At 56.7% G+C, this 230,686-nt stretch carries 200 protein-coding genes, 2 tRNA genes, 4 pseudogenes and 1 riboswitch (1 of these 207 running past the window's edge); of the genes and pseudogenes, 76 read left to right on the forward strand and 130 right to left on the reverse strand.

Features of this window, described 5'->3' with window-relative positions; translation table 11 throughout:
* The first annotated feature begins 201 nt into the window (after nucleotides 1–201).
* Nucleotides 202–1,143: a sugar-binding transcriptional regulator gene (locus FNY10_RS13410; protein WP_141964220.1), complete on the forward strand. Its 942-nt coding sequence runs from the start codon at nucleotides 202–204 to the stop codon at nucleotides 1,141–1,143.
* Nucleotides 1,144–1,175: 32 nt separating this feature from the next.
* Here the strand turns inward: FNY10_RS13410 and FNY10_RS13415 are convergent, their stop codons facing one another.
* Complete coding sequence (locus tag FNY10_RS13415; protein ID WP_131048131.1) at nucleotides 1,176–2,186, reverse strand: substrate-binding domain-containing protein; 1,011 nt, start codon at nucleotides 2,184–2,186, stop codon at nucleotides 1,176–1,178.
* 266 nt (nucleotides 2,187–2,452) lie between these two features.
* Here FNY10_RS13415 and FNY10_RS13420 point away from each other — a divergent pair, with 266 nt between their 5' ends.
* Both FNY10_RS13420 and FNY10_RS13425 read left to right on the forward strand, forming a co-directional pair.
* Entirely contained in the window at nucleotides 2,453–3,202 is a 750-nt protein-coding gene (locus FNY10_RS13420; protein WP_160702805.1) for an SDR family oxidoreductase, read from the forward strand.
* Nucleotides 3,203–3,234: 32 nt separating this feature from the next.
* Nucleotides 3,235–4,842 (forward strand): FGGY-family carbohydrate kinase, encoded by a 1,608-nt coding sequence (locus tag FNY10_RS13425; RefSeq protein ID WP_131048132.1) that lies wholly within the window; start codon nucleotides 3,235–3,237, stop codon nucleotides 4,840–4,842.
* 78 nt (nucleotides 4,843–4,920) lie between these two features.
* Here the strand turns inward: FNY10_RS13425 and fbaB are convergent, their stop codons facing one another.
* The gene (gene fbaB, locus FNY10_RS13430; RefSeq protein WP_015583867.1) at nucleotides 4,921–5,973 is read right to left on the reverse strand and encodes a class I fructose-bisphosphate aldolase; all 1,053 of its coding nucleotides are present in this window, start codon (nucleotides 5,971–5,973) and stop codon (nucleotides 4,921–4,923) included.
* 247 nt (nucleotides 5,974–6,220) lie between these two features.
* Here fbaB and FNY10_RS13435 point away from each other — a divergent pair, with 247 nt between their 5' ends.
* From FNY10_RS13435 to FNY10_RS13445, 3 genes are read left to right on the forward strand one after another with little or no spacing between them, the layout of a single operon-like run.
* Nucleotides 6,221–7,498 carry a nucleoside permease gene (locus FNY10_RS13435; RefSeq protein WP_100685256.1) on the forward strand — a complete coding sequence of 426 codons (1,278 nt, stop codon included), beginning with the start codon at nucleotides 6,221–6,223 and terminating at the stop codon, nucleotides 7,496–7,498.
* Complete coding sequence (locus tag FNY10_RS13440; RefSeq protein WP_160702807.1) at nucleotides 7,495–8,499, forward strand: ADP-ribosylglycohydrolase family protein; 1,005 nt, start codon at nucleotides 7,495–7,497, stop codon at nucleotides 8,497–8,499. Before FNY10_RS13435 ends, FNY10_RS13440 begins: the two co-directional genes overlap by 4 nt.
* Nucleotides 8,496–9,461, forward strand: coding sequence for a PfkB family carbohydrate kinase (locus FNY10_RS13445; protein WP_141964217.1), 966 nt, complete (start codon nucleotides 8,496–8,498; stop codon nucleotides 9,459–9,461). The genes FNY10_RS13440 and FNY10_RS13445 overlap by 4 nt, the downstream gene beginning before the upstream one ends.
* On the opposite strand, the gene FNY10_RS13450 is transcribed toward FNY10_RS13445, so the two are convergent.
* The 4 genes from FNY10_RS13450 to FNY10_RS13465 form a co-directional block, all read right to left on the reverse strand.
* Nucleotides 9,435–10,181, reverse strand: coding sequence for a GntR family transcriptional regulator (locus FNY10_RS13450; RefSeq protein WP_100685259.1), 747 nt, complete (start codon nucleotides 10,179–10,181; stop codon nucleotides 9,435–9,437). The two genes, FNY10_RS13445 and FNY10_RS13450, sit on opposite strands and share 27 nt — an antisense overlap.
* Nucleotides 10,182–10,222: 41 nt before the next feature.
* Nucleotides 10,223–11,023: a bifunctional hydroxymethylpyrimidine kinase/phosphomethylpyrimidine kinase gene (gene thiD, locus FNY10_RS13455; protein WP_141964216.1), complete on the reverse strand. Its 801-nt coding sequence runs from the start codon at nucleotides 11,021–11,023 to the stop codon at nucleotides 10,223–10,225.
* Nucleotides 11,020–11,796, reverse strand: a complete 777-nt coding sequence (gene thiM / locus FNY10_RS13460) for a hydroxyethylthiazole kinase (RefSeq protein ID WP_141964214.1) — start codon at nucleotides 11,794–11,796, stop codon at nucleotides 11,020–11,022. Before thiM ends, thiD begins: the two co-directional genes overlap by 4 nt.
* A gap of 34 nt (nucleotides 11,797–11,830) precedes the next feature.
* Nucleotides 11,831–11,927: riboswitch (TPP riboswitch) on the reverse strand.
* 204 nt (nucleotides 11,928–12,131) lie between these two features.
* Entirely contained in the window at nucleotides 12,132–13,478 is a 1,347-nt protein-coding gene (locus FNY10_RS13465) for a glycoside hydrolase family 28 protein (protein ID WP_141964212.1), read from the reverse strand.
* A gap of 498 nt (nucleotides 13,479–13,976) precedes the next feature.
* Between FNY10_RS13465 and FNY10_RS13470 the strand changes: the two genes are divergently transcribed.
* On the forward strand, nucleotides 13,977–14,399 hold the full coding sequence (locus FNY10_RS13470; RefSeq protein ID WP_131048138.1) for a universal stress protein: 423 nt from the start codon (nucleotides 13,977–13,979) through the stop codon (nucleotides 14,397–14,399).
* Here the strand turns inward: FNY10_RS13470 and FNY10_RS13475 are convergent.
* Entirely contained in the window at nucleotides 14,383–15,324 is a 942-nt protein-coding gene (locus FNY10_RS13475) for a LysR family transcriptional regulator (RefSeq protein WP_100685267.1), read from the reverse strand. The two genes, FNY10_RS13470 and FNY10_RS13475, sit on opposite strands and share 17 nt — an antisense overlap.
* Before the next feature lie 124 nt (nucleotides 15,325–15,448).
* Here FNY10_RS13475 and FNY10_RS13480 point away from each other — a divergent pair, with 124 nt between their 5' ends.
* Both FNY10_RS13480 and FNY10_RS13485 read left to right on the forward strand, forming a co-directional pair.
* Nucleotides 15,449–17,260 (forward strand): adenine deaminase C-terminal domain-containing protein, encoded by a 1,812-nt coding sequence (locus tag FNY10_RS13480; protein WP_160702809.1) that lies wholly within the window; start codon nucleotides 15,449–15,451, stop codon nucleotides 17,258–17,260.
* 2 nt (nucleotides 17,261–17,262) lie between these two features.
* A complete protein-coding gene (locus FNY10_RS13485; protein ID WP_160702811.1) occupies nucleotides 17,263–18,606 on the forward strand; it encodes an NCS2 family permease in 1,344 nt (447 codons plus the stop codon).
* On the opposite strand, the gene FNY10_RS13490 is transcribed toward FNY10_RS13485, so the two are convergent.
* Complete coding sequence (locus tag FNY10_RS13490; protein ID WP_160702813.1) at nucleotides 18,603–19,529, reverse strand: LysR family transcriptional regulator; 927 nt, start codon at nucleotides 19,527–19,529, stop codon at nucleotides 18,603–18,605. The genes FNY10_RS13485 and FNY10_RS13490 overlap by 4 nt on opposite strands.
* 187 nt (nucleotides 19,530–19,716) lie before the next feature.
* Between FNY10_RS13490 and FNY10_RS13495 the strand changes: the two genes are divergently transcribed.
* Complete coding sequence (locus FNY10_RS13495) at nucleotides 19,717–20,034, forward strand: RcnB family protein (protein WP_100685271.1); 318 nt, start codon at nucleotides 19,717–19,719, stop codon at nucleotides 20,032–20,034.
* Between the two features lie 91 nt (nucleotides 20,035–20,125).
* On the opposite strand, the gene apbC is transcribed toward FNY10_RS13495, so the two are convergent.
* Nucleotides 20,126–21,235 (reverse strand): iron-sulfur cluster carrier protein ApbC, encoded by a 1,110-nt coding sequence (gene apbC, locus FNY10_RS13500; protein WP_131048141.1) that lies wholly within the window; start codon nucleotides 21,233–21,235, stop codon nucleotides 20,126–20,128.
* Nucleotides 21,236–21,387: 152 nt separating this feature from the next.
* On the opposite strand from apbC, the gene metG reads away from it, so the two are divergent.
* Entirely contained in the window at nucleotides 21,388–23,421 is a 2,034-nt protein-coding gene (gene metG / locus FNY10_RS13505) for a methionine--tRNA ligase (protein WP_160703301.1), read from the forward strand.
* Nucleotides 23,422–23,590: 169 nt separating this feature from the next.
* Nucleotides 23,591–24,052: a YehR family lipoprotein gene (locus tag FNY10_RS13510; protein WP_141964202.1), complete on the forward strand. Its 462-nt coding sequence runs from the start codon at nucleotides 23,591–23,593 to the stop codon at nucleotides 24,050–24,052.
* Between the two features lie 310 nt (nucleotides 24,053–24,362).
* On the opposite strand, the gene FNY10_RS13515 is transcribed toward FNY10_RS13510, so the two are convergent.
* Genes FNY10_RS13515 through FNY10_RS13525 form a run of 3 tightly spaced genes read right to left on the reverse strand, consistent with a single transcriptional unit; the run spans nucleotide 24,363 to nucleotide 27,285 of the window.
* Complete coding sequence (locus FNY10_RS13515; protein ID WP_141964200.1) at nucleotides 24,363–24,830, reverse strand: DUF1456 family protein; 468 nt, start codon at nucleotides 24,828–24,830, stop codon at nucleotides 24,363–24,365.
* A 53-nt stretch (nucleotides 24,831–24,883) separates the two neighbouring features.
* Nucleotides 24,884–25,603 (reverse strand): two-component system response regulator BtsR, encoded by a 720-nt coding sequence (gene btsR / locus FNY10_RS13520; protein ID WP_131048143.1) that lies wholly within the window; start codon nucleotides 25,601–25,603, stop codon nucleotides 24,884–24,886.
* On the reverse strand, nucleotides 25,597–27,285 hold the full coding sequence (locus FNY10_RS13525; protein WP_141964198.1) for a sensor histidine kinase: 1,689 nt from the start codon (nucleotides 27,283–27,285) through the stop codon (nucleotides 25,597–25,599). The genes btsR and FNY10_RS13525 overlap by 7 nt, the downstream gene beginning before the upstream one ends.
* Nucleotides 27,286–27,494: 209 nt before the next feature.
* Between FNY10_RS13525 and FNY10_RS13530 the strand changes: the two genes are divergently transcribed.
* Nucleotides 27,495–28,226 carry a MerR family transcriptional regulator gene (locus FNY10_RS13530; protein ID WP_160702815.1) on the forward strand — a complete coding sequence of 244 codons (732 nt, stop codon included), beginning with the start codon at nucleotides 27,495–27,497 and terminating at the stop codon, nucleotides 28,224–28,226.
* Nucleotides 28,227–28,285: 59 nt separating this feature from the next.
* The gene (locus tag FNY10_RS13535; protein WP_004103838.1) at nucleotides 28,286–28,399 is read left to right on the forward strand and encodes a protein YohO; all 114 of its coding nucleotides are present in this window, start codon (nucleotides 28,286–28,288) and stop codon (nucleotides 28,397–28,399) included.
* Here FNY10_RS13535 and FNY10_RS13540 read toward each other — a convergent pair.
* From FNY10_RS13540 to bglX, 5 genes are all read right to left on the reverse strand, one after another.
* Entirely contained in the window at nucleotides 28,374–29,111 is a 738-nt protein-coding gene (locus FNY10_RS13540) for an ABC transporter permease (protein WP_131048146.1), read from the reverse strand. The genes FNY10_RS13535 and FNY10_RS13540 overlap by 26 nt on opposite strands.
* Nucleotides 29,095–30,042, reverse strand: a complete 948-nt coding sequence (locus FNY10_RS13545) for an ABC transporter ATP-binding protein (protein WP_141964192.1) — start codon at nucleotides 30,040–30,042, stop codon at nucleotides 29,095–29,097. Before FNY10_RS13545 ends, FNY10_RS13540 begins: the two co-directional genes overlap by 17 nt.
* Nucleotides 30,035–31,192 carry an ABC transporter permease gene (locus FNY10_RS13550; RefSeq protein ID WP_141964191.1) on the reverse strand — a complete coding sequence of 386 codons (1,158 nt, stop codon included), beginning with the start codon at nucleotides 31,190–31,192 and terminating at the stop codon, nucleotides 30,035–30,037. The genes FNY10_RS13545 and FNY10_RS13550 overlap by 8 nt, the downstream gene beginning before the upstream one ends.
* 7 nt (nucleotides 31,193–31,199) lie before the next feature.
* Entirely contained in the window at nucleotides 31,200–32,117 is a 918-nt protein-coding gene (locus FNY10_RS13555) for an ABC transporter substrate-binding protein (protein WP_160702817.1), read from the reverse strand.
* 200 nt (nucleotides 32,118–32,317) lie between these two features.
* Entirely contained in the window at nucleotides 32,318–34,615 is a 2,298-nt protein-coding gene (bglX, locus tag FNY10_RS13560) for a beta-glucosidase BglX (RefSeq protein WP_100682673.1), read from the reverse strand.
* Between the two features lie 194 nt (nucleotides 34,616–34,809).
* Here bglX and dld point away from each other — a divergent pair, with 194 nt between their 5' ends.
* Together dld and FNY10_RS13570 are read left to right on the forward strand one after the other, a co-directional pair.
* A complete protein-coding gene (dld, locus tag FNY10_RS13565) occupies nucleotides 34,810–36,555 on the forward strand; it encodes a D-lactate dehydrogenase (RefSeq protein ID WP_160702819.1) in 1,746 nt (581 codons plus the stop codon).
* Nucleotides 36,556–36,640: 85 nt separating this feature from the next.
* Complete coding sequence (locus FNY10_RS13570; RefSeq protein WP_131048150.1) at nucleotides 36,641–37,195, forward strand: GNAT family N-acetyltransferase; 555 nt, start codon at nucleotides 36,641–36,643, stop codon at nucleotides 37,193–37,195.
* 152 nt (nucleotides 37,196–37,347) lie between these two features.
* Here FNY10_RS13570 and pbpG read toward each other — a convergent pair whose 3' ends face one another.
* Both pbpG and FNY10_RS13580 read right to left on the reverse strand, forming a co-directional pair.
* A complete protein-coding gene (pbpG, locus tag FNY10_RS13575; RefSeq protein ID WP_131048151.1) occupies nucleotides 37,348–38,295 on the reverse strand; it encodes a D-alanyl-D-alanine endopeptidase in 948 nt (315 codons plus the stop codon).
* A 218-nt stretch (nucleotides 38,296–38,513) separates the two neighbouring features.
* On the reverse strand, nucleotides 38,514–39,101 hold the full coding sequence (locus FNY10_RS13580) for a Yip1 family protein (RefSeq protein ID WP_100682677.1): 588 nt from the start codon (nucleotides 39,099–39,101) through the stop codon (nucleotides 38,514–38,516).
* Between the two features lie 380 nt (nucleotides 39,102–39,481).
* On the opposite strand from FNY10_RS13580, the gene FNY10_RS13585 reads away from it, so the two are divergent.
* Nucleotides 39,482–40,051 (forward strand): DedA family protein, encoded by a 570-nt coding sequence (locus tag FNY10_RS13585; RefSeq protein ID WP_160702821.1) that lies wholly within the window; start codon nucleotides 39,482–39,484, stop codon nucleotides 40,049–40,051.
* 55 nt (nucleotides 40,052–40,106) lie between these two features.
* On the opposite strand, the gene mdtQ is transcribed toward FNY10_RS13585, so the two are convergent.
* Entirely contained in the window at nucleotides 40,107–41,552 is a 1,446-nt protein-coding gene (mdtQ, locus tag FNY10_RS13590; protein WP_160702823.1) for a multidrug resistance outer membrane protein MdtQ, read from the reverse strand.
* 123 nt (nucleotides 41,553–41,675) lie between these two features.
* Here mdtQ and FNY10_RS13595 point away from each other — a divergent pair.
* Nucleotides 41,676–41,756, forward strand: a pseudogene (locus tag FNY10_RS13595) (SAM-dependent methyltransferase); the annotation flags it as partial.
* Between the two features lie 209 nt (nucleotides 41,757–41,965).
* Here the strand turns inward: FNY10_RS13595 and FNY10_RS13600 are convergent.
* The 5 genes and pseudogenes from FNY10_RS13600 to FNY10_RS13620 all read right to left on the reverse strand — a co-directional run bounded on the left by FNY10_RS13600 (nucleotide 41,966) and on the right by FNY10_RS13620 (nucleotide 49,399).
* Nucleotides 41,966–43,357, reverse strand: a complete 1,392-nt coding sequence (locus FNY10_RS13600) for a 6-phospho-beta-glucosidase (RefSeq protein WP_160702825.1) — start codon at nucleotides 43,355–43,357, stop codon at nucleotides 41,966–41,968.
* Between the two features lie 15 nt (nucleotides 43,358–43,372).
* Nucleotides 43,373–45,341 (reverse strand): annotated as a pseudogene (bglF, locus tag FNY10_RS13605) (PTS beta-glucoside transporter subunit IIABC).
* Nucleotides 45,342–45,373: 32 nt separating this feature from the next.
* The gene (gene bglG, locus FNY10_RS13610) at nucleotides 45,374–46,207 is read right to left on the reverse strand and encodes a transcriptional antiterminator BglG (protein ID WP_100682682.1); all 834 of its coding nucleotides are present in this window, start codon (nucleotides 46,205–46,207) and stop codon (nucleotides 45,374–45,376) included.
* Between the two features lie 164 nt (nucleotides 46,208–46,371).
* The gene (locus FNY10_RS13615) at nucleotides 46,372–48,051 is read right to left on the reverse strand and encodes a glycoside hydrolase family 43 protein (protein ID WP_160702829.1); all 1,680 of its coding nucleotides are present in this window, start codon (nucleotides 48,049–48,051) and stop codon (nucleotides 46,372–46,374) included.
* A 19-nt stretch (nucleotides 48,052–48,070) separates the two neighbouring features.
* Nucleotides 48,071–49,399, reverse strand: a complete 1,329-nt coding sequence (locus FNY10_RS13620) for a glycoside-pentoside-hexuronide (GPH):cation symporter (RefSeq protein WP_242627879.1) — start codon at nucleotides 49,397–49,399, stop codon at nucleotides 48,071–48,073.
* A 210-nt stretch (nucleotides 49,400–49,609) separates the two neighbouring features.
* Between FNY10_RS13620 and FNY10_RS13625 the strand changes: the two genes are divergently transcribed.
* Nucleotides 49,610–50,470, forward strand: a complete 861-nt coding sequence (locus tag FNY10_RS13625) for a helix-turn-helix transcriptional regulator (RefSeq protein ID WP_131048158.1) — start codon at nucleotides 49,610–49,612, stop codon at nucleotides 50,468–50,470.
* Between the two features lie 39 nt (nucleotides 50,471–50,509).
* Here the strand turns inward: FNY10_RS13625 and FNY10_RS13630 are convergent, their stop codons facing one another.
* Both FNY10_RS13630 and dusC read right to left on the reverse strand, forming a co-directional pair.
* Nucleotides 50,510–51,874 (reverse strand): carbohydrate porin, encoded by a 1,365-nt coding sequence (locus tag FNY10_RS13630; RefSeq protein ID WP_160702831.1) that lies wholly within the window; start codon nucleotides 51,872–51,874, stop codon nucleotides 50,510–50,512.
* A gap of 353 nt (nucleotides 51,875–52,227) precedes the next feature.
* Nucleotides 52,228–53,160, reverse strand: a complete 933-nt coding sequence (gene dusC / locus FNY10_RS13635; protein WP_100682687.1) for a tRNA dihydrouridine(16) synthase DusC — start codon at nucleotides 53,158–53,160, stop codon at nucleotides 52,228–52,230.
* A 368-nt stretch (nucleotides 53,161–53,528) separates the two neighbouring features.
* On the opposite strand from dusC, the gene FNY10_RS13640 reads away from it, so the two are divergent.
* The 4 genes from FNY10_RS13640 (at nucleotide 53,529) to sanA (ending at nucleotide 56,473) form a co-directional block, all read left to right on the forward strand.
* On the forward strand, nucleotides 53,529–53,936 hold the full coding sequence (locus FNY10_RS13640) for a CidA/LrgA family protein (RefSeq protein WP_100682688.1): 408 nt from the start codon (nucleotides 53,529–53,531) through the stop codon (nucleotides 53,934–53,936).
* Entirely contained in the window at nucleotides 53,926–54,621 is a 696-nt protein-coding gene (locus FNY10_RS13645) for a CidB/LrgB family autolysis modulator (protein WP_100682689.1), read from the forward strand. Before FNY10_RS13640 ends, FNY10_RS13645 begins: the two co-directional genes overlap by 11 nt.
* Nucleotides 54,622–54,748: 127 nt before the next feature.
* On the forward strand, nucleotides 54,749–55,633 hold the full coding sequence (cdd, locus tag FNY10_RS13650; RefSeq protein ID WP_160702833.1) for a cytidine deaminase: 885 nt from the start codon (nucleotides 54,749–54,751) through the stop codon (nucleotides 55,631–55,633).
* A gap of 126 nt (nucleotides 55,634–55,759) precedes the next feature.
* Nucleotides 55,760–56,473 carry an outer membrane permeability protein SanA gene (gene sanA, locus FNY10_RS13655; RefSeq protein WP_100682691.1) on the forward strand — a complete coding sequence of 238 codons (714 nt, stop codon included), beginning with the start codon at nucleotides 55,760–55,762 and terminating at the stop codon, nucleotides 56,471–56,473.
* Between the two features lie 100 nt (nucleotides 56,474–56,573).
* Here the strand turns inward: sanA and mglC are convergent, their stop codons facing one another.
* The 6 genes from mglC to folE all read right to left on the reverse strand — a co-directional run bounded on the left by mglC (nucleotide 56,574) and on the right by folE (nucleotide 63,611).
* Nucleotides 56,574–57,584, reverse strand: coding sequence for a galactose/methyl galactoside ABC transporter permease MglC (gene mglC, locus FNY10_RS13660; RefSeq protein WP_100682692.1), 1,011 nt, complete (start codon nucleotides 57,582–57,584; stop codon nucleotides 56,574–56,576).
* A gap of 15 nt (nucleotides 57,585–57,599) precedes the next feature.
* Nucleotides 57,600–59,120: a galactose/methyl galactoside ABC transporter ATP-binding protein MglA gene (gene mglA, locus FNY10_RS13665; protein ID WP_131048160.1), complete on the reverse strand. Its 1,521-nt coding sequence runs from the start codon at nucleotides 59,118–59,120 to the stop codon at nucleotides 57,600–57,602.
* Nucleotides 59,121–59,296: 176 nt separating this feature from the next.
* On the reverse strand, nucleotides 59,297–60,295 hold the full coding sequence (gene mglB, locus FNY10_RS13670) for a galactose/glucose ABC transporter substrate-binding protein MglB (protein ID WP_160702834.1): 999 nt from the start codon (nucleotides 60,293–60,295) through the stop codon (nucleotides 59,297–59,299).
* 293 nt (nucleotides 60,296–60,588) lie between these two features.
* The gene (gene galS / locus FNY10_RS13675; RefSeq protein WP_160702835.1) at nucleotides 60,589–61,611 is read right to left on the reverse strand and encodes an HTH-type transcriptional regulator GalS; all 1,023 of its coding nucleotides are present in this window, start codon (nucleotides 61,609–61,611) and stop codon (nucleotides 60,589–60,591) included.
* 155 nt (nucleotides 61,612–61,766) lie between these two features.
* Nucleotides 61,767–62,924, reverse strand: coding sequence for a DUF418 domain-containing protein YeiB (gene yeiB / locus FNY10_RS13680; protein WP_131048161.1), 1,158 nt, complete (start codon nucleotides 62,922–62,924; stop codon nucleotides 61,767–61,769).
* An 18-nt stretch (nucleotides 62,925–62,942) separates the two neighbouring features.
* Nucleotides 62,943–63,611: a GTP cyclohydrolase I FolE gene (folE, locus tag FNY10_RS13685; RefSeq protein ID WP_100682697.1), complete on the reverse strand. Its 669-nt coding sequence runs from the start codon at nucleotides 63,609–63,611 to the stop codon at nucleotides 62,943–62,945.
* Nucleotides 63,612–63,981: 370 nt separating this feature from the next.
* On the opposite strand from folE, the gene fghA reads away from it, so the two are divergent.
* Nucleotides 63,982–64,818, forward strand: a complete 837-nt coding sequence (fghA, locus tag FNY10_RS13690) for an S-formylglutathione hydrolase (RefSeq protein ID WP_131048162.1) — start codon at nucleotides 63,982–63,984, stop codon at nucleotides 64,816–64,818.
* 207 nt (nucleotides 64,819–65,025) lie between these two features.
* Here the strand turns inward: fghA and cirA are convergent, their stop codons facing one another.
* From cirA to yieE, 3 genes are all read right to left on the reverse strand, one after another.
* Nucleotides 65,026–66,999, reverse strand: coding sequence for a catecholate siderophore receptor CirA (cirA, locus tag FNY10_RS13695; RefSeq protein ID WP_160702836.1), 1,974 nt, complete (start codon nucleotides 66,997–66,999; stop codon nucleotides 65,026–65,028).
* A 309-nt stretch (nucleotides 67,000–67,308) separates the two neighbouring features.
* Nucleotides 67,309–68,778: an amino acid permease gene (locus FNY10_RS13700; protein ID WP_131048164.1), complete on the reverse strand. Its 1,470-nt coding sequence runs from the start codon at nucleotides 68,776–68,778 to the stop codon at nucleotides 67,309–67,311.
* Nucleotides 68,779–68,969: 191 nt separating this feature from the next.
* Nucleotides 68,970–69,836, reverse strand: coding sequence for a DNA-binding transcriptional regulator YeiE (yieE, locus tag FNY10_RS13705; protein ID WP_131048165.1), 867 nt, complete (start codon nucleotides 69,834–69,836; stop codon nucleotides 68,970–68,972).
* A gap of 341 nt (nucleotides 69,837–70,177) precedes the next feature.
* On the opposite strand from yieE, the gene FNY10_RS13710 reads away from it, so the two are divergent.
* Both FNY10_RS13710 and nfo read left to right on the forward strand, forming a co-directional pair.
* The gene (locus FNY10_RS13710) at nucleotides 70,178–71,227 is read left to right on the forward strand and encodes a YeiH family protein (RefSeq protein WP_160702837.1); all 1,050 of its coding nucleotides are present in this window, start codon (nucleotides 70,178–70,180) and stop codon (nucleotides 71,225–71,227) included.
* 93 nt (nucleotides 71,228–71,320) lie between these two features.
* Nucleotides 71,321–72,178: a deoxyribonuclease IV gene (nfo, locus tag FNY10_RS13715; protein ID WP_131048167.1), complete on the forward strand. Its 858-nt coding sequence runs from the start codon at nucleotides 71,321–71,323 to the stop codon at nucleotides 72,176–72,178.
* 111 nt (nucleotides 72,179–72,289) lie between these two features.
* Here nfo and fruA read toward each other — a convergent pair whose 3' ends face one another.
* Genes fruA through fruB form a run of 3 tightly spaced genes read right to left on the reverse strand, consistent with a single transcriptional unit; the run spans nucleotide 72,290 to nucleotide 76,067 of the window.
* Nucleotides 72,290–73,981 (reverse strand): PTS fructose transporter subunit IIBC, encoded by a 1,692-nt coding sequence (gene fruA / locus FNY10_RS13720; RefSeq protein ID WP_131048168.1) that lies wholly within the window; start codon nucleotides 73,979–73,981, stop codon nucleotides 72,290–72,292.
* Nucleotides 73,982–73,997: 16 nt separating this feature from the next.
* Nucleotides 73,998–74,936, reverse strand: a complete 939-nt coding sequence (fruK, locus tag FNY10_RS13725) for a 1-phosphofructokinase (protein ID WP_004864796.1) — start codon at nucleotides 74,934–74,936, stop codon at nucleotides 73,998–74,000.
* Nucleotides 74,937–76,067, reverse strand: a complete 1,131-nt coding sequence (gene fruB / locus FNY10_RS13730) for a fused PTS fructose transporter subunit IIA/HPr protein (RefSeq protein ID WP_141964163.1) — start codon at nucleotides 76,065–76,067, stop codon at nucleotides 74,937–74,939.
* Between the two features lie 331 nt (nucleotides 76,068–76,398).
* Here fruB and setB point away from each other — a divergent pair, with 331 nt between their 5' ends.
* Complete coding sequence (gene setB / locus FNY10_RS13735) at nucleotides 76,399–77,586, forward strand: sugar efflux transporter SetB (RefSeq protein WP_160702838.1); 1,188 nt, start codon at nucleotides 76,399–76,401, stop codon at nucleotides 77,584–77,586.
* A gap of 1,299 nt (nucleotides 77,587–78,885) precedes the next feature.
* Here setB and FNY10_RS13740 read toward each other — a convergent pair.
* Both FNY10_RS13740 and FNY10_RS13745 read right to left on the reverse strand, forming a co-directional pair.
* Complete coding sequence (locus FNY10_RS13740; RefSeq protein WP_160702839.1) at nucleotides 78,886–79,311, reverse strand: hypothetical protein; 426 nt, start codon at nucleotides 79,309–79,311, stop codon at nucleotides 78,886–78,888.
* A gap of 427 nt (nucleotides 79,312–79,738) precedes the next feature.
* The gene (locus FNY10_RS13745; RefSeq protein WP_100682710.1) at nucleotides 79,739–79,993 is read right to left on the reverse strand and encodes a YkgJ family cysteine cluster protein; all 255 of its coding nucleotides are present in this window, start codon (nucleotides 79,991–79,993) and stop codon (nucleotides 79,739–79,741) included.
* Nucleotides 79,994–80,142: 149 nt separating this feature from the next.
* Here FNY10_RS13745 and yeiP point away from each other — a divergent pair, with 149 nt between their 5' ends.
* A complete protein-coding gene (yeiP, locus tag FNY10_RS13750; RefSeq protein WP_100682711.1) occupies nucleotides 80,143–80,715 on the forward strand; it encodes an elongation factor P-like protein YeiP in 573 nt (190 codons plus the stop codon).
* A gap of 119 nt (nucleotides 80,716–80,834) precedes the next feature.
* Here yeiP and uxuA read toward each other — a convergent pair whose 3' ends face one another.
* Nucleotides 80,835–82,025: a mannonate dehydratase gene (uxuA, locus tag FNY10_RS13755; protein WP_141964149.1), complete on the reverse strand. Its 1,191-nt coding sequence runs from the start codon at nucleotides 82,023–82,025 to the stop codon at nucleotides 80,835–80,837.
* A gap of 206 nt (nucleotides 82,026–82,231) precedes the next feature.
* Here uxuA and FNY10_RS13760 point away from each other — a divergent pair, with 206 nt between their 5' ends.
* From FNY10_RS13760 to yejF, 9 genes are all read left to right on the forward strand, one after another.
* Nucleotides 82,232–83,698 carry a mannitol dehydrogenase family protein gene (locus FNY10_RS13760; protein WP_141964147.1) on the forward strand — a complete coding sequence of 489 codons (1,467 nt, stop codon included), beginning with the start codon at nucleotides 82,232–82,234 and terminating at the stop codon, nucleotides 83,696–83,698.
* A 121-nt stretch (nucleotides 83,699–83,819) separates the two neighbouring features.
* Nucleotides 83,820–84,797 carry a CobW family GTP-binding protein gene (locus tag FNY10_RS13765; protein WP_160702840.1) on the forward strand — a complete coding sequence of 326 codons (978 nt, stop codon included), beginning with the start codon at nucleotides 83,820–83,822 and terminating at the stop codon, nucleotides 84,795–84,797.
* 42 nt (nucleotides 84,798–84,839) lie between these two features.
* Nucleotides 84,840–85,547: a phosphatase PAP2 family protein gene (locus tag FNY10_RS13770; RefSeq protein WP_131048174.1), complete on the forward strand. Its 708-nt coding sequence runs from the start codon at nucleotides 84,840–84,842 to the stop codon at nucleotides 85,545–85,547.
* A gap of 426 nt (nucleotides 85,548–85,973) precedes the next feature.
* Nucleotides 85,974–86,546 (forward strand): bifunctional murein DD-endopeptidase/murein LD-carboxypeptidase, encoded by a 573-nt coding sequence (gene mepS / locus FNY10_RS13775; protein WP_100682717.1) that lies wholly within the window; start codon nucleotides 85,974–85,976, stop codon nucleotides 86,544–86,546.
* Nucleotides 86,547–86,733: 187 nt separating this feature from the next.
* A complete protein-coding gene (locus FNY10_RS13780) occupies nucleotides 86,734–88,296 on the forward strand; it encodes a cyclic di-GMP phosphodiesterase (RefSeq protein ID WP_131048175.1) in 1,563 nt (520 codons plus the stop codon).
* Between the two features lie 43 nt (nucleotides 88,297–88,339).
* Nucleotides 88,340–90,145: an extracellular solute-binding protein gene (locus FNY10_RS13785; RefSeq protein ID WP_160702841.1), complete on the forward strand. Its 1,806-nt coding sequence runs from the start codon at nucleotides 88,340–88,342 to the stop codon at nucleotides 90,143–90,145.
* A gap of 9 nt (nucleotides 90,146–90,154) precedes the next feature.
* Nucleotides 90,155–91,249, forward strand: a complete 1,095-nt coding sequence (locus FNY10_RS13790; RefSeq protein ID WP_160702842.1) for a microcin C ABC transporter permease YejB — start codon at nucleotides 90,155–90,157, stop codon at nucleotides 91,247–91,249.
* Nucleotides 91,249–92,274: a microcin C ABC transporter permease gene (locus FNY10_RS13795; RefSeq protein WP_131048178.1), complete on the forward strand. Its 1,026-nt coding sequence runs from the start codon at nucleotides 91,249–91,251 to the stop codon at nucleotides 92,272–92,274. The genes FNY10_RS13790 and FNY10_RS13795 overlap by 1 nt, the downstream gene beginning before the upstream one ends.
* 1 nt (nucleotide 92,275) lies before the next feature.
* A complete protein-coding gene (gene yejF / locus FNY10_RS13800) occupies nucleotides 92,276–93,865 on the forward strand; it encodes a microcin C ABC transporter ATP-binding protein YejF (protein ID WP_160702844.1) in 1,590 nt (529 codons plus the stop codon).
* A gap of 3 nt (nucleotides 93,866–93,868) precedes the next feature.
* On the opposite strand, the gene FNY10_RS13805 is transcribed toward yejF, so the two are convergent.
* The 3 genes from FNY10_RS13805 to rsuA all read right to left on the reverse strand — a co-directional run bounded on the left by FNY10_RS13805 (nucleotide 93,869) and on the right by rsuA (nucleotide 96,459).
* Nucleotides 93,869–94,213 (reverse strand): YejG family protein, encoded by a 345-nt coding sequence (locus FNY10_RS13805; protein WP_004864837.1) that lies wholly within the window; start codon nucleotides 94,211–94,213, stop codon nucleotides 93,869–93,871.
* 333 nt (nucleotides 94,214–94,546) lie between these two features.
* Nucleotides 94,547–95,743, reverse strand: a complete 1,197-nt coding sequence (locus FNY10_RS13810; RefSeq protein WP_141964141.1) for a Bcr/CflA family multidrug efflux MFS transporter — start codon at nucleotides 95,741–95,743, stop codon at nucleotides 94,547–94,549.
* Nucleotides 95,740–96,459, reverse strand: a complete 720-nt coding sequence (gene rsuA, locus FNY10_RS13815) for a 16S rRNA pseudouridine(516) synthase RsuA (protein ID WP_160702846.1) — start codon at nucleotides 96,457–96,459, stop codon at nucleotides 95,740–95,742. The genes FNY10_RS13810 and rsuA overlap by 4 nt, the downstream gene beginning before the upstream one ends.
* A gap of 147 nt (nucleotides 96,460–96,606) precedes the next feature.
* Between rsuA and FNY10_RS13820 the strand changes: the two genes are divergently transcribed.
* Nucleotides 96,607–98,364 carry a DEAD/DEAH box helicase gene (locus tag FNY10_RS13820; protein WP_160702848.1) on the forward strand — a complete coding sequence of 586 codons (1,758 nt, stop codon included), beginning with the start codon at nucleotides 96,607–96,609 and terminating at the stop codon, nucleotides 98,362–98,364.
* A gap of 137 nt (nucleotides 98,365–98,501) precedes the next feature.
* Nucleotides 98,502–98,786, forward strand: coding sequence for a 50S ribosomal protein L25 (gene rplY / locus FNY10_RS13825; protein WP_100682727.1), 285 nt, complete (start codon nucleotides 98,502–98,504; stop codon nucleotides 98,784–98,786).
* Between the two features lie 112 nt (nucleotides 98,787–98,898).
* Here rplY and FNY10_RS13830 read toward each other — a convergent pair.
* Nucleotides 98,899–98,976: pseudogene (locus FNY10_RS13830) on the reverse strand (hypothetical protein); the annotation flags it as partial.
* 45 nt (nucleotides 98,977–99,021) lie between these two features.
* Complete coding sequence (locus FNY10_RS13835) at nucleotides 99,022–99,642, reverse strand: NUDIX domain-containing protein (RefSeq protein WP_131048183.1); 621 nt, start codon at nucleotides 99,640–99,642, stop codon at nucleotides 99,022–99,024.
* 81 nt (nucleotides 99,643–99,723) lie between these two features.
* Between FNY10_RS13835 and FNY10_RS13840 the strand changes: the two genes are divergently transcribed.
* On the forward strand, nucleotides 99,724–100,488 hold the full coding sequence (locus FNY10_RS13840; protein WP_141964135.1) for a DeoR/GlpR family DNA-binding transcription regulator: 765 nt from the start codon (nucleotides 99,724–99,726) through the stop codon (nucleotides 100,486–100,488).
* Between the two features lie 63 nt (nucleotides 100,489–100,551).
* On the opposite strand, the gene yejK is transcribed toward FNY10_RS13840, so the two are convergent.
* On the reverse strand, nucleotides 100,552–101,559 hold the full coding sequence (yejK, locus tag FNY10_RS13845) for a nucleoid-associated protein YejK (RefSeq protein ID WP_131048185.1): 1,008 nt from the start codon (nucleotides 101,557–101,559) through the stop codon (nucleotides 100,552–100,554).
* Nucleotides 101,560–101,748: 189 nt separating this feature from the next.
* Between yejK and FNY10_RS13850 the strand changes: the two genes are divergently transcribed.
* The 5 genes from FNY10_RS13850 (at nucleotide 101,749) to eco (ending at nucleotide 105,961) form a co-directional block, all read left to right on the forward strand.
* Nucleotides 101,749–101,976 (forward strand): YejL family protein, encoded by a 228-nt coding sequence (locus FNY10_RS13850; RefSeq protein WP_015583825.1) that lies wholly within the window; start codon nucleotides 101,749–101,751, stop codon nucleotides 101,974–101,976.
* Between the two features lie 19 nt (nucleotides 101,977–101,995).
* Nucleotides 101,996–103,756: an LPS biosynthesis-modulating metalloenzyme YejM gene (gene yejM, locus FNY10_RS13855; protein ID WP_160702852.1), complete on the forward strand. Its 1,761-nt coding sequence runs from the start codon at nucleotides 101,996–101,998 to the stop codon at nucleotides 103,754–103,756.
* A gap of 77 nt (nucleotides 103,757–103,833) precedes the next feature.
* Nucleotides 103,834–103,910: transfer RNA gene (locus tag FNY10_RS13860), tRNA-Pro, on the forward strand.
* A gap of 238 nt (nucleotides 103,911–104,148) precedes the next feature.
* Nucleotides 104,149–105,258, forward strand: coding sequence for an AI-2E family transporter (locus FNY10_RS13865; RefSeq protein WP_131048187.1), 1,110 nt, complete (start codon nucleotides 104,149–104,151; stop codon nucleotides 105,256–105,258).
* A 211-nt stretch (nucleotides 105,259–105,469) separates the two neighbouring features.
* A complete protein-coding gene (gene eco, locus FNY10_RS13870) occupies nucleotides 105,470–105,961 on the forward strand; it encodes a serine protease inhibitor ecotin (RefSeq protein ID WP_100682733.1) in 492 nt (163 codons plus the stop codon).
* A 56-nt stretch (nucleotides 105,962–106,017) separates the two neighbouring features.
* On the opposite strand, the gene mqo is transcribed toward eco, so the two are convergent.
* Nucleotides 106,018–107,649, reverse strand: coding sequence for a malate dehydrogenase (quinone) (gene mqo, locus FNY10_RS13875; RefSeq protein WP_160702854.1), 1,632 nt, complete (start codon nucleotides 107,647–107,649; stop codon nucleotides 106,018–106,020).
* A gap of 272 nt (nucleotides 107,650–107,921) precedes the next feature.
* Between mqo and FNY10_RS13880 the strand changes: the two genes are divergently transcribed.
* Nucleotides 107,922–109,169, forward strand: a complete 1,248-nt coding sequence (locus FNY10_RS13880; RefSeq protein ID WP_100682735.1) for a SulP family inorganic anion transporter — start codon at nucleotides 107,922–107,924, stop codon at nucleotides 109,167–109,169.
* Here the strand turns inward: FNY10_RS13880 and mgtE are convergent.
* The 6 genes from mgtE to FNY10_RS13910 form a co-directional block, all read right to left on the reverse strand.
* Entirely contained in the window at nucleotides 109,132–110,568 is a 1,437-nt protein-coding gene (mgtE, locus tag FNY10_RS13885; protein ID WP_100682736.1) for a magnesium transporter, read from the reverse strand. The two genes, FNY10_RS13880 and mgtE, sit on opposite strands and share 38 nt — an antisense overlap.
* A 141-nt stretch (nucleotides 110,569–110,709) precedes the next feature.
* The gene (locus tag FNY10_RS13890; protein WP_131048190.1) at nucleotides 110,710–112,353 is read right to left on the reverse strand and encodes a multidrug ABC transporter permease/ATP-binding protein; all 1,644 of its coding nucleotides are present in this window, start codon (nucleotides 112,351–112,353) and stop codon (nucleotides 110,710–110,712) included.
* Between the two features lie 75 nt (nucleotides 112,354–112,428).
* Nucleotides 112,429–113,079 carry a DNA oxidative demethylase AlkB gene (alkB, locus tag FNY10_RS13895; RefSeq protein ID WP_131048191.1) on the reverse strand — a complete coding sequence of 217 codons (651 nt, stop codon included), beginning with the start codon at nucleotides 113,077–113,079 and terminating at the stop codon, nucleotides 112,429–112,431.
* The gene (gene ada, locus FNY10_RS13900) at nucleotides 113,079–114,143 is read right to left on the reverse strand and encodes a bifunctional DNA-binding transcriptional regulator/O6-methylguanine-DNA methyltransferase Ada (RefSeq protein ID WP_160703305.1); all 1,065 of its coding nucleotides are present in this window, start codon (nucleotides 114,141–114,143) and stop codon (nucleotides 113,079–113,081) included. The genes alkB and ada overlap by 1 nt, the downstream gene beginning before the upstream one ends.
* A 72-nt stretch (nucleotides 114,144–114,215) precedes the next feature.
* A complete protein-coding gene (gene apbE / locus FNY10_RS13905; protein WP_160702856.1) occupies nucleotides 114,216–115,268 on the reverse strand; it encodes an FAD:protein FMN transferase ApbE in 1,053 nt (350 codons plus the stop codon).
* Nucleotides 115,269–115,370: 102 nt separating this feature from the next.
* Nucleotides 115,371–116,465, reverse strand: a complete 1,095-nt coding sequence (locus FNY10_RS13910; protein WP_160702858.1) for a porin OmpC — start codon at nucleotides 116,463–116,465, stop codon at nucleotides 115,371–115,373.
* 773 nt (nucleotides 116,466–117,238) lie between these two features.
* Between FNY10_RS13910 and rcsD the strand changes: the two genes are divergently transcribed.
* Entirely contained in the window at nucleotides 117,239–119,896 is a 2,658-nt protein-coding gene (rcsD, locus tag FNY10_RS13915) for a phosphotransferase RcsD (protein ID WP_160702860.1), read from the forward strand.
* 16 nt (nucleotides 119,897–119,912) lie between these two features.
* A complete protein-coding gene (gene rcsB, locus FNY10_RS13920; RefSeq protein ID WP_002913007.1) occupies nucleotides 119,913–120,563 on the forward strand; it encodes a response regulator transcription factor RcsB in 651 nt (216 codons plus the stop codon).
* A gap of 62 nt (nucleotides 120,564–120,625) precedes the next feature.
* On the opposite strand, the gene rcsC is transcribed toward rcsB, so the two are convergent.
* Nucleotides 120,626–123,484 (reverse strand): two-component system sensor histidine kinase RcsC, encoded by a 2,859-nt coding sequence (gene rcsC, locus FNY10_RS13925; protein ID WP_160702862.1) that lies wholly within the window; start codon nucleotides 123,482–123,484, stop codon nucleotides 120,626–120,628.
* 168 nt (nucleotides 123,485–123,652) lie between these two features.
* Nucleotides 123,653–126,292 carry a DNA topoisomerase (ATP-hydrolyzing) subunit A gene (gyrA, locus tag FNY10_RS13930; RefSeq protein ID WP_160702864.1) on the reverse strand — a complete coding sequence of 880 codons (2,640 nt, stop codon included), beginning with the start codon at nucleotides 126,290–126,292 and terminating at the stop codon, nucleotides 123,653–123,655.
* Nucleotides 126,293–126,525: 233 nt separating this feature from the next.
* Here gyrA and ubiG point away from each other — a divergent pair, with 233 nt between their 5' ends.
* From ubiG to yfaE, 4 genes are all read left to right on the forward strand, one after another.
* Complete coding sequence (gene ubiG / locus FNY10_RS13935; protein ID WP_100682752.1) at nucleotides 126,526–127,254, forward strand: bifunctional 2-polyprenyl-6-hydroxyphenol methylase/3-demethylubiquinol 3-O-methyltransferase UbiG; 729 nt, start codon at nucleotides 126,526–126,528, stop codon at nucleotides 127,252–127,254.
* Nucleotides 127,255–127,610: 356 nt separating this feature from the next.
* Complete coding sequence (gene nrdA / locus FNY10_RS13940) at nucleotides 127,611–129,896, forward strand: class 1a ribonucleoside-diphosphate reductase subunit alpha (RefSeq protein ID WP_131048198.1); 2,286 nt, start codon at nucleotides 127,611–127,613, stop codon at nucleotides 129,894–129,896.
* A gap of 103 nt (nucleotides 129,897–129,999) precedes the next feature.
* Entirely contained in the window at nucleotides 130,000–131,130 is a 1,131-nt protein-coding gene (gene nrdB / locus FNY10_RS13945; RefSeq protein ID WP_131048199.1) for a class Ia ribonucleoside-diphosphate reductase subunit beta, read from the forward strand.
* Entirely contained in the window at nucleotides 131,130–131,384 is a 255-nt protein-coding gene (gene yfaE / locus FNY10_RS13950) for a class I ribonucleotide reductase maintenance protein YfaE (protein ID WP_004201692.1), read from the forward strand. Before nrdB ends, yfaE begins: the two co-directional genes overlap by 1 nt.
* A 291-nt stretch (nucleotides 131,385–131,675) precedes the next feature.
* Here the strand turns inward: yfaE and glpQ are convergent, their stop codons facing one another.
* Nucleotides 131,676–132,746 carry a glycerophosphodiester phosphodiesterase gene (gene glpQ, locus FNY10_RS13955; protein ID WP_160702866.1) on the reverse strand — a complete coding sequence of 357 codons (1,071 nt, stop codon included), beginning with the start codon at nucleotides 132,744–132,746 and terminating at the stop codon, nucleotides 131,676–131,678.
* Between the two features lie 9 nt (nucleotides 132,747–132,755).
* Nucleotides 132,756–134,102, reverse strand: a complete 1,347-nt coding sequence (gene glpT / locus FNY10_RS13960) for a glycerol-3-phosphate transporter (protein WP_131048201.1) — start codon at nucleotides 134,100–134,102, stop codon at nucleotides 132,756–132,758.
* A 270-nt stretch (nucleotides 134,103–134,372) separates the two neighbouring features.
* Between glpT and glpA the strand changes: the two genes are divergently transcribed.
* From glpA to glpC, 3 genes are read left to right on the forward strand one after another with little or no spacing between them, the layout of a single operon-like run.
* On the forward strand, nucleotides 134,373–135,995 hold the full coding sequence (glpA, locus tag FNY10_RS13965; protein ID WP_160702868.1) for an anaerobic glycerol-3-phosphate dehydrogenase subunit A: 1,623 nt from the start codon (nucleotides 134,373–134,375) through the stop codon (nucleotides 135,993–135,995).
* Nucleotides 135,985–137,244, forward strand: a complete 1,260-nt coding sequence (gene glpB / locus FNY10_RS13970; protein ID WP_160702870.1) for a glycerol-3-phosphate dehydrogenase subunit GlpB — start codon at nucleotides 135,985–135,987, stop codon at nucleotides 137,242–137,244. Before glpA ends, glpB begins: the two co-directional genes overlap by 11 nt.
* Complete coding sequence (gene glpC / locus FNY10_RS13975) at nucleotides 137,241–138,428, forward strand: anaerobic glycerol-3-phosphate dehydrogenase subunit GlpC (protein ID WP_160702872.1); 1,188 nt, start codon at nucleotides 137,241–137,243, stop codon at nucleotides 138,426–138,428. Before glpB ends, glpC begins: the two co-directional genes overlap by 4 nt.
* A 6-nt stretch (nucleotides 138,429–138,434) precedes the next feature.
* Here the strand turns inward: glpC and FNY10_RS13980 are convergent, their stop codons facing one another.
* Nucleotides 138,435–139,634 carry a nicotinamide mononucleotide deamidase-related protein YfaY gene (locus tag FNY10_RS13980; RefSeq protein ID WP_131048205.1) on the reverse strand — a complete coding sequence of 400 codons (1,200 nt, stop codon included), beginning with the start codon at nucleotides 139,632–139,634 and terminating at the stop codon, nucleotides 138,435–138,437.
* A gap of 101 nt (nucleotides 139,635–139,735) precedes the next feature.
* Nucleotides 139,736–140,278, reverse strand: a complete 543-nt coding sequence (locus FNY10_RS13985) for a YfaZ family outer membrane protein (RefSeq protein WP_160702874.1) — start codon at nucleotides 140,276–140,278, stop codon at nucleotides 139,736–139,738.
* Nucleotides 140,279–140,506: 228 nt separating this feature from the next.
* Here FNY10_RS13985 and nudI point away from each other — a divergent pair, with 228 nt between their 5' ends.
* Nucleotides 140,507–140,932, forward strand: coding sequence for a nucleoside triphosphatase NudI (nudI, locus tag FNY10_RS13990; RefSeq protein WP_141964108.1), 426 nt, complete (start codon nucleotides 140,507–140,509; stop codon nucleotides 140,930–140,932).
* Between the two features lie 24 nt (nucleotides 140,933–140,956).
* Here nudI and menE read toward each other — a convergent pair whose 3' ends face one another.
* The 7 genes from menE to FNY10_RS14025 all read right to left on the reverse strand — a co-directional run bounded on the left by menE (nucleotide 140,957) and on the right by FNY10_RS14025 (nucleotide 148,587).
* Nucleotides 140,957–142,333, reverse strand: a complete 1,377-nt coding sequence (menE, locus tag FNY10_RS13995) for an o-succinylbenzoate--CoA ligase (RefSeq protein ID WP_141964106.1) — start codon at nucleotides 142,331–142,333, stop codon at nucleotides 140,957–140,959.
* The gene (menC, locus tag FNY10_RS14000; RefSeq protein ID WP_160702876.1) at nucleotides 142,330–143,295 is read right to left on the reverse strand and encodes an o-succinylbenzoate synthase; all 966 of its coding nucleotides are present in this window, start codon (nucleotides 143,293–143,295) and stop codon (nucleotides 142,330–142,332) included. The genes menE and menC overlap by 4 nt, the downstream gene beginning before the upstream one ends.
* Nucleotides 143,295–144,152 carry a 1,4-dihydroxy-2-naphthoyl-CoA synthase gene (gene menB, locus FNY10_RS14005; protein ID WP_100682766.1) on the reverse strand — a complete coding sequence of 286 codons (858 nt, stop codon included), beginning with the start codon at nucleotides 144,150–144,152 and terminating at the stop codon, nucleotides 143,295–143,297. Before menB ends, menC begins: the two co-directional genes overlap by 1 nt.
* Nucleotides 144,153–144,166: 14 nt before the next feature.
* Nucleotides 144,167–144,925, reverse strand: a complete 759-nt coding sequence (gene menH / locus FNY10_RS14010; RefSeq protein WP_160702878.1) for a 2-succinyl-6-hydroxy-2,4-cyclohexadiene-1-carboxylate synthase — start codon at nucleotides 144,923–144,925, stop codon at nucleotides 144,167–144,169.
* Nucleotides 144,922–146,592 (reverse strand): 2-succinyl-5-enolpyruvyl-6-hydroxy-3-cyclohexene-1-carboxylic-acid synthase, encoded by a 1,671-nt coding sequence (gene menD / locus FNY10_RS14015; RefSeq protein WP_141964100.1) that lies wholly within the window; start codon nucleotides 146,590–146,592, stop codon nucleotides 144,922–144,924. Before menD ends, menH begins: the two co-directional genes overlap by 4 nt.
* 76 nt (nucleotides 146,593–146,668) lie before the next feature.
* Entirely contained in the window at nucleotides 146,669–147,964 is a 1,296-nt protein-coding gene (gene menF / locus FNY10_RS14020; RefSeq protein WP_160702880.1) for an isochorismate synthase MenF, read from the reverse strand.
* Nucleotides 147,965–148,125: 161 nt separating this feature from the next.
* Nucleotides 148,126–148,587: a GNAT family N-acetyltransferase gene (locus FNY10_RS14025; protein ID WP_160702882.1), complete on the reverse strand. Its 462-nt coding sequence runs from the start codon at nucleotides 148,585–148,587 to the stop codon at nucleotides 148,126–148,128.
* A 54-nt stretch (nucleotides 148,588–148,641) separates the two neighbouring features.
* Here FNY10_RS14025 and rnz point away from each other — a divergent pair, with 54 nt between their 5' ends.
* On the forward strand, nucleotides 148,642–149,562 hold the full coding sequence (gene rnz, locus FNY10_RS14030) for a ribonuclease Z (protein WP_141964093.1): 921 nt from the start codon (nucleotides 148,642–148,644) through the stop codon (nucleotides 149,560–149,562).
* Between the two features lie 108 nt (nucleotides 149,563–149,670).
* Here the strand turns inward: rnz and nuoN are convergent, their stop codons facing one another.
* Entirely contained in the window at nucleotides 149,671–151,128 is a 1,458-nt protein-coding gene (nuoN, locus tag FNY10_RS14035) for an NADH-quinone oxidoreductase subunit NuoN (protein WP_100682772.1), read from the reverse strand.
* 6 nt (nucleotides 151,129–151,134) lie between these two features.
* Complete coding sequence (nuoM, locus tag FNY10_RS14040; RefSeq protein ID WP_100682773.1) at nucleotides 151,135–152,664, reverse strand: NADH-quinone oxidoreductase subunit M; 1,530 nt, start codon at nucleotides 152,662–152,664, stop codon at nucleotides 151,135–151,137.
* Nucleotides 152,665–152,729: 65 nt separating this feature from the next.
* Between nuoM and FNY10_RS14045 the strand changes: the two genes are divergently transcribed.
* Entirely contained in the window at nucleotides 152,730–152,903 is a 174-nt protein-coding gene (locus tag FNY10_RS14045; RefSeq protein WP_160702884.1) for a hypothetical protein, read from the forward strand.
* Nucleotides 152,904–153,011: 108 nt separating this feature from the next.
* On the opposite strand, the gene nuoL is transcribed toward FNY10_RS14045, so the two are convergent.
* The 12 genes from nuoL to FNY10_RS14105 form a co-directional block, all read right to left on the reverse strand.
* Nucleotides 153,012–154,853, reverse strand: a complete 1,842-nt coding sequence (nuoL, locus tag FNY10_RS14050; protein ID WP_131048216.1) for an NADH-quinone oxidoreductase subunit L — start codon at nucleotides 154,851–154,853, stop codon at nucleotides 153,012–153,014.
* Nucleotides 154,850–155,152, reverse strand: coding sequence for an NADH-quinone oxidoreductase subunit NuoK (gene nuoK, locus FNY10_RS14055; RefSeq protein WP_100682775.1), 303 nt, complete (start codon nucleotides 155,150–155,152; stop codon nucleotides 154,850–154,852). The genes nuoL and nuoK overlap by 4 nt, the downstream gene beginning before the upstream one ends.
* Nucleotides 155,149–155,703 carry an NADH-quinone oxidoreductase subunit J gene (nuoJ, locus tag FNY10_RS14060; RefSeq protein WP_100682776.1) on the reverse strand — a complete coding sequence of 185 codons (555 nt, stop codon included), beginning with the start codon at nucleotides 155,701–155,703 and terminating at the stop codon, nucleotides 155,149–155,151. The genes nuoK and nuoJ overlap by 4 nt, the downstream gene beginning before the upstream one ends.
* Nucleotides 155,704–155,713: 10 nt before the next feature.
* Nucleotides 155,714–156,256 carry an NADH-quinone oxidoreductase subunit NuoI gene (nuoI, locus tag FNY10_RS14065; protein WP_004865092.1) on the reverse strand — a complete coding sequence of 181 codons (543 nt, stop codon included), beginning with the start codon at nucleotides 156,254–156,256 and terminating at the stop codon, nucleotides 155,714–155,716.
* A 14-nt stretch (nucleotides 156,257–156,270) separates the two neighbouring features.
* Nucleotides 156,271–157,248, reverse strand: a complete 978-nt coding sequence (gene nuoH, locus FNY10_RS14070; RefSeq protein ID WP_004865093.1) for an NADH-quinone oxidoreductase subunit NuoH — start codon at nucleotides 157,246–157,248, stop codon at nucleotides 156,271–156,273.
* On the reverse strand, nucleotides 157,245–159,971 hold the full coding sequence (gene nuoG, locus FNY10_RS14075) for an NADH-quinone oxidoreductase subunit NuoG (protein WP_141964091.1): 2,727 nt from the start codon (nucleotides 159,969–159,971) through the stop codon (nucleotides 157,245–157,247). The genes nuoH and nuoG overlap by 4 nt, the downstream gene beginning before the upstream one ends.
* An 85-nt stretch (nucleotides 159,972–160,056) precedes the next feature.
* A complete protein-coding gene (gene nuoF, locus FNY10_RS14080) occupies nucleotides 160,057–161,394 on the reverse strand; it encodes an NADH-quinone oxidoreductase subunit NuoF (RefSeq protein WP_100682778.1) in 1,338 nt (445 codons plus the stop codon).
* Entirely contained in the window at nucleotides 161,391–161,891 is a 501-nt protein-coding gene (nuoE, locus tag FNY10_RS14085) for an NADH-quinone oxidoreductase subunit NuoE (RefSeq protein ID WP_004104075.1), read from the reverse strand. Before nuoE ends, nuoF begins: the two co-directional genes overlap by 4 nt.
* A 2-nt stretch (nucleotides 161,892–161,893) precedes the next feature.
* The gene (gene nuoC, locus FNY10_RS14090) at nucleotides 161,894–163,702 is read right to left on the reverse strand and encodes an NADH-quinone oxidoreductase subunit C/D (protein ID WP_100682779.1); all 1,809 of its coding nucleotides are present in this window, start codon (nucleotides 163,700–163,702) and stop codon (nucleotides 161,894–161,896) included.
* A 90-nt stretch (nucleotides 163,703–163,792) separates the two neighbouring features.
* Nucleotides 163,793–164,467, reverse strand: a complete 675-nt coding sequence (gene nuoB, locus FNY10_RS14095; protein ID WP_002913178.1) for an NADH-quinone oxidoreductase subunit NuoB — start codon at nucleotides 164,465–164,467, stop codon at nucleotides 163,793–163,795.
* A 15-nt stretch (nucleotides 164,468–164,482) separates the two neighbouring features.
* Entirely contained in the window at nucleotides 164,483–164,929 is a 447-nt protein-coding gene (gene nuoA, locus FNY10_RS14100; RefSeq protein WP_004865103.1) for an NADH-quinone oxidoreductase subunit NuoA, read from the reverse strand.
* 650 nt (nucleotides 164,930–165,579) lie between these two features.
* The gene (locus tag FNY10_RS14105; RefSeq protein ID WP_100682780.1) at nucleotides 165,580–166,506 is read right to left on the reverse strand and encodes a LysR family transcriptional regulator; all 927 of its coding nucleotides are present in this window, start codon (nucleotides 166,504–166,506) and stop codon (nucleotides 165,580–165,582) included.
* Nucleotides 166,507–167,405: 899 nt separating this feature from the next.
* Between FNY10_RS14105 and alaA the strand changes: the two genes are divergently transcribed.
* Nucleotides 167,406–168,626: an alanine transaminase AlaA gene (alaA, locus tag FNY10_RS14110; RefSeq protein ID WP_100682781.1), complete on the forward strand. Its 1,221-nt coding sequence runs from the start codon at nucleotides 167,406–167,408 to the stop codon at nucleotides 168,624–168,626.
* A gap of 84 nt (nucleotides 168,627–168,710) precedes the next feature.
* Nucleotides 168,711–169,310: a 5'-deoxynucleotidase gene (yfbR, locus tag FNY10_RS14115; RefSeq protein WP_100682782.1), complete on the forward strand. Its 600-nt coding sequence runs from the start codon at nucleotides 168,711–168,713 to the stop codon at nucleotides 169,308–169,310.
* A gap of 74 nt (nucleotides 169,311–169,384) precedes the next feature.
* Here the strand turns inward: yfbR and FNY10_RS14120 are convergent, their stop codons facing one another.
* The 4 genes from FNY10_RS14120 to yfbV form a co-directional block, all read right to left on the reverse strand.
* Nucleotides 169,385–171,217, reverse strand: coding sequence for an SLC13 family permease (locus FNY10_RS14120; protein WP_160702886.1), 1,833 nt, complete (start codon nucleotides 171,215–171,217; stop codon nucleotides 169,385–169,387).
* Between the two features lie 76 nt (nucleotides 171,218–171,293).
* Nucleotides 171,294–171,965 carry a sugar phosphatase gene (locus FNY10_RS14125; protein ID WP_202395309.1) on the reverse strand — a complete coding sequence of 224 codons (672 nt, stop codon included), beginning with the start codon at nucleotides 171,963–171,965 and terminating at the stop codon, nucleotides 171,294–171,296.
* Complete coding sequence (locus FNY10_RS14130; RefSeq protein ID WP_100682785.1) at nucleotides 171,965–172,459, reverse strand: YfbU family protein; 495 nt, start codon at nucleotides 172,457–172,459, stop codon at nucleotides 171,965–171,967. Before FNY10_RS14130 ends, FNY10_RS14125 begins: the two co-directional genes overlap by 1 nt.
* 86 nt (nucleotides 172,460–172,545) lie before the next feature.
* Nucleotides 172,546–173,001 carry a terminus macrodomain insulation protein YfbV gene (gene yfbV / locus FNY10_RS14135; RefSeq protein ID WP_160702890.1) on the reverse strand — a complete coding sequence of 152 codons (456 nt, stop codon included), beginning with the start codon at nucleotides 172,999–173,001 and terminating at the stop codon, nucleotides 172,546–172,548.
* A gap of 337 nt (nucleotides 173,002–173,338) precedes the next feature.
* Here yfbV and ackA point away from each other — a divergent pair, with 337 nt between their 5' ends.
* Together ackA and pta are read left to right on the forward strand one after the other, a co-directional pair.
* Entirely contained in the window at nucleotides 173,339–174,541 is a 1,203-nt protein-coding gene (gene ackA, locus FNY10_RS14140) for an acetate kinase (protein WP_004865128.1), read from the forward strand.
* 199 nt (nucleotides 174,542–174,740) lie between these two features.
* The gene (gene pta, locus FNY10_RS14145; protein WP_100682850.1) at nucleotides 174,741–176,882 is read left to right on the forward strand and encodes a phosphate acetyltransferase; all 2,142 of its coding nucleotides are present in this window, start codon (nucleotides 174,741–174,743) and stop codon (nucleotides 176,880–176,882) included.
* A 306-nt stretch (nucleotides 176,883–177,188) separates the two neighbouring features.
* Here pta and FNY10_RS14150 read toward each other — a convergent pair whose 3' ends face one another.
* The 5 genes from FNY10_RS14150 to FNY10_RS14170 form a co-directional block, all read right to left on the reverse strand.
* On the reverse strand, nucleotides 177,189–178,142 hold the full coding sequence (locus FNY10_RS14150; RefSeq protein WP_160702892.1) for a transketolase family protein: 954 nt from the start codon (nucleotides 178,140–178,142) through the stop codon (nucleotides 177,189–177,191).
* The gene (locus FNY10_RS14155; RefSeq protein ID WP_160702894.1) at nucleotides 178,135–178,965 is read right to left on the reverse strand and encodes a transketolase; all 831 of its coding nucleotides are present in this window, start codon (nucleotides 178,963–178,965) and stop codon (nucleotides 178,135–178,137) included. The genes FNY10_RS14150 and FNY10_RS14155 overlap by 8 nt, the downstream gene beginning before the upstream one ends.
* Nucleotides 178,962–180,353 carry a PTS ascorbate transporter subunit IIC gene (locus tag FNY10_RS14160; protein WP_100682789.1) on the reverse strand — a complete coding sequence of 464 codons (1,392 nt, stop codon included), beginning with the start codon at nucleotides 180,351–180,353 and terminating at the stop codon, nucleotides 178,962–178,964. Before FNY10_RS14160 ends, FNY10_RS14155 begins: the two co-directional genes overlap by 4 nt.
* 21 nt (nucleotides 180,354–180,374) lie before the next feature.
* Entirely contained in the window at nucleotides 180,375–180,647 is a 273-nt protein-coding gene (locus FNY10_RS14165; protein WP_100682790.1) for a PTS sugar transporter subunit IIB, read from the reverse strand.
* 80 nt (nucleotides 180,648–180,727) lie between these two features.
* The gene (locus FNY10_RS14170; RefSeq protein WP_160702896.1) at nucleotides 180,728–181,171 is read right to left on the reverse strand and encodes a PTS sugar transporter subunit IIA; all 444 of its coding nucleotides are present in this window, start codon (nucleotides 181,169–181,171) and stop codon (nucleotides 180,728–180,730) included.
* Between the two features lie 237 nt (nucleotides 181,172–181,408).
* On the opposite strand from FNY10_RS14170, the gene FNY10_RS14175 reads away from it, so the two are divergent.
* Nucleotides 181,409–182,428 (forward strand): LacI family DNA-binding transcriptional regulator, encoded by a 1,020-nt coding sequence (locus FNY10_RS14175; protein WP_131048228.1) that lies wholly within the window; start codon nucleotides 181,409–181,411, stop codon nucleotides 182,426–182,428.
* Between the two features lie 3 nt (nucleotides 182,429–182,431).
* Here FNY10_RS14175 and yfcD read toward each other — a convergent pair whose 3' ends face one another.
* The 4 genes from yfcD to FNY10_RS27230 all read right to left on the reverse strand — a co-directional run bounded on the left by yfcD (nucleotide 182,432) and on the right by FNY10_RS27230 (nucleotide 184,713).
* Nucleotides 182,432–182,986, reverse strand: a complete 555-nt coding sequence (gene yfcD / locus FNY10_RS14180; RefSeq protein ID WP_100682793.1) for an NUDIX hydrolase YfcD — start codon at nucleotides 182,984–182,986, stop codon at nucleotides 182,432–182,434.
* A 57-nt stretch (nucleotides 182,987–183,043) separates the two neighbouring features.
* A complete protein-coding gene (gene yfcE, locus FNY10_RS14185) occupies nucleotides 183,044–183,595 on the reverse strand; it encodes a phosphodiesterase (RefSeq protein WP_100682794.1) in 552 nt (183 codons plus the stop codon).
* A gap of 56 nt (nucleotides 183,596–183,651) precedes the next feature.
* A complete protein-coding gene (gene yfcF / locus FNY10_RS14190; RefSeq protein ID WP_160702898.1) occupies nucleotides 183,652–184,296 on the reverse strand; it encodes a glutathione transferase in 645 nt (214 codons plus the stop codon).
* Between the two features lie 96 nt (nucleotides 184,297–184,392).
* Nucleotides 184,393–184,713 (reverse strand): aldehyde dehydrogenase family protein, encoded by a 321-nt coding sequence (locus FNY10_RS27230; RefSeq protein ID WP_416309026.1) that lies wholly within the window; start codon nucleotides 184,711–184,713, stop codon nucleotides 184,393–184,395.
* On the opposite strand from FNY10_RS27230, the gene FNY10_RS27000 reads away from it, so the two are divergent.
* The 7 genes and pseudogenes from FNY10_RS27000 to FNY10_RS14225 all read left to right on the forward strand — a co-directional run bounded on the left by FNY10_RS27000 (nucleotide 184,690) and on the right by FNY10_RS14225 (nucleotide 188,748).
* Nucleotides 184,690–185,067, forward strand: a complete 378-nt coding sequence (locus tag FNY10_RS27000) for a LysR substrate-binding domain-containing protein (RefSeq protein ID WP_227699382.1) — start codon at nucleotides 184,690–184,692, stop codon at nucleotides 185,065–185,067. The two genes, FNY10_RS27230 and FNY10_RS27000, sit on opposite strands and share 24 nt — an antisense overlap.
* Before the next feature lie 72 nt (nucleotides 185,068–185,139).
* Nucleotides 185,140–185,769, forward strand: a complete 630-nt coding sequence (gene yfcG / locus FNY10_RS14205; RefSeq protein WP_160702900.1) for a GSH-dependent disulfide bond oxidoreductase — start codon at nucleotides 185,140–185,142, stop codon at nucleotides 185,767–185,769.
* A 66-nt stretch (nucleotides 185,770–185,835) separates the two neighbouring features.
* Nucleotides 185,836–186,198, forward strand: coding sequence for a dihydroneopterin triphosphate 2'-epimerase (gene folX / locus FNY10_RS14210; protein ID WP_015583781.1), 363 nt, complete (start codon nucleotides 185,836–185,838; stop codon nucleotides 186,196–186,198).
* Nucleotides 186,199–186,216: 18 nt separating this feature from the next.
* Nucleotides 186,217–187,110 (forward strand): TIGR01777 family oxidoreductase, encoded by an 894-nt coding sequence (locus FNY10_RS14215; RefSeq protein WP_131048232.1) that lies wholly within the window; start codon nucleotides 186,217–186,219, stop codon nucleotides 187,108–187,110.
* 231 nt (nucleotides 187,111–187,341) lie between these two features.
* A pseudogene (locus FNY10_RS27005) lies at nucleotides 187,342–187,558 on the forward strand (hypothetical protein).
* Between the two features lie 38 nt (nucleotides 187,559–187,596).
* Nucleotides 187,597–188,163, forward strand: coding sequence for a DNA-binding protein (locus FNY10_RS14220; protein WP_160703307.1), 567 nt, complete (start codon nucleotides 187,597–187,599; stop codon nucleotides 188,161–188,163).
* Between the two features lie 87 nt (nucleotides 188,164–188,250).
* Nucleotides 188,251–188,748: a GNAT family N-acetyltransferase gene (locus tag FNY10_RS14225; RefSeq protein WP_160703309.1), complete on the forward strand. Its 498-nt coding sequence runs from the start codon at nucleotides 188,251–188,253 to the stop codon at nucleotides 188,746–188,748.
* A 42-nt stretch (nucleotides 188,749–188,790) separates the two neighbouring features.
* On the opposite strand, the gene hisP is transcribed toward FNY10_RS14225, so the two are convergent.
* From hisP to pdxB, 15 genes are all read right to left on the reverse strand, one after another.
* On the reverse strand, nucleotides 188,791–189,564 hold the full coding sequence (hisP, locus tag FNY10_RS14230) for a histidine ABC transporter ATP-binding protein HisP (RefSeq protein WP_100682801.1): 774 nt from the start codon (nucleotides 189,562–189,564) through the stop codon (nucleotides 188,791–188,793).
* Between the two features lie 7 nt (nucleotides 189,565–189,571).
* The gene (locus FNY10_RS14235; protein ID WP_131048235.1) at nucleotides 189,572–190,288 is read right to left on the reverse strand and encodes an ABC transporter permease; all 717 of its coding nucleotides are present in this window, start codon (nucleotides 190,286–190,288) and stop codon (nucleotides 189,572–189,574) included.
* Nucleotides 190,285–190,971, reverse strand: coding sequence for a histidine ABC transporter permease HisQ (locus tag FNY10_RS14240; RefSeq protein ID WP_004865186.1), 687 nt, complete (start codon nucleotides 190,969–190,971; stop codon nucleotides 190,285–190,287). The genes FNY10_RS14235 and FNY10_RS14240 overlap by 4 nt, the downstream gene beginning before the upstream one ends.
* A gap of 66 nt (nucleotides 190,972–191,037) precedes the next feature.
* On the reverse strand, nucleotides 191,038–191,820 hold the full coding sequence (hisJ, locus tag FNY10_RS14245) for a histidine ABC transporter substrate-binding protein HisJ (RefSeq protein ID WP_131048236.1): 783 nt from the start codon (nucleotides 191,818–191,820) through the stop codon (nucleotides 191,038–191,040).
* 267 nt (nucleotides 191,821–192,087) lie between these two features.
* On the reverse strand, nucleotides 192,088–192,870 hold the full coding sequence (gene argT, locus FNY10_RS14250; protein WP_131048237.1) for a lysine/arginine/ornithine ABC transporter substrate-binding protein ArgT: 783 nt from the start codon (nucleotides 192,868–192,870) through the stop codon (nucleotides 192,088–192,090).
* A 275-nt stretch (nucleotides 192,871–193,145) separates the two neighbouring features.
* The gene (locus FNY10_RS14255; protein WP_160702902.1) at nucleotides 193,146–193,730 is read right to left on the reverse strand and encodes a UbiX family flavin prenyltransferase; all 585 of its coding nucleotides are present in this window, start codon (nucleotides 193,728–193,730) and stop codon (nucleotides 193,146–193,148) included.
* Between the two features lie 156 nt (nucleotides 193,731–193,886).
* The gene (purF, locus tag FNY10_RS14260; protein ID WP_100682806.1) at nucleotides 193,887–195,404 is read right to left on the reverse strand and encodes an amidophosphoribosyltransferase; all 1,518 of its coding nucleotides are present in this window, start codon (nucleotides 195,402–195,404) and stop codon (nucleotides 193,887–193,889) included.
* A gap of 33 nt (nucleotides 195,405–195,437) precedes the next feature.
* Entirely contained in the window at nucleotides 195,438–195,926 is a 489-nt protein-coding gene (gene cvpA, locus FNY10_RS14265) for a colicin V production protein (protein ID WP_100682852.1), read from the reverse strand.
* A 198-nt stretch (nucleotides 195,927–196,124) separates the two neighbouring features.
* Nucleotides 196,125–196,841: a cell division protein DedD gene (gene dedD, locus FNY10_RS14270; RefSeq protein WP_160702904.1), complete on the reverse strand. Its 717-nt coding sequence runs from the start codon at nucleotides 196,839–196,841 to the stop codon at nucleotides 196,125–196,127.
* Nucleotides 196,831–198,099, reverse strand: coding sequence for a bifunctional tetrahydrofolate synthase/dihydrofolate synthase (folC, locus tag FNY10_RS14275; RefSeq protein ID WP_131048239.1), 1,269 nt, complete (start codon nucleotides 198,097–198,099; stop codon nucleotides 196,831–196,833). The genes dedD and folC overlap by 11 nt, the downstream gene beginning before the upstream one ends.
* A 188-nt stretch (nucleotides 198,100–198,287) precedes the next feature.
* Nucleotides 198,288–199,202 (reverse strand): acetyl-CoA carboxylase, carboxyltransferase subunit beta, encoded by a 915-nt coding sequence (gene accD / locus FNY10_RS14280; RefSeq protein ID WP_202395313.1) that lies wholly within the window; start codon nucleotides 199,200–199,202, stop codon nucleotides 198,288–198,290.
* Between the two features lie 200 nt (nucleotides 199,203–199,402).
* On the reverse strand, nucleotides 199,403–200,062 hold the full coding sequence (locus FNY10_RS14285) for a DedA family protein (protein WP_100682810.1): 660 nt from the start codon (nucleotides 200,060–200,062) through the stop codon (nucleotides 199,403–199,405).
* A 149-nt stretch (nucleotides 200,063–200,211) separates the two neighbouring features.
* Complete coding sequence (gene truA / locus FNY10_RS14290) at nucleotides 200,212–201,024, reverse strand: tRNA pseudouridine(38-40) synthase TruA (protein WP_100682811.1); 813 nt, start codon at nucleotides 201,022–201,024, stop codon at nucleotides 200,212–200,214.
* Entirely contained in the window at nucleotides 201,024–202,037 is a 1,014-nt protein-coding gene (locus FNY10_RS14295) for an aspartate-semialdehyde dehydrogenase (RefSeq protein ID WP_131048242.1), read from the reverse strand. The genes truA and FNY10_RS14295 overlap by 1 nt, the downstream gene beginning before the upstream one ends.
* Nucleotides 202,038–202,099: 62 nt before the next feature.
* The gene (pdxB, locus tag FNY10_RS14300) at nucleotides 202,100–203,236 is read right to left on the reverse strand and encodes a 4-phosphoerythronate dehydrogenase PdxB (protein ID WP_160702906.1); all 1,137 of its coding nucleotides are present in this window, start codon (nucleotides 203,234–203,236) and stop codon (nucleotides 202,100–202,102) included.
* A 108-nt stretch (nucleotides 203,237–203,344) separates the two neighbouring features.
* Between pdxB and flk the strand changes: the two genes are divergently transcribed.
* Nucleotides 203,345–204,319: a flagella biosynthesis regulator Flk gene (flk, locus tag FNY10_RS14305; RefSeq protein WP_160702908.1), complete on the forward strand. Its 975-nt coding sequence runs from the start codon at nucleotides 203,345–203,347 to the stop codon at nucleotides 204,317–204,319.
* A gap of 207 nt (nucleotides 204,320–204,526) precedes the next feature.
* On the opposite strand, the gene FNY10_RS14310 is transcribed toward flk, so the two are convergent.
* Together FNY10_RS14310 and fabB are read right to left on the reverse strand one after the other, a co-directional pair.
* Nucleotides 204,527–205,702 (reverse strand): MFS transporter, encoded by a 1,176-nt coding sequence (locus FNY10_RS14310; protein WP_160702910.1) that lies wholly within the window; start codon nucleotides 205,700–205,702, stop codon nucleotides 204,527–204,529.
* A 215-nt stretch (nucleotides 205,703–205,917) separates the two neighbouring features.
* Entirely contained in the window at nucleotides 205,918–207,135 is a 1,218-nt protein-coding gene (gene fabB / locus FNY10_RS14315) for a beta-ketoacyl-ACP synthase I (RefSeq protein ID WP_100682815.1), read from the reverse strand.
* A 158-nt stretch (nucleotides 207,136–207,293) separates the two neighbouring features.
* On the opposite strand from fabB, the gene mnmC reads away from it, so the two are divergent.
* Nucleotides 207,294–209,282 carry a bifunctional tRNA (5-methylaminomethyl-2-thiouridine)(34)-methyltransferase MnmD/FAD-dependent 5-carboxymethylaminomethyl-2-thiouridine(34) oxidoreductase MnmC gene (mnmC, locus tag FNY10_RS14320; protein ID WP_160702912.1) on the forward strand — a complete coding sequence of 663 codons (1,989 nt, stop codon included), beginning with the start codon at nucleotides 207,294–207,296 and terminating at the stop codon, nucleotides 209,280–209,282.
* Between the two features lie 106 nt (nucleotides 209,283–209,388).
* On the opposite strand, the gene FNY10_RS14325 is transcribed toward mnmC, so the two are convergent.
* Genes FNY10_RS14325 through prmB form a run of 6 tightly spaced genes read right to left on the reverse strand, consistent with a single transcriptional unit; the run spans nucleotide 209,389 to nucleotide 213,927 of the window.
* A complete protein-coding gene (locus FNY10_RS14325) occupies nucleotides 209,389–209,664 on the reverse strand; it encodes a YfcL family protein (RefSeq protein WP_100682817.1) in 276 nt (91 codons plus the stop codon).
* A gap of 31 nt (nucleotides 209,665–209,695) precedes the next feature.
* Entirely contained in the window at nucleotides 209,696–210,244 is a 549-nt protein-coding gene (locus tag FNY10_RS14330) for an elongation factor P hydroxylase (RefSeq protein WP_004865249.1), read from the reverse strand.
* Complete coding sequence (locus tag FNY10_RS14335; protein ID WP_141964071.1) at nucleotides 210,244–211,053, reverse strand: sulfite exporter TauE/SafE family protein; 810 nt, start codon at nucleotides 211,051–211,053, stop codon at nucleotides 210,244–210,246. Before FNY10_RS14335 ends, FNY10_RS14330 begins: the two co-directional genes overlap by 1 nt.
* A complete protein-coding gene (gene mepA, locus FNY10_RS14340) occupies nucleotides 211,053–211,877 on the reverse strand; it encodes a penicillin-insensitive murein endopeptidase (protein WP_131048247.1) in 825 nt (274 codons plus the stop codon). The genes FNY10_RS14335 and mepA overlap by 1 nt, the downstream gene beginning before the upstream one ends.
* A gap of 3 nt (nucleotides 211,878–211,880) precedes the next feature.
* The gene (gene aroC, locus FNY10_RS14345; protein ID WP_131048248.1) at nucleotides 211,881–212,966 is read right to left on the reverse strand and encodes a chorismate synthase; all 1,086 of its coding nucleotides are present in this window, start codon (nucleotides 212,964–212,966) and stop codon (nucleotides 211,881–211,883) included.
* Nucleotides 212,967–212,994: 28 nt separating this feature from the next.
* Complete coding sequence (gene prmB / locus FNY10_RS14350) at nucleotides 212,995–213,927, reverse strand: 50S ribosomal protein L3 N(5)-glutamine methyltransferase (RefSeq protein ID WP_160702914.1); 933 nt, start codon at nucleotides 213,925–213,927, stop codon at nucleotides 212,995–212,997.
* Between the two features lie 166 nt (nucleotides 213,928–214,093).
* Between prmB and smrB the strand changes: the two genes are divergently transcribed.
* Nucleotides 214,094–214,645, forward strand: coding sequence for an endonuclease SmrB (gene smrB / locus FNY10_RS14355; RefSeq protein ID WP_160702916.1), 552 nt, complete (start codon nucleotides 214,094–214,096; stop codon nucleotides 214,643–214,645).
* A 24-nt stretch (nucleotides 214,646–214,669) separates the two neighbouring features.
* On the opposite strand, the gene sixA is transcribed toward smrB, so the two are convergent.
* The 4 genes from sixA to FNY10_RS14375 form a co-directional block, all read right to left on the reverse strand.
* Nucleotides 214,670–215,155 carry a phosphohistidine phosphatase SixA gene (gene sixA, locus FNY10_RS14360; protein ID WP_015583757.1) on the reverse strand — a complete coding sequence of 162 codons (486 nt, stop codon included), beginning with the start codon at nucleotides 215,153–215,155 and terminating at the stop codon, nucleotides 214,670–214,672.
* 209 nt (nucleotides 215,156–215,364) lie between these two features.
* Nucleotides 215,365–217,509 (reverse strand): fatty acid oxidation complex subunit alpha FadJ, encoded by a 2,145-nt coding sequence (gene fadJ / locus FNY10_RS14365; protein ID WP_160702918.1) that lies wholly within the window; start codon nucleotides 217,507–217,509, stop codon nucleotides 215,365–215,367.
* Nucleotides 217,509–218,819 (reverse strand): acetyl-CoA C-acyltransferase FadI, encoded by a 1,311-nt coding sequence (fadI, locus tag FNY10_RS14370; RefSeq protein ID WP_160702920.1) that lies wholly within the window; start codon nucleotides 218,817–218,819, stop codon nucleotides 217,509–217,511. The genes fadJ and fadI overlap by 1 nt, the downstream gene beginning before the upstream one ends.
* Before the next feature lie 156 nt (nucleotides 218,820–218,975).
* A complete protein-coding gene (locus tag FNY10_RS14375) occupies nucleotides 218,976–219,260 on the reverse strand; it encodes a YfcZ/YiiS family protein (protein WP_131048252.1) in 285 nt (94 codons plus the stop codon).
* A 371-nt stretch (nucleotides 219,261–219,631) separates the two neighbouring features.
* Here FNY10_RS14375 and fadL point away from each other — a divergent pair, with 371 nt between their 5' ends.
* Nucleotides 219,632–220,972, forward strand: a complete 1,341-nt coding sequence (gene fadL / locus FNY10_RS14380) for a long-chain fatty acid transporter FadL (RefSeq protein WP_160702922.1) — start codon at nucleotides 219,632–219,634, stop codon at nucleotides 220,970–220,972.
* 68 nt (nucleotides 220,973–221,040) lie between these two features.
* Here fadL and mlaA read toward each other — a convergent pair whose 3' ends face one another.
* A complete protein-coding gene (gene mlaA, locus FNY10_RS14385) occupies nucleotides 221,041–221,802 on the reverse strand; it encodes a phospholipid-binding lipoprotein MlaA (protein WP_131048254.1) in 762 nt (253 codons plus the stop codon).
* A gap of 265 nt (nucleotides 221,803–222,067) precedes the next feature.
* On the opposite strand from mlaA, the gene FNY10_RS14390 reads away from it, so the two are divergent.
* Together FNY10_RS14390 and FNY10_RS14395 are read left to right on the forward strand one after the other, a co-directional pair.
* Nucleotides 222,068–222,973, forward strand: coding sequence for a formate/nitrite transporter family protein (locus FNY10_RS14390; RefSeq protein ID WP_131048255.1), 906 nt, complete (start codon nucleotides 222,068–222,070; stop codon nucleotides 222,971–222,973).
* Between the two features lie 74 nt (nucleotides 222,974–223,047).
* Nucleotides 223,048–223,119: transfer RNA gene (locus FNY10_RS14395), tRNA-Arg, on the forward strand.
* Between the two features lie 60 nt (nucleotides 223,120–223,179).
* Here the strand turns inward: FNY10_RS14395 and FNY10_RS14400 are convergent.
* The 7 genes from FNY10_RS14400 to FNY10_RS14430 all read right to left on the reverse strand — a co-directional run.
* On the reverse strand, nucleotides 223,180–224,574 hold the full coding sequence (locus FNY10_RS14400; RefSeq protein ID WP_160702924.1) for a VasL domain-containing protein: 1,395 nt from the start codon (nucleotides 224,572–224,574) through the stop codon (nucleotides 223,180–223,182).
* Nucleotides 224,575–224,656: 82 nt separating this feature from the next.
* On the reverse strand, nucleotides 224,657–225,109 hold the full coding sequence (gene tssE / locus FNY10_RS14405; RefSeq protein WP_160702926.1) for a type VI secretion system baseplate subunit TssE: 453 nt from the start codon (nucleotides 225,107–225,109) through the stop codon (nucleotides 224,657–224,659).
* On the reverse strand, nucleotides 225,102–225,638 hold the full coding sequence (gene tssJ, locus FNY10_RS14410; RefSeq protein ID WP_160702928.1) for a type VI secretion system lipoprotein TssJ: 537 nt from the start codon (nucleotides 225,636–225,638) through the stop codon (nucleotides 225,102–225,104). Before tssJ ends, tssE begins: the two co-directional genes overlap by 8 nt.
* Nucleotides 225,619–226,722, reverse strand: coding sequence for a type VI secretion system baseplate subunit TssG (gene tssG / locus FNY10_RS14415; RefSeq protein ID WP_160702930.1), 1,104 nt, complete (start codon nucleotides 226,720–226,722; stop codon nucleotides 225,619–225,621). Before tssG ends, tssJ begins: the two co-directional genes overlap by 20 nt.
* Nucleotides 226,677–228,440, reverse strand: coding sequence for a type VI secretion system baseplate subunit TssF (gene tssF / locus FNY10_RS14420; protein WP_160702932.1), 1,764 nt, complete (start codon nucleotides 228,438–228,440; stop codon nucleotides 226,677–226,679). Before tssF ends, tssG begins: the two co-directional genes overlap by 46 nt.
* Nucleotides 228,441–228,460: 20 nt before the next feature.
* Complete coding sequence (gene tssA / locus FNY10_RS14425) at nucleotides 228,461–230,056, reverse strand: type VI secretion system protein TssA (RefSeq protein WP_160702934.1); 1,596 nt, start codon at nucleotides 230,054–230,056, stop codon at nucleotides 228,461–228,463.
* Nucleotides 230,056–230,686, reverse strand: partial view of an ImcF-related family protein gene (locus FNY10_RS14430; RefSeq protein WP_160702936.1) — the 3' end only. Its footprint extends 2,783 nt past the window's final position; 631 of the gene's 3,414 nt are visible here — the last part of the coding sequence; the start codon falls outside the window, past its right edge — the gene reads right to left on this strand; it ends in the stop codon at nucleotides 230,056–230,058. Before FNY10_RS14430 ends, tssA begins: the two co-directional genes overlap by 1 nt.

Here is a 230,686-nt window from a genome sequence, read left to right on the forward strand (position 1 = left end):
CACAAAAGAGCAATTACCCAATAAAATTACAAATGACCAAATAAGAGCAAAAGCTTGCCTGATTTAAAAACCGCGGCGAGAATGCGGCTATCACCTGAATCATTCGCCATGCAGACTCCTGACGCCAGAGACCGCGGGAACCCTTTATCGGATCGAATGAGGCCGGGCCTGTTTATGACCATACGCTTAAGGCAGGGAATCATGGGTAAAGAAGAAGACATCAGGCTGGATCAGAAGGTCCGCGCCGCATGGATGTACTATATTGCCGGTCTGAATCAAAGCGAGATCGCCAGCCAGCTGGGGACTTCAAGGCCGGTGGTACAGCGAATGATCGCCGCCGCTAAAGAAGAGGGAATCGTCTCGATCGGCCTTCACCATCCGGTGGCCAACTGCCTCGACTACGCGCAGCTGTTGCAGGAGAAATACCGGCTGGTCGACTGCAATATCGTTCCCGCGTGGAGCGAAGAGAGCACGCTGGACAGCGTCTCTTTCGGCTGTTACCAGCTGATGGCCCGCTATCTGCAGGATGATAAAGCGAAAATTATCGGCATCGGCTCCGGGCTGACGCTGAAAAAGACCATGCAGCGGATCGACTTCGACAGCCTGAATACGCGCTGCGTGGCGCTGATTAGCGCCATGGACGCCGACGGCCAGTGCAACTATTACGACGATGTTCCTCTGCTGCTGGCGCGAAAAATCCAGGCCAAATATTATCAATGGCCCGCGCCGCGCTACGCGCAAACCGTAGATGAACATGAAATGTGGTGCACCAGCCGCCTGTTCCGCAACGTCTCAGGCGTGGCGCAGCAGGCGGACGTGATTTTCGTCGGCATCGGCCCGCTTGGCACCAACAGCCCCATCTTTAAAGACGGCTTTATCAACCAGGCGCAGCTGGATGAGCTGACGACCCAGGGCGGGATTGGCGAAATTCTCGGCCGCTTCATTGATGCCGACGGCGGCGTGGTGGAGAGTAATATCAACCGGATGATCACCAGCTACGATATTCGCCAGAATCAGTGCCCGCGCATTGCGGTGGCCTGCGGAGAATATAAACGCCCGGCGATACTGGCGGCGCTGAAAGGGGGCTGGATCAACGGCCTGGTCACGGATGAGCACACCGCCCGCTGGCTGCTGACGCGCTAGCGGCGGTTCTCACTGCCGCCGCGCTCAACGACTCAGAGGTGTTCGCGGCTACCGATCAGCAGCGGCGGGATCTCGACCCGCTGTTGGCGGGCTTCACCGGCGTCAATAATGCTGAACACCGCCTCGAGCATCGCCGGGACATTCTGCTGCACCATATCGATGTCGTGGCCGAGAAGATAGACAAACGGGTCCCAGTCGAAGCAGCCCATCGGCGGCTGTTCGGTACCGGTTAATCCCTGCTGCGCCAGCCATCTGACCACCCCTTCCAGCGAAATCGTCGAGTTAACGAAGAACCCCTGCAGATGTTCTTCCGGGGTGCTGAACCGGGCCTGCATACAGGCTTCGACTTTGCCCTTTGAATAGCCGGGAGCCAGCACGTTCTCATCGGGAACGCTCAGACCCCGCGCCTGGTGCGCGTCGCGAAAACCGCGCAGACGTTCGAGGGTATTGTGGTCGCTGCCGCGCCCGCCGACGAAGATCAGCGGCGCCAGCCTGCCGTGACGCCCGACGCTGTTGTCGAGGATCTTATCCGTCAGCGCTCGGGCGCCGGCGTAGTTGTCCGAGATAACCGACGGCGCAAGCGTCCCCGGCAGATCGAGATTCACGGTAGGCACCCCCGCCTGCTGACACAGCTCGGTAATTTTATCCGGGTTCGTCGCCCCGGTTGCCACCACCCAATCCACCTGCCATGAGAGCATCGCCTTCACCGCTTCGATTTCCAGCTCAGGGCGACGGCGAGTACAGGTGATAATCGGCAGCAGGCCGCGCTCGCGCGCCATCTCTTCAAAGTTTTCCGCAACGGAGCCGAAGTAACGGTTGTCGTATTTGGGAACAATCATGCCGATCACATGCGATTTTTTACTGCGCAGCATGCTGGCCTGGCGGTTTATCGCGTAGCCCTGCTCTTCAGCGATCCGCGTCACTTTTTCCGCCAGTCTGGCGCTGATGCGCCGCTTTTTCCAGTTGCCATTGAGGATAGCACTGACCGCGCTGGCCGAAACGCCGGACAATTCCGCCAGATCGTAGATAGTGATTTTTTTCATTTTCCCAACTTGCGTCACAAATTCATTTCGCTGTTAATTTCCCCACTTGCTCAATCGATGGAGCTGGCGCAACATTAGCTTCATCGATTGAGCAACCATTGTGCTCCATGGCGAATGACGTTACTCAGCGCTCAATTGGCAGCGCGTATTTATAAATAACGCTTTTATTCAACACCTTAAAATTTTTCATGCACAACATCAATGCTGGCCCATGCTTATCGAGGACCAGATCGACTGACCAAACAGACTCAATGAAGGATTATAAAATGAACCACTCTGTATCCTCTATGAATACTTCTCTCAATGGTAAAGTCGCCGCCGTCACCGGTGCGGCATCCGGTATCGGCCTCGAATGCGCCAGAACCCTGCTCGCGGCGGGCGCCAAAGTGGTGCTGATCGACCGGGAAGGCGAAAAACTCTCGAAGATTGTGGCTGAACTCGGCGAAAACGCCTTCGCGCTGCAGGTGGATTTAATGCAGGGCGATCAGGTCGATAATCTTCTGACCGGCATTCTCCATCTCGCCGGGCGACTGGATATTTTCCACGCTAACGCCGGCGCCTACATCGGCGGGCCGGTGGCCGAAGGCGACCCGGACGTCTGGGATCGCGTCCTACATCTCAACACCAATGCCGCCTTCCGCTGTGTGCGCAGCGTACTCCCGCACATGATTGCGCAAAAATCCGGCGACATCATTTTTACCAGCTCCATCGCCGGCGTCGTGCCGGTCATCTGGGAACCAATTTACACCGCCTCAAAATTCGCCGTGCAGGCGTTTGTGCACACCACCCGCCGCCAGGTTTCGCAGCACGGGGTGCGCGTCGGCGCCGTCTTACCGGGCCCGGTGGTGACCGCCCTGCTTGACGACTGGCCGAAAGAAAAAATGGAAGAGGCGCTGGCTAACGGCAGCCTGATGCAGCCAATTGAAGTTGCGGAGTCGGTCCTGTTTATGGTGACGCGCTCGAAAAACGTCACCGTACGCGATCTCGTTATCCTGCCTAACAGCGTCGATCTGTGATGGTGCAACCCGGGAGGCTTAAGGACGGCTTTATGAATGACGATACCCAAACCATTATTGGCGTCGATGTCGGCTCCGGCAGCGTGCGCGCCGGCATCTTCAACCTTCAGGGCCAGCTGCTCGCCCATGCCACGCGGGACATCACCCTGTTTCGCAGCGCTGGCAATCAGGTGGAACAATCCAGCCGCGAGATTTGGCAGGCGGTCTGCGCCTGCATAAAAACCGCCGTGGCGCGCTCCGGCATGCCGCCGGAGTCGGTCGCCGGGATGGGTTTCGACGCCACCTGCTCGCTCGTCGTGGTCGGCGAAAGCGGAGAACCACTGGCGGTCGGGCCTTCCGACGATCCGGACCGCAACATCATCGTCTGGATGGATCACCGCGCCATCGGCCAGGCGGAGCAGATTAACGCCACCGGACATGCCGTATTGCGGTACGTCGGCGGCAGGATTTCGCCGGAGATGGAAACGCCGAAAATCCTCTGGCTTAAGGAGAACCGCCCGCATATCTATGAGCAGGCGCGCCACTTTTTCGACCTTGCCGATTACCTGACCTGGCGCGCCACCGGCGATCTGGCGCGTTCGGTGTGTACCGTCACCTGCAAATGGACTTACCTGGCCCATGAGCAACGCTGGGATGCCGGCTACTTCCGGCAGATTGGCCTGGGAGATCTGGCCGAGGATGATTTTGCGCGCATTGGCCAGCGTATTGTCGATCCGGGAACGCCGTGCGGCGAGGGTCTTTGTGCGCAAGCGGCGCACGAGATGGGCCTGCCGGTCGGTACCCCCGTGGCGGTGGGCATGATTGACGCTCACGCTGGCGGCATCGGCACGGTCGGGGTTCTCAATGGCGCGGTGAGTAATATGGCCTATGTTTTCGGCACCTCCTCCTGCACCATGACCACCACGCCAGACGCTGTCTTCGTGCCCGGCGTCTGGGGGCCTTACTATTCCGCTATGGTACCGGGCCTGTGGCTGAGCGAAGGCGGGCAAAGCGCGGCTGGCGCCGCCATCGACCAGCTGTTAAGTTTCCATCCTGCCGCCGCGCAGGCGCGCGAGCTGGCGCAGGAAGCGGGCGTGCCGCTGCCGGTCTATCTCGCCGATCGGGTGCTGGCTCAGGTGGCGACCCCGTCCGAAGCCGCCGGACTCGCCGCCGGACTGCACGTGGTGCCGGAGTTCTCAGGCAACCGCGCGCCGCTGGCGGACCCGGATGCCAAAGCGCTGATTGCCGGGTTAGGCATGGAGCGCGATCTGGATAATCTGCTGGCGCTCTACGTCGCGGGATTATGCGGTATCGGCTACGGCCTGCGGCAGATTGTTGACGCGCAACAGGCCTGCGGGATTAACAGCGAGAATATCGTTATCAGCGGCGGCGCGGGGCAGCATCCGCTGGTGCGTCAGCTGCTGGCCGATACCTGCGGGATGACGGTTGTCAGCACCGAATGCAGCGAACCGGTGCTGTTAGGTTCGGCCATTCTTGGCGCCGTGGCTGGCCGGGTTTCCGCCTCGCTGCCGGAGGCCATGCAACAATTTACCCGGGTGGACAAAACCTACCGCTGTACAACGCAATATCAGCCGCTGCACCAGCGTCGCTACGAGGCTTATCTGGCGTTACAACAGGTCGCCCGGTTGATTCGGCAGTAGCAACCCGCGGCTCTTCCCCACTCTTTGACCAATGAAACCCCTCCCGACAGAGAGGGGTTTGCGTCACCGCATTGAGGATCAGGCAATCGTCACTTTGCCGTCGAGGTAAACATCCTGAACGGCGTTGATCAACTTCACGCCGTCGCTCATCGATTTTTTAAACGCTTTACGACCGAGAATCAGCCCCATCCCGCCCGCGCGCTTATTGATAACCGCGGTACGTACGGCATCCGACAGGTCAGTTTCACCGCCCGCCGCGCCACCGGAGTTAATCAACCCGGCGCGCCCCATATAGCAGTTCGCCAGCTGATAACGCACCAGATCGATAGGGTTCTCCGAAGTCAGCTTGCTATAGACGCGATCGTCGGTATAACCAAAGTTCACCGCCTTGTAGCCGCCGTTATTTTCCGCCATTTTCTGCTTGACGATATCAGCGCCGATGGTGGCCGCCAGATGGTTAGCCTGCCCGGTTAAATCGGCCGACACATGATAATCAACGCCATCTTTCTTAAACGCCGGGTTGCGCAGATAGGCCCACAGTACCGTCACCAGTCCCAGTTCATGCGCGCGTTCGAACGCCGCGGAGATCTCTTCAATCTGCCGACGCGACTCTTCCGAACCGAAATAGATAGTCGCTCCTACCGCCACCGCGCCCATATTAAAGGCCTGCTCAACGCTGGCGTACAGCGTCTGGTCGAAGGTGTTCGGGTAACTCAGCGTCTCGTTATGATTGAGCTTCACGAGGAAGGGAATGCGGTGCGCATAACGCCGCGATACCGAGGCCAGCACGCCATAGGTGGACGCGACGCAGTTACAACCGGCTTCGATAGCCAGTTCGACGATATTTTTCGGATCAAAGTAGAGCGGGTTGGCGGCAAAAGAGGCCCCTGCCGAGTGTTCCACGCCCTGGTCTACCGGCAGGATGGAGAGGTATCCGGTTCCGGCCAGGCGCCCCGTATTGTACAGGGTCTGCATATTACGCAGCACCGCCGGCGGACGATTGTTATCCACCATCACCCGGTCAACGTAATCCGCCCCCGGCAGATAAAGCTGGTCGGCTGGAATGGTCATACAACGGTGCTGTAAAAGGCTGTCGGCATCTTTGCCAAGCAACTGCGTAATATCAGTCATAGCTATGCTCCCGTAAGTACCGGCCGCAGCCGGCATGTATTTTCCTGACCCACTTATTTGGGCAGGTTAAGCCTGGTACCGTCTTAGCATATTTTCCAGCCGGGATCGCATTTTTCAGCCATTTCAGCTGGCACGATTCAGGAATAAAAAGTGTTAGCCTGTTCAAAAAAACCACCCAAAGGTATTTTAAAGGTATTATCAAATGGTATCTTAAAGGCGTACCCTACCTGTCATGAAGGATCTAAAGATGAAAACTACAGCAAAGCTGTCGTTCATGATGTTCGTTGAATGGTTTATCTGGGGAGCCTGGTTTGTCCCCCTCTGGCTGTGGCTGAGCAAAAGCGGCTTCAGCGCCGGTGAGATCGGCTGGTCCTACGCCTGTACCGCCATCGCAGCGATTGTTTCGCCGATCCTGGTGGGCTCGCTGACCGACCGTTTCTTTTCCGCACAGAGAGTGCTGGCGGTGCTGATGTTCGCCGGGGCGATATTGATGTACTTCGCCGCGCAGCAGACGACCTTCGCCGGCTTCTTCCCGCTCCTGCTCGCCTACTCGTTAACCTACATGCCGACTATCGCGCTGACCAACGGCATCGCCTTTTCTAACGTGGCGGACGTTGAGCGCGATTTCCCGCGGATCCGGGTAATGGGGACCATCGGCTGGATCGGCTCCGGCCTGGTGTGCGGATTTTTACCGCAGATGTTCGGTCTGAGCGACATTTCGCCCACCAACGTCCCGCTGCTGATTGCCGCCGGCAGCTCGGCGCTGCTCGGCGTCTTTGCCCTGTTCCTGCCGGACACACCGCCGAAAAGCCGTGGAAAACTGGACCTGAAAGTGATGCTGGGGCTGGATGCACTCATCCTGCTGCGCGACAAAAACTTCCTCGTCTTTTTCTTCTGCTCTTTCCTGTTTGCCATGCCCCTGGCCTTCTATTACATCTTCGCCAACGGCTACCTCACCGAAGCCGGCATGAAGCACGCCACCGGATGGATGACCCTCGGCCAGTTCTCTGAAATCTTCTTTATGCTGGCTCTGCCGTTCTTTACCAAACGCTTTGGTATTAAAAAGGTTCTGTTGCTTGGTCTGATTACCGCCGCGATTCGCTACGGCTTTTTTGTCTTCGGCGGCGCGGAGAACTATTTCACCTATACGCTGATGTTCCTCGGTATTCTGCTGCACGGCGTCAGCTACGATTTTTACTACGTTACCGCCTATATCTACGTCGATAAGAAAGCGCCGGTATCGATGCGCAATGCGGCCCAGGGGCTGATTACGCTCTGCTGCCAGGGCTTTGGCAGCCTGCTCGGCTACCGCCTCGGCGGCGTGATGATGGAAAAAATGTTCGCCTATTCGCAACCGGTCAACGGACTCACCTTCAACTGGGCGGGCATGTGGACATTCGGCGCGATCATGATTGCGATTATCGCCGTGCTGTTCATGGTGTTTTTCCGCGAATCGGACAAAGAGATTACGACCATCGACGTCGATACAGAACATGCTGAGCTTAAACAAGGGGAAGTGAAATGAAAGCAGAACGTATTCTCGGTGCTCTTTACGGGCAGGCGTTAGGGGATGCGATGGGTATGCCGTCGGAACTATGGCCACGAACACGGGTGAAAGCCCATTTTGGCTGGATCGACCGCTTCCTGCCAGGCCCGGCGGAGAATAACGCCGCCTGCTACTTTGCCGAGGCGGAGTTTACCGATGACACCTCGATGGCCCTGTGCCTCGCCGACGCCATCATGGAATGCGACGGGCAAATCGTCCCGGATGTCATCGGCCGACATATTCTGCGTTGGGCAGAAGGCTTTGATGCATTTAATAAAAACGTCTTAGGACCGACATCGAAAATTGCCCTCAACGCGATTCGCCACGGCAAACCGGTGAGCGAGCTGGACAATAACGGGGTGACCAACGGCGCAGCGATGCGCGCCTCGCCGCTGGGCTGCCTGCTGCCGGGCGACAATCTCGATGCATTTATCCGCGACGTGGCCGCGGCCTCCAGCCCGACGCATAAATCGGATTTAGCCATCGCCGGCGCGACGGTTATCGCCTGGGCTATCTCCCGCGCCATCGACGGCGTCGGCTGGCCAGCGATTGTGAACGCCCTGCCGGCCGTGGCGCGTCACGCGCAGGAAAGGAAGATCACCACCTTCAGCGCCTCGCTGGCGCTGCGTATTGAGCTGGCGCTCCGCACCGTACGCGAGACCGAGGGTCCCGAGTCCGCCAGCGAGCGGCTTTATCAACTGATTGGCGCCGGCACCAGCACCATTGAATCCGTCCCGTGCGCGATAGCGATGGTTGAACTGGCCGGTACCGACCCTAACCGCTGCGCCATTCTCTGCGCCAACCTGGGCGGCGATACCGACACCATCGGGGCCATGGCGACGGCGATTTGCGGCGCGTTACACGGGATTTCCGCCATCGATCGCGCGTTTAAAGCGCAGCTGGATGAGGTCAACAAGCTGGACTTCACGCGCTACGCCGATGCCCTGATGCACTATCGCCAGCAGCGGGAGGCCAAATGAATGCCCGACAGTTAACGGCTAAACTGGCCGTGCTGAAAGCGCAGCGTCCGGTCACCGTCCTCGGCGCCGCGGTGATTGACGTGATTGCCGACGCCTATGCCCTGCCCTGGCGCGGGTGCGATATCGAACTGCAACAGCAGAGCGTCAATGTCGGCGGCTGCGCGCTGAACATCGCCGTGGCGTTAAAAAGGCTGGGGATCGACGCGCAAAATGCGCTACCGATTGGCCAGGGCGTGTGGGCGGAAATTATCCGCCAGCGCCTCGCCAAAGAGGGATTAACCAGCGTCATCAGCCAGGCAGATGGCGACAACGGCTGGTGCCTGGCGCTGGTTGAGCCGGACGGCGAGCGCACCTTTATGTCCTTCAGCGGCGTGGAAAATCAGTGGTGCGATGCGTGGCTCGACCGGTTGCATTCCCCCTCCGGCGGCCTGGTCTATCTTTCCGGCTATCAGCTGGCATCCGCCAGCGGCGAACGGCTGGTCTGCTGGCTGGAGCGGCAGCCGCAGGTAAGCGCCTTTATCGACTTTGGTCCGCGGATTGCCGATATTCCCGGCACGCTGATGGCACGCCTGATGGCCCTGAAGCCGCTGGTGTCCGTCAATCGCCAGGAGGCCGCCATCGCGGCCGAAGCGCACGGATTCTCGCCCGAGGTCAGCGCATTTGGCGCCGCCTGGCTGAACAAATATGCCGCCCCACTGATCGTGCGTCTGGATAAAGAAGGCGCCTGCTATTTCAGCCCGCAGGAGAGCGGCCTCGCCGCCCCTTTTCCGACCGAGGTCGTCGATACGATCGGCGCCGGGGACAGTCATGCCGGCGGTACGCTTGCCGGGCTGGCCGCTGGCTGGAGCCTGGGGGAAGCGGTTACGCTGGGTAATGCCGTCGCCGCCTGGGTCGTGGGTCATCGCGGCGGCGATTGCGCCCCGCACCGCGAAGCGCTACTCCTCGCACACAAAAACGTATAGGTCGCTGCGGCAATAGCTGATGCTGTATTCGATGGGCTGCTGGTACTGATCGAGGGCAACCTGCTTGATAACCAGCACCGGGATGGCGCTGTCCATCTTAATATGCGACTGAAATTCGGCGTCTGGCATCCGGGCGCTAACGCGCGAGCGGGTGCGCTGCGGCAGAATCTGCTGGCTGCGAAAGTAGTCATACAGCGAGACGCTGATCGCATCGACGTCATGGATCAGATGCGCAGGCACCCAGGACTCTTCGAGCGAGACCGCGTCCTCGTCAACATAGCGAATGCGTTTGAGCATAAACACATCGCTGCCCGCGGCGATTGCCAGCTGCTGGGCAACCTCTTCCGGACATTTGACCACGCGTTTGTTCACCCACAGCGTATCCGGCTTCTTACCGCGTAACACCACCTGCTGAGTAAATCCGCGCGCTTCTTTCAGCGAATATTCAAAGATATTATTGATTTGTGTCCCGTAACCCCGCGAGCGGGTCACCACGCCCTCGTCTTCCAGCAACTGGAGCGCTTTGCGTACGGTGATGCGCGATACGCCGGTCAGCTGGCTGAGATCGCGTTCACCGGGAAGAATATTGCCATTTTCCAGCCAGCCGCTGCGCACGGCATCCTTGATCGTGTCGGCAAACTTCAGATAGAGCGGCGCGTTATCCGACGCCGCAATCCGTTCAACAAGCTGGCTAATTAACCGGGTATGCGCCTGTTCCATTTATCTTTTCCTGGCAGAATCCTCACGCCAGTATATCAGGCTTACCACCACGCGTGGAAATGGTGAACCGGCCCGATACCGTGGCCCACCTCCAGCGAATCCGCCTGCGCCAGCGCCGCAGAGAGCCAGCCTTTGGCCTCGGCCACCGTCTCTCCCCAGTCGCGATAGCGTGGGCGCAGCGCCGCCAGCGCCGCGGAGAGCGTACAGCCGGTTCCGTGGGTATTTTTAGTCTGGACGCGCGGCGCGGTGAAGCGCTGCTCGCCATCGCGGGTAAACAGCCAGTCCGGGCTTTCCGCGTTGTCGAGATGACCGCCTTTCATCAGCACCGCGCCACAGCCCATCGCCAGCAGCGCCCGCCCCTGCTCCAGCATCTCTTTTTCATTCTGCGCGTGTGGCGCATCCAGCAGCGCCGCCGCCTCCGGCAGATTCGGCGTGATCAGCGAAACCTGCGGCAGCAGGCGAGTGCGTAACGTCGCCACCGCCGAAGCCGGGAGCAGCGGATCGCCGCTTTTCGCCAGCATCACCGTATCCAGGACAACGTTGTTAATCCGATAGCGCGCTAAACGCTCCGCTACGGCTTCGACGATATCCGTTTCCGCCAGCATGCCAATTTTCGTGGTATCGATGCGGACGTCGCTGAATACCGAATCCAGCTGCGCGGCAACAAAATCCGGGTCGATGCGATAGACCGACTGCACGCCGCGGGTGTTTTGCGCCACCAGCGCGGTGATCACCGAACAGCCGTAGGCCCCGAGGGCAGAGAAGGTTTTCAGGTCGGCCTGGATCCCCGCGCCGCCGCTGGGATCGGTACCGGCGATGCTCAGCGCATTAATGCGTTTCATCCGTTGTTCTCCCCGTACAGCGCGTCGAGAAACGCCGGGATAAAGCTGCCCGGTCCTCTGCCGTGCGCCGCCGCGCCGCCCGCCTGTTTCATCAGGCCGCAGGCGGCGGCGACGTTTTCGAGACGATCGCCTGGCATGGCGGTACTGGCCGCCACCACCGCCGAAAGCGCGCAGCCGGTCCCCACGACACGGGTCATTAACCGATCGCCGCCGGTAACCGCACGTGTTCTCTGGCCGTCGGTGATGTAATCCACTTCACCGGTCACCGCGACGATGGTATTGATCTGCCGCGCCAGTGCCTGCGCGGCGGGCAGTGCCGCCGCCGCGGTATCGGTGGTATCGACCCCGCGCCCGCCACCGCTCATTCCGGCCAGCGCCATAATCTCGGACGCATTGCCGCGAATGGCGGCCGGTTGCAGGCTCAGCAATTCATGACAAAACGCGCTGCGCAAAGTTAACGCCCCGACCGCCACCGGATCCAGCGCCCACGGCTTGCCTGCGCTTTGCGCACTGAGCGCCGCAGCGCGCATTGCCTGCGCACGATCGACGGTTAAGGTTCCGACGTTAATCAGCAGCGCATCCGCTATCGCCGCAAACTGGCTCGCCTCCTGTGGATCAATCACCATTGCGGGCGAGGCGCCGACCGCCAGCAGGACGTTGGCAGTAAAGGTCTGTACCACATCGTTAGTCATGCAGTGAACAAGGGGGGAATGATGGCGAAAGAGATGTTGCAGATGCGCAATATGCGCGGAATTGAGAGGCTCAGCTTGCATCGTTAGCTCCAGCCAGGCGATGAAGAAGCAACGACCCTTTGGTCTCTGACTTCCCTACGCTGGCATTATCCAGATCAGGTGGTACGGGTATTTCTCAGCCTTCACGAAGAAGGGCACCCCGAGTCATTTAAATCAAAATCAAATACTTGCGATTAACGTCGCGTTAATCCCTGCTGAGGATAATGCCAGCGGGAAGTCCAACAAACAAGCGTTAAAACCTGCATGTGTCCCGGATGGTGTCCCAGGCGCTTCTTTAAACCGGGATCATCAATATCCTCCGCTATCGCCGGAGGTTTATCAGATGCGCCTGCCCGCTGAGTGAGAAGCCAATACCACTATGCCGGAAAAGGAACCCATTGCTCAGAGCAGTCAATCGGTGAGTAATGCGCGGCTACAGGGTTAATGGTTGCTGGTGGCGAGGGCTGTATACCGTTTGCGCCAGATGTTAAGCGGGCAAATTCTGTTACCCATTGGGTGCCGGGGCTGAATGTTACGCCATCCATCCGGACCATAAGAGGATGTGAAGCGTCATACCCCCGCAGAATGACCGTGGCAGGCCGGTCGCCGCTGGCATTGACATCCCGCAGTATAATATTCCGGTATTCCGGGAGAGATGTACCGGAAGCTGTCGGCGAATAGTGGGTATCAAACGAAACGGGCCAGCGCGTGTTGCGCATACAGATGTGCGAATACAGAATATCGCTGACCAACCCTCCACGACTGGCATCACTTTTAATACGTAATCCTGATGTGGTCCCGTCAAGCGTAAGGTTACGTACCAGTACGTCGCTGACGCCCGCGTTCACCTCACTTCCGATAGACATGCCGTGCCCTGAATAGAAGTGATTGTTCGTGATGGACAGGTGTCGTGAAGGCCCGCTTCCGGCTTTGATGGCAATATTGTCATCACCGGTACGAATGAAACTGTGAGTAATGGTGACATCCTGCGAGGCGCCGGGGTCTATTCCGTCCGTATTTCTTGCCGTCGCAGGCGTATCAATAATAACGCCCCACAGAGTTGCCCCCTGGACATGGTTGAGAACGATATGAAAGTTTGGAGCATGACGCAGGCGCACGCCATAAATGACAATATCATGCGCATCATCTATCTGAATTAACCTCGGGGCGTTCTGCCTGCCGCCGGTAACAGATTGGGCACGGCGCGCCATTTCCCACCATGTTTCATTCTGACCGACTATTCGTTCACCTCCCTGCCCGTCAATCGTCCCTTCCCCTTCAATCCCGCCGCCGACGCTGTTGACCATAGAAATAAAAGCCCTGCAGCCGCCCCCTTTCTGGTCGATGGTTCCACAATGTCCCTGTCCTGTGTCATAGCGTCGGGGGTCATTATCTGCGAGCAACACACTCCCTGCATCAAGTCGCAGAAATACGCCAGAGGGTATTTGTAACGGACCACTTTTGAACGTATTGCCCTGCGGACCAGAGGTCAGGCGTACGGCCTGACCTGCGGGACATTGGTTCAGAGCCTGCTGCAGACGGTGCTGTACGCTGGTGCTGCTCTGATGCGCTTCCGGTGAGAGGGTCGTACAAACAGGTTGCGACAGCTGTGGTGGTCGAACAACGCGGCGGTCGCCGGAAGCCTGCGCGCTAGTAGCGAAAAGTAATATTATTCCGCTCAAGGAAACGACGACGGACTGACATATTCTGATACGTTTAATCATCGTATGATCGCCTTAGGGTAAATATCCAGAATGGATGCAGGTCTGTTTTCATTGCGTAGTTTATATGACTTTCACCCGGATTGGATCCGCCGCGGGTAACAGAACCTCAGCGTCATTTAAGGCGACGGCAGAGTGAGGGCCCCATCAGCGCTATACGTTATCCCGGTGAGTTCAAAGATTGGTTACGTGTCAAGATGATAATATCCATCACTGGTGTTGCTTTATTATTTATGCTGTTAGTAGTTTTATATTTTCCGCCGTTAATTGAAAGGGGAAATAAAAACCACAGGGCATACACCTGGCTATTTTTTTAAAAAATTTGCAACTCGCAATGGTTTCCATTAATCACATAAGAAAGTGAAGATAAAGGGAATAAATGTAAATAATGCTGAGTGGTTCTGCCATTAGCCATTTATCCGTTTGCTTTCAGGTCCAGGCGGGCACAAAATTAACCTCAGGGGCCCGTGTTTTCAGTTACTCATATCTCGAGGTACGGCTATGCCCGTTTATCATCATGCCCTGGTGCTGATTAACAGCAGCCAGGACGGCGTTCCGCTGCTCCAGCATGCAGCCAGAATGGCGGAAGAGAACGCTATGCGCATCACGCTCGCCCATATCAGCACCGACTATCGGACGCTGAATTACGTTTCCGACAGCCTGCTGAATGATGACGTGTCTCAGGAGGTGCTGCAGGCGAAAGTGCTGCTCAATGAACTGGCGGCCAGCGTCTCACTGCCGGTGCAAACCCTGTCGCTGGTCACCACCCGCCGTTTTGAAGATGTCGAAGCCTGCGTAAATCAGCGGGGGATCGACCTGATTATCGCCGGGCACCGCAACCGCCTGCTGGGAGTGATGGCATCTCATTCGCTGGAGTATATTAATCATCTGACGATAGACGTGCTGATCAGGCATCTGCCCTGAACCGCGCGGACGACTCGCGTAGCGAATTGAGCAGCAGCGTAAAGCACTGCTCAATCAGCGGCGGCAATGGCTGCGGCCCGCGCATTAACGCCACGGTCCGCGCCAGCGCCGGCTGCTGGAGCTGCGCGATTTTCAGCACCGGATCCTGCAGATGGGTGGTATACAGTTCGGGCAGGATGGCAATCGCCAGACGCGAGCGCACCAGGCCATACAACGTTTCAATATAGTCCACCTGAAAACGCGTGTTCAGCGTCAGACGATGGCTCTCCGCCAGCGCACCAACCAGCCGCTGGATATTCCCCTTCGAGAACACCGCAATATCGCGTCCGGCCAGAAGTTTCCACGGCAGGTGCGGCTGATCTGCCAGCGGATCGTCACCATGCAGCACTGCCACAAACGGGTCTTCACGCAGCGGGTAGACCTGTAACGCGGCGGGTAGCGAACTGTCGATGGCGCCGATACCGAAATCAATCTGCCCGCTTTGCAGCTCACGCACCAGCGCATCATTGGTCTGATCGTGGAACTCGACCCGCAGGCGGGGAAAAGTTTGCGCCAGCACCTGCGGCAGCAGTGGAAAGAGCAGCGAGCTCACCGAAGGCACCAGACCAATGCGCACGGTACCATCGCCGCCAGCCGCCACGATCTGTTCCATATCATGAAACGCCAGCTGGGCCACGCTCAGCACGCGCCGGGCGTGCGGCAGAATGGCGGCGCCCAGTTCGGTCAGCGTGACCGACGAGGCGGTGCGGTTCACCAGCTTGCCGCCCAGCACCGTTTCGATTTGCCGCAGCGCGCTGCTCAACGCCGGTTGGCTGATGGCCAGACGACTGGCGGTATCGGTAAAATGACGCAGCTCCGCCAGGGTAACAAAGTACTGCAGCTGTTTAAGAGAAAGCGCAGGCAGGCGCTGCCACGGTTCGGTCATCTTATTCTTCGCTAAGGGTAATCGGGCAGAATAACCCGGGCTTATCGGGTGATAAATTTATTCATCTGGGCAAACGTTTGCCGTGCCCCTAGAGTAGCCCCATTATCCTTGTGCCGGAGTTGTTATGTCCAGCAATGCTGAAAACCGCCGCCGCGCCGTCATGGCCGCCCGGGGTGAAATACCTTTTGACCTGCTCCTGACCGGGGCGCAGATAGTCGACATGGTCACCGGCGAAGTCCGCGAAGCCGATGTCGGCATCACCGGCGAAATGATCGCCAGCGTGCACCCGCGCGGCAGCCGCGCCGATGCCCACCAGCGCCATGCGCTGGATGGCGCCTATCTGTCGCCGGGGCTAATGGATACCCATGTCCATCTCGAAAGTTCCCACCTCCCTCCCGAGCGCTACGCGGAAATTGTCCTCGCCCAGGGCACCACGGCGGTCTTCTGGGACCCGCATGAGCTGGCCAACGTCCTCGGAGTCGAAGGCGTGCGCTATGCCATCGCCGCCAGCCGCCACCTGCCGCTACAGGTAATGGTCGCCGCCCCCTCCAGCGTGCCCTCGACACCGGGGCTGGAAATGTCCGGCGCCGATTTTGCCGGGGCGGAGATGGCGACCATGCTGGCATGGCCGGAAGTACGCGGCGTGGCGGAAGTCATGGACATGCATGGCGTGCTTAACGGCAGCGCCCGCATGCAGGAGATTGTTCAGGCCGGTCTCGACAGCGGCAAGTTGATTGAAGGCCATGCCCGCGGGCTGAGCGGTGCCGATCTCCAGGCCTACCTCGCGGCGGGCGTCACCTCCGATCATGAGCTGACCTCCGCGGAAGACGCGCTGGAAAAGCTGCGCGCCGGCTTGACCCTCGAAATTCGCGGCTCGCACCCGTATCTGCTGCCGGATATCGTCAAGGCCCTGAAAACCCTGCCGCACCTCTCCTCGCAGATAACGGTGTGCACCGACGATGTGCCGCCGGATCTGCTGTTGGAAAAAGGCGGCATTATCGCCCTGCTCAACCTGCTGATTGAACACGGTCTCGCCGCCACCGACGTCCTGCGTTTCGCCACGCTGAACGCCGCCATTCGCCTGCAGCGTCACGATTCAGGGCTGATTGCCGCCGGTCGCCGCGCCGACCTGGTGGTCTTTGATTCGCTGGAGAAGCTCAAGGCCCGTGAAGTGTACGTTGCCGGGAAACTGGTCGCCCGCGACGGCGCGCTGCTGCTGTCCATTCCTGCCGCCGAGGGGGTCACCCCGCCGCGCAATACGCTGCGTCTGGCGCCGCTGAGCGCGGATGATTTTGTGCTACGGGTACCCGGTATTGTCCACGGCATTGCCCGCCTGCGGCATATTCGCGGCGCGCGCTTTACGCAGTGGGGAGAGGTCGAGGTGCAGGTGCGCCACGGCGAAGTTCAGCTGCCGGAGGGATTTAGCCTGATTTGGGTGAAGCATCGCCACGGTCGCCATCAGGCGACGCCGCAAATCGCCCTGCTTGAAGGCTGGGGTGAGCTGCGCGGCGCTATCGCCACCAGCTACTCGCACGATTCACACAATCTGGTGGTGCTGGGACGCAGCGCGGAGGATATGGCGCTGGCCGCCAACCGGCTGATTGCCTCCGGCGGCGGGATGGCGCTCTCCCGCCAGGGGGCCATTCTCGCCCATGTGGCGATGCCAATTGCCGGCATGCTTTCCGAACTTCCAGCGGCGGAGCTGGCGCGGCAGTTCGGCGAATTACGCGACCTGAGCGCAGAAATTGCCGACTGGGAGCCGCCCTACCGGGTATTTAAGGCCATCGAGGGAACCTGCCTCGCCTGCAATGCCGGCCCCCATTTGACCGATTTAGGTTTGACCGACGGCACCACCCGCCAGATTGTCGAACCGCTGATAGACTGCCGGGAAACCCCGGCCACCAACCCTCACAACAATAATCACCGGGGAGCCTGAGCATGGCCGACAACACACTGCACACCGCAACACAAGGAAGCTGGCTGGAGCGCCGTTTTGCCCTGCGCTCGCGCGGCAGCACGCTACGTACCGAGTGCCTCGCGGGGGTCACCGGCTTTCTCGCCGCCGCCTATCTGCTGGTGGTCATCCCCGGCCTGCTGGCGGCGGGCGGCATGGACAAAGGCGCCGTCACCACGGGAACGATTCTGGTTTTCGTCGCCAGTACGCTGCTGATGGCGTTTTACGCTAACCTGCCGTTTATCGTTGGTCCAGGCATCGGCGGCTCGGTGCTGGTAGGCGTCACGCTGGCCGGTAGCGAAGGGATCGGCTGGCAGACTGGCCTCGGCATCGCCTGCTGGTCAGGCATTCTGTTCTTTCTGTTAACCAAATTCGGCCTGCGCGAAGTGGTCACCCGTTCGGTTCCCCAGTCGATCAAACTGGGGCTGACGGCCTCTATCGGGCTGTTTGTGGCGGTGCTCGGTTTTCGCAATGCTGGCCTGGTGCTGGCGAATGCCAAAACCAATGCCCTGATGCTGGGTGATTTCTTGTCTCCCGGCGCGCTGGTGGCGCTGTGCGGCCTGTTTCTGGCCATTGCGCTCCAGGCGCGGCGCATACCGGGCGCCATTTTATGGGCGATTCTGTTTGCCACCCTGGTGGGGATTCCGGCGGGGGTCACCCATCTGCCGGACAGCTTTATCGCGATGCCGCACTCGCTGGCGCCGGTCTTCGGCCACGTCGATATGCTGGGTGCGCTGAATATTGCTTTCCTGCCGTTCCTGTTTGTCTTTTTCGCCTCTGAGTTTTTCTCCACCATGGGCACCACGCTGGCGGTGGGCGGCGAAGCGGGACTGCTGGATGAAGAAGGCAATATGCCGCACATCAACCGGCCGTTTATGGTCGACTCGATTGCGGCGGCCATCGGCCCGTGGCTGGGGATCCCGGCGGCGACCGCGCTGATCGAATCTTCCGCCGCCGCCGAAGCGGGTGGCAAAACCGGGCTCACCGCGCTGGCCGCGGCGGTGATGTTCCTGCTGATGCTGCTGTTTACGCCGATCGCCCTGATGATCCCAAAAGAGGCCACCGCTCCAGCGCTGATCCTGATTGGCCTCAACATGTTCAGCGGCCTGCGCAAAGTCGATCTCTCCAGCTTCACCGACGGGCTGCCGGTATTAATGATGGTGATGATCACCCTGATTGCCAACAGCTTCGGCACCGGTATCGCCGGCGGGCTGCTGTTTTACATCATGATTAAAACGGTTGCCGGAAAGTGGCGAGAAATCCCGCTCGGTTTATGGATCCTCGCCGTTCCGCTGGTCTATTATTTCGCCACCCTGGTGAAGCACTAAGCGTCTACAGGCCCGCGTAGCGCGTCAGCCTGCACCGTTTCACAGTGCGCTTTGACCTCTTCATAGAGCAACCGCACCGCCGCAGAAAGCTGCTTGCGGTGCGGACAAATCATATTGAGCGGGACGCGGTCTCCCTGATAGTGCGGCAGTAGCACCTGCAGGCGCCCGGCGCGAATATCGTCGCTGACATCCAGCGCAGACTTATAGGCAAAGCCCTCCCCCGCAATGGCGAGGCGGCGAATCACCTCGGCGTCGTCGCTGATGATGGCGCCGGAGACCTGCATATGTTCAACCACGCCGTTGAGACTTAAGGTCCAGCGATCGAACTGCCTGCCGCGCAGCACGTACAGTAGCGCATTGTGTTGCGCCAGCGCCTCCGGCGTTTGCGGATCGCCGTGCCTGGCAATCCACTGCGGAGAAGCCACCAGCACCCGTCGGTTTTCCGGCGCCACGGGGAGGGAAATAAACGAGGAGTCGTCGTTGTCGCCATAGCGAAAGGCCACGTCGACCGGATCTTTAAACACATCGGTCCGATGGTCGGAAAAGAGAATGCGCAGTTTCAGCGCCGGGTGCCGCTGGCGGAAGGCGCGAAAGACGTTCAGCAGCAGATTGCGCCCCAGGTCGGAGGGCACCGCAATTTGCAACGTCCCGCGGACCTCATCATCAGGGACCTGAATTTTTTGCAGCCCGGCATGCAGCGTATCCAGCATCTGGGTGGCGTAGGGCAGCCAGGTTTCCCCTTCGGGCGTCAGACGTAAGCTGCGGGTGGAGCGCGCGAAAAGACGAATATTGAGCGTGGTCTCCAGGCGCTTAATCGCCGCACTCACCTGCGCCGGCTGCTGCCCGACCTCCCGCGCCGCATCGCTGAAGCTACCCAGCGCCGCCGCCCGAACAAATAGCGTCAGATCTTCCAGTCTGAACATATCGACTCCCGAATCCTGTTACCCGGATTGTTCTCAAAACAGCCGCTCAGCGCCAAATCAGGCAACCGGCCCATCGTTTTCTTACATTTTTAACGCAACCAACGCTTGCCTTCCCGGCCATGCTTCAGGAATGATACGAGGCTGCAATTTTGTGTCCAGGGTAATCCAGGATAATAATGAGGAAATTATGCGTAAAACAAAAATGATGCTGCTGGGCGCACTGTTGGCCTGCACCAGTAGCGTTTGGGCGGCTTCCGCCGCTGAACTGCAGAAATATGAACTGGACGGGGTCACTTCGGACTTCCAGCAGTTTCGCGTCGGCGATACCGTACCCGCGTTATATATGACCCCGGAATACACCATTAAACAGTGGCAGTTGCGCAATCTGCCCGCCCCGGAAGCCAATAGTCACTGGACCTACATGGGCGGTAGCTACGTGCTGGTCACCGAACCTGAAGGCAAAATTGTCAAAATTTACGATGGCGAGATCTTCTATCAGCACTAATTGCCGCCAGATATCGCGCTAACGCAAACGCCCTGCGTTTCTTCTGTCCATAACGGATAGCGAAACACAGGGCGTTTGTCATAGGGCGGCGTTAAACCGCGCGGAAGGCAATCTCACCGGGAATCACTTCCCCCTGCCAGTAGAGTCGGGCCGCAACGCGCCCCGCCAGCTGACGGTAAATTTCGCTGAACTCGCTCTCCGGACGGGCGACCACGGTCGGCTTACCGTTATCCAGGTCTTCGCGCAGATTGATGTGCAGCGGCAGCTGGGCCAGCAGCTGAGTGTGATATTGCTCCGCCAGTTTTTCGGCGCCGCCGGTGCCGAAAATCGGCTCATGGTGACCGCAGTTGCTGCAAATATGCATGCTCATGTTTTCGACGATGCCCAGTACCGGAACGTCCACCTTCTCAAACATCACGATGCCTTTTTTCGCATCGATCAGCGCGATATCCTGCGGCGTCGTCACCACCACCGCGCCGGTGACCGGGATATTCTGCGCCAGCGTCAGCTGAATGTCGCCAGTGCCCGGCGGCATATCCAGCACCAGGTAATCCAGATCCGGCCACAGCGTCTCCTGCAGCATCTGCAGCAGCGCCTTGCTGGCCATCGGACCGCGCCATACCATGGCGTTATCGTCGGTCACCAGGTAGCCGATGGAGTTGGTGGCGAGGCCAAATTTCATAATCGGCGCCATATGGGTGCCGTCTGGCGAGGTAGGCCGCTGATCTTCCGCCCCCAGCATGGTGGGAATCGACGGGCCATAAATATCGGCATCAAGGATCCCGACCTTGGCCCCTTCCGCGGCCAGCGCCAGCGCCAGGTTCACCGCCGTGGAGGATTTACCCACCCCACCTTTGCCGGAGCTGACGGCAATAATATTTTTGACCCCGTTGACGCCCGGCTGATTTTTTACCCGCTTCAACGTGGCGATGTTGTGCGACAGCTTCCAGTCAATCGCCTGCGCGCCAGTAATGCGCAGCAGGTCGGCGCTACATTGCTCTTTTAAATCTTCAAAAGCGCTGTGCCAGACGAACGGCATCTGGATCTCGATATGCACGGTATCGTCGAGCCAGGCGACGTGGTGCAGTGCTTTCAGCGCGGTGAGATTATGCTGCAAAGTGGGGTGCTGGAAATTAGCCAACGTTCCGGCGACCATCGCGCGTAGACGTTCGGGGGATTTGGCCTGGGATTGCGAATTCATCCCGACTCCTTTGTTGTTATGAGAGGCTTTCAGTAATTACTGAGTTTATCACAGCTGAGATTATCCATATATGGTCAGCCATTTATGGCGCACCCAGTGCCCTTTTGGTAATATCAAAAGCCCTTTTTACAACAGAAGATGTAATGCCCACTATGACTCAAGTCGCGAAGAAAATTCTGGTAACGTGCGCGCTGCCGTACGCTAACGGCTCAATCCACCTCGGCCACATGCTGGAGCACATCCAGGCTGATGTCTGGGTCCGTTACCAGCGAATGCGCGGCAACGAGGTCAACTTCATCTGCGCCGACGACGCCCACGGCACGCCGATCATGCTGAAGGCTCAGCAGCTTGGCATCTCTGCGGAGCAGATGATTGGCGAAATGAGTCAGGAGCATCAGACCGATTTTGCGGGCTTTGATATCAGCTATGACAACTACCACTCGACGCACAGCAACGAGAACCGCGAGCTGTCTGAGCTGATCTACGGCCGCCTGAAAGAGAACGGGTTTATCAAAAACCGCACCATCTCTCAGCTTTACGATCCGGAAAAAGGCATGTTCCTGCCGGACCGTTTCGTAAAAGGTACCTGTCCGAAGTGTAAATCAGCGGATCAGTATGGCGATAACTGCGAAGTGTGCGGCGCGACCTACAGCCCGACCGAGCTGATCGACCCGAAATCCGTGGTGTCCGGCGCCACCCCGGTGATGCGTGAATCCGAGCACTTCTTCTTCGACCTGCCGTCCTTTAGCGAAATGCTGCAGGCGTGGACCCGCAGCGGCGCGCTGCAGGAACAGGTGGCGAACAAAATGCAGGAGTGGTTCGAATCCGGCCTGCAGCAGTGGGACATTTCCCGCGACGCGCCGTACTTTGGCTTCGAAATTCCCAACGCGCCGGGCAAATATTTCTACGTCTGGCTGGATGCGCCGATCGGCTACATGGGCTCCTTCAAAAACCTGTGCGACAAACGCGGCGATAGCGAAAGCTTTGACGCCTACTGGAAGAAAGACTCCGATGCCGAGCTGTATCACTTTATCGGCAAAGATATCGTCTACTTCCACAGCCTGTTCTGGCCGGCGATGCTGGAAGGCAGCGGTTTCCGCAAGCCGACCAACCTGTTCGTTCATGGCTACGTGACGGTCAACGGTGCCAAGATGTCCAAATCACGCGGCACCTTTATCAAGGCCAGCACCTGGCTGAACCATTTTGACGCCGATAGCCTGCGCTATTACTACACCGCCAAGCTCTCTTCCCGCATTGATGATATCGACCTTAACCTGGAAGATTTCGTCCAGCGCGTGAACGCCGATATCGTTAACAAAGTGGTTAACCTCGCCTCGCGCAACGCCGGTTTTATCAATAAGCGTTTCGACGGCATGCTGTCCGCTGAGCTGGCCGATCCGGCGCTGTACAAAACCTTCACCGATGCGGCAGCAAGCATTGGCGAAGCGTGGGAAAGCCGCGAATTCGGCAAAGCCATCCGTGAAATCATGGCGCTGGCCGACGTGGCTAACCGCTACGTTGATGAGCAGGCCCCGTGGGTGGTCGCCAGACAGGAAGGCCGCGATGCTGACCTGCAGGCCATCTGCACCATGGGTCTGAATATGTTCCGCGTGCTGATGACCTGGCTGAAACCGGTTCTGCCGCAGCTGGCCGCGCGCGCCGAAGCGTTCCTCAACAGCGAACTGAGCTGGGATGCTATTCAGCAGCCGCTGCTGTCGCATAAGGTCAACACCTTCAAGGCGCTGTACAACCGCATCGAGATGAAGCAGGTTGAAGCCCTGGTGGAAGCCTCGAAAGAAGAGGTGAAAGCCACCGCCGCGCCGGTCACCGGCCCGCTGGCGGACGATCCGATTCAGGACACCATCACCTTTGACGATTTCGCCAAAGTCGATCTGCGCATCGCGCTGATTGAAAACGCCGAATTTGTCGACGGTTCTGACAAGCTGCTGCGCCTGAGCCTCGATCTGGGCGGCGAGAAACGTAATGTCTTCTCCGGCATTCGCAGCGCCTACCCGGATCCGCAGGCGTTGATCGGTCGCCTGACGGTGATGGTCGCCAACCTGGCGCCGCGTAAAATGCGCTTCGGCATCTCGGAAGGGATGGTGATGGCGGCAGGTCCTGGCGGGAAGGATATCTTCCTGTTAAGCCCTGACAGCGGCGCCCAGCCGGGTCAGCAGGTAAAATAATCCCGCATCAAGCGCTGCTCCGGCAGCGCTTTTTTTTCGTCCTTTCGCCCCCTCCGCCGGACGATTCTGCCACCCTCTGCGCATTGCGCGCGACGGCAATCGTGACAATAATCAATCGACATATCGTCTGATAAACGCGACGCCCCTCATGACCAACATAAGGACTGCGATGAAACTTTACCGCAAGCTGGCGGCCGCTGTGGCGGTCTGCCTGCTGGTTGTCGGCCTCTCGGGCTGCGATAACCCAAAAGAAGAGAGCAAAACCTTCACCCGTACCGCCAACGGCGTCGAACTGAGTTTTACCTACCATTACACCGGTGACAAAGTGCTGCGTCAGGATGCGAATAACACCATCCCCTATCAGAGTATCGGTGCCGCCAGTAAAGAGCAGGCGCAGGCGTTGATCGAGCAGATGAGCAACGTTTATCACCATGTAAAGGGTGTGGAACAGCGCATCGATTATCAAGACAGCTATGCCCTGGAGCATCTCAGCGTTGATTTTACCCAGGCTCAGATTAGCGAACTGTGTAAGCTGCCGGGGTCGATGTTCACCAACTGCGCGCTCAAGGAGGTCTCGATGGCGGAGTCAGAGAAATTGCTTAAAGAGCAGGGATTCCAGGAAGTGAAGTAGACCGCAGAGTATTCCCGGGTCGCAAACGGCTGTAATCCGTAGCCCGGCTGAGCGCAGCGCGAGCCGGGAAGGTAGCCTGAAGCGGCGGGCTTTCCCGGGTCGCGGCGTCAACGCCTTACCCGGGCTACCGACCGCAAACGGCTGTAACCCGTAGCCCGGCTGAGCGCAGCGCGAGCCGGGAAGATAGCCTGAAGCGGCAGGTTTTCCCGGGTCGCGGCGTCAACGCCTTACCCGGGCTACCGACCGCAGATGGCTGTAATCTGTAGCCCGGCTAAGCGCAGCGCGAGCCGGGAATGAAGCGGGGGTAAATTCAGGGCTTAGCGTGGACGCGCTCGGTCAGCCCGCGCAGGAAATAGCGCAGGAACTGATCGCCGCATTCACGGAAATTCTTATGCTCCGGCGCGCGCATCATGGCGGTGATTTCCGGCATCGAAACGCGAAACTTCTGCTGGGTCATAATGGCAAGAATATCATCGGTCTTCAGGGAGAAGGCGATGCGCAGCTTTTTCAGCACGATATTGTTATTCACCCGACGCTCAACCGCCAGCGGCGGGGCCGCCTCGTCTTTGCCACGTTTGTCATAGATCAGGCCGTTGAGGAAGAGCGACAGCATAATGTCCGGGCAGCGCTGGAAGCCCTCTTCGTCCTCCTTTTTCAGCCACGGTACCAGCTGCTCTGCGCTGACGACGGAATCGCCCAGCGCAAAAATGCGCGCCAGGTCGTTATTATTAGTTTTCAGGATGTAGCGCAGGCTACGTAAAATATCGTTACTGATCATAATGCCTTCATGATGAAAAATGCTGGCGCTAAGTCTACCATGATTCCGTCGTTTTACAGACCAATCGCCTCTTTCAGACTTTTTAAGTAGCGGCGGCTCACCGGCACGGTTTGTCCGGCCCGCATCAGCAGCTCCGCCTGGCCGTTTTCCTCAAGGCGAATCTCTTTCAGGTGGGCCATATTCACCAGATACTGCCGATGACAGCGCAGCAGCGGCGTCCGGCTCTCAAGGGTGCGTAAGGTCAGCTCCGTGAACCCCTCCTTCCCCTCGCGGTCGGTAACATAAATTCCGCTCATTCGGCTACTGACAAAGGCGACATCCTCCATCTGCAGCAGCCAGATCCGGCTGTGACCGGTGCAGGGAATATATTTCAGCGCCTGCTGGGTATCGTCGAGCAACGAGATATCCTGCAGACTGCGCTCCTGGCGCAGGCGCGCCAGGGTCTTTTCCAGCCGCGGCGCCTCGATGGGTTTCAGCAGATAATCAAACGCATGCTCTTCGAACGCCTTCACCGCATACTCGTCGAAGGCGGTGAGAAACACGATGTAAGGCCGGTGTTCAGGGTCGAGCATCCCGACCATTTCCAGGCCGCTGATGCGCGGCATCTGAATGTCGAGAAACAGCACGTCCGGGCGCAGCTTGTGCACCGCGCCAATCGCCTCAACCGCGTTGGCGCACTCCCCGACTATCTCCATGTCGCTGGCGGACTCCAGCAAAACCCGCAGATTTTCTCGTGCCAGCGGCTCATCATCAACTATCAACACTTTTAACACGCGCTCTCCTCCAGAGGCAGTCGCAGCGTGACGCGGGTGAAACGTTCCGCTTCACAGGTCACGGTAATGCCGCAGTCAGCGCCGAAACGCGCCCGTAACCGGCGGTCAACCAGACTCATTCCCAGCCCGCTGGCGTTGGGATTGTCCTGGTACAGGCCGGCGTTATCCTCAATATCTAATTGCAGCCAGCGCTCGTACTGGCTGGCGCGAATGGTAATTTCCCCTACCCCGAGATGCTGCGACGTGCCGTGTTTAATGGCGTTTTCAACAATGGGCTGCAGCGTAAACGCCGGCAGCTGATGGTGAGCCAGCGTGTCGGGCACCAGCATCTGAATCTGTAAATTGGCCTGGAAACGCGCTTTCTCAATTTGCAGATAGGCATTCACGTGCTCAATCTCATCCGCCAGCGTCACAAACTCCGACGGCCGTTTCAGATTCTTGCGGAAAAAGGTCGACAGGTACTGCACCAGTTGCCCGGCCTGATCGCTGTCGCGGCGAATCACCGCCTTCAGGGTATTCAATGCATTAAACAGAAAATGGGGATTCACCTGCGCGTGAAGCAGCTTGATCTCCGATTGCGTCAGCAGCGCCTTCTGCCGCTCATACTGCCCGGCGAGGATTTGCGCCGACAGCAGCTGGGCTATCCCCTCCCCGAGCGTGCGGTTGATGGAGCTGAACAGGCGGTTTTTCGCTTCATACAGCTTGATAGTGCCGATCACCCGCTGGTTTTCGCCGCGCAGCGGGATAACCAGCGTCGACCCCAGCTTGCAGCCGGGATGAATGGAACAGCGGTAAGGAACCTCATTGCCGTCGGCATACACCACTTCGCCGCTATCAATCGCTTTTTGCGTATAGGAAGAAGAGATAGGCTTGCCCGGCAGATGGTGGTCGTCGCCAATACCGGTGAACGCCAGCAGCTTGTCGCGATCGGTGATGGCGACCGCGCCGATATCAAGCTCCTGAATAAGCACCTGCGCCACCTTCATGCTGTTCTCTTCGTTGAACCCCTGGCGCAGGATCCCCTCGGTCGAAGCCGCCACCTTGAGCGCAGTGGCGGAAAACGCCGAGGTGTATTTCTCAAACATCGCCCGCTTATCGAGCAGGATACGCATAAACAGCGCGGCGCCCACGGTGTTGGTGACCATCATCGGCGCGGCGATGCTTTGCACCAGATGCAGCGCGTCCTGAAACGGGCGGGCGATCAGCAAAATGATCATCATCTGCACCAGCTCGGCAAAGAAGGTGATCGCGCCGGCGGTGAGCGGGCTGAAGACCTTATCCGGGCGCCCGCGTTTGACCAGCACGCTGTGGACCAGGCCACCCAGCAGCCCTTCGACAATCGTCGAAACCATGCAGCTTAATGCCGTCATGCCGCCGAGGGAGTAGCGATGCAGACCGCCGGTCAACCCCACCAGGCCGCCAACGACCGGGCCGCCGAGCAGGCCACCCATCACGGCGCCGATGGCGCGGGTATTGGCGATCGAGTCTTCGATATGCAGACCGAAATAGGTCCCCATAATGCAAAAAATGGAGAAGGTCACGTAGCACAGCAGCTTATGCGGTAAGCGAACGGTAACCTGCATCAGCGGGATGAACAGCCGCGTCTTGCTCATCAGCCACGCGATGACCAAAAACACGCACATCTGCTGAAGCAGCAGCAACACCAGATCAAACTCGTACATACCCACAGACCACGCTTCACTCGAAAGCGCGTAACATACACTGCCCGGTCATCACTTTCTTTGAAGCACTACAAGAAAATCACAAATCATGGTCAGGATCACACTTCTTGCCCGCCTTTCGCCGACTAAATGAACAAAAAATAAGCGAATATTTCCTCTTCCGTAAACAGCTTCTACAGTTATAGGGGAGACTTTGCGGGAGGGGATATATGGCGCTTTATACGATTGGTGAAGTGGCTCAGCTTTGTGACATCAATCCCGTAACGCTTCGCGCCTGGCAACGGCGCTATGGATTGCTGAAACCGCAGCGCACCGACGGCGGGCATCGCCTGTTTAACGAGCAGGAAATTGACCGTATCCGCGAGATTAAGCGCTGGATTGATTCCGGCGTTCAGGTGAGTAAGGTCAAAACCTTGCTTAACGACAACATCAGCGGAGAAGAAGACGGCTGGCGGCAGCAGCAGGAGATTCTGCTGGGGTATCTCCACGACGGCAACTACTCGCGTTTACGGCTGTGGATCAAAGAGCGCAACCATAGTTATACGGCGCTGACCCTGGTCAACCATCTGTTTATCCCCTTACGCCACCGCCTGCTCAGCCCGCAGCCGACGCTTAGCGCCTTGCGCAGCATCCTCGACGGGATTCTGATCAACCATGTCGCGCATAGCCTCGCCAGCGCCTGGAAACGTCCGGGCAGCCATGCGCTGGTGCTCGGCTGGAATGTCAACGATACCACGCGGCTGTGGCTGGAGGGCTGGATCGCCTGCGAACAAGGCTGGCGGGTCGATGTCCTCCCCCACTCTCTGACGCAGATTCGCCCCGATCTGTTTCCTGACAGCACCCTGCTGGTCTGGTGCGGCGAAACGCCGACCCTCGCGCAGCAAGAGCAGCTCCAGGCCTGGCAGCAGCAGGGTCACGTTATCTGGCTAAATAGCAATTAATGTTTCATTAACACCTGTGCTTCACCGTATAATCCCTCCGTTAACATCAGGAGCCTGTTATGAAGCCAGCGAAAATTGCGGTTATCACCCTCTTCTTATTCATGGCCATCAGCGGCATCGGCGGCGTCATGCTGGCCGGTTACTCGTTTATTGTGCGCGGTGGTGTCGGCTGATTCGCCGGTGCAACCGTTCAAAGCCGCGGTCGACGATAATCGCCGCCAGCGCCACCAGTAGCGCCCCCTGAATAACATAGGCGGTATTAAATCCGCTCAGGCCGATAACGATAGGCGTGCCGAGCGTATTCGCCCCGACCGTTGACGCAATGGTCGCCGTACCGATATTGACGATGGTCGAGGTGCGGATACCGGCCAGCATCACCGGTGCGGCCAGCGGCAGCTCCACGCGGATAAGTCTCTGCCAGCCCGTCATGCCCATCCCTTTAGCGATACTCACGACCCCCGGCGGCACGGCGCTCAGTCCGGCCAGGGTCCCCTGCAGGACCGGCAATATGCCATACAGCGCCAGCGCAATCAGCGCCGGCTGCCAGCCAAACCCCAGCACCGGAACGGCAATCGCCAGCACCGCCACCGGCGGGAACGTTTGCCCCATCGCGGCAATGGTCTCCACCAATGGACGAAACTCGCGGCCTGCGGGACGCGTCACCGCTACCCCGGCCCCGACGCCCACCGCCGTCGCCGCCAGGCTGGAAAACGCCACCAGCCAACAATGGGCAAAAGTCAGGGCGACAAAACTCTCCTGCTGATACACCGGGCGCGGCAGATCGGGAAACAGCGCGCTGAACAGCGGCGTACTGTAAGGCAGCAGCAGCAAAATGGCGATAAACAGCGCCAGCAGCCACAGCAGCGGATCACGAAGTACGCGCATGCCGCACCTCCTCGCCGAGCAGATCGGCAAAATGCAGCGTCCCGCACGCTTGCCCCTGTTCATCCACGACCGGCAATACTTCGCAGCGATGGGCAATAAACTGCGACAGCGCTTCGCGCAGCGTCATCGCGACGTTCAGCGTATCGCCGGTAAGCCGTTCATCGCGCCGCAGATAGTCGCCCACCCCGCGCAGCGACAGCAGCCGGACGCCCAGTTCGCTGCGGCCAAAAAAAGTCTCGACGAAGGTATTTTCAGGCTCAAGCAGCATCTGCAGCGGCGTCCCCTGCTGCACCACCTCGCCGCCGTCCATCAGCACCAGGTGATCCGCCAGCCGCAACGCTTCATCAATATCGTGGGTCACCAGCACAATCGTCCGCCCGAGCAGCCGATGGATGCGGATCATCTCCTGCTGAAGCGCCTCCCGGGTCACCGGATCCAGCGCGCCAAACGGTTCGTCCATCAGCAGGACTTCAGGATTGGCCGCCAGCGCCCGCGCCACGCCAACGCGCTGCTGCTGTCCGCCGGAGAGCTGATGCGGATAGCGCGCCCGCAGCGTCGGCTCCAGCCCCAGCAGCGCCATTAATTCGTCAATGCGCGCGGTGATTTTGCGCGCCGGCCATTTTTGCAATTGTGGGACGGTGGCGATGTTCTGCGCGACCGTCCAGTGCGGAAACAGGCCGATAGACTGAATGGCGTAGCCCATCCGTCGACGCAACGTCAGCACCGGCTGCTGGCGAATATCCTGCCCGGCAAAACGGATGGTGCCGCTGTCATGCTCGACCAGCCGGTTAATCATTTTCAGGGTGGTCGATTTCCCCGAGCCGGAGGTGCCGATCAGGACCGAGAACGCGCCTTCGCGCAGGTGCAGGTTCAGGTTTTTCACCGCCGGCAGCCCGGCGAAGGATTTGTTCACCCCGTCAAATTCAATCACCCGCCTCTCCTTTCAATAATGCCCCCCACAGCGCAAACAGCGCGTCGACGACCACCGCCAGCGCAATCGTCGGAATCACCCCCAGCAGTACCAGATCCAGCGCGCTGCTCAACAGCCCCTGGAACACCAGCGCACCAAACCCGCCGGCGCCGATCAGGGCCGCGACCACCGCCATGCCGACGGTTTGCACGCTCACCACCCGCAGACTGCGTAGCAGAACCGGCAGCGCCAGCGGCAGCTGCACGTGCCAGAAGCGCTGCGCGCCGCTCATCCCCATCGCCGCAGCGCTCTCCAGCGCATCGCGCGGTACCTGCTGTAAACCGGTAACCACCCCGCGAACCAGCGGCAGTAACGCATACAGCACCAGCGCAATCAGCGCGGGCGTCATCCCGGTGCCGGAAATACCGCGTTCAGCCAGCCCGGGAAAATGGCGGGCGAGGCCAGCCAGCGGCGCGATCAGCAGACCAAAGAGCGCGACGGAGGGAATGGTTTGAATAACATTGAGAAAGGTGAACACCGGGGCCTGCCAGCGCGGCCGACGCCAGAGGCCGATGCCCACCGGCAGCCCGATCAGCAGACCCGGCAGCAGCGTGCCAAACAGCAGGGTCAAATGTTGACGCAGGGCGTCATCAAACACCTCCTGGCGGTTGGCATACTCTTTCAGTAGCGAGAGCTGATTCAGCGCTCCGCTGCCGAGCAGCACACAGGGAATCAACCAGATTTGCGCATTGAGCAGCCAGCGCCAGTGCGCCCGGGTGGTCAGACGCCGGATAGTCTCGCTGGCCAGCAGTAAGCACAGCGCCAGAGCCAGCCACAGGCCGCTTCCCGGTGACGTGCGGGCCAGCGGGGAGCCGCTGTGCGCCAGCTGTACCGCCGTCTGCCCCGTCCCCCAGAACAGCAGCGCCAGCAGCGCATCCAGCATCAGCAAGCTCAGCAACAGCGGCCTGCGCCCCGGCAACCAGCAGAGCAGAATCAGCAGCAGCGCGCCGCCGACCTGTAGCGCCATCAGCCACGGCGCGAGCTGCCAAAGCCAGCGCCCTTCCCCGGACAGCAGACGGTTAGGCGCATAGTTGACGAACGGCAGGGCCACCACCAGCAGCAGTAAACTGGCCAGCAGCAGCGATACGCGGTTATAACAGCGAATAGCCACGAATAATCTACTTCTGCAGCCCTTTTTGCTGCAGATAATCTGCGGCAACTTTTTTCGCGTCCAGCCCTTCCACGGCAATGCTGGCATTGAGCTGTTGCAGCGTTTTCTCGTCAAGGCTGGCAAAGACCGGCTGCAGCCACTGGCCGATTTGCGGATAGGCTTTCAGCACCGCTTCGCGCACCACCGGGGTCGGAGCATAGATCGGCTGTACGCCCTGCGGATCGCTGAGCGTTTGCAGCCCCAGCGCCGCCACCGGTCCGTCGGTTCCGTAGGCCATTGCCGCATTCACCCCGGAGGTCTGCTGGGCCGCCGCTTTGATGGTCACCGCCGTATCGCCCCCGGCCAGCGACAGCAGCTGACTTTGCTTGAGCTTGAAGCCGTAGGCTTTTTCAAAGGCCGGGAGCGCATCCGGGCGTTCGATAAATTCGGCGGAGGCGGCGAGCTTAAAGTCGCCCCCTTTTTGCAGCCAGGTGCTGAGGTCGGCCAGCGAAGTCAGATGATTTTTTTCCGCCAGATCCCGACGCACGGCAATGGTCCAGGTGTTATTGGCCGGCGCGGGCGTCAGCCAGATAAGCTTATTCTTCTGCGCATCGAGGGTTTTGACCTTCTCATAACCCTGCTGCGCGTTCTTCCACGCCGGATCGTTTTCGTCTTTAAAGAAGAAGGCGCCGTTGCCGGTGTATTCCGGGTAAATGTCCAGTTCCCCCGCCGTAATCGCCCCGCGTACCACCGGGGTGGTGCCCAGTTGGATCTTATTCACGGTTTTCACGCCATGACTTTCCAGAACCTGCAAAATGATATTGCCCAGCAGCGCCCCTTCGGTGTCGATTTTTGAGCCCACTTTAACCGGCTCCGCCGCCTGAAGCGGCAGGCTGATCAGCGCGGCCAGCGCCAGCGCACCTGACCAAATACGTGCCTTTATCATCCCCGCGTCCCTCTTTAATTTGCGCTCCATTAACAGGAGCTTAAGAGAAAAGCGTAGTTCATTTAGCGCTGCGTAAAAAGAAAAGGCCGAATATTCGGCCTTTGCGACTGCTGACAAATCTGTTTTAAACGGGGCGCCGGCGTTTCTGCCGGGCGGCGACGGGCGCCTTACCCGGCCGGTGAAACCCGCCGCGTCCCCTGTTAGAGCAGCTCAAACTCACTCTGCTTGACGCGGGCGGAGTCGACGCCAATAAAGACGTTAAATTTGCCCGGCTCGGCGTCGTATTTCATTTTCTGATTCCAGAACTTCAGCGCATCCACCTCAATCGGGAAGCTGACGGTTTGCGTCTCGCCTGGTTTCAGCGTCACCCGTTTGAAGCCACGCAGCATTTTCACCGGACGACTCAACGAGGCGGTCACATCCTGCAGGTAGAGCTGAATCACCGTCGCCCCTTCGCGTTTGCCGGTATTGGTCACCTGCACGCTGGCGGTGACGCTGCCGTTGCGCGGCATGGTCGGCGCCGACATTTTCACGTCGGAGACGCTAAAGGTGGTGTAGCTCAGACCGTAGCCAAACGGATACAGCGGGCCATTCGCTTCATCAAAGTAGCGGGAGGTGTATTTGTTCGGTTTGTCAGCATTGTACGGACGGCCGGTATTGAGGTGGCTGTAGTACACCGGAATCTGCCCCACCGAGCGCGGGAACGACATCGGCAGTTTACCGGACGGGTTGGCATCGCCGAACAGCACATCGGCAATAGCATGGCCGCCCTCAGTCCCGGCGAACCAGGTTTCGAGGATAGCGTCAGCCTGCTGATCCTCTTTCACCAGCGCCAGCGGACGACCGTTCATCAGCACCAGTACCAGCGGCTTGCCGGTGGCTTTCAGGGCGCTAATCAAATCGCGCTGGCTCTGCGGCAGGGTAATGTCGGTGCGGCTGGAAGCCTCATGGGCCATGCCCTGCGCCTCGCCCACCACGGCCACCACCACGTCGGACTGTTTCGCCGCGGCTACCGCTTCATCGATCATCGCCTGCGGCGAGCGCGGATCGACCTGCACCGCTTTCTCATACAGGTTAAGGAAATCGACAATGCCCTTATCATCGGTCACGTTGGCGCCGCGGGCATAAATCACCTTGCCTTTGTCACCCAGCGCGTCTTTGATGCCGGTCAGCACCGTGACCGACTGATCCGCCACGCCCGCCGCCGACCAACTGCCCATCATGTCGCGCTTGCTGTCGGCCAACGGCCCGATAACCGCAACGGTCGCCGATTTGTTCAGCGGCAGCGTCTCCAGACGGTTCTTCAGCAGCACCAGGCTTTGCTGCGCGACTTCACGCGCCTCTTTGCGATGCAGACGGCTTTCGGCGTTGGTATCCTGCGGGTCGGATCCCTGCGGGCCGAGGTGGCTGTACGGATCGTTAAACAGCCCCATATCATATTTGACGTTGAGTACGTGGCGCGTCGCATCATCCAGCTCCGCCATCGTCACCTTGCCGGATTTGACCAGCCCCGGCAGGTATTTGCTGTAGTACTCATCGCTCATGCTCATGTTGATGCCCGACTTCAGCGCCACCCGCACCGCATCTTGTGGATCGGAGGCGACGCCGTGTTTGATCAGCTCTTTGATTGCGCCATGATCGGAGACGGTGATGCCTTTAAAGCCCCAGTCATCGCGCAGCACCTCTTTCAGCAGCCAGGCATCGGAGGTCGCCGGCGTGCCGTTGAGCGAGTTGAGCGCCACCATCACCGCGCCGCTCCCGGCATCCAGCCCCGCTTTATACGGCGGCATATAGTCGTTGAACAGGCGCTGCGGGCTCATATCGACGGTATTGTACTCTTTGCCCCCCTCCACCGCGCCATAGGCGGCAAAGTGCTTCACGCTGGTCATCACCGAGTAGCGATCCGCCGGGCTCTTACCCTGCATCGATTCGACCATCGCCCGTCCCATTTCGGTGGTCAGATAGGTATCTTCGCCGAAACCTTCCGAGGCGCGGCCCCAGCGCGGATCGCGGGAGACGTCGACCATCGGCGCCCAGGTCATGTTGAGACCGTCGTCAGCGGCTTCATAGGCCGAAATACGCCCCACCGTACTGACCGCATCCAGGTTAAAGGAAGAGGCCAGACCCAGGCTTATCGGGAACACCGTGCGCTGGCCGTGAATCACGTCATAGGCGAAAAACAACGGGATTTTCAACCGGCTGAGCTGCATGACCTGGTCCTGCATCGCGCGGATATCCGGGCGGGTCACGGTATTAAAGATAGCCCCGACCTGACCGTCTTTGATCATCTCGCGGATCGCCTCTTTCGGGTTATCCGGCCCGACGCTGATCAGCCTTAACTGGCCAATTTTTTCATCGACGGTCATCTTCTTGAGCAGTTCACTCACAAACGCATCGCGGGCCTGCGGCGTCAGAGGGTGATTGCCGAACAGTTCATCCGCCAGAGCGGGTTGCAGCGCCAGACTGACGGCGACGCCTATCGTGCAGAGCCATTTCATTTTTATCTCTCTTTCTCTCAGAACCGGGATTACGGCAAAACATAATAAAAACCGCAGTTTGCCATATATATAAACAAGACGCCTGCACAATGCTAAGGTTCTTCTCTGATTTTTCGACACATTCGCGCACAAAATTGTCATACAAAGCGCTATGCTTAATGCCGATATTTCGGTACCACCACAAGGAGTGGAACATGTCACCTGCAACAACATCGAAGAATTCTGATTTTCTGGCGGAACTGGCAAGACTGGTTGGCCCCTCCCATCTGTTAACCGATCCGGCAAAAACCCAGCGCTACCGTAAAGGTTTCCGCTCCGGCCAGGGCGACGCGCTGGCGGTGGTTTTCCCCGGTACCCTGCTGGAACTATGGCGCGTGCTGAGCGCCTGCGTCGACGCCGATAAAATCATTTTGATGCAGGCGGCGAACACCGGACTGACCGAAGGTTCAACCCCCAGCGGCAACGACTACGACCGCGAGATAGTCATCATCAGCACTCTGCGCCTCGATAAGCTGCACCTGCTGGATAAAGGCGAACAGGTGCTGGCGTTCCCGGGCACCACCCTCTACTCGCTGGAAAAAGCGCTGAAGCCGCTGGGTCGCGAGCCGCATTCGGTGATCGGATCGTCCTGCATCGGCGCCTCGGTGATCGGCGGGATCTGCAACAACTCCGGCGGTTCGCTGGTACAGCGCGGCCCGGCCTACACCGAGATGTCGTTATTTGCCCGGATTGACGAAAACGGCAAGCTGCGGCTGGTGAACCACCTCGGGATTGACCTCGGCACCACGCCGGAACAGATTCTCAGCCGCCTCGACGACGACCGTATCAAAGACGATGATATTCAGCACGATGGCCGCCACGCCCATGACCACGATTACGTCACCCGCGTGCGCGACGTTAACGCCGACACCCCGGCGCGCTACAATGCCGATCCGGATCGTCTGTTTGAATCTTCCGGCTGTGCCGGCAAGCTGGCGGTATTCGCCGCGCGCCTCGATACCTTCCCGGCGGAAAAACGCCAGCAGGTCTTTTACATCGGCAGCAATAACCCGGCGGTGCTGACGGAAATCCGTCGCCATATCCTCGCCGGGTTTGAGCATCTGCCGGTAGCGGGCGAGTACATGCATCGCGATATCTACGACATCGCCGAGCGCTACGGGAAAGACACCTTCCTGATGATCGACAAGCTCGGCACCGACAAAATGCCGTTCTTCTTCACCATGAAAGGCCGCACCGACGCCATGCTGGAGAAAGTGTCGCTGTTTAAGCCGCACTTTACCGACCGCTTCATGCAAAAGCTCGGACACGTCTTCCCGGCGCACCTGCCGGAGCGGATGAAAAGCTGGCGCGATAAATATGAACATCACCTGCTGCTGAAAATGGCCGGCGACGGCATCGAAGAAGCGCAGGCCTGGCTGAAGGAGTACTTCCGCAATGCCGAGGGCGATTTCTTTGCCTGCACGCCGGAAGAAGGCAGCAAAGCGTTTCTTCATCGCTTCGCCGCCGCGGGAGCCGCCATCCGTTATCAGGCGGTACACGCCGACGAAGTGGAAGATATTCTGGCGCTGGATATCGCCCTGCGCCGTAACGATACCGAGTGGTTTGAGCAACTTCCGCCCGAGATAGACAATCAGCTGGTGCATAAGCTCTATTATGGTCACTTTATGTGCCACGTCTTCCACCAGGATTACATCGTCAAAAAAGGCGTCGATGCCCACGAACTGAAAGAGAAGATGCTGGAACTGCTGCAGGCGCGCGGCGCGCAGTACCCGGCCGAGCATAACGTCGGCCACCTCTATGAAGCGCCGGAAAGCTTAAAGCAGTTCTACCGCCAGAATGACCCGACCAACAGCATGAACCCGGGGCTCGGTAAAACCAGTAAGCAGAAGTACTGGGGCGAGCGCCAGGCAAACGGGAGCCATGTCTCTGAAGAGCACTAATCAGGGATGACGAGCGACGGGATTCTGTATTACGCTGCACGCCGGAGAAACGCCTCTCCGGCAAACCTCGTTAAGGAGTCCCGTCATGTCCGAAGCGGATATGTTGCACGGCGCTGAATTAGAGATCCGCGAAGCTCTGCCCGATGACGCGCACGCCATCGCGGCGCTGTATGTCTGGCACGTGCTGAACGGGCGCGCCTCCTTTGAAGATATTCCCCCCACCGTCGACGAAATGCGCCAGCGGATCAAAACCGTGCGCGACAACGGGCTGCCCTGGCTGGTGGCGCTGTGGCGCGGCACGATTGTCGGCTACTGCTACGCGACGTTTTACCGTCCTCGCCCCGCCTATCGCTACACGCTTGAAGAGTCGATTTATGTCGAGTCCGGCATGGGCGGACGCGGCATCGGTAGCGCCCTGCTCTCTCGCCTGATTGAAAAGTGCGAGCAGGGTCCGTGGCGACAAATGCTGGCGATTATCGGCGACGGACACAGTAACCTCGGGTCGATTGCTATACATAAGAAATTTGGTTTTAGCGTGGCGGGCCAACTGCGCAGCGTCGGTTACAAAATGGGCGACTGGCGGGATACCTTGATTATGCAGCGCCCGCTCGGGGATGGCGACTGGACGCTGCCGGAGTGATATCAGGCTGCGAAATCCCCGGCTCGCGGCGCGTTGCGCCTTAGCCGGGCTACAGAACTGCGCAAGGGTAGCGCCTTAGCCGGGCTACAGAACTGCGCATGGGTAGCCCGGCTAAGGCGTTTACGCCGCGAGCCGGGGAAGCCGGGGAAAGATTAATCGTTCTGCGCGGTCTGCGTGCCGCCTTTGAGCATCGCATCCGCCATTTGCGCTTCACGCTGCTTTTTATAGCTCAGCGCGGACGCCGGAACCGGCATCACCTTCCCGGTTTCAACCCACGTACGCAGACGGCTGGCGTCGGCAAAGTGGGTATATTTCCCGAATGCATCCATCACCACCAGCGCCACCGGGCGCTGATTAATCACCGTTCTCATCACCAGGCAATGGCCCGCAGCATTCGTAAACCCGGTTTTGGTCAGCTGGATATTCCAGTTATCCCGATAGACCAGGTGGTTGGTATTGCGAAACGGCAGCGTATAGGCCGGATGGGCGAAGGTGGCGGTGTCTTCTTTGGTGGTGCTCAGCTGACCGATCAGCGGATATTGCTCGGTGGCCATCAGCAGCTTCGTCAGGTCGCGCGCGGTCGATACGTTGTGAATCGACAGGCCCGTCGGTTCAACGTAGCGCGTATGGGTCATGCCCAGCGCCTGAGCCTTGGCGTTCATGGCGCGAATAAAGGCGTCATAGCCGCCAGGATAATGGTGAGCCAGGCTCGCGGCGGCGCGGTTTTCGGAAGACATCAGCGCCAGCAGCAGCATATTGCGGCGGCTGATTTGGCTGTTCAGACGCACGCGTGAATAGATGCCTTTCATCTCCGGCGTGTGGCTGATATCAACGGTGAGCATCTCGTCTAACGGCAGATGCGCATCCAGAACCACCATCGCCGTCATCACTTTGGTGATCGACGCAATGGGGCGAACCAGATCCGGCTGGCTCTGGTAAATAATCTTTTTGCTCGCAAGATCAACGATCATCGCACTGCCGGAAGCAATTTCCGGCTGTAGGGCCGTCGCGGCCACGGGGGTTTTTGCTAGCGCCTGGGGCGCAAAAGGCACAGCCAGAAGCAAGGTCAGGCTGAGCAAAGAAACTCGAAATTTCGGCATCGTGAGCATTCTGAAAAGTATTCTTGCACGTTATAAACGTACGCTGCGTGGCCGGGGAAACAGGCAACGCTGGCAAACCCTATCATACCCCGGCAGAATGCTGGCTGACTAATAAGAATCGTGAACAAATGCTGCATTGCCGGCATAAATATCCATTCATGCCGGCAATATATTTACTCATCAAACGATTCAGGCGACGGTCGCCTGGCGCAACGGCATCAAAACAGTCGGTAGCCGTATCCCCAGAGAATCACGGTTATCGCCAGCAGGACTTCAAGCACCAGCACCCCGATGGCGAGGGTGGAACTGGCAAAGCTGAGTCCCTCTTCTTTATTGATGCTCAGGAAGGTCGGGATACCGAGATACAGCAGGTAGCCGGTGTAAAACAGCGCGATCGTCCCCACCAGCGCGCACAGCCAGACCAGCGGATAAAGCGCGACCAGCCCGCTGAGAAACAGCGGCGTGGCGACGTACCCGGCAAACACCATGCAGCGTTTAAGCGATGGCCGCTGCGGGTAGTTTCTGGCCATCCACCAGATAATCCTCCCCATCACCGCTACCCCGCCCAGCATCACGGCGTAGAACACCACCGCCAGCGCCAGACCGGTAAACAGTGAAAGTTTTACCACGGTGCCATCGCCAAAGTTCCAGCCAAGCTGCGTGGTGCCAATAAAGGCGCAGATAACCGGAACCGCTGCCATGACCAGCACATGGTGCGTATAGTGGTGCGAAATGGTCTCGTTTTCGCTCTTGATAACGCTCATCTCTTGATTCGGATGAGAGAATAGTCCCCAGACATGGTTCATAGCGTCCCCCTTGTCACGGTCTGGTACAGCACTGATCCAAGTATAATTCACCCTCAGAGATTATTTTATGTACAGCAATAAAAATGCGCTCACAGCCTGTCCTGCCAGGCGTGATTGGCGACAGGGTAGCGAAACCGGAGCGTACACCTCTTCTGCCCGCCCTGAAGGACGTTCCCGGATAACGCCTGATGAGTGCTGACGGGTTCAAATGACAAGCAAAATAGTCTTAATCAGACAGGCGGTTAACGTGGTTTTAAGCCCCAGGGTGTATGATTAACCCATTAATGATTGATCCCGTTGATTCTTCACGTTGCCTGACCGGCACGATTAGCCGCCAGACACGCGGCGGAAGCACAAGGGGTAAGGGAGTTTATTTTTTCATGGATATCAATAATTTGATTTCCCATTATGGCTACGCTGCGCTGGTGATTGGCAGCATAGCGGAAGGTGAGACCATCACCCTGCTGGGCGGCGTGGCCGCGCATCAGGGTTTATTGAAATTTCCCCTGGTCGTTATCTCGGTTGCCCTGGGCGGAATGATTGGCGATCAGCTGCTGTACCTGCTGGGTCGACGCTTTGGCGGCAAGCTGCTGAAACGCTTTTCCCGCCATCAGGCGCGGATCCGCAAGGCGCAGCGCATGATTCAGCGCCGCCCCTATCTGTTTGTGATTGGGACCCGTTTTATGTACGGTTTCCGGGTGATCGGGCCATTATTGATCGGCGCCAGCCGTCTGCCGCCAAAAGTATTCCTGCCGCTGAATGTGCTCGGCGCGCTGGTGTGGGCGCTGTTATTTACCACGCTGGGCTATCTGGGCGGGGAAGCCATTGGACCGTGGCTGCATCATCTTGATGCGCATCTGAAGCACGGGATCTGGCTTGTTCTGGTGGTCGCGCTGGTGGTGGCCGCACGATGGTGGTTCCGGCGCCGCGAGGCGAGAAAGAAAGAGTAGCGACGAACCGGCGCGGCCGGGAGACCCGGTCGCGCAGAAGGTGCCTTGCCAGGCGTTAATCCGACCCGGTGGTCTGGTGGTAGCCGCCGCCCAGCGCTGAGGTCAGCTGAATACTGGCATCCAGCCACTGGCCACGCAGGCGCAGCGCGGTAATGCGCTCCTGGAGCGCAGGCAGCCTGGCCATACTGACACGCGACCCAGGAAGGATCCCGGCGTTCCTGCGGGCCTCCGCCAGATTCACCGTCCGCTGCGCATCCTTTTCAACCTGCTGCTGCCGCTGGTTCTTCTCCATCAAGGTCTCAACCTGGCTTGCGCTCTTCGCTACCTGGTTCACCGCGTCAACAACCGCTTTGTTATATTTTGCCACCGACAGATTATTCTGCGCGCTGGCAATATCGAGGTTGGCGTTCAGCCTGCCGCTATCGAAAACAGGCAGCGTCAACCCGGCGGACAGCCCCATCTGCTGCGCGGAGTGACGGAACAGATCGCTTAAGTGCAGCGCATCCTGCTGCAGGAAGGCCATCAGATTGATGTCCGGATAGAACGCCGCTTTCGCCGCATCGACCTCGCTCAGCGAGGCCTCGATATACCAGTGGGCCACCTGCAGATCCGGGCGACGCGCCAGCAGTTCATACCCCAACACCGTCGGCATCTGCGCGCTCACCGGCGGAAGATTAACCGGATGCAGATTCAGCGCCTGGCTCTGGCTGTTGGTCAGCGCCATCAGACGCGCTTCGATCTCTTTCATGTTGCCCGCAGCGTCCGCCAGCTGCTGGTCGGTTTTACTGACATTGATGTTGTTTTCCGCCCCTGCGGCCGAGTTGGTGATCCCGCGCTGATACAGCGACTGGTCTACGCTGACAATATTATTTTGTTCGCTTTTCACCTGCTGGAGCACGGTTTTCACCGCGGCCTCGGTCTGCCACTGCCAGTAGAGTCGCGCCACGCTGCTGGCCAGCAGTTCGCGGGTTTGCGCCTCTTCCGCCACTTGCGCTTTGAGTTCACCAATACGGGCTTTCACCAGCGCCCGGTTTTTCCCCCACAGATCCAGATCCCAGCCCGCCGTCAGGCCAAAGGTGCCGTTGGTGTACCAGGGCCCGGTATTGCCGCCGCTGTCCGTGGCAAACGGCCCCGTCAGCCCCTCCGCCGACATTTTCTGCCGTTCAACATCGGCGGAGAAATCCATTTCCGGCCCAAGACTGGCTTGCGACATTCGTGCCTGTGCTTCCGCCAGCCTGATGCGCTGAGCGGCAATCTGCATATCCGGCGCATTCGCCAGCGCGCGCTGAATCAGGCTATTCAACTGCGGGTCGTGGTAATCCTGCCACCAGTTGCTTTGCGGCCAGCCATTTTTAACCGCCGCGGGCAGATCCATTGACACATGAGAGGCCGGTGTCAGCTGCGCAGGCGGATGGCCAATATCATGGGACGGCGCGCAGCCAGCCAGAACGATGACCAGGGGGAACCCAGCCAATACGCGTTTTCTCAGAGTAAGATTCATCAGACAGGTCAGGTAACTCAACAAGGTTGGTTATACTAAATTAAATGGAATTAAGCCGTTTAGTAAAGTGTGTGACTAAACGCCCAGATAATTAAAAATAAACAAATAATTCATGGAGTGATAATGAGCCAGAATATCTATGACGATACGGAATTTTTTGCAGGATATGCCACTCTCGACCGTCCGGTAAAAGGGCTCGACGGCGGAGCACATCGCCGCTCAGCCGTGGCTGGATGAGGAAAAAGAGCGGCCGATGCTCTTTGTGCCGCACGCCCGTAAGCCGACATAATCAGCGCAAAGGCCCGGGATTATCCGGGCCTTGAGCAGGGTGGCGGCGCGATTTTAGCGGCTGTGCCCGCCGCTCTTCGGGTGGCGGTTAGCGCTTTCCCGGCCACCGGAACCGCAGGCGGTGACTATTTTAAGCTGCCGCCATTGCTGGCAATCACCTCTTTGTACCAGTAGAAGCTTTTCTTCTTGCTGCGCGCCAGGGTGCCGTTGCCGCTATCATCGCGATCGACGTAGATAAAGCCGTAACGTTTGGACATCTCCGCCTTCGACGCGCTGACAAGGTCGATGGGCCCCCAACTGGTGAAGCCGAGCAGCTCCACGCCGTCTTCAATAGCTTCTCGCGCCTGCACCAGATGGTCGTTCAGGTAGCTGATACGGTAGTCATCGTTAATGCTGCCGTCAGCCTCCACTTTATCTTTCGCCCCCAGCCCGTTTTCAACGATAAACAGCGGCTTCTGATAGCGATCCCACAGCACGTTAAGCAGCGTCCGCAGACCCAGCGGATCGATCTGCCAGCCCCACTCGGAGCTTGCCAGATGCGGGTTTGGCACCATGCTGAGGATATTGCCGCGCGCCTTTTTGTTCAGCTCCTCGTCGGCGGTGACGCAGCCGGTCATGTAATAGCTGAAGGAGATAAAATCCACGGTCTCTTTCAGCGCCGCGCGATCGGCCTCGGTGATGGTAATATTCATTCCGTGGTCGCGGAAGTAGCGCAGCATGTAGCCCGGATACTCGCCCCGACACTGCACGTCGCCGAAGAACTGCCAGCTGCGATTCTGTTGCAGGGTTTCAAAGATATCTTCCGGTTTGCAGCTGAGCGGGTACATTAAACCGCCGAGCAACATATTGCCGATTTTGCCCTCGGGCACGATGTCGTGACAGGCTTTTACCGCCAGAGCGCTCGCCACCAGCTGATGGTGAATAGCCTGATAAACCGCCTCTTTACTGCTCCCTTCCGGCAGGCCGACGCCGGTCATCGGGGCGTGCAATGACATATTGATTTCATTAAAGGTCAGCCACAGCTTGACCTTGTCTTTATAGCGGGCGAATACCGTTCTGGCGTAGCGTTCAAAGAAGCCAATCACCTCGCGGCTCCCCCAGCCGCCGTAGTTTTTCACCAGCCCCCACGGCATTTCATAGTGCGATAGCGTCACCAGCGGCGTGATATTGTGCTGCGCCATTTCCGCAAACAGGCGGTCGTAAAAGGCCAGACCGGCCTCATTTGGTTCAGCATTGTCGCCATCGGGGAAAATACGCGTCCAGGCAATCGACACCCGCAGGCAGTTGAAGCCCATCTCCGCAAACAAACTGATATCTTCCGGATAGCGATGATAAAAATCGATCGCGATATCTTTGATGCCGCTGTCGCCCGGCACACGTTCAACGACGTCGCCGAAGACGCCATGCGGCTGTACGTCTGAGGTTGATAATCCTTTGCCCTCTTCCAGATATGCGCCTTCTACCTGGTTTGCCGCGGTTGCGCCACCCCATAAAAACGTCTGCGGGAATCTCTTCATCTTTCTCTCCTCTGATTAATGGCTGACAGACAACAGCGGCTGGCCGGCATCGGCCTCGCTGGCGGATACGATGTCTACGGCGCGATAATCGTCGCTGTTGCTGATAATAATCGGGGTCGCCAGGTCATAACCGGCGTCCAGAATGGCCTGGCGGTCAAATTCGAGCAGCAAGTCACCGGCTTTGACCTTATCACCTTCTTTCACATGGGCGGTAAACGGCACGCCATCGAGCTTCACGGTGTCGATACCGACATGAATCAGCAGTTCAATACCGCTATCGCTGAGCAGGCCAATCGCATGTTTAGTCTGGAATAGTGATGCCACCTCTCCGGAAAACGGCGCAATCACTTTGCCGACGGAGGGAATAATCGCCACGCCTTTGCCCAGCAGACCGCTGGCGAAGGTGCTATCGGGAACCTGATCCAGCGCCAGTACGGTTCCGGACATTGGGGCAAGAATATCGTTTTCCGTTACCGGGGCAAGCGGAACGTCCGATGCTTCCGCCCGGCTCGCGGGCAGCCCGGCAATAAAGGTCAGCGCGCAAGAGATAACCAGCGCAGCCACGATGCCAATTGCTCCGCCCCATACGGTGTCGTCGATTCCGTGCGGCGGAATCATCTGCGCCAGGGTGAAAATATTGGCAAAGCCAAAGGAGTAGACGTGACTGTCGCTCAGGCCAACGATGGCCCCACCGATGGCGCCAGCCACACAGCCAAAGATAAACGGACGACGCAGCGGCAGAGTCAGGCCATAAATCGCCGGCTCGGTGATGCCAAAGATCCCGGCGGATACCGCAGAGCCGGCCAGCACTTTTTGCCGCGCATCGCGGGTGCGCAGGAAAATCCCCAGCGCCGCCCCGACCTGACCCATCACCGCCGGCAGCAGCATCGGTAGCATCGAGTCCTGTCCCAGCACCGTCAGGTTATTAATCATCAAGGGGATCAGTCCCCAGTGCAGGCCAAAAATAACGCACACCTGCCATAACGCGCCCATCGCCGCGCCCGCCAGCCACGGCGCGACCGTGTAGATAATCTGGTAGCCGTGGGCCAGCAGTTGACTGAGCCAGGTGGCCACCGGGCCGATAGCGAGGAAGGTCAGCGGAACCACGACGGCGATGCAAAACAGCGGCGTAAAGAAGTTTTTCATTGATGACGGTAGCAGCGCATTGCTTTTACGCTCCAGCCAGCAGCTCACCCACGATGCGAGGATAATCGGGATCACCGAGGAGCTGTAGTTGATAAAGGTCACCGGGATGCCGAGAAAGTGCGCCGCCTCCGAGCCGGGAAGCTGTGCCGCGTCGAAAGCCTGAATCATCATCGGATGGGTCAACGCCCCGCCGATCACCATGGTAATAAACGGATTACCACCAAATTTTTTCCCGGCGGTATAGCCCAGAAACAGCGGGAAGAAAAAGAACAGCGCGTCGCTGGCGGCAAACCAGATTTTATAGGTCCCCTGCTGCGGAGTCAGCCAGCCGCAAACCACCGCCAGCGCCAGCAGCCCTTTGAGGATCCCCGATGCCGCCAGCACGCCGATAAACGGCGTGAAGATACCGGAGACCACATCAATTACCTGGCCAAGCAGCGAGGTTTTCTCCCCGGAACTGGCCACCGGTTCGCTGTCGTCCGTCAGACCCGCTTCATTGCGTACCGCCTGCCAGACATCGTGGACGTGGTTACCAATCACCACCTGGAACTGACCCCCGCTTTCCACCACCATGATGACGCCAGGGTTGGCCTTCAGTCCTTCCGCGTCCGCCTTCTTGTTTTCTTTGAGCTTAAAGCGCAGCCGTGTAGCGCAGTGAATCAGACTCACAATATTCTCTTTGCCACCAACCCGGCTAAGAATATCCTGCGCGAGTGCTTTATATTCCATGCTGTTTTCCTTACTTCCGCTGCCCGCAGGCAACCGTGACTGAGTGTAAAAATAAAAAAACCCGAGAACCACGCCGGATGGCGTCGCGCTCAGGTTTTGCCTGCGTTATGCAGTAACAATCCAGTTTTCAGGTAAGGGCAATTAACGCCCTTCTTTTCTCACCCGCTCGATATGGATGGCGAGAAACATAATTTCTTCCGTCGTCAGCGATCGCTGATAGCTTTTCTGTAGATGCATGGCGACGGTTTCCGCGCATTTCCACGCTTTCGCGTAGTTATCTTTCACCGCGCTGTGCAGGGTGACGTCATCATCTGCCACCACCGTGCGCGTCAGCATCCGCTGGGCGAAAAACTTCAGGTGGGTGACAAAACGCTGGTAGCTCAGCGACTCTTCGTCATAATTGAGCTGCAGTTGATACTTCACCAGTTGCAGGATTTCCTGCATCACCCGGGTGACGTGCATCACTTCCGGCATTTCGCTGTTGAGCTGGGCGGTGACCAGGTGCAGCGCAATAAACCCGGCTTCATCTTCAGCGAGCTCAACGCCGAGCCGCCTGGCGATAATCGCCCGCGCCTCCTGCCCCAGCTCAAACTCCTTCGGATAAAGCCGCTTAATTTCCCACAGCAGAACGTTGCGAATCGTCATCCCATTCTTTTGCCGTTCAATGGCAAAATGGCAGTGGTCGGTCAGGGTGATATACAGACTCTCCTGCAGCTTGCCCAACCGCCCGCGCGCCAGATCAATAATCCGATCGCAGGTGGTCATCACTTCTAACGGTATCTGACTGAGTAATTCGCCTAAACGGCCAACCAGTTCATCGCTCTGCAGCGCGAAGATCTTTTCAATTTTACTTTCGTCCAGTGAGTCACCGACGCGTTTCTGAAAGGCTAGCCCTCGCCCCATCACCACCTGTTCGCGTCGCTGCTCATCTAAAACAACCACCACATTATTGTTAAGAACTTTGGCGATTAGCATATAAACCCCAGAAACAAAAAAACCTGACCCCCGACAAATGCCAGGAAATCAGGTTTTGCCTGCCGAAGCAGTAGCAATCCAACACCCGCACTGTAGCAATTTCTTCCGCTGTCTCAACCAGCGAAGTAGTAAAACGTGATACGGATCGCGACTAATCCACTGATTTACTCCGGTTGGGGTAACGAACGCTGCTCAAACGCGCGATATTCCAGCGAGTAAAACGCCGCCTGCCGCCGATGGTAGGCGGAATCCACGCAGCCAATCCCGACAAAGGCGCCGGTAAATTCGCCATAGCGGCTGTACTCATCGGAAAACAAGGCGGTGCTGTAGGTCTGACCTATCGCATGAAAGGTCTGATTGTCTGGCGACCAGAAAAACCGCGTCGACTTGCCGTCAATCGCCAGCCGCAGATACACCGGCCCCTCGACGCCAGCCACCGTTCCCAGATGATCTTCCCGCTTCAGACCGTTATCGACATGAATGACATAAAAGCGCGAGCACCGCAGCCGATCGTCAAAGGTTTTGTGCAAGAACAGATAGTTCATATTGTCGTAGTACAGCACCAGCCCGGCGCTGTGCTGGAACACCTCGGGTTGAAAATCCATGCATGCGGTCAGCGTGGCGTACACCGAGGTCAGCTTCCGCGCCAGCAGACTGACGCGGTTCTCCGAACACAGCGACTCCTGACCGCGTAGCATCAGAGCGCCTTCTTCGGGCGCATAGCGCGTAAAGTCCGCAGGCGGAATACGCGGCGCGTACCAGCCAGGCGGCAATACCTGCGCAGCAAAATCGACTCGCTCAACCCGCTCCGCCTGCTCATCAACGGCGGTCGATGGCCCCAGCCCGACATATTCCTGCGCCAGGTTGCCGCCCGCACTCAGGCGCAGCCACCCCTCCTCAGTCCAGCGCATTTTTTGAATGGCGGTCTCCCGCCCCAGCGTACAGGCCAGTTCCGGAAGCAGCGGCCTGGCGCACAGGTGGGCCATAATGACATTCCCATGGTCATCTTCGACATAGCTGGCGTGACCGGATTTTTGCAGCGCCGACGCCGGGTTAAAACACTGCCGCCGCAGATAATCTTTATCAAACGCCGATGCCGAGGTTTTCTCGATATGTACCGGCTTTTGCAAATCCTCCGCTCGCGCCGAGGTTAGCAGCGGGCTGTGCGGATCTTTTTCATAAGGGCCGAGAATATGCCGCGCCCGTCCGAGGGTTACGCAGTGGCCGTAGCCAGTGCCGCCCTCGGCGCACATTATGTAATAATAGCCATTGCGCCGGGTGATATGCGCCCCTTCCGCCATGCCATACACCCCCTGCCAGATACGCTGCGGATAGCCAATCGTCGTTTTCGACTGCGGATCGTACTCCACGATGGAGATCGCCCCGGTATAGTCATCCCGGGTCTCCCAGTCGACGGCGACAATCCATTTTCTGCCGTCGTCGTCGTGGAAAACAGAGGCGTCATAGCCCACGGAGTGGATGTAGACCGGCTCGCTCCACGGACCGCGAATGTCCGCCGCGCTGACCAGGTAATTATCGACATCAAAATAGCGGCCATTCATAGCGTTCATGATGCCGTACACCACGTAAAAGAGCTGGTCGGCTTCACACCAGGTCAGACAGGGTGCCCAGATACCCTTGGCGGAGCGCAGTTTGCGCAGATCCAGCGTGTGTGGATCGTCGAGCACATGGGCGCATAACGTCCAGTTCTCTAAGTCGGTGGAATGATAGACCGGAATGCCGGGAAACCACTCGAATGACGAAACGGCAATATAATAGTCATCGCCCCGCCGACAGATTGCCGGATCAGGATTAAAACCACGTAATACTGGATTTTTAATCATTAACCACGTCCTTTTTAAATTATAACGTACTGGTTTTTTCCACCATCGCCAGCGACCGATCGGATAAAGAATAACGGCGCATAATGATCACCAGCGCCAACACCAGAACCGCCGGTAATACGGTAAAAATAAGTTTAATCGTCAGAATGGCCATCGGCGGTTGCTGCGCCGCGCCACCGATATAACCACTCCATGACAATAGCCAGCCCATGAGCGCGCCGCCGATTGCAATACCTAATTTGATGGCAAAAAGATTGGTGGAAAAAACGATACCGCTCATTTTCTTACCGGTATCTCTTTCAATTGCATCGACGACATCCGAGAGCATCGCCCATTGCAACGGTGTGGCCGCCAGTTGAATAAAATTAATCACAATAATAAAGGCAAAAATAATGATTAGCGACGACTGGGCAAAGACATAGAGCAGCGCAAGTAATATCGCTTCAAGCAACATCGCCAGCTTAAATCCCCGGACTTTATCCATACCACGGAAAATATAGACCGATAAAATTGTCCCGGCTAACCCAGAAATAATGGATACGGTGATCATCATGCTGCTTAGATCGCTGCGTCGCAGAACATAATTACAGAAGTAAATAATGATCCCCATTTTAAAGATAACCGCCACCAGATTGACGACGTTGAGCGTAAAGAGAATACGCCAGTCGCGGTTTTTCAATAATATACGCAGATCCTGCAACAGACTCCCGCGATTGGCATCGATTGCCGCGATCGCGGTCTCTTTGGTCAGGAAGAAACAAAGGTAAAACAACATAATACCCAGGCTACTAATCAGCACCATGGCATAAAAATAGCCGTGCTGGATATTCCCTTTCCCCAACCACGCCACCGCAGGAAGCGCGGCCACGGAGACTAATAGCCCGCCGGCGGAGCTCATGGCGAAGCGCCACGATTGCAACGACACCCGTTCGACGGAGCTCTGGCTGATATTGTTAATCATCGCGCAATAGGGAACATTAATAGCACTATATAACAGCGAGAGCAGGGTATAAGAAACGTAGGCGTAAATCAGCTTGCCGGTATAGGAAAAATCTGGCGTATAAAAGGTCAACATGCACATTACGCCAAAAGGAATGGCGAACCACAGTAAATAAGGGCGAAACTGACCATATTTGGTCCGCGTGCGGTCCGTCACTGCGCCGATCCCCACATCAAAAAAGGCATCAATTACCCGGACGGCTAAAAACATGGTCCCCATATGCGCCGGTGACAAACCAAATATATCCGTATAAAAATAGGCCATAAATAACATAATGGATGACCAGACCAAATTACAAGCGGTGTCTCCAAGTCCATAACCCATTTTCTGATACCAGTTTAATGGCATTATTCTGTTCATTGACGATAACCCCATACAAGGAAAGGTTGTTGCTGCTGACAAGGCCATTGTAGGCCCATCGGCTTCTTCAATATGTATAAAGAGAGGATAGCTATATAATAAAAGTGAACCTGCCCTGTGATGGCTATCGCATTTACATTAAGAACGCTTTTTATTTTATTTGCCGTTCGGCATATAGTATAAAAAAGGAGGCGTTTTATGCATGATGACCCGGTAACATATGAAAATATCATTACGCTGACCCAGGAACTCTACTACCTGCAGCAATATCAGCTTCCCGAGTATTCCGGCGATGATGTGAAGACACATTTTCACTTTATGTATGAATTAATGTGGTTCGATCGTTCCTGTGGTTATTTTGGCATCAACGATCGACAGATCCCGATAAAAAACGGCACCTTGATTTTCGTTCCGGCGCTCATTCCCCATGCGATGTACCTGATCCCCGAGTACAATCACAACCGCTATCTGTTCCAGTTTGAATTTGATTTTTTAAACCCGCTGGCGGTGAGCCATTTTTCCCGGCAAAAGGATCGCATTCGGGTACTGTATCCGGATCCCGCAACCGGCGTGCAGTTGACGGCGCTTTTTGACTGGGCCATTGGTCTGGGAAAGAAAGCGGATAACCAGGCGGTATTTTTGAAAAGCATCGCTCTGCTGATGGAGTTTGTTTTCTCGCTCAACCACGACGATGAGACGTTCCCCCATGTTCCCGGCGGCGACTTTGTGAGCAGGGTGCGGCAATTATTGTATGAGATTGAAGAACATAAAGCCTGGGAGACCACCACGCTGGAGGCGGCGCAGCGGTGCCAGGTGTCGAAGTCCTACTTTTCACGCATGTTTAAGCAGCTGTTTAATATGACGTTTAAAGAGTATATTTTTCTGCGTAAGCTCAAGGTGGCGGTACAACTGCTGACCTCCAGCCAGCTAAAAATTGTCGATGTAGCCCAGACCGCGGGCTTTACCGATAGCGCCTATTTCTGTTTACGCTTCCGCCAGCACCTCGGCTGCACGCCGCTGGAATTTCGCGACCGTCTGGACAACCGCCGCGTCGGATGACACCCGCCCGCACCGCGGGCAGCTGTCCGTCCTGTCGATTCAGAAAGTCACCACGGTTTTCCACTCGATGACCCAGGCATCCTGAGTCTGAGCGACGCCGCCCGGGCGATGCCAGTACTGCAGGCCCGGCTGCAGCTCAAGCCACGACACCGGACGCAGGCGGTAGTACAGTTCAGTATTCACCGAATGCCCGGCTACCGGCTGATAGTTCGCCGCAGAATAGTCCGTAGCCCCGCTGACCTCATTCCTGTACTGCTGGTTGCGCGCGTAATGGTTGCTCATATCCATCCAGGTCAGGCCAAAGCCCAGCCAGTCCTGCGGGCGGGCGTCAAAGAGGCCGCGATAGCGCATTGATGCAGCCACGGAGGTATGGATGTAGTTGCTGCGCTGATCGCTATAGCTGCCGCTCAGCGAGACGCTCATCCCGCGCTCAGGGTCGTCAGCATGGCGGGTTATCTGCTGATTCAGCCCGCCATACAGAAACCAGGTGCGATCGTGTTGCGCATATCCTTGCGGGTCGCTGGCCCCGGGACCGCCGGATTTTCCCGTATACAGATCGTTCTGCGGGGCGTTGGTATAGAGCACGCCGAGGTTATACGCGCCGGGAAGGCCGTTGATCACCGGACGCGCTTCGATCTCTACCGGCAGCAGAATGCCCTTACTGCCTTTTGTCGACCAGCTCCACGCGTGGCTGCGGGAAGAGGCCTGCGGATTCTGCTCCATGACACCGCCCTTCAGCGTCAGTGTCGGGGTCAGCTTATATTCGACGGTCGTGCCCCAGGTATGGACGTTCCAGTTGTTCCAGGTCAGCGAGTTGGCAGACTTACCGCCGCACTGTGAAAGCAGCTGAAAATCGCAGGGGATAATCTGATCGAAGGTCTGCACCTTATTCATCATCCCGATACGCCAGGTCATACGACGCTCATCGAAGCTACGGGCAAAGGTCAGCCAGCCTAGACGGGTAATGGACTGGCCTCCCCAGCTTTCCTGCGCCAGATCGTTAAAATTAACCCGCGGATCCTGTAGCCGCTGGGTGGTCAGGTTGTCATCGTGGTTACGGTTAACGATATTGCCCTCGATGCGCGCATCCGGGATCCCGGTCCAGCGCTCCAGGTCCTGGGTAAAGGTCAGGGCGACCTGATCGATATAAGCCAGCTGTTTGTCATGGTTATATCCGCCGCCGGCGTTGTATCCCATTTCATTGAGGTAACCGAGATTATAATTAAATCCGTTATCTTCGAGGATCGGACGAATCCCGGCCATCTCCCCGAGTAAGCCCTTTTGCGGCTTCTCAAAACCTAATACCGTACCGTTCCATTTTTCCGTTTCCGCAGCGAGCGCGCCGGGAGTCAACAGAGTCAATGTCACTATCAACAGAAGGTGATTTATTTTTTTGTTGTGCATAATGATATCCATTGTGACTGAATAAGGGTAATAGCTGGCCCCAGGCAATAAACCTGCCCGTTTTTAGTCTTTATATTTATTTTTCAATACCTGCCCGTCAGCCATTCAACCGCTTTATTAGCGCAACCGATTCGAGCATAACCTATTGTTTTAGATAATCATTTAATTCCTCAATAAATAGAAAGCAAAAAAAAACCTAAGCACTCCAGCCACGAATGGCGGAAGTGCTTAGGTTTTGCCTGTAATCAGTAGCAACCCTGAATATATGAATACTACAATATCACTCAGCGGCAGAAATGCCCATCAGCAGATGCGCCCGGTGTAATAAAGTGTGAGCGATTTAACAATATTCCCTAATAACGGGCTATGGCCAGCGCAATGTCCGCAGAGGTTTTCAGCGTACGTATTTCATTAAACACGATCAACGCCTCATCATATTCTTTGCGTAAATAACTGAGCCACTGTTTAATTCGTGCAACATGATACAACCCGGTATCGCCCTGTTTTTCCAGACGCGTATATTTTTTCAGTAGCTCCACAACCTGCGGCCACGGCATGCGCGGTTCGTTATATTTGATGACCCGGCTTAAATTTGGCACGTTCAGCGCGCCGCGACCAATCATCACCGAGTCGCAGCCGGTGACCGCCAGACACTCCTGCGCGCTTTGCCAGTCCCAGATTTCGCCGTTAGCGATAACCGGAATTGACAGCCGCTGGCGGATTTCGCCAATCGCTGCCCAGTTGATCCGCTCGGCTTTATAAGCGTCTTCTTTCGTGCGTCCGTGAACCACCAGCTCCGTCGCGCCGGCCTGCTCTACCGCATCGGCAATTTCAAACTGACGCGCTCCGCTGTCCCAGCCCAGGCGAATTTTGACCGTCACCGGCAGATGATCCGGCACCGCTTCGCGCATCGCTTTTGCGCCGCGATAGATAAGCTCAGGGTCTTTAAGCAGCGTCGCCCCGCCGCCGCTGCCGTTCACCAGCTTTGACGGACAGCCGCAGTTCAGATCGACGCCCCACGAACCCAGCGCCACCGCCCGCGCGGCATTTTCCGCCAGCCATTGCGGATATTGCCCCAGCAGCTGCACCCGGACGCGGGTGCCGGAAGGCGTGCGGCTTTGATGATGAAGTTCCGGGCACAGTTTGTAGAACGATTTTACCGGCAGCAGCTGATCCACCACCCGTAGAAATTCGGTGATGCACAGATCGTAATCGTTAACCTCGGTCAGCAGCTCGCGCACCAGCGAATCGAGCACACCTTCCATCGGCGCCAGTAATACACGCATATTGTTACCCGGTAAAAAAAGAGGCGCTATGGTAGCGCCTCTGTGCGTCGGTTGAAAGATCTCAATGCGCTTCGGCTATGGTTAGCGGGTCGGGGCGTGCGCGAAGGCATGGATACCGCCATAAGCATGATGCGTTTTTGCCGCGCAGGAGCGGCGAAGTTGCGTCGTGGTGGCGCAAAAAAACGCAGCGCTCCCGCTCTGCCTGAGCCATTCTCACTATTATTTATTGCCGGATTCATCAATATGCATTCCGCATGCCCGAAGGTTCCATTACTCTATTAAATCTATGCCTGGAATTCATGATGTGATCGATAGCACATTTCAAGGTTTAATTGTATGATGAATACGGTTCATCAAGGGTTATTACCATGAGTAAATCGCTGAATATTATCTGGCAGTACCTGCGGGCTTTTGTCCTGATCTATGCTTGTTTATACGCCGGGATTTTTGTTGCTTCCCTGCTGCCCATTACCATTCCCGGCAGCATTATCGGCATGCTGATTTTGTTCGTTCTTCTGGCGCTACAGATTATGCCGCCGAAATGGGTCAACCCCGGGTGCAACATATTGATTCGCTATATGGCGCTGCTGTTTGTGCCTATCGGCGTTGGCGTCATGCAATACTGGGATCTGCTGCGCGCGCAGCTCGGCCCGGTGGCAATCTCCTGCACGATCAGTACATTAGTGGTCTTCCTTGTGGTGAGCTGGAGCTCACATCTGGTTCATGGCGAACGTAAAGTGGTCGGTCAAACTAAGGACGTCAAAGATGATGCATGAAATCTGGTGGTCCTTGCCGCTGACGCTGATCGTTTTTTTCCTCGCCCGCAAGCTGGCCGCGCGGTTTAAATTTCCGCTGCTGAATCCATTGCTGGTGGCGATGATCGTAATCATCCCCTTTTTGCTGCTCAGCGGTATCTCCTACGATCGCTATTTTCAGGGCAGTAAAATTCTCAACGATTTGCTTCAGCCTGCGGTCGTGGCGCTGGCCTTCCCGCTGTATGAGCAGTTGCACCAGATCCGCGCCCGCTGGAAATCGATTATTACGATCTGCTTTATCGGCAGCGTCGTGGCGATGGTGACCGGCACTACCGTCGCGCTGCTGCTCGGCGCGACGCCGCAAATCGCCGCGTCGATTATGCCGAAGTCGGTCACCACGCCGATTGCGATGGCGGTCAGCGGAAGCATTGGCGGTATTCCGGCCATCAGCGCGGTGTGCGTTATTTTCGTGGGGATTCTCGGCGCGGTTTTCGGCCACAGCCTGCTAAACCTGATGCGCATTCGCACCAAAGCCTCGCGCGGCCTGTCGATGGGCACCGCATCGCATGCCCTGGGGACCGCCCGCTGTGCGGAGCTGGACTATCAGGAAGGGGCTTTCAGCTCCCTGGCGCTGGTGCTGTGCGGGATTATCACCTCGCTGGTGGCGCCCTTTTTGTTCCCGGTGATTCTGGCTATCGTCGGATAAATGTGATCTTAATCACATTTATCAGTGCAACATAATAAAGTTGCATAAACAATGAGATATTAATCACATATACGGGCTCCCCCCGCCCGTACACTAGATTCCCATTACATTGTTAAGAGGCAACGCCATGCACCCACGTTTTCACGCTGCTCTTCCTCTTCTGGCGGCAGACCTGCAAGCGGCCATCGCCCCGATGCTGATCGACCCGCACTTCCCGGCTTTGCTGGATGCCGGTCAGGTCGCCACACTGCGCAACGCAACAGGCCTTGATGAAGACGCGCTGGCCTTTGCGCTGCTGCCGCTCGCGGCAGCCTGTGCGCGCGCCGACCTTTCCCATTTTAACGTTGGCGCCATCGCCCGCGGCATTAGCGGCACCTGGTACTTTGGCGGTAATATGGAGTTCCTCGGCGCCACGATGCAACAAACCGTACACGCGGAACAAAGCGCCATCAGCCACGCCTGGCTGCGCGGTGAACACTCGCTCAAGGCCATTACCGTCAACTACACCCCCTGCGGCCACTGTCGTCAGTTTATGAATGAGCTGAACAGTAGCCAGCTCCTGCGTATTCATCTGCCAGGTCGCGAAGCGCATTCGCTGCAGCACTATCTGCCGGATGCCTTCGGTCCGCAGGACCTCGAGATTAAAACGCTGCTGATGGATGAACAGGATCATGGTTTCCCGCTAACCGGCGATACCCTGGCGCAGGCGGCCATTCAGGCTGCCAACCGCTGCCATATGCCATACAGCAACTCGCCTTCCGGCGTAGCGCTGGAGTTGAAAGACGGCACCATTTTCGCCGGTCGCTATGCGGAAAACGCGGCCTTTAACCCAACGCTGCCGCCGCTGCAGGGAGCGCTCAACCTGCTGAGCCTCAACGGCTATGACTATCCGGATATTCAGCGCGCCATTCTGGCTGAGAAAGCCGATGCGGCGCTGATTCAGTGGGATGCAACCGTCGCAACGCTGAAAGCGTTAGGTTGCCACAATATTGATCGCGTCCTGCTCGGCTAATTTTCCCGTCATGCGGGCCCCATTGGCCCGCATTGTTGAAAATCCCCGCAATTAAACGATGGTTTCTTGCTCTTGCCCGGCGGGTAAAGTAGCCTGATAGCTCCATTGTCCACATGAGTCAGGTGAATGTTAAAGCGTGTGTTATACAGCCTGTTAGTCCTGTTCGGCCTGCTGCTGTTGACCGTGCTGGGTCTTGACCGTTGGATGAGCTGGAAAACCGCCCCCTATATCTATGATGAACTCCAGGATCTGCCCTACCGCCAGGTTGGGGTGGTGCTCGGTACCGCCAAGTACTATCGCACCGGAGTGATTAATCAGTATTATCGCTATCGTATTCAGGGTGCGCTGAACGCCTACAATAGCGGCAAAGTGAACTACCTGCTGCTGAGCGGCGATAATGCGCTGCAAAGCTACAACGAACCGATGACCATGCGCCGCGATTTAATCAAAGGCGGCGTCGACCCGGCCGATATCGTGCTCGATTACGCCGGCTTCCGCACGCTCGACTCTATCGTGCGCACCCGCAAAGTTTTCGATACTAACGACTTTATTATCATTACCCAGCGCTTCCACTGCGAACGGGCGCTGTTTATCGCTCTGCATATGGGGATTCAGGCGCAGTGTTACGCGGTGCCTTCGCCGAAGGATATGTGGAACGTACGTTTACGTGAGTTTGGCGCCCGGTTTGGCGCGCTGGCGGATTTGTACGTGTTCAAACGCGAACCCCGCTTTTTAGGGCCATTAATTCCGATTCCGACGTTGCAGGAAGTGCCTGAGGGTGCGCAGTCCTATCCTGCCGTCACGCCGGAACAGCTGCTGGAACTACAAAAGAGTCAGTGACGGGCCGTTGATATCGGCATACTTTCCCCCCGGGTCAGTCGGCGTAAAAAAGACCCAAAAAAGCCCGCGCGAATGGCGCGGGCGGGATAGCAACGGACGATTATTTTTTGCGCGCGTATTTCAATGAATCTAGCGCCACGGCGAAGATAATGATCGCCCCTTTGATGATGTACTGCCAGTAGGGGTTGACGCCGATATAGGTCAGGCCGTAGTTGATGACGGTGAAGATAATTACCCCGGTCACCACGCCAAGCACCGTACCCACACCGCCGCTAAACGACACGCCGCCAACGACGCAGGCCGCAATCGCATCCAGCTCATACATAAAGCCGAGGTTGTTGGTGGCCGAACCGATACGACCGGCCTCCAGCAGACCGCCAAAAGCATAGAACACACCGGACAGGGCATAAATCATCAGCAGGTTCAGCGCCACGTTGACACCCGAAACTTTGGCCGCTTCCGGGTTACCGCCGATGGCAAAAATGTTTTTACCAAAACGGGTTTTATTCCACAGGATCCACACGAAGAAGACCGCAATCGCCGCGTAGAACGTAATGTACGACAGGCGGAACGACCCCAGCGCGATAAACCCTTGCGCGAAGTGCGAGAAGTGGCTGTCAAAACCGGAAATGGGCGATGCGCCGACAAAATCGTAGTACAGGGAGTTGATGCCGTAGACGATGATCATCGTACCCAGGGTAGTGATAAACGGCGTCACGTTCAGATAAGCGATAATAATCCCGTTAATCAGCCCGATAACCGCACCGATCGCGCAGACCAGCAGGATCACCAGCGGAATCGGCATAGTCGCCATATCCGGGAAGACCTTGTTGGCATTGTCGACCGCCTGCAGCATGGTCGCGGCGATAACCGCCGCCAGCCCGACCTGGCGACCGGCAGAGAGGTCGGTACCCTGGGTTACAATCAGTCCGGCAACGCCGAGCGCGATAATAATACGCACCGAAGACTGAGTCAGGATGTTACTCAAGTTCAGCAAACTTAAGAACGTGGGGTCCTGGAAAATAATAATCGCCAGCAAAACCAACAGCACAACGTAAATCCCACCGTCTTTCAGGTACGTGAGAAAACTTTTTTTATTTAACGCACTCATGAGAAGCCCCTGCTCTTAAAGATGCAACGACGCAAGACGTAAAATTTCGTTCTGCGTAGTCGTTTTTGTCTCAACAATTCCGGCAACGAGACCGTTGCTCATTACCAGAATACGGTCGGTAATACCCAGCAGCTCCGGCATCTCGGAGGAAATAATGATGATCCCTTTATTTTTATTCGCCAGCTCAGCAATCAGCTGATAAATTTCGAACTTCGCGCCAACGTCAATCCCACGCGTGGGTTCATCAAGCATCAGAATTTCCGGCTGGGTTAATAGCCAGCGACCAATAATAACCTTTTGCTGGTTACCACCGGACAACGAACCAATTTGCGTATGCTGGCCGGGGGTTTTCACGCGCATTGAATCAATAACCCACTGGGTATCGCTTTTCATGCGGGAATTGTCCAGCAGACCCACCTTGTTTTTATATTTCTTAATATTGGAGATCAGCGAGTTAAAGCCAATATCCAGATACGCATAAATACCGGTGGAACGGCGCTCTTCGGTGACTAACGCAAAACCATGGTTAATCGCTTCGTTCGCGCTATGGTTATTGATCTTCTTGCCGTGCAGCGTAATCGTGCCGCCTGATTTTTCGCGGATACCGAAAAGCGTTTCGACTATATCGGTACGCTTCGCTCCCACCAGCCCGGCGATACCGAGGATCTCCCCTTTACGCAGATCGAAGGAGACATCACGAATCGATGGCTGACGCAGCGAAGTCAGGTTGCGCACTTCCAGAATAGTTTCACCCGGCGTATTGTGTTTCTCTGGGAAGCGCTGGGTTAACGAGCGCCCTACCATCATGGCGATGATCTTATCCATATCCAGGCCTTCCAGCGGCTGGGTGGCAATCCACTGACCATCGCGCAAAATCGTTATTTCGTCGCACAGCTGGAAGATCTCTTCCATCTTGTGAGAAATATAGACAATACCGCAGCCGCGTTCTTTCAGCTTGCGGATAATCTTAAACAGATGATTAACTTCTTTCTCGGTCAATGATGACGTAGGCTCATCCATAATGACGATTTTGGCGTCATAAGAAAATGCCTTGGCGATTTCAATCATCTGCATTTGCGATACGGATAACGTGCCGACGCGGGCACGCGGATCGATATCTATATCGAGCTCATCAAATATCCCTTTGGTATCGCTATACATTTTTTCCTGATCGACAAACATTCCTTTGGTGGGATAACGCCCCAGCCACATGTTGTCCATCACCGAACGCTGCAATACCAGATTTAATTCCTGGTGAACCATTGAAATACCGTTTTCCAGCGCTTCTTTCGCGGAATGGAAATCGATCTCTTGCCCCTGAAAAAGAATACTACCGGAATCTTTTTGATAGATTCCAAAAAGGCATTTTAATAATGTCGACTTACCAGCACCGTTCTCTCCCATCAATGCATGAATAGAATGAGGACGGACTTTCAGATTGACATTATCGAGTGCCTTGACGCCAGGAAACGATTTGTTGATATTGCTCATTTCCAACAAGAATTCGCCTGACCGTTCGCTATTATTGCTGACCATAGTTATACCTGGCTGCGTTCATGCACACCCCAACCGACGCATTCGCGCCGCCATCAGGGTCGGGTTCTGTATCAGGAATAATCGGGCGCGAATATCCGGATATTTCAGGTTGCCGCAGCATTCGCTGTCAGCAACCCGACCTGTTCCGGGGAGAGCTCACGCCCGTAACTCAATAATTATTTACCGATAAACTGGCTCAGATTGTCTTTATCTACGCCAACATAAGGTACGCGGACAATCTTATTCTCAATCTTCCACTTAGTACCCGCCGCCGCTTCTTTACCATCGGCCAGGTTTTTCGCCAGATCGAAGGTGGCTTTCGCCTGGTTGTTCGCGTCGTTCAGCACGGTACCGGCCATCGCGCCAGATTTTACCAGCGCCAGCGCTTCAGGCAGGGCATCGACGCCGAATACCGGAATGCTGCTCTTGTTATGCGCTTTCAGAGCTTCAACCGCGCCCATTGCCATCGCATCGTTGTTGGCGATAACCACTTCAATTTTGTTGGCGTTCGGGCCAGACAGCCAGGCATCCATCTTATCTTTCGCCTGAGCGGTATCCCACATCGCGGTATCCATCTGCAGCTGCTGAGTCTTCAGACCTTTGTCATTCAGCTCTTTAATCACGTAGGTGGTACGCGCTTCAGCATCCGGGTGGCCCGGCTCGCCTTTCAGCAGAACATATTGAATCTGACCGTCTTTGTTCAGATCCCAGTTCGGATTGGCTTTCCAGTGCTTGGCAATCAGGTCGCCCTGAATAATCCCGGACTCTTTTGAGTCGGTGCCGACATAGTAAGCTTTGTCATAGCTGTCCAGCGCTTTGCGGGACGGCTCTTTGTTAAAGAACACCACCGGCACGTTCTGGCCGCGCGCTTTTTCGATAACGGTGCCAGCGGCTGCCGGGTCCACCAGGTTAATCGCCAGCGCCTTCACCCCTTTGGCCAGCAGGACGTCAATCTGATCGTTCTGTTTGGACTGGTCATTCTGCGAGTCATTCATCAGCAGCTGAACGTCTGGCGCTGATTTGCCGTCTTTCTCAATCGCCTTGCGCACGACCGACATAAAGTTGTCGTCATATTTATAAATGGTTACGCCGATACGGGTATCCGCTGCGTGTGCCGCGGCGCCAAATAACATGCCAGCCATAAGAGCAGACAGGGTTAACACCTTCTTATTCATGGAATCTCCGGTTTTATTATGCAGGGTCGTTGGTGTGAAAATAGCCGGCGGGGACTTGTTACATTAGTGTTACCGCACAACAACATTCACGACTATAAATTCTGTCTTCCGTGTAGGGTAACGCTCCAGAAACACGAATTAATTAAGCGTACTGCGCCTTATCCCTACGGTAAAAGTGATTAATCACCGTGATATAGTGGTTCAGACTAGTAAACGAGGCCATCATAATCAGTTGAATGTTAATATACTGTGAATTTACTCACAGATTGAAAACGGTTACATAAGACACATCATCAGTTAGTGATCGGCCCCGCAATTTGCTGCGGCATCACCGAATGGCGGCGTACCAGCGTCGGCATAAAGCAATGCCGCGCTTCATGATCGAGTTTGCCTGCCGCCCCCAGCAGCGCCAGCTCCGTTGCCAGTTTCGCCATTGACATAACAGGATAGCGCACGGTCGTCAGCTGTGGGTCGGTGTAACGAGAAATCGGGATGTCGTCAAAGCCGATAAGCGACAAATGCTGCGGTACCGCAATGCCATTATCTTTAAGCGTCGTCAGCGCCCCGGCCGCCATGCTGTCATTGTAGGCAAAGACCGCGGTCAGGCCTAAATTGCGCCCCAGTAGCTCAACCATGGCCGCCTCTCCGCCCTGCATATCCGGCGTACCCGAGCCAATCCAGCTGTCTGGCGCGATAATGTTTTGTTCCTGCAACGCCTTCAACCACCCTTCCCGGCGCATATCGTCATCTTCGATGCCATGGTTTGAGGAGAGGTAGCCGATGCGCTGATGACCGTTGTTCAGCAGCATCCGCGTGGCCATCAACGCCCCGCTGACATTATCCAGCCCCACGCAGCGATGCGCGTAGCCGGGCACAATGCGGTTAATCAGCACCATCCCCGGCATATGCTCCATAAAGTCGCCAAGCTCTGCATCGCTGAGGGCTTTGGAATGGACGATCAGCGCCGAGCAGCGCTGGCGAATCAGCACTTCGATGGCATGACGCTCTTTTTCCGCCTCATGGTAGCTATTGCCGATCAACACATATTTCTGGTGCTGCTGAGCGACCGTATCCACCGCTTTCACCAGCGCGCCGAAAAAGGCATCCGACACATCCATCACCACCACGCCAATGGTGTCGCTGACCTGCGTCGCCAGCGCCTGCGCATTGGCGTTCGGCCGGTAGCCCAGTTGCGTTACCGCTTTCATTACATTTTCCCGCGTATCCGGGCTCACCAGCGTGCTGTTGTTCAGCACGCGCGAGACGGTCGCTACGGAAACGCCCGCCTGACGGGCGACATCACGAATGGTGATCATGCTTACCGCCCTTAAGAGAATTGCAATACGTCACACCCACCTCCTGTGTTCAGCAAGGTGGCTATTCTGGCAGCGACCCGCAGCGCGCTACGTGAGTGATGTCACAAGCCTGGAAACGGTTACATCCATTTTGTTAATGATTGTGATCGAGATCGTTATCTTGATGTGTTTTTTAGTGATGTCCCTGACGCACGTAGGGTTAACTGACGCCACAGCCATTCCACCGGCCCCTGACGGAAATGACGTAGCCAAAAGAGAGAGAAGGTGATATTTACCGCCCAGACCGGCACCACGAAAGCCAGCAACTGCAGGCGGTCAAACTTCATAAACAGGCCAAAACGGTAAAAAATGGTAGTACAAACGAGCGTTTGCAACAGATAGTTGGTTAGCGCCATCCGCCCGACGCAGGCGATAGCCCCCACCAGCCGCAGCCTGCACAGCTGCGGCCAGAAGCCCCATGCCAGCGAGGCATAGCCGATGGTTTGCAGCGGCGCGCCCAGCTCGCGAGGAGCCTGTAACAGGAACGCGCACCAGCGAGGATTCCACCCCAGATGCCACTGGGCAAAAATTGCCGGCAGATTGACGAGCATACCGGCGACAATCAGCAGTGCGCCGGTGCGGCGATAGTGGCCGAGGCTAAACTGCCCTTTTAACCAGCCGCTGCGCATCAGCGCTGCCCCCATCAACATCATCCCCGCCAGCTGCCAGCCGTACTGCGCCCCTAGCGCCAGCAGATTATCGGAGAGCATATCGGCACGATTGCTGACCGCCTCCAGTCCTCCGTTCAGTTTCCAGTATTGCTCATACTGTAAATTCGCCGCATCGGGCACCCATGAACGGTTCGGCGCATCGCCAGAAATCATGCCGAGCAGCACGAGCACCGCAACGCCGATAACGTAGAGCACGACGCCGGTGTTAAACAGCGTTTTGATGTGATGCGCATCGCGCACCATGCGCCACGCCACCAGCCCCACCAGCGCATAGGCCAGCAGGATATCGCCATCCCAGAAAAACAGACCGTGGATAAAGCCCAGCAGCGCCAGCAGCGTCAGGCGCGACTGGATCCAGCGCTTGCCGCGAGGCAACAGCATCTGTAGTCCGGCGCCAAACAGCAAGGCAAACAACGTCAGGAATTTGACCTGCGCAAACAGATCGAGAATCGCCCAGGTCCAGGCGTCGGTGAGGGAGATGCTCCCGGACCAGGCCGGGTTGAGGTAAGCGGCCTTCGGCAAGCCGAAGGCGCTGATATTCAGAAGCAGGATCCCAAGGATGGCGACGCCGCGCACAAAGTCCAGCGTGACATTTCGCTCCATCTGTCCTGCTCCGTATTTTTAGTTGTGGTGGCGTACGGCGCGCAGGAACTCCTGGCGAGTATTCTGGCTGGATTTAAACAGGCCGCCCAGTGAGGTCGTCGTCGTGGCGCTGGTGGCATCACGGATGCCGCGCGCTTTGACGCAGTAATGCACCGCATCAATGGATACCGCAACGTTGCTGGTGCCCAGCAGCGTCTGCAGCGCTGTTAAAATCTGCTGAGTCAGTCGCTCCTGCACCTGAGGGCGCTGGGAGAAGAACTGCACGATACGGTTGATTTTCGACAGACCGATGACCGAATCTTTCGGGATATAGGCCACCGTCGCTTTACCATCAATCGTGACAAAGTGGTGTTCACAGGTGCTGGTCAAGGTAATATCGCGCACGGTGACCATTTCATCGACCTGCATCTTGTTTTCGATAACGGTGATTTTTGGGAACCTGGCATAGTCCAGCCCGGAAAAAATCTCATCGACGTACATTTTCGCGATACGTCGTGGCGTTTCCATCAGACTGTCATCAGTTAGATCAAGATTCAGCAGTTGCATAATCTCGGTCATGTGTCCGGCAATCAAGCTCTTGCGGGTTTCATTATCAATTTCTTCTACGGGCGGACGCAGAGGCGTCTCCAGCCCACGAGCGACCAGCGCTTCATGAACGAGTATGGCTTCTTTACTCAGTGCTGACATTTAGGTTCTCCTGCAGGTGTGGCGCTCTTTGCTCTTCTGCGGGCAAAGTTTGCATTCATTGTGCGTGAGGCGGCGCACATAATCCAGTAGTCGAAACGATAATTATTGAAATTTGCGTGAGCTATTGATCTCTCACGACGGGTTGCGCTTACCGCTGAGGAAACTCGCCCGACCCGCCTTGCACTCTGTCGCTGACCGCCACGCGCTATTGCGCCGTCTCCGGCGAGCGACCAGCATCGGGCATGTTGGCTAAAAGTTGCATTAATGATGCAATATGTTCCTCAAAGGAGGAAGTGAAAGTTGCTCACAGGTAGATGAAATATCTGTATTATGACCTGACACCCGCATTTACCTTCCTGAGGAGCCCGGCATGGAATTGCTTGAAGAGCATCGCTGTTATGAAGGTCGGCAGCAACGCTGGCGGCACGACTCCAGTACCCTGAACTGCGCAATGACGTTCAGCATTTTTTTACCTCCCCTGTGCGATGAGACGCCGCCGCCGGTGCTCTACTGGCTGTCGGGGCTGACCTGCAATGATGAAAACTTCACCACCAAAGCGGGCGCCCAGCGTGTCGCCGCCGAACTCGGTCTGGTGCTGGTCATGCCGGATACCAGTCCGCGCGGCGATGATGTCGCCGACGATAGCGGCTGGGATCTGGGTAAAGGTGCAGGTTTTTACCTCAATGCCAGCGCCGCGCCGTGGTCTGCGCATTTCCGCATGTATGACTATCTGCGTGACGAACTGCCGCAGCTCATCCGTTCGCAGTTTAACGTCAGCGAGCGCTGCGCCATCAGCGGCCACTCGATGGGCGGGCACGGCGCGCTGATCATGGCGCTGAAAAACCCGGGGCGTTTTACCAGCGTTTCCGCTTTCGCGCCGATTGTTAACCCTACGCAGGTTCCCTGGGGACAAAAAGCGTTCACCGCCTATCTGGGCGCCGATGAGTCGGCCTGGCAGGCGTGGGACAGCTGCGCATTAATGCAGGCAAGCCAGCCCGCTGACGCCATTCCGACGCTGATAGACCAGGGCGATAGCGACACCTTCCTCGCGCTACAGCTGCAGCCAGCGGTGCTGGCGGAGTGCGCGCGGCAAAAAGCGTGGCCGTTAACCCTGAGAATCCAGCCCGGCTACGATCACAGCTACTACTTCATCGCTTCATTTATTGAAGACCATCTGCGTTTTCACGCCCGCTATCTGCTGGCCTGACTTCCTGCCGGTGTGCCGCGCTCCCGGTGGCGGCGCACCGTTTCCCGCTTGCCCGGCCACCGTGCGACGGCCAGGGTCATTCAACACTCTGCGTTGCTTTCTTCTTCGATGGCCGTATCTTTATCCGCGCAATAGCGCCGCTTCCCTGCGACCAGACGCTTTCCGGGGGCAGACAGCGTTCGCCATCTGCCCCTCTTTCCGCGTCGATCAGAAGCGGTAGTCCACGGCCATAAAGTAGCGACGGCCCTCTTCAGTATAGCTGTAGTCGTCGCGGCTCAGATCTTTATCCCCGACGTTCAGTACGCCTGAACGCAGCTTGACGCTCTTCGTCACCTGCCATGCCGCACCGATATCAAACATGGTGTAACCGCCCGGCGTTTTCGAGGTGGCGCTGACTGCGCGCTGCTCGCCGGTATAATTGGCGGTGACGTAGAAGGACCAGTCATCCAGCGGCTTCCAGTCCAGGGTCCCGTTGGCGGTGTGGAACGGCAGCGACTGCAGCGGTTTGTCGCCGCCGTTGCTGAGATCGCGGCCATCGTTATAGGTGTAGTTCACCGTCAGCTTCCACGCGTCGCCGAACGGCACTTTGACTTCGGTTTCCACCCCTTTGATGCGCGCTTTATTGACGTTGAAGTAGCGGAAGACCGGTACGCGTTTGCCGTTAACCGTTTTCCAGCCGGCAAAGTTAGGGTAGCCCGGCGCTTCGCTGGCGCTGGAGGTGCGCAGAATATCGATCATATCGTCGACGTTATTCTGGAAGGTGGTCACGCTGCCTTCTACACCGTCCAGCAGCCCTTCTTCACCGCGGTAATACAGGCCAAGTTCGAAGCTTTCGCTGGTTTCCGGCTTCAGGTCCGGGTTACCGATGATACTGCACGAGCCGCGGCAGGAGTTGGTGGTCCAGTCCGGGTTCAGCTGCAGCAGCGACGGCGCTTTAAAGGCCGTGGCCCAGCCGCCTTTTACGGTGACCGTATCGCTGGCGTTATAGACGAGGTAAGCACGCGGGCTCCAGTGATCGCCGTAGGTCTGATGGTCGTCCATACGAATACCGGTGGTCAGGGCCAGCGGTTCGAAAATACGCCACTCATCCTCAACAAACAGCGCGTACTGGCTGGCAGAGGTGGATTGTCCGCCGCTGCTCAGATTAATCGGATCTTTCAGTTTATCGTGGCGCCATTCGCCACCGAAGGTCAGCAGCTGGTTAATCATCCCCAGCGGCAACACGTACTTGCCATCAACCGCATTGCTTTCAGAGGTGATCGTGCCATTCTGGCCCGGATTTTTGTTATCGACTTTTTCGCCATAAAACTTCAGTTCGCTATTGCCCACATCCCAACGACCGTTATGGCTCAGGGAGTAGTTCTGGCGTTCCAGACGATTACGGTTGAGGGAGTCGGAATCACGATCCTGACGATCGAAGCCATAGCCGGCGGTGATATCCTGGTTATCGGTCGGCGTCCAGGCAAACTCAACGTTGCCATCGCGGCTGGTAAAGCCTTCAATACGCGGCGTTTCACCGGCGGCATTGCTGGAGGACTGCGGATCGTCTTTCGCGCGTTTTGCCAGGTTGCCGTAGGCTTTCATCCCCAGCACGCCGTCAATCAGCGGACCGCTGGTAAAGAACTGGCCGTTGTAGGTATCGCCGCGATCGCGATGTTCCTGAATCGTGGTATCGGCGCTCAGGGTTCCGGTCCACTTCTGACCGACTTTTTTGGTGATGATGTTCACCACGCCGCCGAGGGCGTCGGAGCCATAGAGGGAAGACATCGGCCCGCGGACCACTTCAATACGCTCGATGGCGTCGACCGGGATCCAGTTTAAATCGAAATCGTTGTGGCGGAAGACCGCGTTGCGCGAGTTAACGCGTTTGCCGTCGACCAGAATCAGCGTATAGCTGCTGTCGAGGCCGCGAATGCTGACGCCCTTGCGGTTGTCGCCTTCGTTGGTGAGCTGCACGCCTGGCACGTCGCGCAGAACATCTTTCAGATTCTGGACCGGACGGCGCTGCAGATCTTGCTGAGTAATGACGCTGATACTGGCTGGCGCATCTTTTACGCTCTGTTCAGTCGCCGCGGCGGTGACGACCAGCGTTTCTTCATTGGCCTGGGCAACGGCCGGAAACGCCAGCGATACGACGGATGCGCACAATCCCGCCCGGACAAAAGGGTTTAACCTGAACATTCCATATCTCCATGAGGTGTATAACGAATCAAACAAAAGGTGCAATTAACACGTACTGCCGGCGCACCGCTCATTGGCGGTACGCGCGCTCTTTTTACAGTTGACGTGGCTGGTCGCCCCTTGCTGGTTGTTTACGACCGGCAAGACAGGGAGATTGGCTTCATCCTGATTTTGATGAGGATGATAAAAATAATGATTTTGATTATCAATAAAATTATAAGGAACTGTATCAATTTGTAAGAATGTACAGATAAAAAAAACCCTCTTAAAAGAGGGTTTCATCAGAACGATTACTGCCAGCGTCGGCCGTCAGCCTTTAAATCGCTGCGGGAACTTCATCTCGCTGTAGCGAACGAAACGGGTGCCTTTTGCCAGCTTATAACCAAACCAGATAACCAGGAACAGCGGGATACCGATATAGGTTGCGGCCACACCGCCCCAGTCGATGGTGTCTTTCAGGAAGGCTTCATAGTTCTGGCCTAGCGTGACAATCAGGCACAGCACGAAGGCAAAGATCGGCCCCAGCGGGAAGAACCCTGAACGATACGGCAGATCGTTCAGATCGTTGCCCTGCAGCACATAGCCGCGACGGAAACGATAGTGGCTGATGGCGATCCCCAGCCAGGCGATGAAACCGGTCATCCCGGAGGTGTTGAGCAACCACAGATAGACGGTCTGGTTACCAAACATCGAGCTCAGGAAGCACAGCGCGGCAATCACCGTCGTGGCATACAGCGCATTACGCGGCACGCCGCCACGGGAGAGCTTCGAGAAGATGCGCGGGGCTTTGCCATCGCAAGCCAGGGTATAAAGCATGCGCGTTGACGCATACATTCCCGAGTTCCCCGCCGACAGTACCGCTGTCAGGATAACCGCGTTCATGATTGCCGCCGCCGACAGCAGACCCGCGTGCTGGAACACCAGGGTGAACGGGCTGACGGAAATGTCTTTCACGTCGTTACGCAGCAGGCTTGGGTCGGTATACGGAATGATCAGACTGATAATCAAAATCGCGAAGACATAGAACAGCAGGATACGCCAGAACACCTGGCGCACCGCGCGCGGAATATTCTTCTCCGGATTTTCCGATTCGCCCGCCGCAATACCGATAAGCTCGGTGCCCTGGAACGAGAAGCCGACGATCATCGCCACGCCAATCATCGCGGAGAAACCGCCAGCAAACGGCGCGTCATTGATGGCCCAGTTGCTCCAGCCCGCTGGCTGCGCGCCTTTAAAGATACCGACGATCATCATCACGCCGACAATAATAAAGATAATAACGGTGGCCACTTTGATAAGCGAGAACCAGTATTCCGCTTCGCCAAAACCTTTCACCGAGATCCAGTTCAGCAGGAACATAATACCGAGGAACAGGGCGCTCCAGATCCAACCCGGCGTATCCGGGAACCAGTAGCTCATCACCAGTTGAGACGCCACGAGATCAACGGCGATGGTCACCGCCCAGTTATACCAGTAGTTCCAGCCCAGCGCGAAGCCAAAGCCCTCTTCGACATAGTTCTGACCATAGGTGGCGAAGGAACCGGATACCGGCATGTATGCCGCCAGTTCACCCAGGCTGGTCATCAGGAAGTAGACCATCAGGCCGATCAGAATATAGGAAAGCAGTGCGCCGCCTGGGCCTGCCTGAGAAATAGTTGCACCAGATGCAACGAAAAGACCTGTACCGATGGAACCGCCAATAGCGATCATGGTCAAGTGGCGCGCCTTCAGTTCACGGCGTAAGCCGGGCGCTTCTGTGGTTTTAGTATCCGAAACCATGTGAAAATGCTATCCATCCAAAAAACGAGGCGAGATTGTAGCAGACGATCCGGGTTCTATCCGGAACAAATGCGCAGTTATAAGAGAGCTTCATGATCGACAATGAATTATTAGCAAAGCACTCATCTGCGAAAATGCCCGCCATAATATGCTGATCTCTCACAATAAATGCCTTGCTAACCGCCGATCATTTACACCTGACAGTAGTGCAGAAAACGCTGTAATGCCTTAGAAACATGCTTTTGCCGATGGTGAATCCGCCACAGGGTGCGGGTCAGAGCAGGCAGCGGGACCGACAGTTCGACCAGCGAGCCGACCTCAAGCTGTTCGGCGATAACCCGTCGGGAGAGACAGCTGATGCCCAGGCCGTGACGCACGGCGTGTTTGATAGCTTCCGAATTGCCAAGCTCCATGCCCAGATGAAACGCCGGCAGGTGCGACAGCAGCAGGTAGTCAACGATTTCGCGGGTGCCGGAGCCATGTTCACGCAGGATCCACGGCGCTTCAGCCAGCCGTTGCAGCGTCACCTCTCCTTCCAGCAGCGGCGAATCCGGCGCGGCGAACACCACGAGTTCATCTTCCAGCCATGGCTCGGCGATGATATCTGCCGCATGACATGGTCCTTCGATAAGCCCGATATCCACCCGCAGATCGGCGACCGCATTAATCACGTCCTGGCTATTGCCCACGCTCAGCTCCAGCGGCAGGTCGGGAAAATCACGGCGATAGCGGGCGATAATTTCCGGCAGGATATAGTTGCCGATGGTGCTGCTGGCATAAACCCGGATCGCGCCGTTGTCGCCGCGAAACAGCTGTTCAATCTCCAGCGCGCGCTCCAGTAAGGCCAGCGCCCGCGGGTAGAGAAGCCGCCCGTGTTCGTTTACCACCAGCCGCTTGCCGACGCGGTCAAACAGTTGCACACCCAGCTGTCCTTCCAGATCGGTCAGCGCCGCGCTGACCGCGGATTGCGACAGCGCCAGCATTTGTGACGCCTGGGTCGTTGACCCGCTCTTAAGCACTTCAGCAAACACTTCCAGCTGCCGTAGCGTGATATGCATAGCTCATCCTGCCTTCATTGATATGCTGCGTGGCTCTCCGACAATCCGCCGAACGTGGGAATGTCACCCAAAACGCGAAAACATTCGCATCTACCCGCAATAATTCGAGTTGCAGGACAAAACGGTTGACCGTTTTGCACAGCGCTTGCGCTGGCGTAGGCCGCGAGAGCGACACCCCAGGAGCTTACTGCAGTCAGTGACTGGGGGAATCGGCGCAGCCAACACACATGCAACGTGAAGGATGGCAGGTATACCACTTATTACGATTGATTATAAATATATAATCAATTTTATATTTAAACCAGCGCGTCGTAATCTTTACGCAGACAAAGGAGAAGGTTATGACAGCACTCACTTTACCGACGAAACATCACACCCTATGGCATTTTATCCCGGGACTCGCGCTGACCGCCGTTCTGACCGGTGCCGCGCTTTGGGCCGGTAGCTTTTCCGCTATCGCTGGCGCCGGCTTCAGCGCCCTGACGCTGGCCATCTTATTCGGTATGGTTATCGGCAACACGATTTACCCTAAGCTCTGGCAATCCTGCGACGGCGGCGTGATCTTTGCCAAACAGTATCTGTTACGACTCGGCATCATTTTATACGGTTTTCGCCTGACGTTCGCCCAAATCGCCGATGTCGGGGTCAGCGGTATCACCATCGACGTCCTGACGCTGACCAGCACCTTTTTTATCGCCTGTTTCCTCGGGCAGAAGGTCTTCGGTCTGGACAAACATACCAGCTGGCTGATTGGCGCCGGTAGCAGCATCTGCGGCGCCGCCGCGATTCTGGCAACCGAACCGGTCGTCAAGGCACAAGCCAGTAAAGTGACCGTCGCGGTGGCCACGGTGGTGATTTTCGGTACCCTGGCTATCTTCCTCTATCCGGCGATGTACCCGATGCTGGCGCACTGGTTCACCCCGGAAGCCTATGGCATCTATATGGGCTCCACGATGCATGAGGTTGCGCAGGTGGTGGCCGCAGGACATGCTATCAGCCCGGATGCGGAAAACGCCGCGGTGATTGCGAAAATGCTGCGCGTGATGATGCTGGCTCCGTTCCTGCTGTTCATGGCCGCTCGCGTCAAACAGCTGGCGCCAGCAGGCCTGGGAGAAAAAAGCAAAATCACCATTCCGTGGTTTGCCATCCTGTTTATTGTGGTGGCGGTGTTTAACTCTTTCCATCTGCTGCCAAAATCCATCGTCGGGATACTGGTCACGCTCGATACCGTCCTGCTGGCGATGGCGATGGCGGCACTGGGGCTGACCACTCACGTCAGCGCGCTGAAAAAAGCCGGCGCCAAACCGCTGCTGATGGCCTTAATCCTGTTCGTCTGGCTGATAGTCGGCGGCGGCGCCATCAACCTGGTGATTCACGGCCTGATGGCATAACCCGGTCGGATGAACCCACGCATTCGTTGATGTAACTCTCCGGTTAAGCCGCTATCATTACCCTCCCCCCAGCGGCTTAACTGGAGCTTTTTTATGAAATACATTGGAGCGCACGTCAGCGCCTCCGGCGGACTGGCCAATGCCGCCATTCGCGCCGCGGAAATCGACGCCACCGCCTTCGCGCTGTTTACCAAGAATCAGCGGCAATGGCGAGCAGCCCCGCTCAGCGACGAAACGATTGCTGAATTCAAAGCCGCCTGCGAAAAATACCGCTTTGGCCCCGGACAAATCCTGCCGCATGACAGCTACCTGATTAACCTCGGCCACCCGGTTGAGGAGGCGCTGGAAAAATCCCGCGATGCCTTTATTGATGAACTGAGCCGCTGTCAGCAGCTCGGGCTGACGCTGCTCAATTTCCATCCCGGCAGCCATCTGCAGCAGATACCGGAAGACGAGTGCCTGGCGCGTATTGCCGAGTCCATTAATATTGCGCTGGCTAAAACCGAAGGCGTGACCGCCGTCATTGAAAATACCGCCGGCCAGGGCAGCAACCTCGGCTTTCAGTTTGAACACCTGGCCGCCATTATTGACGGAGTGGAAGACAAATCCCGCGTCGGCGTCTGCATTGATACCTGCCACGCCTTTGCCGCCGGTTATGACCTGCGTAGCGTGGAAGGGTGTGAGAAAACTTTCGCCGACTTCGAACGCATTGTCGGTTTCCGCTATCTGCGCGGCATGCACCTCAACGATGCCAAAAGCGCCTTCGGCAGCCGCGTTGACCGCCACCACAGCCTGGGCGAAGGCAATATCGGCCACGACGCTTTCCGCTGGATCATGCAGGACAGCCGCTTCGATGGCATCCCGCTGATTCTGGAAACCATTAACCCGGATATCTGGGCACAAGAGATTGCCTGGCTGCGGGCGCAGCAAACGGAAGAAGCCTCGGCCTGACCTCAGGACCGCGTACCGTGTGACACAGACCGTTACGCAGATAAGCAGAACAGAAAAAGGGCCGAATCCGGCCCTTTTGTTTGCTTATGACGTGCTTTTGTGCAGGAGAACTCAGGCCGCTTTTCCTGCGGTCTGTCCTTCCGGACGTTTCAGCACCGCGTAGGAGAGACCGGCCACCAGGGTACCGGCAACAATCGCCAGCAGGTAACCGACCACTGGCGTAATCGCACCAGGAATCAGCAGGACGAACAGACCGCCGTGCGGCGCCATCAGTTTCGCCCCGATAGCCATAGAGATTGCACCGGTCACCGCGCCGCCCACGATACAGCATGGCAGGACGCGCATCGGGTCACGGGCAGCAAACGGAATCGCCCCTTCAGAGATAAAGCACAGACCCAGAACCAGCGCCGCTTTCCCCCCTTCCCGTTGCCCTTTATCAAACTTATTGCGGGCAACCAGCGTAGCGATACCCATCGCCAGCGGTGGCACCATACCGGCCGCCATAATCGCCGCCATCGGTGCGTAGGTTTGGGTACTCAGCAGACCGACGCCGAAGGCATAGGCCGCTTTGTTCACCGGACCGCCCATGTCGGTACACATCATCGCGCCGAGAATAGCGCCCAGCAGTACGGCGTTCGCCGTTCCCATCGTTTGCAGCCAGTGGGTCAGCCCTGCCAGAATGCCGGCAACAGGTTTACCGATCAGGTAGATCATCGCCAGGCCGACGATCAGGCTGGAGACCAGCGGAATGATCAGGATCGGTTTCAGCGCTTCCATGCTCGGCGGCAGTTTTAATTTGGTGCTGATCAGTTTAGCAACGTAACCGGCAAGGAAACCGGCGATAATCCCGCCGATGAAGCCGGAACCGCCGCTGACGGCCAGCATCCCGCCGATAAGACCCGGCGTCAGGCCCGGACGGTCGGCAATGGAGAAGGCGATAAAGCCTGCCAGCACCGGAACCATCAGCGCAAAGGCTGAACCACCGCCAATCTGCATCAGCGCGGCTGCAAGGGTATCTTTTACTTCAAACGCTTTGATACCGAAGGCAAAGGAGAGCGCGATACACAGACCGCCGGCAACGACCATCGGCAGCATATAAGACACGCCGGTCAGCAGGTGACGATAGGCACCGCCGCCCTCTTTCTTCGCCGAAGCCGCCTGCTGGCTGCTCTGGCCGGACGGCTGGTACGGTTTCGCTTCAACAACGGCTTTATCCAGCTCCTGCACGGTTTTCTTCAGCGCCAGACCGGTGGTGGTGCGATACATCGGTTTGCCGGCAAATTTTGCCAGGTCGACTTCAATATCGGCAGCCACAATCACCAAATCCGCCTGCGCCACCTCTTCCGGCGTGATGGCGTTACCTGCGCCAACCGAGCCGCGAGTTTCCACTTTCACCCACCAGCCGCGTTTTTTGGCTTCGGTTTCAATGGCTTCCGCCGCCATAAAGGTATGCGCGACGCCGGTCGGGCACGCGGTGACCGCCACGATGCGTTTTACGCCACCGGCGGCAGCCGGCAGTGTCGCCGCTGCCGGAGCAGCATACGGCGTCGCCTGGCTTTTCGCTTCGCTCAGGAACAGCTCCGGATGGGCAACGGCGCGATTGATATCGCCGAGGAACACCTGTTTACCGCTCAGCGCGCTATCCGCCGGCAGGGTGGTGCCAAGAACGATCGCCAGTTCCGCGTCGTTCGGGTTGTCTGTCAGTTCAAGATGTGCTTTATGCGCTGCGGTACCCAGCAAGGTTTTCGCCATATAGGCGCGCGCCTGTCCAAGTCCGGCATCAATAATCAGCAGCGTTTTCATTATGCCTCTCCTGCTGTCAATTAAAGGGTTTTAAGTCGACACGCGCCATCATGGCGGCCAACTGGGTACGATCGGTAATACCTACATTGCTCTGGCTGACCGCCAGCGCCGCAACAGCAGTAGCCAGACGCAGCGTATGCTCGCTGGATTCACGCATCAGCAGGCCGTAGATCAGGCCGCCAACCATGGAATCCCCGGCACCGACGGTGCTGACCACTTCGACTGAAGGGGGTTTCGCAATCCATTCGCCTGAAGCGTTAACCCACAGCGCCCCCTCTTCACCGAGGGAGATAACCACGTGGGCAATGCCCTGCTCGCGCAGCGCATGCGCCGCATCAATCACGTCTTTCATTTCCGGCAGTTTACGGCCAGCCCAGATCTCCAGCTCGCGACGGTTTGGCTTCACCAGCCACGGCGCGGCTTTCAGACCGGCAACCAGCGCTTCGCGGCTGCTGTCAAAGATAATGCACGGGCACTGGCTACGCAGACGAACCATCCAGTCTGTGAAGGCTTCCGGGCTAACGCCTGACGGCAGACTGCCGCTGACGCACACCATGTCGAACTGGCCCAGCCAGCTCAGGGAGTCATTCACAAAGCGTTCCCAGTCGGCCGGGGTGACTTCAAAACCGGAGAAGTTGAAATCGGTCACTTCACCATCTTTTTCCGTCAGCTTGACGTTGATGCGCGTCCGCCCCTGAACCACCTGGAAGCGGTTGGCAATCCCCAGCTCGCTGAACAGCTGCTGAAAACCATCCTGGTTGTCTTTCCCCAGGAAACCGCCAACGGTGACGTCAATACCAAGATCTTTCAGCACTTTCGCAACGTTGATACCTTTTCCGGCGGCATGCAGACCGGTGGTCCGCACGAGGTTGACTTCTCCGCGTTCAATTTCCGGTGTAAACCCCACCAGATCATACGCCGGGTTTAATGTAATCGTTGCTACACGTCTGCTCATTTATGCGCCCTCCCCAAGGCCTTCGGCGATCGCTTCGCCAATCGCATCCAGCGCTTGTTGCGCATCTTCACCTTGCGCGGTAAAGCGCAGACGGTGACCTTTCTTCACGCCCAGCGCCACGACTTTCATCAGGCTGCGGCCATTTGCCGGCTTGCCGGATCCGTCCAGATTGGTGACGGTAATGTCGCTGGAAAATTGTTTAATGGTGTTCACCAGCATCGTGCCCGGACGGGCATGCAGCCCGTGCTCATTGCGCACCACAAACTCGGCGCTCAGCACGTCGTCGGCGATAGCATCGTCGCTGGTCAGCAGCGCCAGCAGGGTCGCGCCATCGGACTTCAGCAGGCGGTCAGCTTTTTTATCAATCAGCAGATTGCTCAGGCGATTCAGTACCGCGGTAGGCTGTTCATCCGCCATCGCGACGGTAATCAGCAGCGATACCGGCTGCTCATCGGCGGTAAATGTACTGGCGGCACGGCTGACCGCAATCGCGCTGCGCAGGTTGCCTTCCGCGCTGTCGTTCAGCCAGATGCCCTGACCGAGGTTCAGCGGCTTATCATTGATGGTGCGGCTGACGAAGGTGGCGTCAACGGCGCCGGCCTCTTTCAGACGCGCAGCGTTCAGCGCCTGTAAGGTCATCAGATCGCTGGCAGCGATATCCAGGCTCAGCGTGTCATTATCCAGTTTCAGCGCTTCGCTCTGCTTTTCACCCATCAGCAGGGCCCGTAGCTCTTCCGCCGTGGTCGCCGATTTAAGTTGTTCAGCGACCGAATCATCGCTCAGGACGTGGGTCAACTGACGCAACAGCCCCAGATGTTCATCCGAACTGGCGGCGATGCCGATGGCCACGTACGCGGTCTGCCCTTCTCCCCAGGTCACGCCCTGCGGAAACTGGTAGACCTGAACGCCGGTTTTCAGCACCTGGTCACGCGTGTCGGTAGTCCCGTGCGGGATGGCAATGCCGTTGCCAAGGAATGTGGAGGTTTGCTGTTCGCGAGCCAGCATCCCGTTAACGTAGCCTTCCGCCACGTTGCCAGCGCTGACCAGCGCCGCGGCAACCTGACGAATCGCCTCTTCTTTATTACCGGCCTGCTGGCCGGGATGAATATCCTGCACAGATAACTGGAACATGGTTCTCCTCTCCTGCTAGATTGAATCGTTTCAGCTATTTTGTGAAAAAAGGCGTCAACTTCCTGATGGAGAAAATTCCTATAACGCTGAAACGTTTCAATGAGTCTGTACCTTTCTTATCCACTGCGCAAGATCTGTTATCAATCTGATAACGGAAATTAGAGGTGCAGCACACTTTTGCTGAAGCTAGCCTCCCGCATTCAGCCAGGCTTCAGCTTTTTGCTGAAATGACTAATTTGAAACTACTTTTTAATTTTCTGTACCATACTACTGTTCATTTTCTGAGTGACGGCGTAAACTCCGCTGCTCAAACAATGACAGATACTCCGCCATGCAAAACAGTAGCGCTGCCCTTCCCGGCCGCGGGTTCGATTTAACCTCTTCTGCTTTCCTGATCGTCGCCTTCCTGACAGGCATTGCCGGCGCGTTGCAAACGCCGACCCTGAGCCTATTTTTAACCAATGAAGTGCATGTACGCCCGGCGATGGTCGGCTTCTTTTTTACCGGTAGCGCGGTCATCGGTATTTTGGTCAGTCAGTTTCTGGCCGGGCGCTCGGATCGCCAGGGCGATCGCAAGCGGCTGATCGTCTTTTGCTGCCTGCTTGGGATCCTGGCCTGCCTGCTGTTCGCCTGGAACCGCAACTACTTTATCCTGCTCTTCATCGGGGTCTTCCTCAGCAGCTTCGGCTCCACCGCCAACCCGCAGATGTTCGCCCTCGCGCGCGAACATGCCGATAAAACCGGTCGCGAAGCGGTCATGTTCAGTTCCATTCTGCGCGCCCAGGTCTCGCTGGCATGGGTGATCGGCCCGCCGCTGGCCTACGCGCTGGCAATGGTGTTCGGTTTTACCGTGATGTATCTCTGCGCCGCGATCGCCTTTGTGGTCTGCGGGGCGATGGTGTGGCTCTTTCTGCCCAGCATGCGCAAAGAGAAGCAGAAACTGGCGGCGGCAGGTCATCTGGAAGCGCCGCGCACCCATCGTCGCGACGCGCTGCTGCTGTTCAGCGTTTGCACACTCATGTGGGGCATTAACAGCCTGTACATTATTAATATGCCGCTCTATATCATTAATGAGCTGCATTTATCAGAGAAGCTGGCCGGGCTGATGATGGGGACCGCCGCCGGGTTGGAAATTCCGACGATGCTGATTGCCGGCTATTATGCCCGACGCTTTGGTAAGCGCTTTTTGATGCGCCTCGCCGCAGCGGCAGGGATACTGTTTTACGTGGGGATGCTGCTGGTGCATACGCCCGCTTTACTGCTGGCTCTGCAGGCGCTGAACGCGATATTCATCGGTATTCTGGCAGGCATTGGCATGCTCTATTTCCAGGACCTGATGCCCGGCCAGGCCGGCGCTGCCACCACGCTGTATACCAATACCACCCGCGTCGGCTGGATTATCGCCGGTTCGCTGGCAGGTGTAGTGGCCGAAATCTGGAGCTATCACGCTGTTTTCTGGATTGCCCTTGGCATGGGTGCGGCGTCATTACTTTGCCTGTGGCGCATTAAAGACGTTTAAGACGCAGGCAGAGCCTGCGGAATAAGACAGGTCATGGCCGCCTGGCGATTGCCGTGATCTGTAGGCGTTCTTATCTGCAGGATGACCGTTGCCAAAGAATTTTCGCCTCCAAAGACCGGAATATTATCTTGCCGTGAAGTTGCTTACCTCATGATGTTATCAACTAAAAAACAACCAGTAATGGTTAGAAATAAAGTTCCAGCATTCTACCATCACTGACAGATAGAGGATGCCCCATACGAGTAAGGCAAGCGCTGCGAAGTGTTTTTTAATGAAACGAAGCATACCCAGCCATATTTAAAATAAACATACCGAGCAATATAACTTCTGCAAAATAAACATTCGCACAACCAGACCAAATTGAATTGTTATTGAATCGCTAATAATCAGATCTTGTTTTTCGATTCTTTAAATTCACCAGGCATTAATGTTTCATTTCATATTAAATGTTAATTTTAGTTCTGACGCCCGGAGGCTTTGGGCGTGGTTCCTTGTAATCAACCGATACCCGAATCGGGGCTTTATCATCAGTTCCCGGCACCACTTCAGCATTTAGAGGTGAAACCGCCGGGCCTCTCTGTCTCACTCTTTCCCGCGGGCTCATTCATCCACAGCCTCTCCCGTTCACTTGTCCGGAGGAATGGATTTTCCCCACGAGCTGTCCTTGATACATGAATACATGCAGTATGCAGAGAGACAGGTCAAGACTATCAGGATGATTACAGCAAGAAGATACAATATTAACCTCCCGTAAAAAAACAAACCGCTTAAAGCTGTTGAGGTAAAAATGCCGCACAGTCAGGGAAAGGGACTGGCGGCAAACGGCATCTCAGGACTTTCGATGTTTTTCTATGGAACGACCCCATATAACCATAATCATTGTAATGTTATGTATCCATTTCAAAATTAAATTACGCAGACTGTATAAAAAGCATTTAAGCGTATTAGTTGTAATATTTTATCAGCATATTTAATGCTAAAAAACAGCATTATTGAAACGAAGTTTTTAATTATTTAATTCAGTACCAGGCTGATAATGAGATGTTTTTGGCAACCACCATGAATAACTCAACGCTCAGGGATAAAAGGTGTCTGGGTATCCAGGGTCAAACGCACGACAAAGACTTATGGCGCTGTACTAAACTCTAAATGAATGAGATATGTCATAGCAGCGTCACGATCCGTTGAGCACATATCAGGTGAAGGCTGTAGGCTACCGCATACTTTTGGCCGTCGTTTCGACCTGAAGATGCGACATAGATTGAAAGAAAAGAGCCAGCACCAAAGCTGGCTATGCTATTAGAATGGCGATGAAGTGAGGTAAACAGGAACAGAGTAGATTGAGCCACCCGCAAGATAAGTCGCAGGGCTATTAAAGGTATAAATGGTTCCTTTCACTGACAGATAAAGCGCGTCGTTTTCAGCCTTCGTCAATGCGCCTTTGTCCGTCGTGTTCATAAAAGGCTCGTTCCCGTCCTCCAGACTCGCCATAAACGCTTTATCATCTTTGGATGCATCATAGAGATAGAAACGATAGGAAAAACCGGTAGTTGCTCCTGTGCTCGCTTCGGTGATGTAGAGGTTAGCCAGATTGTTTATTTTCACCTTCTTGATTATCTCTTGCTCAAGCGGCGAGTCATGCAACACCTTATATACCCCAATGACGACAACCGCCAACAGGATTAAGAGTAAGTAGCCTTTCCTGAAAACCAGCGCGTTTTGCATAGTCAATCCCTGCTCTTATCCAATACTGGTCGTTAGGGTCATCGCCATAAGGCGTTGAGCCATACCAATCACCAAAAGCTGGATCGCTCGTTCCTGCTTGACTTTGCGCCCATCCTGCCCCCCGAAGTCATACCTCATCGGAAATCCCCGCAGTGTGACCTACAGCCCCATAATGTCTGCGCCGCCGTCATCTTTAAGCCATAGATAAGCTGGAATAGCCATTGTCTCTTTTCCTCGTGTTGTTATAGAAATCCACAAGGAAATTGTACCTAATCAGGATCTGTATAGTAAACGATCAAATGCAATAAAATCATCAAATTAAGCGTGACTAAAAGTTTAATTAAGTTCTGTTTCATAGACTGGTTCCATAGTTCACCAGACACTTCGCGTCTCTTAATGTAATGGAATTATTTACGGCAGCAGTTTTTTAAGATGAAGTTTGCTTTTCGAGGTGAATCAGGAAAGCCATCGCCTCTTCACGACTGGTGCAGCACATATCAGGTGAAGGCTGTAGGCTACCGCATACTTTAGGACGTAAAGCCGAGCCAAAGATATTGCATAAGTTATCTTCCGATAGCTGCACGCACCTGACATTCGCAGGCTTGCCGTCAGGCATTCCGGGGATCGGGGATGAAATAGAGGGGGCGATACAGCAGGCACCGCAATCGATACGACATTCCATAAATGACTCTCTTGATGTTGCGGTTTACGGCCAAGCCTAAACGTTTTGTCCGGAGATAGCAAAACTCGTGAATTCCGCTTGCCTGAAAGCCCCGGCGCGAGTAGTTTTACGCGATATTTTTTGAACCGTTAAGCGACAGGATTACTGCAATGCCAAGAGCGAATGAAATTAAAAAAGGTATGGTGCTGAATTACAACGGCAAGCTGCTGATTGTAAAGAATATTGATATTCAGTCACCGAGCGCCCGTGGCGCAGCAACGCTGTACAAAATGCGTTTCTCTGATGTACGTACCGGCCTGAAAGTGGAAGAGCGCTTTAAAGGCGACGATATCGTTGACACCGTTACCCTGACCCGCCGTTTCGTTGACTTCTCCTATGTTGACGGCAACGAGTACGTGTTTATGGATAAAGAAGATTACACGCCGTACACCTTCACCAAAGAGCAGATTGAAGAAGAGCTGCTGTTCATTCCGGAAGGCGGCATGCCTGACATGCAGGTTCTGACCTGGGATGGTCAGCTGCTGGCGCTGGAGCTGCCGCAGACCGTGGATCTGGAAATTGTAGAAACCGCCCCGGGCATTAAAGGCGCCTCGGCGAGCTCCCGTACCAAACCGGCAATCATGAGCACCGGCCTGGTGATTCAGGTTCCGGAATACCTGACCACCGGCGAGAAAATTCGTATCCATATCGAAGAAAGCCGCTACATGGGTCGCGCAGACTAATATCGCGTCGTCCCGGATGAGGGTGGAAACGCCCCGTCCAGGCCGCCCGTCGTATGAGCCGGGCAGTAAGACAAAAAAGGACAGCCTGAGGCTGTCCTTTTACTTTTCCGCCGCCAGAATTACAGCAGTTCCGGATACTTCGTCATCTTCAGCGCCAGCTCAACGCCGCGTACTTCCGCCATCCCCTTCAGGCGACCAATCGCCGAATAGCCCGGGTTGGTTTTCTTACGCAGATCGTCCAGCATCTGGTGACCATGGTCCGGACGGAACGGAATCGGACGCAGATCGCCCGCGTGCTTGCGGCGCAGCTCTTCGCTCAGAATCGCCTCCACCACCGCCACCATATTCACGTCACCGGTCAGATGCGCCGCTTCGTGGAACGTTTTTGGGTTCTCTTCACGGCAGGTCGAACGCAGATGGGTAAAGTGGATCCGGTCGCCGAAGGTTTCGACCATTTTCACCAGATCGTTATCGGCACGCACGCCGTAAGAACCGGTGCACATCGTAAAGCCGTTGTTGATGCTGTCCACGGTCTCTTTCAGCCACCGCATGTCTTCGATAGTCGAAACGATACGCGGCAAGCCAAGGATCGGGCGCGGCGGATCGTCCGGGTGTACGGCCAGCCGCACGCCAACCTCTTCGCATACCGGTACGATAGCGCGCAGGAAGACGGCCATGTTCTCACGCAGCTGCGCTTTATCGATCTGGTCATATTCCGCCAGCCGCGCGCGGAACTGTTCGAGGGTATAGCCCTCTTCTGCGCCCGGTAAACCGGCAATAATGTTGCGGGTCAGCTTGTCAATGTCCGCTTCGCTCATCGCCGCAAAGCAGGCCTGAGCCTGGCGCTGCTCCTCTTCACTGTAATCCGCCTCGGCACCAGAGCGCTTCAGGATATGCAACTCAAAAGCGGCAAACGCGATGTGGTCAAAACGCAAGGCTTTCGAACCGTCCGGCAACTGGTACTCAAGGTCGGTACGCGTCCAGTCGAGAATCGGCATGAAGTTATAGCAGACGGTATCAATCCCGCAGGCCGCCAGGTTGCGAATGCTCTGCTGGTAGTTGGCAATCCAGGTCGCGCACTGCCCGCTCTGGGTCTTGATCTCTTCGTGTACCGGGATGCTTTCCACGACCGACCAGGTCAACCCTTTTTCCGCCAGCAGCGCCTGGCGCTGTTTAATTTCGTCAACCGGCCAGACTTGACCGTTAGGAATATGGTGCAGCGCAGTGACCACACCCGTCGCGCCAGCCTGCCGTACATCATCAAGCGACACCGGATCGTTCGGTCCATACCAACGCCAGGTTTGTTCCATCGCTATGCCCTCTCAAAGTTGTTATACCAATATTGCTAACATCAATGATGACTACCATACAGGCTTCTCGCCAGGGATCAATTTATCCCGCTGAATTGATTGATCCAGCTCACACTAAGCGTATAAATACGGCTTACCAATTTAATTTGTTGTCATATAACTTTACACTGCCATTGTTAATCATTGGTTAATCAGGTGTGTAAAGAATGACTACTATTGCTACCGCTACGCTGCCAGAAAGCGTGCAGCTTCCTCAGTACGATCGCAGCCAGTTGCGCTCGCGCATTGTGCACTTTGGCTTCGGGGCGTTTCATCGCGCTCATCAGGCCCTGCTCACCGATCGGGTGCTGAACGCCAGCGGCGGAGACTGGGGGATCTGTGAAATTAGCCTGTTCAGCGGCGATCGGCTGATGAGCCAGCTCCGTCAGCAGGACCACCTGTTCACCGTGCTGGAAAAAGGCGCACAGGGTAACCAGCCGATTGTCGTGGGCGCCGTTCACGAATGCCTGAATGCAAAGCTGGACTCTCTGCCCGCGATCATTGAAAAATTCTGCGAGCCGCAGGTGGCCATTGTCTCGCTGACGATTACGGAGAAAGGCTACTGCATCGATCCCGCCAGCGGCATGCTGGACCTGACGCAACCGCGCATTATTCACGATCTGCAAAATCCCGCGCTGCCGCAATCGGTGCCGGGGATTCTGGTTGAAGCCCTCTCCCGCCGCCGCGAACGAGGCCTGCCGCCGTTTACGGTTCTCTCCTGCGATAATATTCCTGATAACGGTCACGTGGTCAAAAATGCGGTTCTGGGCATGGCGGAAAAACGCGCCCCCGAACTGGCGCAGTGGATTGCTGAACACGTCAGTTTTCCCGGCACCATGGTTGACCGTATCGTGCCCGCCGCCACCGATGAGTCGCTGGCTGAAATCAGCGCCGCACTCGGCGTGGAAGATCCTTGCGCTATCAGCTGTGAGCCATTTATTCAGTGGGTCATTGAGGATAACTTCGTGGCGGGCCGCCCGGCATGGGAAACCGCCGGCGCCCAGATGACCGATAACGTGCTGCCGTGGGAGCAGATGAAGCTGCGGATGCTCAACGGCAGCCACTCTTTCCTTGCCTGGCTCGGCTACCTTGCCGGTAATACGTATATCAGCGACTGCATGCAGGATGAGGTGCTGCGCAGCGCCGCTCGCCGGTTGATGCTCGACGAACAGGCCCCGACGCTCGCTATCGAAGGCGTCAATCTGACGCACTATGCCGACAGCCTGATCGCGCGCTTTAGTAATCCAGCGCTAAAGCACCGCACCTGGCAAATAGCGATGGACGGCAGTCAGAAGCTTCCGCAGCGTATGCTTGACGGTATTCGCATTCACCTGCAACGCGGTAGCCGTTGGCCGCTGCTGGCGCTCGGCGTGGCGGGCTGGATGCGCTACGTCAGCGGTAGAGATGATGCCGGTCAGGCGATTGATATTTGCGACCCGCTGAGCGACAAAATTCAGGCTCTGGTCGCCGGCAGCCGCAACGAGGAACGCGTCAGCGCCCTGCTTTCACTGGAAGAAATCTTTGGCCGCGATCTGCCGCGCAATGCGCTGTTTGTGGAGAACATCACCGCCGCCTGGCATCAGCTTTCTGCCGTCGGTGCCCGCCAGGCCATTGCCAACGTGCCCGGGATTTAACAATTACTGCTCTTTAGCGGACAGAATTCTTTTCTGTCCGCCGTAACCCTTCTCTTTTCCCCTTTTTTTCGTCAGGATAGGACCAACTGTTACAACATTACATTTGTATCCTGGAGAAAATGTGACCAAAACAAACTTGATCACGGGGTTTCTCGGCAGCGGTAAAACGACCTCGATTCTTCATCTGCTGGCCCACAAGCCTGCAGATGAAAAATGGGCCGTGCTGGTTAATGAGTTTGGCGAAGTGGGTATCGACGGCGCTTTACTGGCCGATAGCGGCGCGCTACTCAAAGAAATTCCCGGCGGCTGCATGTGCTGCGTCAACGGCCTGCCGATGCAGGTTGGGTTGAATACCCTGCTGCGCCAGGGGAAACCGGATCGTCTGCTGATTGAGCCTACCGGGCTTGGCCATCCCAAACAAATTCTCGATATTCTGACCGCCGCCGTCTATGAGCCGTGGATCGATCTTCGCGCCACCCTGTGCGTGTTGGATCCCCGCCTGCTGCTGGACAGTAAAGTGATGGCGAACGACAACTTCCGCGATCAGCTGGCGGCGGCCGACGTCATTATCAGCAATAAAGCGGACCGGATGACGGCGGAAAGCGAACAGGCCTTTGACGCCTGGTGGCAGGAACACGCGGGCGAACGTCTGCATATTCGCGCAACCCACGGCAACATCGACCCGGCGCTGCTGGATTTACCGCGTCTGAACCTGGCTCCACTGCCGGAAAGTGCCGCACATGCGCACAGCCACGGGCAGAAAAAGGGTCTGGCCGCCCTCAGTCTGCCCGCTCATCAGCGCTGGCGCCGGAGCCTCAACAGCGGTCAGGGCTACCATGCCTGCGGTTGGATTTTTGATGCCGATACGACGTTTGATACGATTGGCCTGCTTGAGTGGGCGCGTCTGGCGCCGGTTGCCCGCGTCAAGGGGGTGATGCGTATTGCGGAAGGTCTGGTCCGCATCAACCGTCAGGGACTGGATCTGCATATTGAAACCCAAAACGTTGCGCCGCCGGACAGCCGCATTGAGCTGATTACCGAATCCGAGGCGGACTGGAATGCCTTACAAGCCTCTTTGTTGAAACTTCGTTTAAATTAAGGTGGGTATGTTTCCCGCCGTCTTACACCACTTGCAACTGTTATGATTAAAAACCGAATTCCTCTGATCCTGCTGCTTAACGCGGCAGGTTTTGTCCTCTTTTTTTCGTGGTTTTTGCCCGCGAATCATGGTTTCTGGCTGTCGCTGGACGCCGCCATTTTCCACTTCTTTAACCAGGGAGTGGGAAAGAGTCAGGCCTATGCCTGGCTGCTGGCTATCATCAATAACCGGGCTTTTGACGCCTGCTCTTTGCTGGCGATGGGTGGCCTGATGCTGAGCTTCTGGTTGAAAGAGCAAAGCGCCGGTCGCCGTCGGATCGTCATTATCGGCCTGGTGATGCTGCTCTTCGCGGTGGTCATTAATCAGCTGGCGCAGCATCTGATGCCGGTTAAACGCGCCAGCCCGTCGCTCGCGTTCAGTGAGATTGTTAAAGTAAGCGACGTGGTCGCCTTCCCGACCAAGGATGCGTCGAAAGACAGTTTCCCCGGCGATCACGGCATGATGCTGCTCATCTTCGCCACCTTCATGTGGCGCTATTTTGGCCGCCGGGCATTTGCTATTGCGCTGATTATTTTTGTGGTTTTCGCTTTTCCGCGGGTCATGATTGGCGCCCACTGGTTTACTGATATAGCCGTCGGCTCATTGACCGCCGTACTTATCGGCATCCCCTGGGTGCTGATGACGCCGTTAAGCGACATCTTGATCGCCTGGTTTAACCGTTCGCTTCCGGGCGGTGCGGGTAAAAATTAATATTCTCCTTACATATTATTAACTACATCCATAAGGGATCGTTCTCGGTCCCTTTTTTATTTGTCCATTTTTTTTAGCATCCGCGTCATCTTCCTGTCACATTAATCGTCTTACAAATGAATGAATTGCATATTTCTTACCCGCCATTGCTGCTATTTTGTGCTTTCCCGATGATTCACTTTTAGATGCACAATTTCTTATAAGAAATCTCGCGAAACCGCTCGCCATCCCACGTTTGATAGGGTACTCTCAATCTCGTTTTGCCTTTCCAGTAACGTCAATCCGGCTCAAAAATAAATTTGTGCGGTATCCCACAAATTTAGGTTTAAGGAATTGTCTCATTGCTGGCAGGTATTTAGGCTCTAGCACGTTTGGCATTTTTTATAACGACATTGTCGTTAAGGACAACAAGGGAAAACAAACAACATGGTCAAATCTCAGCCGATTTTGAGATATATCTTGCGGGTTGTGCCCGCGATAGCAGTGGCAGTTTTGCTCTCTGCCTGTAGTTCGACAAGTAGTACCGCAAGGAATATGCATTCTGAGACGCATGCTGTGGGTAGTGGCGATTTATCATCACTGCAAGCCTCTCAGGATGAATTTGAAAAGATGGTCAACAATCTGGACGTTAAGTCCCGTTTGATGGACCAGTATGCCAGCTGGAAAGGCGTGCGTTACCGCCTCGGCGGCAGCACCCGCAAAGGCATTGATTGCTCCGCCTTTGTGCAGCGTACTTTCCGCGAACAATTTGGTCTGGAACTGCCGCGCTCCACTTCTGAGCAGCAGGATTCCGGCAGGTCTATTTCACGCTCTCAACTGCGCACCGGTGATTTAGTTCTGTTCCGGGCGGGTTCCACCGGTCGCCATGTCGGCATCTATATCGGCAACGATCAGTTCGTCCATGCTTCCACCAGCAGCGGTGTGACCATCTCCAGCATGAACGAGCCGTACTGGAATAAGCGCTATAACGAAGCGCGACGAGTTCTGAGCCGCTCGTAATCCTTTCTGACGTCAGTTATCCCTTGGCTGACGGTCAGAACAAAAAAACACTGCTACGGCGGTGTTTTTTTTTGCCTGTTTACCTATGAATGCCGCAATATAGGCTATCCCTTTTAGTGGCGATAGAGAAAACGTTTCCTGTCAACCCATTGGCGCAACTCATTAATACGGATCGACTATATAGCCTATGCCTACCCGTCACCTGTCACCCCGGCGTAATATCTGGCTGACCAGCATACTCATCGGGGTTATCGTCGCTCTGCTGGCCGGTAGCATTCAGGTTATGGTGATTTACCATAGCCGGTCTGAACGTTTTGACAGTATCATCGACAACGTCAACGTCTACCTGACCGAATACTTTAGCCAGCTCGAGAAAACCATGACCGGCCTGCAGCCACTGGTCGGCCAGAAGTGTGAAAACATTGCCTCAGGACTGACCGCACGGGCGGCCTTTAGCCCAAACGTGCGCGCGTTTTTGCTGGTGAAAGACGGTGTCGTCTTTTGCTCCTCCGCCACCGGCGCCATGGACACGCCTCTGGTACAGCTTATCCCGCATATCGATCCCCGTAAGGCGGTCGATATGCGGCTCCTGCCAGGGACGCCGATGATGCCGAAGAACGCCGCTCTGGCGATGTGGGTACGCAATCCGGGCAGCAGCGAGGATGGCGTTTTCGTCTCAATCAATACCAACCTGACACCCTATATTCTTTACTCCGCCCGTCAGAACGATTTCAGCAGCATCGTGCTGGTTGTCAACGATACCGCCCTCTCCACCCTGACCAACAGCATTATTGACCCGCAGAACCTGGCCGCAGAGCCCATTCGCCAGGTACAAATCAAAGGGCTGCCGCTGAAGGTCTATCTCTATGCCAACAGCTGGCTATCGGAAAATACACAATTTTCGCTGCTGCTCGGCGTGGTCTGCGGCCTGCTGGCTGGACTGGTGAGTTACTATGTGCTGTCGCTGAAATCCGATCCGCGTAAAGCCATTCTGCTGGGGATTAAAAACAATCAGTTCTACGTTGTCTATCAGCCGGTAGTCAAAGCGGATACCCTACGCATTAGCGGTATTGAAGTGCTGATGCGCTGGCGCCATCCGGTCGCCGGGGAAATCCCGCCCGACGTGTTTATTAACCTGGCTGAAACGCAGCAAATGATTGTGCCACTCACCCATCATTTATTCGCGCTGATCGCCCATGACGCGCCGGCCTTGCAAAAAATTCTGCCCGTCGGCTGCAAGCTGGGGCTGAATATCTCACCGGCCCATCTGCACGCCGACCAATTTCAGGCCGACCTTCAGCAGTTCGCGGCCTCCCTGCCAGCCAACCACTTCAATGTGGTTCTTGAAATTACTGAACGTGCGATGATCGATAAAAACAAGTCGCTGGCCATCTTTGACTGGCTGCATGAGCAGGGATTTGAGATCGCGATTGACGATTTTGGGACCGGACATAGTGCGCTTATCTACCTTGAGCGTTATAAATTTGACTATCTGAAAATCGATCGCGGCTTTGTACAGGCTATCGGGACCGAGACCGTCACCTCACCGGTGCTGGATGCGGTACTGACACTGAGCCGCCGCCTGCAGCTCATGACCGTTGCGGAAGGGGTCGAAACGCCGGAGCAGGCGGAGTGGTTACGCAAACATGGCGTAAACTTCCTGCAGGGCTATTGGCTGAGCCGTCCGCTGCCGCTGGAAGAGCTGATCGCGGCCCATGACAAACCGGCAAAATATTTTGCCGCCCGGTAACCGCTCTTGATGATGCCCGCTCACAGAGGATATTAATCTGGCTATGTTTGCGCGAGTCTGCCTGATATTACTGACCCTGTTCAGCCTGAATAGTCAGGCGCAAACCATAAAAGAGGGCAGCACTTTTGCCATCATTGGCGAACCGAAATACGCCGTCGGCTTTGACCATTTCGATTATGCCAATCCCAGGGCCCCGAAGGGGGGAACTATCGTTAACGCCACCATTGGCACCTTCGACAACTTCAACCGCTATGCGCTGCGCGGCAACCCGGGCGTGCGCACCGAGGCACTGTATGACACGCTGTTCACCACGTCCGATGATGAACCGGGCAGCTATTATCCGCTCATTGCCGAGCACACGCGCTACGCCGATGATTTCTCATGGATGGAGATAACCCTCAATCCGCACGCCCGCTTTCATGATGGCAGCCCGATTACCGCCAGCGATGTCGCCTTCACCTTCCACAAATTTATGACCGAAGGGGTGCCACAGTTCCGCCTGTTCTACAAGGGGACCCGCGTTGAGGCCGTTGCGCCGCGCACCGTGCGCATTACGCTGGCGCAGCCCGGCAAGGAAAATATGCTGAGCCTGCTCTCCCTGCCGGTGATGCCGGAGGCCTTCTGGCGTAACCATAAGCTCAGCGACCCGCTCTCCACTCCGCCGCTGGCCAGCGGCCCCTATCAGATTACCGACTGGCGGATGGGCCAGTACATCATCTACTCGCGAGTGAAAGACTACTGGGCAGCCGACCTGCCGGTAAACCGCGGACGCTGGAATTTCGACACCCTGCGCTACGACTACTACCTCGATGATAATGTCGCCTTTGAAGCCTTTAAGGCTGGTGCCGTCGACCGCCGGGCAGAGACAATAGCCAAAAACTGGTCGACCCGCTATGTCGGACGCAATTTTACCCACGGCTATATCGTCAAGGATGAGTACCCGAACACCTCGGCGCAGGATACCCAATGGCTGGCATTCAATATCCAGCGCCCGGTGTTTAACGACCGCCAGGTCCGTGAAGCCATCACCCTCGCCTTCGATTTTGAATGGATGAATAAAGCGCTGTTTTATGGCGCCTACAGCCGGGCCAGCAGCTACTTTCAGAATACCGAATATGCGGCGCGTCAGGCGCCCGATGCCGAAGAGCTCGCCCTGCTGACGCCAATGAAAGCCGATTTGCCGCCGGAGGTCTTCACCTCCGTCTATCAGCCGCCGCGCTCCCGCGGCGATGGCTTCGACCGCAGCAATCTGCTGCAGGCCGATGCCTTGCTTAAACAGGCGGGTTGGGTGCTGAAAAACCAGCGCCGGATCAACGCCGCTACCGGCAAGCCGCTGCGCTTTGAACTGCTGCTGCCTTCCGGGGGCAACGATCGCTGGGTGCTGCCGTTCCAGCATAATCTCCAGCGCCTCGGGATTACGATGGATATTCGCCAGGTCGATAACTCACAGTACAGTAACCGCCGCCGCAGTCGCGACTACGATATGATGCCCATCGTCTGGCGCGCGACGCCCTGGCCGGGAACCGACCTGCAAATCTCCTGGGATTCGTCATATATTCACTCCAGCTACAATGCGCCCGGAGTTCAGAGCCCGGTGGTGGATAAACTGATTGCGCAGATCATCCGCTGGCAGGGTAATAAGCAGAAGCTCCTGCCCCTGGGCCGCGCGCTGGACCGGGTGCTGACCTGGAACTATTACATGCTGCCGATGTGGTATATGGCGCAGGACAGGACGGCGTACTGGGATAAATTCTCTTTCCCACAGACCCGCCCCGTCTACTCATCCGGGTTTGATACCTGGTGGTATGACGTCAACAAAGCGGCAAAACTGCCCGCGGACAAACGGTAAGGAATAACGATGGGCGCATACCTGATCCGCCGACTGCTGCTGATAATCCCCACGCTGTGGGCGATCATTACGATCAACTTTTTTATCGTCCAGATAGCGCCGGGCGGCCCGGTCGATCAGGCCATCGCCGCCATTGAATTTGGCAACCGCGGCGGTTTACCGGGCGCCGGAGAAAGCGGTATGGCCGCCAGCCATGCCCGTACCGGCGTCGGCAACATCAGCGAAGGTCATTATCGCGGCGGACGCGGTCTCGATCCGGAAGTGATTGCCGAAATCACCCACCGCTACGGCTTTGATAAACCGCTCCACGAACGCTACCTGAACATGCTCGGCGACTATCTGCGCTTCGATTTTGGCGACAGCCTTTTCCGCAGCGCGTCGGTCTTACAGCTGATCAAAAACAGCATGCCGGTTTCCATCACCCTGGGGCTATGGAGTACGCTGATTATCTATCTGGTTTCGATCCCGCTCGGCATCCGCAAAGCCGTCCATAACGGCAGCCAGTTTGATATCTGGAGCAGTACCCTGATCATTATTGGCTACGCCATCCCGGCCTTTCTGTTCGCCATCATCCTGGTCGTACTCTTCGCGGGGGGGAGCTATCTGGACCTGTTTCCGCTGCGCGGGCTGGTGTCCGCTAATTTCGCGAGCCTGACGTGGTATCAGAAGGTTCTCGACTATCTCTGGCACATTACGCTGCCGGTGCTGGCGACGGTCATCGGCGGCTTTGCGGCGCTCACCATGCTGACCAAGAACAGCTTTCTTGATGAGATCCGCAAGCAGTATGTCGTGACCGCTCGCGCCAAAGGGGTCGGCGAAAAGCAAATTTTATGGGGCCATGTTTTTCGCAATGCCATGCTGCTGGTGATCGCCGGTTTCCCGGCGATGTTTATCAGCATGTTTTTCACCGGTTCCCTGCTGATTGAGGTGATGTTTTCCCTTAACGGCCTGGGACTGCTGGGCTATGAGGCGACCGTTTCCCGTGATTACCCGGTGATGTTCGGCACGCTGTATATTTTTACGTTGATCGGCCTGCTGCTGAATATTGTCAGCGATATCTGCTACACGCTGGTCGATCCGCGTATTGATTTTGAGGGCCGCTGATGTCTTTTCTGAGTCCCGTGAATCAGGCCCGCTGGGCGCGTTTTCGTCACAACCGCCGCGGCTATCTGTCGCTGTGGCTGTTTATGCTGCTTTTCGTGGCCAGCCTGTGCGCCGAGCTGATCGCCAACGACCGGCCGCTGCTGGTGCAGTATCGCGGCAGTCTGTACGTTCCGGCGTTGAAAAATTATAGCGAGACGACCTTTGGCGGACCGTTTGCTACCGCCGCCGACTATCAGGATCCGTGGCTGCAAAAACAGCTGGATGATAACGGCTGGGTACTGTGGGCGCCGATCCGATTTGGTGCCACCACTATCGACTTCGCCACCCAGACGCCCTTCCCTTCCCCTCCCTCAACGAGAAACTGGCTGGGTACCGATGCCAACGGCGGCGATGTGCTGGCCCGTATTTTATACGGCACGCGGATATCGATTCTGTTTGGCCTGCTGCTGACCTTTTTCTCCAGCGTGCTGGGGGTGCTGGCGGGCGCTATTCAGGGGTACTACGGCGGTAAGATTGACCTGTGGGGCCAGCGGTTTATTGAGGTGTGGTCAGGGATGCCGACCCTGTTCCTGATTATTTTGCTCTCCAGCGTCGTCCAGCCGGGCTTCTGGTGGCTGCTGGCCATTACGGTACTGTTCGGCTGGATGGCGCTGGTGGGCGTGGTGCGCGCGGAATTCCTGCGCACCCGTAACTATGACTACATTCGCGCGGCGCAGGCCCTGGGGGTCAGCGACCGCCATATCATTTTCCGCCACATGCTGCCTAACGCCATGGTCGCGACCCTGACTTTCTTACCGTTTATTCTGTGCAGTTCAATCACCACCCTGACTTCACTGGATTTTCTCGGCTTCGGCCTGCCGTTAGGTTCGCCCTCGCTGGGTGAACTGCTGCTACAGGGGAAAAATAATCTGCAGGCGCCGTGGCTGGGCATCGCCGCATTCCTGTCGGTCGCGGTGCTGCTATCGCTGTTAATTTTCATTGGTGAAGCCGTCCGCGACGCCTTCGACCCCGGTAAGGCGGTATAACATGACGCAGCCTTTGTTAGAGATAGACAACCTCTCCATCGCCTTCCGCCAGCAGGGCAAGCCCCACACCGTCGTCAGCGAGCTGTCCCTGGATATTCGCGCCGGAGAGACTCTGGCGCTGGTCGGCGAATCCGGATCCGGTAAAAGCGTCTCCGCGCTCTCGGTGCTGCGGCTGCTTCCCTCTCCGCCGGTCTGCTACCCTGGCGGAGATATTCGCTTTCACGGTCAGTCGCTGCTCCACGCCGATGAGCGCACGCTCAGTCAGGTGCGCGGCAACCGTATCGCGATGATATTTCAGGAACCGATGGTGTCGCTCAATCCCCTGCATACGCTGGAAAAGCAGCTGTATGAAGTGCTGTCTTTGCATCGCGGCATGCGTAAAGAGGCCGCGCGCGGCGAGATCCTTAACTGTCTGGAACGGGTCGGGATCCGCAATGCGCTACGCCGGCTGGCGGACTACCCGCATCAGTTTTCCGGCGGCGAACGCCAGCGGATCATGATTGCCATGGCGCTGCTCACCCGGCCGGAGCTGCTGATTGCCGATGAACCCACGACCGCGCTGGACGTGACCGTGCAGGCGCAAATCCTGCGGCTGTTACGCGAACTGAAAGACGAACTGAATATGGGGCTGCTGTTTATTACCCATAACTTAAGCATTGTCCGCCAGCTCGCCGACCGCGTGGCGGTGATGCAAAACGGCCGCTGCGTCGAACAAAACGCCTGTCGGGCGCTGTTCGCCGCCCCCGAACATCCTTATACCCGTCGCCTGCTGGACAGCGAACCCTCCGGCAGCCCGGTGCCGCTGGCCGCCGATGCGCCGCTGCTGCTAAAAGCCGTCGATCTGAGCGTCGCCTTCCCGGTGCGCAAAGGGCTCCTCCGCCGGGTGGTGGATCATAACCGGGTGGTCAAGGCGCTGAACTTCCAGCTGCGCGCCGGGGAAACCCTCGGCCTGGTGGGCGAATCGGGATCGGGGAAAAGCACCACCGGGCTGGCGCTGCTGCGCCTGATTGCCTCGCAAGGGACAATCGTCTTTGAAGGACAAGCGCTGCAGGGGCGTAGCCGTCGGCAAATGCTGCCGCTGCGCCGCCAGATGCAAATAGTCTTCCAGGACCCCAACTCATCGCTGAATCCCCGCCTGAACGTGCTGCAGATTATTGAAGAGGGTCTGCGCGTCCACCAGCCAGGGTTAACGCCGGTAGCGCGTGAACACGCGGTGATACAGGTGATGCAAGAGGTAGGGCTCGACCCGCAAACGCGGCATCGCTATCCGGCTGAGTTTTCCGGCGGCCAGCGTCAGCGTATTGCGATTGCCCGGGCGCTGATCGTGAAGCCTCAGCTTATCGTGCTGGATGAACCTACGTCGTCGCTGGATAAGACCGTCCAGGCACAAATTCTGGCTTTGCTGAAAGCCTTACAGCAAAAACACCGGCTGGCCTATATTTTTATCAGCCATGATTTACGCGTGGTGCGGACGTTGTGTCATCAGGTGATGGTGTTACGACAGGGAGAAGTTGTCGAGCAGGGGGAGTGCGAGCGCGTCTTTACCGCTCCACAGCAGGCTTATACCCGCCAGCTTCTGGCGATGGGCTGACGGTCAGAATGGGTTGTGGCCAGAGAACGGTTCGGCAATCGCCACGCCGAAATTTTTCAGTCGACAGGTTGCCGCAAACTCGTCCTGCAAATTGACAAACAGGCACGGCTCCCCTTCACACTCAACGATGGAGCAATCGACTTCGATGTCGCTGAGGGCCTGGCTGAGCTTATGCATCACCGGCCACGCTTTCTCCCCGTCCGGGCTGAGCAGCTTCAGCGCAACGAGGCTGTTTTCACTCTCGGCGCCGTTTTGTGGAATCGGTTCAACTCTTGAACCCGCAAACCCGGCCAGCCAGCGATAGCTCTGCGGCAGACGGTGTACGATAGAGAGTTGCTGTGTATTCACTTAGTTTCCCCGGAAGCAAAATGCTTCACAATAAATTTACATCAATACTAACACATCGTTGACAAATAGTCCTGCATCAGCATAGAAAACGTTTACACCCGCATCGCGTCAGGGTTAACGACTGATAATCCAGAACCTTATTGTTTCTCTGCGCAAGCAGATCGGGGCTATATGTACCCGTTTCTGTGATCCAAAACAACTTTTTTATCGCAACAATGCGACTTTTTACACTATTTGATTTTACATAAAAGAAACAAATTACAGAACCGGGAAGCCCATCGCGGTTGATGTGCGTCAAAAAAGGGGCGGAAATCGCCCCTTCAGGAAGGTCTTTTAGCGAGCGATTTTTCGCCGTCGGCTGGCGTAGAGAGAGAAAAGGATGGAGCTGCTGGCGCAAAATGCGATCGAAATCAGCATCGGCCAGGCGGTCGTAAAGGTAGCCATGGACAGCAGCGCGCCAATAATCGCCCCGATGCCAAAGCGGAAGGTCCCCGCCAGCGATGAAGCGGTGCCCGCCATATGGGGAAACTCATCCAGAATGACCGCCATCGCGTTGGAGGAGACCATCGAAACGCAGCCAACAAAGGCGGCAACGCCGACCACCAGCGCCCAGAATCCGACATCCAGCAGCGCGCAGACCACCATCCATATCGCCATCACAAACTGAATCCACAGCCCGGCGCGGAACATATTCAGCGCGCCGATCCGGCGGACAAAACGGCTGTTAATGATGGTCATGATGAACAAGAAGGCAATATTCAGCGCAAAATAGTAACCAAAGTGCTGCGGCGAAACGTGGTTGATATTGATATAGACAAACGGCCCGGCGCTCAGGAATGAGAACATCCCGGCAAAGCTGAAGCCGCTCGCCAGCATATAGCTCAGCACCCGCTTATGACGGAACAAGGTGGCAAAGTTACCTAGCGTAGTGCGCAGGCTAAACTTTTGCCGCCGTTCAACCGGCAGCGTTTCGCTGATGAAAAAAGCGATCATCGCGGAGGCCAGCAGCGCCGCCAGCGCAAGGATCCAGAAGATCGCATGCCAGCTGAACCACACCAGCACCGCGCCCCCCACCATCGGCGCAACCAGCGGCGCGATAGTGGTGACCAGCATGACAAACGACATCATGCGCGAAAACTCCTCTTTCGGATAGATATCGCGCATCAGGGCGTTGATGACCACGCTCGCCGCCGCGGCCGCCAGACCGTGGAAGAAGCGCATGGTAATCAGCATGTCGATAGTCTGCGACAGCGCACAGGCCACCGCAGCCGCGGCAAAAATCAGCGTTCCCCCGAGGATTACCGGCTTACGCCCGATGCTGTCTGCCATCGGGCCATACAGCAACTGGCCGAAAGCAAAGCCCAGAATATAGGTACTGAGCGTCATCTGCGCACTGCCGTCCGGCACATTAAACTGCGCCGAAATCACCGGCAGCGCCGGGAGATACATATCTATCGACAGTGGCATCAACATGGCCAGCAGGCCAAGAATAAACACAATCCCCAGTGAAGAATTCTGCTTTGCCGTCACGTTTTACTCCGCACATGCTGGAGGCCAACGCTGGCTATCTCATCTTCCGTCAGCGGGCGGTACTCGCCAGGCTCCAGAGATTCATCCAGCATGATGTCGCCAATACGTTCACGATGCAGGCCGACGACGTGGTTACCCACCGCCGCGAACATGCGTTTCACCTGATGGTAGCGCCCTTCGCTTATCGTTAAGCGAACTTCCGTTGGCGTCAGCACTTCCAGGCGCGCAGGTTTCGTCAGATCTTTTTCATTATGCAGCTGAACGCCTGTAGCAAACTGTTCAGCCGTTTGCTCATCCACCGGGTTTTCGAGGGTCACCAGATAAGTTTTCTCGCAGTGATGGCGCGGAGAAGTAATGCGGTGCGACCACTGCCCGTCATCGGTCATCAGCACCAGTCCGGTGGTGTCGATATCCAGTCGACCTGCGGCATGCAGCTTATGCGCGACCGGGACATCGAGGAAATAGAGAATCGTTGGATGATCCGGATCGTCCGTGGAGCAAACGTACCCCTGCGGCTTGTTGAGCATAAAGTAGCGCGGGCCGTTCTGCTGGGTCAGCGTATTGCCGTCATACTCCACGTCGTGCTCTGGCTGGAGCTTAAACGACGCATCTTTGACGATTTCGCCGTCGACAAGAACGCGGCTGCTGCGGATTTCACGCCCGGCAATAGCCCGACTGACGCCAAGTTGCTGAGCGATAAACTTATCAAGTCGCATGAGATTTTTTTAGCCTGTAATAATGCTGGAGCGGGCAAACGCCCGAAAAAGAAGAAGTTCGCTGGCTAGTATAACGGGCTCTTAACGCCACTCAAGGGAAAAGATTCGTGGCATACTATTTGCGAGTTAATCAACACCAGTATAGCCATGACTTTTACATTACGTCCCTACCAAAAAGAGGCCGTCGACGCCACGCTCGCCTGGTTTCGTCGCCATCATGAACCTGCCGCCATCGTCCTGCCGACCGGCGCGGGCAAAAGCCTGGTCATCGCCGAGCTGGCGCGTCTGGCGCGTGGCCGCGTTCTGGTGCTGGCGCACGTTAAGGAGCTGGTGGCGCAAAACCACGCCAAATATTGTGCGCTTGGGCTGGAGGCGGATATTTTTGCCGCTGGCCTGAAACGCAAAGAGAGCCACGGCAAGGTGGTCTTCGGTAGCGTGCAATCGGTCGCCCGTAATCTTGAACAGTTTCAGGCCGAGTTTTCACTGCTGATTATCGATGAATGCCACCGTATCAGCGATGATGATGACAGCCAGTATCAGCAAATTATCAGCCATTTGCAGCAGGTTAACCCGCAGTTGCGCCTGCTCGGATTGACCGCCACGCCGTTCCGCCTCGGCAAGGGCTGGATCTACCAGTTTCATTATCACGGCATGGTTCGCGGCGATGACAAGGCGTTGTTTCGTGACTGTATTTACGAGCTACCGCTGCGCTATATGATTAAGCACGGATATCTGACGCCTCCGGAGCGGCTGGATATGCCGGTCGTGCAGTACGATTTCAGCCGCCTTCAGCCGCAGAGCAACGGTCTGTTTAGCGAAGCCGACCTCAATCATGAGCTGAAAAAGCAGCAGCGCATTACGCCGCATATCGTCAGCCAGGTCGTCGAGTTTGCCCAAACGCGTAAAGGCGTGATGATTTTCGCCTCCACGGTAGAGCACGCGCGGGAAATTACCGGCCTGCTGCCCGCCGGCGACGCAGAGCTCATTACCGGCGAAACGCCCGGTCCACAGCGCGATCGCCTCATCGAAGCCTTTAAAGCGCAGCGGTACCGTTATCTGGTGAACGTCGCGGTTCTCACCACCGGATTTGATGCCCCGCATGTCGATCTGATAGCCATCCTGCGTCCCACGGAGTCGGTCAGCCTTTATCAGCAAATTGTCGGCCGCGGCCTGCGTCTGGCACCGGGGAAAACCGACTGCCTGATTCTCGACTATGCCGGAAATCCTCACGATCTCTACGCACCGGAGGTGGGCTCGCCGAAGGGCAAAAGCGATAACGTCCCCGTACAGGTCTTCTGCCCGGCCTGTGGCTTTGCCAATACCTTCTGGGGAAAAACCACCGCCGACGGCACGCTGATTGAACACTTCGGCCGCCGCTGCCAGGGCTGGTTTGACGATGACGATGGTCACCGCGAACAGTGCGATTTTCGTTTTCGTTTTAAACACTGTCCGCAGTGCAATGCGGAAAATGATATTGCCGCCCGCCGCTGCCGCGAGTGCGACACCATTCTGGTCGACCCCGATGATATGCTCAAGGCCGCGCTGAAGCTCAAAGATGCCCTGGTGCTGCGCTGTAGCGGCATGGACCTGCAGCACGGTGCCGACGATAAAGGCCCGTGGCTGAGAATCACCTATTACGATGAGGACGGCGCCGATGTCAGCGAACGCTTCCGCCTGCAGACGCCGGCCCAGCGCACCGCGTTTGAGCAGCTGTTTATCCGCCCGCATACCCGCACGCCGGGCGTGCCGCTGCGCTGGATTACCCCTGCCGATATCCTTGCCCAGCGGGTCCTGCTGCGCCACCCGGACTTTGTCGTCGCACGCATGAAAGGGCAATACTGGCAGGTCCGTGAAAAAATCTTCGACTATCAGGGCCGCTTTCGCCGGGCCAACGAACTGCGTTAATCGCCACCGCGCCTGAGGTTTTCATTGCCGTCAACGCCATAGGTGGATATAATGCCGCCCGCTTTTGCATTCGCAAAGCAGAAAATCTGCCTGTTGCTGGGTCGCCTGTAGCAGGATTTAAATATAGAGAGACATCAATGTTTACTATCGACGCAGAAGTACGTAAAGAGCAGGGTAAGGGTGCGAGCCGCCGCCTGCGCGCAGCTAACAAGTTCCCGGCTATCGTTTACGGTGGCGAAGCGGCTCCGGTTGCTATCGAACTGGATCACGACAAACTGTGGAACCTGCAGGACAAAGCTGAATTCTACAGCGAAGTTCTGACCATCGTTGTTGATGGCAAAGAAGAGAAAGTAAAAGTTCAGGCTGTTCAGCGTCACGCTTACAAGCCGAAACTGTCTCACATCGACTTCGTTCGCGCTTAATCGCGATAGCAAGTTGAGTGGCAAACGCCCCGGCCCGCAAGGTCCGGGGCGTTTTGTTATGCGTTCCGCTCCTACAGCAGAGGCGCAAAATCCCCCCCTCTCCCGGCGTCGGGTGCTTGTTCATTCCCGGCGGCCACAACATCACCATTGTGACATTCAGCCCCTGGGTACCGACTTCGGTTGCGATCTCCCACCCCTTCCCAGCCGTGTGCAGCGCCATCGCCCGCAAACTGCGCTAAGCGTTATCGCGCCTTGCGTCATCCGGGGCAAGGCGCGGCGACACCGTGAGCGCCAGGTGTTGCAGTAGCATAATGGTTTTGGCATCCACAATTTCCCCTTCGCGAATCGCTTGTAACGCCCGGGCCAGCGGCCACTCCAGTACTTCGATATCCTCCCCTTCCGCCGCCAGCCCACCGCCTTCGCTCCGCCGGTCGTCCGCCGAATATTCGGCAATGAAAAAGTAGAGCTTTTCCGTTACCGAACCCGGGCTCATATAGGCGGTAAAAACCGGTTCAATGCCGGTGACGCGAAAGCCGGTCTCTTCTTCCGCCTCGGCGATAATGCGCTCTTCCGGCGATGCATTATCCAGCAGTCCGGCGGCCGCTTCGATCAAAAAGCCATTATGACCGTTAATCCACACCGGAAAACGAAACTGGCGAATAAGCACGACGGTTTGCTGTATCCGGTTATAGAGCAGAATCACCGCGCCGTTACCGCGATCGTAGGCCTCACGGCTCTGCTCCTGCCAACGGCCGTCCCGTCGCAGCAATTCAAAAGTGTATTTTTTTAACGTATACCAGTTGTCGGACAGCAGCGTTTCACGCACGTGGCGAACGCGAGGGGTATCACTGGACATATTTTTCTCCTGATGAGATGACAGCGGCCACGATAACATGCAAAATAACGCATAAACAAGATAAAGCGTGAAGGTAGAACTATGCTTGCCAGCCAACGAAAACAGCAAATACTGCAGATTCTCGCCGTCGAAAAACAGGTTATGTCCGGCGAGCTAAGCCAGCGGTTTAACGTCTCTGAAGACTCGATTCGCCGGGATTTACGCGAGCTGGCGGGGGAAGGTAAACTGCAGCGGGTCCACGGCGGCGCGCTGCCGGTTTCGGCGGCCATCGCGCCAATCGAAACAAGAAAAAACGTGCAAATCGCCTCGAAGCAGGCCATTGCCCGCCGGGCAGCGGCGCTGATCCAGCCGGGACAGGTGGTGATTATCGACGGCGGGACCACGACAGAAGAAATGGTCCGCTCTCTGCCGGCTGATTTGGCCTGTACCGTCGTGACCCACAGCCCCGGTATTGCCGTCGCGCTGGTGGAGCGGCCTTTGATTGAAGTCATTCTTATCGGCGGGCGGCTGTTTAAACACTCGGTGGTCGCCGTCGGCGCCAGCGCGCTGGAAGGTATTGCGCGGATCAATGCCGATCTGTTTTTTATGGGCGTTACCGGAGTGCACGACCGCGCCGGTTTCACGACCGGCGATTATGAAGAGGCGGCTATCAAGCGGGCGCTCGCCGCGCGGGCAGCGGAAACCATTGTGATGGCGTCGCAGGAAAAACTGAACTCGGCGTCGGCGTTTGCCATCGGCGAGTTAAGCCTTGCCAGTACCCTGATTATCGATGGTGTGCTCGATGAGGCCCTGCAGGCGAAGCTGACTCAGCATGGGATCGAAACGATCCGCGCTGACGCAGAGTAGGAACGCCGCGGGCCGCAGAAGGCCCGGGCAGCAGCCCCGACATTCAGCGGGGCTGGCGGAGAATCAGCTACCGCCGGAGGTCCGACGCTGCAGCTGATCGCGCAGGTTGGGCGGCGTGCCTTTGATGGTCAGCGTATCCGTTGCCGGATCCCAGAACACCCGCTCACCCAGCAGCATGGCATCAAAGTTGATCGTTAACCCGCCGCCGCTGCCGGCAAACTTGGTCAACTGACGCAGCGTACTGCGATCCGCCGGGAAGCTCTCTTCCAGCTCATACCCCTGTTCAGCGGTAAACTGCTGGAAACTCTTCTCGCTGACGCCGGCCAGCTCTTTGGATAAAGATTCCAGTTCAATCTCTTCTCCCGCCTGCAGCTGCTCGTTGCAATAAGCGTATACCTGCTGACGAACGTTCTGCCGCTCGGACTTATCGAGCTGAGCATCGGAGGCAAAATCATCGACCGCCTGCAGCAGGCCACGGTTCTGCGCTTTGGCGTTCAGCCCTTCGCTGGCGCCGAGGAAGTCCATAAAGAAATCGGCCACTTTACGTCCGACCCGGCCTTTGAGGAAGGTCAGGTAGCGGGTTGACTCCGGATTGGTTTCCCATTCCGTCAGGTCAATGCGCGCCACAATATCGGCATGATTGATATCCAGATAGTGGGTCGAGCTGATATCCAGATCTTCGTTAACGCGCATACTGCTCAGGTTGTTGAGTACCGCCACCAGCAAATACTCTACCGCCAGATAACGATACTGACAGAACAGAACGATACCGCCTTCTGCGAAAGGATATTTCGCCAGTTCGTCACGCAGACGGCCGGTTGCCGCCCGGCTGAACGGGAGAAAGTCTTCTTCGCCCTGGCGCTGCTGGCGAAGGGCCTGCGCCAGCTCGCTCTCTTCGTTAAACAGACCGTAGGCTTTGTTTTTAGCGCTGTAGACACGATGCAGCTCGGCCATCATTTCCACGACCGGCGCATTCGGCTCCAGTAAGGAATCGCGCAGCACCAGCTCGAGGTTTTGTTCATCACGTTTAATTAACTGATGCAGGGCAATCTGGTCGATATCCAGACTCATGTTAAACTCTCCTTTTAGACCGGCCGGTATTCAACCACCGCCGGGACGGCGACGCAACCGCCGCGTGACTCTTCGAGCGCCTGAGACTCGCGATCGTGCGCGCTTTTGCGCCGTGGCGAAAAAATGCGGAAAAAAAGCTTCTGCTACGGTAATATGTTGCCCTTTCACGAACAAACAGATTTTGAGTTTATGCCGCAATTATCCCGCTATAGTGATGAACACGTCGAACAGCTGCTCAGCGAGCTGACCAACGTGCTGGAAACACACAAAGCCCCCGTTGACCTTTCACTGATGGTGCTGGGCAATATGGTGACTAACCTGATCAATAGTAGCGTCGCGCCGGCGCAGCGTCAGGCGATCGCCCGTTCTTTTGCCCAGGCTCTACAGTCTTCAATCAACGACGATCCGGCGCACTAAGGATAACCAACAACTGTATATGGTGACTCTTCGTCAGCCCTACCGAGAAAAAATCTCCCAGATGGTCAGCTGGGGGCACTGGTTCGCCCTGTTCAACATGTTGTTGGCCATGGTGCTCGGCAGCCGCTATCTTTTTGTCGCCGACTGGCCCACGACTCTGGGCGGACGTATTTTCTCGTACGTCAGCCTCGTGGGTCACTTCAGTTTCCTGGTGTTTACCAGCTATGTCCTGATTCTGTTCCCGCTGACCTTTATCGTCATATCGCAGCGCTTGATGCGCTTCCTGTCGGTCATTCTGGCGACCGCGGGCATGACGCTGCTGCTGATCGATAGCGAAGTTTTTACCCGTTTCCACCTGCATCTTAACCCGATTGTCTGGGAACTGGTCATCAACCCTGACCAGAATGAGATGGCGCGCGACTGGCAACTGATGTTTATCAGCGTGCCGATTATCTTCCTGCTGGAAATGCTGTTTGCGACCTGGAGCTGGCAGAAGCTGCGCAGCCTGACGCGTCGCCGTCACTACGCCCGGCCTGTCGCCTGGTTCTTCTTCCTCTCTTTTATCAGCAGCCACCTGATTTATATCTGGGCGGATGCGAATTTCTATCGCCCGATCACCATGCAACGGGCGAACCTGCCGCTCTCCTATCCGATGACGGCTCGCCGTTTCCTTGAGAAACATGGCCTGCTCGACGCCCAGGATTACCAGCGGCGTCTGATGGAACAGGGAGCGCCGGAAGCCGTCTCCGTTGAGTACCCGCTGAGCACCATGCGCTATCGCGATCTGAGGGCTGGCTACAACGTTCTGCTCATCACCGTCGATAACCTGAACTATTCGCGGTTTGAGAAAAATATGCCGGAACTGGCCCGTTTCGCGCAAGAGAACGTCAACTTTACCCAGCATATGAGCTCCGGCAACACCACCGATAACGGTATGTTTGGCCTGTTCTACGGGATTTCGCCGGGCTATATGGATGGCGTGCTCTCTGCCCGCATTCCGGCAGCGTTGATTACGGCCTTTAACCAGCAGGGATATCAGCTGGGACTGTTCTCCTCCGATGGCTTCAGCAGCCCGCTCTATCGCCAGGCGCTGCTGTCCGATTTCTCGCTGCCCAATGAGAAAACGCAGAGCGATGAGCAAACGGCGGACCAATGGATTGGCTGGCTCAATCGCTATGCTCAGGATGAAAACCGCTGGTTCTCGTGGATTTCGCTGAACGGCACCACATTGGACGACAGTCAGCAGCAAAACTTCGCGCGGCGCTACAGCCGTGCGGCGGGAGATGTTGATAACCAGATCGGCCGGGTGCTGAGCGCTCTGAACGAGGCCGGAAAACTGGATAATACGGTGGTGATTATCACCGCCGCTCACGGGATGCCGTTGAATCCGCAGAACGGTGAATTTGACTGGTCCCGGGAGCAACTGCAGGTTCCTCTGGTTATTCACTGGCCTGGCATTCCGGCGCAGAACATCGCGACGCTGACCAGCAACAAAGATGTGATGACGACGCTGATGCAGCGCCTGCTGCACGTCTCCACGCCCGCCAACGAATATTCTCAGGGCGAAGACCTGTTCAGCCCCGTGCGCCGCCGGGCCTGGGTAACGGCAGCCAACGGCGATACGCTGGCGGTCACGTCGTCAGAGGCGACCGTGGTGCTGAACCACAACGGCACCTACAGCACCTGGGACAGCGACGGTAAGAAAATCGATAACCGCAAACCTCAGCTCAGCCTGCTGCTGCAGATCCTGACTGACGAAAAACGCTTTATCGCTAACTGATTGATTAATTATGAATCAATCAGCCGTTCCCCGGCTTGCATTCGGTTGGGGAACGGGTAATATTGTCCTCCATACGTCGGCACGTAGCGCAGCCTGGTAGCGCACCGTCATGGGGTGTCGGGGGTCGGAGGTTCAAATCCTCTCGTGCCGACCAAATCATTCACCGGTAAGTTTCGTTAACGACCGGTAACCCCACAAAAACCCGCACTCTCTCTGAGTTTGCGGGTTTTTTGTTGCCTGAATCCCGCCGCCGCAATGGTCGTGGGCCGCGGCCAAATCCATTTTTATCCCGCTTTCTGCGCTTGTGATGAACAAACTCCGACCTTATTGATTGTAAATCGGTGAATAGCTTCTATTATTCGTCGTACTTGCCTGACACCGGAACGATTAATATGAGAGTTAATGGACTTACGAAGGGATTTTTTATCCTGATTTTGCTGATGGCCAGCCTCGCCTTTTTTAATGTTCTTTCCCCTTATTATTCAGCGATACTGTGGGCCGCGATTCTGTCGGTCATCTTTAACCCGGTGAAGAACAAATTGCGTACTCGCCTCGGTGAGCGCAATGGCCTGGCATCGCTATTGACCGTCGTGATTATCTGCCTGATTGTCTTCACCCCGCTGGCGATCATCATTTCATCGCTGGCGATTGAGCTAAACCTGGTGTACACCCGGCTGCAGCATAACGACACCCAGTTTCCCGTGGTGGTGGCAAACCTGTTTGCCCATCTGCCGGAGTGGGCCAGAAGCTTTCTCTCCGAGCATAACCTTGACAGCGCAGAGCAGATTCAGAAACAGCTCTCTGACGCCGCCCTCAAAGGCGGACAATATCTGGCCGGCAGCGCGTTCCTGATTGGTAAAGGGACTTTCGGCTTTACCGTTAGCTTCGGCATCATGCTCTATCTGCTGTTTTTCCTGCTCAAGGATGGCCCCTATCTGGTTATGCTCATCCTTGAGTCTCTGCCGCTGTCTAACTACGTTAAGCAGCATCTGTTTGCCAAATTTGCCGCCGTATCACGAGCCACCGTAAAAGGGACCGTCGCCGTCGCCGTCGCGCAGGGCACACTCGGCGGTATCGCGTTTTCTATCGCCGGCCTCGACGGCAGCATTTTGTGGGGCGCCATCATGGCGTTCCTGTCGCTGATTCCGGCGATCGGTTCGGCCATTGTCTGGGTGCCGGCCGCCATCTTCCTGTTTGCCACCGATCAGCTCTGGCAGGGGGCGTTTATCGTCGGCTTCTTCGTGGTGGTGATAGGCCTGGTGGATAACATTCTGCGCCCGCTGCTGGTGGGCAAAGACACCAAAATGCCGGACTATCTGATTTTAATTTCCACCCTCGGCGGCATGGAGATTTACGGTATCAATGGCTTTGTTATCGGCCCGCTGATCGCCGCCCTGTTTATCGCCTGCTGGAATCTGCTATCGGGCCGCGAACACGCTGGCAATACCGACGAAATAAATGAAGAGTTCATCGAGGAAGGCAAAATCAGTCGCGATGAATGAGCACCGGGGGAAGCCTTAGCTTCCCCCTGGCGGATGGCCAAAGAACCTTTCGCTCATAGAGTAAAAGCAGATAGTGAATACTTGCAAACACAATATCAAATCCAGTGAATACGACCAGGATATATGAAAATAATGGTAAATTATTCTTACCATTCTGCAAAAGGGTGTTAGTCTTTGGTCGTTAAAGATCGATAACAAAGGATGATGAATCGTGAAGAAAATCGCTACGCTTGCTGTTTCTCTGCTGGCCGTTGCCGGTGTATCCACCAGCGCGCTGGCCGCTGAACAACCTCTGGAAAAGATCGCCCCCTATCCGCAGGCGGAAAAAGGCATGAAGCGTCAGGTGATTCAGCTGCCGCAGCAGCAGGACGAATCCGCATTTAAAGTCGAGCTGATGATCGGCCAGACCCTGGAGGTTGACTGCAACCACCATCGCCTTGGCGGCCAACTGGAAAGCAAAACGCTGGAAGGCTGGGGCTACGATTACTACGTGTTTGACAAAGTGACCGGACCGGTTTCGACCATGATGGCCTGCCCGGACGGCAAAAAAGAGCGTAAATTCGTGCTGGCAGGATTAGGTGATGATGCGATGCTGCGCTACAACAGCAAGCTGCCAATCGTGGTCTACACGCCAGATAACGTCGAAGTGAAATACCGTATCTGGAAAGCCGGCGAAACCATCGGCAATGCCGTTGAACGCTAAGGCATAACAATCACCATCCGGCGGCATCAGCCGCCGGATATCGTGCTACCGCGCAATTACAGCGCAATATCCGCCATAGGTTTATCGCCAGACAGCGGCTTGAGCTGTGCAAGCGGGACCTGATCAACCATCGTGACTGGCTCGTAATGCAGTTGCAGTACTTCACTGGTCCACGCCAGCGCCTGTTCAATCGCCGCCGGGTTACCATCCAGACGCAGGCCGTAGGACGGGATGATCTCTTTCAGTTTCGCCTGCCAGGCGGGCGACTGAACTTTCTCTTTAAAGACCTTCTCCATCAGCTGCAGCATGATAGGCGCTGCCGTCGAGGCTCCTGGAGACGCCCCCAGCAGCGCGGCAACGGTCCCTTCATCATCGCTGACGACTTCGGTGCCCAGACGCAGTACGCCCTTCTTACCGTTGCGTTTGATAATCTGCACGCGCTGACCGGCCTGCCACAAGCGCCAGTCTTCTTTATTCGCTTCCGGATAGTATTCGCGTAGCGCCTCGTGACGATCGTTATCTTTCTGCATCACCTGACTAATCAGGTATTTCACCAGGTCGAAGTTATCCAGACCGACATTGAGCATCGGCAGAATATTCGAGGTGTTGGTTGATGCCAGCAGATCCCACAGCGAACCGTTTTTCAGGAAGCGGGTCGAGAAGGTGGCGAATGGCCCGAACAGTACCACCCGCTTGCCATCGATAATCCGCGTATCGATATGCGGGACCGACATCGGCGGCGCGCCCACTTCAGCCTGACCATAAACTTTCGCCAGATGATGGTTAACCACCTCCGGGTTTTCACACACCAGGAACTGACCGCCCACCGGGAAGCCCGCGTACTCTTTCGCCTGAGGAATACCGGTTTCCTGCAACAGCGTCAGCGCGGCGCCGCCGGCGCCAATAAAGATAAATTTGGCTTTAATCACCCGCTTCTGGCGACGATTATCGGCATCGGCCAGGGTGACCGTCCAGCTCTTGTCCGCGTTGCGCTTAAAGCGACGCACGACGGTACCAAGCTGCAAAGAGAAGTTATCGTGGGTCTGCAGTCCGGCAATCAGCTGACGGGTGATTTCCCCGTAGTTGACGTCGGTCCCGACTTCGGTGCGGGTCGCGGCCACTTTTTGCTGCGGATCGCGCCCTTCCATCACCAGCGGCGCCCACTCTTTGATCTGCTGATGATCTTCAGAATAGCGAATCCCGCGGAACAGCTCACTTTGCTGCAGTGCCGCATAACGCGCGCGCAGGAAACTCACATTGTCTTCGCCCCACACAAAACTCATGTGCGGTACGCTGTTAATAAACGATTTCGGCTTACTGAGTATGCCGCGTGTCACCTGGTGCGCCCAAAATTGCCGCGAGATTTGGAAGGATTCGTTGATATCGACCGCTTTATCGATGTTAATCCCGCTGGCGGTTTGCGGCGTGTAGTTCAGCTCCATCAAAGCCGCATGGCCGGTACCCGCATTGTTCCAGCCGTTCGAGCTCTCTTCTGCCACGCTCGACATCTGCTCGACCATGGTAATAGACCAGTCCGGCTCAAGTTCCTGAAGCCAGGTTCCCAACGTGGCGCTCATGATGCCGCCGCCGATCAACAATACATCCGTCTCTTGCTCATGGCGGGTGTTGGTCCGAGGTGTATTTGAACCAACCGCCGGTGAGCTGGGTACGGCCATCTTTTTCTTCATTGGATTTGAGCCTTACTTTACTCGCTTTTTATTTAGCGCAGGTGAAACGATTATCAAGAATCAAGGTAACACCGAAGATCAAAAAATTAAATATTGTTTAAATTTTAAGTTGAGTTTTGAGATCCGTTATAAAAATGTTTAATAAATGTGTACGTCAAATCATATTTTGTACTGGTATATGTCCCGTCCACGCGCTATCATCCCCTGTTTTGTGACAGACCGCACACAAGCTCAGGCTCGTGCTCCGGCTTTTATCTACCAGCGAAACGCGTATGCATCAGGCCCCCAACCACACCCCACCCGCTTCAAACGGCGCGCTTCGCCACGTATTACGCTCGCCGTCACTGCTGGCCCGCGAAACGCTGGCTGGCGTCCTCACCGCGCTGGCCCTGATTCCAGAGGTTATCTCCTTCTCGGTGATTGCCGGGGTGGATCCGAAAGTCAGCCTGATTGCGTCCGTCGTGCTCTGTCTGGCGATGTCGGTGCTCGGCGGCAGACCGGCCATGGTCACCGCGGCGGCGGGGTCGGTGGCGCTGGTGATTGGTCCGATGGTGCATCAGCACGGCGTCGGGTATATCCTGCCCGCTGTCATTCTGGCTGGCATTATTCAAATTTTGTTTGGGTTGTGCGGCATGGCCCGGCTGATGCGCTTTATTCCTCAATCGGTGATGACCGGTTTTGTGAATGCGCTGGGGATACTGATCTTCTTTGCCCAGGTGCCGCATTTCTGGAGCAGCCAGCCGCTGATCCTCGGCCTGTTTGTGCTGACGCTGCTGATTGTGCTGTGGGCGCCGCGCTATATCAAAGCCATCCCTTCGCCGCTGATCGCCATCATCCTGCTGACGCTGTTTACCGTCACCACCGGCCAGCTGTTGCCCACCGTCGGTGATGCAGGCAGCATGAGCGGCGGGCTGCCTGGGCTGACCGCTCTGCTGGTACCGCTCGATCTGCACACGCTGAACATTATCTGGCCCTGCGCGTTGAGTATCGCCTTCGTTGGGCTGCTGGAATCGCTGCTGACGGCGAAACTCGTGGATGATCTGACCCACACGCCATCCAGCAAAGCACGCGAGAGTACCGGGCTGGGCATTGCCAATATTCTCGCCGGACTCTACGGCGGCATCGCCGGCTGCGCGATGATCGGGCAGACCATCGTTAACGTCGAAATGGGCAAGGGCCGAAGTCGCGTCTCAACCGTTGCGGCAGGCCTCGTCCTGCTGCTGCTGGTGACCGCGCTGAGTGACGTGATGGCGAAAATTCCGATGGTGGTGCTGGCCGCAGTGATGGTTATCGTGGCGGCCAGGACCTTCAGCTGGCATAGCGTTCGTCCGACGGAAGTGGCGCGTCATCCGTGGCCGGAAACGCTGGTCATGCTGGCGACCGTCGCCGCGACGGTCGGGACCAGCAATCTGGCTATTGGCGTTCTGGCCGGGCTGGTGGTGATGGCGCTGATTCCTCGCCGCCTGCGCAACAGACCGGCGCTTACATCAGAAATATCGTCGCCAGACCGAGAAAAATAAAGAAACCGCCGGTGTCGGTGATGGCGGTGATCATCACGCTGGAGCCGACCGCCGGATCGCGCCCCAGTTTGACCATCACCATCGGGATGATCACCCCCATCATCGCGGCCATCAGCAGATTCAGCATCATCGCCAGCGTCATCACGCCACCCAGCTGCGGGTCCTGATACAACCACCAGGTGATCGCCCCCATGATCCCGCCCCATACCAGACCGTTAATCAACGCGACGCCCATTTCACGCATGATCAGAAACGAAAAGCTGCCGGGCTGGATGTGCTGTAACGCCATCGCGCGCACGATCATAGTGATCGTCTGATTGCCGGTATTACCGCCGATCCCGGCGACGATCGGCATCAGCGAGGCCAGCGCCACCAGCTGTGAAATGGTGTGTTCAAAGCCGTCTATCACTCGCGAGGCGATAAAGGCGGTGCACAGATTGACCGCCAGCCACGCCCAACGGGTCTTCACCGCTTTACTGACCGGAGCAAAGACATCTTCTTCGCTGCTCAGGCCGCCCATGCCGCGCAGATCGCTGTCCGTCTCTTCATAGACGACGTCAACAATCTCATCGATGGTCAGACGCCCCATCAGCTTCCCTTCCGCGTCAATCACCGCGGCGCTGATCAGGTCGTCACGTTCAAAGGTACGCGCCACCTTTTCGGCCTCTTCGTGCGGCTGGAACGTCACCGGGTCCCCTTCCATGACGTCGCCGACCCGTTTTTGCGCATCATTGAGCAGAATCGTTTGCAGCTGGAGTTCACCCAGCAGGAGCTTATTGCGGGTGGTCACAAACAGCTTATCGGTGTTCTCCGGCATTTTGCCCAGCCGCCGCAGGTAGCGCTGTACCGCCGCCAGCGTCATTTCCGGGCGCACGACAATCACTTCGAACTCCATGATTGCCCCGACGGTATTATCGGCGTAGCGCATCATCTGGCGGACGCGCGCGCGCTTATCCGGCGGCATCGTCGCCAGCAGGCGTCCGGTCAGGTTGCGCGGCAGGTGCTGAACCAGATAGACCTGTTCGTCAATATCCAGGGTTTGCAGGGCATCGAGCAGCTCGTGGTCGCTCATCTTATCGATGAGATCGCCCCAGACGTTTTCCGATGCCTCGAGCAACACCTCGCCGCGTTTATCATTGCTGACCAGCTGCCAGAGCGCATTACGCCCGTCGTACGGCAGCGCTTCAAGGGCATCGGCGAGGTCCGGCGGCGGCAGGTGGGAGACCAGCACCTCGACCTCCGCCAGATCGTCAGCCAGCGTGCCGTCGTCATAGCGTTCAGCCAGCGTTAATTTTCCCAGCAGCGCCGAGGTCACGGCTTTATCGGTGGCCAGTAGCCAGATCAGGCGGGCGCGCTCTTCATCACGTAATCTGGCGCTTTTTTTATGCGAAACGGACATCGGTCAGGCAATCCTTTTGAGAACATGTGGCAGGCCAGGAGCCATAAGCATAGCGCGGGGAGGGAGAAAAATAACCGTCGCTCCGTTCAGGCGGCGGAAAAATCAACAATCGCGCCGCCGGTGAGCCGGCGACGCGCTCAATCAGGCGGTACGGGCCACCGCATCCCGGGTCGCCAGCTCGCGCTCTTCTCCCGTCAGCTCCGTCAGCTGGCCGCTGCGCATCTCCAGCAGGCGGTCGGCATGCTGGAAATAATGATCGTCATGGCTAATGGCGAAAACGGTTTTCCCCATTTGCTGCATCAGCGGCAGCAGCAGCTGGTAAAACTCGCGACGAAAATGCGGGTCCTGATCCGCCGCCCACTCGTCAAGCAGGATGATATCCCGCTCCTCCGCCAGCGCCAGCAGCAGCGCAACGCGTTTTTTCTGCCCTTTCGACAGCTTCAAATCGACAATCCGGCCGTTATCCAGCTGCAGCTTATGCGTCATTTTCAGGTAACCCATCCACTGGCCGACCAGCGCGGGATCTGCCGCTTTGCCGCCGGGCCCCAGCAGCCTGTCGAACAGCCAGACATCGGTAAAGACTGCCGAAAAAAGCTGGCGGTACTCTTCGGGCTTATCCGCCGCCAGGGGCTGACCATCGAGCAGAATCTGCCCGCAGGCTGGTTGGTACAACCCGGTCAGCAACATCGCCAGCGTCGATTTACCGCTGCCGTTGCCGCCAATTAAAAACACCAGCTCGCCGCGCTGCAGGGTAAGATTAATCGGCCCGACGGCAAAGCTGTTATCCGGATAGTGGAAGCAGACGTCGCGCAGTTCCAGGGTCTGCCAGTGTGGATGTGGTTCCGGCCGCGGGAAGTCGGCGCGATAGACTGCCAGAGAGAAAGTGTTCAGCTTGTTGAACGCCACCTGGGCGCTGAGCAACGTCGGCAGCGCTCCGACCGCCGACAGCAGCGGCGTGCGCAGGAACAACAGGGTCAGCGAGTAGGTCGCCGCCACCGCGGTATTCGCCCAGCCGAGGCTGTTTGCCATCCAGAACACCAGTCCGATGGCGCCCAGCATCATAATATTCGACCAGTTCACCGCGCTGAGATGGAACGTATCGGCGCGGATAATGTGGTGACGATATTCGCGGGCATCCGGCAGATAAAGCTGATTAAACACATATTCCGCGCGTTCCCGGTTGAGGGTTAACTCTTTGCGCCCTTCCAGCACCGTCTGATAGTCGTGGTACAGCTTGTCTTCGCTTTCCCGCAGCGTCGCCATATGTCTGTAGACGCGAGCCACCAGCACAAACCCGCCCCAGATAGTCAGCGCCATCCACAGCGCAGTGACCATCATCATTTTGCCCGACAGCCACGCCAGGTAAGCGGCGGAGCCAAAGGTCAGGATAATCCCCTGCACCAGCTCCGGCAGGCGAACAAAAGCGATGGTAATATTGCGAATGTCGCTGGTTAAGCCGGCAAGTAGCGACGCGCTGCCGCTCTTCTCGACCTTTTCGATTTGGCTATCAAGGATGCGCTTGATAAATTCGCCGCGCAGGCGGAAGACAAAATGGTGTCCCAGCGTGGTCAGGGCCAGTTGGGAACTCAGCGTCACGACCATCAGCAGCAGCAATAAACCGAGAAACTCCGGCAGCACCGCCAGCGAGGTATCGACCACGGTCATCAGACGCAGATTAATAAAGGCGATAAGCCCGATTCCCAGCGCCGCGCTGAGCAGACTCAGGGCCATGACGGAGATAAACGGCCAGCGATACTGGCGCCAGACAAGCAGCACAAGTTCCATAACACACAATCCGGGCAAGCAAAACAGCCAGCAGTTTAAACGGCTCGCCCATGACATCAAGAATAATTCTTATTTTTATTCTCTGCCGCCAGCCAGACGGAAGGTGAGATTGTAACGACAGGCGCCGGTTTGCGGATGGTCGCCCTCTTTCAGCGGTTGGATACCGTGGTAAAACAGGCGTGATTCCCCGCCCCAGACCACCACATCGCCATGCTCCAGCAGCACGCGCTGCAGCGGATCGTTGCGCCGCAGACCGCCAAACTGGAACACGGCGGGCAGCCCCAGCGACACTGAAACGATAGGCGCCCGCAGATCGCGTTCATCTTTATCCTGATGTAGCGATAGCTTGGCCCCCGGCAGGTAGCGGTTGATCAGACAGGCGTCGGGGGCAAAATGAGGATAGCCGCCGGCAGACGCCGCTTCCGCCGCCAGTTCGCGAAAGATCGCCGGCATCGGCGGCCAGGCCTCGCTGGTTAGCGGATCGTCAGGGGCATAGAGGTAGCCGTGCATATCGGTGGTCCAGCCAAGTCTGCCGCAGTTGGTCATCGCCACCGACATGGTATAACCTCCCGGCGTCACCATTTGCCGAAACGGCGAACGGCTGGCGACCTGCTTTATCGCCTGCAGCAACGCCGCCGCGCGCGGGTGGGCGAAACGCCGCAGAATGGTGGCCCCCGGCGCCAGCGGCTCCTGCCAGGGGGGCGTATCGGCAAATAAATCGAGCATCACTTCTCCTCGGTTTGCGCTTCCCGGGCCAACAATTGCGCTTTGCGGGCCGTTCCCCAGCGGTAGCCTGAGAGCGCCCCGCCCTCGCGGACGACCCGATGACACGGGATAACCATTGCCAGTTTATTGGCCGCGCAGGCGCCTGCCACGGCTCTGACCGCACGGGGTTGACCAATGCTCTGCGCGACCTGACGATAGCTGCGGGTTTCTCCTGCCGGGATCTGGCGCAACGCCTGCCAGACGCGCAGCTGAAACGCGGTGCCGCGCAGATCCAGCGGCAGATTAATGGCCTGGCGAGGATCGTCCAGATGGGCGAAAACCTGGGCGACCCGCAGGCAAAAATGCGCATCCCCCGACAGAAGCCGGGCGTGAGGGAAGAGACGGGATAACGCATCAAGCAACGCCGCATCCTCTTCCCCCGGTAAAACGGCGCAGACCCCCCGTTCACTTTCCGCGACCAGACAGCGGCCGACCGCGCAGTCGCCGACGGTATAGATAATGTCGGTATCCTCACCGCCGCGGCGAAACTGGCGGGCGGTCATCCCAAGCGCGGCATCCGCCTGGCGATAATAGCTACTGCCTCCGGGGAAGCCTGCGGCCAACACGGCGGGCGTCACTTTTTCACCCTGCCCCAGCGCTTCGCGCAAACGTCGCGCGCGCCAGGCCTGTTGCCAGGCTTTCGGTGTCATGCCGGTGACGGATTTGAACAAACGGTGAAAATGAAAGGGGCTGACCGCCAGCTCCTGCGCCAGCGTCTCAAGAGTCACCGGCGATTCCTGTTCCAGCAGGCGACAGGCTCGAGTGACTTTGTCCACCTTCTGCTGCTGCGGATCGCTTTTATCCGGCTGGCAGCGCTTACAGGGACGAAAGCCATCGGCGATAGCTGCCTCAACGCCGGGGTAAAAGCGAACATTCTCCCGTAGCGCTCGCCGCGAACGGCAGGACGGGCGGCAGCAGATGCCGGTGGTCAGGACGGCAAAGACAAACTGACCATCGGCTCGCGCATCACGATCGCATACCGCCTGCCAGCGGCGATCGTCGGTATCAGCAATTATCGGTTTCATCATGGGCTCCTGCTTTAAGTGTATCGTCAGTCTGAATCAGCGCCCGATGAAAAAAACCCGAAATCTTGCGGTTTAATTCTTTTCGCCGACGAGGAAAGTGCGGAACTGCGGCGACATCCAGGTTTTAAACCCATCGCCCTCTTTAACGATCATGTAGACCGCCAGCCCCTGTTTGCGCACCACTTCCTGCGCTCTTTCCGGCCCCAGCACCATCAGGCCGGTATCCCAGCCATCGGCTTCCAGCGCCGTCGGGGCGATGACCGTGACCGAGACCAGTTTATGATCGATAGGCCGGCCGGTTTGCGGATCGATAACGTGGGAAATACGTTTGCCGTCCAGCTCATAATAGTTGCGGTAACTGCCGGAGGTGCTGATTCCATGTCCGTTGATATCCACGATCGCCTGTACGGCATTTTCGCGATCGGTTGGTTTCTGGATGGCCACCCGCCACGGCTGCCCGTCGGCATTCATCCCCCGGCTGACCAACGCTCCGCCGACCGAAACCAGGTAACGGGAAATCCCCTCCTGCTCCATCAGACGAGCCAGATGATCGGCGGCATAGCCTTCGCCAACGGTGGAGAGATCGACAAACAGATCGGCAATATCTTTTTGCAGATATTGCCGATCCGCATAGTTAATGACCGTCAGATGCTGGAGCCCGGTGCGCGCTTTCGCGGCGGCAATCTGCTGAGGATCCGGCGTTTTAACCGGTTGCTTATCGGGGCCAAACCCCCAGAGATTCACCAGCGGCCCCACCGTAATATCCATGGCGCCCGCGGTTTTTGCGCCGATACGCAGCGACAGGGTGACAATATCGGCCATCGCCTCGCTGACCGGCCACGGATCGGTCGTGGCGGCATGGTTAAAGCGCATCAGCGCAGAATCGTTTTTCCAGGTGGAGAGCAGGCGATCGTCGGCATCAAGCTGCGCCTGCACCTTCTGTCGCAGCGCCTCGGCTTTGCCTTCATCCATGCCAACGACGCTGACCCGCCAGAATGTGCCCATCGTCTTACCATCGAGTACCGTCGCGGCGCTCTTTGGCGTAGTGGGGGTCGTCGCTGAATCGCAGCCGGAAAGCAGTACGCAGACGCTGAACAGCGCGCTGCGGAAAAAAGTGATATCCATAAAATCAGGTTCCTCTTGCTAAGGCAGCAAGATTACACCAGCGAGATTAAACCGGGCATAAAAAAAGGCGCCAGAGGCGCCTTTTTCAAGACTTCAGCATGCTTAGAACTGGTAAACCAGGCCCAGAGCTACGATATTGTCGGTAGAGATACCGGCGCTACGAGTGAAGTTGTTGTCGTCCAGCAGGTTGATTTTGTAATCAACATAGGTGGACATGTTTTTGTTGAAGTAGTAGGTCGCGCCCACATCAACATATTTCAGGAGATCCTGGTCGCCGAAGCCTTCCAGATCCTTACCTTTAGACTGCAGGTAAGCCACGGACGGACGCAGACCGAAATCGAACTGGTACTGTGCAGCGACTTCGAAGTTCTGTGCTTTGTTAGCAAAGCCCAGGGAGCCAGCGCGGGTTGCGTTGTAGGTCTGGGTGTACTGAGTCGCCAGGTAGATGTTGTTCGCGTCGTATTTCAGGCCGCCGGTGTAGGTTTCAGCATTGTCGCCTTTACCCAGCAGGCCAGCTGCGTTCTGATCGTCAGTACGTTTAGAGTGACCGTATGCGAAACCAGCGCTGATGCCGTCCCAGATGTTATAAGTCACAGAAGTACCGAAACCGTCGCCGTTCTGTTTGCTCCAGCCACGGCCGTTGTTGGTCGCGCCTTCGCCGCTGACGCTGCCGTTTTTACCCTGGTACTGCAGAGCGAAGTTCAGGCCGTCAACCAGACCGAAGAAGTCAGAGTTACGGTAGGTTGCAACACCGTTAGCACGCTGCTGCAGGAAGTTGTCGGAACCGTAGGTGTCGCCGCCGAATTCCGGCAGAACGTCGGTCCAGGAAGTGACGTCGTAAACAACGCCGTAGTTACGACCGTAGTCGAAAGAGCCCGCGTCGCCGAATTTCAGACCTGCGAATGCCAGACGAGTCCATGCCTGATTGCTGGAGCTTTCAGTGTTGTTCGCCTGAACGTTGTATTCCCACTGGCCGTAACCGGTCAGCTGGTTATTGATCTGAGTTTCGCCTTTAACGCCTAAACGCATGTAGGTCTGGTCGCCGTCATTGCCCTTGTCGTCAGAGAAATAGTGCAGACCGTCGATTTTGCCGTACAGATCTAATTTGTTGCCATCTTTGTTATAAATTTCAGCCGCATTTGCTGCGCCTGCTACCAGCAGAGCCGGTACCAGGAGGGACAGTACTTTAACTTTCATGTTATTAACCCTCTGTTTGTTATATGCCTTTTATTATTGCCACTGCTTACTGATTACCCTTCTAATCAGTCGGCTATATTCATTGTGCTGTAAAATGCAGAATAATCCAACAAGAATATGATACGAAAACTTCTAAGGTGTTTCAAAATGCGCACAAGATGTTTCAAATTGTAAACAGACGGGAACTTTTCTTCATCGCTAAAAAGCAAAAAAATAAGCACTAATAATCAAGAAAATAAATTTTCTTGATTAAGTTCATTCAGTTACACGTTGACTCATGTATAGCACTGAATGACAAAACAAAATCCACCCCGGCGACTAGAATAACTTCCGCTATCATCATTAACTTTATTTATTACCGTCATTCAGTTCTGAATGTCTGTTTACCCCTATTTCAACCGGATGCCTCGCATTCGGTTTTTTTTTACCCTTCTTTACATAACCTTAATTATCCTGTGATATCCACGAAAAAAATAACGTTTATTAATCAATAACCTTGCGATTGAATAAAGTCTTATCCAGATAATTTCTTGTTATTTAGTGCTATTTATTGCCCGCAACAGGTAAGTAATTGTACAAATCTCGCCGGGCTGTACATCTTCTGGCGTCAGATCTTTTTAAGATAATTCTTACGCTTAAAAAAACTGGCGAGCCGCAATCTGTAGTATGGATTTGATAAATTAGCCTTTATACTGAGTAGCGTATTCACTCTGCTAGCAGCTACCTGGGGCGATGCCCTGCTTACAAACCTTGATGAGTCGCTCTCTCACACGATGACCCAGAAAAAATTCTCTCTGATGCCAGGCAGCATCACCCGCTTCTTCATTTTAATGGTCATCGTCCTGCTGGCGACGATGGGGGTTATGATCCAAAGCGCGGTCAATACCTGGCTAAAAGATAAAAGCTATCAGGTCATTGATGTCAGCCACGCGCTGCATAAACGCATCGATACCTGGCGCTACGCAACCTGGCAGATTTACGACAATATCGCCGCCACCCCTTCCAGCAACGCCGGCGATGGCCTGCAAGAAACGCGTTTGAAGCAGGATGTTTACTACCTGGAAAAACCGCGGCGGAAAACCGAAGCGCTGATCTTTGGTTCGCACGACAGCGCGACCCTCGAGATGACGCAGAAAATGTCCAGCTACCTCGATATCTTGTGGGGGGCGGAAACCATCCCCTGGTCGATGTACTATCTGAATGGTCTGGATAACAGCCTGATCCTGGTGTCGACGCTGCCGCTGAAAGACCTGTCATCCAGCTTTAAAGAGTCAACGATTACCAGCGTGGTCGAATCCCGCCGCGCGGAGATGCTGCTGCAGGCCAACACCCTGGACGAGCGGGAAACCTTTTCCTCTCTGCGCCGCCTCTCCTGGCAGAATGGCCACTATTTCACCCTGCGCACCACCTTTAACCAGCCGGGCCATCTGGCGACCGTTGTTGCCTTTGACCTGCCGATAAATGACCTGATTCCGCCCGGCATGCCGCTGGATAATTTCCGTATTGAACCCGACCCGGCGCAAAACACGGCCACTAACCCGGAAAAAGAGACCGCCGATAGCGTCAATATCGACTTTAACGGGGCGCGGATTGAGATCATCACCAGCATCAGTACCACCGGGATGCGTCTGATCTGGGTGGTTCCCTTCGGTTCTATGCTGCTGGAATCCCTGCAGAATGTTCTCCTGCCGCTGCTGCTGATCATCGGTCTGCTGGCTTTAACGCTGTTCGGCTTCACGACGTTTCGCCATTACAGTGGCCGCAGCCGTCAGAGCGGCACCGCCGTCTCTTCCGCGGCCAATAGCGAATTGCGCACCCTGCGTGCCATTAACGAAGAGATAGTCTCGCTACTGCCGCTGGGGCTGCTGGTCCACGATCAGGAAGCCAACCGCACGATTATCAGCAACCCGATTGCCGATCATCTCCTGCCGCATCTGAATCTGCAAAACATCACCAACATGGCCGATCAGCATCAGGGAGTGATTCAGGCGACTATCAACAACGAACTGTATGAAATCCGTCAGTATCGCAGCCAGGTTGCGCCGCGCACGCAGATCTTCATTATTCGCGATCAGGACCGGGAAGTGCTGGTCAATAAAAAACTGAAACAGGCCCAGCGTCTGTATGAGAAAAACCAGCAGGGGCGCATGGCATTTATGCAGCATATCGGCAGCGCCTTAAAACAGCCGGCGCAGAGCCTGGCCGAAGAAGCGGCAGCCATGGGTATTGCCCAAAGCCTCCAGCTTGCGCAGCATGCGGACCAGCTGGTACAGCTGATTGATGAAATTCAGCTGGCGAACCTGCTGGAGAGCGATAGCTGGAAAAGCAATCCAGTGCGGTTCTCCATTCAGGAGCTGATCGATGAAGTGGTGCCTGAGGTATTGCCGAGCATTAAACGTAAAGGTCTGCAGCTGCTGATGAACAATGCGCTGCCGGCCAATGAACAGCGCTATGGCGATCGCGATGCGCTGCGCCGTACGCTGCTGTTGCTCATTCAATACTCGGTGACCACGACGCAAATGGGCAAAATCACGCTCGAAGTGAGTAAAGACGAGCCCGCAGACGACCGGCTGACTTTCCGTATTCTCGATACCGGCAACGGCGTTTCCGGCAACGAAATCGACAATATGCACTTCCCGTTCCTTAACGAGACCCAGTCCGATCGGTATGGGAAAGCCAACGCCCTCACCTTCTGGCTCTGCGATCGCCTGACGCGCAGGCTTGGCGGTCAGATGAATATCAAGGCGCGCGAGTCGCTGGGAACCCGCTATTCGCTGCATCTCAAAATGCCGGCCAGCGAAGAAGAGAGCAACTCCGGCGAACATCTGCTGGATGATGTCGTGGTGATGCTGGATATTACCGCCAATGAGGTCCGGCGGATTGTGGTGCGCCAGCTCGAAAGCTGGGGAGCAACCTGCATCACGCCGGATGAAAGGCTGACAAGTCAACAATACGATCTCTTTTTAACGGATAATCCGTCTAATCTTACTGCTTCGGGCTTGCTTTTAAGCGATGATGAGGTCGGGATACGCAAAATTGGCCCAGGCCAGCTGCGTGTCAATTTTAATATCAGCACAGCGATGCAGGAAGCGATTCTGCAACTGATTGAACAGCAACTGGCGCAGGAAGAGGGGCAAGCCACCTCTGCGGGAAGCGAAAGTAACGCCGAACTCCATGCCAGCGGCTATTACGCACTGTTTGCCGACACAGTTCCGGATGATGTTAAGAGGCTGTATACTGAACTGGCAACGAGCGACTTAGCTGCGCTGGCCCAGACAGCGCACCGCCTCAAAGGGGCGTTTGCTATGCTTAATCTGATACCCGGCAAACAGTTATGTGAAACGCTTGAGCATCTGATTCGCGAGAAAGATGCGCAAGGCATAGAAAAATATATCAGCGACATTGACGTTTACGTCAAGAGCTTGCTGTAGCAAGGTAGCCTAATACATGAACACTATGAACGTAATTATTGCCGATGACCACCCGATCGTACTGTTCGGTATTCGTAAATCCCTTGAGCAAATCGAATGGGTCAACGTGGTCGGCGAATTTGAAGATTCAACGGCACTTATCAATAATCTTCCTAAGTTAGACGCACACGTTTTGATTACCGACCTGTCGATGCCGGGCGATAAATACGGCGACGGGATCACGTTGATCAAATACATCAAACGCCATTTCCCGGATCTGTCTATCATCGTTCTGACGATGAACAACAATCCGGCTATCCTGAGCGCAGTGCTGGATCTGGATATCGAAGGGATCGTGCTGAAACAAGGCGCCCCGACCGATCTGCCCAAAGCGCTGGCGGCACTGCAGAAAGGCAAAAAATTCACTCCGGAAAGCGTTTCGCGCCTGCTGGAAAAAATCAGCGCCAGCGGTTACGGCGACAAGCGCCTGTCGCCGAAAGAGAGCGAAGTGCTGCGCCTGTTCGCCGAAGGTTTTCTCGTGACCGAGATTGCCAAAAAACTGAACCGCAGCATTAAAACCATCAGTAGCCAGAAGAAATCGGCGATGATGAAGCTGGGCGTGGAAAACGATATCGCGCTGCTGAACTACCTGTCTTCCGTTTCTCTGAGCGCCACCGACAAAGAGTAACGCTTCCAGCCCGGATAACGGCGCCACGCCTTATCCGGGCAAGTCCACAGCGGTTTCCTGCCCTATTCCTGTTCCTGACGCTCTTTACGCACCCGCGCGGCGTAGATTGCCAGCGTCTGCTTGATAATATCGAGCGTTACCGGTTTAGACAGACAGTTATCCATCCCCGACTCCAGACAGCGCTGTTTCTCCTCAGCCAGCGCGTTGGCGGTCACCCCGATGACCGGCAGGGTCATTCCCAGCTCGCGGATACGTTGCGTCAGGCGATAGCCATCCATATTCGGCATGTTGACATCGCTCAGCACAATGTCGATATGCTGTTTACTCAGCACGCCCAGCGCATCGACCCCATCGTTCGCCGTCACGCACTGATATCCGAGCGAGCCAAGCTGGTCGGCCAGTAGCCGGCGGTTAATCGGGTGGTCGTCCACCACCAGGATCATCATATCGTCATTGCTGGCGACCTGGGTTTCCGGCGCGCTGAGCGCCGGGCCGTGTTCGGTGGTCGTCACCGCAATGCGGAAGATACGTCCCAGTAGCGGCAGCAGTTCGTGCGGTGTCGTCACGCTGTGTACCCACTCGCCAGGCGCGCGTTCCAGCGGAATACCGATATGGCGGCGACAGAAAATCACCGCCGCACTCCCCTGCCAGCGCATGTCCTGCTGATCCTCATCATCGGTCAGCAAAATATCATCAGCCCCTGGCTGTTGCCCGTCATAGATTTGGCTCTGCAGACCGTGATGCTTGAGCAGCGACTCGACAAACAGCGCCAGGGAGGTATTGCGGATAGCCAGCCAGCAGCATTTACCCGCCAGACCTTCAATCACCAGCGGCGGGCGGTTTTGCACACCGTACAGCGGAATACGAATGGTAAAGCGGCTGCCCATTCCCGGTTCGGTTTCAACGGCAATATCGCCGTCCATCATGCTGATTAGCTTTTCACAGATCGCCAGCCCCAGTCCGGTGCCCTGGAAGTTGCGCTGTACACCGGTCCCCACCTGGAAGAACGGATCAAACAGGCGCACCACCTCTTTTGCCGGGATCCCCTCGCCTGTATCGCGCACGCTAATTTGCAGGTAATCCCCGGCGCACTGCACGTGCAGGACGATACAGCCGGTATCGGTAAACTTAATGGCGTTGCTCAGCAGGTTAGAAATGACCTGCTGCAAACGCATCGGATCGCCGGACATCAGCTGCGGAACGTCAGACTCGATAAAGCAGTACAGCCCCAGCTGTTTACGCACCACCAGCGGTAAATAGTTGGCGGAGATATGGTTCATCACCTCACGCGGCGAAAACTCACCGGGTTCGATTTTCAGCTGCTCGGATTCGATTTTTGAGAAATCGAGGATATCGCTGATAATTTTCAGCAGCAGGCTCGAAGAGTTATTCATCGCCGTGACCAGCCTGTCTACCCCTTTAGGCAGCTCTTTGGTTTGCAGCAGGTCGAGGTTACCGATAATCCCGTACAGCGGCGTTCGCAGCTCATGGCTGACGGTGGCGAGGAACATGGATTTCGACTGGCTGGCCTGCTCCGCGGCCTGCGCCATCTCCTGCAACGACTCTTCCATCTTGACGCGGGCGCTGACGTCGACCAGCACGCAAATCGCGACGTTTTCATTGCGATAGCGCGAATGCACGAAGCTAATCTGCAGGTTGGTGTTGTTGCTGGTCAGCACATCCACGAAGTTGACCTGCTGGCCGCAAATAATCTGCGTTAACCGCTGTCGGTCCTCATGGGTCAGCATATTGAGGTAGTTGTGCGCCAGTTCGTTGCTCAGAATATTGGTGCCATCGAGGGTGCGCAGGATACAAATCCCCACCGGCGCCGAGGCGACGATTTTACGGTTGAACTGCTCATGCTCTTCCAGACGCTGGGCATCATTTTCCGCCGGGATAAAGATTCGCCGCTCATACATCCGCGCCAGGGCAAACAGGATAACCCCGGTCAGGATATTCAGGATAATCGCGTTGATAATCAGCATCCGGATACGTTCGAGCACCTGATCGACCGACACGGAATAGACAATGCTTAACGACGACGGCGGCAGGCTCTTCTTCAGCGCCAGCTCGCGGAAACCCGCGGTGTAGCCAAACCAGATCCGCTCCTGCATCCAGCGGGCGTCGCCCTTGATTTTGTTCTCCTGCCCGGCAAGAGAAATAAGCGGCTGTCCGTTGTCATCAAGAATCGTGACGCTCATTGGCAGGCTGCCCGGCGTAAAGAAGCTCTCCATACGAATGGTCTGCTCAACGCCCAGCAGCGCCTGCAGGCGGTTTGCCATATACACCGGCGTCAGCGCGTAAAAATAGCCCACGCCCGGACGCATGCCCTGACTTATCCAGAACAGGTTGTTGCCGCGCTCGTTTTGCGGCGCATCGCGGTACTGCTCAATCCGCTGGTGCAGCACTTTCAGCGCCTGATCGCGCTCCAGCGGCATTTCCCGCAGGCCAAAGTTGGCCATACACAAATTATCGCTGCCAATGAGGAAGATGCGGTTGAGATCATAGGTCGCGGAAAAGTTATCGCGCCAGTAGCGCATAAACCACGCCAGCGACTGCAGGGAGTTACGCCAGGTGGCCCCCATCGCCCCGCAATCAGAATCGGCGTACAGCGGCTCGAAATCTGGAACGGCGATGTTGCCGTTCGGAACCGCAGTGGCCCCTCCCTCGCCGCCGCTCGGACGGTTGCCCGCCACGTATTTCAGCTCTTTAATCACATCCGCGGTCCGCTGGATATAACGCTGCGCCTGATCGGCATTGAGGTTAAATTCCTGGCGGATTTCCGACTCCCGGTCATGCAGGGCGTTGACGATATAGAACACGGAAACGAAAGCGATAAGCATCCAGAGCAGTACCGCCAGCGCCCTGAACAGGTAGCGTGAAACCTTTAGCGTGGTATGAAAAGAGGCAAGATATTTCAACGTGGCGATACTCGGCCGTCAAGGACTCAACAGAATGGGGTTAAGGTAGCGGTAAACACGTTTCGTCGCAACGTTATACTCTCTGGATTTCGCCTCGGATAAAGGGCACTGCGTAGCAATAAAAAGGGCCGGGGTATCTCCCGGCCCTTTTCGCACCACTAGCGCAGATTATTCTTCATCTTCGCCAGCGTCATCATCCGCGTCAGCGTCAGTTTCCGGAGCGATCTCGTCGTCGCCTTCCGCTACGCTGCCGTCAATGGCATCCAGCTCTTCATCATCAACCGGCTCGGCTACGCGCTGCAGGCCCACGACGTTTTCATCTTCCGCGGTACGGATCAGAATAACGCCCTGCGTGTTACGACCGACGATGCTGACTTCCGAAACGCGCGTACGCACCAGCGTGCCCGCATCGGTGATCATCATTATCTGATCGCAATCATCAACCTGCACGGCGCCGACCACGGAACCGTTACGCTCGGTGACCTTAATCGAGATAACGCCCTGCGTGGCACGGGACTTCGTCGGATACTCTGCCGCCGCGGTACGTTTACCGTAACCATTCTGCGTGACGGTCAGGATAGCGCCTTCGCCGCGTGGGATGATCAGCGAAACCACTTTATCGTCACCCGCCAGCTTAATGCCGCGAACGCCGGTTGCGGTACGGCCCATGGCACGGACCGCGCTCTCTTTAAAGCGCACCACTTTACCCGCGGCAGAGAACAGCATCGCTTCATCATTCCCGTTCGTCAGGTCAACGCCAATCAGCTCGTCGCCTTCGTTCAGGTTCACCGCGATGATCCCGGCAGAACGCGGACGGCTGAACTCGGTCAGCGCGGTTTTCTTCACGGTACCGCTGGCGGTCGCCATAAAGACGTTCACGCCTTCTTCGTATTCGCGTACCGGCAGAATGGCGGTGATACGTTCGTTGGCTTCCAGCGGCAGCAGGTTGACGATTGGACGCCCGCGCGCGCCACGGCTGGCTTCCGGCAGCTGATAGACCTTCATCCAGTACAGACGACCACGGCTGGAGAAGCAGAGGATCGTGTCATGGGTATTAGCCACCAGCAGGCGGTCGATAAAGTCTTCTTCTTTAATACGTGCGGCCGATTTACCTTTGCCGCCGCGACGCTGCGCCTCATAGTCGGTCAGCGGCTGATACTTCACATAGCCCTGGTGAGACAGGGTGACCACCACATCTTCCTGGTTGATCAGATCTTCGATGTTGATATCCGCGGTGTTGGTGGTGATTTCGGTACGACGCGGGTCGCCGAACTGTTCGCGCATGGCTTCCAGCTCTTCACGAATCACTTCCATCAGACGATCGGCGCTGCCCAGAATATGCAGCAGTTCAGCGATCTGTTCCAGCAGCTCTTTGTATTCATCAAGCAGTTTTTCATGCTCAAGGCCGGTCAGTTTCTGCAGACGCAGATCCAGGATAGCCTGCGCCTGCTGCTCGGTCAGATAGTATTGACCGTCGCGCACGCCGAACTCTGGCTCCAGCCACTCCGGACGCGCGGCATCATCACCGGCACGTTCCAGCATCGCCGCCACGTTGCCCAGATCCCAGGACCGCGCAATCAGACCCGCTTTCGCTTCCGCAGGCGTTGGCGCGCGGCGGATAAGCTCGATGATCGGGTCGATGTTGGCCAGCGCAATCGCCAGCGCTTCGAGGATATGCGCACGATCGCGGGCTTTACGCAGTTCGAAAATGGTACGACGCGTCACCACTTCACGGCGGTGGCGCACGAACGCAGAAAGAATATCTTTCAGGTTCATGATCTTCGGCTGACCATGGTGCAGCGCAACCATGTTGATACCGAAGGAGACCTGCAGCTGCGTCTGGGAGTAGAGGTTGTTGAGAACCACTTCGCCCACCGCATCGCGTTTCACTTCAATCACGATACGCATCCCGTCTTTATCAGACTCGTCACGCAGCGCGCTGATGCCTTCAACGCGTTTGTCTTTCACCAGCTCGGCAATTTTCTCGATCAGACGTGCTTTGTTCACCTGATACGGAATTTCGTGCACGATGATGGTTTCACGACCCGTTTTCGCATCGGTTTCCACCTCTGCGCGGGCGCGAATATAAATTTTGCCACGACCGGTGCGGTACGCTTCCTCAATACCACGACGACCATTAATAATGGCGGCGGTCGGGAAGTCCGGCCCCGGAATATGCGCCATCAGCCCTTCAACGGAGATATTTTCATCGTCGATATAGGCCAGGCAGCCGTTGATCACTTCCGTCAGGTTGTGCGGCGGAATGTTGGTTGCCATCCCGACGGCGATACCGGACGAACCGTTCACCAGCAGGTTAGGGATTTTCGTCGGCATGACGTCAGGGATACGTTCCGTGCCGTCATAGTTGTCGACAAAATCAACCGTCTCTTTTTCCAGGTCGGCCATCAGCTCGTGGGCGATTTTCGACATACGGATTTCCGTATAACGCATCGCTGCGGCGGAGTCGCCATCGACAGAACCGAAGTTACCCTGGCCATCGACCAGCATATAACGCAAGGAGAATGGCTGCGCCATACGTACAATGGTGTCATAAACGGCGGTATCACCATGAGGGTGGTATTTACCGATTACGTCACCCACGACACGGGCGGATTTTTTATAGGCTTTGTTCCAGTCATTGCCCAATACGTTCATGGCGTAAAGTACGCGACGGTGTACCGGTTTCAGGCCATCTCGGACATCCGGCAGCGCACGGCCAACAATGACCGACATCGCATAATCCAGATACGAGCTCTTAAGCTCTTCCTCAATGTTGACCGGTGTAATTTCTCTCGCAAGGTCGCTCATCTAACCGCTATCCCTCTACTGTATCCCGGATTCAAAGGTCGCAAATTATAACACAGCCGCGGTGATACGGGTAAATCTATACCCAATGAATTTCGCGCCGCCTCGTGGCGGCAAACACAGGCGCTCCGATTCGCGTCATCCGGTCGCGGCAAAAGGCGATGGGGATAGACGTTTATTCACGCCGGTCACCTGATATACTCGCCGGTCTGAACAGAAAAGGAGTCGAAGCGCCCATGAATGCCGAAAAACAGCCGGTGGCCCACAACGTTGATCATCATGAAATTGCTAAATTCGAAGCCGTCGCCTCGCGCTGGTGGGACTTAGAGGGTGAATTCAAGCCCTTACATCGCATCAACCCGCTGCGCCTTGGCTATATTGCGGAGCGTTCTGGCGGCCTTTTTGGCAAAAAGGTCCTTGATGTTGGCTGCGGCGGCGGCATCCTTGCCGAGAGCATGGCGCGTGAAGGCGCAACGGTAACCGGGCTCGACATGGGTTTTGAACCGCTACAGGTGGCGAAGCTGCACGCGCTGGAAAGCGGCGTTCAGGTCGACTATGTCCAGGAGACGGTAGAAGAACACGCGGCGAAGCACGCCGGCCAGTACGATGTGGTGACCTGCATGGAAATGCTGGAGCACGTTCCGGACCCGCAATCGGTGGTTCACGCCTGCGCACGACTGGTGAAGCCCGGCGGCCAGGTCTTCTTCTCGACCATTAACCGCAACGGTAAAGCGTGGCTGATGGCGGTGGTCGGCGCGGAGTACGTGATGAAAATGGTGCCTAAAGGCACTCATGACGTGAAAAAATTCATTAAGCCGGCGGAGCTGATCGGCTGGGTGGATCAGACTACTCTGAAAGAGCAGCATATTATCGGCCTGCACTACAATCCGCTGACCAACACCTTCAAGCTGGCGCCGGGCGTAGATGTTAACTATATGTTGCATACAACCGCGAAAAGCGCATAACCAGCGCAGTTTTTCATATGATGATGATCTGATGATTGCGCGGCATCAAGCCGCGTAATTTTTATATCCGTCGAAGAAATCAGCACTCGATCAAATTTTCATTTTTATTTTCCAGTTTATTGACATCTCCGCCAGGCCTTATACGACGTGGACTTCACGATTATTACGCTTACGCAACCTCAAATTAACGTCAAAATCAACCCTTGTACTCAAAAGAATCCTTACTAAAATACTCACCATATAGCGTTTCTTTTATCTACAACCCCCTACATATAGTATTTATCCACAGAGTTAGTCACAACGGCGTTCTGTGGATAAGCGGGGGATATTTTCTCTCACGGACAGGTATAATCCACATGAATCAGAGTCTGCTGGTGACAAAGCGTGACGGTAGCACCGAGCGCATTAATCTCGATAAAATCCATCGTGTACTGGATTGGGCGGCAGAAGGACTGAATAACGTTTCGATTTCTCAGGTAGAACTGCGCTCTCACATTCAGTTTTACGACGGCATCAAAACCGCCGATATCCACGAAACCATCATTAAGGCAGCCGCGGACCTGATCTCCCGCGATGCGCCGGATTATCAGTATCTCGCCGCGCGCCTGGCTATCTTCCATCTGCGTAAAAAAGCCTACGGTCAGTTTGAGCCGCCTGCGCTGTACGACCACGTCACGAAGATGGTGAAAAAAGGTAAATACGATACTCATCTGCTGGAAGACTACACGGAAGAAGAGTTCAAGCAGATGGATTCGTTCATTGTTCACGATCGCGATATGAGCTTCTCCTACGCTGCCGTTAAGCAGCTGGAAGGCAAATATCTGGTGCAGAACCGTGTGACCGGTGAAATTTATGAGAGCGCTCAGTTCCTCTACATTCTGGTTGCTGCCTGTCTGTTCTCCAACTATCCGCGCGAGACGCGTCTGGACTACATCAAGCGTTTCTACGATGCGGTCTCCACGTTTAAAATCTCGCTGCCGACGCCGATTATGTCCGGCGTGCGCACCCCAACGCGTCAGTTCAGTTCTTGCGTGCTGATCGAGTGTGGCGATAGCCTCGACTCCATCAACGCCACCTCCAGCGCTATCGTGAAATACGTTTCCCAGCGCGCGGGTATCGGCATTAACGCCGGTCGCATTCGTGCGCTGGGCAGCCCGATCCGCGGCGGCGAAGCGTTCCACACCGGCTGTATCCCGTTCTACAAGCACTTCCAGACCGCGGTGAAGTCCTGCTCGCAGGGCGGCGTACGCGGCGGTGCCGCCACGCTGTTCTACCCGATGTGGCACCTGGAAGTCGAAAGCCTGCTGGTGCTGAAAAACAACCGTGGTACCGACGCCAACCGCGTTCGCCACATGGACTACGGCGTACAGATCAACAAACTGATGTACACCCGTCTGCTGAAAGGTGAAGACATAACCCTGTTCAGCCCGTCCGACGTCCCGGGCCTGTACGATGCCTTCTTCGCCGATCAGGACGAATTCGAACGTCTGTACACCCTGTACGAAAAAGACGACAGCATTCGCAAGCAGCGCATCAAAGCGGTTGAGCTGTTCTCACTGATGATGCAGGAGCGTGCTTCCACCGGCCGTATCTACATCCAGAACGTTGACCACTGCAACACCCACAGCCCGTTTGACCCGGTTGTCGCGCCGGTTCGCCAGTCCAACCTGTGTCTGGAAATCGCGCTGCCGACCAAACCGCTGGATGACGTTAACGACGAAAACGGTGAAATCGCGCTGTGTACGCTGTCGGCCTTTAACCTGGGCGCCATTGAGAGCCTCGACGAGCTGGAAGAGCTGGCGGTACTGGCGGTACGTGCGCTGGATGCGCTGCTGGATTATCAGGACTACCCGATTCTGGCGGCGAAACGCGGCGCAATGGGCCGCCGTACCCTGGGTATCGGCGTGATCAACTTCGCCTACTACCTGGCGAAGCACGGTAAACGCTACTCCGACGGCAGCGCCAACAACCTGACGCATAAAACCTTTGAAGCGATTCAGTACTACCTGCTGAAAGCCTCAAATGAGCTGGCCATTGAACAGGGCGCGTGCCCGTGGTTCAACGAGACCACCTATGCTCAGGGCGTGCTGCCGATCGATACCTATAAAAAGGATCTCGATGCGATTGTTAGCGAGTCGCTGCATTACGACTGGGAAGCGCTGCGCGAATCCATTAAAGAGCACGGCCTGCGTAACTCCACGCTCTCCGCGCTGATGCCGTCTGAGACCTCTTCGCAGATCTCCAACGCCACCAATGGCATTGAGCCGCCACGGGGACATGTCAGCATTAAAGCCTCGAAAGACGGCATTCTGCGTCAGGTGGTGCCGGACTACGAAAAACTGCAGGGCAGCTACGAGCTGCTGTGGGAAATGCCGAACAATGACGGCTACCTGCAGCTGGTGGGCATCATGCAGAAGTTTATCGACCAGTCGATTTCGGCCAACACCAACTATGACCCGACGCGTTTCCAGTCTGGAAAAGTGCCGATGCAGCAGTTGCTGAAAGACTTGCTCAATGCCTATAAATTCGGCGTAAAAACTCTGTACTATCACAACACCCGTGATGGCGCGGAAGATGCCCAGGACGATCTGGCGCCGTCCATCCAGGACGATGGCTGCGAAAGCGGCGCATGTAAGATTTGATAATATTGCCCGGCGGCGCGTTGCTCGCCGGGCCTACGGTCTATTGTAGGCCGGGCGAGCAACGCGCCACCCGGCATATAATTCCAGGACAGGATCCCCACTCATGGCATACACCACTTTTTCACAGACGAAAAACGATCAACTGCTTGAGCCGATGTTTTTTGGCCAGCCGGTTAACGTCGCCCGTTACGATCAGCAAAAATATGACATCTTCGAAAAGCTGATCGAAAAACAGCTCTCCTTCTTCTGGCGCCCGGAAGAAGTTGACGTCTCCCGCGATCGTATCGACTACCAGGCGCTGCCGGACCACGAAAAACATATCTTCATCAGCAACCTGAAGTATCAGACGCTGCTGGACTCTATTCAGGGCCGTAGCCCGAACGTCGCCCTGCTGCCGCTGATTTCGATTCCGGAACTGGAAACCTGGGTGGAAACCTGGGCATTCTCCGAGACGATTCACTCGCGCTCCTATACCCATATCATCCGGAATATCGTGAACGACCCGGCGATGGTCTTCGACGATATCGTCACCAACGAGCAAATCCAGAAACGTGCGGAAGGTATCTCCCACTACTACGACACGCTGATCGAGCTGACCAGCTACTGGCACCTGCTGGGTGAAGGCACGCACACCGTCAACGGGAAAACCATCACCGTTAACCTGCGCGAGCTGAAAAAGAAACTCTACCTGTGCCTGATGAGCGTCAACGCGCTGGAAGCGATTCGCTTCTACGTGAGCTTCGCCTGCTCCTTTGCTTTCGCCGAGCGTAAGCTGATGGAAGGCAACGCCAAAATCATCCGCCTGATCGCCCGCGACGAAGCTCTGCACCTGACCGGCACCCAGCACATGCTGAATCTGCTGCGCTCCGGCGTCGACGACCCGGAAATGGCGGAAATTGCCGAAGAGTGTAAGCAGGAGTGCTACGATCTGTTCGTGCTGGCGGCACAGCAGGAAAAAGAGTGGGCGGATTACCTGTTCCGTGACGGTTCGATGATCGGCCTGAACAAAGATATTCTCTGCCAGTACGTGGAATACATCACCAATATCCGCATGCAGGCGGTGGGTCTCGATCTGCCCTTCCAGACCCGCTCCAACCCGATTCCGTGGATCAACACCTGGCTGGTGTCCGATAACGTGCAGGTTGCGCCGCAGGAAGTGGAAGTCAGCTCCTACCTGGTTGGCCAGATCGACGCCGAAGTCGATGCCGACGATCTGAGCAACTTCCAGCTCTGATGAAACGCATTTTTCTGAAAATCTCTGACACTCGTCTTGAGTGTCAGGATGAACACCCTTCCCTGCTGGCTGCCCTGGAATCACATAATATCGACGTGGAGTATCAGTGCCGCGCCGGCTATTGTGGTTCTTGTCGCACGCGGCTGGTTTCCGGCCAGGTTGACTGGCTGACCGAGCCGCTGGCATTCATCCAGCCGGGAGAGATTTTGCCCTGCTGCTGCCGGGCGAAAGGCGATATAGAAATCGAGATGTAGTTTTGTCGGGTGGCGCTTCGCTTACCCGACCTACCAAACCACAGTTCGTAGTTTGTAGGCCAGGTAAGCCACAATAGCTTATAGGCCGGGTAAGTCACACTAGTTCGTCGGCCGGGTAGTCGCAGTCGCCTGTAGGCCGGGTAAGGCGTAGCCGCCACCCGGCGATTTCAGCGTTTATCCTGCAAAAAACTCACCGCTTTATCCGGGATATACGGGTGCACCACCAGTTCGTCGGCCGGGTAGTCACAGTCGCCTGTAGGCCGGGTAAGGCGTAGCCGCCACCCGGCGATTTCAGCGTTTATCCTGCAAAAAACTCACCGCTTTATCCGGGAAATCGGTAAACAGCCCATCGACGTCGGCCTTGTTGTACAGCAGGTCAAACAGCTGATTCACATCGGTGACATAATCAGGCAGCTTGTCTGCACGCACGGTATACGGGTGCACCACCAGACGCTGGCGATGCGCCTCCTTTACCATCGCCGTTAACGTCACGTGGCCCGGCGTTGAACCTCCCGCCACCAGCATAGGGTAGTCCGGACCAATCCCGTCGGCATATTGCGCAATCTGCTTCATCGCGCCGGGCTTAAACATCCAGTCATAGCTGTAGTTAACCCATTGACCGTCCGCCTGGCGTTGCCGGGTTTCGTGCCAGTCGGTGTAAGCGATCAGCTGCACCAGCTTCAGGTCCATCCCCATCTTCGGCTCCAGCTCATACTTAATCCGCTTGAGCTCGTTAGCATCAAAGCACTGCAGATAGACCTTATCCTGCTTGCGGGTGTACCCGTATTTCTTCAGCACCTGCAGGACGCTGACGGCGATGTCCTTGCCTTCCTGATGGTGGAACCACGGCGCCTTAATTTCCGGGTAGATACCGATATTTTTCCCCGTTGAGTGGTTCAGCCCCTGAACGAACTCGATCTCCTCTTCAAAAGTATGAATACGGAAGTCCGATTTCCCCATCGGGAAGCGACCGGGGAAGGTCTGTATATTCTTGCCGTCCTTCGGCTCGAAGCCTTCGCTGAACCGCAGCGATTTTATCTCCGCCAGCGTAAAATCGATGGCGTAGAAGCGGCCATCCGGCCGCGCGCGCTGCGGGAAACGTTCCGCGACGTCGGTCACCCGATCGAGATAGTGGTCATGGAGCACCACCAGCCGATCGTCTTTAGTCATCACCAGATCCTGCTCAAGATAGTCGGCGCCCTGCGCGTAGGCCATCGCCTTTGCCGGCAGCGTATGCTCCGGCAGATAGCCGCTGGCGCCACGGTGGGCGATGACCAGCTTATCCGCGGCGGAGGTGGAAAAGCTCAGAGTCGAACCGGTCAGTAAAATCCCCGTCATTAGCGTCGTGACTACCGTTTTCATGCGCATTCCTTAAGACCGTTTCAGTTGTTGGTGATGGCGTCTCTCACCCAGCATCACGATAACCAGCAGCACAACCGCCAGCACGCTGCCGCCGATCATCACCATGAAGCCGCCATCCCAGCCGAAAAAGTCAACGGTATAGCCGACGATCGCGCTGGCGGCAACGGAACCGCCGAGATAGCCAAACAGACCGGTAAAGCCCGCGGCGGTGCCCGCCGCTTTTTTAGGTGCCAGCTCCAGGGCATGCAGACCAATCAGCATCACCGGGCCATAGATCAGAAAGCCAATCACAATCATGCAGGCCATATCGATCCCCGGGTTACCCGGCGGATTAAGCCAGTAGACCACGGTTGCCACCGTCACCAGCGTCATAAAGAAGACGCCGGTGGCCCCGCGATTGCCCTTAAACACCTTGTCGGACATCCAGCCGCAAATCAGCGTGCCAGGAATCCCCGCATACTCATATAAGAAGTAGGCCCAGGAGGATTTATCCAGCGCAAAGTGCTTCACTTCTTTCAGGTAGGTTGGCGACCAGTCGAGAATGCCGTAGCGCAGCAGATAGACAAAAACGTTCGCCACGGCGATATACCACAGCAGCTTATTCGGCAGGATATACTGCTTAAAGATCTGGCTGGCGGTCAGCTCCTGTTCATGCTTTTCGCTGTAATCATCAGGATAGTCATTTTTGTACTCTTCGATCGGCGGCAGGCCGCAGGACTGTGGCGTATCGCGCATCATCGCGAAGGCGAACACCGCCAGCAGAATCGCGCCGAACGCCGGCATATACAGCGCCGCGTGCCAGTCGTTAAACCACGCCATCCCCAGCAGGAACAGCAGCGGAGGGATCCCGCCCCCGACGTTATGCGCGCAGTTCCATACCGAGACAATGCCGCCGCGTTCTTTCTGCGACCACCAGTGCACCATCGTCCGCCCGCACGGCGGCCAGCCCATCCCCTGGAACCAGCCGCAGAGGAACAGCAGCACGAACATCACCATAATGCTGGAGGTCGCCCAGGGGACAAACCCCATCACCAGCATCACCAGCGCGGCCAGGATCAACCCCGCGGGCAGAAAAATGCGCGGATTCGAGCGATCCGAAACCGACCCCATGATGAATTTCGAAAACCCATAGGCAATCGAAATACCGGAGAGGGCAAAACCCAGATCGCCGCGGGAAAATCCTTGCTCCACCAGATAGGGCATAGCCAGAGCAAAGTTCTTACGCACCAGATAGTAAGCGGCGTATCCAAAGAAAATACCGATAAAAATTTGCCAGCGCAGTCGACGATACAGCGGATCGATTTCCGCCGCGGGCAAACGCGCTTTGTGCGGCGCAGGTTTAAAAATAGTTAACATAGCAGCCTCCGTGGCCATCTCTTCTTTACTGACAGCGATAAGAAAAATCTAATCTAATCACCCAATTATGATGAAACGGGATGGTAGGCAAAGCTGGCCCTGGATACTGTGAAACATCGCACGCTTTGTTACAAAAATATGACAAAACATTCCATTATGAGCATGAAATCACATAACCCGCTCGAATAACGCGCGAATATGCTCGAAATCAAACAATACGTACTATTTGTATGGCTAAATGGCGTAAAACGAAAGCAGAAGGACAGGAAGATGGCCGAAACCCGTGAATGCGATGTGATTATCATCGGCGGCGGCGCGACCGGCGCAGGGATCGCGCGAGACTGCGCGCTCCGCGGACTGCAGGTAACGCTGCTGGAGCGTCACGATATTGCGACCGGAGCAACCGGGCGTAATCACGGTCTGCTGCACAGCGGCGCCCGCTATGCCGTCACCGACGGCGAATCGGCCCGCGAGTGCATCAATGAGAACCGGATTCTGCGCCGCATCGCCCGTCACTGCGTTGAAGCGACCAACGGACTCTTTATTACCCTTCCCGAGGACGATCTGGCCTGGCAACGGACCTTCATCAACGCCTGTCAACAGGCGGGGATCGAAACTCAGTCGCTGTCGCCAGCAGAGGCGCTGCGTATTGAACCCACCGTTAATCCGGCCCTGCTTGGCGCCGTACAGGTCCCCGACGGCACCATCGATCCGTTTCGCCTCACGGCAGCCAACATGCTCGATGCCCGGGAGCATGGTGCGACCATTCTGACCGGTTGCGAAATTACCGGTCTCATCCGCCGGGGAGATCGCGTTTGCGGGGTCGAATTTTATGATCATCAACATCGCGAGAAAGGTACGCTGTACGCCGGTGTGGTGGTGAATGCCGCCGGGATCTGGGGGCAGCGGATCGCAGAATATGCCGATCTGCGCATCGCCATGTTCCCGGCCAAGGGATCGCTGCTGATCCTCGACCATCGTATCAACCGGCAGGTCATCAACCGCTGCCGCAAACCCGCCGATGCCGATATTCTGGTGCCCGGTGATACCATTTCGCTGATTGGCACGACGTCGGAACATATCCCTTACGCCGAAATTGATGACAACCGGGTCACAACAGCCGAAGTCGACACGCTGCTGCGGGAAGGAGAAAAACTGGCTCCGGTACTTGGGCGCACTCGCGTGCTGCGCGCCTATTCCGGCGTGCGTCCGCTGGTGGCCAGCGATGATGACCCCAGCGGACGCAGCGTCAGCCGCGGTATCGTTCTGCTCGACCATGCCGAGCGCGATGGCATGGAGGGGTTTATCACCATTACCGGCGGCAAGCTGATGACCTATCGCCTGATGGCGGAGTGGGCCACGGATGCAGTGTGCCGTAAGCTCGACAACCGCGTCCCCTGCTCTACCGCCGACATCCCGCTGCCGGGCTCTACGGAGCCCCCCGAAGCCACGGTAAAAAAAATCATCTCGCTACCCGCGCCGCTGCGCGGTTCCGCCCTCTATCGTCACGGCGACCGCACGCCAGCCTGGCTGGGCGATACCCGCCAGCATCGCAGCTTAATCTGCGAATGCGAGATGGTGACCGCCGGAGAGGTGCAGTACGCGGTGGAAAACTTAGCGGTTAACAGCCTGCTCGATCTACGCCGCCGCACGCGCATCGGCATGGGCACCTGCCAGGGAGAGCTGTGCGCCTGCCGGGCGGCCGGGCTCCTGCAACGGTTTAACATCACCACTCCCGCCCAGTCGCTGGCCCAGCTTTCTGATTTTTTAAACGAGCGCTGGAAAGGCGTGCAGCCCATTGCCTGGGGCGATGCGCTCAGGGAAAGTGAATTCACCCGCTGGGTCTACCTCGGACTGTGCGGCCTGCAACAGGAGTCTCAGGATGAAATTTGATAGCGTGATTATCGGCGGTGGCCTCGCGGGCCTGCTCTGCGGGCTAACGCTTAATCAGCTGGGCCTGCGCTGCGTCATCGTCAGTCGGGGTCAAAGCGCGCTGCACTTTTCCTCCGCTTCGCTGGATCTGCTCTGCGCCCTTCCCGATGGCGAGCGGGTCAGCGATGTGGCCCACGGAATCGCCCGCCTGGCGCAACAGCTTCCCGCGCATCCCTACGCGCTGCTGGGCGCCGATCGGGTGATGGCGTACGCCGCGCAAACCGAGGCGCTGCTGGCCGCCAGCGGAATCGCGATGCGCGGCGAGGCCCGCCAGCCGCATGAACGCGTTACGCCGCTGGGCACCCTGCGCCCGACGTGGCTTTCGCCGCCGGAAGTTCCCGTGGCGCCACTGTCCGCACGCAGCGTTGGCGTGGTGGGTATCGGCGGCTTCGCCGACTTCCAGCCACATCTGGCCGCCGCCTCGCTCACCCGGCAGGGGGTGAAGGCGACGGCAACAGAGATAGACTTACCGATACTGGACGTTCTGCGGGATAATCCGAGCGAATTTCGCGCGGTGAATATCGCCAGAATGCTCGACGAAGAGTGCCATTGGCCCGCGCTCCTCGCCGCGTTGCGTCCGCTGGCACAGGCGCACGATCTGCTGATCATGCCCGCCTGTTTCGGTCTGAATGACGCCGGGCTGTATAGCTGGCTACAGGAACAGCTGCCCTGCCCACTACGCCTGCTGCCGACGCTGCCGCCTTCGGTTCCCGGCATGCGCCTGCATAACCAGCTTCAGCGTCGTTTTATCCGGACCGGCGGCACCTGGCTGGCTGGCGATGAAGTCACGCGGATCGACCATCAGGAGGGCAACGTCAGCGCAGTCTGGACCCGGCAGCACGGCGATGTTGCGCTACGCCCCCGGTTTACGGTCCTGGCCAGCGGCAGTTTCTTCAGCAATGGATTGATCGCCGATAAAGCGCGCGTTCGGGAGCCGATTCTCGGCCTCGACCTGCAGCAGACCATCCCGCGCGAGAACTGGTATCAGCGCGATTTCTTTGCTTCGCAACCCTGGCAGCGCTTCGGCCTGAAAACCGATGCGATGCTGCGCCCGCTGCTCGACGGCCAGCCGCTGGGCAACCTGTTCGCCATCGGTTCGCTACTGGGCGGTTTTGATGCCATCCAGCTTGGATGCGGCGGCGGCGTTTGCGCGGTCACCGCACTGCACGTCGCGAAACAGATTCATGACCTTGCCGGAGGCGCGCGATGAACGATACCCGCTTTGAGAGCTGCATTAAATGTACCGTGTGTACCACCAGTTGCCCGGTCAGCCGGGTGAATCCGCGCTATCCGGGCCCGAAACAAGCGGGTCCCGACGGTGGGCGCCTGCGTCTGAAGGACGGGGCGCTGTACGACGAAGCCTTAAAATATTGTATTAACTGCAAGCGCTGTGAAGTCGCCTGTCCCTCTGATGTAAAAATTGGCGATATTATCCAAAGGGCACGGGCGCAGTACAGCCAGCAAAAACCAACGCTACGCGATGCTATCCTCAGCCATACCGACCTGATGGGCACCCTCTCCACGCCGTTTGCCCCGTTGGTCAACGCCGCGACGGGGCTCAAACCGGTACGCCGGCTGCTCGATGCGACGCTAAAAATTGACCACCGCCGAACGCTACCGAAATACGGTTTCGGCACTTTTCGCCGGGCGTACCGTCAGCAGGCGGCCCGCCAGGCGCAGTTCAGCGAGCAGGTGGCGTTCTTTCACGGCTGTTACGTCAACTACAACCATCCGCAGCTCGGCCACGACCTCATCCGCGTGCTGAATGCGATGGGCACCGGCGTCCAGCTGTTAAGTAAAGAAAAATGCTGCGGCGTGCCGCTTATCGCCAACGGCTTTTTTGCCAAAGCCCGCCGCCAGGCGCAGAGCAACGTCGCTGCCATGCGGGAAACCCCGCTGCCGGTGATTGCCACCTCATCTACCTGCACGTTTACCCTGCGCGACGAATACCCGCATCTGCTGGATGTCGATAATCAGGACCTTCGCGACCGGATTGAACTGGCCACCCGCTGGATCTGGCGCCAGCTTGATGCCGGGCGTACCCTGCCGTTACGGCCGCTGCCGCTGAAGGTGGTCTATCACACGCCGTGTCATATGGAGAAGATGGGCTGGTCGCTGTATACCCTCGAACTGCTGCGGCTGATCCCGGGTTTACAGCTGGAGGTGCTGGATTCACAGTGCTGCGGCATCGCCGGCACATACGGGTTTAAATCGGAAAACTATCCCGCTTCTCAGGCCATCGGCGCTCCGCTGTTCCGGCAAATTGAGGAGAGCGGCGCCGACCTGGTTATCACTGATTGCGAAACCTGCAAATGGCAAATCGAGATGTCCACCAGCAAACGCTGTGAACATCCCATCACTCTACTGGCGCAGGCGCTGGGCGCGCCTGACTGAGGAACATCACTCGATGAACACGCTGTCCACGACGTTAATCCAGCCATGCTCCCCGGCGACCGGCTGACCGTTCAACCAGCGACGCAGCATATTCAGCGCCATCATGGCACAGACTTGCTGGCGAACCGTCAGGCTGTAGCGAGTGGCGCTAAATTTGACCCGCAGCGCATGGGTGCCTTCCGGCGTCGAGAGGACAAAATTCAGATGATCGGCCTCCTGGCCGCTCACCGCCAGCGCCAGACCCGCGAAATGATTGACCCGCCGTTCTGCGGCCCAGCGGGCGGACTGCGCCAGCGACTCTTCCTGGCAAGGGACCACTTCGCTTGCCAGCAGCGGCACGCTTGCCCGCGAAAGCTGAAGCGCCAGCAAACCGCCGGTAAACTGTTCACTCAGCGTCAGACTCAGCTGGCGCGCCTGTAAACAACGCGCGATCTGTGCGGGCAGCCCCTCGGTGCCCTCGAAAATCATGCTCTCCCCCGCTACTTTTTTCACTTCCGGCCATATCGCCAGCATCGCTTCGCGCTGCTCTGCCGGACCGGTGAGCTTCAGCTCAATAATCGGCATTGAAGAGCGGTAGCCCATGACCACGCCCGGCGGCAGCGCCAGCGGATCGAGGCTTTGCGCCAGATCGCTTTCCGAGCGGCCAAAAGTCGTCAGACGCAGGCACAGCGGCGGTGCTGGCAGCGGGAAACGCTCACGCAGGCGGGGTAAAATCTCCTGCTCGACCATCACTTTGAATTCCGACGGAACGCCGGGGGTGAAAAACATCAGACAGCGGTTGAGCTGAACGGCAAAACCGCAGGCCGTCCCCACCGGATTGTTGATCATCTCCGCGCTGGCGGGGATCTCCGCCTGCTTACGGTTACTTGCGGCCATCGGGCGACCGCGCTCGGCAAAGAAGCGAGTCATCGTTTCCAGCCACGCTTCGTGCAGAATCAGTCCTTCGCCCTTGGCGGTCGCAGCGGCCAGCGCGCTCAGATCGTCACTGGTCGGCCCCAGGCCGCCGTTGACGATCAGCACATCCGCCTGTTCACTGCGTTCGCGTAACACCGCGACCAGGGAATCAAGGTCGTCGCCCACGGTGTTGCGGCGCGTTAACGGTAATCCCTGATTGAAAAAGAAATCGGCCAGCCACGCGGCATTGGTATCGACGATTTGCCCGTGCAACACTTCATCGCCGGTGGACAGCATTTCCACATTTATCATTATTCACTTCACTCCTTGCCTGCCAGATGGCAATACTATAACGCAAGGCGCAGGCGGAGTAGACAGGAATACGGCGCGGGAGACGTTCGCGCCGTGGGGGATTAGAAGCTGGCGCTGACGCCGACGTACGGGCCATCGGCAATCGTGCTGTCTTTGTTGCCGTCTTTCCCTTCGAGGTCCAGATAGCGATAGCCGGCTTCAATGCTCAGAGGCCGCATAATCGTCCAGCTCGCGCCGGCGTTAGCTTCCTGATAGCTCTGAATGCCGCTGGAGAGTGAATCCGGGGAATAGTAGTATTCGCCGAACAGACGGAAGCTGTCGCCGATTTTCCACTGCAGGCCGCCGCCGACGGCCGCCGCGTAGCCTTCATTGCCGCTCTTCGGATTGGTGTACACGCCCTTACCGCCAACCGTCGCGAGGAATGGCCCCAACGGAAGATTCAGCCCAAGACCCAAACCCGCCGCGTCGCCGTCATTGTCGCTGTGCATCCAGTTGCCGGTTACTGCCAGACCGGATGACTCAGTCCCGAGACCGACGCCAAGATTGGTGTAGTGCTCGCCAACCTGGCCGGTCACGCTGATGGCATTTGCCGCCGTAGAGACCAACATCATGCCGGCAAGGCCGAATAAAATGCGCTTTTTCATTTTTACTCTATCCACAAAACAAGAATCAAAAAAGTCCCAAAAACCGCAGAATTGTACTGCCGAATGTTGAGGAATCAATGTATTAAAACGACCTTTACTTTGGTGATTGTAACCAGTTGCTACCGGTAGTATGGTGAAAACAGAGACAATGCAGCTTGCGGTTTAGCGAGACGGCTCGCAAACTTCTCCTCCACACCTTTTTCCTACCGTTTAGTCAAGGAGATCACCATGCGTCAAAGGACCATCGTCTGCCCGCTGATTCAGAATGAAGGGCACTATCTGCTCTGCAAAATGGCTGACGATCGCGGCGTTTTTCCCGGGCAGTGGGCACTTTCCGGCGGCGGCGTAGAACCGGGCGAACGGATTGAAGAGGCGCTACGTCGGGAGATTGGTGAGGAGCTCGGCGAGGCATTGCGGCTGACGCAGATTACGCCGTGGACCTTCCGCGATGATATTCGGGTCAAAACCTATGCCGACGGCCGTCAGGAAGAAATTTATATGATTTACCTGATTTTTGATTGCTTCAGCGCCAACCGCGAAGTCACCCTTAACGATGAATTTCAGGAGTATGCCTGGGTGAAACCGCAGGATTTGCACCGCTACGACCTGAATGTGGCGACCCGCAAAACGTTAACTCAGAAGGGCCTGCTCTGAACGCCGCGTCGAAGCCAACCCCGGTTAACAGGTCTGGCGGCCTGGCGCCGCATTAACCCAGTCACGTAATGCCCGGCGGGAGATTTTAATCCCGCCGGTTTTCAACGAATCAGGTAACGCCAGCCAGCGTACCGGCTGCTGAAAACGGGCCAGCTTATCCTGGGCCCAGACCGCCAGCGCGGTGACATCGCACTGCGCATCGCACTCCACCACCGCCACCGGACGCTGACCAAACTCCGCATCGTCTAACGGCACGATAAACGCCTGCTGAATCTGCGGATGCGCCAGCAGCACCCGCTCCACCTCTTCAGGCTGGATACTTTCCCCACCGCTGAAAAAGAGGTTATCCATCCGCCCAAGCAGCGTCAGTTTGCCCTCCCTGAGCTCGCCGCGATCGCGAGTGGCAAACCAGCCCTGTTCGTTGACCAGCGGCAGCACCCCGCCATCGCGCCAGTAGCCAGCGGCCATGCTGTCGGCACGTAGCCAGACCTCGCCCTCAACGATTTTCAGCGCGCGCCCCGGCAGCGGCTGGCCGACATCCGGCGCGCCATCCGCCTCTTTACCGCATACCGTCGAGGCGAACTCCGTCAGACCATAGCCACACCAGCAGCGAATGCCCCGGGCGCGCGCCTGTTCGGTCAGCGCGACGGGAATCGCCGCACCGCCCAGCAACACCGCCTTCAACGACACATCGGCCTCGCTATTGAGCAACCGCCAGAGCTGAGTGGGCACCAGCGAAGCATGCGTACAGCCTTGCAATGCCTGTTCCAGCGGTTGCCTTTCCCCTACCGTCAGGCGAGCGCCCGCCAGCAGCCAGCGCCAGAGAATACCCTGGCCGGAAACATGAAACAGCGGCAGCGACAGCAGCCAGTCATCATCCGACGCCAGCGGGATCATCGCCAGCACACCTTCGGCGCTGGCAAGATGCGCCCGACAGCTGTGTACAGCGGCCTTCGGCAACCCCGTAGAACCGGAGGTGAGCGTCATTGACGCCAGACGTTCTTCGCGCCAGAGCAGCGGCGAATCACCCGCCGTCCGTTGCAGCGCCAGCGGTACAAAGTCGAGGGCGAGCGGATCGCCGTTCAGCACCAGCGCATAACGCAGATCGAGGGAGGGTAACAATGCCGCCAGCAGCGAAGGCGGTAGCTGCGGATTGAGGGGAAGCACCCGGGCGCCGCACTGCAGCAGCGCCAGCCATGCCAGCAATGCCGACGGCTGGTTATAGGCTCGCAGCAGCACGCCCTCTCCTTCATTAACCCCCTGGGCGCGGAATCCGCCGGCCAGCGCGTCAACCTCGGCGCACAGCTGCCGCCAGTTCAGGACAACGTCGTTCAGGCGTACCGCCGGGGCCTCGCCACGCAGCTGACGCCAGTGGCGCCATGGCCAGTCGCTAAAGGTCACAGCAGCGGCTCCAGCTCATCACTGTTCAGACAGGGTAACGGGCTGTCAGGCCAGGGGCGAACCAGCTGCGCGCGCATCAATGCCAGCGTATCCAGGCCGGGAAGGGTCTGCGGCGTCAGCCAGGCGGCAATCCGCGCCAGCTGCGTCAGTCCAAGGCTTGATTCGATCGATGAGCTGATCACCGCCGTCAGCCCCAGCGCATGAGCCGTGGCAACCTGCTCCCGCACTTTACGCAGGCTACCGGTGAGCGTCGGCTTGATCACCAGCGCACGCAAACCCGGCTCCGCCTGAAAACGAAAATCCGCCTCACGCAGGCTTTCATCCCAGGCAATGGCGATGCCGGTTTCCCGGGCAAAAGCCCGCGAGTCGTCGCGGGTTTTGCACGGTTCTTCAAGGAAGGCGATACGGTGGCGGTACTGCGGATGGACATATTTCGCAAACTGCTGCGCTTTGAGCGGCGTCCAGGCGCGGTTGGCGTCCAGACGTAGCTGCAGGTCGGGAATCGCTTCCAGCAGCAGGTTAACCACCATGCCGTCACGCACCGCTTCATATAGGCCGATCTTGACCTTCGCGACCTTTTCACCGGGCAGTGCCGCCAGCCGGGCAAACAGTTCGTCCGGGTCGCCGGTGCACAGCGGCACCGCGCGATACTCCGCCTCCTGCGGCAGGTCATCGTTCAGCTCCGCCAGCGCACAGCTGACGCCGAAGGCCACGGAAGGCAGAGACGGCTCGGGCAGGTTCTCGCCCTGCCGCCAGGCTCTCGCCCATGCCACCAGCGCGGACTGCGCCTCCTCCAGCGTTTCCGCGCTAAAGCCCGGCAGAGGCGCAATTTCGCCCCATCCCTGGCATTCACCCTCCTGCAGGTGAATGAACAGTCCATCGCGAGTTTTTAACCGCCGTTCGCGCAGCACCACGCCCGCGTCCATCGGTACCTGCCAGCGGTAAACCTGCGCCTGACGCATTATGGATTCCGTTTAAATTTGCTGAAGTCCGGCTGACGTTTCTGGTTGAAGGCGTTGCGCCCTTCCTGCCCCTCTTCGGTCATGTAGAACAGCATGGTGGCGTTCCCCGCCAGCTCCTGCAGCCCCGCCTGACCATCGCAATCGGCATTCAGCGCCGCCTTCAGGCAGCGCAGCGCCATCGGGCTGTTTTGCAGCATTTCGCGACACCAGCGGACGGTCTCTTTTTCCAGATCCGCCAGCGGGACCACGGTGTTGACCAGCCCCATGTCCAGCGCCTGCTGCGCATCGTACTGGCGGCACAGGAACCAGATTTCGCGCGCCTTTTTCTGTCCGACGATCCGCGCCATGTAGGATGCGCCCCAGCCGCCGTCAAATGAGCCGACTTTCGGGCCGGTCTGGCCGAAGATGGCATTTTCCGCGGCAATCGTCAGATCGCACATCATATGCAGAACGTGACCGCCGCCGATGGAATACCCCGCCACCATCGCCACAATCGGTTTCGGGCAGGTGCGGATCTGGCGCTGGAAATCCAGCACGTTCAGGTGGTGGACGCCGGAATCATCCTGGTAGCCGCCGTAATCGCCGCGTACCTTCTGGTCGCCGCCGGCGCAGAATGCTTTATCACCTTCGCCGGTGAGGATAATGACGCCGATATTGTCGTCATATCGGGCATCGGACAGCGCCTGAATCATCTCTTTCACGGTCAGCGGGCGGAACGCATTGCGCACCTGCGGGCGGTTAATGGTGATTTTAGCCATCCCGTCCGTCGACTTCTGGTAACGAATGTCGGTGTAGCCTTCGGAGCAATCGTGCCATTCCACAGGGGCATAGAGCATTGCTTCATCAAGAGAGATCATAGAATGTCCTTTGGTTAACTCGCTAAAAACTGGGCCAGACATGACACCACCGCCGCAGGATTTTCCCGATGCGCGTTATGCCCGGCATGATGAATAATATGTGTCGTGGCGGCGACGTCGCGCGCAATGGCGCGAAACTTCGCATCGCGCTCGCCACAAAGATAATGAACAGGGTAGCGCCGGGCGCGGAGTTGCGCGCGCAGGTCGGGCTGTGCGGCAAGGGAGGTCGCCTCCAGCATCGCGGCAAGACTGGCGCCGCTGTTGTGGCTGCGCAGCGCCACAAGCGCTTCCCGCTGCGGCGTACTTAAGCTGGCGAAAACCGGCTGCTGGTACCAGTCGGCAAAAACCTGCGCCAGCGGCTCGCGGCGAAAACGCTCCGCCCAGGCGGCATCGCGACAAGCGCGCTGGCGGCGTTGGCGCGCATCCTGCAGACCGGGATGCCCCCCCTCGACGACCAGCCCACACAGCCCGCGCCGCGGCTGACCGGCAAAAAACAGCGCAATACGCCCGCCCAGCGAGTAGCCAATCAACCAGTAGTCCCGGACATGATAGTGCGCCAGCGTTTCCGCCAGCCGCAGGCTGACCTCAGCAAACCCGCTGACCCTGACCTCGCGCGAACCACCGTGACCCGGCAGATCAATATACAACCGCGGATAAGCGCTGAACGCGGAGCCCACCGTTTGCCACTCCCGGCTGTCGCCGGAAAAACCGTGTAAAAACACCAGCCAGGGATAGCCCGACTGCCCCTTTTCGCACCGGGCGTGCAGACTCATAGTCGGCTGACCTGCGCCAGCAGCTGTTGCAAAGTATGGGTGCCTTCCGTCTCATTCACCACCAGCTCAATCAGCGTGGCGCCAGGAAGCTGCCAGGCGCCAGCCAGCGCCGCTTCCAGAGCCTCCCAGCTGTCCGGACGGTGATAATGAAGGCCAAACATCGCCGCCGCATGGCCGAAATTAACATCCTGCGGCATCAGATAAAACTGCCGCCGTTGATCCTGCGGCGTCGGCAGTAAAGAGAAGATCTGTCCGCCGTTGTTGTTTACCACCATCAGCACCAGCGGCGCAGAGGCCTGACGCAGCAACGCCAGCGAGTTCAGATCGTAGAGCGCGGAAAGATCGCCGACGATCGCCAGGGTCGGGCGGGCGCTGGCTCGCTGGACCCCTGCCGCCGTCGCCAGCAGGCCATCAATACCGCTGGCGCCGCGGTTGCTGTAAACCGGGTATCCCGCCGGCAACTGCGCCAGGGCATCAATTAACCGAACCACCAGGCTGTTACCGACAAACAGCTGCCCCTGATCCGGAAGATAGCGGCGAATCCGGTGAGCCAGCTGGGCTTCGCCAAACGCCTCACTGCGCTCGGCCGCCGCCTGCCAGGCCTGTCGCGACAGCACAGGGATCGTCGTCGCCCACGGCTGGCGGCTTTCCGCCGGATGCAGATCCAGCCACTGTTCCACCGGGCAAATCAGCCGACGACCGCGGTGATGGGCCGGGTCGAGGCGACCGGGGAGATCGTCCACGACCCAGTATTCTTCCGGTTCACAGGTGGCCTGCCACTGCAGCACGCGTTTACCGGTGAGGCTGCTGCCCAGCTGCACAACGATTTGCGCCTGCTGCAGTTCGCTCACCGCTTTGCCGTTCGCTAGCCACAGGTCGGCGCACGGCAGCGGCTGCCCGGTCTGGGAAAGGACATCGCCAATCAGCGGCCAGCCGAGCGTTTTTGCCCACCCGGCAACTTTTTTACCTTCAGCGGCGCTCATGCGGCCCGCGACGACAACGCCCCGCTTTTGCCGCCAGAAAAACCAGTCGCGCTGCTTTTCGCTTTCCAGCTGCAGGGAGTGCCGCAGCCAGGGTTTATCACTTTGCCACCACGCGCCGAGCTGCTGCTGCCACTCCACGCCGGTATCATCCATCTCGCCATACAGCGGTTCGGCGAACGGACAGTTGATATGGATACCGCCGGAATGCAGGGCGCCCAGCGCCTGATCAATCGTCGACACCAGCCAGCGCGCGGGCACATCCTGCGACGGGCGCGGCAACGACAGCGTCTGCGAGGGATGAGAGGCAAACATCCCCGGCTGGCGGATAGCCTGATTCGCGCCGCAGTCAATCAGCTCCGGGGGACGATCGGCGGTAAGCAGGATCAGCTTTTCACCGGTCAGGCCCGCCTCAATTAAGGCCGGATAGAGGTTAGCCGTCGCCGTTCCGGACGTGACAATCACCGCCACCGGCTGCCGGCTGGCTTTTGCCAGCCCCAGCGCCAGATGGCCAAGACCGCGCTCATCGAAATGAGTGTGGGGAATAAACGCGCGGTTTTCCGCCGCAGCCAGGGTAAGAGGTGTCGAGCGCGAGCCCGGCGCAATACAAATATGCTGCACGCCGTGGCGAGTCAATGCTTCGAGGATCACCGCCGCCCAGCGTCGGTTAAATGCGCTTACTGACATGAAATTGTCCGGTATCAAATATTGAGGCTAAGTATAGGTAATACAAAGTAATGGAGTATTGATATGAGTCGTTTATCTACGCTTTTGTCAGTAATAATGAACGCAGCCCCGCCGCCTTATTTTCTATCTCCTGCCACTCCTGCTCAGGATCGGAACCGCTGACAATCCCGGCGCCGGCATACAGCCTGAGCGTGGCATTTTCGACGAGCGCCGAACGCAGGGCCACGCAAAATTCGCTTTGCGCCAGCGCCAGGTAGCCAGCGGAACCGGCGTACCATTCCCGGGTGAAAGGTTCATGGCGGGTAATAAAGGCCAGCGCCGCCCGACGCGGTAATCCTGCGACCGCGGCGGTCGGCTGCAGCTGATGCAGGCAGCGGGTATCGTCAGGCCGGTAGAGTTCAGCCCAGATGCAGCGGCGCAGATGCTGTACTTTACGCAGCCGCACCACCTGCGGCGGCAGGACGTCCAGCGAACGGACGTCATCCTGCAGACGCTGGCAGATATCCTCCACCACCAGCATATTCTCGCGCTGGTTTTTATCATCTTTCATCAGCCAGTCGGCCAACAACTGCGCCTGGCGATCGTCGGGATGGCTGGCAACGGTCCCGGCCAGCGCTTCGGTGCGCAGCAGCGTCCCGCGCCGACGCCACAGCCGCTCCGGCGTTGAACCAAAGAATGTCCGCTGCGCGTTAAAGGCCATCATGAAATGAAAACAGCGGTGATTGCTACGTCGGCTGGCGGCCACGATCGCCAGCGGATCCGGCGGCAGAGCAAACCGGACATCGGTGGCCCGCGCCAGCACCACTTTATCCATCTCCCCTGCGGCAATCGCCTGAGTTGCCTGCTCAATCAACGCATACCATTGCGGATAGTCCGGGGAGTGCTGCTCGCTGAGCACCGGCGGCAGAGCGGCGGGCAGCGCCTGGTCAGGGGTGAGCCCCTGGAGAAACGCCCGGGCCGCGCTGGCCTCTTCGCGCAGTGACGTCTCGCTACTCAGCAGCAGGCGCAGGGTGGCTTTTCCCCCGACCCGACGCCACTCCAGCCGCGGCAAAAATAGCGCCCCTTCCTGCGGGTTAAACGCGTTCAGGCCGCAAATACGTAAATCCGCCAGCCCCTGACGCTGCAAGAAGCCATGAGCCTCGGCCAAAGAGGGGAAGGTTTTTACCGCGCCAAGCGCGGCAAGCTCTTCATCGCCATTGCGCTGCTGCCAGTAAAACTGCGGCCACTGCGCTTGATGACCGCACCACAGAAGGGGGTCAAAAGCGTCATGAAGCGGGAAAGGGATATCGAAAATTCGCGTACCGGACAACGGCGGAAAATCGTCAGACAGGCAGTCACGTAAGCGTTCCAGCGCAGTGGAAACAGACAGCACGCAAACCTCCACAGAATAAAAACCACAGATTATACGGGGTACTGGCGTGAAATTGCAGTACCCATAATGAGGGAGCGGACTTTCCGCATACGGCGGCGGCCAGACCGGACAGGCTGAAGGGAAAAAAGTATATATTTTTTAGTTGGTTACGTTAACGACGCTTAACCGGCGACCGCTTCGCGGGCCATGCCGATATGCGCAATACCGTCCTCATCATAAATGTCGGTCACCGGCTGAAAACCGAAGCTGGCGTAAAAACGTTGCAGGTGCGCCTGGGCGCCGAGATAGATAGCCTTGTGCGGCCAATGACGACGACAGCTGGCCAGCGCCTGCTCCATCAGCTGATACCCCAGTTTCTCGCCGCGCACCGCCGGGCTGACAATGACCCGACCAATCACCACCGGTTCAATATCCTCGTCGCTTTTCAAAATGCGCGCGCAGGCGACCAGCTCATCGCCTCGCCAGCCGAGCAGATGGCGGTTATCACCAATCAGGTCGTCGCCGTCAATATCCTGATAAGGGCAGTTTTGTTCGACGATAAATACCGCGCAACGTAGTTGCAGCAAAGCGTACAGCTGCGGAACGGTCAGCTCTGCGTGGTGAAGATCCTGCCATGTAATCATTGACTGCTCCTGTATACTTGAGTTTTTTCACCCACGCCCTGAGGACACTGGACGATGGAATTGACATTTTTGGGGACATCCGCAGGCGTGCCGACCCGTGCACGTAATATGACGTCTATCGTGCTGAATTTGCAACAGCCGACGGCAGCGGAGATGTGGTTGTTCGACTGCGGAGAAGGGACCCAGCATCAGTTTCTGCATACCCCGTACCACCCAGGAAAGCTGAATAAGATATTTATTACTCACCTCCACGGCGATCATCTGTTCGGCCTCCCCGGACTGCTGTGCAGTCGCTCGATGCAGGGTAACTCTCTGCCGCTGACGCTGTACGGTCCGACGGGGCTCAGGGAGTTTGTTGAGACCGCGCTGCGCTTAAGCGGTTCCTGGACCGATTATCCGCTCACCATTATCGAAGTGGGCCCCGGTCTGGTCTTTGATGAAAGGGGCTATCGGGTCAGCGCATATCCGCTGAATCATCCGGTTGAATGCTACGGCTATCGTATCGAAGAGCACCCTCGCCCCGGCACCCTCGATGCCGCGCGGCTGATTGCCGACGGCGTCAGCCCGGGCCCGCTGTTTCAGCGCCTGAAACAGGGAGAAATGGTGGAGCTGGAGGACGGGCGGCGGATCGATGGTCGGCACTATCTCGGTCCGGCGACACCGGGTAAAACGCTGGCGATTTTTGGCGATACGGCCCCCTGCGAGGCGGCGCTTGAGCTGGCGCGCGGCGTTGATCTGATGGTTCATGAAACGACGCTGGAGCAGGCGATGGCGGAAAAAGCCAACAGCCGCGGTCATTCGTCGAGCCAGCAAGCAGCGGCGCTGGCCCGCGATGCCGGCGTCAGGATGTTTATCGCTACCCACTTTAGTTCGCGCTATGACGCCGAAGGCTGTCTGCGCCTGCTGACGGAGTGTCGGGAGGTTTTTCCCCGCACGCTGCTGGCCGAAGACTTTATGGTCTACAGCCTGAGCTAGCCGGGGCGGAAGGCATAAAACAGCACAGCGAGGCAAAAAAATGCCTGCCCGTATCGCTACGGGCAGGCAGGATTGCAGGACCGGCGGTGTGACCCCCGGACCTGGCGATTACATCAGCGGTTTTGCCAGTTGCACAATGCTAATCAGCGGCTGCGGCCAGACGCCGAGCACGAGAACCAGCAGCGCGGAGATCAGCACCACGATACCGCCCGCGCTATACTGCCAGTTCGACGGCGCATCGCGATTCAGTTTATCCGGCGCGCTCAGGTACAGACTCACCGCCACGCGCAGGTAGTAGTACAGACCAATCGCCGAACCGATCACCACGGCAGCAACCAGCCACCACAGGTGCGCATGCACACCGACGGCCAGCACGTAGAATTTACCGATAAAGCCCAGCGTCATCGGGATACCCGCCAGCGACAGCATCATCACCGTCATCACCGCTGACAGAATCGGACGGTGCCAGAACAGGCCGCGATAGGAGTACAGCGAGTCGGCATCCGGACCACGGTATGGGCTGGACATCAGGCTGACTACGCCGAACGCGCCGAGGCTGCTGAACAGATAGCCAGCCAGATAGACACCCACGGCTTCCATCGACATGTCACCGCTCTGCAGGGCAATCAGCGCTACCAGCAGATAGCCAAGGTGCGAGATGGAGGAGTAGCCGAGCAGACGCTTGATATTGGTCTGGCTCAGCGCCATCAGGTTACCGAAGATGATAGAGGCGAAGGCAATCAGGCCCAGCACCACGCGTACCGCTTCGCTGTTGCCCACCGGCATGTACAGGAACAGACGCATCACCACGCCGAAGATAGCAATCTTGCTGGCGGTTGCCAGGAAGGTTGATACCGGCGCCGGCGCGCCCTGATAAACGTCCGGCGTCCACAGGTGAAACGGAACCAGAGACAGCTTAAAGCCCAGGCCGACAATCATCAGGCCCAGACCCGCCAGCAGCAGCGGTTCGTGCAGCGCGCTGTCTGCCAGGCTTTTACCCAGCGCCAGGAAGGACAGGTTGCCCGAGTTCGCATACACCAGCGCCATACCGAACAGCAGGAATGAAGAGGCTGCGGCGGACAAAATGGTGTATTTGATACTCGCTTCCAGCGAACGCTTCTGGCGGAAGGCATAACCAACGAGACCGAACAGCGGCAGCGAAATCAATTCGATACCGAGGAACAGCGCCGCCAGATGGTTCGCACCCGCCAGCAGAATGCCACCCAGCGCGGCGATAAGCACCAGCAGGTAGAACTCTTCTTTATTGTCCTTGTATCCCTCAAGCCACGGGTACGCAAAGGTACAGGTGGCCAGGCTCGCCAGCAGCACCAGCCCGGTGTAGAGCATCGCGTAGCCGTCAACGCGAATCAGCGGCGTGACGTCCATCGCCCCGTTCTGACCCACGAACCAGAGTGAGACCAGCGCGGCATTAAGCCCGAGAACCGACAGCGTGGCATTAAGGAAATGATTGCGTCGCCACGCAATGGAGAGCATCACAACCACCACCGTCAAGCCGACGATCAGCAGCGGTAGCAGTGCGATCAGTTGTTGTGGAGTTATTGTCATGGCGAATTACGGCCTTGTAGTAGAAACAGAATTAACAAACCACTGCTGAATGTTGCTCATCGCAGCATGCGAGGTGTCGAGAATCGGCTGCGGGAAGAAGCCCAACAGCACCAGCAGCACCACCAGCAGCAGGATGATAGACAGTTCACGCAGGGACATCCCCGGCAGATCTTTCGCCGCGACTTCGCTTTTCGCTTTACCGAAGTAGGCGCGATGCAGCATCGACAGCGAGTAAACGGAAGCGAATACCAGACCAAAGGTCGAGATCACGGTAATCAGCGGCACCACTTTATAGCTGCCGAACAGAATCATAAATTCGCCGACGAAGTTACCGGTGCCCGGCATCCCCAGGGTTGCCACGGCGAAGAACATCGACATCGCCGGCAGCCATTTAATTTTGCTCCACAGACCGCCCATCTGGCGCATATCACGGGTATGCAGACGCTCGTACAGCTGACCGCAGAGAATAAACAGACCCGCAGCGGACAGACCGTGCGCAATCATCTGAATCACCGCGCCCTGATAAGCCAGCTGGCTGCCGGTGTAGATAGCAATCAGCACGAAGCCCATGTGGGAAACGGAGGTGTAAGCAATCAGACGTTTGATATCGGTCTGGGCGAAAGCCATCCACGCGCCGTAGAAGATACCGATAACGCCCAGCCACATGGCGATTGGCGCAAACTCGGCGGAGGCGTTCGGGAACAGCGGCAGCGCAAAGCGCAGCAGACCGTAGGCCGCCGTTTTCAGCAAGATCCCCGCCAGGTCAACGGAACCGGCGGTCGGTGCCTGGGAGTGGGCATCCGGCAGCCAGCCATGCAGCGGAACCACCGGCATTTTCACCGCAAAGGCGATGAAGAAGCCGAGCATCAGCAGATATTCCACGCCGTGGGACATCGGCGTTTTCAGCAGATCTTCGTAGTTGAAGGTCCAGACGCCGGTCGCGTTGAAGTGGACAAATGCCAGCGCCAGGATGGCAATCAGCATCACCAGACCACTCGCCTGGGTATAGATGAAGAACTTGGTTGCCGCCGTGATACGCGTTTTACCGTCAGACGCCTTATGGCCCCACAACGCGATCAGGAAGTACATCGGCACCAGCATCATCTCCCAGAAGAAGAAGAACAGGAACATGTCGATGGCAAGGAACACGCCGATAACGCCGCCCAGGATCCACATCAGGTTGAGGTGGAAAAAGCCCTGGTATTTCTCGATTTCGCGCCACGAACACAGCACCGCCAGCACGCCAAGCAGACCGGTCAGCACCACCATCAGCAGCGACAGGCCGTCGATAGCAAGATGAATGCTAATACCGAAGCGTGGGATCCACGGCATCACGAATTCAGACTGCCACTGCGGAATGCCCGCAGATTGCGTCAGAGAATAGCCGCCCTGCAGCCACAACTGCAGCGAGAGCACCAGCGTCAGCCCCATGGTAATCAGCGCAATCCAGCGCGGCACCTTCACGCCAAAGCGTTCAGTCTGCCAGCACAGAAACCCGCCGATAAAGGGGATTAGTATTAACCAGGGTAATAACATAGCTAAGTATGTCCCTTATATTTATCCTGCTCAGGCGACCTTGCTTGCCCGCCCGAATCCTGCCAGTGTCCACACAAAACGCCTCGCGTTTTGAACGTCCTGAGGACGGCCCCGAAGGGATGAACGTTGCGAAACATCCTCACGTACTCAGTACGCTCCGGCTGCTGCGCGCTGGCGGTATCCGGCCTGACTTCGCCGATGACGCCTGTACTTCAGGAACAGATTTCAACGAATTCTAAAAATTTTTTTGGGTTCATTATGTCGGATGGCGCTTCGCTTATCCGACCTACGGTGCCGTAGGCCCGGCTAGCGCAACACCGCCGGGCAAAACAACCCAACCCACAAACTCAGCGCAGTACCATCAGCAGCGCCAGCACGACAACCGCGCCGATGCTCATGGATGCCACATACCAGCGTAAATATCCGTTCTCGCTGAACAGCAGACCTTTGCCTGCAAAGCGGGAGAGAATAGCCGGAATGTTCATCATTGAGTTCAGCGGATCGCTCTTCAGCAGCCACGCGATGCCGAGGAATGGTTTCACGAACACTTTGTCGTACAACCAGTCGAAGCCCCATGCGTTGTACCACCAGGTACCCAGCAGACGGCCCGGAGCGCTGTTGGCAACCGCAGTCACCAGCGTGCGTTGACCCAGCCACAGCCAGGCGGCGATCAGAATACCGGCAATGGCGATAATCCCGGAGGCAATCTCCAGCGTCATCACGCGGCCGTGCTCAAGTTCGGTTGTCTGCGGCAATACGCCCTGCAGCGGCGGAACAATCAGCGCGCCAACGAAGGTCGACAGAATCAGCAGCACAATCAGCGGCAGGTGGTGGGTAATCCCCTTCCCTGCATGCGCATGGATTTGCTCTTTGCCGTGGAAGACGATGAAGATCATCCGGAAGGTATAGAGCGAGGTCATAAATGCGCCGACCAGACCCGCAACCATCAGATTGATATGGCCATTCGCCATCGCGCCAGCGAGGATTTCGTCCTTACTGAAGAAGCCTGCGGTGATGAGCGGCAGTGCGGACAGCGCCGCGCCCCCCACCAGGAAGCAGACATACACCAGCGGGATCGACTTACGCAGGCCGCCCATTTTGAAGATGTTCTGCTCGTGGTGGCAGGCCAGAATGACCGAACCGGACGAGAGGAACAGCAGCGCTTTAAAGAACGCGTGGGTCATCAGGTGGAAAATCGCCGCATCCCATGCCTGTACGCCGAGCGCCAGGAACATGTAGCCAATCTGGCTCATGGTGGAATAAGCGAGAACGCGTTTGATATCGGTCTGAACCAGCGCAGCAAAGCCTGCCAGCACCAGCGTCACCGCCCCGACGATACCGACCAGATGGAGAATTTCCGGGGTCATCAGGAACAGGCCATGGGTACGGGCGATCAGGTAGACGCCCGCGGTTACCATGGTCGCGGCGTGGATCAAGGCAGAAACCGGCGTCGGACCGGCCATGGCGTCCGCAAGCCAGGTCTGCAACGGCAGCTGCGCCGATTTACCGACCGCGCCGCCCAGCAGCATCAGCGTTGCCCACCACAGCATATTGTTGCCGGCTGCAAAGTGCGCAGGCGCCAGTTCGACCATTTCGCGGAAGTTCAGGGTGCCCAGCTCGTTGTAGAGAATGAACAGCGCGAACGCGAGGAACACGTCACCGACGCGGGTGACCACGAAGGCTTTCATCGCCGCGGCGCCGTTCTTCGGATCGGTGTAGTAGAAACCGATCAGCAGATAGGAGCACAGGCCCACGCCTTCCCAGCCGAGGTACATCAGCAGCAGGTTATCGGCCAGTACCAGCACCACCATACTCGCGATAAACAGGTTGGTGTAGGCGAAAAAGCGGGAGTATCCCTCTTCACCGCGCATATACCAGGAGGCGAACATGTGGATCAGGAAGCCAACGCCGGTCACCACGGAAAGCATGGTCAGCGAGAGACCATCCAGCACCAGGTTAAAACCAATGTTGAAATCCCCCACCGACATCCAGGTCCACAGCGGTACGCTGACCGCCTGTTTGCCGTTAGCGAAGAAGTCGACGCCGACAAACGCGGTCACCAGCGCCGCCAGGCCGACTGACCCCATTCCCACGGTGGCGGACAGGTTTTCCGACCAGCGTCCGCGGGAAAAGGCCAGCAGCACAAAGCCAATCAATGGCAAAAGAATGGTTAAGGCAAGCATGTTCATCCACGCAACTCACTTACTGAATCGATGTTCAGGTTCTGGCGGCGACGATGGAGCTGCAGCAGCAGCGCCAGGCCGATACTCGCTTCCGCAGCCGCGAGGCTGATGGCGAGGATATACATTATCTGACCGTCGGTCTGACCCCAGTAGCTGCCTGCCACCACGAAAGCCAGCGCGGCGGCGTTGATCATGATTTCCAGGCTAATCAGCATAAACAGCAGATTGCGGCGGATAACCAGACCCGTCAGGCCGAGCACAAACAGGACAGCGGCGAGGATCAGCCCATGTGTTAAGGGAATCATGCGTGTTCCTCCGTTTTTCTTTTGTCGCTATCGCCCTGACGGTTGCTCAGCACTTCGCCGGCGCGCTCTTCGCGGCCAATGTGGAAGGCAACAACCAGACCGGCCAGCAGCAGCATGGAGGCCAGCTCCACCACCAGTACGTACGGCCCAAACAGCGCAATACCCACTTCTTTCGCGCTTATCGCGTTGCCTTCAATGCCCTGATCGTTAAGACCGAGGATGGCATACACCATAACCACCAGCAGCACCGCAGAGAGGATGGCCGGACCAATCCAGATCCCCGGCTGCAGCCACTTGCGTTCCTGCTCGATTTCGCTGCCGCCCAGGTTGAGCATCATCACCACGAACACGAACAGCACCATGATGGCCCCGGCGTAGACGATAATTTCCAGCGCACCGGCAAAGTAGGCCCCCAGAGAGAAGAACACTCCGGCAATCGCCAACAGCGAAATAATCAGGTACAGCAACGCATGCACCGGATTGGTGTGGGTGATGACCCGCAGCGTCGCGAGGATGGCGATGAGGCCACAGATATAAAAAGCGAATTCCATTGCCCTCTCCTTACGGTAACAGGCTCTTGACGTCGATAGGCTTAGCTTCGTTCTCTGCTTCGCCCTTATCTTTGCCGTCGATTGCCATACCCGCCATCCGGTAGAAGTTATATTCCGGGTATTTGCCCGGACCGGAAATCAGCAGATCCTCTTTTTCGTACACCAGATCCTGACGCTTGTATTCACCCAGTTCGAAGTCCGGGGTCAACTGAATCGCCGTGGTCGGGCACGCTTCTTCACACAGACCGCAGAAAATGCAGCGTGAGAAGTTGATACGGAAAAACTCCGGGTACCAGCGGCCGTCTTTGGTCTCTGCTTTCTGCAAAGAGATACAGCCTACCGGACACGCTACCGCACACAGGTTACAGGCAACGCAGCGCTCCTCACCGTCCGGGTCGCGCGTCAGCACGATACGGCCACGGTAGCGCGGCGGCAGATATACCGGCTCTTCCGGGTACATCTGGGTCTCACGTTTGGCGAAGGCATGCATCCCGATCATCCAGATACTGCGGACCTGGGTGCCGAACCCCACCAATAATTCTTTTAAGGTCATGGTCAATTCACCCCTTATTGCGCCTGCCAGAGAATGACAGCCGCCGTTACCAACAAGTTGATCAGCGTTAACGGCAGGCATACCTTCCAGCCAAAGGACATTACCTGGTCATAGCGCGGACGCGGTAATGATGCGCGGATCAAAATGAACATCATCATAAAGAACGCGGTTTTCAGCGCGAACCAGATGAACGGAGGTAACCATGGGCCATTCCAGCCGCCGAAGAACAGCGTGACGATCAGCGCTGAGACGGTGACAATCCCGATGTATTCACCAACAAAGAACAGACCGAACTTCATGCCGGAATATTCGATGTGATAACCATCGGCCAGTTCCTGCTCGGCTTCCGGCTGGTCAAACGGGTGACGGTGACAAACCGCAACGCCGGCGATAGCAAAGGTGACAAAGCCGAAGAACTGCGGAATCACGTTCCACAGATGCGCCTGGTTATTGACGATATCGCTCATGTTGAACGATCCCGCCTGTGCCACCACGCCCATCAGCGACAGACCGAGGAACACTTCGTAGCTCAGGGTCTGCGCGGAAGCACGCATCGCCCCCAGCAGCGAGTATTTGTTGTTACTCGACCAACCGGCGAACAGCACGGCGTAAACCGCGAGGCCTGCCATCATCAGGAAGAACAGGATGCCGATGTTCAGGTCGGCGACCACCCACGTCGGGCTGACCGGCACGATAGCAAACGCCAGCAGCAGGGAGGTAAAGGCGATAACCGGCGCCAGAGTAAAGATCACGCGGTCTGTAAAGCGCGGAACCCAGTCCTCTTTAAAGAACATCTTGATCATGTCGGCGACGAGCTGCAGCGAGCCGCCCCAGCCGACACGGTTTGGTCCGTAGCGGTTCTGGAACAGACCCAGCAGACGACGTTCGCCAAAGCTCATGAACGCGCCGCAGGTCACCACCACCAGCAGAATCACCACTGCCTTGAGGATGCTTAACAGAATGTCGATGAGATCCGGTGTTAACCAACTCATGCTTTCGCCTCCTGCAGAGTGTCAATACGTGCTCCGGTCAGTACCGGCGCAATACCCGGCATGCCCATCGGTAAACCCACCTGCCCTGCCGTCAGTCCCGCAGAAATCACCAGCGGGAGACTGAGCGTCTGACCGTCAATGCGGAACGAAATCATCGCGCCCTCATTGACGCCAAGCTTCGCGGCATCGGCCGGGTTCAGCTTGATGTACGGCTGCGGCATGCGGCTCTGGAAGACCGGAGAACGCTGCGACAGCTCATCGCTGCCGAACAGATGGTAGTACGGCGCAATCCGCCATTTTCCTGCTTCAGCCTGGAAGCCTGTCGGCACTGCGGTAAAGTACTCAAGACCGCTGGCGGAAGCTTCAATCAGGCGTACGCCCGGATCGCCGTGGCGCAGTTTACCGCCCACTTCATCCTGGAACTTGTTCCACGCCTGCGGTGAGTTCCAGCCTGGGGCCCAGGCGAACGGAATTTGCGAGCGCGGCGCAGACGGCTGGTTGTTCCCTTCCATCGAGAAGGCGAACATGGTGTCTTTATCCTGCGGCTGGCGCGGTTCATGCACGCTGATATTGGCGCGCATTGCCGTGCGGCCGCTATAACGATGCGGTTCGCGAGCCAGTTTCTGCCCGCGGATACGGAAGGTCGCGTCCGGCGCGGCATCTTTAATACCCGCCAGCTGCGGCAGCTTAGCAATAGCGGCATCAATCACATGATCCAGCTGCGTCCAGTCAACCTGACGGTTGTCGACGGTGCTGTGCAGCGAGTGCAGCCAACGCCAGCTTTCCAGCATCACGGTATTCGCATCGTAGTAAGACGGGTCGTAGACCTGGAAGAAACGCTGCGCGCGCCCTTCGTTATTGACCACGGTTCCGTCGCTTTCGGCGAAACTCGCCGCCGAAAGCACCAGGTGCGCTTTGTCCATAATCGCCGTGCGCTGATGGTCAACCACCATCACCAGCGGCGCTTTGGCCAGCGCGGCGTCAACGCGCGCGGCGGAAGCGTGACGATGCAGATCGTTTTCCAGCACCACAACCGCATCGGCGGCGCCGGTTTCCAGCTCGCTCAGCGCCTCTTCCAGAGAGCCGCCGCCAATCATGCCGAGACCGACGCTGTTCACCGCACGCGCGACCATCGTCACACCGACATCGGCGCCACGGCCTTTCAGCGCTTTCGCCACGTTGGCCGCTGCCTGGATAATCTCAATGCTGCCAGCGTTAGTCCCGGAGACAATCAGCGGTTTCTTCGCCCCGGCCAGCGCCTGAACGATCACGTCAATTTTGCCTTTCAGATCGCTGCTCAGTCCGTCCACCGCCGGAGCGGTTTCGTCCAGCGCATGGGCAATGGCAAAGCCCAGACGCGCCTGATCTTCCACCGGCGCGCGATAGGTCCACGCAGCGACATCGTCAAGACGGGTGTCGTCAATATTGGTGACAAACAGCGGATGCTTCGCGCGTTGACCGATGTTGAGGATTGCGGCTATCTGCCAGTCGGCGACTTTCTGCGCCGCCGCCATTTCACGCGCTTTCCCTTTCACCGCCTGACGTACGGCGAGCGCGACGCGGGCGCCGGTCTGGGTAATATCTTCCCCGAGTACCAGAACCGCATCGTAGGACTCAATGTCGCGCAGCGTCGGGGTATGAATACCGCCATCGCGCAGCACGGTCAGCATCATCTGCAGACGTTCCTGCTCAGCCTTCGCAATGCCGGTATAGAAGTTCTCAACGCCCACCAGCTCGCGCAACGCAAAGTTGCTTTCAATGCTGGCGCGCGGCGAGCCGATACCAATCACCTTTTTCGACTGACGCAGAATATCCGCCGCGCCCTGCATCGCCTGCTCGGCGTTGAGAGTGATGAAGTCATCGCCACGGCGCTGAACCGGCTGACGCGGACGGTCTTTCAGGTTCACATAGCCATAGCCAAAACGGCCGCGGTCGCAGAGGAAGTAACGGTTAACGGTACCGTTGTAACGGTTTTCGATACGACGCAGCTCGCCATAGCGCTCGCCCGGGCTGATGTTACAGCCGATGGAACACTGCTGGCAGATGCTCGGCGCAAACTGCATATCCCATTTACGGTTATAGCGCTCGGAGTGCGTTTTATCGGTAAAGACGCCGGTCGGGCAGACTTCAACCAGGTTGCCGGAGAATTCGCTCTCCAGCGTGCCATCTTCCGGACGACCGAAATAGACGTTGTCATGCGCACCGTAAACGCCCAGGTCGGTACCGTCAGCGTAATCTTTGTAGTAACGCACGCAGCGATAGCAGGCGATGCAGCGGTTCATTTCGTGAGAGATGAACGGCCCCAGGTCCTGGTTGCGGTGAGTACGCTTGGTGAAACGGTAGCGGCGGAAGCTGTGACCGGTCATCACGGTCATATCCTGCAGGTGGCAGTTGCCCCCCTCCTCACAGACCGGGCAGTCGTGCGGGTGGTTGGTCATCAGCCACTCCACCACGCTTTCGCGGAACTGCTTCGCTTCGCCGTCGTCGATAGAAATAAAGGTGCCGTCAGACGCCGGTGTCATACAGGACATCACCAGGCGACCACGCGTGTCTTCCGCGTTTTGATATTGCTTCACCGCACACTGGCGGCAAGCACCGACGCTCCCGAGCGCCGGGTGCCAGCAAAAGTATGGAATATCAAGACCAAGAGAGAGACAGGCCTCTAACAGGTTGTCCGCTCCGTTGACCTCGTATTCTTTGCCGTCTACATGAATCGTAGCCATTAGCATGCTTCCAAATTAAAAAATCGTTACCACTTTGTCGTTCAGGCCGCCGCGTTGGCGCCGCCTGAACGAGCTTGTGGAGACATTACCAGCGCGTCTTAAGCAGGTTCGGCTGAATCCCGTTGATAGCATGGGTATTACTGAACTGCTGCTTAATGCCTGCTTCGAATTCGTCGCGGAAATATTTAATGGCGCTCTGCAGCGGTTCTACCGCACCTGGCGCATGCGCACAGAAGGTTTTGCCCGGACCAAGGAACCGACACAGTTGCTCAAGTGTCTCGATATCACCCGGCTGGCCTTCACCGCGCTCCAGAGCGCGCAGAATTTTCACGCTCCACGGCAGACCGTCACGGCACGGTGTGCACCAACCGCAGGACTCGCGGGCAAAGAACTCTTCCAGGTTGCGCACCAGCGATACCATGCCAATCTCATGGTCAACGGCCATCGCCAGCGCGGTACCCAGACGGCTTCCCGCTTTACCAATACTTTCGAATTCCATCGGCAGGTCAAGATGCGCTTCGGTCAGGAAGTCGGTCCCCGCGCCGCCCGGCTGCCAGGCCTTAAACTTCAGGCCATCACGCATGCCGCCGGCATAATCTTCCAGAATCTCGCGCGCGGTGGTGCCGAACGGCAGTTCCCAGACGCCCGGATTTTTCACCCGGCCAGAGAAGCCCATCAGCTTGGTACCGGCATCTTTGCTGGTAGAAATGTTCTGATACCACTCGACGCCGTTGGCCAGAATCGCCGGGACGTTACACAGGGTTTCCACGTTGTTGACGCAGGTCGGTTTCCCCCACACGCCGGAGCTCGCCGGGAACGGCGGCTTGGAGCGCGGGTTGGCGCGACGGCCTTCGAGGGAGTTAATCAGCGCGGTTTCTTCACCGCAGATATAACGCCCTGCCCCGGTGTGGACGAACAGTTCGAAATCAAAACCGGTGCCGAGAATGTTTTTGCCCAGCAGACCGGCTTCGGTCGCTTCGGCGATCGCGCGGCGTAAATGCGCCGCCGCTTCAATATATTCGCCGCGCAGGAAGATGTAGCCGCGGTACGCTTTCAGCGCAAACGCGGAAATCAGCATGCCTTCCACCAGCAGGTGCGGCAGTTGCTCCATCAGCAGACGGTCTTTATAGGTGCCCGGCTCCATCTCATCGGCGTTACACAGCAGGTAACGAATGTTCATGGATTCGTCTTTCGGCATCAGGCTCCACTTCAGACCGGTGGAAAAGCCCGCGCCGCCGCGTCCTTTCAGACCGGCGTCTTTCACCTGATTGACTATCTCATCCGGCGCCAGGCCCAGCAGCGCCTTACGCGCGCCGGCATAGCCGTTTTTGCTCTGATACTCTTCCAGCCATACCGGCTGTTTATCATCGCGCAGTCGCCAGGTCAGCGGATGCGTTTCGGGAGTGCGGATCACTGTCTTCATTTATACCGCTCCAACAGGTCAGGAATCGCCTCCGGCGTCAGATAACTATGAGTATCCTCATCAATCATCATCGTCGGTCCCTTGTCGCAGTTGCCCAGACAGCAGGTCGGCAGCAGAGTGAAGCGGCCATCAAAGGTAGTTTGACCCGGTTTGATGTCGAGCTTTTTCTCGATAGCCGACTGAATGCCCTGGAAGCCGGTGATATGGCAAACCACGCTATCGCAATAGCGGATCACGTGACGGCCAACCGGCTGGCGGAAGATCTGGCTGTAGAAAGTGGCTACCCCTTCCACGTCGCTTGCCGGGATACCCAGTACGTCGGCGATCGCGTAGATCGCGCCATCCGGCACCCAGCCGCGCTGTTTCTGAACGATCTTCAGCGCTTCGATGGACGCCGCACGCGGGTCTTCATAGTGGTGCTTCTCGTGCTCAATGGCCTCACGCTCTGCCGCACTCAGCTCAAAAGCCTCGGTTTGTGGTTGTTGATTCTCGTGCATAATTAGCGGTCCACGTCTGACATAACAAAATCGATACTACCCAGATAAACGATCAGGTCGGATACCAGGCTGCCGCGAATCGCCGACGGGATCTGCTGCAGGTGCGCATAGCTCGGCGTGCGGATACGGGTACGATAGCTCATGGTGCTGCCGTCGCTGGTCAGGTAGTAACTGTTGATACCCTTCGTCGCTTCTATCATCTGGAAGGATTCGTTGGCCGGCATGACCGGGCCCCAGGAAACCTGCAGGAAGTGCGTAATCAGGGTTTCGATATGCTGCAGCGTGCGCTCTTTCGGCGGCGGCGTCGTCAGCGGGTGATCCGCTTTGAACGGGCCTTCAGGCATGTTATCGAGACACTGCTGAAGAATGCGCAGGCTCTGGCGCAGTTCTTCGACTTTCAGCATCACGCGGGTATAGCAGTCAGAGATACCGCCACCGGTTGGCACTTCAAAGTCAAAGTTTTCATAGCCAGAATAGGGGCGCCATTTACGCACGTCGAAGCCGATCCCCGTTGCGCGCAGGCCGGCACCGGTGGTGCCCCACTCCAGCGCTTCTTTGGCGTTATAGGCGGCAACGCCTTTCGAACGGCCAATCAGAATGGTGTTGCGCAGCGCGGCTTTCTCGTAAGAATCCAGACGTTTTGGCATCCACTCAAGGAATTCGCGCAGCAGGCGATCCCAGCCGCGCGGCAGGTCGTGCGCGACGCCGCCGATGCGGAACCACGCCGGGTGCATACGGAAACCGGTAATCGCTTCCACCAGATCGTAGATCTTCTGCCGGTCGGTAAAGGCAAAGAACACCGGCGTCATCGCGCCGACGTCCTGAATAAAGGTGGAGATGTACAGCAGGTGGCTGTTAATGCGGAACAGCTCAGAGAGCATCACGCGAATCACATTCACGCGATCCGGTACGGTGATCCCCGCCAGCTTTTCCACCGCCAGCACGTACGGCATCTCATTGACACAGCCGCCAAGGTATTCGATACGGTCGGTATACGGAATGTAGCTGTGCCAGGACTGACGTTCGCCCATCTTCTCCGCACCACGGTGGTGGTAGCCGATGTCCGGTACGCAGTCGACAATCTCTTCGCCATCAAGCTGCAGGATAATACGGAAAGCACCGTGGGCAGACGGGTGGTTCGGGCCGAGGTTGAGGAACATGAAGTCCTCGTTTTCGGTCCCGCGCTTCATGCCCCACGCTTCCGGCTTAAAGGTCAGCGCTTCCATTTCCAGATCCTGCTTGGCTTTAGTCAGCTCAAACGGATCGAACTCGGTGGCGCGTGCCGGGTAGTCTTTACGCAGCGGATGGCCTTCCCAGGTCGGCGGCATCATGATGCGCGTCAGGTGCGGGTGGCCTTCGATATCAATACCGAACATTTCCCACGTTTCGCGCTCATACCAGTTGGCATTCGGGAACAGTTTGGTAAAAGTCGGCACGCGCAGATCGTTTTCGGACAATGCTACCTTGAGCATAATGTCACGATTGCGTTCAATGGAGATCAGATGATAGAAAACGGAAAAATCCGCGGCGGGGAGCCCGTCACGGTGGGTACGCAGACGTTCGTCCATCCCATGCAGATCGAACAGCATGACGTAAGGTTTCGGCAATTTCTTCAGGAAATCACCCACCTCCAGCAGCTGTTCGCGCTTGACCCAGACCACCGGAACGCCGGTGCGGGTAGGTTGAACGGTAAAGGCATCCGGCCCAAAACGATTGCGCAGTTCGCCGATCACCGGGTCATCAAGGTGATCGCGGGTTTGCCAGGCTGGTGCGGCGTCATGCGCATGTAAATCGGTCATATTGTTCACCATTGCAAAAGGTCCGTGGTGACTGCCGGGCGAGGCTTCGCTGCTTTAGTAGATTGATTTGCGAAGTGTTATTCCGCCGCCCGCAGGCGCAAGTTAAATCTCGTCCGGTGTCCGCAGATTGGTCACTGCAATGCGTTCACCACGTTTACGCTCGCGTTCCGACTGCATGTTGGCGCGGTATACGCCCTGATCGCCAACCACCCACGAGAGCGGGCGACGTTCTTTACCAATAGACTCCTGCAGCAGCATCAGCGCCTGCATATACGCTTCCGGACGCGGCGGACAGCCCGGGATGTAAACATCAACCGGAATAAACTTGTCCACACCCTGGACGACAGAATAAATATCGTACATCCCGCCGGAGTTGGCGCAGGCGCCCATGGAGATAACCCACTTAGGCTCCAGCATCTGGTCATACAAACGCTGAATGACCGGCGCCATTTTGGTGAAGCAGGTACCAGCGACAACCATCAGGTCCGCCTGACGAGGAGAAGCACGCAGTACCTCGGCGCCAAAACGCGCAACGTCATGCACCGCAGTGAATGACGTTACCATTTCAACGTAGCAGCATGACAGGCCGAAGTTGTAGGGCCAGATTGAGTTCTTGCGGCCCCAGTTCACCATGTCATGCAGCGCATGTTCGAGTTTCCCCATATACACGCTTTTATTGACTTCTTGCTCCAGGGGGTCAGTTACGATCTCCTGTTTCTGCAGGGGGTAACGGTCGTTCTCACCGTTAGGATCTATGCGGGTGAGCGTATAATCCATCTTATTGCCTCGCTTTTACTGCATATGACGGTTAGTGGGACTGTCTGTTTCTGAATTAACCAGCGTGCGACGGGAACGCGCAGGCGTCCAGTCCAGTGCGCCGATACGAACGAGGTAAACCAGACCTGCCAGTAGCACTAAAATGAAAATTGCGGCTTCCACAAAGCCGACCCAGCCGCTTTCGCGGATAGAAGTCGACCATGCGTAGAGATACAGAGCTTCCACGTCGAAGATAACGAAGAACATGGCAACCAGATAAAACTTCGCAGAAAGACGTAAGCGAGCCGAACCAACGGAGTCGATCCCCGATTCAAACGGCGTGTTCTTGCTACGCGCGCGCGCGCGACCGCCGAGGTACCAGCCCCCGACAAGCATCAGGCAGCACAGGCCGATGGCAATGATGAGAAATATAGCGAATGCCCAATGATGAGCGATGACTTCAGTGGATGTTGACATACGCATTGCTTAACCAAAAAAGTGTAGCGCTAAACCCTCTGCTCTTGCTGGCAGATGAACGCCACAGCGTTTCACGGGGAGGAATAAAAAAATAACCTTGCAAAAAAGCGTCCCTACTTAGCGTAGAAGGCTGTATGCGGTGGCTTTTTACCCCTTTCTTTAACCTTTTGTCAACTTCAACAAAAGTTTTAACAACATTAATTTACATTAGATTTTTTTCATTAACATTAAATGCCCTTTTATGCGAAATAACCTTGCATACAAACCGGATTTAGTGTTGTTGAATCGTGTCCGTTTATGTTGTAAATCAAAATTACCCGTCTATTTTGACAGGATTTAGCCTCGATTCCTCCCCCTAAGGAGGGGTATTTTTTTGATCTGTGACACGATTTTGTTAATTAAACCTATAAAACGGCAACAATCTAGACGGTTTTTTAACATTAGCATGAAGTATTGAAAGTGCTGGGAAAAGTCGGGGAGCAAGCGCCGCATCAAATGCAACTTATTGATAAGTATGAAAATAAAACGAAAAAATATTAAAAACCCCTGTAAAATAAGAAAAAAAAGAACCGCACGGCATAATTCAAACCTTAGCGGCTCTTTTTTGCACTTACAATTTGTTACCAGCTTTTTGTGATCTGTGTAACTAACTCCACTCAGGAAATGAGGGAATTATCTCCCCCTTCAGGGGTAAACGCAGGCTCAGACGACCAGGGGCGATAATCCTGGCTCAGCGACTGGAAAATAGCCTGCGCCGACTCGCTTATCTTGTACGCATTGCAGCTCAGCACATATTGCGTATCCGCCAGAGCAGGAAGCCCCTCATTCTTACCGACAACCCGCAGCTCGGGGCTCATCATTTCTACCGGACGGGCGGTAACCCCCAGCCCTGCCTTTACCGCCGCTTTAACGCCCGCAAGCGTCGAGGCGGAATGGGCCAGATGCCACGGTGCGCTGGCGGCATTCAGCGCGGCAATGATCTCCTCACGAAACGGACCCGGCTCTTCCAGCAGGATCAGCGGGATCGTCTCCTGCCGCGGCACCACATAATCGGCAGCGCAGTACCATAGGGTTGGCGAAGTGCGCAGTATCAGCGTATCGAATTCCGCCGTCTGGTGAGTCGTCAGCGCGAGATCAATCGCGCCGCTCGCCAGCATAGCCACCGCCTCAGCATGCTTAAGAACCTTAATTTCCAGCGTCAGTTTCGGGTAGAAGCTGCCGATCCGGTTCAACAAAAACGGTAAAATAGTCTCGGCTGTTTCATCAGATGCGCCAATCGTTAAGATCCCTTGCAGGCTGCTGAACATCAGCGACATGCAGGCTTCATCATTAAAACGCAGGATTTTGCGGGCGTAGCCCAGCAGTTGAATACCCTGCTCGGTCAGCAATTTATTGCGCCCATGACGGGCAAAGAGCTCTTTGCCGACCAGTTGTTCCAGACGTTGCATCTGTTGGCTTACGGCAGACTGAGTCCGGCATACCGCCGCTGCAGCGGCGGCAAAAGTATTCAGATCGGCGACAGCAACGAAGGTTCTCAGCAGATCCAGGTCGAGATTCAGTATCGGACGATTTGCATTTATCATATTTGTTCACTTACAGGTGGCGAATGCGAACCTGCCTTGTTGACGCTGTGCTCCAGGTTTCCGGCTATTCCTTGAGCCTTGTGCCATTCACAAACGGAATGTGCATCTGGACGAACGTTATTGCATGTGAAAGTACTCGCCCGCAGCAAGTGCGCGAAACGTCTGAGTCATATATTGTCCGTAGTTCTACGCTTTCTATTACACCGTTCTGATACACCGTTCTGATTTCTGTGATGTTCTTCAAAAAAGTTCTCTACGGCAAGGATGAGGTCATCGCCCCTCATCACAGCCATTGTAAAAAGCGAAAAAAACAAAAAAAAAATCCTGCAATAACAATATATTAATAGCTTAACCTGCGAAAAAACAGGCTCTTAATCGATATTAACGCAGGTATCGTAACCGAAAACCGAATTATTTATAAGGTCTAATCATTATTATTAAAGCCAATTTTAAATTTTTTTTCATGACTTTAATTTAATTAACAAAAAGAAAATCCCGAATTGTGAAAAATAAAATCTTTTTAATTAATTAAATATTCTTATTAAGCATATTTAACATTACCGTTACAGCCACCGCGCTTTACCTGTTATACGCCTTTTCATCCCCCCTGAGCATCCTGCGAAAAAAATAATCGCTGGCGCCACGCCCCAGGAGAATAAACCATATAAATGTTCACGAAATAGCGAAAACAACACCATTATTGACCATTAAAGCAGCCATTAAAGGCATATTCTATAAAAGACAAAGGCAATCACCAGCCAAATCAATTAAACCAAAAAAATCACATAAGCAAAATCTTCTCCTGTTAACCCTTCAAAACCTCGGGGATGAAGAGTACATTGTTCCGTGCTGACTTCCACGGCAGGGAGTGGCGATAACAGCTAAAAGGTCAAAGATTCATGTCCCCTATCGAAAAATCCAGCAAGTTAGATAACGTCTGTTACGACATCCGCGGCCCGGTTCTGAAAGAGGCAAAACGCCTTGAAGAAGAAGGCAATAAAGTCCTGAAACTGAACATCGGCAACCCGGCGCCGTTTGGCTTTGACGCCCCCGACGAAATCCTTGTTGATGTTATTCGCAATCTGCCTACCGCTCAGGGTTATTGTGACTCTAAAGGCCTCTACTCGGCGCGGAAGGCTATCATGCAGCACTATCAGGCGCGCGGTATGCGCGATGTGACGGTCGAAGATATTTATATCGGTAACGGCGTCTCAGAACTGATCGTTCAGGCCATGCAGGCGCTGCTGAACAGCGGCGATGAAATGCTGGTTCCGGCACCGGATTATCCGCTGTGGACTGCCGCCGTCTCGCTCTCCAGCGGGAAAGCAGTGCACTATCTGTGCGATGAATCCGCCGACTGGTTTCCGGACCTTGACGACATTCGCGCAAAAATCACCCCGCGCACGCGCGGCATCGTGATTATCAACCCGAACAACCCTACCGGTGCGGTGTACTCGAAAGAGCTGCTGATGGAGATCGTTGAGCTTGCCCGCCAGCACAACCTGATCATTTTCGCCGATGAAATCTACGACAAGATCCTCTACGACGAAGCCCAGCACCATTCGATCGCCGCGCTGGCTCCCGACCTGCTGACAGTGACCTTTAACGGCCTGTCCAAGACCTACCGCGTTGCCGGTTTTCGCCAGGGCTGGATGGTACTGAACGGGCCGAAAAAGCACGCAAAAGGCTATATCGAAGGTCTGGAGATGCTGGCGTCTATGCGCCTGTGCGCTAACGTACCGGCACAGCACGCAATTCAAACCGCCTTAGGCGGCTATCAGAGCATCAGCGAGTTTATCGTTCCCGGTGGCAGACTGTACGAACAGCGCAACCGCGCATGGGAGTTGATCAACGAGATCCCCGGCGTTTCCTGCGTGAAGCCGCAAGGCGCGCTGTACATGTTCCCGAAAATCGATGCGAAGCGCTTTAATATTCACGATGACCAGAAAATGGTGCTCGACTTCCTGCTGCAGGAAAAAGTCCTGTTGGTTCAGGGAAGCGCCTTTAACTGGCCATGGCCGGATCACGTGCGTATTGTCACCCTCCCGCGTGAGGACGATCTGGAAATGGCGATTTCTCGCTTTGGTCGCTTCCTCTCCGGCTATCACCAGCACGGATAAGTGTTACCCGGCCGCCGGTATTTGCATCCGGCGGCAATCCCTGCGCACAATAGGACCCGATGTTGTCACTGATTAAGGGTTGCTATGAGTCAGAGTCATTTCTTTGCCCACCTCTCTCGCCTGAAGTTAATTAACCGCTGGCCGCTGATGCGTAATGTACGGACCGAAAACGTCTCCGAGCACAGTCTGCAGGTGGCGATGGTTGCTCACGCGCTGGCCGCTATCAAAAACCGGATGTTTGGCGGCAAGGTTAACGCCGAGCGCATCGCCCTTCTGGCGATGTATCACGATGCATCGGAAGTGTTAACCGGCGATCTGCCGACTCCAGTCAAATATTTCAACTCGCAGATTGCGCAAGAATATAAAGCGATCGAGAAGATTGCCCAGCAGAAGCTTATCGACATGGTTCCTGACGAACTGCGCGATGTCTTTGCACCGCTGATCGACGAGCATCGCTATAGCGCAGATGAGCAATCGATCGTCAAACAGGCCGATGCGCTCTGCGCCTACTTAAAATGCCTTGAGGAACTCTCTGCCGGCAACAATGAGTTTTTACTGGCCAAGGGCCGGCTTGAGAAAACGCTGGAGTCCCGGCGTAGCGAGGAGATGGACTACTTTATGCAGGTCTTCGTCCCGAGCTTCCAGCTGTCGCTGGATGAGATAAGCCAGGATTCACCGTTGTGATTTTGTCGGGCGGCGGCTCCGCCTTACCCGACCTCCGGTTTCTGTAGCCCCGGTGTAGCGCCACCGGGGGGCAGTTAAAACGGAAACAGCATCGGCACGAGCAGCACGCAGACCACCATCACGAGGACGGTGAACGGCACGCCAATCTTCACAAAATCGCTGAAGGCGTATTTTCCTGGCCCCAGCACCAGCGTGTTAACCGGCGAAGAGACCGGCGTCATAAAGGCGGCCGAAGCCGCCATCGCCACCACCATGGCAAAAGGATAAGGCGAGACGTCCATGGATTTCGCCGCCGCCAGGGCGATCGGCGCCATCAGTACCGCCGTGGCGGTGTTGGAAATAAACAGACCGATAGTGGCGCACATCACGAACAAACAGCCCAGCATCACGTAAGGCCCTTTGCTGCCGGCAACATCCATCAGCCCCTCCACCACCAAATCGACGCCGCCGGTTTTTTGCAACGCCAGCGCAAAGGGCATCATCCCGACGATTAATATAATGCTTGGCCAGTGAATCGCTTTATAAGCGCTTTCGGCATTAATACAGCGGAATTTGCCCATCAGCAGGCAGGCGATAATCGCCGCTATCGGGTTGGGGATCTCGTCGGTGAGCATCAGGGCGACCATCAGCACCAGGCAAAAGATAGCGTGCGGCGCCTGGCTGTGCGCGGGCGAGGCATCGTTCACCTCCACGGGCATATTCAATACGACAAAGTCGCGACCGCGTTTCGCCAGCAGGCTTATCTGGCGCCAGTTTCCGACCACCAGTACGATATCACCAAGCTGCAAAGACTCGTCGACGACCGAACCATCCATCGCTTTACCATCGCGCTTAAGGCCGACAATATTGAGCCCGAAGCGAGTGCGAAAACCTATCTCACGGACCGTTTTCCCGATCAGTTCTGAATCCGGAATCAGCGCGACTTCGGCCATCCCCACATCCAGCGCCTGATCGGAAAAGTATTCGCCGCGCAGCACCATCGGTTCAAGCATTTGCTCGCCGCAGAACTGGCGCAAATCAATATCTGATGCGGACATATCGATCAGCAGCACGTCGCGGGCGCGAAACTCGGACACCCCGTTCACATTGACGATAACCCGGCGGAAACGACGCCAGCGCTCTACGCCGATCACGTTGGCGCAGTAGCGTTCACGCAGCTTAAGATCGTCCAGGCGCTGACCAATCATCGGAGACCCCGGACGAATGGCCAGACGACGGGCGCGGCCGGTCAGGTGGTACTCTTTGATTAAATCGCGAAAGGTGCTTCTTTTACGTCCGTCCCGCGGATGGTCATTCTCCCCGCCTCTGAGCATAAAGCGCGCCGCCAGCATATAGAGGATACCCAGCAACAGCACCACAAGGCCAATCGGCGTGACGCTAAAAAAGCCGAATCCCTGCAGACCTTCACGCAACAGTTCGCTGTTCACGACCAGGTTCGGTGGCGTGGCAACCAGTGTCATCATCCCGCTGATTAGGCCAGCAAAGCTAAGCGGCATCATCAGGCGCGATGGCGACGTATTCATCCGCATAGAAACGCTGAGCACCACCGGAATAAAGATAGCGACCACGCCTGTTGAACTCATAAACGCACCAAGCCCGGCGACAGTCAGCATCAGAAAGACCAGCATTTTCGTTTCGCTGTTGCCGGCCACCTTCACCAGCCAGCTGCCGACTTTGGTGGCCACCCCGGTACGGACCAGGCCATCGCCGATAATAAACAGCGCCGCAATCAGAATGACGTTCGGATCGCTAAAACCCGAGAACGCTTCGCTGAGGGTCAGCGTATCGCTGAGGACAAAGGCGACAATCACCAGCAGCGCAACTGCGTCCATGCGCACTTTCCCGCTGGCAAAGAGCACGACCGCAACGGCAAGAAGAGACAACACCCAAATCAGTTCACCGTTCACAACTTATCCTTGTCTGAAGATGGAGCTGGAATTTTTGCATAAAAAAGCCCCGACCATACGGGGCGACGTCATGGGATTAGTCTTTAAGCGAAACATTCACGTTCCCGTCCGGAAGGCGAGCGATCGCGAGGTTTGCGAGGGACGTTAAGATCAAATCCGCCTCGTTCAGACGCGGCGCATCTGCCGGTACGTTGACGGCGATAGTCCGGCAGCCCGCCGCCAGACCGGAAAGCAAACCGGCAGGCGCATCCTCGACCACGACGCACTCCTGCGGCGCCAGCGCTAAACGTTGTGCCCCGAGCAGATAGGCATCCGGTGCCGGTTTCCCCTGCTTCACCTGCTCAGCAGTCACGAAAACGTGGGCATCAGGCAGACCTGCCGCGCGATGACGCGCATGGGCAACAGGCACCGAACCTGAAGTGACGATAGCCCATGGGATCCCGGCTTCATCCAGAGTGGTCAGCAGCGCCACCGCCCCCGGCAGTGCAGTAATGCCATCAGTATCCGTCGCTTCGACCGCTTCAAGCCAGCGGAACTCCGTCTGTAATTCCTCTTCGCTGCGCCCCGGCAGAAAATGGCGTAAAGAGGTTATCGCCTGCTTGCCATGAATGAAGTTCAACACCTCATCGTGCGGGATGCCGAAACGATCCGCCCATTTGCACCACGAGCGCTCCACTACGGGTAATGAATCGACTAACGTCCCGTCAAGATCAAACAGGAAACCTTTACAGTGCACGCAAACCTCCATCAGGCATTAATAATTTGATTAATTTCGTTGCTGCTTAAATGGTACTGACGCGGGCAAACGTGCCAGGCGCTGAGCATACGCTGGTATTTATCCCACATCGGCGTCTGTGAATTAAAGCCATGGGTGCCGGCATCGAAGTGGCTGTAGCGCCCCTCTACGTTGACGATAAAGCGAACATAGCCAAGGAAGCGCGCTTCGGTTGCGACATCAAATCCGAGGAAGGTGACGCGACGTTCGTCGATTTCACCTGCATCCTTCAGGTTCGTCCAGGAGACATGCAGCGCATGATACATTTCCATAATATCAATGATGGTACGGCAGGTTTCTTCCGTCAGCTGGCCAAACTCGCGATCCAGTTCGCGCATTTGCAATCCGTATCCACGCTCGATGATGGTCTGTAGACGGCGATAACGTTCAGCGTTGTCCGGGTCGAGCATCGTCATCATCTTGTACTGATTAGATAAAATCAGACGCTGCGCATTGGTCATTTCCATGTTTTGACTCCTGTAGCACTTTACGGCGTGAAAAAAGAAGGCGCATTAATTATGCGCCTTCTTTTATATGCGTTTTCCTTAGTGAATTACAAATCATCAAGGAAAGTTTTATCCAGTTGTTTGAAGGCGCGCTTAAGCGTGTCAGCTAAGGCCTGATAATCCGGCTTGCCATCGACCGGCGCCAGCGCCTGTCCCGCCTCCTGCAATTTGCCGCGCACTTCATAAAACCAGTTCAGTATCGACGGCGGCAGCGGCGTCACCGAACGCTTACCCAGCCACCATAATCCTTGTATCGGCAAACTCAAGGCAAACAGCGCGGTCGCCACCGCCGGCCCCAGTTGCCCACCCAGCGCGATTTGCCAGCACAGCGTAAAGACCGCGATCGGCGGCATGATGCGGATAGCGTAACGGGTTGCGCGAATAATGCGGTTTTCAATAAATACCGGAGCGAGGCGTTTGTCCAAAGGCCAGGTCTTTGCGTAGTGCTGCCCGCGACGGAACAAGCTAAAGAAGCTGACGGGACGATTATCGGGGGTCGACATGGCTTTACCTCAACTTTAAATATAAAACTTAAAAAATTCGTGCAAAACACCAACTGTGCATGACAACGTTCAAAACATTTTGGCAATGGCTGCGGCAATCAGGTATCCTGTGCCCGCCTGAAAGGGCGATAGACCCTTTGACCAGGTGAGTCAAATTATCGCACATTCTGCCATTGGCTGAAAATTATGCAAAATGGCATAAAATCAAATGTACTTCTCCCATCGTGCCCGAAAACAGAACAAGGCATGATGTTAATCATAAATGTCGGCGTCATCCTGCGCTACGCTTTGTGACACACTGACGTTTTTTTAGCCACGTATCATAAAAGGTACTTCCATGTCGAGTAAGTTAGTACTGGTTCTGAACTGCGGTAGCTCCTCACTGAAATTTGCTATCCTTGATGCCGTCAACGGTGACGAATATCTGTCTGGTTTAGCTGAATGTTTCCATCTTCCTGAAGCGCGTATTAAGTGGAAAATGGACGGCAGCAAACACGAAGCAGATTTAGGCGCTGGCGCCGCTCACAGTGAAGCGCTTAACTTTATCGTTAACACTATTCTGGCACAAAAACCAGAACTGTCTGCTCAGCTGACCGCAATCGGCCACCGTATCGTTCACGGCGGTGAAAAATACACCAGTTCCGTGGTCATTGATGATTCCGTTATCCAGGGCATCAAAGATTCCGCCTCTTTCGCTCCGCTGCACAACCCGGCTCACCTGATCGGTATTGCTGAAGCGCTGAAATCATTCCCGCATCTGAAAGAGAAGAACGTAGCCGTGTTCGACACCGCGTTCCATCAGACTATGCCGGAAGAATCCTATCTGTATGCCCTGCCGTACAGCCTGTACAAAGAGCACGGCGTACGTCGCTACGGCGCGCACGGCACCAGCCACTTCTACGTGACTCAGGAAGCGGCTAAGGTCCTGAACAAACCGGTTGAAGAGCTGAACATCATCACCTGCCATCTGGGCAACGGTGGTTCTGTTTCCGCTATCCGCAACGGTAAATGCGTTGACACCTCAATGGGTCTGACCCCGCTGGAAGGTCTGGTCATGGGGACTCGCTCTGGCGACATCGACCCGGCTATCATCTTCCACCTGCACGACTCCCTGGGCATGAGCGTTGATGCTATCAACAAAATGCTGACCAAAGAGTCTGGCCTGCTGGGCCTGACCGAAGTCACCAGCGACTGTCGTTATGTTGAAGACAACTACACCGATAAAGCCGATGCTAAACGTGCAATGGACGTTTACTGCCATCGTCTGGCCAAGTACATCGGTTCCTACACCGCGCTGATGGACGGTCGTCTGGATGCCGTTATCTTCACCGGCGGTATCGGTGAAAACGCCGCCATGGTTCGTGAACTGTCTCTGGGCAAACTGGGCGTGCTGGGCTTCGAAGTTGATCACGAGCGTAACCTGGCTGCCCGTTTCGGCAAGTCTGGCTTCATCAACAAAGAAGGCACCCGCCCGGCTCTGGTCATCCCGACCAACGAAGAGCTGGTTATCGCGCAAGACGCCAATCGTCTGACTGCCTGATTTCACACCGCCAGCGAAACCCTAAATAATTCGAGTGGCAGGAAGGCGGCGACGCAGAGAATCCCCAGTCACGTACAGGTAGTACGTGACTGGGGTGAACCAGGAAAACCAACGCACATGCAACTTGAAATATGACGGGCAGCTGGTGGTGCAGTTTTGTCTCCCGCCTGATACTGGCGGTAACGAAAGAGGATATATCGTGTCCCGTATAATCATGCTGATCCCTACCGGAACCAGCGTTGGCCTGACCAGCGTCAGCCTCGGTGTTATCCGTGCAATGGAACGCAAAGGCGTTCGTCTGAGCGTCTTTAAACCTATCGCCCAACCGCGTGCAGGCGGCGATGCGCCGGACCAGACGACCACCATCGTTCGTGCTAATTCAAGCCTTCCGGCCGCTGAGCCGCTGAAGATGAGCCACGTCGAGTCGCTGCTGTCTGGCGACCAGAAAGACGTGCTGATGGAAGAGATTATCGCCAACTATCACGCCGCGACTCAGGATGCTGAAGTGGTGCTGGTAGAAGGTCTGGTCCCGACCCGTAAACACCAGTTTGCTCAGTCTCTGAACTTCGAAATCGCTAAAACGCTGAACGCGGAAATCGTCTTCGTGATGTCTCAGGGTACCGACACCCAGGAACAGCTGAACGAACGTATCGAGCTGACCCGCAACAGCTTCGGCGGCGCGAAAAACACCAACATTACCGGTGTTATCGTCAACAAACTGAACGCACCGGTCGACGAACAGGGGCGTACCCGTCCCGATCTGTCGGAAATCTTCGATGACTCTTCCAAAGCGAAAGTCGTGAAGATCGATCCGGCTCAGCTGCAGAATGGCAGCACTCTGCCGGTTCTGGGCGCGGTGCCGTGGAGCTTCGATCTGATTGCAACGCGTGCTATCGATATGGCACGCCACCTGAATGCCACCATCATCAATGAAGGTGACATCAACACCCGCCGAGTGAAGTCTGTCACCTTCTGCGCGCGCAGCATCCCGCACATGCTGGAGCATTTCCGTGCAGGTTCCCTGCTGGTGACTTCCGCAGACCGTCCTGATGTTCTGGTCGCTGCCTGCCTCGCCGCCATGAACGGCGTTGAAATCGGCGCGCTGCTGCTGACCGGTGCTTACGAAATGGACCCGCGCGTCAGCAAGCTGTGCGAACGTGCATTCGCGACCGGCCTGCCGGTCTTTATGGTGAACACCAACACCTGGCAGACCTCCCTGAGCCTGCAGAGCTTCAACCTGGAAGTTCCGGTTGACGATCACGAGCGCATTGAGAAAGTTCAGGAATACGTCGCCAGCTACATCAACGCTGACTGGATCGAGTCTCTGACCGCGACCTCCGAACGTAGCCGCCGTCTGTCTCCGCCGGCCTTCCGCTACCAGCTGACCGAGCTGGCGCGCAAAGCCGGTAAACGCGTTGTTCTGCCGGAAGGTGACGAGCCGCGTACCGTTAAAGCCGCGGCGATCTGCGCAGAGCGTGGTATTGCGACCTGTGTCCTGCTGGGTAACCCGGATGAGATCAACCGCGTTGCTGCCGCGCAAGGCGTCGAGCTGGGTGCGGGTATCGAAATTGTCGATCCGGAAGTGGTGCGCGAAAGCTATGTCGCTCGTCTGGTCGAACTGCGTAAGAGCAAAGGGATGACCGAAGCGGTTGCCCGTGAGCAGCTGGAAGACAACGTGGTTCTCGGTACGCTGATGCTGGAACAAGACGAAGTCGACGGCCTGGTTTCCGGCGCGGTTCACACCACCGCCAACACCATCCGTCCGCCACTGCAGTTGATCAAAACGGCACCGGGTAGCTCTCTGGTTTCTTCCGTGTTCTTCATGCTGTTGCCGGAACAGGTTTACGTTTACGGCGACTGCGCAATCAACCCGGATCCGACCGCAGAACAGCTGGCTGAAATCGCGATTCAGTCCGCCGATTCCGCCATTGCTTTCGGTATTGAGCCGCGCGTAGCGATGCTCTCCTACTCCACCGGTAATTCTGGTGCCGGTAGCGACGTCGAGAAAGTTCGTGAAGCGACTCGTCTGGCGCAGGAAAAACGTCCTGACCTGATGATCGACGGCCCGCTGCAGTACGACGCAGCGGTTATGGCTGACGTAGCGAAATCCAAAGCGCCAAACTCGCCGGTTGCAGGTCGCGCTACCGTGTTCATCTTCCCGGATCTGAACACCGGTAACACCACTTACAAAGCCGTACAGCGTTCTGCTGACCTGATCTCCATCGGGCCAATGCTGCAGGGTATGCGTAAGCCGGTCAACGACCTGTCTCGTGGCGCGCTGGTAGACGATATCGTCTACACCATCGCTCTGACCGCGATTCAGTCTTCACAGCAGCAGTAAGTAAAAAGCCCGGTGGCGCTAGCGCTTACCGGGCCTACGGTTTTATAGGCCGGATAAGCGAAGCGCCACCGGGCCTATGGTTTTATAGGCCGGATAAGCGAAGCGCCACCGGGCCTACGGTTTTATAGGCCGGATAAGCGAAACGCCACCGGGCCTACGGTTTTGTAGGCCGGATAAGCGAAGCGCCACCGGGCCTACGGTCTTATAGGCCGGATAAGCGAAGCGCCACCGGGCCTACGGTTTTGTAGGCCGGATAAGCGAAGCGCCATCCGGCAAGAAAGGCGACCACACGGTCGCCTTTTTTATTTACAGCAACTCGCGCGCCGCTGACACAATGTCATGCGCAGTCAGGCCATACTCCTTCTGCAGATAATCCTGCGTCCCAACCTGACCATAACGCTCCTTCACCCCCACACGACGCATCGGTACCGGGCAGGTCTCGGCCAGCACCTCCGCCACCGCCGATCCAAGTCCGTTATGGATACTGTGGTTTTCACAGGTCACAATGCGTCTGGTTTTCTCGGCATAGTTTTTCACCAGCATTCTGTCGATTGGCTTGAGGGTAAACATATCAATGACCGCCGCGCTCACCCCCTCCTGCTCAAGCTGTTGCGCCGCTTCCAGCGCCTCTGCCACCATAATACCGTTGGCAATCAGGGTGATATCTGTGCCTTCACGCAACACGTTGCCCTTGCCGATGGTAAAGGTTGAGCCAGGGGCATAAACGCTCTGTGCCTGTTTGCGGATGGTGCGTACCCAATAAAAGCCGTCGAGATCGACAAGCTGGCGCAGTATATCTTCAAACATCACCGCATCAGTCACTTCCAGCACCACCGAATGCGCCAGGCCACGTACGATCCCCATATCCTCAAACGACATATGCGTCCCGCCGTTATGACAGGCCGTGACCCCCGCATCGGAAGCGATCACCTTCACGTTGTTACGCTGGTAGTCCAGAGACATAAACAGCTGGTCAAAGCAGCGACGGCTGGCAAAAGCGGTAAAGGTGTGGACGAATGGCTTGCGCCCGGTGAGCGACAGCCCCGCCGCCGTGCCGATGACGTTCGCCTCCATGATGCCGCAGTTAATAACATGCTGTGGGTAATCCCGCGCCACGCCGTCCATCGCCATAGAGCTCATCAGATCCGCTTCGAGCGCAATAATCGGACTTCCCGCTTCAATCTGTTTAGCAACAAACCCGGCGTATACCTTACGCATCTCTATCGCATCTTTTTGCACTGCCGGTATAACCTTAATCATGTGAGGCCTCCAGTTGACGAATCGTCTCGTTGAGCGCGGCTTTGCTCTCCTCCGTCAGTCGCAGATGGTGCGAATTGCTGAGCTGCTCAAGATACGGCACACCCTGACCTTTAATGCTGTCAAGAATCACCACCCGTGGGCGGGCATCGCTAGCCAGAACCGGCTGTACCACCGCCAGCAGCCCAGGAATATCGTCCCCTTTCACGGTAACGACATCAAAACCAAAGGCGCGGAACTTCTCTTCCAGGTTGAAGGCACAGATGATGTCGTCCAGTGTGCCGTCCAGCTGTTGCTTATTCCAGTCAACAAAGACCGTCAGGTTATTCAGGCGATGGTGGGCAATAAACTGAAAGGCTTCCCAGCACTGCCCTTCGTTCAGCTCGCCATCGCCGACAATGCAGAAAACCCGGTTGGGTCGACCTGCCAGCTTATGCGACAGCGCCATTCCGCCTGCAATTGAGATCCCTTGTCCCAGCGAACCCGTGGTGGCATCCACGCCACGCGTTTTCAGACGATCCGGATGACTTGGCAAGCGTGTACCGTTCTGATTCAGCGTGCTCAACTCTTCCATCGGGAAGTAACCTTTGATCGCGAGCGTACTGTACAGCGCCGGGCCAGCGTGCCCTTTTGACAGGACAAAGTAGTCTCGCTCCGGCCAGTCCGGATCGGCGGGGTCAATTTTCATTACCGCACCGTATAAAACCGCCAGCGTTTCAACGACCGACATACTGCCACCGTAGTGACCAAAACCCAGCCGGGTCAGTGACTTCAGGGTCTCGACGCGGATCTCACGCGCCAGATGGATTATCTCATTCACATTCATGATTTGGCTCCGGTGTTTTCCTGCGAATTACCGCCCGCAGATTTGTTTTTAGCGAACACGTTGTACGCCACCAGCAGCGCGAACAACGCCACAACAAGCCCGGTGATGGCCAGTGGCGACAGGAAGCGCGCCAGGTTGCCCAACACAATCCCGACCGCGCCGAAATCGGCGTCGGAGAAGGTGGTGTTAGCAAAGCCAATGGCGCCCAGCACCGGCAACAGCAGCACCGGCAGGAAAGTGATCAGCAAACCATTGGCAAACGCGCCAATCATCGCGCCGCGGCGTCCGCCGGTAGCGTTTCCAAACACGCCCGCCGTCGCGCCGGTAAAGAAGTGCGGCACCACGCCCGGCAGGATCAGCACCCAGCTAAACTGACCGCAGATGAACAGCCCCACCAGGCCGCCCAGGAAGCTGAACAGGAAGCCAATCAACACCGCGTTTGGCGCATAGGGGTAGACCACCGGGCAGTCCAGCGCAGGACGCGCATTAGGCACCAGTTTTTCTGAAAAGCCGGTAAAGGCCGGAACGATCTCCGCCAGAATCAGGCGCACGCCCTGCAGGATAATAAACACCCCTGCCGCGAAGGTAATCGCCATGATAATGGCGTACACGAGGTAGTTCTGGCCGCCGCTAAAGGTCGCTTCTACATACTCACGTCCGGCGCTAACCGCCATGATCAGGTAGATAATCATCATGGTCAGCGAGATTGAGATAGAACTGTCACGCAGGAAGCTTAAATTCTTCGGCAGGTTCATCTCTTCGGTAGAGCGGGAGCCTTTTCCGAACTTGCTGCCAATCCAGCCCGAGAGCACGTAACCTAAAGTACCGAAATGCCCGAAAGCGATGTCATCATTGCCGGTAATACGTTTCATATAACGCTGCGCAATGGCCGGGAAAAAGGCCATAATCAGACCGAGGATCAGCGAGCCGGTAAAGACCAGGCCAATGCCCTCAAAACCGGCTACCGTCAGGATCACGCCAATCATGCATGCCATGTAGAACGTATGATGCCCCGTCAGGAAGATGTATTTCAGACGGGTAAAACGGGCAACAATAATATTCGCCACCATCCCGAACGCCATAATCAGTGCAGTAGATGCACCATATTTCTCCAGCGCAATCGAGACAATCGCTTCATTATTTGGAATGATGCCCTGAATATTAAATGCATGTTCAAACATTCCACCTAACGGATTTAATGACCCCACCAGTACCGTGGCGCCACCGCCCAGCACAATAAAACCGAGAATGGTTTTAATCGTGCCTTTAACAACATCCGAAAAAGCCTTTTTCTGCGCCACCAGACCGATTAAGGCAATTAAACCCACGAGTATTGATGGGACTTTTAAAATATCAACAACGAAATTCAGCGTTTCAAGGATAAACATATCCACCTCGCCTTATCAGGGTTATTTTCTGTCGAACCAGGTACGCAGTTGCGTTTCGAGTTCGTTGATATCAATGATGTTGTTGATCACCACTAGCTGGTTTTCCGGCACGCTGGCGCTGGCCGCAATATCCTTCGCCATGACAAAAAGATCGGCCGCACCGGGCGTAGCGGATGAGAGATCGGAGTGTTCAACTTCGGCCTCGATACCCAGTTTTTTGAGCACTTTTTTAATATTCATCTCGACCATGAAACTGCTCCCCAGGCCGGAACCGCAAATAGCCATAATTTTCATTGTTATCACCTTTTTAGAGTAGAGTTCATCCCCATTACGCCTGAGCGTAATGTTGAGGAAAATCGGATCAGGAAATTAAATCAGTAGCGGTCGATAATCTTTTTTATCTCCTCCAGGGTATTTGCCTGATGTAATTCAGCCATATCCTCATCACTGGAAAATAATTCAGCCAGTGTGGCGAGCATGTCGATATGACTATGTTTGTCCGGAGCCGCGAGCATAATAATGACATCCACGGGATCGAATTCTCCGGCAGCAAAAGAGACTCCCTTTTCCAGTTTTAATAACGATAGCCCCAGCCCTTTGGCCCCCTCTTCCGGCCGAGCGTGCGGCATTGCCAGCCCTGGTGCCAGCACATAATAAGGTCCCAATGTGCGGTGTTGTTCAACGATTGCCGTAACGTATTCCGGCGAAATCACCTGCAGATCCAGCAGCGGTTTCGCACACAGCTCCAGCGCCTGCGGCCAGTTCTCAACGCTATCCTTAAGGGTGATGGTCGTATCATATATCCAGTTTTTGAGCACTTTTTACTCCCGCTTCAACGCAAAAGATGAGCAAACTCTATTCAACACCTCCGTTCCTGGCTGCGATCAGGCTCACAAAGATAGCGCTACCAATGTTTAACATTCAGAATTGTGATAGCGCTATCAAATTATAATCATGGGATGAAATCACAGCAAAAAAAGGGATTTAAGGCGTATACTGCCTGTCACGTGCAGCAAGGGATCATAATAAAACGCGTCTGGTCAGCAGGAAGGTGTATGTCTCTAACCCGAAAACGGCGTAGTACCGGTAAAGTAACACTTGCCGATGTCGCACAGCTTGCCGGCGTGGGCACGATGACCGTGTCCCGGGCACTCCGCACGCCGGAGCAGGTTTCCGATAAACTGCGTGAAAAAATTGAAGCTGCGGTGCAAGAGCTGGGATATATGCCCAACCTCGCCGCCAGCGCGCTGGCCTCGGCCTCCTCATGGACGATTGCCATGGTCGTCCCCAATCTTTCCGAAGCGGGTTGCTCGGAAATGTTTGCCGGACTTCAGCAGGTGCTTCAACCTGCCGGATACCAGATCATGCTGGCGGAATCGCAGCATCGTCTTGAACAAGAAGAAAAATTACTCGAAACGTTGCTGGCATCAAACATTGCGGCGGCGATTTTGCTCAGCGTCGAACACTCTGATACCGTCCGTCACTGGTTGAAGAATGCCTCTATTCCGGTGATGGAGATGGGTGCGATGCGTGCCGATCCTATTGATATGAATATCGGAATAGATAATGTCGCCGCCATGTATGAGCTAACGGAAATGTTAATTAAGCGTGGCTACCAGAACATCGGCCTGCTGTGCGCTAACCAGGAACAGTGGATTTTTCAGCAACACCTGCAGGGCTGGTATAAAGCGATGCTACGCCATCATCTCTCACCGAATCGGGTGATTAATGCCGCCCTGCCGCCCAGTTTCTCTACCGGTGCTTCGCAATTGCCGGAGTTTTTACTCGCCTGGCCTGAGCTGGACGCTCTGGTCTGTGTTTCAGATGAGCTGGCCTGCGGAGTATTGTATGAATGCCAGCGTCGGCGTATCAAAGTACCTGACGATCTGGCCGTTGTTGGATTTGGCAACCATGATGTGAGCCGGGTTTGCCAGCCCCCATTAACAACAATGACGGTGCCACACCATAAGATCGGCATTGAGGCCGGGAGAGCTCTGCTTGCGCGCCTTAATGACGGAAACTGGAGCGATCAAAAAACGATCGTCTCCAGTTTGTGCCTGCGGGATAGCTGCTAAAATCTATTCAGCTTCGTCCTGCTTTTCGGTTTTCACCTGATCGTTGTTGGCGTTGCGGGTCATCCACAGCGCCAGCGCTTTTAATGAATCCGGGGTGAATTCATCGCAGCGGGCGGTAATCTCTTCCGGCGTCAGCCAGCACACTTCGCTCACTTCCTCTTCCTGCAGGGCAAAGGGGCCGTGCGACACACAGCTAAACAGGCTTCCCCAGACGCGACAGTGTTTATCTTCATAATAGAACTGACCATGGTCAGCGAACGGTACCCCGGCAATCCCCAGCTCTTCTTCCGCTTCGCGGCGCGCTGAGTCCAGCAGTTGCTCATCGGCCTGCACCACACCACCCGCTGTGGCGTCGAGCATACCGGGCTGGAAATCTTTTATCTCGGTACGGCGCTGCACCAGGATTTTGCCCATCCCATCATGAACAACAATATAGGTTGCCCGATGACGCAGGCACTGCGCACGCATTTGCCCGCGGCTGGACTGCGCTATCACCTCATTGTTTTCATTAACAATGTCTACCCATTCTGTGCTTGCCAAATCGTTCTGTTCCGCCATCAGGAAACCTTACTTTTGAAAGCGCTCTCGCGGCGCGTCTTTACGGTTGGGGGTAAATTACGGGTTAATTGCCACCTCTGCAATAACCTGATGATCATCAAGTGCTAAAACCTGTAGTCGGTCCCCTTCCAGGAGGCCATAGCTGGCGGGAAATCCCCCTTTGGGAATACTGACCGAGCCAGGGTTGAAGAGGAAAATATCGCCGCGCTTCTCGGCTACCGGAATATGAGTATGACCATAAACCAGCACATCGCCAGCGGCGAGAGGCGGCATTTTTTCGGGGCTGTACAGATGCCCGTGGGTCAGAAACAGGCGGGTGCGTTCGCTCAGCACCTGCTGCCAGGGCGCAGTCATGGGGAACTCCAGTAGCATCTGATCGACTTCGCTGTCGCAGTTACCGCGAACGGCAATCACGCGCTGCGCGACGCCGTTGAGTTTCACGGCGACATCCGCTGGCGCATACCCTTCGGGTAACGCATTACGCGGCCCATGGTTCAACACATCGCCAAGAATAATCAGCCACTGCGCCCCACTTTGCGCGAACCGTTCCAGAACGCGTTCAGTAGCGGGCAGGGAACCATGAATATCCGATGCAAACATCAGCTTCATTTCTTCCGTCTCCACGCATTTCGATGCGCCTATGATAGCGGAACCGCTGCTGCGAATCAGCCCGTGCGTTTAGCTGACAGTGCGACAAAACGCTGAACCGACGCCCGCTGCCACTGGAATGTCGCATAGTCCGCCAGCGACTCCGGGACCGCATCGCCATTGAGCACCAGCCGGTTGATCATCAGGGCAAGGTCAGTATCGGCAATCGACCATTCACCAAACAGATTATTGCCGCCGTGGGCCAACAGCTCCGCAGCGGTTTCGAATAATTTTTCCGCGCTTTTGCGGCCCGCGGCGCTAAGCTCCGGTTTCTTTTTCCCGGCGAAAACCACGTCGGTAGAGCGCTCCTCGCGAATGGGCATCAGATCGCTGCGCAGCCAGGCCTGCACCTGGCGCGCCCGGGCCCGCTTTTGCAGATCGTGGGGATAGAGCCGCTCCCACTCCGGCGGCGCGAAGCGTTCATCAAGATACTCGCTAATCGCAGACGATTCGCTAAGCGCGAAATCCTCCACCTCTAACAACGGCACGCGACGGGTCACGGTGTAACCTTTCCAGCCAGGCTGCTGGTTTTCACCGCTATTGAGATCGATGGTTTTAAGAGCAAATGGCAGGCTTTTTTCCTGCAGGGCAACGTAGACGGACATCACGTACGGCGAGAAAAAACTCGAATCGGACCACAGGGTAATGACAGGCTGGCTCATGGCATCCTCAATAAATTATGGGGCGATAAGTCAACATATCCTGTCTTTTATGGGATGTCACTTACCGCACCATGAGGATTTTGCATCCCCTGACGGCTAGCCGACCATCACCGTTTTTGGCTCCAGGTAAGCCTGCATACCCCATTTCCCCATTTCACGTCCCAGACCGGATTGCTTGAAGCCGCCGAACGGCGCCTGCGGTTCATGTTCAAGGGTATTGACCAGCACGCGCCCGGACTCTATCGCCAGCGCAACCGCCTGCTGCGCATCGGCATCATCCAGAATGAGGGTCGGTGATTTACCGCCAGGTTTCAGCGTGTGCGCGCCGCTGGCGATAATATGTTTCCCTACGGCGGTAGAGCCGGTGAAAGAAATTTTAGCGATATCGGGGTGATGGTTAATGATATCCCCCACCACGGCGTAATCAACCCCGCCACGCCGACCGGCGTCATCACCACCTGCGCACGCCCCGCCGGTTCAACAAATTCGAAGCGCGCCAGCGTCTCCATCGCCTGTTTAATGGTTTGCGCTGGCCATGCCGCCATCCATTGTGCGGCACTTGCTGGCCTTGGCCTGGCCTTCATCCCGGACTGGTTTATCCAGCAAGATCTGGCCTGCGGCAGGCTCGTCAGCGTAATGGATGAATGGTGTCCGTCATTTGCCGGGCTACACCTGTATTACCCCGGCAGCCGCGTTCCGCCTGGGCTGAAGGCCTTTATCGGGCTGGCGCGTGAATTGCGCGACTGTCCCGGTCCCGCAGGCAAAATTTAGCGCCCCCTCCTCCCGGATGGCGACAGGTCGCCTATACTCGAACAGGTGCGACCTACGACGGCGGGAGTCACCATGATCGACCTTTACTACGCCCCCACCCCTAACGGCCAAAAAATCATTCTCTTTCTCGAAGAGGCGCAGCTGGCCTGGCGGCTGATTCGGGTCGATATCAGCAAAGGGGAACAGTTTCGCCCACAGTTTCTCGCTCTCTCGCCGAATAACAAAATTCCGGCCATCGTCGACCACATCCCCGTCGACGGCGGGGCGCCGCTCGGCCTGTTTGAATCCGGGGAGATTCTTCTTTATCTGGCTGAAAAGTCGGGGAAATTGTTGAGTAGCGAGCTGCGTGAGCGTCACACCACGCTACAGTGGCTGTTCTGGCAAGTCAGCGGATTAGGCCCTATGCTGGGACAGAATCACCATTTCAACCATCGCGCGCCGCAGGCGGTGCCCTATGCCATAGAGCGTTATCAGGTCGAGACCCAGCGGCAGTATAGCGTACTGAACCGTCGTCTGGAGGTCAGTCCATGGCTTGGCGGCGAACATTACAGTATTGCCGACATTGCCTGCTGGCCGTGGGTGCGCGCCCACCCTCGCCAGCGTATTGATCTCGCACATTTTCCGGCAATTCATAACTGGTTTGAACGCATTCGTCAACGCCCGGCTACCGTTCAGGCGCTGATAAAAATACAACACCAATAACCCCCCTGCTCGCATGGCTTGCTTTCATGTATGATTGCGGAAATGACAACACGGAGGAAGCCTGCAATGTCTCAGCCAGACGCCATTATTCGTATAAAGAACCTACGTTTACGTACTTTTATCGGAATCAAAGAAGAAGAAATCGCTAACCGCCAGGATGTGGTGGTCAACGTTGCGATTCACTACCCGGCGGAGCGTTCCCGCAACAGTGAAGATATTAACGATGCGCTGAATTACCGCACGATTACCAAACGTATCATCAGCCACATTGAGAATAACCGCTTCTCACTGCTGGAAAAATTAACTCAGGATGTGCTCGACATCGCATGCGAACATCACTGGGTCACTTATGCTGAAGTTGAGATCGATAAACTTTATGCACTGCGCTACGCTGACTCCGTCTCCATGACCATGAGCTGGCGGCGCTAAGCTTCTTAGGGAGGCGCTATGAGGATTCTGCTTACTGGCGGTACCGGCCTGATTGGCCGGCATCTGATCCCCCGGCTGCTTGAGCTTGGGCATCACGTAACGGTTTCAACGCGCAGCCCGGAAAAAGCGCAATCCCGACTGGATGCCCGCGTCACCTTGTGGCGCGGCTTCGAGGGACATCATCACCTCAATGATATTGATGCCGTCATCAACCTCGCGGGCGAACCTATCGCCGACAAACGCTGGACGGCGGAACAAAAGCAGCGCCTGTGTCACAGCCGCTGGGATATCACTCAAAAGCTGGTGAACCTGTTCAACGCCAGCGATACGCCCCCCGCCGTACTGATCAGCGGTTCTGCCGTCGGCTTTTATGGCGATCTCGGGGAAGTTGTGGTGAACGAGGATGAGCCGCCGCACAATGAATTCACCCACAAACTCTGCGCCCGCTGGGAGCAGCTGGCCTGCGAGGCGCAAAGCGATCGCACCCGTGTCTGCCTGCTGCGCACCGGCGTGGTGCTGGCGCCGACGGGCGGGATGCTGGCCAAAATGATGCCGCTCTTCCGGCTTGGTCTCGGCGGCCCTATCGGTAACGGCAGACAGTATCTGGCCTGGATTCATATCGACGATATGGTTAACGGCATTCTGTGGCTGCTGGACAACGATCTCAGCGGGCCTTTCAATATGGTTTCCCCTTATCCGGCCCGCAATGAACAGTTTGCTCATTCTCTCGGGCATGTACTGAATCGTCCGGCAATTTTCCGCGTACCGGCCACGGCCATTCGTCTGCTGATGGGAGAGTCGTCGGTACTGGTGCTCGGCGGGCAGCGGGCGCTGCCCCGGCGCCTGGAGGATGCCGGTTTTGGCTTCCGCTGGTACGATCTGGAAGAAGCGCTAAGAAATATCGTCGGCTAAACACGCCGTATAGTCATCCCGGGAGAATGGCCTTTCTCCCGGGAGCTCCCCTGATTTCACCTGTGGAAGCTGTCTCGCAGTCACTCACTCTCCTGCCGCCGTTTCGCTATCGCTGTGAAGCCTGTTCCAGCCTCCTCTTCTGCTCTCTGTCATAAGGTCCTGATGTCGGTTTTATCGACAGCGCATTGTTGACATCCGTCAACAGGAGGTTCAGTATCAGAGGACGCATTGATGAAGGAACATCCGGATAAACACATCAGAGCAGCCATTGCCTATGCTCGATCGCGAGGGGAGATTTTTCGCTGGCGGGAATAGCGCGCACTGCTTCGGACGGCTCAGGTGCGTTACAACCGCGCATCGTGAACATATGATGAGCGTCTGGTCTACACCGAGCGCTCCCGAGAATCACGCCAGGCAAATTATCAGAATGGTCGAGCGCTGCCGCTAAACACCGGCGACCCGGCTTCATTACAAGGGTAGCAAATGATGGCCCTCTACAACTTCACGCTCACGCTGTCAGGCGTTAGCGCCCGGACGCCAGGTCTTGAGGATGCATTGCATCACGCCGGTTGTACTGATGCCCTGGTTTGTTTTTACGGGACGGCGGTATATCTGGAATTCGATCGTGAAAGTGAGTCGCTTGAACGGGCAATTCTGTCGGCGATCGATAACATCGAATCTTCATCAGGACTCAATGCCCGGGTTGAGTCCGTTGACGCGACGCTGGTAGGCTTAAGCGATATCGCCGAACTCACCGGCCTTTCCCGACAGGCCATCGCCCTGCTGAAAGATGGGGCTCGAGGCTCAGGAATATTCCCAGGCCCCGTGCAGCGCGTACAAGGCAACTCGCCGCTGTGGCGCTGGAAAACCATCGTCCACTGGCTGGTCACGGAAAAAAGAATTGCCGCAGACTCTCCGCTGGTCGAGCATGCAGAGATCCTCGATAGCCTGAACCTGGCCCTGCAGCTGCGCGCTTCCCGGCGCAGCGAAACCGTGCTGCACTATTTTCACGGGCTCGACAAACCGCTACCGACTTCACCCGCCGCCGGGTAATTCACCGTAACGGAACGGTATAAGATCATGCAATCCGATCCTTTCTGGTGTTAAGGTTAGCGGACGAACTACCGAAATGGCCCGTTTATCATGACGCTAAACACTCCCCGACTCCTGCTTTCCCCGTTTACTGAATCTGACTGGCCTTTTTTCCTCCGCCTGCGTCGCGACCGCGAGGTGATGCGCTTTATGGGCGAAATACTCGATGAACCCGCGCTGCGCACCCTGTTTGCTGCGCGCTGCGCTGACCCCGGCGTATTTGTGCTGCGCGATAAACAGGGCGAGGCCATCGGTGATATCGGTCTGCGCATTAGCAGTAAAAATCCGCACGAAGCCGATGTCGGGTATGCTCTCATCCCGCAGGCGCAGGGTCAGGGATATGCCCGTGAAGCGCTGCGGGCGATATGTGATTACGGCTTTAGCCAGCTCGGCGTCAATGCCATTAACGCCTGGGTACTGGGTGACAACATCGGGTCGGCGCATCTGCTGGAAAAACAGGGTTTTGTGCGGATTCAGGTGCTGGAAAAAGCCTGTCACCTGAACGGCGTCGATTACGATGACTGGATATATCGGCTGGAGCGGTAATCCACTCCCGGCGAACGGTATCGCCGGGAGAGACGGCAAGGCTTATTTCAAGGAGCCTTTCAGGAACTGCTGCAGGCGTGGGCTTTGCGGATTGCCGAACAGCTCATCCGGATGACCTTCCTCTTCAATCTTGCCCTGATGCAGGAAAATGACGTGCGAAGAGACATGGCGCGCAAAGCCCATTTCATGGGTCACTACCACCATGGTTTTCCCCTCTTCCGCCAGCTTCTGCATGATCCGCAGCACTTCCCCTACCAGTTCGGGGTCAAGCGCGGAAGTGGGTTCGTCAAACAGCAGTACATCGGGCTCCATCGCCAGCGCACGCGCAATGGAGACACGCTGCTGCTGACCGCCGGAGAGATGCACCGGGTATTTGATCTGCTGACGCTCGTCGATACCCACTTTCGCCAGATATTTCACCGCCCGCTCGCGCGCTTCCTGTTTGCTCAGCCCGAGAACCTGAATCGGCGCTTCCATGACGTTTTCCAGCACCGTCATGTGGCTCCACAGGTTGAAATGCTGGAACACCATCGTCAGGCGCGTACGCAGCAGACGCAGCTGGTTTTTATCTGCGACCTTCAGCTGGCCGTCTTTGTCGCGGACCAGGCCGATATTCTGTCCATTAACCACTATCGTGCCTTCGCTGGGCTTTTCCAGGAAGTTAATGCAGCGCAAAAAGGTACTTTTACCGGAACCCGATGAACCGATAATGCTGATAACGTCCCCGGCTTGCGCCTGTAACGAGACGCCTTTCAGCACCTCATGCTCGCCGTAACGTTTATGGAGATCGATAACATTTAATTTATTGTCGGACATGGCGGTCTCAATGCGTCGAAGAAGGTTTGATATGCTGCAACCAGCGCTTTTCCGCCTTGCGGAACAAGCTAATCAGCACATACGAAATCATTAAATAGAGCACCGCGGCAATCCCGAAAGCGGTAAACGGCTGATAGGTCGCCGAGTTAATATCTCTGGCGATTTTCAGCAGATCCGGCACGGTGGCGGTAAAGGCCAGCGCGGTGGAGTGCAGCATCAGAATCACTTCGTTGCTGTACGCAGGCAGCGCGATACGCAGCGCAGACGGCAAAATAATGCAGCGATACATTTTGACCGATGAGAAACCATAGGCCCGCGCCGCTTCAATTTCCCCGGGAGGAACGGATCGGATAGCCCCGGCAAAAATCTCCGTAGTATAAGCGCAGGTATTGAGCGTTAACGCCAGCACCGTACAGTTGAGGCCGCTGCGGAAAAAGGCGTTCAGCAGCTCGGTGCCTTTGACGATTTCCAGGGTATACATCCCGGAGTAAAACACCAGCAGCTGCACGTACAGCGGCGTACCGCGGAACACATAGGTAAACAGCCAGATTGGGAACTGAATGTATTTATTCGCAGAGACGCGTCCGATAGCGAGAAATACCGCCAGTATGCCGCCCATCACCACCGAGGAGATCAGCAGCCACAGCGTGATAGCCACCCCGGTAAAGCGATAGCCGTCGGTCCACAGCAGGGATTTCCAGTACTCCTGAATAATCTCAATCACAGGTCAGCCCTCTTCACGCCCACGGAGTAACGGCGTTCAAGCAGCAGCAGTACACCATTGGAAACGGTTGTAAACACGAGATAAACCAGACCGCAGACGATCGCAAAGTAGAACGGCTGCCAGGTGCTTTTCCCTGCCAGCTGGGTGGCTTTGACCACATCTTCCAGTCCCAGCAGAGACACCAGCGCCGTTGCCTTGAGGATAACCTGCCAGTTGTTGCCAATCCCCGGTAACGCATAGCGCATCATTGCCGGAAAGAGGATCCGCCGGAAGGTCTGCCCGTTGCTGAAGCCAAAAGCGGTTGCGGCTTCGATATGTCCTTTCGGAACCGCCATAAAAGCGCCGCGAAAGGTTTCCGTAAAATAGGCGCCGTAGATAAAGCCCAGCGTAATAATCCCCGCGATCATCGGGTCGATATCAAACTGCGATAATCCCAGCGCATCGGTGAGCGTATTCAGCGCAATCTGCAGACCGTAGAAAATCAGCAGCATCAGCACCAGATCGGGCACACCGCGAATTAACGTGGTGTAGCCTTCAAATACCAGCGCCAGCGGTCGATTGCTCGATAGCTTTGCTCCGGCACCCGCCAGACCAATGAGGACCGCCAGCACGACCGAACTAAGAGCCAGCTCCAGTGTGACAAGAGCGCCCTGTAAAATAACCTGTGAAAACCCGTACAGCATGCTGTCTGCCCTGTCTGTCATCGACCATCGCGCGCCATCATGCGCGCGATGGGGTACGTATGATGCTTAGTCACCGTACACGTTAAAATCGAAATATTTTTTTGCCAGCTTGTCGTAGGTGCCATCTTTGCGCATTTCCGCGAAGGCTTTATTTAGCGCCTCACGCAGCTCGTTGTCCTCTTTACGCAGGCCCATGCCGGTGCCGACGCCAAACAGTTTTTCATCCTTAATCGACGGACCGCCAAACTGGTAATCTTTGCCCACTGGCTGCTTGAGGAAGCCTTCGCTCGCGGCCACTTCATCCTGGAACGCTGCGTCGATACGCCCGGCGGTCAGGTCGGCATAGATATTGTCCTGGCCCTGGTAGGAGACAATTTCAATGCCTTTCGGCGCCCAGTGCTCATTACCGTAGGTCTCCTGGGTTGTCCCCTGGAGCACACCGACACGCTTGCCTTTCAGCCTGGCGAGATCCGGCGTGATATCACTGCCTTTTTTCACGACCAGACGGGAATCCGCAGCGTAAAGTTTGTCGGTGAAAGCAATTTCCTGCTGACGTTTTTCGGTAATGGATAACGAAGACATAATCGCATCGATTTTCTTCGCTTTTAAAGAGGGGATCAGCGCATCCAGCGGGTTTTCAACGAAGGTACATTGCGTATTGATACGCTTACACAGCTCTTTTGCTAAATCGATGTCAAAACCAATCAACTGACCCTGCGCATTTTTCGATTCGAACGGGGCATAAGTTGGATCGGTACCGATACGGAGTTTTTGCGGAATGGCTGCGAATACCGAGCTAACGCTGGAAAGGGCCAGCGCTAAAGAAAGAGACAACGCCAGTTTTTTCATAACTATCCTCAACAGACTGTCATTCTAACGAGTTTTTTAGAAGTACTTACAGCAGTTATCGTGCCATTATTCGCCCCGGTAAGGCAAAGCATTCTGCGCCGGGAGGCCAATTATTTCGCAGCATAAACGCTTAACTATGCATTAAGCGCCCGACAAAATCGCCTTTTATGCACCAAAGCAGGACATTGCCGGCGGGATTGCACCGATATAGTGCAGATACGGACGTGCGAAATCCATCAGGCCCGGTTTCCCGGGCCAGCGGCATGCTTAGTCGCCGTAGATGTTAAAGTCGAAGTATTTCTTCGCCATTTTGTCGTAGGTCCCGTCTTTACGCATTTCAGCCAACGCTTTGTCGAAAGCGGCTTTCAGCTCGCTGTCGGTTTTACGCAGGCCGATGCCGGTACCATCGCCGAAGAATTTTTTATCTTTAACAGAGGGACCGGCAAAGGCGAAATCTTTACCGGCAGGTTGTTTGAGGAAGCCTTCGCTGGCGGCGACTTCATCCTGCAGGGCAGCGTCGAGTCGGCCGGCAGTAAGGTCGGAATAGATCAGATCCTGGTTCTGGTAGGCTATGACATCCACGCCATGGCTACGCCAGCGCTCATTGCCGTACGCTTCCTGAGTTGACCCCTGCAGCACCCCGACGTGTTTGCCCTTCAGGGATTCCAGCGTTGGCTGGATTGATGAGCCTTTCGCTGCAATCAGACGGGAGTCAGCGGCATACAGCTTGTCAGAGAAGGCAATCTCCTGCTGACGTTTTTCGGTAATCGATAATGAAGAGATAATGGCGTCAATTTTCTTCGCCTTCAGCGAGGGAATCAGTGAATCAAAGTCACTCCCCACCCAGGTACATTTCACCTTGATGCGCGAACACAGTTCATTGCCCAAATCAATATCAAAGCCGATGAAGTCACCTTTCGCATCCTTCGATGAAAAAGGCGCGTAGGTAGGGTCGGTGCCGATACGGATACTTTGCGGCAGCGCGGCAAAAACGCTGGAAGCGCTGCTGATTCCCATGATTAAAGAGAGGGCCAGGATCGTCTTCTTCATACAATACCCTTAAGTGTCGTGATGTTGTTATATGGTGCGTTGTTTCGTTATGTGTGTAGCCGACTCATCCTGCAGGTTTTATGCCATCTTCTCAGTGCGTGCTGGAAACAGCGTTAAATTTGTTAATATAAAGTTGCAAGATTGTCTTGAGAGGGAAGATAGCAGCATTGATGGGCAAACCGCAGTGGCCTGACGCAAAAAAACCAATTAAATGTCGAGGATTTGATCGGGGCGACAAAATTGCACTGCGGAGACGCAAAAGTTCACGGCACGCACTACTTTAGTGCGTCAGAAGACCCCTGCCAGCGGGTAAAGAGATCCTGGGGAAGGGTAATATCGAACTGATCGATGACCCGGTTGACCGTCTGATTAATCACATCATCGAGGGTTTGCGGGCGATGGTAGAAGGCCGGGACCGGCGGCATGATCACCGCGCCCATCTCCGCGGCCTGAACCAGCAGGCGCAGATGCCCGAGATGGAACGGCGTTTCCCGCACGCACAGAACCAGCGGGCGGCGCTCTTTGAGGATAACGTCCGCCGCGCGGGTCAGCAGACCATCGGTATAGCTGTGCACAATTCCTGAAAGCGTTTTCACGGAACAAGGCAGGATCGCCATACCGGCCGTCTTAAACGACCCCGACGAGATGCTGGCGGCGATATCGCGCGCATCATGGACCACATCCGCCAGCGCCTGCACCTCCCGCAGGGAATACTCGGTCTCCAGCGCCAGCGTCTGCCGCGCTGCCTGACTCATGATCAGATGCGTCTCGACGGCAGGCACATCGCGTAAAATCTGAAGCAATCGCACACCGTAAATGGCGCCGCTGGCGCCGGAGATACCAATAATAAGTCGTTTCACGATGATTGCCTCTTCCACATAATGGGGCAGACTTTGCCGGATTATAGCACCGGACGCAAGCCTTGCGGCCCGCTAAGCGTCAAGCCGGGCCATCGGGCCCGCAAAGCAAAAAGCCCGCAGTCTGGCGACGGCGGGCTTTGACAACAAAGGTGTGGCTTAGCCTTCGTTATGCATCTCTAAGTTTTCCACTTCGTTCTGACGCTGCACCGCTTTCGCATCGTCATTACGTAAGGAATCGAGATAATCGAGGTACTGCTGGTCTACGTCCCTGGTGACGTACACGCCGTTAAATACCGAACATTCAAACTGTTGAATATCCGGGTTTTCCGCACGCACGGCATCAATCAGATCGTTCAGATCCTGGAAGATAAGGCCATCAGCGCCGATGAGCTGGCGGATTTCGTCCACTTCGCGACCGTGGGCGATAAGCTCGGTTGCCGTCGGCATATCAATGCCGTAAACGTTCGGGAAACGAATCTCCGGCGCAGCGGAAGCCAGATAGACTTTTTTCGCACCGGCTTCGCGCGCCATCTCGATGATCTGCTCCGAGGTGGTGCCACGCACGATGGAGTCATCCACCAGCAGCACGTTTTTATCCCGGAACTCAGCGCGGTTGGCATTGAGCTTACGACGCACCGACTTCCGGCGCAGCTGCTGACCGGGCATGATGAACGTCCGGCCAACGTAACGGTTTTTTACGAAACCCTGGCGATAAGGTTTATCGAGAATACGGGCAATTTCCAGCGCGATATCGCAGGAGGTTTCCGGAATCGGAATGACCACATCGATGTCCAGATCTTCCCATTCGCGGGCGATCTTCTCACCCAGTTTAGTGCCCATATTAACGCGCGCACTGTAGACGGAAATCTTATCGATAAACGAGTCCGGGCGAGCAAAATAGACGTACTCAAAGAGGCACGGGTTGCTGACCGGGTTCTCAGCGCACTGGCGGGTAAACAGCTGGCCCTTCTCGGTAATATAGACCGCTTCACCTGGCGCCACATCGCGCAGGAATTCGAAGCCCAGGGTATCCAGCGCCACGCTTTCGGAGGCGACCATATACTCGGTACGGCCATCGCCGACATCGCGTTTCCCCAGCACCAGAGGACGGATGCCGTTTGGATCGCGGAAGGCAACCATCCCGTGACCAATGATCATCGCCACGCAGGCGTAAGCGCCGCGAATCTGCCGATTGGTCGCCGCAATTGCCGCAAAGATATTGTCGGCTTCCAGCGGGTAATGGCGGAAGTTATCCAGTTCGCTGGCGAAAATATTGAGCAGAATTTCGGAATCGGAGGTGGTGTTGATATGGCGGCGTTTTTCTTCAAACAGCTTCTTACGCAGCTCGTGCGCATTGGTCAGGTTGCCATTATGCGCCAACGTAATACCATACGGTGAGTTGACATAGAAAGGCTGCGCCTCGGAGGCGCTTGAGCTGCCCGCCGTAGGATAGCGAACATGGCCAATACCCATATTGCCCTGCATACGCTGCATATGACGAGCTTCAAAAACGTCGCTCACCAGCCCGTTCGCCTTACGCAAACGGAAACAGTTATTTGCATCAATAGTGATGATGCCTGCGGCATCCTGGCCACGATGCTGAAGCACCGTTAACGCGTCATAAATCGACTGGTTTACCGGCATAACACCGGCGATACCGACAATACCGCACATACGTCTTTTCCTCGTTCAGCCACATCCCAACGCTTATGCTTTGGGCAAGAAACTTGACGAGCTTTGCAGATAGTCAAAAAACCATCTGATAACGAAACTGAACTGCGGGATAAGCTCTGACTTTTGCCAGTCTTCGCTTTTCGCCATACCGGTAAAGCTATCGAGAAAGAACAGAATCGCAGAGACAATCAGCACGCCACGCAGGGCGCCAAAACAGATCCCTAACACCCTGTCGGTACCCGACAGGCCCGTTTTCTCCACCAGTGCGCCAATCACATAGTTAACGATGGCGCCAACGATAAGCGTTACGATAAACAGTATCGCGATAGCAATCCCATTGCGGACCATTTCGTCTTCAAAGCCCGTGAACCAGACAGCCAGGTAAGTGTAGTAATGACTGGCGACAAAGAAAGCGCATCCCCAGGTTACCAGCGATAACGCTTCACGAACAAAGCCGCGGATCAGGCTTACCAGACAGGAAAAACCAATCACCGCTATAATGACGTAATCAATCCAGACCATAAACATCCCACGATTTACGCCCTGTCGTCCGGTTCGGGGCGCATTCTAACAGAAAAAGAAAACGTTTGCGTAGGGATTTCCGTGCCCTACAGAAATAAAAATGGCGCTGAAAAAACATTCAACGCCATGCTGTCTTTCGCCTCCTGAAAGCGCGTCAGACAGGAGCTTTAGCTCTCACCAGCGCGGAGCGGGGCAAGATTAGTTGGGGCTATATCCCATGACCACACCGCTCAGACCGGAGATCTGTTTCAGGTCGCCAAGCTGCCCTTTCAGTTTATCTTTTGACGCGTCCGGGCCGACCAGAATACGGGTAATTTTACCCTGAACCGGCGTCGAAGGCGACGTGTAGACCTTAAAGCCGGAGGAACGCAGCTTACCGACGATTTCATTGACCTTATCCGCATTCTTCAGCGCGCCGAGCTGCACCACATAGGCTTTGCCGGTCGGAGCAGGTATCTCTGCCGGTTTCGCCGGCGGCGTCTGAGCAACGGTTTGTTGCTGCGGCTGCGGCTTCTCAACCGGCTTCGGCGACTGGGGCTGTGCTTTAGGCTGAGTCTGAGGTTGGGCCTGTGGTTTGGGCTGCGGCTGCGGCTTCGGCGCGACAACCGGCTCCTGCGCATCATCGAAACTGTTGCTGTTAACCGGGATGCGCGACGGATCCAATGACGGCGCAGCGGCGTCCCCCGCTCTGACCTCTTCAGCCGCTCCCTCAGGCGGTTGAGCCGGAAGTGCCTGCGTCGCCGCCGGAAGCATATCCGGCTCATCGCGATCGCCCGGTTTTGGCACCAGTGGAATTGCCGCGAACTCGTCCTGATAATGCTTTTTCTGACCGTCAAGCAGACCCGGGAGGATAATCACCCCCAGCGCGACCAGCACAATCGTCCCGACTAAACGGTTCTGAAACTTACTCGCCACCGATTCTCCCCGCCTCTATTTCTTCCATTACATGCGCCACCGTATGGAATGAACCACACACCAGCACCGTATCTTGCGGTCTGGCATCGGCCATCGCCGCATGCCAGGCCTGAGCCACATTGGCGTAAGCTTTTCCTGCGCGCAAATGCGCCTGCAGCTGTTGCGCCGTTGCGCCGCGCGGCCCTTCCAGAGGCGCGCAGTACCAGCTATCCACTTCCGCCGTCAGGTTTGCCAGCGTGCCGGCAATATCCTTATCATGCAGCATACCAACAACCGCCAGCACGCGCCCCGTTTTCGACAGGCTTTTGAGACGTCCGGCAAGCCAGGCGGCCGCGTGAGGGTTATGCGCCACGTCGAGAATAACACGCGGCGCTTCGCTGATTATCTGAAAACGCCCCGGCAACATGGCCTGTTTAATGCCGTCGCGAATCGCCGGCTCGCTCACCTGAAGTCGGCTGGCCCGCAGCGCCGCCAGCGCGGTTGCCGCATTCGGCAACGGGATCTGCGGCAACGGTAAATCCGTCAGCGTTCCCTCCCCGTCGCTGAACGACCACGTCTGCGCATCGGCGCCATAGCGCCAGTCGACGTCGCGTCGCAGAAGCATCGCGCCTTTCCCGGCGGCCACTTCAGCAATGGAATGAGGCATCTCCGGCTCGCCAACAACGGCCGGTTTGCCGGCACGGAAGATACCGGCCTTCTCGCGACCAATGCTTTCCCGATCCGGCCCCAGCCAGTCAGTATGATCCAGGGCGATACTGGTCACCACCGCCACATCCGCATCGACGATGTTGGTGGCATCAAGACGCCCGCCGAGACCGACCTCGAGGATCACCACATCGAGCTGCGCCTGCTTAAACAGCCACAGCGCGGAGAGCGTGCCAAATTCGAAATAGCTCAGGGAAATCTCACCGCGCGCCGCTTCAATTTCCGCAAAAGAGGCGGTATGCGCCGCTTCCGGCAGCTCCGCGCCCTGTACTCGCACGCGCTCGGTATAGCGCACCAGGTGCGGCGAACTGTAAACCCCGACCTTGTAGCCTGCCGCCATCAGCACAGACTCCAGCGTACGGCAGGTGGTTCCTTTACCATTGGTTCCCGCCACCGTAAAGACGAACGGCGCTGGTTTTAACACCGCCATCCGTTCGGCGACTTCGCTCACGCGGGTCAGTCCCAGATCGATGGTTTTACTGTGCAGGTGTTCCAGATAGGAAAGCCACGTAGCCAGGGGCGACGTGGCCTGAGGAATAGGTTCTTTTTCCATGATGTCCGCGAGTAATAACGGTAAATACGCTTCATCCTTCAAACTGCCTCTTGCCGGCAGCGCTCGTCACCCGCGCAGTCCATTGGGCCGGGCCTGACGGGGCTTTAGCCTTGCCGCCGCGCCGCAGTTTGAATGATGGCGCATAGAATTAAAAAAGGGCAGCGCCGTCAGGCCTGCCCTCCGAATTATCAGGCCTCTGGTTCCTGATCCGGTGCCGGTGGCACCACCTCACCTTCGTGAGAGACGTCCTGACTGGGCGCCGGAAGATTCATCAGCTTCGCCAGAATGCTGGCCAGCTTCAGACGCATTTCCGGGCGACGAACGATCATATCGATCGCCCCTTTTTCAATCAGGAACTCACTGCGCTGGAAGCCCGGCGGCAGTTTCTCACGTACGGTCTGCTCGATAACGCGAGGACCTGCAAAGCCGATCAGGGCTTTCGGCTCTGCAATGTTGAGATCGCCCAGCATCGCGAAGCTCGCCGATACGCCGCCCATGGTCGGGTCGGTCAGCACGGAGATATACGGCAGGCCACGCTCCTGCATTTTTGCCAGCGCGGCTGACGTTTTCGCCATCTGCATCAGCGACATCAGCGCTTCCTGCATACGCGCGCCGCCGGAAGCGGAGAAGCAAACCAGCGGGCAATTATCTTCCAGCGCCTGTTCTACCGCGCGCACGAAGCGCGCGCCAACAACCGACCCCATCGAACCGCCCATAAAGGAGAATTCGAATGCTGCTGCGACAACCGGCATCTCGTGCAGAGTGCCCTTCATGACCACCAGCGCATCTTTTTCACCGGTCTCTTTTTGAGCCGACGCCAGACGGTCTTTGTATTTTTTCGAATCGCGGAACTTCAGCACATCTTTCGGCTCGAGCTCGCTTCCCAGCTCCACCAGGGAACCTTCGTCCAACAGGCTATGCAGGCGATTACGCGCCGACATACGCATGTGGTGATCGCACTTAGGGCAAACCTCCAGGTTGCGCTCCAGCTCCGCGCGGTACAGAACCTGCCCGCAGCTGTCGCACTTAGTCCATACACCCTCAGGAATGCTCGCCTTGCGGGTGGGAGTGATATTGCTTTTAATTCGTTCAATCCAGCTCATTGATAACCTTTCTGCCTGAACCTGGTCAATGCCAGTTTTGTCGTAAGGGGCGCATAATGCCATTTTTGACCCTTACAGACCATGAATGTTGCACATTAAATCATAACATCCCGTAACATGGGATAAAAAAGTGGTCGTACCGCTCACACTTCCCTCTTCGGGCAACGACGCGCCGCCCGAAGAAGATAAAGGCTGGAGGCTTATTTCGTCTGCTTCGCCGCTGCGCGTTTGTGGCGAATAATTTCAATGACCCCTGGCAGCACCGACAGAACAATAATAGCGACAATCAGCAGCTTCAGGTTTTGCTGAACGATCGGCAAATCGCCGAACAGGTAGCCTGCGTAGGTAAACAGCAGAACCCACAGCAGCGCGCCAACCACGTTATACGCGGCAAAATGACGATAGGACATATGGCCCATTCCCGCCACAAACGGCGCGAAGGTTCTGACGATCGGCACAAAACGCGCAAGGATAATCGTTTTGCCGCCGTGGCGCTCATAGAACGAATGGGTTTTATCCAGGTAGCTGCGACGGAAAATCTTCGAGTTGGGGTTACTGAAGAGCTTTTCGCCAAACAGCCGTCCGATAGTGTAGTTCAGCGCATCGCCGACAATGGCCGCAATGACCATCAATACTACCATCAGATGCACGTTCAGATCGTTCGTCGGCAGCGCCGACAGCGCACCGGCCACGAACAGCAGCGAATCACCGGGCAGGAATGGCGTCACCACCAGACCCGTTTCGCAAAACAGAATCAAGAACAAAATAGCGTAAACCCAGATACCGTAATCGGCAACCAGCTCAGCCAGATGCACATCAATATGCAGGATGAAATCAATTAAAAAGCGAATCAGGTCCATATTGTATGAGTCCTTAATGACACGACACAAAATCGGCCAGGATGCCGTGCGGCGACAAACCGGTCGTTTCCGGCCGCAGAAAAAAATCGCCGACCGGAACGCTCAGATGCAGCCAACAAACAGACAGCCTGAAGGATAAAGCGTTAATGTTAGTCCGCCAGGAACAGCGGGCCCATCGGCATCACCGGCAGATCGTAGCGGGCCGGATAATCCACCGACACCAGATACAACCCTTCTGCTTTTGCCGTCGCGGCGGCCAGCTTCCTGTCTTTCGCCGCCAGAAGTTCTGCAATCCAGCTCTCCGGCTGGTTACCGGCCCCCACTTCCATCAGGCTGCCGACAATGTTTCTTACCATATGATGTACAAAGGCATTCGCTTTGATATCCACCACCACATACGCGCCATACCGCGTGACGCTAATATGGTTAATATTCCGCCACGGCGTGCGCGACTGGCACTGCACCGCGCGAAATGAGGTGAAATCATTTTCCCCCAGCAAACACTGGGCGGCGCGCTGCATCCGCTCCGCATCCAGAGGCTGATGATAATGCGTTACGCCCTGGCTTAACACCGCCGGACGCAGACGGTGATTATAGATGACGTAACGGTAGCGGCGCGCCGTGGCGCTGAAGCGGGCGTGAAAATCGTCCGGGACATGTTTCACCCAGCGGACGGCGATATCACCCGGCAAATTCGCATTGACACCCAGTGTCCAGGCCGCGTCTTTGCGCAGCGCGTGGGTCTCAAAATGCACCACCTGGCCGGTGCCATGAACACCGGCGTCGGTGCGACCGGCGCAGAATACGTTAATCGCTTCATTTGCCACCTGCGAGAGCGCCTTTTCCAGCTTCTCCTGCACGCTGCGAACTTCATTTTGCCGCTGCCAGCCGTAATATTTGCTGCCGTCGTACTCGATGCCCAGCGCGATTTTATAGACCGGCTGCTGCTCCATCTCTGACATCAGTACAAATACTCCTGCACCAGTTTCTCAGCGATTTTCACCGCCATCAGCGCGCCGCCAAAGCGCACGTTATCGGCAACGGACCAGAACTGAATCTGTTCCGGCATCCCGTAATCATTGCGCACACAGCCAACGGAGAGCTGCGCGGTACCTGAAGCATCGCCGACCTGAGTCGGGAACTCGCGCTCAGCGGACAGCTCAATATCTTCGCCGCGAGCGAAGGCATCGCGGGCCTCTTCTGCCGCCAGCGGACGCATCGCTTCGAAGTTCACCATCTGCGCATGACCGTAGAATACCGGCGACTGCACGATACTGGCTGAAACCATCAATCCTTCATCCTGGAGGATCTTGCGAACTTCATCGACAATACGGCGCTCTTCGCGCACGCTGCCTTCGCGATCCGGCAGTAGCGGCAGCATGTTAAACGCCAGCTGACGGCCAAAGAAATCTTCCTCATCGATGGGGATACCGTTGAGCAGCTTCGCGCTCTGCCCTGCCAGCGCATCCACGGCTTTTTTGCCGTATGCGGAAGCGGAAATCAGGCTGGTCACGCTAATACGCGACAGGCCGCCCTCATCGATCAGCGGTTTCAGCGCCGTCAGCAGCTGACTGGTCAGACTGTTGGGAACGGCGATGACGTTGCGATTGCGGTAATCGGCCAGCACAAACGGGTTCACTTCCGGCACCACCAGCGGCACGTCCGGCTCCAGCGCGAACAGACCGCTGAGATCGATAACCAGACAACCGGCATTGGTCGCATCGTCAACATAGGCCGCGCTCGCTTCAACGCCGGCGGCAAAAAAGGCCAGCTGTACCTGGGTCCAGTCAAATACGGCAGCATCCTGCACGATCACTGACTTACCGCTAAAACGCAGGTGCTCTCCCGCGCTCTCAGTGCGCGCCAGCGCATAGATCTCCCCCACCGGGAACTGACGTTCAGCAAGGGTGTCGAGCAGGGCTTCGCCGACGGCGCCCGTTGCGCCCAGTACGGCAATATTCCAGCCTTCAGACATGGTGGTTTACTCCAGAGAAAAGCGACCCTGCAGGAGTATCCAACAGGGTCATTAAGAAGATATTAACGAATGGGGTGATGGACGGCATTAAAACCGAGCTGTCGCAGCGTCGCCGCCGCCTGCACATCGCTGCACTGCACGTACAGTGATGACCATTCACGGCGTTCCTGATAATTTTTGCGCAGCTTGTCAAATTCACCCGGTACGCCGGCCACTTTTCGCAGCGGCGCATCATCGCGGCGCACATCATACACCAAATGCACCAATCGTTTCAGCGTTGACTGATCGAGCGCACCGTGCAGGGTGATACGGCCAAATTCCGGGGCAGGCAGCAGCGTATCCAGCGCCACCTGCTGCGGATGACCGATAAAGGCGCTGTAGGCTTCAAAAACCTGCGTCGTCCCGCGCGCTTTCCCTTCGAGGGTGTAGCCCGCAATGTGCGGGGTGCCAATATCTACGCGATCCAGCAGCGCAAGGTTCAAATCCGGCTCAGGTTCCCAGACATCGAGCACCACGCTCAACGCTTGCCCGCTTTGCAGGCAGGCCAGCAGCGCGCCGTTATCCACCACCGGCCCGCGGCAGGCGTTAATCAGCACGCTTCCCGGTTTCAGACGGCGAATCAGCGCCTCATCCGCCAGGTGCAGGGTTTTATAGCGGCCTTCTTTATATAAAGGCGTGTGGAACGTCAGAACGTCCGCTTCCTCTACCAGCTCATCCAGAGTGCGGAAGTCGCCTTCATCTCCCTGTTCGGCACGCGGCGGATCGCATAACAGCGTTTTGATCCCCAGCGCTTCCAGACGCTTTTGCAGGCGCCCACCAACGTTGCCGACGCCAACGATCCCGACGGTACGATCGGTCAGCGCGAAACCGTCGCGCTCGGCCAGCATCAGCAGCGCCGAGAAAACATATTCCACGACCGCAATCGCGTTGCAACCCGGCGCGGCAGAGAAGCCAATTCCGGCCTGCTGCAGCCACGCCCGATCGACATGGTCGGTACCGGCTGTCGCGGTGCCAACGAATTGAATTGCCTTGCCGGCGAGCAGCGCTTCATTGACTTTCGTGACCGAGCGCACCATCAACGCATCGGCGCCGGTCAGCGCATCGACGGGGACGGGACGGCCGGGGACCGCCTCGACTTCGCCCAGGCGACTAAAAAGCTCGCGGGCATAGGGCATATTTTCATCAACGAGGATTTTCACGGTTCAGTACCTGTCTGAGAACGAGAGTAAACCGGGGAAGTGTGCCATAATCTCGCCGCCAGGAACATCATCACCGGGCCTCTGTACAGCAATACGGAAAGGATTAATATGACGCAACCCGTTTCAGGTATGTCCGATCGTCCCCCGGGGACCGGCGCTTCCGTCGCCGGAGAGCCCGCGCTGACCATGCAACAACGTACCGTTCTCGAGCGACTGATTACGCGCCTGGTGGCGTTAACCTCGCAACAGAGCGCGGAAGTGTGGGCGGGAATCAAGCACGATCTGGGGCTCAAAGGCGATGAAGCGCTGCTGGCGTGCCACTTTAGCGCCGCCGAAAACAACCTGAATCAACGCTTAACCGTAGCGCAGCAAAACCACCATCAGCGCCAGGTTCTGGCGCAGTTAAGCGAGTTGCTGAGCCAGGGAAACAACCGCCAGGCAGTGAGCGATTATATTCGCCAGCATTATGGGCAAACGACGCTGCACGCGCTGACCCAGGAGCAACTGCAAAATGTGCTGCAGCTCCTGCAAAACGGCCAGCTGTCGATCCCGCAACCGCTGCAGCGACCGCCGACTCTGCGCCCGCTGCTGCCCGCGGAGCACAATACGCTTAACCAGCAGGTAAGCCGCCTTGCCGCCGCAACCGGCGAACCCGGGAAACTTATCTGGCAGTCAATGCTGGAGCTGTGCGGTGTGAAAACCGGTGAGCTGATTCCGGCGACCCACTTCACTCCCCTCTCTTACTGGCTACACGCGCGCCAGACGCTGAGCACGCAGTCAGCCCCGACCCTGACCTCCCTGCAGGCGGCGCTGAAGCAGCCGCTGGAAGTTCAGGAGTGGCAAAAGATCGTCGATTTTGCCGAGCATAACTGGCACGTCACGCCGCAAACGGCATTGAGCGCAACGCAGATTCTGACGCTACTGAATAAGATCTTTGTGCTTCGTGTCGCCCGGGCGCAAGACACGCTGGCCATCCCCGCGCTGCCTCCGGAACCCTCTTCGCTCACCAGGCGGCTCAAAAAGCCGGGAGTGATTGTTCTGGTACTGATACTGCTACTCGCTCTGCTCTGGCTGGTGATGTAATTCCGCGTTGCTCGCCGCCTGACGGGGTTATCGCTGACGGTATTCTTTAAACTCAAACGCCCGCGCGATGCGGGCGTTTGAGTCTCGACAAGGCCATGACGCCCCCACCCCGGTCCGCACGCCCGGCATAAATTCATCCTTGCGCTCCAGGTCATAGCGGCGCCAGCATGGTTGACCGCACTCCCTCGCCGAAGTGCGGGAAGCGGGTTATTTACGCAGGGAGAACAGCGTCATGAGAATGCCCAGAACCGCGCATATCGCCCCCGCCAGAAAGACGGAAGAGTAGCCCAGCGACGTGGCGAGCAGCCCGGCAAGCGGGCCGGTGACACCGTATGAAATATCCTGAAAAGCCGCATAGCCGCCGAGCGCGGTCCCCCGCACCTGAGCCGGTACGCGTTTGACGACTTCCACGCCGAGAGACGGGAAGATGAGCGAGCAGCCGCAGCCGGTCAAAGCCGCCCCGGCCAGGGCAACCCAGGCATCCGGCGCCAGCCACAGCAGCGTCAGGCCAATGGCCTCGATCAGCAGCGACGCCATCGCCACTTTTATGCCGCCGAAGCGGTCCGGCATCCAGCCGAACAGAATACGCATCAGCACAAAGGCACCGCCGAACGCGGTCAGCGTGAAGCCCGCCATCGCCCAGCCGCGGCTGGCGAAATAGAGTGAAACGAAGGTGCCAATCACGGCAAATCCCACCCCTTGCAGCCCCAGGCCGATGCCCGGACGCCAGATCATACCGACGACGCTCCACAACGAGGGTCGCTCTCCCCCGTGCGCCGGCACTTTACTGACCGTGCCGTTGATTGCCAGCGCCAGCAGCGGTAGTCCCATCGTGACGCAGGCGAGAACCGCAACGCCAAAGTGCGAGTAGATAATCAACCCCAGCGGCGCGCCCACCGCCAATGAGCCATACATCGCCATCCCGTTCCAGGACATGACCTTGCCTGAACGCGCAGGGCCAACCAGCCCCAGCCCCCAGCTCAGATTTCCGGTCAACAGCTGGCTTTCGCCAAATCCGAGGATCAAACGCCCGAGCACCAGCAGCGCAAATTTCGCCAGCGCGGAAACCGGCAGTAACGCGGCCAGCAGCCACGCCGCCCCGGCTAATGCGCAGGCGAACATGCCCTGCAACACCGAGCGTTTGGCGCCATGCTGATCGGCCAGACGACCCGCGTAGCCCCGGGTCAGCACCGTCGCCAGAAACTGAATGCCCACCGCAAGGCCCACCATCGTGTTACCGAAACCCAGCTCATGGTGGACAAAAAGCGGGATCACGGGTAGCGGCAGGCCCACGGTCATGTAGGTCAGAAAAACGGCAAAGGTAATACGAAATAAGGGAATATTCGCTGCAGAGGTATGTGTTGTTTCAGTCGCTGCGGACATGCTTTACTCCAGTTCGCAGAGTAAGGCGAGGTCATAGCCACGCCCCCTCCACCTGATTATCAGGGTTAAGGCGCGTTGGATGACGTTAAACGCTTACGCATTATCGGGGTGATAATGTTTTGCAGCAGTTTGCCTGCAGAGGTCCGGCCCTGTCAAGACGACAAAAAGGGAGCCAGCAGGCTCCCTTTGAACATATCGCTTGAAAAACCAGCCGCTTACGCTGTGAGTTTACGCATCACCAGCGTGGCGTTGGTGCCGCCGAAACCGAAGCTGTTGGACATCACGGTCGTCAGCGCTTGCTCGGTCGGTTTGGTGACGATGTTCAGACCCGCTGCCTGCTCATCCATCTCTTCGATGTTAATGCTTGGCGCAATAAAGCCGTGTTCCAGCATCAGCAGAGAGTAGATCGCTTCCTGTACGCCCGCGGCGCCCAGGGAGTGGCCGGTCATCGCTTTGGTCGCGGAGATAGCCGGGCTGTGGTCGCCGAAGACTTCGCGAATGGCACCCAGTTCTTTCACGTCGCCGACCGGAGTCGAAGTCCCGTGGGAGTTCAGGTAGTCAATCGGCGTGTCGACACCGGCCATCGCCTGTTTCATGCAACGCACTGCGCCTTCACCAGACGGAGCAACCATGTCCGCGCCGTCAGAAGTCGCGCCGTAGCCGACCACTTCCGCATAAATGTGCGCGCCGCGCGCCAGAGCATGCTCCAGCTCTTCAACCACAACCATACCGCCGCCGCCGGCGATAATAAAGCCATCGCGGTGCGCATCATAAGTACGGGACGCTTTATCCGGCGTTTCGTTGTATTTGGTGGACAGTGCGCCCATGGCGTCGAATTCACAGGCCATTTCCCAGCACAGCTCTTCACCGCCGCCCGCAAAAACGATGTCCTGTTTGCCAAGCTGAATTTGTTCAACCGCGCTGCCGATACAGTGTGCTGAGGTCGCGCAAGCGGAGCTGATGGAATAGTTCACGCCGTGGATTTTGAACGGAGTGGCGAGGCAAGCGGATACCGCAGAAGCCATCGCTTTGGTTACAACGTAAGGACCGACGGCTTTCAGGCCGCGCGGGCTACGCATCGCATCTGCGCCGAACACCTGAGATTTAGAAGAACCGCCGGAACCCGCAATCAGGCCCACGCGAGGGTTGTTTTGATAAACTTCTTCTGTCAGCCCAGCATCGGCGACAGCCTGCTGCATAGAGAGATAAGCATAGATAGAGGCATCGTTCATGAAACGTACCACTTTGCGGTCGATAAGACCTGTGGTATCCAGTTTAACGTTACCCCATACGTGGCTGCGCATACCAGAATCTTTGAATTCTTGAGAGAAAGTGATCCCCGAGCGCCCTTCACGCAGAGATTCCAGGACTTCCTGCTGGTTGTTACCGATGCTGGAAACGATGCCCAGGCCAGTAATCACTGCACGTTTCATTCAATACCTCTGTAAGTCACACTATTTTAAGTTTCGAGTCGCACAATAGCGTACACTTGTACGCCGAACAAGTCCGATCAGCCATTTTGTGTATAAATTTGCGCCCCCAGGCACACATCGTTAAGATCGTTCTACGCCTTGAGATTCGAGTAACTTACGTGAAACAAAACGCCATACAACCTGCCAACCTGGAATTCAACGCTGAGGGTACACCTGTTTCCCGAGATTTTGATGACGTGTACTTTTCCAATGACAATGGTCTGGAAGAGACGCGCTACGTTTTCCTCGGCGGCAACCGCCTCAATGCACGCTTCCCGCTCCATCCATACCCGCTGTTTGTGGTCGCCGAGAGCGGGTTCGGCACCGGTCTCAACTTCCTGACACTTTGGCAGGCGTTTGATGTTTTTCGCCGTGATAATCCTGAAGCTACCCTGCAAAGATTACATTTCATCAGTTTTGAAAAATTTCCGCTGACCTCCGCCGATTTGCGCCGGGCCCATCAGCACTGGCCGGAACTGGCACCGTGGGCAGAACAGTTGCAGGCGCAGTGGCCGCCGGCGCTCGCTGGCTGCCATCGCCTGCTGCTGGATGACGGGCGCATCACGCTGGATTTGTGGTTCGGGGATATTAATACGCTGACCCACGAGCTTGATGACTCGCTGAATCAGCAGGTCGACGCCTGGTTTCTTGATGGTTTCGCGCCGGCGAAAAATCCGGATATGTGGACGCCTGAGCTGTTCGGGGCAATGGCCCGCCTCGCCAGGCCGGGCGGCACGCTGGCCACCTTTACCTCCGCCGGTTTTGTCCGTCGCGGCCTGCAGGAAGCGGGCTTTACCATGCACAAACACAAAGGGTTCGGCCGTAAACGCGAAATGCTGACTGGTGAAATGACCCGGACGCTGAATATTCCCGCCCGTACACCCTGGTTTGCGCGAACCGGCAGCCAGCAACGCGATGCGGCGATTGTCGGCGGCGGTATCGCCAGCGCCCTGCTCGCACTCGCGCTGCTCCGCCGCGGCTGGCAGGTCACCTTATACTGCGCGGATAACGCCCCGGCTGAAGGCGCATCCGGTAACCGCCAGGGAGCGCTCTACCCTCTGCTTAGCCAGCACGATCCGGCGCTGGCTCGCTTCTTCCCGGCGGCATTTACCTTCGCCCGTCGTCTGTATGATGCCCTGCCGATCATGTTCGACCATCAGTGGTGCGGCGTCACCCAGCTTGCCTGGGACGAGAAGAGCGAACAGAAAATCGCGCAGATGCTGGCCCTCGACCTGCCGACAGAAATTGCCGCTGCCGTCAGCGCGCAAACCGTCGCACAGCTCGCTGGCGTGGAAACCGGCTGCGCGGGAATCACCTATCCTTCCGGGGGCTGGCTCTGTCCGCAGCAGCTGACGGCAGAACTTTTAGCACTGGCGGCGACACGGGGTTTGCGCACCCGATATAACGTGAAGGTCACAACGCTGACTGCTGACCATGACGGCTGGCGGCTCAATGAGCAGCTGCGTCATGACGTGGTGGTGCTGGCAAACGGCCATCATCTGACCGACTTTCCTCAGACTGCACGGCTGCCGGCGTATCCGGTGGGGGGACAGGTGAGCCATATTCCGACCACGCCTGCGCTGTCAGCTTTGCGCCAGGTCTTGTGCTACGACGGCTACCTGACGCCACAGAATCCACGTCATCAGCAGCACTGCATCGGCGCCAGCTACCATCGTGGGCAGACAGAGCCGACCTTTAGCGTCGATGATCAACAGCAAAACCGCCAGCGGCTGATCGACTGCTTCCCGCAGGCGACATGGGCGCGAGAGGTGGATACCAGCGGAAATGACGCCCGCTGCGGCGTGCGTTGCGCCACCCGCGATCACTTACCGATGGTGGGCAATGTACCGGATTATGACGCCACGTTAACGCAGTACGCGACGCTGGCCGAACACAAAACGCTGGCGCCGACGGCCCCGGTTTATCGCAATCTGTTCGTGCTGGGGGCGCTGGGTTCGCGCGGGCTATGCTCCGCCCCGCTGACGGCGGAAATACTGGCGGCGCAGATGAGCCACGAACCGCTGCCGCTGGACAGAGAGACGCTGGCGGCGCTGAATCCAAATCGATTATGGGTGCGGAAACTGCTGAAGGGAAAAGCGGTAAAATAAGCCGGGCGGCAGTGATAGCGGTCGGTTGAGTCAACAGCAGCGCGACATCAGGGGAGACCCGGCGTCGCGCTACCTGGCCGGATTTTCAGGCCCGGCGCTCAGAGGTTTATTGCTTTGCCCGCTGATATAAATTATTCCACATTCCCTGCACCAGAATCTGGTCCGGCGGCGACAGTTCGCCTGCGCCGATCGCTTTCTCCAGGCTATGCATCACCCGCTCGTTGATCGCTTTCGCAGAGTGATCGTCCCCCCCTTCCAGCTCGGCTACCGCCAGCGTCAGGTGGCCGCGCAGATAGCCGCTGGCAAACAGTTCATCATCACTGGCGTGGTCTACCATTTCATCAATCAACGCCAGAATGCGTGATTCAAACTCCGCGAGCATTGTCTTTCCTCTTCTAGTGTCAAACGTGGCGTTATTGCAGGTCTTCCGGCCACGGGAATTGTTCTGCCGTCAGTGGCGGCGTCTGATAATATTCTTGTAACGCGCGGATAAAGCGCGCCGGACGTTCAGGGATCCCTTGCTCCAGCAAGGTCATAACCTGTGCGTGAACCCGCCGCTGAAAGGCAATGCGGTCAGGTTCAAAGTCGCCTTCCAGATTGTCGCAGCTGACGTTAAACGGAAAACCTGCCGCCACGCAAAACAGCCAGTCCAGCGCCTGCGGTTTCACCTCAACATCTTCAAACTGACACTGGGTCATGGCATCACGGCCATCCGGGCAGTACCAATAGCCGAAATCAACCTGCTCGCGACGCGCTTTACCCGCGATGCACCAGTGAGAAATCTCATGCAGACCGCTGGCGTAAAAGCCATGGGCAAACACAATGCGGTTATACGGCACGTCGCTATCTGCCGGAAGATAGATCGGTTCGTCATCGCCTTTAATCAGACGGGTATTAAAATCATCGGCAAAGCAGCCGTCAAAAATAGCGATCAGCTGCTGATAATGGTGTTGCTGTTGCATTAATGAATTCCCAACCACTGAAGAATTTCAGCACCGTGGCTGTCATAAAGAAGTTTCGCGCTCATCACCGCGGAGACAACCACAATCATCGGACGAATCAACGATTGTCCTTTACTCAGAACCAGCCGCGAACCGGCACGGGCACCAATAAACTGCCCCGCCATCATCACGAATCCGGTCGCCCAAATCACTTTCCCACCGATGATAAACAGCAGCAGCCCGCCGATGTTCGATGTCGCGTTGAGCACCTTGGCGTGAGCGGTGGATTTGGCAAGGTTGAACCCGGCAAGGGTGACGAAAGCCAGCGCATAGAAAGAGCCGGCGCCTGGGCCGAAGAAACCGTCATAAAAACCTACGCAGCCGCCGGCTACCAGGGCAAACGGCAGACCGTACAGACGACGCTGACGGTCTGCTTCACCTAATTTTGGCATCAGCAGGAAGTACAGGCCAATGCCGATCACCAGCACCGGCAGGATCTGGCGCAGAATATCGGACTGGACGTGCTGCACCAGCAGCGCACCGGCGGTTGAGCCGATAAAGGTCATCAGGATATTGAGCTTCTGATCCGCCAGGCTCACCACCTTGCGGCGGATAAAATAGAGCGAAGCAGAAAGCGATCCCCCGCAGGCCTGCAGTTTGTTTGTCGCCAGCGCCTGCGCCGGAGGCAGCCCTGCCGCCATCAGCGCCGGAACCGTCAGCAGTCCGCCGCCGCCCGCCAGAGAATCAATAAATCCCGCCAGAACGGCCACAAAAAACAGCGCCACCAGTACCGTCGGCGACACCATAAACAGCTCAATAAAGCTTTCCATTACAGCACATGCTCATCCAGTAGCGCCTGACAGGAAGGCGGCAGCGGAGGCGGCGTCTTCTTCACAGGAGAGGTTGTTCCAGGTTTCGGTGGTTCAAACCAGCTTTGTAGCTCAGCGCCGCAGCCATCGCCTGGCGGCGGTGGCGCCTGTTCTTCGCACTCCAGGCTACCCGCCGGGCAACGCAGACGAACGTGCATATGCGCACGATGCTGGAACCACGGTCGGACTTTCTGTAACCAGGCGCGATCGTTGCCGGCATCCAGGCACAGCTGCTGCTTGATTGCCGGGTTCACAAAAATGCGCGTCACATCCCTGTCTTCTGCCGCCAGTTTAATCAGATGGCTGATTTGCGGGCTCCACAGTGACGGCACGACGCTCTTGCCGTCGCGAGCCACCAGATCCAGCGCCTGGGGTTTCAGGAGCTGCGCTGAACTCCAGCGCGTCTGCGGGAGCTGAAGGAAGATATCAACATCCAGCCCGCTCTGGTGACTGGCATGGCCGCCGTTAAAGCGCCCGCCTGCCGGCATCCCCATATCGCCAATCAGCAGCGTCCCCATTCCCTGACTCTGCACCTGATTACCCAGGCGCTGTATAAACTGGATCAGGTCCGGATGGCCGAAGTAACGGCGCTGGTCGGTGCGCATGACCTGGTAACTGGTCGCACTCAGCGGCAGTGCCTGCGCGCCGACAATGCAGCCGTTCGCAAATGCGCCAATTGACTGCGCGCTGCCGCTAATCGGCTGGGTGATTTTTTGCCACGGCGTCGCCGCAAGGCAAGCAGAGCTGGCCAGGAGCGCCAGCAGAGCGATAACGGTTTTTTTCATCGATTACCAGCGTGGAATTGATGTCGTCACGTCGCCATTTTGCGCGCGTTGACGCATAAAGTGATCCATTAGCACGATCGCCAGCATGGCTTCCGCGATCGGCACCGCGCGGATGCCCACGCAAGGATCGTGGCGCCCTTTGGTGATCATCTCAACTTCTTCACCGTGACGATTAATCGTATGGCCCGGCACGGTGATGCTGGAAGTCGGCTTCAACGCGATATTCGCGACGATCTGCTGGCCGCTGCTGATACCGCCAAGAATGCCGCCCGCATGGTTGCTCTGGAAACCATTTTTAGTGATTTCATCGCGGTTTTGGCTGCCGCGCAGTTTCACCACCTCAAAACCATCGCCAATTTCCACGCCCTTCACCGCATTGATGCTCATCAGCGCATGGGCAATGTCGGCATCCAGACGGTCGAATACCGGCTCACCGAGTCCCGGAGGCACGCCGTCGGCGACCACGGTCACTTTTGCTCCGATGGAGTCGCCCTCTTTTTTCAGGCCACGCATCAGTTCATCAAGCGCTTCAATTTTATCCGGGTCCGGGCAGAAGAACGGGTTTTGTTCAACCTGTTCCCAGTCTTTGATCGCCAGAGGAATATCGCCCATCTGGGTCAGGCAGCCGCGGATCACGATGCCGAATTTAGCAGCAAGGAATTTCTTGGCTATCGCCCCAGCCGCCACCCGCATCGCGGTTTCACGCGCAGAGGAACGGCCGCCGCCGCGATAATCGCGCAGGCCGTATTTCTGCTCGTAGGTATAGTCAGCGTGCCCAGGACGGAAAACGTCTTTAATCGCGCCATAGTCCTGAGAACGCTGATCGGTATTCTCAATCAGCAGACCAATGCTGGTCCCGGTCGTCACACCTTCGAATACGCCGGAGAGGATCTTCACCTGATCCGGTTCACGGCGCTGGGTGGTGTAGCGCGACGTCCCCGGACGACGACGGTCCAGATCGTGCTGCAGGTCAGCTTCAGTCAGCGGAATGCCCGGCGGCACTCCGTCAACAATGCAGCCCAGCGCCAGACCGTGCGACTCGCCGAAGGTGGTGACGCGAAAGAGTTGTCCAATTGTGTTTCCTGCCATCACGGCTCCGTCATGTTTGCGTGTTGTTTTAGTCTTTATAAATGCCGAAATGCGCGCGGGCGGCGATCAGCTGCGCTTTGGTCAGCATGAAGACGCCGTCCCCGCCGTTTTCAAACTCAAGCCAGGTAAACGGCACGTCCGGATACTGCTCAATCAGATGTACCATGCTGTTACCGACTTCACAAATCAGAATACCGTCATCGCTGAGATAATCCGGCGCATTACCGAGGATACGGCGCGTCAGCTTCAGGCCATCGCTACCGGAAGCCAGGCCCAGAACCGGCTCATGACGATACTCGCCTGGCAGATCGGACATATCTTCTTCATCAACATACGGCGGGTTGGTGACGATCAGGTCGTACTGCACTTTCGGCAGGTCGCGGAACAGATCGGAACGAATCGGCGTGACCTGATGGATCAAACCGTGCGCTTCCACGTTCTGCTCGGCAACAGCCAGCGCATCAACGGAGATATCCACCGCGTCCACTTCCGCTTCCGGGAAAGAGTAAGCGCAGGCGATAGCAATACAGCCGCTGCCGGTGCACATATCCAGAATGTGCTGCGGTTGGTAGTCAATCAGGCTAGCGAAGTGATTATTGATAAGCTCGCCGATCGGCGAACGCGGCACCAGCACACGCTCGTCCACGAAAAATTCATGGCCGCAGAACCAGGCTTTATTGGTCAAATAGGCAACCGGAATACGTTCGTTGATCCGGCGAATCACGCGCTCAACGATGCGATGTTTCTCGCTGGAAGTCAGGCGTGCGGAGTGCATATCCTCCGGGATATCCAGCGGCAGGTAGAGCGATGGCATAACCAGCTGTACCGCCTCATCCCACGGGTTGTCCGTGCCATGGCCGTACCAGATATTCGCCGCGCTGAAACGACTGACCGCCCAACGCAGCATGTCCTGAATGGTATGCAGCTCATTGACCGCTTCATCAACAAAAATTTTATCCACGCCATCCTCCAGGACACGCTCTACTGTAAATTCGGCGGCTAGTTTGCCACGAAGACGGCGATAAATCAGCATTCTTACGTCGGGCGGGCGGGGAAAAATACGTTTTGCTTGCCTGAACAGAGGCCGAGTCGGGTAAACTAGCGAAAAGAAATGATGAGAGTGGGCAATGAAAAAGAAAACATCGCTAAGCGACGAGGATCAGGCGTTGTTCCGTCAGTTAATGACCGGCACGCGTCAGATTAAACAAGACACCATCGTGCACCGCCCGCTGCGCAAGAAAATCACCGAGGTACCGCCAAAGCGCTTACTTCAGGAGCAGGCCGATAACAGCCACTATTTTTCCGATGAGTTTCAGCCGCTGCTGAATACCGAAGGGGCGGTCAAATATGTTCGCCCGGACGTGAGCCATTTTGAACTGAAAAAACTGCGCCGCGGGGATTATTCGCCGGAGCTGTTTCTCGATCTGCACGGGTTGACCCAGCAGCAGGCGAAGCAGGAGCTGGGGGCGCTGATCGCCGCCTGCCGTCGCGAGCATGTCTTTTGCGCCTGCGTGATGCACGGACACGGGAAACTCATCCTCAAGCAGCAAACGCCGCTCTGGCTTGCGCAACATCCGCACATCATGGCTTTTCATCAGGCGCCAAAAGAGTACGGCGGAGACGCCGCACTGCTGGTGCTGATTGAAGTTGAAGAGTGGCAGCCGCCGGAGCTTCCGTAATACGGATGCTCCGGGGAAGTCAGATCAGATAGCCTTCGCCATCTTCAGATTGCAGGGGCTCATCTGCCAGTTGAACTCGCCCTTACCATCGGCATCAAGGGTGACACAGGCAATAGCCGAAGTGGTGAACATCGGGGGAGTCTCTCCCGGGCACAGCTCTGAGACGAGGTACCCCACCAGCGGCAGGTGCGAAACAACCAGCACCGTTGAAACACCTTCATTGTTCAGCGTCTGAAGCCAGGCGCTGACCATGCCAACATCGCCACACGGCGTGAGCTCCGGCATCACGTCGACATTCTCGGGCAGGTCCATGCACTCTCTTACCACATCCAGCGTCTGTTCAGCACGCAGGTAAGGACTGACAAGAACCCGTTCAATATCCACTTTTTGACCTTTCAGCCAGGTTGCCATCTGACGGGACTCATCACAACCACAAACGGTTAAGGGACGAACCGAGTCACTGGCTGCATCGAGGGCAGCGTCGCCGTGACGCATGATAAAAACTTGCATATTGCACCGCTTTTGTTAACCAGAAGCACCGCAGTCTTACCTGCGTAGATAGCACGCAGTCGACCCGGTGGCCGGGCATTGTGCCTGATTCATCCAACGAATGAAACGCTGTTTTTTACCTCAATGGCGTAAGTATAGTCAATGATTGTTTACAAAACAGCCAGCCAACAGCGTCATTCATCGCCGGATTTATCTTCTTTGACCAGAACTTAGGTCATCCGTTCAGCAGCGGGCCAAAAGGTTGCCCCCTGCCCGGCCATGCGCAATAAATTTTCGCATGGGGTAAACCGTGAGCCGTACTGAGCGGCCAGACGTTGCAAGATGGCAACAACTTCACCCGCCCCGAGTTTATCCATATAACGGAACGGGCCGCCAAGAAACGGCGGGAAGCCAATACCAAACACCGCGCCAATGTCGCCATCGCGGGCGCCGCGGATGACCTGTTCATCGAAGCAACGCGCGGCTTCGTTAAGCATCATCATGACACAACGCTCGGCTATCTGCTGCGCGGACAAGCGCGCCTGAGGCGCAGAAATGCCCAGCAGCGAATAGACCGCAGCATCAGGCCGTTTTTTGCTTGTACGCCCTTTTGTCTCATAAAGATAGAAACCGCGGCTATTTTTTCTACCTTTGCGATCGTCATTCAAGATCGCATCAATGATGTTTGCAGGCGGGCTAAAACGTTCTCCCCACGCGGCTTCCAGTACCGGCAGAATTTTGGTTCCGGTATCAATCCCGACTTCATCCAGCAGTTGAACAGGCCCGACGGGAAAACCAAATTTCACCAGTGACTTATCGATATGCTCAATGGGTTCACCTTCCATGAGCAGGCGCATCGCTTCGTTGATATAGGGCGCCAGGATACGGTTAACGTAGAAACCCGCTTTATCCGCCACGACGATCGGCGTTTTCCCCTGCATTTTGGCCAGCTTCACTACCGTCGCAATCGTCTGCGGATCGGTATGCTGATGGGGGATCACTTCAACCAGCGGCATTTTCTCGACCGGGCTGAAGAAATGCAGGCCAATCACCTGCCCCGGTCGACTGGCCTGCGCCGCAATGTCGCCGATGGGTAGCGAAGAGGTATTGGAGGCAAAGATCGTCTGCGGGCCGCAGTGTGCCTCGATCTCGGCCACCATCCGCTGTTTAAGGGCTAAATCCTCGAAGACCGCCTCGATCACCACATCGCGATGGGCAAATCCCTGATAATCCGTGGTGCCGGAAATCAGCGCCAGCTGGCGATCCCGCTCGCTGGCCCGCAGATAGCGGCGGCGAACCTGCTTATCCAGCAGATCCCAGCTGTATTTCAGCGCATGGTTAATTCCCCGGGGCTGAATATCTTTGATGCGCACCGCAAGCCCGCCTTTACAGGCGGTAACATAAGCAATTCCGCCTCCCATCAGACCACCGCCGAGAACGCCGATGCGAGTCAGCGGCCCGGCCTGTGCATCGGCGCCGCGATCTTTCTTCAGATCGGTGCTGGCAAAAAATATCGATCGTAATGCCTGGGATTGCGGCGTCATCGCCAGCTCACCGAAGGCGCGCGCTTCCTCGGCGTAGCCGCTGCTACAGCCGTGGGCCAATCCATTTTCAATCACCTGCAGAATACGCCCGGCGGCCGGATAGTTGCCCTGGGTTTTCTGCCGGGTCTTTTTCGCCACCAGCCGAAACAACAGGCTGCGACCCAGCGGTCCGGCCAGCACCCGCTCGCGGATCGGCATACTGCGGCTCGCCGGCCGCCCTTTTAGCGCCAGTTCCACCGCCGTCTGCAGCAGAATCGATTGCGCAACCACCTCATCCACCAGACCTGCTTTTAACGCCTGACGCGGACGAAGCTGTTTGCCGGTCAGAATCATCTCGAGGGCGCCGCTGACACCGATCAGTCGGGGGAGTCTCTGGGTGCCGCCAGAGCCCGGCAGCAGCCCCAGCTGGACCTCAGGCAGCCCCAGACGTGTTTTCTCGTCATCGCTGCACACCCGCCCATGACAGGCCAGCGCCAGCTCAAGACCGCCGCCCAGGCAGGCGCCGTGGATGGCGGCAATCACCGGAATCGCCAGCCCATGGATCTCCGCCATAATTTGTTGCCCCTGGCGGGCGAGCGCTTGCGCTTCCTGAGCGGTGGCGCAGCGGGCAATCATATTAATATCCGCGCCGGCGATAAAATTGTCCGGCTTTGCGGAAATCAGCACCGCGCCGCGTAGGGATTTATTGTCACGAATCTGGCGAACGATCGCCCGCACCTGCTGACCAAATTCGGCCTTCAGGGTATTCATCTTTTCACCGGGCACATCGATGGTGATGACGGCGACGTTGTCCGGACGAATATCAAGAGTAAATGCCGATGTCATGTCCATTATTCCGCCTCCAGAATCATCGCCGCGCCGAGGCCACCGGCCGCGCAGGCGGTAACCAGACCAAATCCGCCCCCCCTGCGCCGCAGTTCATGCAGCGTCTGGGTTATCATCCTCGCGCCGGTGGCAGCAAAAGGATGCCCGTATGCAATGGAGCCACCGAGAACATTGAATTTACTTTCATCGACTTCCCCGGTCGCCTGCGAGCGTCCGAGAACGTCGCGGGCAAAGCGGTCGCTGGTCAGACACTGAAGATTCGCCAGCGTCTGCGCGGCAAAAGCCTCATGCATATCGATAAGCGTTAAATCAGCCAGCGTCAGTCCCGCCCTTTCCAGCGCCAGCGGCGTTGACCACGCCGGCCCTAATAGCATATCCTGGCGCACATCGATGGCGGTAAAGGCGTAGCTGCGCAGGTAGCCCAGCGGGGTTAAGCCCAGCGCTTTGGCCTGAGACTCGGTCATCATGATCACCGCCGCGGCGCCGTCGGTTAGCGGCGTACTGTTTGCCGCAGTGACCGTGCCATGCCAGCGGTCAAAAGCCGGAAGTAATTTTTGGTAATCCGCCAGCGTCGAATTTTTACGAATATTGTTGTCGTTTTCCAGCGGCTCACGGAACGGCGGCACGTACGCGGTCATCACCTCAGAGGCCAGCTTCCCCTCTTCCCAGGCTTTCGCCGCCAGCTGGTGCGAACGGTGCGCCAGCGCGTCCTGCTGCTCGCGGGTAATCCCCCATGTTTTTGCCATTTGCTCTGCGGTATCGCCCATCCGCAGCCCGGTCGAATATTCGGCCACCGCAGGCGGTACCGGTAAAAGATCGCGAAGCCGTAAACGGGAGAAGAGCTTCAGACGCTGCCCGAGAGTGCGCGCTTTATTGGCATCCACCAGCGTGCGGGCCAGCTTTTTACTGACGCCGATAGGCAGAACGGATGAAGAGTCGGCCCCGCCGGCAATGCCGACGCGGATCGTTCCGGCCATCAGGCTCTCTGCGACGTTGGCGACGGCCTGAAAACTGGTGGCGCAGGCCCGACTTACGCTGTAGGCATCGGTATGTACGCTCATGCCGGTGCCAAGGACAATTTCGCGCGCAATATTCGGCGCTTCCGGCATCTGCACCACCTGGCCAAATACCAGCTGTTCAATCATTTCCGGGGGAATATCGCTACGAGCCAGCATTTCGCTGATCACCATTTTCCCCAAATCAACGGCGGGAACACCGTGAAATGCCGTGGCCTGACGGGCAAACGGCGTACGTAAACCGCTGACAATGGCAATGCGATCGCCTTGACGGGTGACAAGCGGTAATACCTGACTCATGACTTTCCCCTGTTAACCGATAAAACCAAGTGGTCTGACCTGATACCAGTTTTAACTAATTTTTTACATTAAGCCAATCGGCGAAGAGAAAAAGTGAGAGCCAAAACACAGGAGGGAGAAGATAACGCCCCTGGCGGGAGGGGCGTTGAGGAGAAATTAACGCAGACCGAGCTGGAAAATGAGCGTTTCGGCTTCGCAGCAGAAAACAAAATCGATATCCAGCTGTACACCGCCTGCAGCATCGCTAAAGGTCGGGGTAATTTTGCACGGTTCAGATTCCACGCCGCGTGCTCTCTCAGTCAATGCGGCGAGAGTTTGTTCCGCTTCGGCGCGATGGGCGAAAACCCGGCTGTAAGAGGCGGTGCAATCGGTGTTGTCCATAATGGTGCCAACATCCATACAGCAGCAAACCGGGGTTTCATCAGCACTACATTTACTCATCGTAGATTTCCTCTGTATATGCACTCAAGGTGCCAGACAAATAATGAGGTTATTTTACGCGCGGCGTCCCCCGGCCTCCAGTCGTTAATGGCGACAACGGTCCTGAGTGACCGAAATCACACTTAAAAATGATCCAAAACAAAAAATGCCTTGTTTAGATAAGGCGGACGAGGGCAATTTTGCCAACTGGATCGCTTTTTTCGTATCACAAATGAAAAAACTTATAAACAAACTTGCAACATCTTATCTGGTCAGACCTATACTCAGCGCACTGGTCTGATTTCTCTGTCGTAAAGCAGACCCTACACTTCGCGCTTCTGTTACGGCATGTAACATAGTTTATATAAAAATAACTCAATGAGGTTATGGGCATGAGCCAGAAAACCCGCTTTACCCAATCTGCCCTCGCAGTGGCTGTAGCACTTGTTTCAACACAGGCCTGGTCAGCAGGCTTCCAGTTAAATGAATTCTCTTCATCAGGTCTGGGCCGCGCCTATTCCGGTGAAGGTGCAATTGCTGACGATGCGGGCAATGCCAGCCGTAACCCAGCATTGATCATGATGTTCGATCGCCCGACGATGTCCGCCGGTGCGATATTTATTGATCCCGATGTGAATATTTCTGGCAAGTCGCCATCTGGCAAAAGTCTGAATGCTGACAATATTGCCCCAACCGCCTGGGTGCCGAATTTACATTACGTTGCCCCGATTAACGATCAGTTTGGTTGGGGGGCTTCAATTACTTCTAACTACGGTCTGGCTACCGAGTACGCCGACGATTATGCTGCCGGGACGATGGGCGGCCAAACAGATTTGACAACTGTCAACCTGAACCTGAGCGGTGCTTATCGCCTTAACGACCACTGGAGTTTTGGTCTTGGCTTTGATGCGGTCTACGCCAAGGCGAAAATTGAACGTTATGCTGGCGATGCTGGTATGCTCGCTGCGGGCCAGATTATGCAGCAGGTGCCTAATTTACCAGCTGCTGCGCGGCCAGCAGCGATTGCCAAAGCGCAGCAGCTCGCAGCGATTCCAGCGGATCAACAGATTGCTCGCTTGAAAGGTGATAAGTGGGGATTTGGCTGGAACGCGGGTATTCTGTATGAAGTGGACAAAAACAACCGCTACGGCCTAACCTACCGGTCTGAAGTTAAAATCGATTTCGACGGTGATTATCGTAGCAATATGAATACGGCTGTGCCGGGCTTCCCTTACCCAACCGGCGGTTCGACAATCCCGGGCTCTCTGACGCTGAACCTGCCAGAAATGTGGGAAGTGTCAGGTTACAACCGCGTGGCGCCAAAATGGGCCGTGCACTATAGCCTTGCTTATACCAGTTGGAGCCAGTTCCAGGAGCTGAAAGCGACCGGCAGCAACGGCCAAACGCTGTTCTATAAAGATGAAAGCTTTAAGGACGCCTACCGCATCGCGCTGGGTACCACCTATTACTACGACGATAACTGGACCTTCCGTACCGGTATCGCCTTCGATGATAGCCCGGTACCTGCCGCCACTCGTTCTATCTCCATCCCGGATCAGGATCGTCTGTGGCTGAGCGCGGGTACCACCTATGCCTTCAACAAAGATGCTTCGGTTGACGTGGGTGTTTCATACATGCACGGTCAGCACGTAGAAATTAAAGAAGGTCCTTACACCTTCCGTTCTGAAGGCAAAGCCTGGCTGTACGGCGCGAACTTCAACTACCGCTTCTGATAGATCTGGCAGCATAAAAAAAGGGTGAACTCGCGTTCACCCTTTTTTGTTGTCATCTTTAATTTTGTTTACTGCGAGTCGATATCTTTCAGATCGCCCTGAATAGCCTGAGCGTTAGGGTTCTCAGCCGGCGTGAGTTTACCGCCGCTGGCAATAAAGTCATGACGCTGGAAGTAGGCTTCGCGAACCATAATATACGGGTCGGAAGACTGGCGCAGCAGACCGTCGGAATCGAGCAACTGAGCACGGGTCTCAACCCCTTCAACCGCCCACTTACCGATGGACATCGGCCAGGTCAGCCAGGAAAGCACCGGGTAAAGGCCATCAGCCATATCACCGCCTTCATCACGCAGCGTAAAGCTGCCATAGAACGGCAGCTGCATATAAGGGCCGTAACCCACGCCATAGTGGCCCAGGGTGCTACCAAAGCGATGCGGTTCAACACGCTGCAGTTTCGGGTTCGCCATTCCTGCGACATCAATCAGGCCGCCCATCCCCAGAAGGGTGTTAAGGAAGAAGCGGGTAAAGTGCACCATACCTTTATAGGGATCGCCCTGCAGGAAGTAGTTTGCCATCACCGCCGGTTCTTCAAGGTTGCTGGTAAAGTTACTCAGCCCGTTGCGCGCCGGCTGCGGGACATAATCACGCCAGGCAACGGCAACCGGACGCAGCACGTACGGATCCACCACGTTAAAGTTGAAGTTGAACATCGTACGGTTAAACCCTTCAAGCGGGTCTGAACGCCCCTGCGGCAGATCGCCAGAGCTGGAACTGGCACATCCCACCAGCAATGTGGCGCCAAGCGCAAGCGCCGACAGGCGAAAATTCATAGGTGTCTCCCTGTTAATTTTGGCTATTGCTGTGGGTAATCCGGGGACTACGCCTCCATTACGATACCGCCTGAAGCAGATGCATCTGCTGCCTGCTTTCAGCATAGCCTTCTTTGGCATAATTGTTGCGCCCTGATTCTATACATATTTTGCAATATCCGTATTGCTAATCTTGCCATTAGTAAAAATTCAGGAGGTTATCCCGGGCCAGCCGGATGAAATATCGCTACGCTTATGAGAACAAAAAAACGCAGGAGGAAATGCCATGACGACAGATCCCAAACCTTACGCCAGCCATCATAACGAAGATGTGGAGGTTGAAAGCGATGAAAAACAGGATGGCGAACCGATTGAGGTTAACGAGGAGCGCCTGCCCTCGCGGGCGATGGCTACCCATGAAGAGATCCGTCAGGAAGGGGAAAAAGAGCTGGAGCGCGATGCCCTTGCTCTTCTGTGGTCAGCGGTAGCCGCCGGTCTGTCGATGGGGGCATCGATGGTGGCAAAAGGGATTTTCCATGTCCACCTGGGCGAGCTCCCCGGCGGTTTTTTACTGGAGAATCTGGGTTATACCTTCGGGTTTGTTATTGTCATCATGGCTCGCCAGCAGCTGTTTACCGAGAATACCGTCACCGCGGTATTACCCATCATGCATAAACCGACGCCCGGAAATATTGGCCTCCTGTTACGGCTCTGGGGCGTGGTGCTCATCGGTAACCTGGTCGGTACGGCAATTGCGGCCTGGGCCTTTAATATGATGCCGATTTTTGACGATGCCACTCGCGGCGCGTTTCAGGAGATCAGTTTAAAGGTCATGGAAAATACGCCGTCTGAAATGTTCGCCAATGCGATTATTTCCGGCTGGCTGGTGGCGACCATGGTCTGGATGTTTCCCGCCGCCGGCGCGGCAAAAATTGTGGTGATCATCATGATGACCTGGCTGATTGCGCTCGCTGATACCACCCATATTGTGGTCGGCAGCGTCGAGATTTTCTACCTGGTCTTCAACGGCTCGCTACCGTGGCAGGACTTCATCTGGCCCTTCGCGCTGCCGACGCTGGCTGGCAACATTTGCGGCGGGACGTTTATTTTTGCGCTACTCAGTCATGCGCAGATTCGTAACGACATGAGCAACGCCAAAAAAGAGCGGCTCAAGGCCAAAAAACACCCTTAAGTGGCGACAGTTTAAGCAGTCAATCCATAGATGCTTAACGGGCAAGGAAAAAAACGCTATACTCCCGCCGCTTCGTCCCCTTAGTTAAATGGATATAACGAGCCCCTCCTAAGGGCTAGTTGCAGGTTCGATTCCTGCAGGGGACACTTCTTAGCCGTTCGCCGCAACCCGACACCGTTCGCTAACTCCCTTGAATAATATAATTTTTATTTCGACGCCTGCTGTTTTATTTCAGCATAACGGGCAGCCAGTTGCTTGAGATGCATCTCCAGTTGCGTCCTGTCAGCAACCGGTAAAGGTTTGCCAGCGGGTGTTTGTGATAATGCCCGCAATTGCTCTTCAGCGGGTATGGATTGATGAAAGGACTGCATGGCGGAAAAGACCACCGATTTCAGCTCACTGACCGTCATGTATTTGCCTTTCTGCTCATCAAGCCCGTTCAACCTGTCGCTCAGTTTGTGTAGCGTTGTCATCCCCTGATACCAGCCATTGAGATTTTCTGCCGGCATTGAAGCAGCAGTAAGTTGTTGCTGCCACTGTTGCGCCAGAGGTTTAGCCTGCTCCGGCCAAAGCGTCTGAGCCTGTTCCAGAAGCTGCCTGCTCCAGACGATATTCCAGTCAGGGGGGAGCTTGTCCAGTCGGGCAAGCTGCTGCTGCGTTTGTGTGATTATCGCGGGTGATAACGAGGATCGCTGGCGCAACGCATCCAGCTGTGCAGGTGTGAGTGTTGCGGGTAACGGCGCCAGTGAGGCTGCGAGCTGAGTTTGCAGTGGATCAGGCCGCAGCAGGGTATGCCAACCCCACACCGTCGCTACGCTTACCACCAGCATGGTGCACATCCCGGCGGCAAAGGATTGCGATTTTTTTACCAGCGCGGGCATTGCCGCCTGTACTTCGATATTCGCCTGCTGTTCTGCTTGTGCGACATACACCCACTTCGCGGTACTATCCGGCGCGCGACGCTCTTCAGGCGGACGACCGACAAGGTCGCTCGTTGCGCCCCCTGAACCATTCATTACCGTAGCAGGCAGCACGATACCCGGCTCGATGGTCGCCCCGGCACAACCGGAGGTGTTATCACTGTTTTCCAGCCGGGCGGCATTGTTGTGCATCAGCGTACGCAAGGCAGCAAACTGACTCAGATGTTTAAGTTCCAGGCGCTGTAGCACGACGCAGAGACCGGTAAGCAACTGCTCCGCGCGATATAGCTGGCAGAGATCACTGTCATTCAGCAGGAGTGTGCGCATCCGTTGCTGCAGACGCTGACTCAGGCCACTGAGAATTTCCATACGGGCATGTACAGGCTGAGGCCAGAGCGCGCCCCACTGATGGCCGATCAGGGCCTCCAGTATGGCCAGTCCTTCATTCAAACCAGACAATCCGGCCAGATGCGTCCGCGCAAGCGTATACCAGGCTGCCGTCTGCAGTTCAACACCGTTTTGTTCAAATAATGAAAGGCAGAGCCTTTCGGCATACTGCCAGTTGACGTCCGGGCGTGCCGGGTGGGTCAGCTTACTCAGCTCATCACGTAGGGCTGCATAATCCGGCAGGGTACGCGGATCGCCGCCGGTTTTAATTTTATGTGGGGTAATGTCATTCATGACCAGATATCCATCTGACGAGTCTGAAGCTATGGAAGATTTTTGAGGCACGGTAATTTTACTGACATGGTGCTACCCGGCCTTACATACGGATTGTCGTGTCGAGATACTGCTGTTGCTTCAGGTGCCGCAACAGGACCCGCCCTTCGGGCATAAATTCGGTGCCATAACGCACCAGACCAATACCTTTGAGTTCAGCATCAATGGCATAGCGCAGTTCACCGGGGACATTCTGTTCCAGCAGGACAACGGCTATTTTTTTCAGGCGAGGTTCATATTTGAGCAGGACGGCAGACAATGTCCCCATCAGTTCATGGGCAGTGCCCGGCATCCCCTGGAGGATTTTGGTCATATCCGGCAGGCCATAGTCCGACAGATGCGCCAGCGTCCCGGCACGGCAGTTGAGGATGCGCTGCATATTGTCGAGCACGGACAGGATGACCTGGTTCTGCTCACTGACCTGCTGCAGGGCAAGCCCGCCGGTAAAATTACCCAAGAGGGTCTCATACAACGATGGACGGGAAGTCTCATTCATTTTTCAGCGCCTTAAGGATCAGCTGGTTGTTCCCTGCTTCGATGATACGGGCTTTATCCGGATCGAGGTCATCACGGCTCAGTACCACCCGCCAGGTATTATTCACCTGGTCCGGCGACATAAACATGCCGGCCACCGCCACATACTGCGCACTTTCCTCCAGCGGCATATCGACCATCACCGCCCCACCCGGCTGCAGGCGGATATCTTTCTCCGTCAGCAGGTCTGCTTTGATAGCCTGACTGTCAGCCTTGAACAGCGACGGATAGTCCGTGCTGTCAAAGGTATTGCGGTCTTTGAGCTGGTAGATACGTATCACGGTGGACAGCGCCACTCCGCCAGCATTATGGTTTACGGCCTCGCGGGCGCGAATATCGAGGTGAAGCGTTTTCACCTGTTTATAAAAAATCGATTTGGTGACGGCGACAGTGCCGTCCGTGACGCTCTGGGTCAGCCCACAGCCCGCCAGTATCAGTGTGATACTGGCGACCAGCGCAGCCAGAGGAAATTTACCAGCGGTACTCGCCATGTTCATCGGTCTCCCTGCGGTGAAGATTTTCCTGAACCCGCTCATAGCGGCCCAGGTTAATGGTGATTGTTTTGGGGTGTGATGCGGTCTTAGCCGCATTCAGCGGTCGCATCACGGCAGTGCGGCCCAGCTGCACAGCGCCTGCTTTGGGTTTCGTGCTCATCGTCGCGTCCGGCAGCAGGCTGCGGTCGACACACAACTGCAGGCGGACATCGAGGCGCGAGCCCAGATAAACATGCAGCAACGCCATCAGGTCTGTGTGCAGCTCTCCTCCGGGCAGCCAGCCCTGCACTTCTTCCGGATTAGTGGAGGTCAGGCGCATCAGCACCTGGCTGTTTACGTCGGTGGCATAATTGCCCATCACCGGGCGGCTGGTCAGGGTGACGGGCTGACTGACGCTCATGGTCAGTGGCTTTTTCAGTGGCACGCGGCGTTTGTCGTGGTGCCAGATTTTCGCCTGTGTGTCAGGTGCCAGCAGGCGCACAAGTGAGGCCAAGCCTTCTGCCGTTCGTCCCGGCAGCAGCATCACCGGCAGCAGCGCCAGAAAGCGTGAGGCCGGGGCGGCGATACTGTCTGTGTAACCGTCAATCCCGAGCCCTGCCAGCCCCAGCAGATACTGCGAGGTTTTATCCTTCCCCCCTTCCTCAAAGGTCGCCGGATATGAGTATTTACGCCAGATGCGGTAGTACTGGGTAATCAGCCGGTGGTTGAAGATATCAAGGAAATCCGCAGCCGCCTCGTACCCTTCCCGCCGCTGAGTAATGTCATCGATATAGTGCGTCGGCAGCGGCGACTCCACGCCGTAGAGCCCCATAAAGGTGATGCGTACCGTGGGTGGCAGGTGCGGATGCTCCGGCAATTCTACGCCTTTGATTTCGGCGGCCGGGAAGCCCATTCCCGGATGTGGCCGGAAGCGCACCGGCTCATGGCGCACCTGCCAGTTGCTGCCGGCGACCGGTTTATCTGGCTGACTCCGCTCCAGCAGCTGACAGAAACGGTAAAAATTCATGTACGGTAGCCGGTCACCCAGCTGCGCTATCAGCCGGGCAGGCGCGGACTGTGGTTCTCTTTCCACCGGATGCATTTTCCTTCTGGCTGAATGAAAAGGGTGAGCTGGTTAAACTGGTTCATGTCGGCATAGAGCGCGAAGAAGCGGTTGAGCATTTCGCCGAACAGGTGAATATCGCCCTCGCCGATAAACCCGCCGCTGTCGAGGGTGACCTCAATATCAAGCCCCCGCAGCAGGTAGCCCTGCTCGAACCGCTGCAGGCGGTGGTGTTTCACATGCTGAATCGCCTCCAGCCGCCGGGTGTTGAGTTCATCTTCCGGCCAGTTGTACAGCGCAAGCGTCCCGCGCAGCACTTCGGCCGTGCTCATCATGTTCAGAAACCCGGAGCCCAGGTGACTCAATATCCGCCAGTGGAAACGGTCTTCCGCAGGGGGATAGACCGGCAGCGTGGGCTTGCAGAGATTGCGTACCGAGAGCGGCGTATCGACTATCTGCTCACAGCGGTCAAGGAGCGTACTCTGTAGCGCCCGGCGCGGTAGCTGGCCGTTGGTGCCGGTGATTTGCAGCGATACGGCTTCGCGGTCGACAAGCCGGTCATTTTCCCACTGATGGCCGCCCAGGATAAGCCAGGTGTCATACAGCCCGGTCACACTGCGCTTTACACGGGTGTGGTAATACCGGGGCGGCGCATGACGACGCATCATCCCGCCTTTGTGGCGGAAGCTGCTGAACGGGACATACTCCGCGTCAATGGTCCGGTTGGAGCCGGTAACCGAATCCACGGCGTAAATCTCGGTGTGCCCGTCCTGCAACCGTTTGGGCCGCAACAGATATTCACTTTCAAGTCCGGTGATGGTGAGCGGGTCGGCTTCCAGGGTGAACAGGTTAATCACCGGCACGCAGTGAAGACGAACCGCGTCATCGGTGACCGGCAGGTCAGATGGCCACGGCGTACTGAAAACCACTTCAATATCGAAGTACTCTACCCCGGCAGGCGGCGTCATACCGTCAAGACCATTGAGGTGGACAAACATAAACTTGTCGCGGAAGGTGAAGTACTCCAGCAGCAGTTGGTAGCCGCTGAACGCGGTATCGCCTTTCGGCCACAGACCGTCTTCCTCCGCAAACCCGCCCGGTGAGAAGTACCCGTCAAGCCGTATGCGGTCGGTCTGCCCGGGCAGGCGCATATAAAGGGCCGCCTGCCGTCTGGTCAGCATCAGGTGCAGCTGGCTGCTGACGGGCGCTTCTGCCCCGAGATAAAGACTCAGGTGGCTGAGGTCAGCATGGGACCAGTCGGCCTGACTGCTGCAGGCAAAGCGCATCCGCAACAGTGAACGCCCGTCAGGTTCGGTGCTCATGGTCACCCCTGAGATATTCAGCGGGTTGAGCATCACATCCCGGGTGGTACGGTAGCGGCAGACCGTGTTTTTCGGCCCCACCGGGCGGGAATACACTTCCAGCCCTGCGGGCATCACTTCTGCCATCTTCACGGCCTGAAGCGCGGGGGTGAACGCCACCACCGAGAGTGACGGAATGGTACGCAGGTAGTGTGGCCAGAGCATGCTGACCAGCCCTTCGGTCAGTTCCGGCAGGTCGTCGTCAATCTTCTCCCGCAGCCGTCCCATGGAGAAGGCAAAGCCTTCAAACAGGCGCTCGACATACGGATCGGGTGTGCCAGCCTTATCCAGGTCCAGCATCGCGGCCCGGTCAGGGTGAGTCCGGGCAAACTCTTTCGCCGCTTCGCGCAGGTAGCGCATTTCCGCGTCGTAATAACGCAGGGTCAAATCTTCCATTTATTTTTGTTCCTGTGGATTTAACCGCAAAGCACGGCGGCACGGGCAGGATCGACAGCGATCAGCCCGGCAAGTAGCTGGTCCATTACCGGTGTAAGGCGGGTCTTATCAGCCTCACTGCGACCAGCTTTCAGACGCAGGAGTTTCAGATGGCGGGCCTGGACCTCAAACAGCAGCTCAGGCTCCCAGTTGCTGAGGGTCACTTCACGGGCCCGTTCACCCAGTTCTGCAAACAGGTGCACCGCCAGGTCATTTTTACCGTACTGCTCAGCAATACGTCCCATCAGCAGGCGTAGCAGCCACTGTTGCCGCGCAGTCGTGACGCCCGGACGGTTCTGTAACCAGGCCAGCGCCGCATCCGGACCTTCACTGTCCGCCAGCACCACGGCTTCCGGCTCCAGAGCCAGAATGTCATCGTTACCGGAGGTTACCGGGGCTGATGGTGTGTCATTGCCCCACCCGCCGACGGTGTCCAGCACAGTTTGCTGGATCCAGTTCAGCGTCACTTCATCCGCAAACGGGGTACCGTCACTGAACGCCAGCGTCTCCAGCCCGGACAGTCGTGATAACAGCCCTTTCAGATCGGCGGTGACAATGTCAGCCAACGTCTGCTGGCTGGATTTAGTCAGCGCCTGATGGATGTACCACTGCAAATCCAGCCACAGATGATTGGCGCCACGGGAAAAGGTGCTGTCTGCCGTTTCCAGCATCTCGGCCCAGTTCTGCTGCAGATACAGGCGCTTAAGCAGCGCACGCTGGTCCGCCCTTGGCGGTTCGATGCGTGTACGACCCTGGGCATCAGGAGCCGGGATAGCCCGCAGGGTATCGTGACGCAGGCTCTTCATCAGATGGTGTGCTGACAACCAGCCGTCCGGCTGTTCGCGCAGGTATTCGGTGAGCGTGCGGGCCTGCGCCAGTAAATCCTGGCCGGAGGTGATACGCCCGATGGCCGGGGCATCACTGTGGCTGGTTGTGAAATACGCTTCGCTGGTACTGGCGTTTTGCGGCACCACCGCATCCACGCCGCCCGCTTTCTGCAGACGATTTTCCAGCGCACCATACAGCGCATTGAGTTCCGGCCGTGTTTCATCCGGCTCATTTTCACTAAGCCCGGCTATCAGCAACAGAGCCCCGGTGGTACGTATAGCATCGCTCCTGACCACTTCCGGATACAGAGAAAGAGAGTCGGTCATGCGCGATCCAGCCAGCCATTCCAGTGCCGCCTTACGGCTACGGTCACGCTGTGGATGAAGTTGCGCGCCGAAACGTTCTATCAACCCGGCCAACAGTTCAAGGCCTTCAGCCAGACCCCGCTCGCCTTCGCGGTGCAGCTTTGCCCAGCAGTAGTAGGTGGCTACACGAATGTCTTTGGCGGTGGTGGTCAGTTGCTTCTCCGCCAGACGGCAGATAAGCTCTGTGTCTGCCCCGGAGAGTTTGTTGACCTCCTCACGCATCTGCTGGAAGTCATCATCATATCCCGGATCTTCGCCAACGGGCGATGAACCAGACAGCGGCTGCAGCCAGCTATCCCACTGCGCCACACGTTCACGGGTAGCAGTAAGCAGTGGCGCCTGCTCAGCCTGGCAGGCGCTCAGTAAAGCATTCAGCGTGCTCATCAGTAGACCTCCTCCGTATCACTGGCCGCGCTGGCGACTGTGTCTGGCGCTACCGTTGTGCTGAAGATAGTCTCCGGCAAGCGGAAATTACGCAGTTTCAGCAGCGCCAGCGGCCCCTCACCCGCTTCGGTACGCAGGGTGTAATTGAGCGTGCGACCGTCCTGGGCTTTCCAGCTCAGACTGTAGCTGCTGCCAACACCCGGGTAAGCGCTGACCACGGCCTTATCGAGCAGGCGGATCCAGCCCCAGGCACCCGGAATGTCCGCATACTGGCGGGTTCCGGCCTGAGTGCTTATCCAGCTCAGGTTCGCGCCGGGCGCTTGCGTATCAGCAGGCCAGCTGAAGCGTTTCCATACGGGCATCTGGTTCACGTAGGTCAGCTTCTGGCTGTCGATAATCATATCGGTCTGCATCACGCCATCGGCGGTACCCGGACGCAGCTCGAAGTTCATGCCAGCATTACCTTCGGTGAAGGCCACATCCGAGATATGGCTCAGGGTGTTGATGGCATTGAGGAACGCCGGGTTAAAGGCCAGCCCCTGCGAGTTGATACTGTCCGGCACCCAGTGGTTGCCTTCCTTGTGCAGAACACCTTTCAGGCGGGTCTGCAGGAACCGGGCGATACGCCCG

It is taken from the genome of Klebsiella sp. Lac1, assembly GCF_009825425.1.
Classification (GTDB): Bacteria; Pseudomonadota; Gammaproteobacteria; order Enterobacterales; family Enterobacteriaceae; genus Klebsiella; species Klebsiella electrica.

Coding starts and splice junctions, on each gene's coding strand:
- FNY10_RS13770 (WP_131048174.1), top strand. CDS start 84,840: ATGATTAAAAACCGAATTCCTCTGATCCTGCTGCTTAACGCGGCAGGT.
- setB (WP_160702838.1), top strand. CDS start 76,399: ATGCAAAACAGTAGCGCTGCCCTTCCCGGCCGCGGGTTCGATTTAACC.
- mglB (WP_160702834.1), bottom strand. CDS start 60,295: ATGAATAAGAAGGTGTTAACCCTGTCTGCTCTTATGGCTGGCATGTTA.
- FNY10_RS13910 (WP_160702858.1), bottom strand. CDS start 116,465: ATGAAAGTTAAAGTACTGTCCCTCCTGGTACCGGCTCTGCTGGTAGCA.
- FNY10_RS27000 (WP_227699382.1), top strand. CDS start 184,690: ATGGTTAATGATATCCCCCACCACGGCGTAATCAACCCCGCCACGCCG.
- metG (WP_160703301.1), top strand. CDS start 21,388: ATGACTCAAGTCGCGAAGAAAATTCTGGTAACGTGCGCGCTGCCGTAC.
- ubiG (WP_100682752.1), top strand. CDS start 126,526: ATGAATGCCGAAAAACAGCCGGTGGCCCACAACGTTGATCATCATGAA.
- FNY10_RS13515 (WP_141964200.1), bottom strand. CDS start 24,830: ATGATCAGTAACGATATTTTACGTAGCCTGCGCTACATCCTGAAAACT.
- yejK (WP_131048185.1), bottom strand. CDS start 101,559: ATGAGTCTGGATATCGACCAGATTGCCCTGCATCAGTTAATTAAACGT.
- yejM (WP_160702852.1), top strand. CDS start 101,996: ATGGTGACTCTTCGTCAGCCCTACCGAGAAAAAATCTCCCAGATGGTC.
- FNY10_RS14295 (WP_131048242.1), bottom strand. CDS start 202,037: ATGTCTGAAGGCTGGAATATTGCCGTACTGGGCGCAACGGGCGCCGTC.
- rplY (WP_100682727.1), top strand. CDS start 98,502: ATGTTTACTATCGACGCAGAAGTACGTAAAGAGCAGGGTAAGGGTGCG.
- FNY10_RS14215 (WP_131048232.1), top strand. CDS start 186,217: ATGAGGATTCTGCTTACTGGCGGTACCGGCCTGATTGGCCGGCATCTG.
- FNY10_RS13840 (WP_141964135.1), top strand. CDS start 99,724: ATGCTTGCCAGCCAACGAAAACAGCAAATACTGCAGATTCTCGCCGTC.
- FNY10_RS13415 (WP_131048131.1), bottom strand. CDS start 2,186: ATGAAAAAAATCACTATCTACGATCTGGCGGAATTGTCCGGCGTTTCG.
- rcsD (WP_160702860.1), top strand. CDS start 117,239: ATGACCCAGAAAAAATTCTCTCTGATGCCAGGCAGCATCACCCGCTTC.
- FNY10_RS13740 (WP_160702839.1), bottom strand. CDS start 79,311: ATGCAAAACGCGCTGGTTTTCAGGAAAGGCTACTTACTCTTAATCCTG.
- yfcF (WP_160702898.1), bottom strand. CDS start 184,296: ATGAGCCAGCCTGTCATTACCCTGTGGTCCGATTCGAGTTTTTTCTCG.
- pbpG (WP_131048151.1), bottom strand. CDS start 38,295: ATGCCGAAATTTCGAGTTTCTTTGCTCAGCCTGACCTTGCTTCTGGCT.
- FNY10_RS13445 (WP_141964217.1), top strand. CDS start 8,496: ATGAATGCCCGACAGTTAACGGCTAAACTGGCCGTGCTGAAAGCGCAG.
- FNY10_RS13425 (WP_131048132.1), top strand. CDS start 3,235: ATGAATGACGATACCCAAACCATTATTGGCGTCGATGTCGGCTCCGGC.
- FNY10_RS14330 (WP_004865249.1), bottom strand. CDS start 210,244: ATGCAACAGCAACACCATTATCAGCAGCTGATCGCTATTTTTGACGGC.
- FNY10_RS14025 (WP_160702882.1), bottom strand. CDS start 148,587: ATGATTACATGGCAGGATCTTCACCACGCAGAGCTGACCGTTCCGCAG.
- nuoL (WP_131048216.1), bottom strand. CDS start 154,853: ATGAACATGCTTGCCTTAACCATTCTTTTGCCATTGATTGGCTTTGTG.
- menC (WP_160702876.1), bottom strand. CDS start 143,295: ATGCGTCAGGCGCAGGTTTACCGCTGGCAGGTACCGATGGACGCGGGC.
- FNY10_RS13480 (WP_160702809.1), top strand. CDS start 15,449: ATGTCCAGCAATGCTGAAAACCGCCGCCGCGCCGTCATGGCCGCCCGG.
- nuoI (WP_004865092.1), bottom strand. CDS start 156,256: ATGACCTTAAAAGAATTATTGGTGGGGTTCGGCACCCAGGTCCGCAGT.
- glpC (WP_160702872.1), top strand. CDS start 137,241: ATGAACGATACCCGCTTTGAGAGCTGCATTAAATGTACCGTGTGTACC.
- glpB (WP_160702870.1), top strand. CDS start 135,985: ATGAAATTTGATAGCGTGATTATCGGCGGTGGCCTCGCGGGCCTGCTC.
- gyrA (WP_160702864.1), bottom strand. CDS start 126,292: ATGAGCGACCTTGCGAGAGAAATTACACCGGTCAACATTGAGGAAGAG.
- FNY10_RS13435 (WP_100685256.1), top strand. CDS start 6,221: ATGAAAACTACAGCAAAGCTGTCGTTCATGATGTTCGTTGAATGGTTT.
- thiD (WP_141964216.1), bottom strand. CDS start 11,023: ATGAAACGCATTAATGCGCTGAGCATCGCCGGTACCGATCCCAGCGGC.
- FNY10_RS14325 (WP_100682817.1), bottom strand. CDS start 209,664: ATGCTCGCGGAGTTTGAATCACGCATTCTGGCGTTGATTGATGAAATG.
- yfbR (WP_100682782.1), top strand. CDS start 168,711: ATGAGTCAGAGTCATTTCTTTGCCCACCTCTCTCGCCTGAAGTTAATT.
- truA (WP_100682811.1), bottom strand. CDS start 201,024: ATGTCAGAGATGGAGCAGCAGCCGGTCTATAAAATCGCGCTGGGCATC.
- FNY10_RS14125 (WP_202395309.1), bottom strand. CDS start 171,965: ATGGAGGTTTGCGTGCACTGTAAAGGTTTCCTGTTTGATCTTGACGGG.
- nuoK (WP_100682775.1), bottom strand. CDS start 155,152: ATGATTCCCTTAACACATGGGCTGATCCTCGCCGCTGTCCTGTTTGTG.
- fbaB (WP_015583867.1), bottom strand. CDS start 5,973: ATGACTGATATTACGCAGTTGCTTGGCAAAGATGCCGACAGCCTTTTA.
- yieE (WP_131048165.1), bottom strand. CDS start 69,836: ATGCATATCACGCTACGGCAGCTGGAAGTGTTTGCTGAAGTGCTTAAG.
- rnz (WP_141964093.1), top strand. CDS start 148,642: ATGGAATTGACATTTTTGGGGACATCCGCAGGCGTGCCGACCCGTGCA.
- FNY10_RS13625 (WP_131048158.1), top strand. CDS start 49,610: ATGCATGATGACCCGGTAACATATGAAAATATCATTACGCTGACCCAG.
- FNY10_RS14375 (WP_131048252.1), bottom strand. CDS start 219,260: ATGAGTAAATGTAGTGCTGATGAAACCCCGGTTTGCTGCTGTATGGAT.
- fruB (WP_141964163.1), bottom strand. CDS start 76,067: ATGTTCCAGTTATCTGTGCAGGATATTCATCCCGGCCAGCAGGCCGGT.
- bglX (WP_100682673.1), bottom strand. CDS start 34,615: ATGAAATGGCTCTGCACGATAGGCGTCGCCGTCAGTCTGGCGCTGCAA.
- hisJ (WP_131048236.1), bottom strand. CDS start 191,820: ATGAAAAAACTGGCGTTGTCTCTTTCTTTAGCGCTGGCCCTTTCCAGC.
- FNY10_RS13485 (WP_160702811.1), top strand. CDS start 17,263: ATGGCCGACAACACACTGCACACCGCAACACAAGGAAGCTGGCTGGAG.
- tssF (WP_160702932.1), bottom strand. CDS start 228,440: ATGGAAGATTTGACCCTGCGTTATTACGACGCGGAAATGCGCTACCTG.
- FNY10_RS14160 (WP_100682789.1), bottom strand. CDS start 180,353: ATGTTTATCCTTGAAACGCTGAATTTCGTTGTTGATATTTTAAAAGTC.
- mepA (WP_131048247.1), bottom strand. CDS start 211,877: ATGAAAAAAACCGTTATCGCTCTGCTGGCGCTCCTGGCCAGCTCTGCT.
- fruA (WP_131048168.1), bottom strand. CDS start 73,981: ATGAAAACGCTGCTGATTATTGATGCCGGACTTGGACAGGCGCGCGCC.
- FNY10_RS13985 (WP_160702874.1), bottom strand. CDS start 140,278: ATGAAAAAGCGCATTTTATTCGGCCTTGCCGGCATGATGTTGGTCTCT.
- purF (WP_100682806.1), bottom strand. CDS start 195,404: ATGTGCGGTATTGTCGGTATCGCCGGTGTTATGCCGGTAAACCAGTCG.
- FNY10_RS13890 (WP_131048190.1), bottom strand. CDS start 112,353: ATGGAACTTGTGCTGCTTGTCTGGCGCCAGTATCGCTGGCCGTTTATC.
- folC (WP_131048239.1), bottom strand. CDS start 198,099: ATGGAAAAAGAACCTATTCCTCAGGCCACGTCGCCCCTGGCTACGTGG.
- FNY10_RS13470 (WP_131048138.1), top strand. CDS start 13,977: ATGCCCGTTTATCATCATGCCCTGGTGCTGATTAACAGCAGCCAGGAC.
- FNY10_RS14310 (WP_160702910.1), bottom strand. CDS start 205,702: ATGTCCGCAGCGACTGAAACAACACATACCTCTGCAGCGAATATTCCC.
- FNY10_RS13790 (WP_160702842.1), top strand. CDS start 90,155: ATGGGCGCATACCTGATCCGCCGACTGCTGCTGATAATCCCCACGCTG.
- dld (WP_160702819.1), top strand. CDS start 34,810: ATGTCACCTGCAACAACATCGAAGAATTCTGATTTTCTGGCGGAACTG.
- mepS (WP_100682717.1), top strand. CDS start 85,974: ATGGTCAAATCTCAGCCGATTTTGAGATATATCTTGCGGGTTGTGCCC.
- bglG (WP_100682682.1), bottom strand. CDS start 46,207: ATGCTAATCGCCAAAGTTCTTAACAATAATGTGGTGGTTGTTTTAGAT.
- fadL (WP_160702922.1), top strand. CDS start 219,632: ATGAGCCAGAAAACCCGCTTTACCCAATCTGCCCTCGCAGTGGCTGTA.
- FNY10_RS13465 (WP_141964212.1), bottom strand. CDS start 13,478: ATGATTAAACGTATCAGAATATGTCAGTCCGTCGTCGTTTCCTTGAGC.
- alkB (WP_131048191.1), bottom strand. CDS start 113,079: ATGCTCGATTTATTTGCCGATACGCCCCCCTGGCAGGAGCCGCTGGCG.
- nuoH (WP_004865093.1), bottom strand. CDS start 157,248: ATGAGTTGGTTAACACCGGATCTCATCGACATTCTGTTAAGCATCCTC.
- FNY10_RS13850 (WP_015583825.1), top strand. CDS start 101,749: ATGCCGCAATTATCCCGCTATAGTGATGAACACGTCGAACAGCTGCTC.
- mglC (WP_100682692.1), bottom strand. CDS start 57,584: ATGAGTGCGTTAAATAAAAAAAGTTTTCTCACGTACCTGAAAGACGGT.
- FNY10_RS13585 (WP_160702821.1), top strand. CDS start 39,482: ATGGATATCAATAATTTGATTTCCCATTATGGCTACGCTGCGCTGGTG.
- ada (WP_160703305.1), bottom strand. CDS start 114,143: ATGAAACCGATAATTGCTGATACCGACGATCGCCGCTGGCAGGCGGTA.
- FNY10_RS13615 (WP_160702829.1), bottom strand. CDS start 48,051: ATGATTAAAAATCCAGTATTACGTGGTTTTAATCCTGATCCGGCAATC.
- tssJ (WP_160702928.1), bottom strand. CDS start 225,638: ATGGCGAGTACCGCTGGTAAATTTCCTCTGGCTGCGCTGGTCGCCAGT.
- FNY10_RS14105 (WP_100682780.1), bottom strand. CDS start 166,506: ATGATAAATGCAAATCGTCCGATACTGAATCTCGACCTGGATCTGCTG.
- yeiB (WP_131048161.1), bottom strand. CDS start 62,924: ATGGAGCGAAATGTCACGCTGGACTTTGTGCGCGGCGTCGCCATCCTT.
- FNY10_RS13580 (WP_100682677.1), bottom strand. CDS start 39,101: ATGAACCATGTCTGGGGACTATTCTCTCATCCGAATCAAGAGATGAGC.
- menH (WP_160702878.1), bottom strand. CDS start 144,925: ATGAGTCTGCACGCCCGGTGCGAAAAGGGGCAGTCGGGCTATCCCTGG.
- FNY10_RS13780 (WP_131048175.1), top strand. CDS start 86,734: ATGCCTACCCGTCACCTGTCACCCCGGCGTAATATCTGGCTGACCAGC.
- tssE (WP_160702926.1), bottom strand. CDS start 225,109: ATGAATGAGACTTCCCGTCCATCGTTGTATGAGACCCTCTTGGGTAAT.
- mgtE (WP_100682736.1), bottom strand. CDS start 110,568: ATGTCCGTTTCGCATAAAAAAAGCGCCAGATTACGTGATGAAGAGCGC.
- nudI (WP_141964108.1), top strand. CDS start 140,507: ATGCGTCAAAGGACCATCGTCTGCCCGCTGATTCAGAATGAAGGGCAC.
- alaA (WP_100682781.1), top strand. CDS start 167,406: ATGTCCCCTATCGAAAAATCCAGCAAGTTAGATAACGTCTGTTACGAC.
- rcsB (WP_002913007.1), top strand. CDS start 119,913: ATGAACACTATGAACGTAATTATTGCCGATGACCACCCGATCGTACTG.
- fruK (WP_004864796.1), bottom strand. CDS start 74,936: ATGAGCAGACGTGTAGCAACGATTACATTAAACCCGGCGTATGATCTG.
- FNY10_RS13540 (WP_131048146.1), bottom strand. CDS start 29,111: ATGCGCGTACTTCGTGATCCGCTGCTGTGGCTGCTGGCGCTGTTTATC.
- FNY10_RS13820 (WP_160702848.1), top strand. CDS start 96,607: ATGACTTTTACATTACGTCCCTACCAAAAAGAGGCCGTCGACGCCACG.
- menD (WP_141964100.1), bottom strand. CDS start 146,592: ATGTCAGTAAGCGCATTTAACCGACGCTGGGCGGCGGTGATCCTCGAA.
- hisP (WP_100682801.1), bottom strand. CDS start 189,564: ATGTCCGACAATAAATTAAATGTTATCGATCTCCATAAACGTTACGGC.
- argT (WP_131048237.1), bottom strand. CDS start 192,870: ATGAAGAAGACGATCCTGGCCCTCTCTTTAATCATGGGAATCAGCAGC.
- FNY10_RS13410 (WP_141964220.1), top strand. CDS start 202: ATGGGTAAAGAAGAAGACATCAGGCTGGATCAGAAGGTCCGCGCCGCA.
- yfcD (WP_100682793.1), bottom strand. CDS start 182,986: ATGGCGGAACAGAACGATTTGGCAAGCACAGAATGGGTAGACATTGTT.
- cvpA (WP_100682852.1), bottom strand. CDS start 195,926: ATGGTCTGGATTGATTACGTCATTATAGCGGTGATTGGTTTTTCCTGT.
- fadI (WP_160702920.1), bottom strand. CDS start 218,819: ATGAGTCAGGTATTACCGCTTGTCACCCGTCAAGGCGATCGCATTGCC.
- FNY10_RS13510 (WP_141964202.1), top strand. CDS start 23,591: ATGAAACTTTACCGCAAGCTGGCGGCCGCTGTGGCGGTCTGCCTGCTG.
- nuoB (WP_002913178.1), bottom strand. CDS start 164,467: ATGGATTATACGCTCACCCGCATAGATCCTAACGGTGAGAACGACCGT.
- sanA (WP_100682691.1), top strand. CDS start 55,760: ATGTTAAAGCGTGTGTTATACAGCCTGTTAGTCCTGTTCGGCCTGCTG.
- galS (WP_160702835.1), bottom strand. CDS start 61,611: ATGATCACCATTCGTGATGTCGCCCGTCAGGCGGGCGTTTCCGTAGCG.
- fadJ (WP_160702918.1), bottom strand. CDS start 217,509: ATGGACATGACATCGGCATTTACTCTTGATATTCGTCCGGACAACGTC.
- nrdB (WP_131048199.1), top strand. CDS start 130,000: ATGGCATACACCACTTTTTCACAGACGAAAAACGATCAACTGCTTGAG.
- FNY10_RS13880 (WP_100682735.1), top strand. CDS start 107,922: ATGCATCAGGCCCCCAACCACACCCCACCCGCTTCAAACGGCGCGCTT.
- nuoF (WP_100682778.1), bottom strand. CDS start 161,394: ATGAAGACAGTGATCCGCACTCCCGAAACGCATCCGCTGACCTGGCGA.
- FNY10_RS13710 (WP_160702837.1), top strand. CDS start 70,178: ATGACAGCACTCACTTTACCGACGAAACATCACACCCTATGGCATTTT.
- FNY10_RS13760 (WP_141964147.1), top strand. CDS start 82,232: ATGACTACTATTGCTACCGCTACGCTGCCAGAAAGCGTGCAGCTTCCT.
- FNY10_RS13600 (WP_160702825.1), bottom strand. CDS start 43,357: ATGAAGAGATTCCCGCAGACGTTTTTATGGGGTGGCGCAACCGCGGCA.
- mdtQ (WP_160702823.1), bottom strand. CDS start 41,552: ATGAATCTTACTCTGAGAAAACGCGTATTGGCTGGGTTCCCCCTGGTC.
- rsuA (WP_160702846.1), bottom strand. CDS start 96,459: ATGCGACTTGATAAGTTTATCGCTCAGCAACTTGGCGTCAGTCGGGCT.
- FNY10_RS13530 (WP_160702815.1), top strand. CDS start 27,495: ATGGCGCTTTATACGATTGGTGAAGTGGCTCAGCTTTGTGACATCAAT.
- FNY10_RS14155 (WP_160702894.1), bottom strand. CDS start 178,965: ATGAATGTGAATGAGATAATCCATCTGGCGCGTGAGATCCGCGTCGAG.
- FNY10_RS13980 (WP_131048205.1), bottom strand. CDS start 139,634: ATGATAAATGTGGAAATGCTGTCCACCGGCGATGAAGTGTTGCACGGG.
- FNY10_RS14165 (WP_100682790.1), bottom strand. CDS start 180,647: ATGAAAATTATGGCTATTTGCGGTTCCGGCCTGGGGAGCAGTTTCATG.
- FNY10_RS14335 (WP_141964071.1), bottom strand. CDS start 211,053: ATGGAAAGCTTTATTGAGCTGTTTATGGTGTCGCCGACGGTACTGGTG.
- FNY10_RS13785 (WP_160702841.1), top strand. CDS start 88,340: ATGTTTGCGCGAGTCTGCCTGATATTACTGACCCTGTTCAGCCTGAAT.
- FNY10_RS14220 (WP_160703307.1), top strand. CDS start 187,597: ATGGCCCTCTACAACTTCACGCTCACGCTGTCAGGCGTTAGCGCCCGG.
- FNY10_RS13795 (WP_131048178.1), top strand. CDS start 91,249: ATGTCTTTTCTGAGTCCCGTGAATCAGGCCCGCTGGGCGCGTTTTCGT.
- nfo (WP_131048167.1), top strand. CDS start 71,321: ATGAAATACATTGGAGCGCACGTCAGCGCCTCCGGCGGACTGGCCAAT.
- FNY10_RS13420 (WP_160702805.1), top strand. CDS start 2,453: ATGAACCACTCTGTATCCTCTATGAATACTTCTCTCAATGGTAAAGTC.
- sixA (WP_015583757.1), bottom strand. CDS start 215,155: ATGCAAGTTTTTATCATGCGTCACGGCGACGCTGCCCTCGATGCAGCC.
- mqo (WP_160702854.1), bottom strand. CDS start 107,649: ATGAAGAAAAAGATGGCCGTACCCAGCTCACCGGCGGTTGGTTCAAAT.
- FNY10_RS13700 (WP_131048164.1), bottom strand. CDS start 68,778: ATGGTTTCGGATACTAAAACCACAGAAGCGCCCGGCTTACGCCGTGAA.
- FNY10_RS14150 (WP_160702892.1), bottom strand. CDS start 178,142: ATGATTAAGGTTATACCGGCAGTGCAAAAAGATGCGATAGAGATGCGT.
- apbE (WP_160702856.1), bottom strand. CDS start 115,268: ATGGATATCACTTTTTTCCGCAGCGCGCTGTTCAGCGTCTGCGTACTG.
- uxuA (WP_141964149.1), bottom strand. CDS start 82,025: ATGGAACAAACCTGGCGTTGGTATGGACCGAACGATCCGGTGTCGCTT.
- fghA (WP_131048162.1), top strand. CDS start 63,982: ATGGAATTGCTTGAAGAGCATCGCTGTTATGAAGGTCGGCAGCAACGC.
- nuoE (WP_004104075.1), bottom strand. CDS start 161,891: ATGCACGAGAATCAACAACCACAAACCGAGGCTTTTGAGCTGAGTGCG.
- aroC (WP_131048248.1), bottom strand. CDS start 212,966: ATGGCAGGAAACACAATTGGACAACTCTTTCGCGTCACCACCTTCGGC.
- FNY10_RS13865 (WP_131048187.1), top strand. CDS start 104,149: ATGAGAGTTAATGGACTTACGAAGGGATTTTTTATCCTGATTTTGCTG.
- FNY10_RS13630 (WP_160702831.1), bottom strand. CDS start 51,874: ATGCACAACAAAAAAATAAATCACCTTCTGTTGATAGTGACATTGACT.
- apbC (WP_131048141.1), bottom strand. CDS start 21,235: ATGAATTCGCAATCCCAGGCCAAATCCCCCGAACGTCTACGCGCGATG.
- nuoN (WP_100682772.1), bottom strand. CDS start 151,128: ATGACAATAACTCCACAACAACTGATCGCACTGCTACCGCTGCTGATC.
- FNY10_RS13745 (WP_100682710.1), bottom strand. CDS start 79,993: ATGGAATGTCGTATCGATTGCGGTGCCTGCTGTATCGCCCCCTCTATT.
- FNY10_RS13450 (WP_100685259.1), bottom strand. CDS start 10,181: ATGGAACAGGCGCATACCCGGTTAATTAGCCAGCTTGTTGAACGGATT.
- mglA (WP_131048160.1), bottom strand. CDS start 59,120: ATGGTCAGCAATAATAGCGAACGGTCAGGCGAATTCTTGTTGGAAATG.
- nuoC (WP_100682779.1), bottom strand. CDS start 163,702: ATGGTGAACAATATGACCGATTTACATGCGCATGACGCCGCACCAGCC.
- nuoJ (WP_100682776.1), bottom strand. CDS start 155,703: ATGGAATTCGCTTTTTATATCTGTGGCCTCATCGCCATCCTCGCGACG.
- FNY10_RS13525 (WP_141964198.1), bottom strand. CDS start 27,285: ATGTACGAGTTTGATCTGGTGTTGCTGCTGCTTCAGCAGATGTGCGTG.
- folX (WP_015583781.1), top strand. CDS start 185,836: ATGTCTCAGCCAGACGCCATTATTCGTATAAAGAACCTACGTTTACGT.
- mlaA (WP_131048254.1), bottom strand. CDS start 221,802: ATGAATTTTCGCCTGTCGGCGCTTGCGCTTGGCGCCACATTGCTGGTG.
- tssG (WP_160702930.1), bottom strand. CDS start 226,722: ATGCATCCGGTGGAAAGAGAACCACAGTCCGCGCCTGCCCGGCTGATA.
- FNY10_RS14130 (WP_100682785.1), bottom strand. CDS start 172,459: ATGGAAATGACCAATGCGCAGCGTCTGATTTTATCTAATCAGTACAAG.
- FNY10_RS14240 (WP_004865186.1), bottom strand. CDS start 190,971: ATGCTGTACGGGTTTTCACAGGTTATTTTACAGGGCGCTCTTGTCACA.
- FNY10_RS13495 (WP_100685271.1), top strand. CDS start 19,717: ATGCGTAAAACAAAAATGATGCTGCTGGGCGCACTGTTGGCCTGCACC.
- fabB (WP_100682815.1), bottom strand. CDS start 207,135: ATGAAACGTGCAGTGATTACTGGCCTGGGCATCGTTTCCAGCATCGGT.
- accD (WP_202395313.1), bottom strand. CDS start 199,202: ATGAGCTGGATTGAACGAATTAAAAGCAATATCACTCCCACCCGCAAG.
- FNY10_RS14390 (WP_131048255.1), top strand. CDS start 222,068: ATGACGACAGATCCCAAACCTTACGCCAGCCATCATAACGAAGATGTG.
- FNY10_RS14400 (WP_160702924.1), bottom strand. CDS start 224,574: ATGAATGACATTACCCCACATAAAATTAAAACCGGCGGCGATCCGCGT.
- nuoG (WP_141964091.1), bottom strand. CDS start 159,971: ATGGCTACGATTCATGTAGACGGCAAAGAATACGAGGTCAACGGAGCG.
- yfcG (WP_160702900.1), top strand. CDS start 185,140: ATGATCGACCTTTACTACGCCCCCACCCCTAACGGCCAAAAAATCATT.
- menB (WP_100682766.1), bottom strand. CDS start 144,152: ATGATCTCTCTTGATGAAGCAATGCTCTATGCCCCTGTGGAATGGCAC.
- FNY10_RS13640 (WP_100682688.1), top strand. CDS start 53,529: ATGAGTAAATCGCTGAATATTATCTGGCAGTACCTGCGGGCTTTTGTC.
- cdd (WP_160702833.1), top strand. CDS start 54,749: ATGCACCCACGTTTTCACGCTGCTCTTCCTCTTCTGGCGGCAGACCTG.
- tssA (WP_160702934.1), bottom strand. CDS start 230,056: ATGAGCACGCTGAATGCTTTACTGAGCGCCTGCCAGGCTGAGCAGGCG.
- yfcE (WP_100682794.1), bottom strand. CDS start 183,595: ATGAAGCTGATGTTTGCATCGGATATTCATGGTTCCCTGCCCGCTACT.
- cirA (WP_160702836.1), bottom strand. CDS start 66,999: ATGTTCAGGTTAAACCCTTTTGTCCGGGCGGGATTGTGCGCATCCGTC.
- nuoM (WP_100682773.1), bottom strand. CDS start 152,664: ATGTTATTACCCTGGTTAATACTAATCCCCTTTATCGGCGGGTTTCTG.
- FNY10_RS13570 (WP_131048150.1), top strand. CDS start 36,641: ATGTCCGAAGCGGATATGTTGCACGGCGCTGAATTAGAGATCCGCGAA.
- smrB (WP_160702916.1), top strand. CDS start 214,094: ATGAAAAAGAAAACATCGCTAAGCGACGAGGATCAGGCGTTGTTCCGT.
- FNY10_RS13645 (WP_100682689.1), top strand. CDS start 53,926: ATGATGCATGAAATCTGGTGGTCCTTGCCGCTGACGCTGATCGTTTTT.
- yejF (WP_160702844.1), top strand. CDS start 92,276: ATGACGCAGCCTTTGTTAGAGATAGACAACCTCTCCATCGCCTTCCGC.
- FNY10_RS13535 (WP_004103838.1), top strand. CDS start 28,286: ATGAAGCCAGCGAAAATTGCGGTTATCACCCTCTTCTTATTCATGGCC.
- folE (WP_100682697.1), bottom strand. CDS start 63,611: ATGTCAGCACTGAGTAAAGAAGCCATACTCGTTCATGAAGCGCTGGTC.
- glpT (WP_131048201.1), bottom strand. CDS start 134,102: ATGTTAACTATTTTTAAACCTGCGCCGCACAAAGCGCGTTTGCCCGCG.
- FNY10_RS14175 (WP_131048228.1), top strand. CDS start 181,409: ATGTCTCTAACCCGAAAACGGCGTAGTACCGGTAAAGTAACACTTGCC.
- FNY10_RS13835 (WP_131048183.1), bottom strand. CDS start 99,642: ATGTCCAGTGATACCCCTCGCGTTCGCCACGTGCGTGAAACGCTGCTG.
- nuoA (WP_004865103.1), bottom strand. CDS start 164,929: ATGCGTATGTCAACATCCACTGAAGTCATCGCTCATCATTGGGCATTC.
- FNY10_RS13475 (WP_100685267.1), bottom strand. CDS start 15,324: ATGACCGAACCGTGGCAGCGCCTGCCTGCGCTTTCTCTTAAACAGCTG.
- FNY10_RS13440 (WP_160702807.1), top strand. CDS start 7,495: ATGAAAGCAGAACGTATTCTCGGTGCTCTTTACGGGCAGGCGTTAGGG.
- FNY10_RS13620 (WP_242627879.1), bottom strand. CDS start 49,399: ATGCCATTAAACTGGTATCAGAAAATGGGTTATGGACTTGGAGACACC.
- ackA (WP_004865128.1), top strand. CDS start 173,339: ATGTCGAGTAAGTTAGTACTGGTTCTGAACTGCGGTAGCTCCTCACTG.
- FNY10_RS13555 (WP_160702817.1), bottom strand. CDS start 32,117: ATGATAAAGGCACGTATTTGGTCAGGTGCGCTGGCGCTGGCCGCGCTG.
- FNY10_RS14285 (WP_100682810.1), bottom strand. CDS start 200,062: ATGGACCTGATTCGCTTTTTAATTGATTTCATCCTGCATATTGATGTG.
- yfbV (WP_160702890.1), bottom strand. CDS start 173,001: ATGTCGACCCCCGATAATCGTCCCGTCAGCTTCTTTAGCTTGTTCCGT.
- glpQ (WP_160702866.1), bottom strand. CDS start 132,746: ATGAAAACGGTAGTCACGACGCTAATGACGGGGATTTTACTGACCGGT.
- flk (WP_160702908.1), top strand. CDS start 203,345: ATGACGCAACCCGTTTCAGGTATGTCCGATCGTCCCCCGGGGACCGGC.
- yfaE (WP_004201692.1), top strand. CDS start 131,130: ATGAAACGCATTTTTCTGAAAATCTCTGACACTCGTCTTGAGTGTCAG.
- dusC (WP_100682687.1), bottom strand. CDS start 53,160: ATGCGTGTATTACTGGCGCCGATGGAAGGTGTGCTCGATTCGCTGGTG.
- FNY10_RS13490 (WP_160702813.1), bottom strand. CDS start 19,529: ATGTTCAGACTGGAAGATCTGACGCTATTTGTTCGGGCGGCGGCGCTG.
- glpA (WP_160702868.1), top strand. CDS start 134,373: ATGGCCGAAACCCGTGAATGCGATGTGATTATCATCGGCGGCGGCGCG.
- thiM (WP_141964214.1), bottom strand. CDS start 11,796: ATGCAAGCTGAGCCTCTCAATTCCGCGCATATTGCGCATCTGCAACAT.
- nrdA (WP_131048198.1), top strand. CDS start 127,611: ATGAATCAGAGTCTGCTGGTGACAAAGCGTGACGGTAGCACCGAGCGC.
- yeiP (WP_100682711.1), top strand. CDS start 80,143: ATGCCAAGAGCGAATGAAATTAAAAAAGGTATGGTGCTGAATTACAAC.